Genomic DNA, 230686 nt, shown 5'->3' with positions numbered 1-230686 from the left:
CGAAGGGTTGCCCCGAAAGTTCGGCCCACCAGGCCACGGCAAGGCAGCCCAGGCTGTGCGCGGCGAGCACCACCGGCGCCTGCGCGCTGCGGATCGCCTGGTCGAGCTTGGTCACCCAGGAATTGCGATGAGGCGTTTCCCACATGCCGAGCTCGACTCGGTGCGTGTCGGGGCGCGACTGCTCCCAGAGCGTCTGCCAGTGCGAAGGGCCCGAGCCGCCGAGCCCGGGGACGGTGAGGACAACCGGGGAATGTTCGTCCAGGGGTGAGAAGATGGACATAAATCCGCTCCACGGGAGGGAATGGCCGGACTCACGATTTAATTCCCATCAATCTAATAGGCAATACTGCTGCGCCGGGTCCGGCGCCCCGTTGCGCCGAAGCGAGTGGCTGCGGCGCCAGGCCGAAAGGCGCGCTTGCAATGTGGGATTTCGCTTGCTGTGCCGGTCGGCCGGCGGTGGCTCCGGCGGCTCTTTGAAAGGTCGGGCGTTTCGCGAAAACCGTGCGGAGGGTGCAAACTTTGTCTACTTCCGGCGTGTCCACTTCCGGCGTTCGCGCGCCACGCTCCGGCAGGATTGCCGGCGCGGAGTGCCGCACCTAAAGGGTCCGGCATGGCCAAGCTCCGCGCCGATCAGATGCTCGTCGACCGCGGCCTCGCCGAAAGCCGCACGCGCGCCCAGGCGCTGATCATGGCCGGGCTCGTCTTCGCCGGCGAGCGCAAGGTCGAGAAGCCCGGCCAGACGCTGCCCGAGGATGCAGCGATCGAAGTGCGCGGGCGCGATCATCCCTGGGTCTCGCGCGGCGGCATCAAGCTGGCGCATGCGCTCGACCATTTCGAGTGGGACGTGACCGGCGCGGTGGCGATCGACGTCGGCTCGTCGACCGGCGGCTTCACCGACGTGCTGCTCAGCCGCGGCGCGGCGCGGGTCTATGCGGTCGACAGCGGCACCAACCAGCTCGCCTGGAAGCTGCGGCAGGACCCGCGCGTGATCGTCCACGAGCAGACCAGCGCGCGCGTGCTCACCCCCGCGCATATCCCCGAGCAGGTCGACCTGATCGTGTGCGACGCGAGCTTCATCGGCCTCGCCAAGGTGCTCGAGGTGCCGCTCGGCTTCGCTGCCCCAAGCGCGCGGCTGGTGGCGCTGATCAAGCCGCAGTTCGAGGCGGGGCGCGAGGAAGTGGGCAAGGGCGGGGTGGTGCGCGACCAGCAAGTCCATGCCCGCGTCTGCCGCGAAGTCGCCGACTGGGTGTCGGCCCAGGGCTGGACCGTGATCGGAATCACCGAAAGCCCGATCACCGGCCCCGAAGGCAATGTCGAGTTTCTCATCGCGGCACAGCGCGGCTGAAGCTATGCTTTTGCAGCTAGGCGAAACTTCATATTAGGTCGCCCCGGGATGAAGGCCCGGGCACGCGCCCCGGCTGGAAAAGGGGGACACATTGAGCGAAATCGCGTCCAAGGGTCAGTTGCGTCTCGCGTATCTTCGTTGGGCGATCGTAACGGTACCGTTCATCCTCCTGCTGGGGTTCGCCTCGGGCCGGCTTGCGCCGAGCGGCAGCGAGAATCCCTGGTTCGTCCGGCTGACCAAGCCCGAAATCATGCCGCCCGACTGGGCCTTTCCTGTCGCCTGGACGATCATCTACGTGCTGCTCGGGCTGGCGCTGGCGATGGTGATCAACGCGCGCCGGGCACCGGGCCGCGGGCTCGCACTGACGGTCTTTGCGGTGCAGCTCGCGATCAACCTGGCCTGGTCGCCGGTGTTCTTCGGCATGCATCAGGTGACCACTGCGCTGATCATGATCGTCGCGCTGATCGTGCTGGTGCTCCTGACCTTCGTGCTCTTCTGGCGCGTGCGCAAGGGCGCGGCGCTGCTGCTGCTCCCCTATCTGGGCTGGCTGTGCTTCGCCGGCGTGCTGAATTACGAGATCGATCGGCTCAATCCCGACGCGGCAAGCCTTGTGCTGGGGCGCGGGGCAGACCAAATGCAGATTCAGTAACCAGTCGATTGGAATTTCGAGATGCAGACCGACAACCGCCTGTTCGACGATTTCGTGAAGTTCGTGAACGGTGCGGCGGGCACCTTCGCCGGCATGGCGCGCGAGACCGAGTCCGCGGCGCGTGAGCGTGCGCGCGAATGGATCGGCGGACTCGACTTCGTGAGCCGCGACGAGTTCGAGGCCGTGAAGGCGATGGCAGCGGCGGCGCGCGACGAGGCCGATGCGCTCAAGGCGCGCCTCGCGGCGCTCGAGGCGCAGCTCGCGGCCAAGCCGGCTGCGGCGCCGCGTGCGAAGAAGCCGCAAGGCGACGCCTGAAGCGAGCGAATTGGCCCACTTCTTGTCCACAGCTTTTCGACAGGCTTGCGAACCGCGTGCTTGTGCCGCGGGAACACGGTTGGCAGGACACCGTTCATCCTGTTCGGCGGTGTGGAGGTATTGATGCTCGACGAAGCGGAATTCGACCGCGACGACGCTGCCCCCATCGACATGCTGGAGAATTACTTCGCCGCGCATGGCTGGACCTATGAGCGCGAAGACGAAGAGATCGTCGCCAAGGTAAAGGGCAGCTGGACCGAATATGAGCTTCGCGCGATCTGGCGCGAGGATGACGGCGTGCTGCAGTTCCTCGCCTTTCCCGACGTGCGCGTGCCCAACGAGCGTCGTGCCTCGATCTACGAGACCATCGGGCTGGTCAATGAACAGCTCTGGATCGGCCATTTCGAGCTATGGTCGGCCAGCGGCATCCTGCTCTTCCGCCACGCCGCGATGATCGACGGCGCCGGCGAGCCGACGCTGACGCTCAACCAGGCCGAGCAGCTCGTCGAGAGCGCGATCGACGAGTGCGAGCGCTTCTATCCGGTGTTCCAGTTCGTGCTGTGGGGCGGCAAGACGCCCGCCGACGCGATCGCCGCGGCGCTGATCGAAACGCAGGGCGAGGCGTGAGCCAGGCGCTCGTCGGGGCCCTTTGGCTCGTCGGCTGCGGCAACATGGGCGGGGCGATGCTCCGCCGCTGGATCGAGTGCGGCGCGGTCGACCCACCGCGCGTCTTCGTCCTCAACCGCCACGATCGCGAGCTGCCCGCGGGCGTGCGGCAGGGCAGGACCTTTCCGGACGAACCGGCGCCCGCCTTCATCATGTTCGGCATGAAGCCGCAGCAACTCGGCGACATCCCGCCGCTCCCCGCCGCGCCCGGCGCGACTTTGATCTCGATCCTCGCGGGCGTGGAGACCGATACGCTCGCCGCGCGCTATCCCGAGCATCGGATCGTCCGTGCCATGCCCAATCTGCCGGTGGCGCTGGGCAAGGGCGTGGTCGCGCTCCACGGCGCGCGCTCGGCGGAGATCGACGCGCTGATGAAGCCGCTCGGCCTGGTCGAGTGGATCGAAGATGAGGCGCTGTTCGACGCCGTGACTGCGCTCGCCGGCTGCGGCCCAGGTTTCGTCTATCGCTTCATCGATGCGCTCGCCGATGCTGGCGCTGCGCTCGGCCTCCCCGCCGAACAGGCCGCGCGGCTGGCGGTCGCGACGGTCGAAGGCGCCGGGCTGCTCGCCGCCGGATCGCCGGACTCGCCCGCCGCGCTGGCCGACAAGGTCGCCAGCCCCGGCGGCTCGACCCGAGAGGGGCTGAACGTGCTCGATCGGGGCGACGCGCTCAAGGCGCTGCTGCGCGAGACGCTCGCCGCCTCCGAACGGCGCAACGCCGAAATGGCCGCCGCCGCGCGCGGCTGACGCCCTCCCACACCCATACGACGATCCGCGGAACGCCCGCCCGCGCGATTTGTTTTGAGTCCGACTCTTTCACCAACGGACAGTTCACGGGAGGCGGACATGGCGACCACCACGGCGACGCGTGACAGCAAGGGACGGTTCAGGTCTTCGGCGTCTTCGGGTTCCAGGAGCAGCAACGGCCGCAACGGTGGCGGCAACGGGCTGGGCATGGTGGCCGGCGCGGTCGCCGGCGGCGCGGCGCTCGGCATCCTCGCGATGCTCGGCCGCAAGGCAGTGGTGCAGGCGCCGACGGCGCTCGCGGGCAATTGGGACGAGGCGCTGGCGGCGGAGCACCAGGCGGTACTCAAGCTGTTCGACGCGCTCGAGGCGACCGACGAGAAGTCGACCCTCAAGCGCAACATGGGCCTCACGCACCTCAAGCACGCGCTGCTCAAGCACGCGGTCGAGGAAGAGAATGTGATCTATCCCGCGCTCCGCGAGATCGGCCAGCGCGACGCGGCCGACGCGCTCACCAAGGAGCACGGCTATGTGAAGCAGTATCTCTACGAGCTGGAGACCACGCCCACCGCCTCGCCCGACTGGATCGCCAAGATCCGCCAGTTCCGTGCCGACATCGAAGAGCACATGCAGGAGGAGGAGACACGCCTCTTCCCGATGCTGCGCGAGCAGCTGAGCGATGAGAAGAACAAACTGCTCACTACGGCGATGAACAAGGAAGGGTTCAAGGTAGCCTGAACCCGGCCCTTGGGGCGAAGGCGCTCAGCGGCGCCCGAGCCCCGAGACGCGCGCCTTCTCGTCCGCCGGCACCAGCCCTTCGAGCACTGCCCAGAAACCGCCGACCGCGCCTTGGCCCGCGCTCGAATAGGCCGACGACATCTTCTCGCGCAACGCGTCGAACAGCTCGGATTCCAACGCCGCGCCCGCCGGCGTGAGCCGCAGCAGCCGCTGGCGCCGATCGCGCTCGCCGGTGCGCGTCTCGACAAGCCCGCGCTCCGACAGCTCGCCCAGCACGCGGCCGAGCGATTGCTTGGTGATCGCCAGGATCGAGAGCAGCTCGCTCACTGTCAGGTCTGGCTTGCGCGCGATGAAATAGAGCGCTCGGTGATGCGCCCGGCCTAGGCCCTGCTTGGCGAGGCCTGCGTCGATCGAGCGCGTGAGATTGGCATAGCCGAAATAAAGCAGCTCGATGCCCCGGCGGATCTCGGGTTCGCGTAGGAACAGCGGCGATGCGGGAATTGTGGCAGCCATGTTGACCATTCTAGCCCCCGGGCCTAGTCGTCCGCAAGCCGATCCGGCCCAGAGTCGGATGCCGATTTCGGGAAGGTGACATGGAAGATACGACGATCCTGGATTTCGAGTTCGAAGCGCACACCCAGCCGGTCAGCGAAGTCGACCGCGCAGCGCTCCTCGCCAATCCCGGCTTCGGCAAGATCTTCACCGATCACATGGCGGTGATCCGCTATACCGAGGGCAAGGGCTGGCACGACGCGCGCATCGAGCCGCGCCGTCCGATCCAGATCGACCCCGCCTGCGCCGTGCTTCATTATGCGCAGGAGATCTTCGAGGGGCTCAAGGCCTATCGCACGCCCGACGGCGGCGCTGCGCTGTTCCGCGCCGAGTCCAATGCGCGCCGCTTCGCCGAATCCGCTGAACGGCTGGCGATGCCGCCGCTGCCCGAGGAGATGTTCCTCAGCTCGATCCGCGAGCTGGTCCGCGTCGACCGCAACTGGATTCCGGAGGGCGAGGGCGCCTCGCTCTATCTGCGCCCCTTCATGTTCGCGAGCGAGACCTTCCTGGGCGTTCGTCCCGCAAAGGAATATCTATACATGGTGATTGCATCGCCGGCGGGGGCCTATTTCAAGGGCGGCGCCCCGTCGGTGACGCTGTGGGTCTCCGAGCATTACACGCGGGCGGCGCCGGGAGGTACCGGGGCGGCGAAGTGCGGGGGCAATTATGCCGCTAGCCTCGTTGCGCAGGCCGAGGCGATCGAGAAGGACTGCGACCAGGTCGTGTTCCTCGACGCCGTCGAGAACCGCTACGTCGAGGAACTGGGCGGGATGAACGTCTTCTTCGTGTTCGAGGACGGCTCGATCATCACGCCGCCGCTCAGCGGCACGATCCTGCCCGGCATCACACGCGAATCGCTGCTGACGCTGGCGCGCGCGGAAGGCATCGACATCCGCGAGGAGCGCTACAGCATCGACCAGTGGAAGGCCGATGCGGCGAGCGGCAAGCTGCGCGAGGCCTTCGCCTGCGGCACTGCCGCGGTGGTGACGCCGATCGGGCGCGTGCGCGGAACCGGCTTCGACTTCACGATCGGCAACGGCGGCCCGGGCATGCTCACCGGCAAGCTGCGCGAGCAGCTCGTCGCGATCCAGCGCGGAACCGCGCCCGATCCGCACGGCTGGGTTGAACGGCTGTTCTAGACGGCTATAAGCCGCCGCTCGTTGGGGCGTCGCCAAGTGGTAAGGCAACGGTTTTTGGTACCGTCATTCGGAGGTTCGAATCCTCCCGCCCCAGCCATCGCTTCCCTCTGATTTCGGCTCTTAAGGTGCTGAAAACGAAGGGGGGACATGGAGAATCTGCCGGCAAATCAATGAGACCGAGTTGGACTCGTTTGGCCCGGATTTGACCGCACTTTTCCCATGATTCTTCACGTGATTTTCTGCGCCGGGGAGCCGACATTGGAGTCGGCACATGGCAAGCAATTCAGGAACTTCGGCGCTCACCCCCGCCGCGATCGACGCGCTTTCCAGGGGAAAACTTCACGACATTCGAACGCCCGGTCTGATGATCGAGGTGCTCAAGAGCGGCAAGAAGGTCTGGAAATACGAACGTCGGCTGGTTGCGGTCGGCGTTCCGATTCGACTGACCTTTGGCCGCTTTCCCGCCCGCACGCTCGCTGCGGCACGCGAATGGGCTGCCGCAATCAACGAGCAAGTCGAGGCCGGCATCGATCCACGCGTTGCCAAGCGCGCCGAGGAGGAGCGGCTGCGCGCCGAAAAGGCGCGCAACGAAATGACTGTCGCCCGGGCACACGCACTCTACATGGCCGCGGTACATGAGGGCCGTGCCTCGCGCGCCAAGCGCAAGAACAAGCCGCGCACCATCAAGGACAAGCTCGATATCTATCGCTGCGACATCGCGCCCGAGCTCGCCAGTAAATCGATCCATCTGGTCACCGAGCGGGACCTGATCGAACTCGTCATAAAGAAAGGCAAGACCGCGAAGGTGCGCGCGAACCGTCTAGCCGGTGAGCTCAAAGTCTTCTTCGGATGGGCTGCCGGCCTGCGCGGCCTCGAAGTGGGACTGGAAGTGGACCCTTCGCGGCGGCTGGGGGACTTACGGTTCTCGGAGATGCCGCGTCAGCGCAAGCTTAGCCTGGAGGAGATCGGCTGGTTCCTGAAAGCCGTAGCGCATGAGGAGCGGGATTTCCGGCGCGGCATGCTCGTGTGGCTTCTGACGGCCGTCCGAATATCGGAGATGATCTGGGCACGCGCCGACGAATTGAACGAAGGTGTTTGGACCATCCCGGGCGAACGGACAAAAAACCGGGTTCCGCACGCAATTGCACTTGGGCCTTGGGGTCGCGCGCTGATGACGACCGATGTTGAATGGGTTTTCCCGGCAGAGCGCGTGGCAGGGCCACGCCGCGCTGGATGGTACAAGGCGCGCGACCGTGTGCTCGCGCGAATGTCTGAGTTTGCCGGCAGGCAGATCGAGACATTCACCCCACACGACTTTCGGCGAACCGCTCGCAGCAACACCAAGCGCATGCGGATCGACTTCGAGACGGCCGAGGCGATGCTGAACCATGTGAAAACGGGCCTTGCGCGCATCTATGACGGCTATCAGCTCGAGGATGAGAAGGCTGCCTGGTTTCTCGCATGGGAGAACGAGATTGCGGGCATCGCGCGGAAATTAGGTGTCGCGGACGCTCTTGAGGTCCCGTCGCTCGTCGCGAAGCGGCATGCCGCGCTCGCAATAGATGCACCGGCGTTAGGCGACATGCTGCGCCCGCACCACATCACCAAGCCGTTGGTTGTGACCCCCAGCGCGGAGAATTGTGACGCGAAGTTGAGCCATTTCAGCGCCGCCGCGCTGCGCGGGGCGGCAGATTCCGATTTCGGCATCGTCCAGCTCCGCCGATGCGAAGGGCAAGGCGCTGGCGAGCTGGGGCACTGACGGGGCGACGTGTTCACCAAGGCGGAACAGGATTCGTGCCGGCGACAGATGCAGGTCACGCGCAACATTTACGGCTCGGGCAGGTTCGCGAGCGTGACCGCCGTCGATCCCCGCATGCCGCCATCCAAATCGAGAAGCGGGAGCGCGAGCAGCGAGGAGTCAATCTCGCCGCACGGCATTCTTTTGCGAAACAGATGTGAAGCTCTCATCCGGATCGCTGGTGGTCAGGAACTCTGGATTTCGAACTGGAGCCGATCGGTATCGAAACCGTCGGGACCTGCTTCGGCATAGATTTCGCGGTCACGGATTCGGGGGCCCTCGACCCGGCTGACAACCGCGTGCCCCGACCCATCGAGCACCACCCGCTCATCACCCAGCGAAATGACCGCCCCCTTCATGGTACCTGGGGCATAATCCAGCGCCAGCACATAGCCCCGGGCCGAATTGCAATACTCGTGCAGCTCACCGAGCCTGTAACCAGCGCCGGCAGCACTGATCGACGGCTGGTGCGTCACCCTGCAAACCACGGGAACCGTCAGTTTGAGGTTGACCGTTCCGCTTGCGGTAGATTGCGCGCTGGCGGCAGATCCACACAGGGCGACGATTAACGCCAGAAAGCTGATGATCGAAGGAATCCGCATGCGTGACACCCGCTCGTATGTGACGAACCGTCATCTCACCCCCGCTTGAATATATGGTTGCGGCGGATGGTGAATGGTTTCGCAACATTCAGCGCCCGTGCACGAGATCGGTTCCCCGCGCTTGCGTTTGCCGATTGCGAACCTGTCCAGGTGCGCAGCTCCGGCTGGGCGCACCCTTAATGTTTCGAACCGAGACTCATTAACTATCGATTAAGATCGACTCACGCCGCGACAATGTTTATTAAATATTAAGACAGCTCACAGGGGGATGGGGATGAGCTCCGGGACACGCCGGACACGCGCCCACGCGCGGCGAAGACTTATTGCGTCGGGACTGGAGGCAGTCTCGGCCATGGCGGGCGTGCTCTGTCGCCGGGGGCTGCGCTCCGCAGCGGCGGCGGCTCTCGTCATCCCTTGCGCGGCCCAGGCGCAGGAGATCTCGAACGTCAAATCGCTGGATATCGCGGTCCAAGGTGCCATCGCGCAGCGCTGCGAAATGGGCGATATTCCGTCAACCGATTTTGGCGACCTGACGCGTCCTGGCAAGTTCGCTGCGGTCCGGGTCGCGTTCGACTGCAACGTGCCTTTCACGATGGTGATCAAAGCGCAGAACGGCGCGCTCGCTCACACCGACCTTCCGAACGGCCAAGGACCCTATGCCGGCGCGGTGCCGTACAGCCTCGACGTGGAACTGCCGGTGCGCCGGCCGACCGCTGAATTGATTTCGCGCGCCTTCGACAGCCGATCGCTCGCCGGGGGGCAGTCGATCTCCAGTGCTGGGGGTATCGCCATCGACGGGCTGCTGCTCAGGCTCAGTCTGGGCCATGTAGCGAGCGAGGCGGGACTTCTTGCTGGACAATATGGCGAAGTCATCGAGGTGACGATCGCGCCGAACTGAATAAAATAAATATAAACGAACCCAATGGGTCGCGCCCCGGTTGTCTCTGTCGAGGTAGCCAAAACATCGTCTGCTTACGATCTCATTATTTGAAATCGGAGCAGTCGCTTCGGCCTGAACGTTGCTGAAGGCCTGAGACGGATAAGTGAATATTCAATACCGGCGAACGACTCGGCAATCACGCCGGGAGCGCCGACCAGAGTGGGGATATAAGAATGAAGAAACTTCTTTCGGCAGCGGCCGTTGCGCTGCTCGCGACCGTCGGCGTTGCGCACGCCCAGGGCAACAGCGACTTCGGTCACAGCCACAACCCTCCCGGGCCGCCGGCGCCGGCCTATTCCTACGACGTCTCCACCGACGCCGAAGGCAACACGGAAACCGCCTCGCCGAGCGTCACGCGCAAGTGGCTGATCACCGGCGCGGTCAACAAGGACTGCTCCTTCTACGGCGGCAGCTCGACTCCGGCGACCGTCAATCTCGGCACGATCGGCGTGAACACGCAGGCGAACACTGCGGTGAACGACGCGTTCGACATGGTGGACGACGCCAACGTCACCATCACCACCTCGACCGCCGGCTGCAACTTCAACAATCGCGTGACCATCACCAAGAGCGCTGCGGGCCTGGTCAACAATAACAGCAGCGTCGGCTATGATTCGACTCAGTTCACCAAGAGCATTCCGTACTCGGTGACGGCCAGCTTCAATGCCCCGACGAGCACCACGGCGGGCCAGTCGACCAACCTTGCCCGCACACTGACCGTGGGCACCAGCGTCGCGAGCAACACCAGCAACTACGGCGCGTGGCGTTCGGCCATGACGATCGACGTCGACATTCCGACGCCGTCGCTGGCCCTGGTTGCCGGCACTTATGAGGACACGCTGACCGTCGAGCTCACTGCGCTCTGAGCGGCATGTTCCGGCAGTAATGCTGACAGAAGGGGGAGGAGGCGATCCTCCCCCTTCAAATATTGAGTAAGAATGCGCGCGTATCCGTGCGCAGGTAAATGGGGTGGGGGCCTCGCCAGTGTTCTGCAGTTTCCATCGCATCGCGGTGCGGTCGGCCATCGTCGTGGCCGCGACCACCATGTGCGCGGCATCGGTCTATGCGATGCGCGTGTCGCCAATGATCGTAGAAATGGCCACGGTTGGCAGCGATGCCGTCGCCCGCATCGAAGTGCAGAACCTCAACGCGGGCCGATTGCCGTTCGAGACGCGCATATCGCGGCTCACTTTCGACGAAAACGGCGTGCCGAGCGAAACTCCGGCCGATGCGGATTTTGTCGTCTTCCCACCTCAGGGAATGTTGCCGCAGGGAGCGCGCCAGGTGATCCGCCTGCAATGGGTTGGCGGAGACATACCAGTCTCGCAAGCCTATTACCTGTCGGTAAACCAGCTTCCGATCCCCGCCGATTCCGCGGCCGCTGGAGCCAGCGCTCAGGTCCAGGTCGTCTATCACATGAAGGCCCTGGTCGTTGTGGCGCCTCCCAACGCCGAGCCAAATGTGAGAGCCATTTCGGCCAAGCAGATCGATTTTCAGCCTCCCGCTGCTCCGACTGCAAAACCGGGCGACCCTCTGCCCTCCAAGGTGCCCGGCATCGAGATCACGATGCAGAACTCGGGACGCCGCCATGCGATGATGGCGGCCCTGAAGTGGGTGCTCGAGGGCAAGGACCCAGCAGGTAAGCCGGCGAGGGTCGTGATTTCCGAGGAGGATCTGAGTCGCGGTGTGGGCAGCGGTTACGTGCCTGCGGGCGGCAGGCGTGTGTTCCGCTTCCCGCTTGCCAGGACCTTCGGGCCGGGTCCGATCACCGTCAAGTTCATGAAATGATCCGGAGCCGCCTGCTCGGCGCGACTGCGTGGTTCTGCCTGACGAGCGGCACTGCGATGGCGCAGGTCTCCGTCGCGCTGCCGCGGTCGCAGCCCACTCCGTCTCCGCCGCCGCCGCAATCGGTGCCGGTGCCCCTTCCAGGCCGGGGGACGGATGTCGATAAATTACCCACCCTCGGCCAGAAGGGGACGCAGGGCGTGCCGATCGGCAAATATGGCCGGCCGGACATCAATCCCTATGACCGCGACCTCGACATGACGGTGCCGCTGCTCTTCAAGCAGCGGCCGCTGGGTGAGATGGCGGTGCGGCTCACGTTCGACGATCGCCTGCTCGTGGAGCGTAAGCCGTTCGAGGCGCTGATCGCTCCGCTGCTCAATCCTGAAGCCCGCGATCAGCTGATGAACGCCGCACCGGGCAAGGACCGGCTGGAATCGGACGATTTGAAACCGCAAGGAATCTCGTTCGAATATGATCCGAGCAGTCTTGCGGTCGTCGTGCTGACGATCGATCCGTCGAAGCGTGCTCTCGAGCAGATATTCGCGCGGCCGAACCCCGGCGACGCAACGATAGACCTGGCGCCTGCCGACCTCGCTGCCTTCCTCAACATCAACGGCTTCTACTCCCGCGATTGGCGCGGAGATTTCGATGAGCCGCCCACGGTCGCGCTCAACGCCGCAATCCGATATGGCGGGATGGTCCTTGAAGGGGACGGGCAGTTCCGAAGCCGGGGTGCGCAGGATCGGGCCTATCGCTTCGATCGCAGCTATGCCCGCCTCGTCTATGACGAGCCGGCCGACTATCGGCGCTGGTATGTGGGCGACCTCAATCCCGAAGTACGGGGGCAGCAGGGCTATGTGCAGATCGGCGGTGTGGGGGTCAGCCGTCAGCGGCAGCGCTTCGATCCCTATCGTGCGTCGGTGCTGCAGGGCAACCGCCAGCTCGTCCTCCAGCGCGACGCCAGCGTACGAATCCTGCGCAACGGCGTGCTGTATCGCGAGATGCGTCTCGATGCCGGCTCGTATGATTTCAGCTCGCTGCCGTTGCTCGCAGGCAGCAACGACGTCCAGATCGAAATCCGCGACAATTCGGGCGCTGTGCAATCAATGGCGTACAGTCAGTACCTGGACCCGATCGACCTGGTGCCCGGGGATTATGAATATGCCGCATATATTGGCCCGACGAGCGCCAACTTCGGTCGGTCGCCGCTTTATGACGGTCCGGTCGCCTTCTCCGGTTTCTACCGCAAGGCTTTCGTTGATGCGCCGGCGATCGGCATAGGCCTGCAGGCGAGCGCGCGCGTCCAGACGCTGACGGGGCAGACGCAGTTCGTGCTCCACGGTGGATCGCGGCTGCTGCTCGATGGCGGCTTCAGTCATTCGCGCGAAGCCGGCTCAGGGTTCTCCGCCGGCTTCGGCTTCGATCAGATGATCGACCGGGGTGGATTGGTCGATTCGGCAAGCATCCGCGCAGATTATCTGTCGCGCCGCTATGCTTTCCTTTCCTCGCCGGACCCGGACAATACCAGCGCGCTCTCGATCGCCGGTCAATATACACGCCAGATCAGCCAGCAGCTCTCGCTATTGATGAGCGGCAACTATCTGAAGAGCCGCGACAGCAACGACAGCTACAGGATTGGCGCTTTCGGCCATTATTATATCGGCCGCAGCTTCAGCGTACGGGCCGGCGTGGAATATTCCCATTTCGACACCAAGCTGGCGCGAGGAAAAGGCCTCGGCTTCAACATTTCACTCGTGTTCCAGCCGAGTTACCGCGATCGCCTGGAAGCGCGACACGACACCGGCACCGACACCAGCTCGCTGTCTTATCTGCATTCCTCGTCGAACGGGATCGGCAGCCTGGGGTACGGAGCGACCGCGACCCGCGATGAAAGCGGTGTTGGGGTACAGGCCTATGCCGACTATCTCTCCAACCGGTTCGATGCGACTTTGAGCCAGGCCAGCTACGGCCCCAATTTGGACGGGTTCGGCCGAACCAACATCACCTCGCTGCGCGTCGGCACGTCGATTGCCTTCGCTGACGGCGTGGTCGGCGTCGGGCGGCGCATCAACGACAGCTTTGCACTGCTCTATCCACACAGCAACCTGAAAGGTCATGAAGTGGTCGCCGGGCAGTCGCTGGTCAACAACGACTATATGAGCAAGAGCGGCACCTTCGGCGCTGCGGTTAACGGCTATCTGAACAGCTACGTCAACCAGCCAATCCAATACGACGTCGAGAACCCGCCTCCAGGATACGACATCGGTGCCGGCACGGTTCGGGTGAACCCGGCATATCACAGCGGCTACAAGCTCAAGATCGGAACCGACGCCTTTGCGAGCGCCGCTGGCGTGCTGACCTTCGCAGATGGCAAACCAGTCGCACTCGTCGGCGGACGCGTCATTGCCAAGGACGGCAAGGACAAGGAACCGCTACCCTTTTTCACCAATTCGGTGGGGCGTTTCGCAATCCAGAACCTGCGGCCGGCGACCGAGTATCGCGTCGAAGTCGGCGCAGGAAACACGGGTTTCAATTTCCGGGTGCCGGCGGACACGACGGGCCTCGTTGATCTGAAGACCATGATATTGAGGCCCTCGAATTGAGGTGACTATGAAAATTCTGATCTCCGCCTCCCTGGCAGCCGCTGCGGCGCTGTCGTCGACGCCAATGGCTTGGGCGCAGCCGCAATCGATTGCGCGCGCCGATTGTGCGCTGCGTATCGACGCGAGCGCCAGCAACTGGATCATCCAGGGCTATGATCCCTTCGCCTCGAACCCGCCGATCGCGACCTACGACGTGATCTTCAACAATGAAGGTGGCGCGGCCTGCACCTTCGATCCCGTCTTCACGATCGATCATGAGGCCTTCGGGCTCGCGCGCGACGGGCACGTAGGCCGAGTCGCCTACACGTTGCTCGACGAGTTCTCGAACAGCAATGCGACGCCGACCTCGGGGCGGACGCTCGGGCGCGCGACACAGCGCCCGGTCGTGGTGCAGCCGCACACGCAGCAGGTCGTCCGCTTTCAGTTCTCGGTCGATGAGGATGGCCTGATCGGTGACGGGCTCTACAGCCAACATGTGACACTCGTGGCCGAACAACAGGGGCGGGGCGATCTGCTCGCCTCGCGCTCGCTGGTTCTGGGCGTTAATGTGTTGCCCTCGGCGGTGCTGGGACTTTCCGGTCAGTATCGGCGCAGCGGCGGGCAGGCCCTTGTCGACTTGGGCGAACTAAGCGAAGGCGTCGCAGCCGTGCCGCTGCAGCTCCGCGTTGCCAGCACCCGGGCATACAGCCTCAACTTTGTGTCTAAGAACAATGGCACGCTCAAAATGGCCGATGCTGGCTGGAGCATACCCTATCAGCTCATGGTGGGCGAGGAGACGCTTTCGCTGACCTCTCCTGCTAGCTACACCTCCGCAGGAGCTACCCCGACGACCGACGCCCTGCCGATGCGCTTCGCAATCGGTAGCGTCGCAGGCAAGCGCGCAGGCCTGTATTCGGACTTGATCACGGTTTCCATCGCTCCGCGGTGATGCGGCAGGCTGAACCGACATTTCGCGCGCCGGTGAGGGACCGGCCGCGATCAAAAGCGTGACCCAGACTGGTGATCATGCTCTCCAGTGTCGCCGAGCCACGCGCCACTGCCGCGATGGGCGTGGCGAGGCGAATCCCCGATGCGCAGGGTGTTGACCGCGCCCGCAATCGGTCTCGGCAGTAACGCCGGCGAAGGATCAAAGTGACGAATTCGTCGGGCGCGCGGAACTGGACGCTGAATAAGCGTGTTTCATCTTATTAAGGTTGCCACCGGCCACCGGATGCTGCGTTTTCCCGGAGCGTCCGGCTTCGTTGTTAACACCTTGGCAGGAAACTTCGGTGATGCAGACGAGGGGACGACGCTGCAGAGTGGGAAATGTTGAATAAGGATCCGCTTCAAACGCTGCTCGCGCAATGCGAGGAAAGGCTCCTGGAGTCCCGACAACTCGTTGAGGAGAGCCTCTCCCTGGTCCAACAGGCGATTTCCGCTGTCCGCTCCGACGCCGGGTCCGTAGAAAATAATGGCAGTGCGCTTGCGTCCCAGCGCGACGAACTGGTGAAGATGGTCCTGGCGGCACTCGGCTCGGAAGCGTCTGCGGCCGGGCAGGCGAACGGCTTCCTGAGCCTTCTCGTCCGGTGCGACGACGGACAATATCGTATCGGCCGCCGGCAGCTCGCCCTGACTGAATCGGAGAAACAGATCCTCGATCTGTTATGGAGCGCGACCCCTGACACGGTTGACCGCATGACGATCCATAACCGGCTGTATGCCGGCAAGACGAAAGCGGCCAGTGGCACCATTGATGTCTTCATGTCGAAGCTTCGTCAGAAGCTGAAGCTCGCCGGCGACGGCCGCGACCTCATCCATTCCAGCAGGGGCAAGGGATGGTCGCTTGATCAGGACCTCTGCCGTAAGCTGCCGGGAGCAAGCAACGATCCCAAGCGCCACCGAGCGTAGCTATTTCGAGACCAATCCGCCGTCTATGACGCGAAAGATCGTTCCTGACTTCGGCGCGAGCGCCAATGGGGGCGCCTCGGCAATACCGTCGGCATAGTCGCGAATTCGCTCAGCCATCGCTTTCGCGACCGCGGGATGCCGATGCAGAGGACTGCCGGCGAGATCACTCAAGGCATGCAATCGTTGCGCGGCCACGTCGGGCTTCAAGATACCGAGGTTGATCAATTCGATATAAATCGTTGAAGCAAGCAGGGCATGCCCCTCGATCAGAGTATCGATTATTTCGGTGAGCCGCTCAGTGTTCCCGTATCCTTGCATATATTCATGCTATGGCGAGAAGTAGGGCGACCGCAATCGAGCGGTTAAGCGGCCGCGCTCCAATTCGATACACTGAGGCCTGATCTACCGCGATGGGCCGGGCGCCAACTTTCGCACCAATCCGATCAGCTATACGATCGAGAAGCGGATTGTGACGAGTGCGGACGTGCTTGCCCTCCACCTTGCGCCGGGCGGGGGTACCGCGATCCGCTTCCGGACGCTCGAATAGCTTGGCACCGCGCAAAGCGCGCCAGCCTCTCACGCTCAACTCCGAGCTCCGATGGTGCGGGGCACCCGCTACGCATCGCTAATGTTCTGGTCTCCTTCTCGATCGCGTTTTCTGAACGGTCCTTTGAGGAAGGCCGGTACCTTGCTCGCGAGCCAATCGCGTTGCGCTGCATGCGCGTCGATCTGAAGGAAAATAGATCGTCGCCTGTGAAAGCCCCACCTCCGACGCCTCGCGCCCGCAACAGTGGCCTAGGAGCGACGATCGGCCGGCCCGAGCCACTCCACGTCGATTCGGTCAAACCGGGAGCGCACGCCCTCGACTGTCACGCGCTGCCCAACCAGATCGGTCGCGGCGCGATCCAGGTCGAGCGCGTAGATCCCGCCATCGTCCATCTGCAGCACGGGCCCGCGCGCGGACATGAGCAGCAGGCCGGTAAGCCGGTGGCGTGTGCCTCTCGGCATGTCAGTGGACGCGCCCGGAAGGAGTCTCGGCCTCGAGTTCGCGGATGCGCGCGAGGATGCGCACGAATGCGCGGTGCCCGTTCATATCTCCCTGCGCCAGCAGTTCGTCGGCACGCTGCGAGGCAACAAACCAGGCGTCGTCGCCGTGCTGGCGCAGCAGCAGATTGGCGCAGGCCCAGATCTCGCGCTCGTCGACCATCGTCTTCGAGCTAGCGCAGGTAACGGCGACCGCCCAGCGCCTTTCAGCGGGCAGCAGGGCAGATGGCGGCAAGTCGGCCATCATTGTCCCAGCGCGACACATAGACGGCTTGGCCGTGATCGAGTTGCCAGCAGGAGAGATCGCCGCCTCGGCCTGCCACCAATCCAAGCGTGCGGCCGTAGCGGTCGGTGCCGACACGCTCGATGGTAAGTGGCGGGGTCAGCGCAGCCGCCAGGCTGTCGGTCGAGGCGACGGGATCGCCGGGTACGCAGTTGCGGCCGGGCCGACAATGGCCGGCCACTTCCGGGGCATCGATGCCAAGCAGGCGGATGCGCTCGCGATCGCAGCGCAAGGTGTCGCCGTCGACGACGCGGCAGTCGGCGAGCGGTTCGGCGTCGGTGGCGGCCGCGGCCGGTTGGCGGGGCGCAAAACCCGGCGCGACGCCGACGGTGGCGCCTGCCAACGCGGCGCCGGCCAGGATCATGAGGGTAGGGAAGAGCCTGCTCATGGGTGCCGGTTTGTCATGGATCAGATTAACAGAAGGTCTAGTACGCGTCGCACCCGGCCGTTACGCACATCCCCGGTCAAGACGTCATTTTGCGCGACTACGGAAATGATAAGTTCCGAGTGGGGACTGCCCGCTCAGTCGCTTCGCCATGTCCTTCATTGCGCGAGGGCTTGTTTCCGCGTTTCAGCGCGTTAGTCTTTTCGTGCGCTGAAGAAGTCGGCGTCGAGGCGTGAGAACCTCGCTTGGGATGGACGACCCCGCTTTCGAGCGGCCGGGTGGCCGACGCGCATGTCCAAGCCGATTACGGCCAAAGGCGTCGGCGCATGGCTCAAGCATGTTCTCAACACCCGGCTCGCGCCGGCATCGTCTCGCGAAGGAGCAGGCGGGCCGATGACGGGAGAAGAACACGCAATTGCCGGATATGCCGCGCAGCGTCCGCAGCAAGGCGGGAGCGCGCGATGCGGGTGAACGGCGACACGCTCGACGCGCTCATGGTAGCGCGGCTGCACGAAGGCGATCCGCTGCCGCCTGACGACCGGGTCCGAGCGTCCGAGCGACTGGTGCTTGCCGACCTCTACCATGCGCAGGCGCCGCGGCTTTTCCGCTTCTTTGCGAGGAGGACCGACCGCCAGGATGCCCATGATCTCGTCCAGGAAAGCTTTGCCCGGCTCGCCAAGGCCGATGCGACGCGTGCGAGCCCGATCCGCAAGCCGGAGGCCTATTTGAGCCAGATCGCCACCAACCTGCTGCGGAACCGCGCCCGCGCCGCGCTGCAACGCTCACTCGCGCACCATGTCCCCGCCGAAGAGGTACCGCTCGTCGGTGCCGATCTCGTTGCTGCGACCGAGGCACGCGACGAGCTCAACCGGCTGCAGAATGCGCTGATGCGCCTGCGTCCCAAGACGCGCGCGATTTTCCTTGCCCATCGGCTCGACGGCCAAAGCTACGCTGATATCGCCAAACGCACCGGGCTCAGCATAAAAGGCGTCGAGTGGCATATGACAAAGGCGATCGCACATCTCGACCGCGCGCTGAGGGCGCGTTGATGGCGTCCGGGGGGCACGCGCCGCATACCGACGAGCAGCTGCGCGAGGAAGCGCTCGCGTGGCTCGCGCGGCTGCGCAATTCCGGGGCACCGCAAGACCATGCGGACTTCGAACGCTGGTATATGCAAAGCCCGAGACACGCCGACATCTACGATGCCGTGCTCGACAGCTGGGAGCGGACGGGCAGGGCGGCCCATACCCCGGTAGGGCGGGCCCATCGGGCCGGAAAATCCGGCCTTCGCAGCCGAGGCGCGCGGCTGGGGCTCGCGGCTGCAGCGGCGGCGGCGCTGGTCGTCGTCTGCCTGCCGCTGGTCCGGGAACCGGCCTCGCCGTCCCAGTACAGCGTTCGTCTTGCCACCCTCCTCGGCGAAGTTCGCACCGACACGCTTCCGGACGGTTCGCTCGCCACGCTCGATACCGATAGCCGCGTCCATATTCGCTTCGACAGCAAAACGCGGCGCGTCGCGCTCGAGCGCGGTCGCGCGCGGTTCGCAGTGGCGCGCGACACGCGCCCGTTCATCGTCGAAGCGGCGCAGGGCACGGTGGTCGCGCAGGAAAGCCTCATCGATATCGACCTGCGCGGCGATGTGATGACCGTTTCGCTCCTGCGTGGCACGGCGGATGTCCGGCCCAACAGGGCCGCGCCTCCAACAAGCCCAGTCTATCCGCTCCAGTCCGGACACCGGCTTGTGCTCGGCGACGCATCGCGCGCGATCAGTCCCGAACCGCTACGGGATGCAGAGACGCGCTGGCCGTCGGGGATGCTGTCGTTCGAGGACGTGCCGCTCGGGCAGGTGATCGCGGCGCTCAACCGCTACAATGCGCGGCAGGTCCGCCTCGCCGACGCGACCACAGGCGAGCGGCGCTTTACCGGGACCTTCAAGGCGAAGGACCCCGAAGGCTTCGCGCGCCTGGTCGCCGCGATGTTCGAGCTGACGATCTCCCGCGACGGCGCCGCAAACCTGGAACTGCGCGAGGCCACGCCCTCCAAATAAATTCCAAGGGGTAGCCGGGTTCGAGGTGTGAAGCCCCCCGAGCGATGCCGAGCGAGCATCGCCCCGGGAGGCTAGAATGAGTTTCATCCGCAAGACGGCGCTGCTGGCGTCGATTTCGACTGCACCGGCCGTGCTCCTGTTCGCGCCCGTCGCCGCGCTCGCGCAGCAGGCAGCGCGACACGCTTATGATCTTCCGTCCCAGCCGCTGGCCGCGGCATTGCGCAGCGTGGCAGCGATGTCGGGGCGCAGCATCGTGGCGCCCGCGGAATTGCTGCGCGAAAGAATTGCCCCGCCACTCAAGGGCGAGTTCACGGTCGAGGAGGCCGTCACCGCGCTGCTAGTCGGCTCGGGACTCCGCTACCGCGCCATCGACGACGGCTTTGTCATCGAAGGGGTCGAGCCGGCACGCCAGCCGGACCTCGCGGCAGAAGCCGAACCGATCGTCGTGACGGGCAGCCGGATCCGCGGCGCCGTGGTCGCCTCCCCGGTGGTGTCGGTCAGCGAGGCGGCAATCCGCGATGCTGGCCAGTCCGATCTGGGCGAGGTCGCTCGCAGCATCCCGCAGAGCTTCGGCGGTGGTCAGAATCCCGGCGTCGGCTTCAACGTGCCTTCGAGCACCGGGGGCAATGTCGGCGGGGGGGCGTCGTTCAACCTGCGCGGACTCGGCAGCGATGCGACGCTCACGCTGCTCAACGGCCGGCGCATGCCGTACGATTCCGCCCGCCAGGGCATCGATATTTCCGCGATCCCACTCGCAGCCGTGGAGCGGATCGAGGTCGTCGCCGACGGCGCCTCGGCGCTCTACGGCTCGGATGCCGTGGGCGGCGTCGTCAATGTCCTGCTCAAGCGCGACTTCGAGGGCATCGAGACGCGGGCGCGCCTCGGCGGTTCAACCGACGGCGGCAACGTCCAGCAGCAATATGGCGCGCTCTTCGGCGGTCGCTGGGCCGGAGGCGGGGCGTTCCTCGCCTACGACTATAGCGACAACAGTCTGATCCGTGCCGCCGACCGTGACTATGCCGCTGCGCGCCCGGGCATCACCCTTCTGCCCGGAAGCGCGCGGCACGCCGTCGCTGCAAGCGGCCACCAAAGTCTCGGCGATGGGCTCTCGATCCAGATCGACGCGCTCTACAGCGAGCGGTCGAGCCGGATCCTCTATCCGCTCAACTTTGCCGGCGATCTCGCGGTCAGCCGCACCGAGCAAAGCTTCCGCTCGGATTCGCATGCCGTGGCGCTCGAGCTCGGCTGGACCCGGCAGCCGTGGCGGTTCGCGCTTACCGGCACCCTGGGAGGAAGCCTTACCCGCTTTCGCGGCGACAGCTTCGTCAACGACCGGTTCGCCAGCACCGCCGGCGGCCGCTACGACAATCGCTCGAGAAGCGTCGAACTCGCCGCCGACGGGCCGCTGTTCGCGCTTCCCGGCGGCGCGGCGCGGGTCGCGATGGGGGTGGGCGCGCGCGCGAACGACTTCGCGCTCTTTCGCGGCACCGGCGCCCCCCAGAACATCGATGCGCGGCAGCGGGTCCTTTATGCCTATGGCGAAGTCGAGCTGCCGATCGTCTCGCCCGAACAGGAGCTTGGCTGGGCGCACCGTCTCAACCTGAGCGGTGCGGTCCGCTACGAGCGCTATGCCGGGATCGATGCCGTGGTGACCCCCAAGTTCGGCCTCGTCTATTCGCCGGACAAGGCCGTCACGCTCAAGGCAAGCTGGGGGCGCTCGTTCCGCGCCCCGAGCTTCATCCAGCAATATCAGGTCCAGCAGGCACTGCTCTATCCGGTGACCACCTTCGGAGGTACCGGCTATCCGGCGGGATCGACCGCGCTGCTGCTGGTCGGCGGCAACCCGGATCTCAGGCCCGAGCGGGCGCAGAGCCTGTCGGCAACCGCGGTGCTCGAACCGGCAGCGCTCCCCGGCGCGCGGCTCGAGCTCGGCTATTTCTCGACGCGCTATGTTGACCGCATCGTCAACCCGATACCGCTGCTCTCGCAGGCGCTCGCCAACCCGATCTACCGCGATCGCATCAGCTTCAACCCGAGCCCGGCCATGCAGGCTGCGCTGCTGGCGGTGGCCGACCAATTCGTCAACGGAACGGGCACGGCCTATGACCCGGCCAAGGTGGTGGCGGTCGCCAACGGCGCCAACGTCAATGCCGGCCGCCAGTCGATCCGGGGCGTCGACGCGTTGCTCGGCTACCGTGCCGACATCGGCGCCGACACGCTCGAGTTCGGGCTCAACGCGACCTATCTGGTGAGCGACCAACGGCTCGCTCCCGCCCAGCCGGTCCAGCCCCTCGCCGGCACGCTGTTCAACCCGCCGCATTGGCGCGGGCGCGGGACGCTGGCGTGGGAGCATGGAGCGCTGCGGCTTGCCGGCACGCTCAGCCATATCGGTGGCGTCACCGACCCGCGACAGACGCCCGCGGAGTGGGTCGCCGGCATGACCAGCTTCGACCTGACCGCCCGCTATCGCGTGCCCGGCCATGTCGTCGCGCTGGGAGGAACCGAGCTGACGCTCACCGTCCAGAACCTCTTCAACGACACGCCGGATACGATCGCGACTTCGGTCTATTACGACACGCCCTACGACTCGACCAACTATGCTGCGGTCGGACGTTTCGTAGCGCTGGGGCTGAGCAGGAAATGGTGATGCATGGCCTTCGCGCCGCGCGGCTGGCGGGCGCGGCCGGGTTCGCGGCCCTGCTCCTGGGCATGGGGGCGGCGAGCGCGACCTGCGCCGATTTGTTGCCGGACGACAGCGGCACGGGAGCGCGTCGCCCGGTCACCGTCGAGGATCTCGCCCGGCTGCGCGACATCGGGCTTCCCGACGCTTCGGTGCTCGGCTGGCCAAGCCCGCTCGCCCTGTCGCCGGATCGCCGCCAAATCGCCTTCTATCTGAGCCGGCCCGATCCGCAGGCGAACCGCTATTGTCGCGGACTCGTGCTTCTGGAACTCAGGCCAGGCGCGCAGCCGCGCCTGCTCGACCTCGGCGGAGAGCCCATCCTTTCGGTCGGCGACTATCGCGGGCTGCGCACCGAGACCGGTTTCCCCCAGCCGGTCGCGCCCAAGTGGTCGCCCGACGGCCGCTGGATCGCCTACCCGCGGCGCGACGGCGGGATCACGCAGGTCTGGCTGGTGCCCGCAAGCGGCGGGACCGCCCGCCCGCTCACTCGATCGCCGGTCGATATCGAGCAATTCGCCTGGCGGCCGGACGGACAGGCGCTCGTCGTCACCAGCCGGCCAGCCACACTCGTCGAGCGCGCGCAGATTGCGCGCGAGGCGCGGATCGGCTTCCATTACGATGCGCGTTTCGTTCCCAACCGGGGACCGACGCCGCAGCCGCGCGCCAGTACGCCGATCGAATATCGGGTGGTACAGCTCGCCGGCGACGCAGGTCCAACTCCCGCGACCCCCGCCGACCGAAGCCTGATCGAGCCCGAAGGCGCCGCAGGCATTCCCCCCAACCCTGTCGCTGTCGCACCGGGACGCCGTGCCTGGGTCGAGCGCAGCGCCACATCGCCGCTCAGCGAACCGGTGTTGCGCGTCAGCGGGCCCTGGGCCCGCCAACCCGACTGCGCGCGGGCCTGTATCGGCCGGATCACCGGATTGTGGTGGCTGGCGGACGGGAAAACACTGTTGTTCCTCCGCCGGGAAGGCTGGGCGAACGGGGAGATGGCGCTCTACCGGTGGGTGCCGGGCGATCGGGCGCCGCGCCGGATCCTGGTGACCACCGACATCCTCGATGGCTGCGTGCTTGCGCAGGCGGAGCTTGTCTGCGCGCGCGAGGGTGCGACCGACCCCCGCCATCTCGTGTTGATCGATCCGGTCTCGGGCGCGTCGCGCCGGTTCTTCGAAGCCAATCCCGAGTTCGCCAGGCTTCGTTTGGGAAAGGTGACGCGATTGTTCTGGCGCAACGACCTGGGACTCGAGGTGCGTGGCGATCTGGTGCTTCCACCGGGCTATCGCGCGCACAAGCGCCTTCCCCTCATCGTCACCCAATATTCGAGCAACGGGTTTCTACGCGGAGGAACGGGCGACGAATATCCCATCCACGCCTTCGCGGCTGCCGGATTCGCGGTGCTCAGCATTGAGCGCCCGGCCTATTTCGCCGCCGCCAATTCCAAGGTCAAAAGTTATGAGGACGTCAATGCCGCCAATGTCGAGGGGTGGGGCGAGCGCAAGAGCCTGCTGTCGGCGGTGCTCGCAGGCGTCCAGCTGGCCATCGACAGGGGCATCGCCGATCCCGAGCGTGTCGGCATCACCGGCCTTAGCGACGGCGCCGCGACCGTAGGCTTCGCGCTCGTCAACACGCGTCGCTTCGCCGCCGCGGCGATCAGTTCCTGTTGCCTCGAGCCCTGGACGATCATGTCGGTGATGGGACCGGCTTATGCCGACCGGATGCGGTCTATCGGCTATCCGCCCGCCACGGCGGACGACCGCAGATTCTGGGGGCCCGCGTCGCTCGCACTCAATGCGGCAAAGATCGACACGCCGTTGCTGATGCAACTGGCCGAAGACGAATATGTCATGGCGCTCGAGGCATTCACGGCGTTGCGCGAGCAGGGCAAGCCGGTCGATCTCTTCGTCTTTCCCGCTGAGCACCACATCAAATGGCAGCCGGCGCATCGGCTTGCCGTCTATCGCCGCAATCTCGCCTGGTTCGATTTCTGGCTACGCGATCGGCAGAATGCGGACGCTGCCGAGCCCTCGGAAGCCGCGCACTGGCGTGCGCTCGCCTCCCGAAGGCCCGCGAAGCCACGCGGCGTGGACGCGCGGGGAAGCGAGTAATCGGCCGGAGGATCGGCCGCGGCCGACTGGTAGGGGCTGGTCGCCTGCGGGGACGTACCCTGCTGCGCCGATCCGCGGATCGCGCGAACGAGGTTGCCCTCACTCGCCCCGTCCGTCAGAGTGAGGACTCAAAGGGGCACGCCGCGAACACCAAGGTCGGCGCCAGCACGTCGTGCGCGAGCAGGGGCTGCGTCGATACGGCGGCCGCAAGCCAAGGTTTTGGAAGGACCCTTGATCCGTGTCAGCGCGGCGGAAACTGCGCGTTGATGATCGCGCCGCTGGGTAGCTGGCATTCACCCGAGCCACCGCCTACCATTCCTGCACTAGGTCGCATCAGCGAGAAGCGGCAGCGCATGTAACCGCCAGGTCCCTGGAGATTGGCGAGCACCTGCCCGGTGTAGTGGGTGATGGTCTCCTGCGTGGGCCCCCACATGCCCCAACCGTGCCAGCCGCGGCGCCAACCCCTACCCCAGCCCGTCCAAAGCGGACCGAAATCGGTGACGCGGCTTTCCTGGGTGATTTGGAACATCGGGCCCTGGAAAACCTCGCCAGTGGTCAGATTGGCAACCATGGTGCCTCTCGTGCTGCTGGTCTGTGTCCAGGTGAAGGCCGCGCCGACAGTACTGGTCGGCGATTGACCCGTACCGACACCCGTGGTCGTGCAGGCTGCAGCGAGGATCGAGACGAACGCGGCTGCAGCGCTCCTGAATGAAAGCATGCGCATTTAGGCTCCTTCAAGTTGCGAGCATGAAACACGATGCCGAGAACGCGCGGGCGCATGCGCTCGTCTCCTCGCCGTCTATTCTCGAAAAGTGGTCCGACAGTTCTACAGCAAGCGAGCCATACTATTCCGCCATGCGGGATCACATCGGTGAAAACCCCGATTCGAGCTCGTTCTACCTCGCGCGCAAGATCATCAACCATGCGATAGATGGCGCTGCGAGAAGCAGCCGATGCGAATTGGCGATTGTAGCCGTACCCTGCGACTGGACCCGAATCGGGAAGGCCGTCAATCAGCCGTACCGAACCGCAGCTGGACCGCGAGATCTAGACGCTCACGTTAGTCGAGCGGCTCGAACATTGGTCATTCCGCTTGCGACCCTCTGGGCCAGGTGCGCGACCTGAGGAGCGAACCCAGCCTTGCCGACTTCGGACAAGCGGTCCTCCAGGCGGCAGCCGCCATGACCGGAGGCCATCGAGCTGTTGTCTCTCTGACCTCCGAGGGCTCACCGCGAATCCTGCACCCGCTTGCGCGACAGGAGATCGAGCGGATCAGCGAAGAGGCGGTGCGGAACGCCCTGCGTCACTCGGCCGGTGGATCAATCAAGATCCTCATCCTCTGGGGCCGGACGCGCTTTAGCTTGTCGGTATGTGATGACGGACAAGGCATACCCGACGAAATCCTCCGTGCCGGTGGGCGGTCCGGTCACTTCGGGCTCCGTGGCATGCGCGAGCGTGCCGAACGCATCGGAGGCAGCTTGACCATCGACAGCCGGGTCGGCGGCGGCACCGAGGTCGCAGTGAGCTTGCCCGCGAGGGCGGCATACTTGGAAGATCCCGCGTCGATTCTCGATAGGTTGCTGATGCTGGATACGTCCCTCCCGAAAAGGCACCGTAGATGACGTCCCCGATCCGACTGCTCATCGTCGACGCTCACCTCGGACGCACGTAATGCAAGGTGACCCCCAATGCAGATCGGCAATGGGTCATGACCTAGATCGCCAGGCTGTGTGCCCAGGCTTCCACATCGACGAGCCGCATGATCCGCCGATAGTCTGCGCCGTTTGCGGGACGCGGATCGGCCAGCGCGCGTTCGATAGCCGCGGTATCGATGATCCGCTCGCTGCGCAGGCGTCCCTCCAATAGCAGCGGTCGAATGACGCCGCGGTTGCGCTCGAACAGCTGGGCAACGAATCCGTCGGGCGACCCCTTCGAGACGCGGCACAGGACCGACTGGGGAAGCAGGTCTGCAAAGGCATCGCGCGCGATGGTGCGGCTCAGGCCCTGCCCGAACCAACGCCAGGCGGGCACGCTGAGGCAGGCTTCCGCAACCGGTTGTGTCGCCAGTGGCGATTCGCGCGCAATCGGAGCTGGGTCGAGCCGCTCGGCCCAGCCCTGCGCGGCGAGCAGCAGCGCGACATGCGCCGCGGTGCCGGGGCCTTCGCCCGGAGGCGGGACGAGCCAAGGCTGGTTCTCGATCTTTCCGACGGCGGCGATCGCCTCGCGCGTCAGCAAATGCGTGTCCGTCGGCCAGCGATAGGCCGCAGAGCGTAGCCACGCCCGCTGCAATGCGCGCACGAATATCTTGGCGACGCTCGTCTGCGCGAGTGCCGCCAGCGCTCCCGCGGCCTCGAGCATCTCGCTGCGCGGCGCGCGGCGCAGCAACGCCTCGGCTATCGGCGCTACCGACTGGAGTGCACAGAAGACATTGTCCCCACCGCCGCCGTCGAGCACGAGGTCGGCGCCCGCCGCCATTGCCGCTCGCTGGGTGATCCGGTCGGTCGCCTGCATGAAGGCGCGCGCGGGGTTGGGGGCAGCAGTTCAGGGCTTGAACGCGTCAGATCGACCTGCGCGACCTGCCACTGCTCTTCGACCAGGGCGGCGCCACAGGCGCGCGCCACGTCGCGGGCATACTCCCGTTCGTCGCCGATCGCGCCGTGACCCGAAAGGTTGAGCGCAGTGAACGGGCGACCGTTCGCGCGGAGCGATGCCGCGACGATCGAGGAATCGAGCCCGCCCGAGAGCAGGAGCAGTGGGTGCTTCGCCTCGGCGGTCGTCGACGTGACGGCGGCGAGCACCGCATGCCGGACCCGCTCGACCCCAGCCGCACGGTCGCTGGCCCATGAGGCGATTCCGGCATGCGCCCACGGCGTCCAGACCGGGTCACGCTCGACACGGTCCTCGGCGAGCAGGAGACGCTCCCCGCCGCGCAGCTCCTCCAGGCCCGCGATACACGTCCTGGCGCGCCGGAGATCGCGCGCCAGCAGATGCAGCACCACCTGGTCCCAGGCGATTCCCGCGGGGCGCCAGCCCGCGACCGCGAGCAGCTCGAGGTCGGAGGCTACGAGCAGCGCGGCACCCGAGCGCGCCACCAGGCAGGCGAGCCCGCCGAAAGGGGCGCGCAGCACCGAGATCTGACGGCGCCCCGAGCTGCGCACAAAGGCGACATAACTGCCCCAAAAGGTCTCCATGAGCACTGCGCCGTGCGAGCTCGGAATCATATGGATCCAACTGCCGTCGAGCTTCGAGAGAGGCGGACCACCCGAACGGGAGTAGATCCTTCCCACCACCATGCCTTCGTGGCGACCGACCGGGATCGTTGGCGCTTTGCCGTCGGTGATCAGGACAAAGTCGGGCTGATCGACCACCACGCTGTACGGCGATCCGCCTCGGCAGGCGGCGCGCGCCTTCGCCGCGGCCCGGCGGCCGTCTTCGGTGTCCGTAGCCAAAATTGCGAGGTAGCGCGCGCGCATCAGACCACCAGCACCGGCGTGAACAGGCGCGTGGCGTCGAGGCTGTCGTTCACCACCGCATCGCCCATTTGCACCCAGCAATGCGCCTGGAACGGGTCGAGCTTGACGCCCAGGACCAGCTCCGCTCGCACGCCATAGCGCAGCAGCTGTGAGGCCACGGCGAGCGAATCCGGCAGGCAATGGTCATGGCTGCCAAGGATCAGCGTCGAGGCGCGATAGGCCGAGGCCACCCGCTTCGCCATCGCGTCGGCATCTCCGCCGCGTGTCGAGCAGGTCTTGCGCGCCCGCCACCGCGCGATGACGCGCTCGAGCGACCAGAGCCGAAGCGCGGCGCGACTGGTTAGGCGCCGTGCGACCATCTGGACCACCGTCGCGGGCGACGCCGAGCCTCCCTCCGCAGCGAGCGAGATCCGCGCGCGCTCGGGGCCGGGGCAGGGGAGCGGTGTCCCCGGATCGGGGAGGTGATGCAGCAGACGCGCGAGCGGCGGCGGCATCGCCTCAGGCGTGCCCCGTCGACGAGCGCGGCGAGTGCCCGCTCAGCGGCAGGCGACAGGCAGAAATAGCGGTCGGCCGGAAGAACGAGGAATACGAAACGTCCGCCGACCCGGCAGAAGCTCAAGCCTTGGCGCAGCGCGTGGCCCATGACGAGGATGGCGCGCAGCTTCGCGCTGCGCGCCACGCTCTCAGTCGTCGGAAAGGCCGAGGGGGAAAATCCCCAGTCCGACATCGTCGGTCGGCCCGCCGGGACCCTTGGTCTCGACGCTGGCGGCACCCAGCTCGATCACATCGTCTTCGCGTTCCATGACGTTGCTCCTCGTTACAATGCGCTGCGCATTTCCGCAGCGGCGAGGAGTCTAGGATTCCGGTGGCCGCATCCCGAATTTATACCGATTCTATATGCCGAATATCGCCCCTGGCCGAGCCAGTCAGGGATCCCGATATGCCGCGCGGACGATCGCGGCGGCCACCTGGCGCCGTCGGCGGTGATAGGCTCCGATCGCCTTGCGCAGCGCTCCGCGGTTCGTGCTTTCGAGCAACGCGCCCAGCGCGTCCAGCTCTTCGGATACCCCGCCGAGGATATGCGGCTCGATGCAGCGCACCGCGTGCATGCGTCCGTTGAGCTGTCCGATGGCGCGGCGGTGCTCGCGATTGACGGACCGCTCTGCGATGGCAAGGAACAGCGCCGCGCTGCGATCGGCGGGCTTCGCGTCTCTCGGCCCCGCCGCCAGTTCGCCCGCTTCGTACCAGTTCCGCACCGCGAGCAGCAGCAATGCTTCGGACCAGTCATAAAGGTCGTGAAGGCCCGGTTCGTCGAGCAAGGGAATATGGAATCCGCCACCGGCGCGGGCTTCGACCAAGCCTTCGCCGAGCAATTGGTTGAGTGCCTCACGCACTGGGGTGGTGCTCGACAGGAGCAGGTCTGCCAATAGCGCCGGGTCGAGCCGCTCGCCGGGCCGGAAGCCGTGTTCCATGATCCGCCGCTTGAGCGCGTCATGGACGCGCTCGGTGGTCGGTCCCGAGTTCATGGAGCCGTACCTTGCGCGCGCGCAAAGGCTTCGACCATCGCTGCCTGGTCGGGCCGTAACGCATCGATTGCGCCGAGCGGGGCGCAGGCGTCGCCGCCGAGCAGGACCGATGGGCACTGGCCCTCATAGTTGCCGAGGTTGGGACGATGCTGGCGATAGCCGACGAGCGCCGCCAGTTCCGGCGCGAAGTGACGCGCTACCTGCGGGGGATAGGCGAGCCACTGGTTCTCATAGGGCTTGAGCCATCCCAGGGAATAGCCGACGACGATACCACGCCGCACGCCGGCCGTGCGGTTGGCGCCGGCGCCATGGAGAGTCGAGCCGAGGAAAAGCAGCGCATCGCCGGGGGCCATTTCCGCGGCGATCGGCTCGCATGGCGGCTCGGGCTCGAGTGCGTTCGCGCCGTGGCTGCCCGGCCATACCACCGTCGCGCCGTTCGCGGCGGTGAAGTCGGTCAGCGGCCAGATGACGTTGACGAGGTATTCGGGCATGCCCGCCGGCGCCCGCCACATGTCCTGGTCCCGGTGCGGGAGCTGCGCCGGCGCGCCTGGGTGGATGGCGATCGCCTGGGCTACGTTGAGCTGGATGCGGTCGCACCACGGCGAAAGCACCTGCTCGGCGACGCCGAGCACCGCTTCGTGGCGCACGAGCGCCTCGACATGCCGCGAGCGGACCAGCAGTCGGCCGAAGCGCTTGGTCGTGGCGCCGTAGAACCCACCCTGGCAGAAGGGCGTGCGCGCGAAATCCCCCGCGAGATCGCGGTCGAGCGCCGCGATCGTCGCTGCCGGCAGCGCGCCGCGGACGATGCAATAGCCGCGCTCGAGAAGCACCCGCGACCAATCCTCGGCAGCAGGTGCGGTTGCGATTGCATGGGTCATCCTGTCCTCCTGCCTCAAGCTGCCACGCGCGCGCCGGCGCCGAGGTCGATCGACGGGACGATGCCGGCCTCAGCGAGGCGCGCGGGCGTGTCCTCGTCGATCTCGATGCGCAGCGCGACGAGCATCGTGCCATCGAGCGCCTGCGGCATGCCGAGCGGCCGGCACCGCCAGCCGAAGGCGAGGATCTGCTGGAACCACGGCATGCCGGCGATCGCGGTGTAGGCGGTAATGCCCGATCGCAGCGCATGCTCGACCAGCGCGGCGACCAGCGTGTTACGCACGCCTCTGCGTTCGCGCGCGCTCAGGCCGCGGTCGAGGCAGAAGCGCGTGATTTCCTGGATGCCGGGTCCGCGCGGCGGTCCCTCCTCGCAAAGCCGCGCATAAAAGCTGTCGAGGATGTGCGGGCGCGTCGTGGGCAGGAGCCGCGTCGAGGCGAGGTGGCCGCCCTCCGCGTCGGCAAGGACGAGGTAGGTCGCGTGGCCGTCGTCGAACTGGTCGACCTCGAAGGTGCCGTCGATCACCGGCACGTCCCACTTGAGCAGGTCGACGAAGACGGACTTGCGCGCCGCGAACATCCCGCGAAGCACGCCGTCCGATGTCGCCCGCCCACCGGATTGCAGTACATGAAGCATTGCTGGGCTCCCTTGGCTGTCAATCGGCCAAGGCTCTGCGCAGCCGCCGCCGCGCGCTATTCCCGGAAAGGGTAATATCAGCGGCGAAAGATATCGGTGAAGGTGAGCGTTCCGTCGAACAGCGCCCGGATCGCCAGCAATGTCCGCTTGCTCACCCCGTATCGCGCGCAGGCCAGCTTGATATGGCGGGCGACTGTCTCTTCCGTGACGTCGAGGATGCGGCCGATCTCCCAGTCGGTCTTGCCGCGTGCCGCCCACAGCAGGCAGTCGCGCTGGCGGTCGGTGAGCGCGGGCGGCGGCGGCTTCGGCAGGTGCCCCCGAGCGGACCACAGGCGTCGCGCACCCTCGAAGGCGAAGGCGCCGGCAAGCTGCGCCATCGGCAGCAAGTCGCGAAGCATCGGCTGCCCCGCCTCGCTGGCGAACGAGCACGATCCGCGCGCTTCGCCCGGAACATGGGCGGGGACGGTGAAGCCCTCGCCGATGCCTTCCTCGCGGCCCATGGCAAGCACGCGCCGGTCCTCGGCAGTGAGCGGGATCATCTCGGGTATTTGCGACCAGCAGAAGCCGACGCTGGTCACGTGGCTCGCGCGGTGCACCGGGTCGGATACGCCGAGCGCGTTGCGGTCGTAATAGTCTGCCCATTTCGCGGGATAGTTGTGCAGCCGGATCGCCGCCCCCTCGGCGGCGCGCACGTCGACATGGTGCGTCAGGGCGAAATACTGGAAGCCGAGGTCAGTCGTTACCTCCTGCATCGCGGCGCCGAGGTCGTCGACATTCCTCACTTCCTCGACGATGCGGATGAACTGCATCGCCATGTCGTGCATGCCCATCGGGCAGCAACACAGCCCCGGGCGGCGTCTCAAGCCACCGCATCCCCCGAGGCCGCCCTTTCCCAAACCTGCGGGCTGGGGGACGGGTTCTCAGGCCGTCTCCCGGCGACTCCTGCGAAAGCTTCACTGTATCATGCTGAATTCACGCAAAGAAGATGTTACGTACGCGAAGCCGACCGGGAGACGGCGCAAGCACTCCGGGGCAATATGCCGGTGCTCGGAAGAACCTGGCACGTCGCATTCGAGTTGTCCGCACCGGCATGACTGCGGATAGGCAAGAAAGACTGGATCCGCAGTGGCGCGACGGAGGACAGTATACTCGCCTGCGGGGCATTGACCGTGCCGGTCTCATGTGGGAGTGGCTGCGCCGCGATCCCGGCTACATCGCCTGGTATGCTCGCGCGAGCGACGCAACGCGCGGGGCTGCCCCGGCGGGGCCTGCCGCCGACCCGGTCCAATGGGGGCTCCACTTTCGCCGAGGACCCGGGACGCGCCGCACCCGAAGCCAGGATCATCTGGCACGCCGACCTCGACCCGGGGACGCTGCGCGTCATCGCCGTGCCCTCGGACCCGTCCGACCCCGACAGCATCAGGACGCAGCGCCTCGCTCCCTGGTTGGCGATCGCAACCGACGCCGACGGGCGCGAGCACGCCGTGCTCTCGGATGGGTGGCACCGCATCCGCATTGACGTCGAGGATGGCAGCATTGCGAGGGGGGAAGCGGTGCTGCTTCATTATCGCCTGCTCGGCGTCGAGTCGGCCGAGACCAGGATCCTGCCGCTCCGGCGCTTCCTCGAGCTCTGCCGACACGGCCGCTTTGCCAAGTCGCTGTTCCCCGCCGATCCCCGCATCGATCGCTGGTTGGCGGTGCTGCGCGTCCACGACGCCCTAGCGGCGGGGGCCAGCCACCGGGAGGTCGGCGCCGCGCTGTTCGGCGAGGAACGCATCCTGCTCGACTGGAGCGGCCGTTCGGACTCGCTGCGCTCCCGCGTGCGCCGTCTCGTCGGCGAGGCGCGGAGAATGGCAACGGGCGGCTATCGCCATCTCATGCGCCGGCGATCATGAAGTCCATGGCCGTCGCCGGCATCAAACACGGTGGCGTTCAGCACGCTCTCGCCCTCGGCGATGGTCTGGACTCGGGCCTTTAGCTTGGCCTTCCCCTCGTCGGTCGTGACTAGTCGGTGACGTTGGGAAAGCCGACGCGGAGCAGCTTGGCCTTCCTGACCAGTGCCGCGAACCAGTCCTGCGCGTTGTCGCTTCGCTGGACCTCGGAAGACGCGGAGAAGCCGGCTGTCGCCCCATGATGCCTCTTCATCCGAGACGGCCGATCCAGCGGGCAGCGCGGCGCCGCGGAAGCAGATGACGCGGCTCGGGTGGATGCGCTGTTGCTGCCAGTCACCCTGCACCTGGAACATGGCGGGCTGGCCATATTCCGGGCTGGACAAGTCGCGGACCCAATCGACGGCGCGCAACTGCCGGCGGGACAGGACATTGACCGCGAACAGGCCGCCCTTGCCGAACGTGCGTGGGTCGAGAGGCTCATCGTGCTCGCGCGCGGTGATCAGGACCAGCGCGCCGCCCCGCTGCCGCGCAGGGACTCGGCCGTGGAGCCCGAGGCGCCGCTCCTCGGCTTCGATCAGCGCAATGGCGGCCTCGTCGGCCTGCCAATCGCGCCATTCACGGACCCGGTCCTCCGTGGGCATCGCGATGACCTTCCGCAGCATGCCGGATGACATGTCGGCGGCGATCGCGAGCTGGTGCGTGAAGATGCCGGGGAGCGCGGTGCAGGCGTCGGCTCCGCGCGTGAAAGGGTTCATCCGCTCGATGGCACGACGAAGGCTGTCGGTGATCCACGCCATTGGGTGGTTGTGGTCGGTAGCGGGGGTGCTCGTTACCGCCGTCAGCGCTTCGCCTGGTTAACAACCGCTGAGACTGTTTCATTGTTGACTCGGTCGATCGATGAGCGAAGTCTATCGACTGGATAACAAGGGGAGTCGGACTGATGACCAAGACAGGAAGTAAGATAGCTTTGCTGTGCTCAGCCCTATTCGCGCTCAATGGTGTGGCGCAAGCACAAGAAGTGCCACAGCCATCTCCGCTTTGTCACGACGTGGCGATTCGCTGCGTCAACTATTATGCGAGCCTAGGGTACAGCAGTGCGGTGTCCTGCTTTGATGCGGAAATCGCACAAATCTATTGTCCGACGCCGCCGGATAGCGGCCAGGACGATCGGGTGTGGATGTACTACGAAGGCCCCATCGTGCTCTGCTACGGCCGCTGCTATCCGCAGCCGATCGACTGAGCCCTATCTTGTGAGTTTTCAGGTTCCCCGTCTTCCTTGATTCGGACGGGGAATTCTCATTTGTCCTGTCGGTGGTGAGCCGGGGGCGGGTGACCACCGTCAGCAAAAAAGGCCGAGGATCGCTCCCCGGCCCTCAACTTGCTGGGCTCGGTGCCCGATTAAATGTTGCGATCGGTGGCGCGCCCCGGGTCGACATGCTGGCGATGCTCGGCGGTAGCGAGCGAAGCGATCGATGCGAGCTGCGGCGCAGTGAAGCCCCCGCTACTTCCAATGGCCGGCGCGTCGGGCTCGTCGATCGCTGCCGGCGCGACGGTGATGCCGGCATTCGTCGGCGCGATCACATCGTCGGCATGCAATAGGGCATGAACGATTTCCGGTGAGGGCGGCGGTGCGGCAAACGCGGTACTGCGAGCATCGCCGAACAGGCGAGCGCCGCGAAGGCGATGAGGTGTCGTCGAAGCATGCTGATCTCCTCTGCTGCTGTTGCAGGGGCGGGATTCGAACCCGCCCCTGCGTCAGCCGAGGATTGGCGTATGACGCGCGGGTGTGATCACTTACGAGCCCCGCCGAGGCGAATCTCTGCCTCGGTAACGATCGACTGGCGCGTGAAGCGGTCGCCGCGCTCGCGCGCGGCGGCGCTGCTTGTGGCCTCTCCCGGATGCGCGGGAGTGGGCGGCGCTCCCTCCTAGGCGCGGACGCGGCGGCGGCAAGCCGGCCTGCGGCCGGCTCCTTCACTTGCGTTGCGGCCCTGGCGGGTGCCGCCACCGCTCGGTGCCCGCGCCTTCCCGGTCGCCTCGCCGCCCACCCCCGCTTTCCGGGGAGGCCCTGTGGGTGGGCGGGGAAGGAGGCGAGGCAATGCGTGCAACCCCCAACCGTCGTGCCGCGCGGAAGCCGAAGCCCGGGGCCGCCCAGCCGCAGGCTCGCCCCGAGGCACGCGCCAATCTCTATGAAGAGGTCACGCGCCGGATCGTCGCCGAGCTTGAGGCCGGGCGCTTCCCTTGGGTCCAGCCGTGGGGCCGCGTCGAAGGCGGGACCCCCGTGCCCGGCCTGCCGCGCAACGCGCTCACCGGCCGCACCTACTCCGGCATCAACATACTCATTCTCTGGGGCGCGGTCATCGAGCGGGGCTTCCCGAGCCAAGGCTGGCTGACCTTCAAACAGGCACTCGAGGCCGGCGGCAACGTCCGCAAGGGCGAACGCGGGACCACCGTCGTCTATGCCGACCGGTTCACGCCCGAAGCGGAGAAGGCCCGCGCCCGCGAGGCCGGCGAGGAAGCCCGCGCCATTCCGTTCCTCAAGCGCTTCACCGTGTTCAACCTCGCGCAGTGCGAGGGCTTGCGCCCCGGCCTCGCGCCCGAACCCGTGCCGCTTCCCGAACGCGAGATCGTGCCCGTCGCCGAGGAAGTGATCGCAGCGAGCGGCGTTGGCTTCCGCATCGGCGGCGCAAAGGCCTTCTATGTCCCGTCCGCGGACTATGTGCAGGTTCCGCCGCAACCCGCCTTCTTCGAGCAGGTCAACTATCACCGCACCTGCCTGCACGAACTGACCCATGCGACCGGCCACCCCTCGCGCCTCGCGCGCAACCTGTCGGGCGCCTTCGGCAGCCGCGACTATGCGCGCGAGGAACTGGTCGCCGAAATGGGTTCGGCCTTCTTGTGCGCCGCGCTCGGCATCGTGCCGACCGTCCGCCATGCCGACTATCTCGGCTGCTGGCTCGACGTGCTGCGCGAGGACAATCGCGCGATCTTCCGCGCGGCCGCCCACGCCAGCAAGGCCGCCGACTGGCTGCTTTCCCGCCACCGCGAATGGCGCGCCGCGCGCGAGCCCGCGACGCGCGCCGGCGCGACGTGACCCCAACCCATGCCAAGCTTCCGCCGCCCATACGCGGGCGGCGGCAGGCGCGGGCGGCGCGCTTCGCCGCCAGACCAAAGCCGGTCCGTCCCGGCTTGCCACCCACGGACGGACCGGCACTCGCAAACGGAGTGAGACCGATGAAACTCGATTTTGTCCCCCTCGACAAGCTGGCGGTGAGCAAGGCCAATATGCGCCACGCCACCCGCCCGCCCGATGTGTCGGACATCCTGCCGACCATCCGCGCGCGCGGCATTCTCGTGCCGCTGATCGTGCGGCCGAACGGTGCACGCGACGCGTTCGAAATCCTCGCCGGAAGCCGCCGCTTCCACGCCGCGCGCCTCGTCGCCGAGGAAGCGGGGCAGGCCGAGCCGGTGCCTTGCGCGATTCTCGATGCGGGTGACGACGCCGACGCCATCGAGGCCTCTCTGATCGAGAACCTCGCCCGGCTCGACCCCGACGAGGTCACTCGGTGGGAGACCTTCACGCGGCTGGTCAAGGCGGGCCGTACCGTGGACGAGATTGCCGCGACCTTCGGCCTCCCCGAGCTTGCCGTGCGCCGCGTGCTCGCGCTCGGCAACCTCCTGCCGCGCATCCGCGCGATGTACGCCCGCGAGGAAATCGACCGCGCCACCGTCCGCCACCTGACGCTCGCCAGCAAGAGCCAGCAGCGCGCATGGCTGGCGCTCGCCGAGGACCCCGACGCCTATGCCCCGACCGGCTACCAGTTGAAGGCATGGCTGTTCGGCGGACAGTCGATCAGCACCACCCATGCGCTGTTCGACGTGGCGGCAAGCGGGCTCGCGACCGTCTCCGACCTGTTCGGCGACGATAGCTATTTCGCCGATGCCGACGCCTTCTGGCGCGCGCAGAACGAGGCCGTCGCGGCGCGGCGCCAGGCCCTTCTCGACGCCGGCTGGAGCGATGCCGTGATCGTTCCGCCCGCCGAGCATTTCCACAGCTGGGAATATGAGAAGGCACCCAAGCGCAAGGGCGGGCGCGTCTATATCGACGTGCGCGCGAACGGCGAGGTCGTCATCGACGAAGGCTATCTTTCGCGCAAGGAAGCTCGTCGCTTGGCCGCGGGCGGGAAGGGCGATCCGGCGGGCACCGCGCCGAAGCCGCCGCGGCCCGAGGTCAGTGGCCCGCTGCAGGTCTATCTCGACCTCCATCGCCATGCCGCCGTGCGCGCGGTGCTGCTCGGCCATCCGCAGGTCGCGGTCCGGCTGATGGTCGCGCATGCCATTGCGGGCTCGCCCCTGTGGCGCGTGCAGGCCGAGGCACAGACGGCGCGCGGCGACGACACCCGCCAAAGCGTCGAGACCTCGCGCGGCGAGACGCTGTTCGCCGAGCGCCGCCGCGCGGTGCTCGCCCTGCTCGGCTTCTCGCCCGACGAGCCGGCGGTGGTCGAGGGCAGGCCCGAGGACATCGACGGCGACCCGCTCGCCGCGATCTTCTGGCGGCTGCTCGATCTGCCCGAGGCCGCCGTCATGGACGTGGTCGCCGTGGTCATGGGCGAAAGCCTTGCCGCCGGCAGCCCGGCGGTCGAGGCACTGGGGTGCCATCTCGGCCTCGACATGGCTGACTGGTGGCAAGCCGATCCCGCCTTCTTCGAGCTGATCCGCGACCGCGAAGTGCTGGCCGCCATCCTTGCCGATGTGGCGGACAGCCAGGTCGCTGCCGCCAATGCCGGCGAGAAGGGCAAGACCTTGAAGCGCGTCATCGCCGACACGCTCGCCGGCGCCAACGGCCGCGAACAACGCGAACGCTGGGTGCCGCGCTGGATGGCTTTCCCGCCCGCCGCCTACACGCCGCGCGGCGGCGTCGGCACGGTCCGCGCGCACGGCCTCGCCGAGGCCGCACGGCGTCCCGCCGATCCGCCCGAGCCGCCGGTGCCGCCCGCCGCGGCAGGCGCGGATGCCATCGCCTCGCCGCCCGAAACCGAGCCGGTCGAACCGCTCGCGCTCGCGGCCTGAACCTTTGGAGGCGGGGCGGCTTGCCGCCCCGCCTTCTTGGTGCATGGCCCCAGAATCCGGCCGCGCGCCTCGGCGGGCATCGGGCGGACAGCACTCCGCGCCGTTTGGGCCAGGCTCGCTGCCTGGCCGACCCGATGCGCCGCGGCGCGCGGAATTTGCCGTCGCCCAATCCGGAGGTCGCCAAGCGGCAAGGGTGCCGGCGGTCCTGACGGCACCGCATATATTGCCAAATGGCAGCACTTCTCCTATTTGATGCCATAAGGAGATCGCGCATGACCGCCCTGCACCGTGTCGATACGACGCCCCCGCCTTTCGTTCCCGAGCCGATCACCGACGCGGAAGGCGCCGCCATGTTCCGCGCCGTGGTCAACCTCTTCCGCCTCTGGGACCTGACCGACGAACAGGCGGCGCTCCTGCTCGACATGCCGGTGCGCACCTATCGCCGCTGGAAGGCAGGCGACCAGGGCCGGCTCGACCGCGACAAGAAGGCGCGCCTCTCCAACCTCATGGGCATCCACAAGGCGCTCCGGCTTATCTTTCGCGAGCCGCAGCGGGGCTATGCCTGGATCAAGGCCGCGAACGAGGCGTTCGGCGGCCGCGCGGCGCTCGACGTCATGCTCGGCGGCGAACTCACCGACCTCATGCGGCTGCGCCGCTACCTCGACGCGGAGCGCGGCGGCTGGTGATCGCGCCCGAGCGCATCGCGCGCGCGCGGGTCGAATGGAACGGCGCGGTGCGGATCATCCGCAGCCTCTATCCGCCGATCGACCTGTTCGAGGACATCGCCGACCCCGCCGACTGGCCGCTGCTCATCGCCGCCGAGCAGAAGACCAATCCGCGGCTGATGGAGACCATCGGCGCGCTCGACCTTGTGCCGCCCGCGCGCCGCGTCGCGGGCCCAGGCGCCAGCTACCTGATGGCACCGTTCACGCATGTGAGCACCGACCGGCCGAGCCGCTTCACCGACGGCAGCTACGGGGTGCTCTATGCCGCCAATCGCTTCCAGACTGCGCTGTTCGAGACGATCCACCACCATGCGCGCTTCATGGCGCGCACCCGCGAGCCGGCCGGCTGGACCTCGCAGTTCCGCGAGATCCTGCTCGATGTGAGGGCCGAGCTGCACGACCTGCGTGGGCGCGCGCCTGCCCTTGCCGCGGTGCTCGATCCGGACGACCATGCCGCCGCCCGAGCGCTCGGCGCCGCCTTGCGCGGCGCGGGCGCCGAAGGGGTGGTCTATCCGAGCCTGCGCGACGCCGGCGGCGAATGCGTCGGCCTTTTCCATCCCGACCTGGCGCGCAACCCACGTCAGGGCCGTCATCTCGACTATCACTGGGACGGCAAGCGCGTGGACCTCTACCGCGACGCGGCGTCGGGCGAGGTGTTCCGCATCGTCGAGACCGATTGAGGCGCGCCGGCGGGCCCGAATGTCCCGCGCGCGCAGCTGCAGCCCCCTTTTGCCGCACGCCCGTCGAGCGCCGTGCCGCGGCCCGTCCTTCGATGCCGCCGCATCCGGGCCAGCGGTCACGGCCTCGAGCCTTGCGCGGCTTGTCGCCCGATCCGCGGAAACGGATCGCAGCAGCCCGGGCCGCCCGTGCTGGACGCCTGCCGTCGGGTATCCGGCTTGCCGAGCGGGCATCTCCCTTGCTCCAAAGGTGGCGCACGCACCCGTTTCCGGCTCCCTGGGCGCATGACCTGGAACGGCCGCCGGCCCGCCAAACCATCGCGCCTGCGCTTATTTCCCCGCCGGCGCTCTTCGAGCTTGCCGGCTCCTCGCGGCCGCTTCGCTGCAAATAAGCGCGTCCGCTCCGGTCCTCCGCTTCGCTCCGGCCCTGTCGGGTTCGCGTCCCGGCTCGTGCCGTTCCTTCGGTCCGCCCATCGCCCGGGAACGGCCTGGGCGAGCAACCAAGGAGACGAACGATGCCCGCTATTGGCTATGTCACCCGCGACGGAGAAGGCTTCAAGGGCCAGCTCAAGACGCTCTCGATCCGCACCGAGATCGAAATCCTGCCCAACCGCTCGAAGAGCTCGGACACCCAGCCCGACTATCGGGTCTCGGCCGGCGGCGTCGAGGTCGGTGCCGGCTGGGTCCGGCGCGGCGAGATGTCCGGCAAGGATTATGTGTCGCTGAGCCTCGCCGCGCCCGAGTTCGGCCCGCGCCGGCTCTACGCCAACCTCGGCCGCGCCGCCGGCCAGGACGACGACGACGCCTTCGCGATCATCTGGAACCCGGCCGACTAGACGGCCAGGCGCTCCCGCGCCCCAAAGCGCGGGAGCGCTAGGTCGTACACTCACGAAGCAGCCCTTCGGCAAGCGCCCCGAAGTGGGTCGTTCCAGCGCCGGAAGTAGATTCCGAAAAGCAGCCTGTCGGCTAACGCCCCGCTTGCGGACATTGGGTGTGGTCCGGCATTGTGCGATTGATGATCTCGCGAACTCAACTCACGTTGGCCCTTGCGGGCGCGGTATTCATAGCGGCGTGCCTCTATGTCGGTTACGCGAATGAGTTGCTGAAAGACCGCATTTCGCCCTGGGATCGCGTCGCCTTGCTTGCTGGCTTTCTCTTGGGCGCCGGAGCCGTTTCCCGGTGGATCATGGCTCTCGATCTTCGACGAAATATGAAGCGGATTAAGCGAGCAAGGGCCGCGCGAGGGAACGTCCGCTAACCACCCGGTGCGGGACATCGAAGCCCCTAGCGCGCCACCGCCCGGCACAAGGCTGATACCCGTTCGCCTTCATCCTCCGGTTGTTGCGAGGGAAAACGGGGGCGGAATCGCGGACTGCTGCAGGGTACTCAGTAGTATGGCTCGCAAGCCGTTCCGTCGCTGTCGCCGTCCATCTCCTCGCGGTAACCTGGTTCGCCTCGCTCAATAGGAGCGGCACCCGCCGCGCGGGCGGCGTCACAGTTTCGATAGTACACGGACCGCTCCACGACCTCGCGTTGCTCTGGCGTCATCTGCGCGACTGCCCACCTGCGTTGAGCCTCCGGTGCACCAAAGAAGACAATCAGGCCGAAGATGATTGCTGCGGATGCGATGGTATATGCGAAAGGCGGTTCATCCCGCCGCCGACGCCGCCTGTGAGACCGATAGGGATATCTGCTCGACACGTGCTAAGCTTAGGCGCTCATAGTTTCACGATCGTTGAGATGCTACGCAACCTGCGTTCGCTTTCGAGCAGCGTCGCCGCGACGTCAGACGTCCGACTCTAGCGCGCATTGCCGCCGGACCGGCGACCTGAGGGGCCAACGTCAGCTCACGCCCCAATAGCGACCATAGCGGGGCGCCCTTGCTGCCCCCAGATTGCGGATATGGGTAAGCGATGGCATGTTCCGAGCATGATGCTCCCAGTGCTCTTCACAGCTATGGCAGCCTACGTGGCCTGGGTCACGATCAACGGGTTCCGCAGCGGCGCCATGGAGCCGATTACCAAGGGGCTCAACCTCTCGGCTGAGCGCAAGGCTCAACCGGTGTGGTTTTGGACGGCCGCGATTTGGAACGTCCTGCTCGTTCGCCTCTGTCTATGGGGTGCGGTAGGTTCGGCGGCCAATCGATAGGCGATCGCGAATACAAGCAGGTGTTGCTGAGGCAACTATCGCCCCACTTGCGGCCGCTCAGTAGCCCGGCCATCAATCGTCGAAGCGGACGTAACCCGGGGGCAGACGGATGAGCATTCAGTTGAGTAAGGCTGATTACCGGCTGATCGTGAACGCTCGTATTTACGGCGGCATTTTCTGGGCCGTGATGTCGCTCGGTATCGCCTGGATCCTGAGTTGGTGGCTCGCGCCGCGGGCATCCGACGTTCTGCAAATGGCTATGTCGCTTCCAACGGTCGCATACTTCATCATCTACTTCGTCGGTTTGCTCCGACGCTCGCGACCAGCGAGAGAGCCGGGCACGTTTTAAGTCGCGCCTGCTCCTGGTGAGCCGCCGCATAAAGCGGAGGTCGCCTAACCACCCGATCTCGGACGTTCAGCCTTGCGCCGAAAGCGGTCCTTTATGGGCTCGCGACCTAGTCCCTAGAAATGGGGGGCGAATTTGCAGGTACGCGATTGCGACCCTGCCGGGCCCGGCGCGCTCGGGCCAGCTTGGGCCCGTCGCGGCAAGGCCGCATGGACCCCAGGTACGGACCCGATCGATGCACGACGATGCCGCCGCGCGCGCCAAGGCCGCGCGCGAATGCTGCCCCTTCCTCACCGCCAAGCAGACCGCCTTCCACCTTGGAATCGCCCGTTCGACGCTGAAGGCGATGCGGCTCGCCGGAAAAGGCCCCCGCTGCCGCCGCCACGGCCGGACCTGGCGCTACCATATCCACGATATCGAGGCCTGGTCGGCCGCAAGCGCGCGCGGAGGCGGCCATGGCTGAGGTACGCGACCTGCCGCTGTTCGCCTGGGCGGAGGCGTTCCGCATCGACCGCGCGCGCCGCCGCCGGCTCGGCGCCCGTGCCGCCCTGGTCGCGCTCGGGATCGGCGCGCTCGGCGCCACCATCGCGCTTCCGCCCGCGCCGCGGCTGGTTTGGAACGCCAGCCCGAGCGCGCCGCTCGGCCTCTACCGGGTGACGCCGCCGGCGAGGCTCGCCAGCGGCGACATGGTCGTCGCCTGGCTGCCCGCCCCGGCGCGCGCGCTCGCTGCACGGCGGCGCTATCTCCCCGCCAACGTGCCCGCCGTGAAGCGCATCGCGGCCATCGTCGGCGCGCGCGTCTGCGCCATCGGCGCGACGATCCGCATCAACGGCGAGGTGGTCGCAACCCGCCTGAAGGCAGACCGGCTCGGCCGGACGCTGCCGTGGTGGCACGGCTGCCGCACCCTCCACGCAGGCGAGCTGCTACTACTCAACCCAGCGAGCGCAAGCTCGTTCGACGGCCGCTATTTCGGCACGAGTCGGGACCGCGACATCCTTGGCAAGGCCGAGCTCCTTTGGGCGCGCTGAGCCTCCTGCTGCTGGTCGCTGAGGCCACCGGGAAGCCCGCGATCGCGCCCGCCACCGCGGCCGTGACGGCCGTGCAGGCAAGCCCTCAGGCCGCGCCGGAGGAGCTGGATGCGGTCACGCGCTGGCGCCCGTACACGCTCGAGGCCTCGCGGCGGTTCGGGGTGCCGCTCGCGTGGATCGAGCGCGTGATGCGCGCCGAAAGCGGCGGCCGAACCCACCTCGGCGGGCGCCCGGTCACCAGCCGCGCCGGCGCCATGGGACTGATGCAGGTCATGCCGTCCACGTGGGCCGAACTGCGACCGCGACTTGGCCTCGGCAACGATCCGCACGACCCGCGCGACAACATCCTCGCGGGCACCTTCTACCTGCGGCTCATGTACGACCGCTTTGGCTATCCCGGCCTGTTCGGCGCCTACAATGCCGGTCCCGCGCGCTATGCCGAATGGCTGGCGGGCCGGCGCGCGCTGCCAGACGAGACGCTCGCCTATATCGCGGCCGTTGGCGCTGCCGATGACCGGACGGGCCCGGCACGGGCGCCGGCGGCGCCATTGGAGCCGCCGCGGCTGTTCGCCATCCGCCGCGATTCCCCGCACGCCATGATCGCCGACGGCGCGCCCGGGTCTTCGCTGTTCGTCGTGCTTTCGACCCCGCTCGCGGCCAGCGCGGCACGGGACTGAAGGCACGACGGTCCATCCAGGCGGGGGAGGGGCTCGTCTCGGCAAGACCCAGCCTGACGGACGCCGGAGCGGCTGTGCAAGGCCAGCGGCCCCTCCAATTTTGCCGCGCATGATGAGCGCGCTGCGCGCGCGCCTTTGTTGGTTCCTGCGCGACAAAATCGGTTCCTCCGCCGCCGCTTCGCGGCGCTTTCGGCTTCGCCTCCAGCGGCCCTGACAGCCGCTCCGCCGCCCGTCCTTCAAGCCCTGTCCTCAATCCCGGGGACGCGAAGCGACGGAGACAATCATGACCACGATCGCCATCCTGCAGACGCAATCGCGCGACGCCTATCCGGCGCTCATGGCCGGGCTCGAAGCGCAATATGGACGCGAGGGCAGCGTCGAGATCGCCTGCCAGTTCCTCGATGCGGAGTGCGCCGATTTCCACTGGCAGAGCCGCATGATGGAGCGCCGTCTCGGACGCTACGAGGGCGCGTTCGACGACGTGGAAGAAGGGGACTTCGAACTTGAAAGGGTCGCGATCCTGGGGGTGCTCAAGGGCGCCTGGTTCGTCGCCACGTGCATCGTCGATGGCGACGGCGCGGTGCACGACATGGTCGGGCTCAGGCTCGTGAACGGTGAAAGCCAAGCGCAGGAGGCGCTCCGGACCATGATCTGAGGCGCGGACATTTTCTCGCGGAGGCGGCGGCCAGGCGGCGTCGCTTCCGCTCTCTTTTTTGCCTCGGCGGCGGGGCGTTGCAGGGGAGCCATGAGGGCAGCGAGCAGGGAGGCGCGTAAGGCAAGATAAAGCGCCGGCACCCCCCGGCGCACAACCCTTTGCCTGCACATCTTTTTTGGGGCCGCCGGACGGCACTGCCCCTCCGCCGGCGGTGCTGTTTTTCCGAAGGAAGGGCGGAAATCCGCGCTTCTGGGCGGCACCGGTTTTCAGCGCGCGCTCCGCGCGCCATCATGGCCTTGGGGAGCGGCTTGGGAACGCTTGTCCATGGCCACCGACGACGATTTCGAGCCACGGCTCGGCCGCCTTCGCAGCCCGCGGGGCCCAGCCACGCGCACCTATCTCTCGCGCGTGCTCGCCGCCGCCAATCTCGCCCGCGGCGGCGCGACGCGAACCGGCGTCCGGCGTGGCCTCACCGGCAGCCGGATCGGCCGCGGCGCGGGCGTCGGCCTGGTCCTCGCCAGCCGCGACCGTTTCGCCGCCTGGCGTCAGCGCCGGGTGATCGTCAAGGCGCGCGTCGTCCGCCTCGCCGGCAAGGGCATCGACGGCGCGCGCGCGCACCTGCGCTACCTCCAGCGCGACGGCGTCACGCGCGCGGGCGAGCCCGGCCGGCTGTACGGCCCCGCGTCGGACGACGTCGACGGTCGGCGCTGGCTCGATCCCCATGCCGGCGATCGCCACCAGTTCCGCCTCATCGTCTCGCCCGAGGATGGCGATCAATATCCCGACCTGAAAGACTTCACGCGCCGGCTGATGGCCCGCCTCGAAGAGGATCTCGGGACCCGGCTCGACTGGGTCGCGGTCGATCATTTCAATACAGGGCATCCGCATACGCACATCGTCGTGCGGGGAAAGGACGATCGCGGGCGCGATCTGGTCATCGCGCCCGCCTATCTGACTCGCGGAATCCGCGAACGTGCGTCCGAGCTCGTCGACCTCGACCTCGGACCGCGAAGCGACCGCGACATCCAGGCGCGGCTGCGCGCCGAGATCGACCAGGAGCGGTTGACCGGCATCGATCGGCGGTTGATCCGCGAGATGGACGCGGCGCGCACGGTCTCGTCGTCGTCGCACGATCCCTTCCAGCAGAGCCTGCGCGCAGGCCGGCTTGCCACGTTGGCGCGCCTGGGCCTCGCCGAGCGGACGGCAGCGGGGCACTGGCGTCTCGCGGACGGGGTCGAGGAGACGCTCGTTCGCATGGGCGAGCGCGGCGACATCATCCGCACCATGCAGCGCGCTTTCGCCGGCCGTGCTCTGACGCCGACGGCGGCGGATTTCGCCATCCATGCACCGGGTGCCCGGCCCTTGGGTCCGATCACTGGCCGGCTCCTCGAGCGCGGGCTCGCGGACGAGCATCGCGATCGCCACTATGTGCTGGTCGAGGGCGTCGATGGACGTGCGCATTATGTCGACATCGGCCGGGGCGATGCGACGGCGGTTCTGCCAGCGGGCGCGATCGTCAGGATCACGCCGGTCGAGGCAGGGGTCCGCGAGGTCGATCGCACCATCGTCGCGGTCGCGGCGGCCAATGGTGGCCACTACGATATCGATTCGCATTTGCGCTTCGATTCCGGCGCGAGCGAGGCGTTCGCAGCGACCCATGTGCGCCGGCTCGAAGCGATGCGGCGCGCCGGCGCGGTCGAGCGCGCGGCGGACGGAAGCTGGGTCGTCGCTCCCGACCATCTGGATCGGGTTGTGTCCTATGAGGCGGACCGCGCTCGCCAGGCGCCGGTCAAGGTCGAGATCCTTTCGGCCCAGCCGCTCGAGCGCCTGGTCGATGCGGACGCGGCGACCTGGCTCGATCGCGAGCTCGTCGCGCCCGCGCCCAGACCGCTGCGCGACGCCGGCTTCGGGGCCGCGGTTCGCGATGCGCGGCAGCGCCGCCAGCAATGGCTGGTCGCGCAGGGTTTCGCCGAGGAGGCCGAAGGCGGCGTCGTCTACCGCAAGGACATGCTCGCAGCGCTCCGGCGGCGTGAGCTGCTGCGCGTCGCGAACGCACTTTCGGAGGAGCTTGGTCTGACGTTCCGGGAGGCGCCGTCCGGCATGCCTGTCGAGGGCATCTACCGCCGCCCGGTCGACTTGCTCAGCGGGCGCCATGCGCTCCTCGAGCGAAGCCACGAGTTCACGCTCGTGCCCTGGCGCCCGGTGCTCGACCGGCACGTCGGCAAGAAGGTCTCGGGCATTGTCCGCAGCGACGGCATCAGCTGGTCGATCGGGCGGGAGCGATCAGGCCCTTCGGTTACGTGACGTGACCATCGATGTCGGCCGCGCTTGACCGCTACGGCCTTGTTAGAACAAATTAGGAACGAATCAACCGCTCCCGAGTCGTAACCTTCCATGAGGCAGCCTGCTGTCATTGCCGATCTGCGCCGCCGTATCGCCGCCATCGAGACGAATGGTCCCGCGCGCGAGGCGACGCCGTTCGGTGTCGGTGCGATCGACGGCCATCTGCCCGGCGGCGGCCTGGCCAGCGGCGCACTTCACGAAATCGCCGGCAGCGCGGAGCTCTGCGACGAGGCCGCAGCGACGGTTTTCCTTGCCGGCATCCTCGCGCGGACCGCGGGACCAGTCTTCTGGTGCCTCAGGTGGCGCGACCTGTTCGCGCCATCGCTCGATCTAGCCGGCCTGCACCCGGACCGGGTGGTCCATGTCGAGGCTGGCAGCGACACCAATGTGCTGCTCGCGATGGAGGAGTGCCTGCGCCATCCCGGGCTCGGCGGCGTGGTGGGGGAGGTCGCCAAGCTCTCGACCACCGCATCGAAACGGCTCCAGCTCGCCGCCGAAGCCTCGGGCGTGACGGCCTTCGTGTTCCGGCGCGCGTCGCGGGTCGACGCCATTGCCGAGGGTACTGCTGCCGTGACGCGCTGGCGGGTGCTCGCTGCTCCGAGTGAACCCTTGAGCATCCCCAGCCTCGCCAGGCCGCGCTGGGAGGTGCGGCTCGAACGCGTGCGTGGAGGGGAACCCAAATCCTGGATCGTGGAGGCCTGCGATGCGCAGGGTCGTCTCGCTCTACCTGCCAGGCTGGTCGACCGACCGGCTGCGGCGGAAGAGCGGCGCCTCGCGAGCTGAGGGGCTCGCTCCGAACCGGCCGCTCGCCACCGTGCTCCCCGACCATGGCCGCAAGGTCGTGGCCGCCGCGGACGCGGGCGCGCGGAGCCTCGGCGTCCATCCGGGCATGACGCTCACGAAGGCGCGCAGCCTCGTGCCCGAACTCGTGGCCGAGGACGCGGATCCGACAAGCGATCTCGCGGCGCTGAGGCGGCTGGCGCTGTGGTGCGGCCGCTATTCGCCGTTCGTGGCGCCGGATCCGCCTGATGGCGTTTGGATCGACATCACCGGATGCGCGCCGCTGTTCGGGAGCGAGCGTGCGCTGCTGCGCGACCTGCACCGGCGGATCGCGCGCGCCGGCTATGCGGTGCAGATCGCGGTCGCCGATACGCCGGGCTGCGCGCACGCGGTCGCGCGCTACGTACCGGCGGGTCGCCCGGTCACGATCGAGCCAGGCGCGCAGCGTCAGGCAATAGCGCTGCTGCCGATCGCATCGCTGCGGCTCGAGGCCACGGTGGTCGAGGGCTTGCGCAAGCTCGGGTTCGAGCGGGTCGAGCAGCTCATCGCGACACCGCGCGGCCCGCTCGCGCGGCGCTTCGGACGCACGCTTCACCAGCGGCTCGACCAGGCGCTGGGCTATGCGCCCGAGGCGATCGAGCCGATCTTCGCCAGGGAAGTGCCGCGCTGCCGGCGCAGCCTGCTCGAGCCGATCGCGACCGCCGAGGCCTTCGCGCAGGTGATCGGAGACCTCGTCGGCGACCTTGCGGGGCAGCTGGTGCGCCTCGGTCGTGGCGCCCGCCGCCTCGACCTTCATTTCCACCGCGTCGATGGTTGTTCGCAAGCTATTCGCATCGGCACCGCGGCGCCGAGCCGCGATGTCGCGCATCTGGCCAAGCTGCTCGTCGCCAGGGTCGGCCAGATCGACCCCGGCCTCGGCATCGAGGCGATGACGCTCGTCGCGCCGCTGACCGAACCGCTTGGCCCCGCGCAGAGCGCCCTCGCCGAAGACGGCAAGCGCTCGGCCGACCTCGGGGCGCTTGTCGATGCGCTCGCCAACCGGTTCGGATCGGGAAAACTGTACCGCGCAGCGCCATGCGCAGGCGGCATGCCCGAGCGCTCGGTGGCGCAGCTGCCGGCGCTGGGGGTGGCGACGGGAAGGCGCTTTGCCGATGACCTGCCGCGCCCCGGCCGGCTGATCGATCCGCCGCAGCCGGTGCAGGTCATGGCGATGCTTCCCGACCATCCGCCGGCGATGTTCGTCTGGAAGCGCAAGCGCTACCGCGTCGTCCAGGCCGATGGCCCGGAGCGGCTGCACGGCGAGTGGTGGCGTGAGGCCGGCCATGAGGCACGCCAGCCCTGGTCGGTGCGCGACTATTTCCAGGTCGAGGTGGAAGGGGGCGGCCGCTACTGGTTGTTCCGCCTGGGCGATGGCGAACGCGCCGCCACGGGCCCGATGCAATGGTTCATCCACGGAGCCTTTGCGTGATGGGCGGCTATGTGGAGCTCCAGGTCACCACGCACTTCAGCTTCCTGCGTGGCGCCTCCTCGCCCGAGGAGCTGTTCGCGACCGCCGCGCTGCTCGGGCTCCCGGCGCTCGGCATCGTCGACCGCAATTCGGTGGCCGGCATCGTGCGCGCCTGGGACGCGCAGAAGATGACCGGCGTGCGCTCGATCGCCGGCTGCCGGCTCGACCTCGCCGACGGCAGCGCACTGCTCGTCTACCCGACCCACCGCGCCGCCTGGGGCCGGCTCACGCGGCTTTTGTCGATCGGCAAGGCGCGCGCGGGCAAGGGTGCCTGCCACATCGAGTGGCGCGACGTCGAGGAATGGAGCGAGGGCCTCATCGGCATGCTCGTGCCCGACCGCGCCGATGCCGCGACCGAGGCGGCGCTTGCCCGGACTGCGGTGATCTTCGGGGATCGCTCCTATCTTGCTTTGTCGCTGCGCCGTCGCCCGCGCGACGCGGTGCGGCTCGCCGCGCTCGCGGCACTGGCCGAGCAGGCGCGCGTGGCGACGGTCGCCACCGGCGACGTCCTCTATCACGCGCCCGAGCGGCGGCTGCTTCAGGACGTGGTCACCTGCATCCGCGAGAAATGCACGATCGACCAACTGGGCGATCGCCGCGAGGCGATCGCCGACCGGCACTTGAAGCCTGCGGCCGAGATGGAGCGGCTGTTCAAACGCTATCTGGGCGACACGCGTCCGGTCGCGCGCAGCGTCGAGATCGCCGAGCGGTGCCGCTTCGACCTCGAGCAGCTTCGCTACCAATATCCCGACGAGATCCGCGTGCCCGGGCGCACGCCGCAGCAGGAACTGGAGCGGCTGACCTGGGAGAAGGCGCCGGAGCGCTATCCGGATGGCGTCACGCCGAAGGTCCGGGCCCAGCTGACCCATGAGCTCAAGCTCATCGCCGAGCTCGACTATGCGCCCTATTTCCTGACGGTCCACTCGATCGTCGCGGAGGCGCGGCGGCGGAACATCCTCTGCCAGGGGCGAGGGTCGGCGGCCAATTCGGCGGTCTGCTATTGCCTTGGCATCACCTCGATCGATCCCGTCCGCTCCGAGCTGCTGTTCGAGCGCTTCGTCTCGGCCGAACGCTGCGAGCCGCCCGACATCGACGTCGATTTCGAGCACGAGCGCCGCGAGGAAGTGATCCAGTGGATCTACGAGACCTATGGCCGCACGCGCGCGGCGCTGACCGCTGTCGTGATCCGCTACCGCGCGCGCGGCGCGGTGCGCGAGGTCGGCAAGGCGCTGGGCTTGAGCGAGGACATGACCGCGGGGCTCGCGAGCCAGGTATGGGGCTGGAGCCGCGACGGCGTCGACGAGCGTCACGCCAAAGAGCTCAACCTCGACATGGGCGACCGGCGGCTAGCGCTGACGCTCGAGCTCGCGCGGCAGCTGATCGACACGCCGCGGCATCTCTCGCAGCATCCGGGCGGCTTCGTGCTGACGCGCGACCGGCTCGACGAGCTGGTGCCGATCGAGCCCGCCGCGATGGACGACCGCCAGGTCATCGAATGGGACAAGGACGATATCGACGCGCTCGGCTTCATGAAGGTCGATGTGCTGGCATTGGGCATGCTCAGCTGCATGCGCCGCGCCTTCGAGTTCCTGGAGCAGGACAAGGGCGTGAAGCTCGACCTGGCGACGATCCCGCCCGAGGACCCGGCAACCTATGCAATGATCCGCAAGGCCGACACGCTCGGCGTCTTCCAGATCGAGAGCCGCGCGCAGATGGCGATGCTGCCGCGGATCAAGCCCAGGACCTTCTACGACCTGGTGATCGAAGTCGCGATCGTGCGGCCAGGGCCCATCCAGGGTGACATGGTCCATCCCTATCTCAGGCGCCGCGAGGGCAAGGAGCCCGTCACCTATCCCAAGGAGGAGCTGCGCCGCGTGCTCGAGAAGACGCTGGGCGTCCCGCTCTTCCAGGAGCAGGCGATGCGGGTCGCGATCGAATGCGCAGGCTTCAGCCCAAGCGAAGCTGATCTGCTCCGTCGCGCAATGGCGACCTTCAAGCTGACCGGCGGCGTCAGCCATTTTCGCGACAAGCTGATCGAAGGCATGGTCTCGCGCGGCTATGACCGCGACTTCGCCGAGAAGACCTTCAAGCAGATCGAGGGCTTCGGGAGCTATGGCTTTCCCGAGAGCCATGCCGCGAGCTTTGCGCTCATCGCCTATGCTTCCTCCTGGATGAAATGCCATCATCCCGACGCCTTTTGCGCGGCACTGCTCAACGCGCAGCCGATGGGCTTCTATGCGCCCGCGCAGATCGTCCGCGATGCGCGTCAGCACGGCGTTGAGGTGCGCGCCGTCGACGTCAACCACAGCCGCTGGGATTGCACGCTCGAGGACGGGGAAGGGGCCTACAAGGCGGTGCGGCTCGGCCTGCGCATGGTGCGCGGGCTCGCCAACGCCGACGCCGCGGCGATCGTCGCGGCGCGCGGCGATGTGCCCTATGCCTCGGCCGAGGAGATACAGCGCCGCGCCGGTGTCGGTGCGGGTGCGCTCAACCGGATCGGCGAGGCCGATGGCTTTACCAGCCTGGCGCATAGCCGGCGCTCGGGGCTCTGGCAGGTGAAGGGCCTTGCCGACGAAGCGCTGCCGCTGTTCGCCGCGGCGGACGCGCGCGACCAGGCCATCCGCGACGAAGCGATCGAACCTGCAGTCGTGCTTGCGCCGATGGGAGAGGGCGCCGAGGTGGTCGAGGATTATCGCAGCGTCTCGCTGTCGCTGCGGGCGCACCCGCTCGCGTTCCTCCGAAGCGAGCTCGCAGCGCGCAAGATCGCGCCGTGTGCCAACCTGCGCGGTATGAAGGACGGCCGCTGGGTGACGCTCGCCGGGCTGGTGCTGGTGCGCCAGAAGCCGGGGTCGGCCAAGGGCGTGATGTTCGTCACGCTCGAGGACGAGACCGACGTGGCCAACCTCGTCGTCTGGCCCGACCTGTTCGAGAAGCACCGCCGCGTCGTGCTCGGCGCGTCGATGATCGGCGTGCGTGGCCGCGTGCAGCGCGAGGGCGATGTCATCCATGTGGTGGCGCAGCGGCTCGACGACCTCTCTTCGCTGCTGGCGAGCGTCGGCCAGCGCGGCCAGTCCACCGACGTCTACCCGGTGAGCCGCGCCGATGTGGTCAAGCATGGCATGGGACCGGATCCGCGCGATCCCTTGGGCAAGGCACCGCGCGACATTTACATTCCGGACCTCCGTCTGGGCTCTGGAATCGTTCCGGGACAACCAACAGAGGGCATCAAGATCAAGCCGCGCGACTTTCGCTGAGTACCGCGTCGCAGTGCGCCCTTCCGGGCAATTGCCCGGGTCGTGGAATGATGGTCGCGACGGACCGAAGGGCAACCTGTGCTGAGCCAATGCCGCCGGCACGGACCCCTCAAAGTCAGGCGTAATTGGACGTGTCGAACGTGCGGCAATCCTATAGCCGCTGCGACCTGCAGGGTATCAGGAGGGCTCATGTTTGTGATGATCTCGGGTTGCTCAGGCGGAGGCAAATCGACCCTTCTCGCCGAGCTCGCACGTCGCGGATACAAGGTAGTCGAAGAACCGGGTCGGCGCATCCTTGCCGAGGAGCGGGCGGGCGACGGAAGCGCCCTGCCCTGGGTGGACGCAATGGCATTCGGGAGACGTGCGCTCGCAATGTCCCTTTCGGACTATCGAGCGGCACAAGGGCTCACATTCTTTGACCGGGGCATCGTGGATGCCGCCGTCGCCATCACGGCGCGTGGCGGCGAATCTCCGACGGACGTCATTGAAGCGAACCGTTACGATCGGCTCTTCCTCGCGCCGCCCTGGCCCGAAATCTACGAGAATGACGCCGATCGCCGGCACAGTCTCGAGACGGCCTTGCGTGACTACGAGCGCGTCCGACTGGCGTATCTGAATGCCGGATATCGGCCCATAATCCTGCCGCGCGATACCGTTTCAGCCCGCGCCGATTTCGTCTTATCGCAGGACTAAGCTGACGATCGAGGCGGGCATCGCGAACGCGATATCTCAGGGAGTCCCCGCGGCACAGCGAGGAAACGCACAACTACCGTCGATGATGACCCGTATGGTGGTTTCTCCCATCCGAATCTTGGGGCTTTTTCCTTCGGCCGACGCTTCCTAGCTCTGGGGCGAGAGGGAGGCCCACAAGCGATGAACCGCCAGCCTGAAACCATCGCACCCGAGATGATCGACTGCATAGCGCAGGGGAGGCCGCCCAGAGTCGACGCGCTATTCCGCGTCGCGGATCACATCTGGCAGGATGTTCGCGGCTCACGGTCCGCCTTTGCCTGGGGCGAACTGCCCGACGAGAACTCCGAACGGCAACTGATCCTGCGGGCGGCGCACGCGGCTCTGCTCGGAGGCGGCGGCTAGATCGCGCTGCGCCCGGCGCCTATCCGACCTGCTCGACGGCCAGGCTGCCTTCCGGAAGCATGCGCAGCACTTCTCTCGCAGGGACATTGGGGTCGAGCCAGTCGGCCCATCGGTTGCGATCGAGCACCGCTATCTGGCGGTCATGGTAGGGCGCGACGTCGGGGCCGGGCGGCAGCGTCAGCATCGTGAATGCCTCGCCGACTTGCGGATGCTGGCGCCAGATCCCGGCGATGCAGAATATCGGCTCACCGCGCTTGGTGAAGAGCCATTTGTCCTTGCGCCTCTTCTGTGGGCCCGCGGGGGTCGTGAACTCGTAGAAGCCGTCCGCGACGATCAGGCAGCGCCCGCTGGTGAACTCCCGACTTTCGGACCGGAAGTTGTAGACCGGCTTGCCGTTCGGGCCCGGCCAGCTCCAGCGCCGTTGCACGAGATCGCCAAAGGCTCTGCCCTCGGCTGATGTCCGAACGATGATGCCGGGATCTGTGATCTTGATGTCGGCGCGCGGGGGCAGGTTCGGGATACCCTCGGTGAACTTGATCTTGATCTTGAGGTCCTCGAAGTCCTCGGCGATCGATGCCACGTCCACTTCGAGACGATAGTCATTGCACACGCTCGGCCCCCTCCTTGCGACTCACCTAAGTTCCTGTTATGTTCCCATCATGGACTCGACTCCAAAGCCTTTCGACTCTGACAGCCCGATGGGCGCACGACGCGCGATCATCCGGCGAAATCCCGATGATCTGCAAGAGATCGAAATGGTCGAGGCGGTATGGGGATCCAATCCCCGTTTCAGCGATGGCGTCGCCTATCGCTTCGTCCGGTCGGAAGGAAAGACCTTTCCCAGCCACCGCTGCCTGGTTCCGGCCTCCGAATTCCACATGACGGTGGGCGACCGCAAATACCGGGTGACGCTCGACGGCGGCAATTTCTTTTATCTGGCCGCGGTCTGGGAGCCCGCCATGGGCGATTGGCCGCTATGCTACCGCGTGGTCACCGTCGCGGCCAACCCGGAGGTCGCGCGCTACCAGGACCGGCACGGCGCCATCATCCAGCGCCGGCAGGTGATGCAGTGGCTCGACGGCCTCGTGCCGGAGATGGACCTGCTGGTGACCCCGGGCGCCCATACGTTCAACGTCGAGGAGATCGGGGCAAAGCGTGCGGTGCAAACAGAGCTCGCCTTCTAGCAAAGCCCTGGCCGAACGTCGGGAATGGATATCGGTCAGAGCGCAGCTGGTGTCCGACGGCCCCGGAAGTTGAGAACCGCGCTTGAGAACGCGCGCCGATAACGGCCATCCGGCGCCGCCGAACGCTGGATGCTTGCCAAGGAATAGCCCGATCGACAACCCGTACTTGCCAAGCGGGAGTCGCTCGCCGAAGATTCCCGAATGAGAATGGACATTGATCATCTCCCGGCGGTGCAGCGGGGCGAGCTGGAGCGCATCCAGCACGTGCTGATGGAGGAGTTCGCCGAGGCGATCAGCCGGGCGACGACACCGAGCCGCCGAAACGGCAAGATCCTCAAGATCATCCTGTTCGGTTCTTACGCGCGATCCGATTGGGTTGACGAGCCGGAGAACGGCTACCAATCCGACTTCGATCTACTCGTTGTGGTTAATCACGAGGACCTCACCGACATCGCGCATTACTGGTACGTCGCCGAGGACCGTATCCTGCGCGACGCCGAGATTGGACGACCGGTCAACATCATCGTCCATTCGCTCGACGAGGTGAACCAGTCGCTAAAGCGCGGCGAGTATTTCTGGGTCGACATCGCCCGCGACGGCATCATTCTTTACGAACTGCCCTGCCATCCACTGGCGACGCCGATGCCGCTTACGGCGGTTGACGCATTCGAGATGGCGCAGGCGTATTTCGACGAGTGGTTGAAAAAGGTCGACCACGCGATCGAAATTGCTGAATTCTGCATTGAGAAGCAGAAGCTCAAAGACGGCGCTTTTACTCTCCACCAAGCCACCGAGCGCGCTTACATCTGCTTTCTGCTTGTGCGGACCCTCTATTTTCCCCGCTCGCACAACATCAAATTTCTGCGTTCGCTTGCCGAGGATAACGAGCCACGGCTGATCGACGCATGGCCGCGCGAGCGGCGCATGGACCGGCGTCGCTTCCAGTTGCTCAAACGCGCCTATGTCGAGGCGCGCTATTCGACAGCCTACGAAATTAACGTCGATGAGCTGATGGCTATCCTCGGGTCCGTTCGCGCGCTGCGCGATATCGTCGAACGGGTCGCGCGCGAGCGGCTTAATGATCTTCGTGATGCAGCGACCGCATAAGGGGCCTCGACACTTTCCGGGTTGCGCTACAGCGCAGCCAGTCGCTTTCGGGAGCGAACCCAGGCCCGCACGGTGTTCGACTGCACCTTGAGGAAACCAGCGGCGTCCTCCACAGAGAGCAGCCGCTCGCTCATTTCAGCGCGGTGCCGACGCGCCGCTCCGCCTGGCCTTCGCAAACTCGCGGTCGCTGTCGAGGAAAGCCGCAAGCATCGCGGGTACCAGCCCGGCTACCGGCTCTTGCCGGCCATAGATCGTGGCGTAGAGTGCGGCATAAGCCTCCAGGACCTGATGTAGCTCCGGGAGTACCGAGATGGTCAGCTTCACCGGGGTGCGGTCAGGAAGTCGGGCGAGCTTGAGATCCGCCATCAGAGGTCCTCCTGCGACGGACGCAGCACCAGATCCTGATGCACCAGCAGCCGGACCGGGGCGGCCGGACGGATGGTGATCGTTGGCTGGACCTGAAGGTTGCGGGACGTCAGTTGGTCCCCGGCGCGCGATACACCCTGCTGGGTCGATTGCCGCAACGCCTGGACGAGATCGCCCTCGCCGCTGAACTGCAGTTCGGATCCGACGCTGAGCAGCGTCGACAACACGACACCCTTGAGGAGCGTCCAGGTGTGAAAATCGACCTTGTCGGCGGGGCCGGCGTAGCCGGATGGATCGGTAGCCGGCGCATTGTCGAGCCGGATTGAGCCCCCGTCGGGAAAGAGGATACGCTGCCACACCACAAGCGCGCGACGCTGCCCAAATGCAACGACGCTATCGTAGCTGCCGATCAGGCGCGCGCCCTGCCGAATGAGCAGGAGGAGGCCCGTCGCGCTATCATAGGTGTTCCGAATAACGCCTGGATTTTTACCATTATACGCCTGAAACACCGGCAACATTATCCTGATACCACCACGCTTCACAGCTGGGCCAATCTTCGCTATACTTTGCAGTGAAGAGTTTGAGACGAGGAGATCATGCCTTGCGCAGGACACTCCAATTGGCGGCGTCTTGCATGGCACTTTCAGCCATGGTGCTCTCGCCCCTTGCCACAGCGCAGGACGCAATCGATCTGGCCATCACACGCGACGAACTTCGCGCAGTCGCCGATGAGTATGCCGAGCAGACGTTCGGCTTCGACGACACCCGGCTCAGCACAATTCGCGACGGCTGGATCTTTCCGCCGCGCTGCGGTCTGCTCGCATACCCGACCCTTGAGGTCGGCACCGCCGAGGAGGCGCACGGCGCATCGCAAGCCATGGCCGATCGCATCTACTCGGCCGTCAACGCGGCCTATGTGAAACAGAATCTGCTCCGCATGGGTATCGACGACCAACGCGCCCAGACCTGGACCGATGCCTATTTCGATGACCTCGAAGCCGCGCGGCCACCGCAACCGACAGTGCAGCCTGCCGCCCCGGGGACGGTCGTGACCGCAGCTGCCCCCCCGACCAGCCCGGCAATAAGGATGCGGATCGAAACCGCGCGCATCACGCCCGGCCAGGGATTTGCCAGCGCGCCCCACAGGGTGGCGGATCGCGCGATCACACCGCCAATTTCGTTCTCCCGACTCGCGGCAACGGTATCGCTAAGAGATCGTCAGGCTTTGCGGACCTCGGCCCAGATCCGGACACGTCCCAACGCACCGGAAAGTCCCGCGGCCCGTCTGGCACGCACAATCAATGCCGACACGCCCAAGCCGGCGGGCTTCCCCCCGATCATAGAGAGGATGAGCGGAGGCTGTATGATGCGGGGCCCCATAGCCCACCAGACGCCTCACCTGCTCAAACTTCAGCCGGCCACAGGGAGCGTATTCGTAATCCCCATATTCTTGTTCAAGCTGTGCGAGTTGAAAGTGCGAGAACCCTATAACCGCGACAAATGCGAAGGATGGGCCGACGTAAGCGATGACCCGACCCCCCTGTTGGGCAGCTATCAGATATCCGCTGAGTGGAATAATGGCGGACTCTATCGGGCCCGGCGCGACTTTGCATATCACGAGGGCTTCCCAATCTGGGAGATCCCCCTCAAGCCCCGCCCGGTACCCTGATCGGTGGATGAATATCTCAAGGATATAGCCAAGACGCTCGGCTTTGCGGCCGGCGTCGCCGCGCTGCCGCTCATCGTCGCCTTTGCCAAGCTTCAACCTCCCTGGCCGCCCGCGATCGAATATTTGAGTTCAGTCTTCATTCTCATGGCGGCGCTCGCAATGTGGGAGTGGGGCCGCAATGCGAAGCGAGTTGTCCGGCGTCGCCTGATCCTTGCCGGCATGGCGCTGACAATGATCGGCATCGGCGCTTACCTGCCGCTATATTCGATGTTTGTGCAGGTCGAAGGCAGCACGGGAGAGCGCATCATAAAGGGTATGGTGTGCACGCCAGACGCGTTTCTGATCTATCCTCAACAATGCCCGCAACTGCCGAGCGAAGCACTTCCCTCAGTCCAATGGGACGCAACGCAGCTTTGGACGCAGAACTCGATCCTCAAGGTGCGAATGATGCTGGTAGCGGCCTGGCTCTGCTTCACCGCCGGTCTAGTAGCATTTGTGGGCGCTGTAATCGCGGGACGCCCGACCGGGAAAAAACCAGCAGCAAGTTCCTGACAAAAGCGGGAGAGTAACGAAGTTCTTCGACCACCGGAGGATCCACGCCAATCGTCGTCAAATGTCGGCATATGGGCCGTCAGCGGCTAGTCTGCCTCCGGCTCGACAAACGCGATAGCTGCCGGTTCGCCGCCCATCTTTAGCTTCAGATCCGTCACCTTCGCCAAAACCCGCGGTGCGTTCTGAACCGAGCTGAGCGTCCAACACGTGCCTTTATGATGAGGCGAAGCGCACGATGTGAACGCCTCCGAACGCAGCCTGGCACGCATTGCCTGCTCATTTCGATCTGGTATTCCCATGACAAAGCTTGGGGGGCTTTCATGCAGACCTTTATTCCGAAGTCGCCGCACCACCGATGGGGGGCGACGGATGAAATCGGCATCTTTGCGTCAGGCATTTCGATCGCGCCTTGTGAAACGCCGCAGATCGAACGCGGCGATGCAAATTGCTCCACGCTGACAAAGTGGATGACGATGGTGATCTCGCGATTCATCGCCGGCATGATGCTCGCCGTCTCGCCTGGCATCGCGCTCGCCCAATCCGCAAGCGGCGCGACGCTGCCCGCATCGGCACCGCGTGGGGAGGCTCTTGCACAATATGCCCGCCCGCATGAGCGGGTCGATATCGGCAGTGGCCGCAAGCTCAACCTGTTTTGCATGGGAACGGGCAGCCACACGGTCCTTTTCGATTCCGGTCTCAGCGACTGGTCAGTGGTCTGGGCGCTGGTGCAGCCCGAGGTGGCCAAGCGCACGCGCGCCTGTTCCTACGATCGCGCGGGGATGGGTTACAGCGATCCTGCCCGTGGCCCGCGGTCGCCGATGGCGATCGCCGCGGATATCCACGCGCTGGTGCAGGCAGCCAAGCTCGAAACCCCGCTGGTTCTCGTCGGGCATTCGCTGGGCGGCTTCAACGTGAAGCTTTACGCCGCGCTCTATCCGGAGGACGTGGCCGGGCTGGTGCTGGTCGATCCTTCGCAGGAGCGCACTTACGACCGGCTGCGGGAGCACCTGCGCAACCGGGCCGGGGATGCACTCGCCGCCCGGATGGAGCTCGGCGACGCCGACTCGATCAAGCGGGCGACGGCACGCTATGCCGATTGTGCCACGGCTGCCCGCACCGCCGAGCTCGACCCCACGACCGATCTGTACAAGCGATGCACCGACCCGGTGATCCCGGCGCTCGGCGAGACCATCGCCGCGGAGCGCATCAGTCTCCAGGTGACAAGCGCGTATCAGGACGCACAAGCTTCGGAGCTGGCGAACAGCGTGTACGGCGATACGAGGGGTGACGAGGCCTACCGATACCTGTTCAGCGGGCAACGGTTCGGCGCGAAGCCGCTGATCGTGTTGACCCACGGCAATTTCGATGCATCCGATCCGAGGGAGGCGGCGGACTATGATGGTGCGGTCTGGCTCGACCAGGAGACGGCAGCGCTATCGAGCCGCGGCCGCCAGCGGGTGGTGCCGGGAACCGACCACTATATCGAGCTCGACGCTCCAGGATCCGTCGTGGACGCGATTTTCGAAGTGCTGAACGATCTGGAAGAGGATTGACCTGCAAGGCCCGCGGCTGAACGGAAGTCTGTTCGCTCCAAGGTGTGAGCGAACAGCCATTTTCGGAGCTTGACGCGGAAACCAAATGGCTGAGACGAGGGCGCATTGCTGACCGGCAACTCCGCTAATAGCTGCCCAGCGGCTCTTGGGCCGATTGCGGAATGGAAGCTTTTCGAAATGACTGCCACGAAAGCTGACGTCGCATACAACTCGCGTCGCTAGAAGATTGATCGGAGTCGGCGGGACCGCCATAAGGATCAAATGGCGAACACGACAGACAGTGCGTGCAACTTTCTCGAGAGCCTTCAACGCTTCGATCTGTCGATGCTGCTGCGGCATTGCCGGGCCTCGATTGAACAACTCGAAACCGCGTTAGATTGGTTTTCCGACCTGGAGGACGAAGCAATCATCGTGCGGGCGCCGAACCCGATCGCCGACGCGTTGCGATCGTTGCCGCTGCAGGATCGGAAGCGGATCGCCGAAGCCATTCTGAGCGCGCAGCAAGCCAGTAGGCAACACGAAGATATCCGCGTCGAAACGCTAGAAGGTCCCAACTCAACCGGCGCGGCCGCATTGCTATCGGAGTTGCTGATCCATCGCGCAATGATGATCGACGTTGCGACCGGCGGCGCACGGATTCAGGACATCGACGACTACTATCGGGCGCGAGAAGTCCGCATCCGGCAATCGATCCCCGATGGCGTCGCATACGAAAACCCCCACGCCGATTTGTGGGCGTGGTATCGCCATTGGAGCGCGGAACTGCCGCAATACAAGGATCGGCGCTTCTATGTGCGCCAGCTATTCGGCCCCGCGATCGAAGCCATTGCAAAGCGCTCGCCGCTGCCTTCGGAACCCCGCGAGGCCACAGGCTGGGAGCGGGTTGACCGCGCATTGTCGAAGGCGCGGGCACAGCTTGAAACCGCATCCGCCGAAGAAGATTTCCAGGCGATCGGCCTGCTATGCCGCGAAGTCATCATATCGCTGGCGCAGGCGGTCTATGATCCTACAATCCACGAAACCTTAGACAGTGTTCGGCCAAGCGAAACTGATGCGAACCGGATGCTTGAAGCATATATCGCTCACGTCTTTCCTGGCGCGAGCAACAAGGAAGTTCGGGCGCACCACCGCGCCTCACTGGCGTTGGCGCTGAACCTTCAACATCGCCGGACCGCTACCCGGCAACTCGCCGCACTGTGCGTCGAAGCGACCGCATCGACAGCCGCAGTTGTGTCGATCATCGCCCGCGCAAGTCCGGATCAATGATCGCAGCGCGGAGGTCGAAAGCCACCGATCCGGTCTTGGAATAGGTCTGCACATCATTGAACGGGCGCATTGTCGACCGGCAGCTCATGCGGAAAGCGGCCTTCCCGCTTCTGGGCCGGTAGGGGCCAGTCCGCTTTTGGACCCGATCATGCTATAGCTGCCGTTTGCGCCAGACATCCGCGAACGGCAGCTAGCGATCCAGCTTGCGCTGTTCCGGTGCGATTGCGGGAAAGGCAGCTGACGCCGAAACCGGCCATTCGCGAGTCTGACAGCTGCCGCCAACCGGCGGCTCACTTCCAATTCCCTTGGGCGGTTGAGGCATGTTATAAGCCGCGCTGTTGTGCCTAGATGGTGATCACATCATCTTCTTCGTGAACTTTACGCACGGATGCGGCGAAATCCATCAATATCTTGGTATTCCGATAACGCTTGTACGTCTTCGTAGCAGCCGCAAGCAAATTTCCCAAGGAGGTCGCGCCCGCGTCTAATGCGACTTCTCCAAGCTCATCGAATAGATGCTTTCCGAGTAAGGGGTGCTCAGCGACCTTTGCTACAATTCTCGTTGACAGAGAACGCCGTTCGTCGACGAATTCCTTCCATGTATTTGATACATGGGCTGCCTCTTTAAGGTCAGCAAATGCCTTCTTCATTTCAGCATTGAAGGTCGTAATGAATTTCGCTCCATGTCCTGTAGCAAGCTCGTCTTCGTACCGCTGAACAGACTGAAGCACGGTCTCTCGGAAAGATCGAAATATAACGTCTCGCTCCCTGAGTTCGAGCAACATCTCGTTGTTCAGTTTATCCGGATCGATCAGGAATCCGGTCTCGAACGCTAAGCTTTGATGCACGAACTCAATCTGCCGAGCTAAAAGCTGTTCGTCTAGCGCCTTACAGAAATCCTGATAAGATGATAGGGAGTTGAAATTCATCAAAGGAATTACAACATCAGGTAGAATAGTGGCGGCAAGTTTATTTTCCGCGTACCCTAAGTATCCCTTGGCCGTCATCATCTCTGATGGAACATCAACCTCAAAGGACCCGTCCTCGATTGTTTTTGCAGCTTGCTTAAAAGCGTCTCGTCCGAGTGCACCTTGATACATAAGGTTCTCGGCGAACTGTGAGCGTATTGTCCCATCTAGGGTTTCGGTATCCGTTTTTGCGCGGATGACTTGGGCTGGCACGACCAGCCCCGCAGCAATCAGAGGACGGACGGCGCGCAGTTCGGCAAGGGCGAAATCAACTATTGCGGGATCTAGCCGCCCTCCTCTAAAGGCATCCTCAAGTGGATCCCAAAAGAGAATTGCGTCAGCAAACATGAGGAGAGAGCGTATCCTCTCTGGGTGCTGCAACCTATCCACCAAATAGATACCAGAAGTGGTTCGACAGGACTCCCGCAGACGTGGACTGATTGAATCCGCACTGTGGAGCTTCATCCATTCTTGCCTAGCACCTTCGGCGTTGAGGTACACTTGGCCTGTTGAAAGGTTCTCCACAACCGGCGCCCATTCGAGATAGAACCGACGAAGTGTGGCTGTGAGATCAGCATAGGCAAACGTCTTGCCGTGATAATCGGCATCCAACCGGCATCCGACAGCACCTTCGACAGCGTCCAAATACGCCTGCCCAAGTTTTTTGAAATGCTTTGCTGAGTCCATGATCCGATCTTTGCCAAGTCGACACACTAGAGTCACTGCTAATTGGAAATTATATACCGCTCTCCCATGCGCGAACGTTAACGCGCGCTGAGCATAATCGCGTCGAGAAGGACTGATCTCTGTCCATGCGATCTATCGTCGAAATGGCGAGAATGGCGCGACAGTCGACCACGCCGCGGTGGCCGGGAATGGCGGCCATCCTTTGTCCATGCCCCGGAACGCGCCATTTGGCAATCGGCCAGCAGTCCGCCCCATGCCCTCAGGTGCGCGCGGCCTGGATGTCCTGTCATGACTAGAGCTGCCCTTCGCGAGACGGGCAGTGAATGGCAGAATTGTCCCAAAGTCAGTCGTTCTCGCTGCCGCTCCGTGCCAGATGAACGAACGGCAGGTCTAGGGCTCGCGCAGGATCATGCTGAATGACCAAGATTAGGGCGCAAAGCAGCCTCATTGCGCTGGTCCACTCTTAGCCCCTCCAAGCCCATCACGGCCCATCAGCGCCATTCTCTTTTTCCGGCTTTGAGTGGACCTTGAGCTCCGCCCGGATCGACCCTTTGTCGACCGGGCAGGAGCCTCGCTGTGACGCCCACCAAGCTGCTTATTGGCCAGATCCTGATCGTCTTCGCGATCGTCATCGCGGGTCTTTGGGCCGCCACGCAATGGGCCGCGGCGATGCTGGTTTACCAGCCCGAACTTGGGATGCCCTGGTTCCATCTCGCCGGCCTGCCGGTCTACCGTCCCTGGGCGCTGTTCGCGTGGTGGTACCATTTCGACGCCTATGCGCCGCACGTCTTCGACCGGGCGGGCACTCTGGCGGCGGCGAGTGGATTTATCGGCTGCGGCGCCGCGGTGTTCGGTTCCCTGTGGCGCGCCCGCCAGGCGCGCTTCGTCACGACCTATGGCTCGGCACGCTGGGCCACTCCGGCAGAGGTCGCGCGCGCAGGACTGCTTCGCGACGCCGGCGTCATGCTTGGGCGCCTCGGCGCGCGCTATCTGCGCCATGATGGCCCCGAGCACGTCATGGCCTTCGCGCCGACGCGCTCGGGCAAGGGCGTAGGGCTGGTCGTCCCGACCTTGCTCAGCTGGACGGGCTCGGCCGTCATCCACGACATCAAGGGTGAGAACTGGCAGCTGACCGCAGGCTGGCGCTCCCGCTTCTCGCACTGCCTGCTCTTCAACCCGACTGATCCGTGCTCGGCCCGGTACAATCCGCTGCTCGAGGTGCGCCGCGGCTCCAATGAGGTCCGCGACGTACAGAACATCGCCGACATCCTGGTCGACCCCGAAGGCGCGCTCGATCGGCGCAACCATTGGGAGAAGACCAGCCATTCGTTGCTGGTCGGGGCGATCCTCCACGTCCTTTATGCCGAGGAGGAGAAGACGCTCGCGCGCGTCGCAACCTTCCTCTCCGATCCGCAGCGGTCCTTCGCCGCGACCCTGCGGCGGATGATGACCACCAATCATCTCGGCACCGACGATGCGCCGCGGGTCCATCCGGTCGTTGCCTCGGCCGCGCGCGAACTGCTCAACAAGAGCGAGAACGAGCGCTCGGGCGTGCTCTCGACGGCGATGAGCTTCCTCGGCCTCTACCGCGATCCGACCGTTGCCGAGGTCACCTCGCGCTGCGACTGGCGGATCGCCGACCTGGTAGAGAGTGGGCAGCCGGTCTCGCTCTACCTCGTCATCCCGCCCTCCGACATCAGCCGGACCAAGCCGCTCGTGCGCCTCGTCCTAAACCAGATCGGGCGCCGGCTGACCGAACGGCTCGACGCACAGGCGGCAGGCGGCCGTCACAAGTTGCTGCTGATGCTCGACGAGTTTCCGGCGCTCGGGCGGCTCGACTTCTTCGAGACAAGCCTCGCCTTCATGGCCGGCTATGGCATCCGCGCCTTCCTGATCGCCCAGAGCCTCAACCAGATCGACAAGGCGTACGGCGAGCACAATGCGATCCTCGACAATTGCCATGTCCGGGTCGCCTTCGCGACCAACGACGAGCGCACCGCGCGCCGCATCTCCGACGCGCTGGGCACCGCCACCGAGCAGCGCGCGATGCGCAACTATGCAGGCCACCGGCTCGCACCCTGGCTCGCGCACGTCATGGTCAGCCGGCAGGAAACCGCCCGCGCGCTGCTGACCCCGGGCGAAGTCATGCAGCTGCCGGCCGACGAGGAGCTCGTGCTGGTCTCGGGCCTCGCACCGATCCGCGCCGCCAAGCTGCGCTATTTCACCGACCGCAATTTTGCCTCACGCCTCGCGCTGCCGCCGGCCCTGTCTCCGGATCGCTACGACGATCTGCCGCCTGCGCGCGGCAACGACTGGAGCGGGATCGTGCGCGCTTGCGACGCGCGCCTTGGATCGGCCGACGATGCGGAGACTCTCGCCGAGGAAGGCAGTCTCGAGCAGCAGCGCCATCCCGGGCTCCCCGAGCAGCCGGTACAGGTCGAGCAGCCCGCGCCCGACGCCGCGGCCAGCCTGGCCGATGACGACGATGTCGCCGCGGACCAGCGCGCCATGGACCAGGCGCGCGGCCTCAGCGCCGTCGCTCGCGGCTATGCCCTCGACGAGGGCAGCGACGGCGACCTCGTGCCGGGGTTCTAGGCCATGAAGGTCCGCCAGAACCTCTATATCGACCGCGAGCTTAGCGATGCGCTGGAGGCGCTCGCCGCCGGCACCCAGGGCAACAAGTCGCGTCTGGTAAACGACGCGCTCGCCGACTGGCTAAGCCGGCGCGGCACCAGGCAGATTGACGACCTCCTCAAGCTGCGCCTCGACAGGATCAGCCGTGAGATCGCCCATGCCCGGCGCGACATCGAGGTGCTGCTCGAAAGCCTGTCGCTGTTCGTCCGCTACCAGCTGATGGTGACGGCCCCGCTGCCCGAGGGAGATGCGGCCGCCCTCGCGATGGGGCGCGAGCGCTTCGAGAAATTTGTGGCCCAGGTCGGACGCCAGCTTGCCGCCGGCAAGCGCACGATCGGCCAGGATCCCGGAATTGGAGACGTCGCATGAGCAGCGCCCCCGACAACGTGTCCGAAAGCCGGCGGCGCGCCATGCTGCGCACCGCCATGGGCCCGACGATCTCGGCCGCGCTCGCGGACCCACTCGTCCTCGAGGTGATGGTCAACCCGGATGGGGCGCTACGCCTCGACAGGCTCGGAGAGGGACGTACCGAAACGCAGGTGCGCTTCGATCCCGCGCAGGTCGAGCGGATCATCCGCCTGATCGCCTCGCACGCTCGTACCGAGGTCCATGCCGACCGGCCCATCGTATCGGCCGAGCTTCCGCCATATGGAGACGGGGCAGGGGAGCGCTTCGAAGGGCTGCTGCCGCCCGTCTCGCTCGGCCCCTGCTTCTCGATCCGCAAGCCTGCGACCCGGCTCTACACGCTGATGGACTATGTGTCGGACGCCATTATGTCCGCCGAGGCAGCGCGCCTGCTCTCGCTTGCCGTGGTCGAGCGCCGGAACATCCTCATCGCCGGCGGCACCAGCTCGGGCAAGACCACGCTCGCCAACGCGCTGCTCGCCGAGATGGCGCACCTCGACGAGCGCGTGCTGCTGATCGAGGACACGCGCGAGCTGCAGTCGCCTGCCTCCGATACGGTGGCGCTGCGTACCCGGCCTGGGACGGTCTCGATGGCCGACCTGGTCCGCTCGACGCTGCGGCTTCGACCGGATCGGATCATCGTCGGGGAGGTCCGAGGTCCCGAGGCGCTCGACATGCTCAAGGCCTGGAACACCGGCCATCCCGGCGGGATCGCCACCGTCCACGCCAACGGCGCGGCGGCCGCGCTCGTCCGGCTCGAGCAGCTCGTCCAAGAAGCGGTCGCCAGCGTGCCCCGGCACCTGATCGCCGAGGCGATCGACATCATTGTGTTCATCGGCGGGCGCGGCACCGGCCGGCGGGTCCGGACAATCGCCCGGCTCGCCGGCCTCGACGCCCATGGCAACTACGCCCTCGTGGACCTCGCACCCGCTCCCCAAACCCCAAGCGATGGAGACTGACCCATGTTGCGACTCCTTGCCTTCAGCCGCGGCCGGCGCATGTTGCCGCTCCTTGCCCTCGGCCTTTCCGCGCTGTCTGCCCGCGCATGGGCCAGCGGTTCGGGCATGCCCTGGGAAGAACCGCTGCAGCAGGTCCTCGAATCCGTCCAGGGACCCGTGGCCAAGATCGTCGCCGTGATCATCATCATCACGACGGGTCTGACCCTCGCCTTCGGAGAGACCGCCGGGGGCTTTCGCCGGCTGATCCAGATCGTCTTCGGGCTATCGATTGCCTTCGCGGCCTCGTCCTTCTTCCTCAGCTTCTTCAGCTTCGGCGGGGGGGCGCTCGTCGCATGAACGCGGGCGCGCACATCGACGGCTTCGAAGTGCCGGTCCATGGCAGCCTCGGGCAGCCGATCCTGCTCGCCGGCGCGCCGCGTGGCCTTGCGATCGTCAACGGGACGATTGCCGCGGCGATCGGTCTCGGACTCCAGCAATGGCTGGCAGGCTTCGCCCTTTGGGCGGTCGCCCACAGCCTCGCCGTGTTCGCTGCCCGGCGGGACCCGGACGTTGCGCCCGTGCTAATGCGGCACCTGCGCCAGAAGGGGCACCTCGCATGCTAGCGCTGCACGAATACCGGCAGCGCGCGGACCGGTTCGCGGACCATCTTCCCTGGGCGGCGCTCGTCGCGCCGGGCGTGGTGCTGAACAAGGACGGCAGCTTCCAGCGCACGCTCGCCTTCCGCGGCCCCGACCTCGAAAGCGCCACCGAAGCCGAGCTCGTCGGAGCGGCGGCACGCGCCAACAACGTGCTCAAGCGGTTCGGCTCGGGATGGGCGCTGTTCTTCGAGGCCGAGCGCCGCGAGGCGCTCGGCTACCCCGAAAGCCGCTTCCCCGACGCCGTCTCGTGGCTGGTCGATGAGGAACGGCGCGCCGCCTTCGAGGCAGAGGGCGAGCACCTCGAAAGTCGCTACTACCTGACCCTGCTCTGGCTGCCGCCGCCCGACAGCAGCGATGCCGCCGGGCGCGCGCTGGTCGATCGGCCCGACCGCGGCAACGAGCGCGACTGGCGCGGCGAACTCGCGCGCTTCGTCGCAGAAACCGACCGCACGCTCGACCTGCTTGGCAGCTTCATGCCCGAGGTCCGTGCGCTCGACGACGCCGAAACCCTGGCCTATCTCCACGGAACCATTTCGGGCAGGCGCCATCCGGTCGCCGTCCCGGAGACCCCGATTTATCTCGACGCGATCCTCGCCGACACCCCGCTCGCCGGCGGGCTGGAGCCGCGCCTCGGCGACCAGCAGGTGCGCACCGTAACCGTGCTGGGTTTTCCGAGCATGAGCCGCCCCGGGATTCTCGACGCGCTCAACGCCGCCGATTTCCCGTACCGCTGGACGACCCGTTTCATCGCGCTCGACAAGACCGACGCGACCAAGGCGCTCACGCGCATCCGGCGCCAATGGTTCAACAAGCGCAAGTCGATCACCGCGCTCCTGCGCGAGGTGCTTTACAACCAGCCCACCCAGCTCCTCGATAGCGATGCCGACAACAAGGTGGTCGACGCCGACCTCGCGCTCCAGGAACTCGGCGGCGACCATGTTGCCTTCGGCTATCTCACCACGACGATCACGGTCGCGGATTCCGATCGCGCCCGCGTCGAGGAAAAGGTCCGCGCGGTAGAGCGGATCGTCAACGGGCTCGGCTTCACCTGCGTCCGCGAGACGGTGAACGCCGTCGAGGCGTGGCTTTCGTCGCTGCCGGGGCATGCCTATGCCAATGTGCGCCAGCCGCTCGTCCACACGCTCAACCTGGCCCATCTCATGCCGCTCTCGGCCATATGGGCCGGGCCGGAAGCCAACCGCCACCTTGGCGGACCGCCGCTCCTCTATGCGCAAGCCGCGGGCACCACGCCCTTCCGGCTGTCGACCCATGTCGACGATGTCGGGCACATGCTCGTCGTCGGCGCGACCGGTGCCGGCAAGTCGGTGCTGCTCTCGCTCCTGGCGCTGCAGTTCCGCCGTTATCCGCGCGCGCAGGTCATCATGTTCGACATGGGCTTCTCGGCCCGCGCGACCGTGCTCGCCATGGGCGGCTCGCACTATGCGCTCGGCGGCCAGACCGACGAACGCGGCCTGGCCTTCCAGCCGCTTCGCCGCATCCACGATCCCGGCGAGCGAGCATGGGCGGCGGAATGGCTGGCCGCGCTGCTCGCACACGAGAAGGTCGTGGTGACGCCCGAGGTCAAGGACGCGGTCTGGTCCGCGCTCGGCAACCTTGCCAGTGCGCCTGTCGAGGAGCGGACGCTGACCGGCCTGGCCATGCTCCTCCAATCCGCGCCGCTGCGCGTGGCGCTGACGCCGTACACCGTGGAAGGACCTTATGGCCGCTTGCTCGACGCGGCCGACGAGCGGCTCGAATTCGCGAGCGTCCAGTGCTTCGAGACCGAGGCGCTCTTGCAGCAGGCGGGCGTGGTCGCGCCGGTCCTCAACTACCTGTTCCATCGCCTCGAAGGGCGGTTCGATGGGCGCCCGACGCTGCTCGTCATCGACGAGGCCTGGAGCCTGCTCGACGATCCGATGTTCGCCGCGCGCATCCGCGAGTGGCTGAAGACGCTGCGCAAGAAGAACGTCGCCGTTGTCTTCGCCACCCAGTCGCTTGCCGACATCACGACCAGCAGCATCGCTCCCGCCATCATCGAAAGCTGCCCGCAGCGCATCCTGCTGCCCAACGACCGGGCGATCGAGCCGCAGAGCCGTGCCGCCTATGAACGCTTCGGCCTCAACGAGCGCCAGGTCGAGCTGATCAGCCGGGCCACCCCCAAGCGCCACTACTATCTCCAGTCCTCGCGCGGAAACCGGCTCTTCGAGCTCGGGCTCGGCCCGATTGCCCTCGCGCTTTGCGGCGCCTCCGGACCCGAGTGGGTCAAGCGCGTGGACGCATTGCTCGCCGAGGCCGGCGACGAATTTGCGGCTCGGTTCCTGCGCGGTGCCGCGCTCGACTGGGCCGCCGATCTGCTTGCCCGCTTCCCCACTCACCAACCCCAAGCCTCCAAGGAGACTCGATCATGAGCCGTTCGACCCCTGCGCTGTCGCCTCCGCGGTTCATCCTGCTTGCCATCGCAGTGGTGGCCCCGCCGATCGGAGTGGCGATCGTCCCGGCGCCCGCTTCGGCGCAGATCACCGTCTTCGACCCCACCAACTACAGCCAGAACATCCTCACCGCGGCGCGTACGCTCAGCCAGGTCAACAACCAGCTTCGCTCGCTCCAGAACGAGGCTGCGATGCTGCTCAACCAGGCCAGGAACTTGCAGACCATCGACTTCCCCGAGCTGCAGGCGATCACGCAGCGCCTCGAGCAAGTCGACCGGCTCATGGCACAGGCGCAGGGGCTGGACTTCCGCGTGGCCGACCTGGACCAGCAACTGCGACAGCTCTTCCCGCGTGATTTCTCCCAGGCGCTGACGGCGAACGACCGCGTGGTCGCGGCGCGCCAGCGGCTCGATGCGGCGATGGCTGCCTACCGCCAGACGATGATGGTTCAGGCGCAGGTGGCGCAGAACGTCACGGCCGACGCGCGGGCCGTGGATGCGCTCGTCGGCAGGAGCCAAGGCGCCGAGGGCGCGCTCCAGGCCGCGCAGGCAACCAACCAGCTGCTCGCCCTGGCAACGAGGCAGCAGTTCCAGATGCAGCAGCTGATGGCAGCGCAGTTCCGCGCCGAGGCCGCCGAAGCCGCCCGCCGGGCGCAAGCGGAGGCGGAAGGGCGGGTGGCCACCAGGAAATTTCTCGGCTCCGGCTCCGCCTACACACCCCAATAGGCGGCCGGCCAGGCGGCGGCGGTTCGCCTCCCGTCGCCGTCGCCGCGGGCCGTGGCTCAGGCTCCCCCGCCACGTCCCGCGGCATCCAAACCCAAGGAGAGGAACTTCTCGCGTGCAGGACCTCAACGTCATCGATCGCTTCATGGCCGCCTTCATCCGCTACATCGACAGCGGGTTCGGGCTGCTCGGTCCCGACATGGGCTTCCTCACGACGACGCTGATCGGCATCGACATCACGCTGGCCGGACTGTTCTGGGCGATGGGCGGCGAGCAGGACGTGCTCGGGCGGTTCCTGAAGAAGATCCTCTACATCGGCGCGTTCGCGCTCATCCTGAACCGCTTCGCGTCGCTCGCCGACATCATCTTCCGGTCCTTCGCGCAGGCCGGTCTCACCGCAGGTGGCGACACGCTCAGCGCGGGCGACCTGCTCAAGCCGGGCAGGCTCGCTGCCACCGGCTATTCCGCGGCTTGGCCGCTGCTCGAGCAGGCATCCAGCATGATGGGCTTCATCAGCTTCTTCGAGAACTTCCTGACGATCGCCGTGCTGCTGTTCTCCTGGGCGATCGTCATCCTCGCCTTCTTCATCCTCGCGGTGCAGTTGTTCGTGACGATCATCGAGTTCAAGCTGACGACCCTCGCCGGTTTCATCCTCGTGCCCTTCGCGCTGTGGAACCGGACGAGCTTCCTCGCCGAACGCGTGCTCGGCAACGTCGTCTCCTCTGGCATCAAGGTGATGGTGCTCGCCGTGATCGTGGGCATCGGCTCCAATTTCTTCGCCGAGTTCACCACGTCGCTGCAAGGCCAGGAACCCGACCTCGGCCAGGCAATGAGCCTCGCGCTCGGTGCATTGTCGCTGTTCGGGCTGGGGATCTTCGGGCCGGGCATCGCTTCGGGCCTGGTCGCCGGCGCCCCGCAACTCGGGGCCGGCGCGGCAGTCGGGACGACGCTGGGTGCGGCCGGCGCCGTCGCGCTCGGCGCAGGAGCCGCGACAGGTGCAGCACGGCTCGCCGGAAGCGGAGCGCTCGGCGCGGTCCGCGCCGGCACCGCAATGGGTTCGGCCGCCTCAACTTCATACAAGCTCGGGCAGGAGGCCGCCGGCTCGTCAAGCGTGGGCGCCGGCCTCAAGGGTGTTGCCCAGGCAGCCTCCTCGGCGATTCGCCAAAAGGCCGGCTCCGCGTTCGGGCTCGGGCAAGCCGCTGAATCGGGGCGCGCTGCCGCATGGTCTGCGCTCGCAGGCACCGGCGGCACGCCGGCACCGGTCGGACCCCAGGGCGAGGCACCGCCCGCCTGGGCCCAGTCGCTGCGCCGCAAGCAGGACGCGCGGCACCACCGCCATATCGCACTCCAGACGCTCAAGGAGGGCGACCGGGGCGGTGCCTCGGCCACCCCGGACATCAAGGAAAAGGAGGATTAGGTCATGCGCTTCAGGCGAAGTGTCCAGCGCTATGCAAGCACCCCGGAGCCGGAAACACCCTACCAGCGTGCTGGGCAACTATGGGACGAGCGGATAGGTTCGGCGCGCGTGCAGGCCCGCAACTGGCGGCTGATCGCGTTCGGTGGATTTTTCCTGGCAGCAGGCATGTCCGCGGCGCTCGTCTGGCAATCCTTGCAGAGCAAGGTCGTGCCCTACGTCGTCGCGGTGGACCGCCTCGGCGAGGCGCGAGCGGTGAGCGAGGCCGAACGGGATTACCAGCCGACCGACGCACAAGTCGCCTGGCACCTTTCCCGCTTCATCGAGAAGGTCCGCACGGTTTCGCTCGACTCGGTGCTCATGCGGCGCGACTGGCTCTCAGCCTATGATTTCGTGACGAGGCGAGGGGCCCAGTTCCTCGGGGACTATGCGCGCGCTGCCGATCCGTTCGGCAGGGTAGGCGAGCGAACGATCTCGGTTCAGGTGACCAGCGTCGTGCGCGCGTCCGACCGTTCGTTCCAGGTCAAGTGGACGGAGACAGCTTTTGAGCGCGGCGCCGAGGCAGGCACCTCGAGCTGGACGGGCATCCTGACCGTGATCCGCCGGCCGCGGGCCTCGGCCGAGACGCTCCGTCGCAATCCCCTTGGCATCTACATCGATGCAATCGACTGGAGCCGCGAGCTTGAGCCGGCAGCGGCGCCAACGCCAGCCGCGACCGTCCCGGAAAGCCAGCCCGCGACTTTGCCATCCCAAGCTCCCGTCGACCCGGCGCGCGATGCCGTGCCGGCATCCCCGATCGTTCCGGAGAACCAGCAATGAACCACCAGCTTCTCGCGGCGACGTTGGTCGCCGTTGCTGCCTTGCCCTTGTTCCCATCCATAGCCAGCGCCCAAGGGGGTTCGGCGTCGGGCTCAGGCCGATCATCCCAAGGCCTCGCGACGATCCGCACCGCCAATCGGCAGGCGACCGCGGAACCACGCGGTTCCGCTTTCGTGAACGGGGCGGCGGTCCATGCCTTCTCCGAGGGTACGATCTACCGCGTCTATACGGCCCCCGAGCGCGTGACCGACATCGTGCTCCAGCCGGGCGAAACCCTCGTTGCGGTCGCAAGCGGCGACACGGCCAGGTGGGTTATCGGCGACACGACGAGCGGCACCGGCGCGGACCGGCGCGCGCATGTCCTGGTCAAACCCTTTGCCGTCGGCTTGAACACGAACCTGGTGATCACGACCGACCGGCGGACCTACCACGTCGCGCTCAGCAGCACGTCTGGCCCGGCGATGGCGGCGCTGTCCTGGAGCTACCCGCAGGACGAACTGCTTGCGATACGCCGTGCCCGGGAAGCCGCCGAGGCAGCCGCGCCGGTCGCCGCCGGCCTCGAGGTCGAGCGACTCAACTTTGGCTACGAAATCTCGGGAGATCGCCCGCCCTGGCGACCGCTGCGTGCTTTCGACGACGGGCAGCAGACGTTCATCGAATTCGCCCCATCGCTTGGCGTAGGCGAGGCTCCGCCCCTGTTCCTCGTCGGCGAGAAGGGCGAAGCCCAGCTCGTGAACTACCGTCTGCGCGGGCGCTATTATGTCGTCGATCGGCTGTTCGACGTCGCGGAGCTGCGGCTTGGGGCGAAGCGGCAGCACGTCGTCCGGATCAGCCGTATGGCAGCAGCACGCGGCAGGAGGTCGTCATGACCGACGAATCCGAAACAAACGCCGGCAGCGCACGCGCCTCCAAAGTCGATCCCGAGACGCTTGTGCTTCGCGCACGTCCCGCGCCGGCAATTCGCTTCAAGCGCGGATTGGTCGTGGGCCTCGCGGCCGCGGCGATCCTCGCGCTGGTCGTGACTGCCTGGTTGGCGCTCAAGCCCCGGAGCCTCCGGCTCGTGGGCCCGCAAGACGACCTGGCCGAGCCGGCAAAGGCGCCCAGCGACATAGTGGGTGCTTTGCCCGCAAGCTATGGCGAAGCGCCCCGGCTCGGACCGCCGCTTCCCGGCGACCTCGGCCGCCCCATCCTCAAGCACCAGCAAGCGATCGCCGCCGACGGCGCGCCGCCGCAGCCGACGGAGGCCGAGCAGGCCGCGCAGGCAGCGCGGGATCAGGCCGCCGCCGAGCAGAAGGCGGCCAGGGAGTCGGGGCTGCTTGTACAGGCTGCCAGCCGAACGGAATTCGGAAACGGGGGTGGAACGACGTCACCCGCGGCGCCCGCAACCGCCGCCGGCGATTCGCAACGCCTGGCGCTGGACCCCGACCGCGACCCCAACGCGCAGCAGCGCAAGGCGGACTTCGTCTCCACGGCGGACCGCGGTGACGACGTCAATCCGCATGTCGTCAGCCCCGCGCCGTCACCATACCTGCTCTCCGCCGGCAGTGTTGTCGCGGCGAATCTGATCACCGGGCTCCGTTCCGATCTGCCCGGGCTCGTCACGGCACAGGTCACCGAGCGGGTGTTCGACAGCCCGACAGGGCGCATACTGCTCATCCCGCAAGGCGCCCGGCTGGTCGGCACCTATGATTCCGTGGTGGCATTCGGCCAGCGGCGAGCGCTGGTCGTGTGGCAGCGCATCATCTTTCCCGATGGCCGCTCGCTCAGGATCGAGAACGTGCCTGCGACCGACGCGGCGGGCTATGCCGGCCTCGAAGACAAGGTCGACTTCCATAGCTGGAAGCTCCTCAAGGGCGTGGCGATCTCCACGCTGCTCGGGGTCGGCTCGAGCCTGTCCTTCACCGGCGAAAGCGACCTGATCCAGGCGCTGCGGGAATCCACCCAGCAGAATGTGGCTCGGGCCGGCGACCAGCTCACCTCGCGCAACCTGCAGATACAGCCGACGATTTCTATTCGTCCCGGGACGCCCGTGCGCCTCGTCGTACACCGCGATCTCGTGGTCGTTCCCTCCCGCCCCTAGGTGACCGATGCCAAACCTGAAGCTTTCAAGACTGCCTGATCGCACACCGGTGAAGCTGGCGATCACCGTCTCACCCGACCTCCAGGCTGCATTGAATGACTATGCGAGGCTCTACGCGGAGACCTATGGTCGCGAAGAACCCATGGCAGAGCTCATTCCCGCGATGCTCGCTTCGTTCCTTGACGGCGACCGGGAATTTCAGCGCAGGCGCGGCAAGTCGCGCCCCGTCGCTTGAACAGCGCGTCAGGTTGCCCCGACGTGGTGCGCCGCGCCAAGATAGATCCCGAAGACAAGGCGCTGGCTGAGTGCCGATTGATTACGGTTGCGGAATTTGCGGAGCTGGCACGCCTCTCGCGCCGCCAGATCGATCGGCTCCGGAAGCGCAAGCCGCCAGGTTTTCCGCACGAATATGAGATGGGGTCCGGCAGCCGAAATCCGAGGCGCCGAGCCCCCAGATTCAGACTCGCAGAGGTGGCTGTCTGGCTTGCAAGCCGCGCTATCTGGTGACCTGCTTGCCTGGAATATGACGATCCTTGCTAAAGCCCGGCGCGACGGGGCCGACCGGGAGTGCCGATGGACAGGCTCGGGGCTGCCGACCCAAATCGGTCGATACCACGGGCCGCCGGTAGGTGTTGGTATAAGCTGGGGGGCGGGCAGGTCGCTGGTCGCTTTTGCACAGCGAAGACATCTCGTCCGCGAGCATTATGGCACGGACCCGTCGGCTTTCAGGCGTTCGAAGAAGGACAACCACGAGGAACGCCGCACCGAGTGGTGGTCAGGCCGCGACCGGCGGAACGTAAGGCTGGGCCAGGAGGCGGATGGGTGCTGGACGCGCGAACAAATAGCCCTGTCCGAATGCGCACCCCATTTCGAGGAGCCGTTCGCATTGCCGTTCCGTCTCGATCCCTTCGGCAACGACTTGCTTCCGCAGCCCCTGACCGAGCCCGATTATGGCGCGGATGATCTCTTCGCTCTGCCCATCGTCCTCGAAGAGGCCAAGGGTGAAGGAGCGGTCGATCTTGAGGATGTCGAAGGGCAACTGCTTGAGGTGAATCAGGGATGCGTATCCCGTTCCGAAATCGTCGAGTGCGATCCTCACGCCTGCGTCGTGCAATAGGCCAAGCACCCTCGCGGTCTCGTTGATCGTCCGGTTGAGCACGACATCTTCGGTTACTTCGATGCACAGCCGTTCCGGCGCGATGCCGTGATCGTCAAGGCGCGCCAGCAGGCGCGCGGCGGCAGGAGGGCCGTCAAGCTGGGCGGCCGTGAAGTTCATGGACAGGCTCGGCAGCATTTCCGGATGGCGGTGCAGGGCCTCGAGGCCGGTCTCCAGCACATGCTGCTGCACCATCAGGCCGATTTTCCGGTCGCCTAGCATCTCGCCGAAGATCGCCGGCGTCATCAGGCCGTGCACGGGATGTTGCCAGCGCAACAGCGCTTCGGAGGAGACCGCCGCTCGGCTGTGCAGATCGACGATCGGCTGGAAATGAAACGAAAACTCGCCGCGTACCAGGCCTTGGTGGGCATCCTCGCTGAACGCCTGCCTGCGATCCAGCCGCGCGCGAAGCGACGCGTCGTAGTCGCGCAGTTGGTGCCGGCCCTGCTGCTTGGCCTGGTACAAGGCCAGATCGGCGTTCTTGAACAGGGCATCCGCGGTGTCGGCGTCCTGCGGAAACCGGGCGCAGCCGATGCTGAGCGAGAGCGCCCAGGAGCGGCCGGCGTGGGTCAGCGTCCTGTCCTGCAGCGCTGCCAGCGCGTCACGGACGCGCCGCTGCTCGGCCTCGCCGCCGGACAGGAGGATCGCGAACTCGTCGCCGCCAATGCGTGACGCATGGGCCAACGTACCGCCCGCCTGGGCCAGCCCAAGGCCGACATTCTCCAGCAGCATGTCGCCGCCGTCGTGACCGAGGCGATCATTGATGTCCTTGAGATGATCGACATCGATCAGCAGCAGTATGAATTGCTGCCCGGGCGCCTCGCACATGATCCGCAACCTCGCCTGGAAAGCGGCGCGATTGCCGAGACCGGTCAGGAAGTCGGTCCGCGCCGCTTTGCGCAGCGTCTCGCTCTCGATCTCGATTACGCTGCGGGCTTGCCGGGCGGCGTCGCGTTCATTCCGCAGCAGGCGGAAGCGGTCGGCGATCGCCATGGAGAGAACGAGCGATTCGAAAGCCAGGGTAGCGAAGGTGGCCATGTCCACGATGTCGTTCTGCTCGAGCAGGCCGAGGTTTCTCGCCAAGCGCAGCAGATAGACCGCAAGCACCGGGGTCCATCCGACGACATAGAACCACACCACTCGACTCTGCCGCTTGATCGCGAGGACCACGCCCGTGCCGGCACACAGCGTCGCCATCGCCCAGACGATGTTGAGGGACCTGTCGAGAATGAGGGGCGAGGCGATCCAGCCGCTCCAGGCCCCGAACCCGAGAAGCAGGTTGACGCAGGCGAGGGCCCGGCCGCAGCGGATCAGCCAAGGGGGCAGAACGCCATTCTCGATCACCGAGACAAAGAAGAGGATGCAGGCGGCAAACATGCCAGCCAGGAAGGCATAGTCTGCCCGGACCGCCACGGGCCCGGCGAAGCCCGGTATCACCTGTGCAATAGCATTGCTCCAGGACAGGCCGTAGCCGAGCGTCATGGCCGACCAGAGGAGATACCAGCGCTGGAAAGCGAGTCTCTGGCCTGCGTGGATCACGAGATTATAGGCGAAGGCGCACAGAAGAACTCCGGCGAACGCGCCGATCAGGAGGCGCCAACGACCGTCGAGCCGCGTAGCGCTCGCCGGGCTCTGGGCCGACAATTTGCGCAGGAACGACAAATCGTCCATCCGCAGAAAACCGACGTAGAGTTCGCGGATCTCCCGGCCTGGCCGGTCAACGGTGAAGCGCAGCATGCCTCCCATGGCGGCGTGGCCGCCGATGGCTCCTGGCGCGACGACCTCCCGCTGGACGCCACCGTCCTTGAAAACCACCAGCATCGCCATGCGGTCGAACTGCACCTGGTCGGTGACCAGCTGCCACTGCTGCGGCATCGCCTCTACCGCGCGCGCATCGCGAAGCTTCAGCCATACCCAGCGGTCGTGATATCCGGAGGGACGCGCGTGACAGCGAAAGGCCAGCCTGCTCACCGAAGCCGCGTCGACCGAGATGCCCGCGGCTGCATTGGCGTAACAGACCTGCGAGCGCAGGCGGAGGGTCTCCCCGTGGGCGGGTGCGCTCACGAGCGGTGCACTCAGGAACAGCGCACCCAGAACGCACAACAGCAGGAACGAAGGCAAGCGCATTGGTATAGGCACCGGGATAGTCGCGCCATCCTTAGCGGCCATTGACTAGGGGAAGGTTAAGATCCTGCGAGCGGCGCACGCGGCTCTGCTCGGAGGCTGCGTTGGATAGCGCGCCTGGCGGCTGTCCGACCTGCTCCGCAGCCAAGCTCCCCTTGAAGCGGACGCACCCCGGATCGACACGTGCGAAGTCGGTGTCTACAAGAGAGGCGTCACACCGGCACAGCGGAAAGGGTTCCCCCTGCGCCGAAGACGCGCCCCCATTTCTGCGGCCGGTGTGGCACCGTTTCCGCACCCCAGTCCGATCTGATTCACAGGAGCAAATCGTTGCTCGTGAGCGCGGTGTTGCAGCCGAAGGTGAAATCCGCCTGGCCGTCGCCGTCGACGTCGCCCGAGACGAAATAGCCTCCGTTCAATTCGAAAATGTGCAGCTGCCCCGCAACGCCGGTGAACGCGCCTGATCCGATCCACAGGAAGGCGTCATCGCCGCCTCCGGTGACGGCATCGATCGCACGCAAGTCCACGCGATCCTGACCGCTCACGAAATCGACGATCGTGTCGTGCCCGCCGAGGTCGCTAAAGGCGAAGATGTCGTTGCCCGTTCCGCCTTCGAGCACATCTGTGCCAGCGCCGCCGTCGAGCTTGTCATTGCCGCTGTCGCCGCTCAGCCAGTCGTTGCCGTCACCGCCGCGCAGGCTGTCATTGTCATCACCGCCGGTGAGAGCGTCGTTGCCGTTGCCGCCGACCAAGTTGTCGTTCTTTTCTCCGCCCGAGAGGCTGTCGTCGCCATCGCCACCGAAGAGAGCGTCTGCCCCGCCATGGCCGAACAGTTCATCTGCGCCGTCGAGACCAACCAAGGTGTCACCGCCCGCGCCGCCGATCAGGACATCGCCGAAGTTGCTCCCCTCGAGCGCCTCAATCGAAAAATAGGTGTCACCCAGCGCTTCCCCACCAAAATAATTGAGTCCGAGCGAGGCGTAGACGCCGGCGGTTGCCTCTCGGTAGCTCGCCGTGTCGAAACCGTCGCCCCCGTCGAGCCTGTCGCCACCCGCGCCGCCGAGCAGAACGTCATTGCCGTCGCCGCCGAACAGCTGGTCCTTCCCGTCGCCACCCCGCAGCGTGTCGTCACCCCCTCTGCCGTAGAGCATGTCGTCGCCGGCGCCGCCGCTCAGCATGTTCGCGACCCAGTTCCCGTACAAACGGTCGTCGTAGCTCGATCCGATCACGCCTTCGATGCTGATGAGATCGTCGCCGTCGGCGTAACCGCCCGAACCGTCGCGGACCAGATCGTGGATAAGTCCGAAAAGGCTATCGATTCCCCATCCCCCCGGCAGCGCCAATTCGTCCAGGCGCACAGTCACGGCCGAGGGGGATTCCTCATAACTCACCACATCATTGCCGGCACCGCCATGGATGGTGGTTTTCCGCCCATCGGCGATGAAGAAATCGTCGCGTGCATCGCCGTGGATCATTTCCATCGTGACGTCTCCAGTTAGGCGCGTTGAAGCGCGACCTGATCGGACCACAGGTCAGCCCCCGCAACAATCGGCGAAACTGCCTACGCATTTTCCCGCTGATGGGCTGCCGGCGTGAGAGCTCTTGCACGGCGGTAGCCTATGCTGTCGGTGCGCAGCTGTTTCGTGGGCGCAGGGGCGGGCGGATCTAGCAGCTCAAACCCGGGCACCGTTGTTTGGCATTGAGTTTAAAGTAAATTATTTCATCGGAAATTAGGCTGATGAGGATTCTCACATGGTGCAAACCATTGCTAAAAATTGCCTATAATTTTCGAGCGGAATTCTCGTTAGACAAGATTTTTCATCGGCTGGTCTGTACGTGTTCTTTGAATACACCCAGGGTTGTTGGTGGATGATGCGCGGGATGTTCGGGGCGGTTGTGCCATATGGTACAGGATAGTAAGAATATATTGATCACCGTCTGGTGGCCGCTGTTCCGCCTGGGAATGGCGACATGGCCGGACAGGAAGTGCCTCGCGGGGAGCGACATCGCGACGGGAAACGAGCCCCGAGTGAGCTTCGTCCCAAGTGAAATGGACTGATGGGGCCCCAGACTCCTTCATCCGCGCCAGACGCCGGGACCGCGGCGTGCGTGCTGGTAATCAGCCCCAATCGTTTGGATCGCGATTGTACGAAGGTCGCGCTATCCCGGGCCGAGGGGATGATCGTGGATGCGTGCGAGCACCCTGGCTCGCGGGTGGGAAGGCGTACCCCGGACGTGGTTGTCCTCCAGGATCCGCATCATGTGCCAAACTTGGGTTGGCTCACCTCCCAGTTGGGGGTGATCGCTGCTCACTGGAATGACGCGCACGTGCTGGTGCTTGGGAGTCAAAACACTTCGACTCTGGGTATCTGCCTCGACGCACGAGTACGCGCCCATCTTCCGCGTGAATCCGCGCCGGTTCAGGTAATCGCGGCAATCCGATTGGCGATGTCAGGTTTGTCCCTATATCCCGCCTCGCAGCTAGACCAGATCGGCGCCCTTGTGCGTGCGAATAGCGCGAGGGTCGGTTCGGCGGTGGCCGCGACAGCAGCGCACTTGCGCGCGCGGCCGGCGGGCCTCAAGCTGACGGCGCGTCAACTGGATGTGCTCCGGCTGCTCGTAACCGGGTTGGCAAAAAAGGAGGTCGCCAAATCGCTGTCCATCAGCGAGGGCGCGGTCCAGGTACATGTGCGCTCGATATTGAAGCGTATCGGCGCAAGCAATCGCTTGCAGTCCATGGATCGGTCCCACCCATCCGGGTGAAACGGGTCCGCGAGATCGGTCGCCTATACTGTCACGCCGGCAGGGCGATCCGTTCTGCATCGATCCGATCTTCAAATCCCGTCCGGGAAGCGTCACGTCACGCGTCGAAGACCAGCCGCGACGCGATCGGAAATCCGGCGTAGCCGCCTGTGGGATCCCACCGACTTCTCGAGACCCACCCCAGCGACTCCGGTCTTTGATGGTGCCAGCCGGTCTTCTTGATAATACTTAAGAGGTAGCGAGGATCGAACCAGCATGTGCACACATGCGCATAGTTTAAGAAAGCCTAAACATTCCAGATAGATGCCTCGCATTAAGAGCTGCCGATTTGAAATGTTTCTGTGATTCGACAGTGAATGTAAAATTGTGTAACGTCGAAATATTCGGTGGGGTCCAAGAAACATAGAATAATCATGGCGTGAGAGGTTGGTCTGCTCGCGACGCGTGAGATTTGTCTCGCGCGCCGGAGGCTCAGACAAAGGGGGTCTCAGGAATGAAGCCACCAATCCGCGTTGCCTTGCTGGGGCACAACTCGATCATCCGTGAAGGCCTCAGCCGGATATTGGCAGAGGCAAATTTCAACGTCACCCAATCGGTGGATAGCGCTTCCAGGCTTTCAGATGCCGAGGATGATCTCTTGATCATTGTCGATGGCGGATTCGAGGGCGATGACGCCGAGGGCATTACGCACCTGCGCGAGCAGCTCCCCAACACGAAGGTTGTCCTGCTCAGCGAGACATTCGATTTGCCTGCGATGGTCTGCGCGTTCCGCGCCGGCGTCCATGGGTATATCGTCAAGGAAATATCCTGTGAGCCTCTGATCGCTTCCCTGCGCCTCGTTGCGATGGGCGAGAAGGTGATGCCGTCCAATTTGGCCGACGTTCTCCCGCTCCACAGCGGAGGTAACCTCCACGAACGCGATCGCGAAACGCTGGCGAACGCGAATCTCTCTGCGCGGGAGCTCGAAATCCTGACCTTCCTCATCATGGGGTGCCCGAACAAGGTGATTTCCCGGCGCCTTTCGATCAGCGAGGCCACGGTGAAGGTTCACGTGAAGGGAATATTGCGCAAGCTGTGCGTGCGAAATCGTACGCAGGCGGCGATCCGCGCCGTAAACGCCGGCTTGGACTCCAACCTGGACAATGAGGATCCGGAATCCGGCGACGGCGCAGATGAGGATGAGCCGCGTGGCAAAGGCAAGCGTCGCGTAACCGGGCGCGATGGCCAGGGTGAGATGCTGCTCCCATTTTCGAGCCGAGAGCCCGAGGCGTGCGGCGATGCTGAGCTGAGGGCGGACCGATTCCGGTTAGGTGCCGTGCGATCGGCCGCATTCCTGATGGCTGCTGCCGGGTTGCAGTACTGGAACGCTCCTGGGCTGGGCTGGCTGTCCGCATGAGGACAGCGCGTCGCTTCTAAAGAGCGCGGCGAAGGCATTCCCGCGAGTTACGACGTGGAAACTCCCGGCAATTCCACCGGGCTGCCATCGCGCCCGTGTCGTCCCGGTCGAAGCTGAAGGACATCGCGTCGATCGCGCTGCCGGGAATGGGCACCCGGTCCACTTTCGCATTCGGATCCGTCCAACCGATGAACCTGCAGCGCAAGTGACCCGCGCATCGCGCTTGTGCTAGCTGCAGATAGCTGTCCGGATTGGCCGCTGGATCCAGCGCGACGAGGAACAGCCCAAATTCGGGCGGCGTGGTGGTTTTCGGGAGGCGTTCGCCCGCCGCGTCCGCCTTCATTGGTCTGTCGGCACTCGGGCCGAGGGGCAGCGCAAGGGAAGTTTGCGCAACAGCGGCGTCGGACGGCGCAGGCGACGGAGCTGCATGGGCGGGCGAGAGGAATTCCAGTCTGGCGATGCGCGGCTCGACACCGGCATAGGCGGACGAAAAATCCCGTGGCCGAACGCCCCTTGCCTGGAAGAACAAGTGCGTCCCGATGCGCGCGATCTTGTCGAGCCGATCACTCCAGGGCGGATGCACCCAGTCCGTGTGGTAGTGGGTAGCCTGGCCGACCGCCGAAGCGGTATAGCCATAGAGCGCCTCGGCAGCGACTTGTCGTGCCCGCTGCCATGCTTGATCCGAGGGGTGATAGCGGTCCAGCGACCCATCGCAGGTAAAGGTGAACTGACACCCTGTCTGTCGTTGGGCGCCCTCGAAGACGACTCCGCAGATGGAGGAGGGAAAGGCGGGGTGCCGCACGCGATTCAAGGCAACCTGCACCACGGCGCGTTGCCCGATGGCGTCGTCGCCTGCCTCATAATATGCCGCTGCCGCGAGACAGTCCTGCGCGCGCAGCCGGTCATCGGTCGTTCCGGTGATCAGAAAAGGCGTCGCCGGCAGCGCCAGCCCAGCCATCAGCGGAATGGCGGCATTGAGACGCCGCATGGCGTCGAACTCGCCTGCATGCTTCGCTGTCGAAATATAGTCGAGATAGCCTGTCGCAGCGGGCTCAAACCCGTCGTGCTCCAGCAGCAATGCCGAGCCAGTTGCACCCGGGTAGGGCGAGCGTTCGCGCAACATGGGGCGCATCGGGGCTATAGCCGGCGTGCTCAGCAGGGCCAGCAGGACCGCCGCAATTGCAGGTCTTGCCCCGCGCGACCTACGCCCGGTCCGCGCTGTCGGGGTCCCAGGCGCATGCCCGCGGTGCATTGTCCTAGCGAGCGGTCGCGCCGGGCCGCGCCGGATGCGCGGGGTCCCGGGACGTTAAGATGCCGATCGAATCATATTTCCGCTTCGGCCGCGCAAGGGCCGAGCGGGCGAGCAGGCGGAAGGATTGCGGGATCGAGTGGCGCTTGGCAGTGGCGGCGAAACCCCGCTTCGCCAACCGCGCGAATATCTCGCACTCCCATCCTCGCCACGTGGGCGTAAATACGCGCGTGAAGCCATTGTAGCGCCAGCCGACGACCCTCAGGCCATTTTGCTCGGCAATGCTTTGCAGCGCGTCGGGCGTGAAGAACCACAAATGCCGAGGTGCGTCGAACATCTCGGAGCACTGCCGAAAGGTCTCGAAGTGCAGGCAGCCTGCGTTGGGAACCTCGATATAGGCGAGGCCCCCGTCGGCCATGAGACTGCGTACGTTGCGCAGGGCGTGCACCGGATCGGTGCAATGCTCGAGCGAATGCGACATGATGACTAGGTCGAACCGCCGTCCGTCGATTGCCGGAGGCGGCGCCTCGGCCGTGCCTTCCAACACCTCCAGGCCCATCGAGGCCGCCAAGGCCCGCGATTTCGGGTCGGGATCCACACCCAGGACGACGAAGCCGAGGTCACGGAACGCCGCGAGCTTTTCGCCGTCGCCGCACCCGAGGTCGAGGATGGTTCCGCCCGCCGGCAGGGCGCGCGCGATCTCGACGCAGTCGAATGGGCAGGCCCGATCCGCGTGCCAGGCCAGCCGGACCAGGATTTTGTCGAGGACTCCCGGCGTGACCGGGCGCATGTGGGTCTCGCCGTGCGTATAATAGGCATCGACGTCGTAGAATCCGACAATCTCTTCCGGACGCGGCATGTTTGCGGATCGGCCGAGTCCGCAGCGGTCGCACCGAACGACATGCCCGAAGAGCGTCACTGCGTCCTTCTTCGCGTCGATCGGCATCGCTATCCAAGGACGCATCGCCTGAGAACAGATAGGACAGGTCATCGCGCGCCTCCCGCAAATAGCGTGCGCGACGGAGCGCCCGCTTTCTATCGGTGAAACCCGGCAGGCGAATTGCCCCATCCAGGCATCCGGTGGCGGCGATCGCCGAAATGGCCGCTTACAACGGCCGGACGGTGGGCGCGCTGTCAGCCGGCTTCTTGCCCGCCCGCCGTGTGGCGACCAGCAAGGGTTCAAATCGCCTCAGCCATGATTGCAGGGACCTATCGACCAGCACGAAGGTTGCGATCGCGATGCCGACGGCGAGCAGCAGCATTGCGAGGGCCAACGCGCCATCGCTCGTCGCATTGCGCCCAGACCAGCGCTCGAGAAACGTGATCAGCGGCCGGTGAACGAGGTAGAGCGCGAAGGACGCCTCGCCGAGCCTTTGAAGAACCGGACTTCGCAACCACTGCGCCAAAACGCCGCGCCCGTACGCAAACACCAGGATCAGTGCAGCCATTGGGGGCAGGAAAGCGAGCTGATATCGGAAGGCCAATGGAATGGCGAACCACTCGACCGAGACCATTGTCGCCCCGATGGTGAGGACCAGGAGCGCCTCGACCCAGCCGGTCGCCCAGGAATATCCGACTCCCGCGCGCCAGGCGCGGCACAGCAGGATGCCTGCGACGAATTCGAGCAGTCGGGTGAGCGGAAAGGCATAGAAGAGCCAATCGACGAAAGGAGAATAGCCATCGACCACGGATGCCGCGACACAGGCGCCCGCGATGATTATGATCGCGCCGGCAAGAAAGGCCTGCTGCAGCATTCGCGCGTCCACCCTCACGAGAAGGGGGAAGAGCAGGTAGAAGAACAGCTCGTTCGAAAGGCTCCACGACGGTCCGTTGAGCGAGTAGTGGACGAGCGGGTCGGGGAACCAGCTGTGCAGCAGCGCGAGGTTGAGCGGCACGGCGCGCCATACCGGCAAGTCGTGGCGGATCGCGAGATAGCCGAGAAATGCACCGGCTGCCATCAAGTGAAGCGGGAATATCCTGGCGGCCCGGCGGTACAGATAGATCGCGACGGGGATTTCGCCTCGTTGCAGTGTCTGCTCATAGGCGTGGGTGAGGATGAATCCGGAGAGAATGAAGAAGAAGGTGACGCCGCAAGCGCCTTGCCGAAAGAAAAGATCGTAGAGCTCGCGTAGAAACGGGCTGTTGCTCCGCTCGAGGAAAGCCAAGTGCGAAAAAAACACCAGGAGCGCCGCAAGGAAGCGCAGCGAAGTCAGCTGGGCCAGTGGTGCGGCTCGAGCGTCGGACATAGTCAAGGCAATGCGGGTGCCAGCAGCTCCAGATAGCGGCTGGCGGATGTGCGGGTCGTGAACTGTTCCAGCCATGAGGCCGGCACAGGCGCCGGCCTCGCACGCAAAAGGTCGAGCATGGCCTCGGCAAGCATTTCCGGATCCTCGACGCGAACGAGCCGTCCGAAACGACCGCCGTCGAGCGCCTCGGCAGGGCCGGAAGGGCAGTCGGTCGCGATGACCGGCGTGCCCAGCGCCATGGCCTCGACGACGACGTTCGCCAGGCTCTCGAAGCGGGACGACAATACGAGCAGCTTAGCCTTCGCGGTATAGGCATGGGGGTTCGGCGCGAAGCCGGGCAGCGATACGTCGTTGGAGAGGCCTAGCCTGTCGATCATGGCGCTCAGCATCTCGCGCTCGCCGCCGTCCCCCAGAATGACGAGTCGACAGCGCATCTGCTGTCGTACGTGCCAAAAGGCCGAGATGAGCGTGCCGAAATCCTTTTGATGCTCCAGCCGGCCGATCGCGATGACCACCGGCACGTCGGGATCGTGGAACCAGGCATGGTCGACGGGCGCCTTGCCAGACTCGATCAGGCCGTCGTTCACGATTGGATTGTAGATGCATGTGATCCTTCGCGGGTCGATGTTGATCACTTTGGCGAGATCCGTGGCTGTGCCCTTCGAAACAGCCACGATGTTGTCCGCAAAGGGATAGAGAAAATGCGCCAGCGGAAAGAACCAGTAGCGGGCCTGCCAGGGCTTGGCGTTCTCATGGTCCACCGATGGAAAGCAGTGCTCCGTCAGCATCAGGCGGAATCTGAAGCCGGCGAACCATCGCACCACGATGGCGCAGAGATTGGGAAATCCAAAGCCGGTGCACATCACCGCCTGGGGGCGCATCTTGCGCAGGAACGCACGCAGCTTGACCAGCCGAGCGATCATGCCCTTGGCACCCAGCACCACATAGGGAACCCCCTCAGGTACCAGGTCCTTGAACGGCGAATAGGGATTGTCGACATCGACCAGGATCAGTGGGCGGAGTCCTCGGGAAAGGAACTCTTCCGCAAGGTTGAACACCACGCGGTCGACTCCCCCGTTGTAGAGCGAGCGGGCGTAGAAGACGATGTGCGGTGCTTCGATCTTTTCCATGACCAGCCTTCAAACAACCTGAGAGAGTGGCACCGGCATCAGGGCGGCTCGCGACACACGGAGCCGGTGCCGTCCGGAAGCTTCGTGCAGAATGGCGGCGACGTGCCTGGCTTTCACCGCCCAGTCGTGGCCTTCGCGCTCGAGGTGGCTGCGGCCGGCGCGTCCCAGCGCGCGGCGCAGATCGGGAGAGGCAGCGAGGCGGCGCATCGCCGCTGTCAGTCCGTCGACAAAAGCGCGCTCCGACGTCGGGGGAACGAGGATCGCGCAGTCGCTGCCGGCATATTGGGCAGCCCCGCCCCACTCGGTGGCGATTACCGGGACGCCAACCGCCATTGCCTCCATCATGGCGATACCGCCGCACTCGCGAAGCGAAGGCGACACGTAGGCGTCCGCTTCGTGCAACAGCGCGATATAGCGCTCCAGCGGAACACGCCCGTGCATTACCACGCAGTCCGATATGCCTTCGGCCTGTATCAATTCCTCGATCCTGCCGAACAACTCGCCGTCGCCGACGAGGTCGAGACGGACGCCGCCCTCGCGAGCCAAGGGGACGAATGCGCGGACAAGATAGTCGATGCCCTTCCAGTCGACGAAGCGGCCGCAGAAGATGAAGGACATGGTCCCGCCAGGCTCCGAGCGGGCACTGCGCGGCCGCCAACGGCCGAGATCCACCGCGCTTTCCATGACCTCACGGACCTCGCCGCGCATGCCCGGCGGCAACGCCATGCGGGTGCGACGGTTGGCCACGAGCAACACGGCCGCATCGCGTTTGCCCCGGAACAGGCAATGCAGAACGCGTGACCCGTAGCGCGTTCCTGCGATAGCGAGCCGTACCAAACGGCCGTCCATCTTCCGGAATGCGGGCGGCAAGTCCATCCCGCCGCTCATCGGACCGATGACCACCGGTGCACCGACCCTATGCATGAAGCTTATCGCTTTCACGGCAATTGGGGCGGGTTGGAAGACGACGTCTGCACCGTCCCGGGCGACGTGCTCCTTCACCATCCGCCGCATGCGCAATTGCGTAAGGAGCTGGATAAGCTGGTTGAAGATCAGGTCTTCGACGCGGTGCGGAAAGATCCCTCCAATACGGAACAACATCTTCTGGAGTGGGCCGTCACTGACGAAGGTGAAGCGAGCGAACAACTCGGGGTCAAGCTCCGCCTGGAGCTGCTTGCGCGTCCGTGCGTGGCAAATGACGTGCACCTCATGGCCCAGTGCAAGAAAATTGGTCAAATAGTAGTAAGGCAAAATGGTTTCACCGCTCATGTTGCGAGAAACATTTTCCGCAACCATGATTATCTTGAGCCGATTGGTGCCAAGATGCGGCGTGTCTGTCACATCTACCTCGCTTTGCTTGCAGTGGCCTTGGGATCGTACCAGCGCGCGCTCGTCCCCGCCATGCATCCATTCCGGTGGGTAGTTCTGGGAGGTGCCCCGCTCACCTCGCCGCTCGCGCAAGAGGGCGCGATGTCTCGGCTTGGCAGAATTCCGCCACGATGGAGACGGCGTTGTCCACGTGGCGCACCGCCAGATCCGGATAGAGCGGCAGGCAAAGCACGCGTCGCGCGAAGTCGCGCGCCACCAGCAGCTCGGCCGCCGCTGAAGGCACATGCCGGTAGACGGCGTGATCGGTTACCAAGGGCCAGAAATAGGGACGCGAATGGATCCCCGCGGCAAGCAGCCGGGCGCAAAGCGCGTCGCGCTGGTCGGCGATCCTTTCCCCCAGGAGCATCGGGAAATAGGAATGATTGGGTTGCCATCCCGCCTCCGGCTCGAAGAGTTCGATGTCCTCGAGCGATCGCAGCGTGGCCGCGTACCGCGCCGCGATCGCCCCGCGCCTGGAGATCGCCTCGTCGACGTATTTCAGCTGAAGCAGGCCGAACGCAGCTTGAACCTCGTTCATCTTCGCATTGGTGCCTATCGCGTCCACCGAATACGTGTCGGTGAAGCCGAAATTGCGCAATTGCGCGATCCGCCTTTTGGTGCGCACATCGGGGCATATCACTGCGCCGCCTTCGAACGTGTTGAACACCTTGGTCGCGTGAAAGCTGACGCAGGCCGCGTCGCCCGATCGCAGCAGGCTTTCGCCGTCGCGGCGCACACCGAATGCCTGGGCCGCGTCATAGACCACCTTGAGGGAGTGCCTTTCGGCAATGGCGGCGATGCGGTTCGTCTGGCACGGATGGCCGAAGCAATGCACCGGAAGGATGGCGCTGGTGTCGCTTGTGATCGCCTGCTCGATCTTTGCCGGATCCAGGTTGCCTGTTCGGGGATCGATGTCCACGAAAACGGGCCGCAGATTGCAGGCGCGCAGTGCGTGGGCCGTTGCGACGAAGGTGAATGGCGTCGTGATAACCTCGCCCTGCAGATCGAGCGCCTGGAAGGCCATCTGGAGCGCGGTGGTCCCGTTCGAAGTCAGGGCGAGGTGATCCACGCCGAGATGCACGGCGAGCTCCGCTTCCAGCTGTTCGTGAAAAGGACCGCAATTAGTCAGCCAGCGGTTTTTCCATATTTGCTCCAGGTAAGGCTGGAATTCCTCCAGTGGCGGCAGAAACGGCCGCGTCACCGGGGCCTCATCGAGGTCGACAGGCGGCGCGCGGGCCGGGATCGCTGAGGCGACTTCGGCCGACTCTGCCTGTCGTGCGTTATCGCTGGGTGTCAACCGGCGTCGTCCCGCAGCAACCCTCGTCAATTCCATGTCCGCCTCCCTGCCTATATGGCGAAGGATATGCCGCGGCGCCGTCCGGCGTCAGACTGCGTTGCCCGCACCGATTCTTCGGTGGTGAGTTCTCCCCACCCTGATGCTTTGGCCGGTCGCGTTAGTAGGCATTGGGATGCGCGAGCACGCCGATTGTCGCGGCAAGAATCCGGATGTCGCGCCACAGCGACCAGCCAACCAGATACTCGAGATCCGCCTGGATACGGTTCACGATCGCCGCGCGCGTATCGGTGGCGCCGCGATAGCCGCGGACCTGCGCCAGGCCGGTCAGTCCCGGCTTGGCAGCGTGGCGAAGCCAGTAGCGCTCGTCCACCACCCAGAACAGCTCATCGCCCGCTTTCGACCCCACTGCGTGCGGGCGTGGCCCAACGATGCTCATGCTGCCGGCAAGCACGTTGAGCAACTGCGGGAGCTCATCGATACTCGTGCTGCGAAGGAAAGCGCCAATGCGGGTGATCCGGGGGTCGCCGCGAACGGCGGACTTTGTGCCCCGAAGGTCGAGCGCCTCCACGCGCATCGTCCGGAACTTGTAGAGGTCGAAGAAGCGATTCCCATGGCCTATGCGCCGCTGGACAAAGAACACCGGACCGCCGTCCTCGAGCTTGATAGCGACCGACACCAAGGCGAGAGCCAGGAACAGGAGGGGAAGCAGCCAGAGCACCGTGACCAGGTCGAACGCCCGTTTCAGGACGCGCTCGTGCAGCGCTAGCTGGCCCATGGCGACGCATGCGGAAAGAAGGCCATGCTGCCGGTTTATGCTCAGCACGCCGAGGGCATCGAACTCGGGCAGCAGGATCTCGACGTCGGCGCCCAGCCCTCTGAGTGCAGTGATCCAGCGCTGCCGATCCGTCCTGCACGCGACCAATACGCGGTCGGCGCGGCCGATCGCGCGTCCGAGGGAATCGAGAGCTTGGGGAGAGTCCAGGTTGCAGGCGCCTTTGAACGGCCTCGCATCGACGATCGGGTGCCCAAGATGGGCGACTTCGGCGGGGGTGTCCGAGAGCACGACGATTTCGATCGGCCCATCGGGCAGAAGGCGTGATGCCAGCTGATGCGCCAAATGCCGCACGATCACGACTCCCGTGCCGGAAAATGCCATGCCCAGCGCCAACACGCCCTTGGCGAACTGCGCATTGAATGTCCCTGCAATGGCCACGATGGTGAGTGCAGACAGGAGCAAAGCGCAAAGCGCGAGCCGAAGCCCGCGCTTCCAGCTCTGCAGTGAGGTCAGGCCATAGGCGCCGAACTGGAAAGTCACTCCGGCGTGCAGTGGCAACAGCACGAAGAGCAGACCCGTTACGTCAAGCCCACCGGCGGGAGCGGGCCAGATGCGACCGGCGAGGTAAAAGCCGAGGAGCAACGCCGACGCTTCCCCGAGCGCGGTCACCAAATAGAGCTGGAAGCGGCGGTGGGCCTTGCAGCGAGACGCGCGCCGATCGACGGAGCGCACGGTCGCAAGCCCGAGCAAGCGGCGCACCGCATTGTGCGCGGATGAATGCGTGATCATAGCGCACTCGACCAGGCGTGCCGTGGTCGCCGCGCGACGGGTCCGGCCGCGGAAGGCCCAAGACGGGCCAATGATGAAGCGCAACGCTCAGCCATCGGCCGCTGGAACGACTGAGTCGGTCGCCGGGACAACGTACCGGGGCGCCGGACGCCGCAGCCTCCGCGCCACTACCATCGCCGGGTACACGAGAACGGCGATCGCGAGAAAGGTGAGTGTGGGCAGCAACCACAATACGAGCGCGGCTCGGAACAATGTCATATCGGCCTCCAGCGATACGATCATTTTCACCTGCCAAGCCGTGGGGACCATTCGGGGGATCGGGATCAAAGACTCGACTAGTCAAAAAAGCTTGGGAAAACTGGGAATGTTTCCCGAGAAATCCTCAGGCCATGCTGGCGCCGCCAACTTCGGGCGAAAGGGCGGGAATGACGAAGGGTGAAGGTGCTCCAAGGGTCGGGCGTGGGCCGTCATCTTCGGGGCAAGCTCGAAAGGATCGTTCGGGCGCCCAGGCCTTGCCTGGGGTGTCCGCGGTGCCCGCGCGCATTGCCTATCTGACGAATGTCTATCCGAAGGTCAGCCACAGCTTCATTCAAACGGAAATCGCTGCGCTCGAACGGGCCGGAGTCGAGATCACCCGCTTCACGATCCGGCGGGCTCCCGGGAAGCCCAGTGACGCGGAGGCGTGCGTCGAGCTCGAACGGACGATCCCGCTGCTGGGCGGCAATATGAGAGGGCTGTTGGTGGGTGTCGTGCGCCGCTTTTGGAGACGGCCAGGAGGCACGCTCGCGGCGCTGGTCCAGGCGCTCGCGGGTCCGGGTGCCGGCCACGGGGGGGCGAGCCGCCTTATCCGCGCCTGCGCCTATTTTGCCGAGGCGGCGTTGCTCGCCGACGAGCTCGAGCGTCGCCAGCTTCGGCACCTCCATGTCCACTTCGGGACCAACCCCGTCAGCGTGGCGCGCCTCGCCTGTCGGATGGCGACAATCAGCTACAGCTTTACCGCGCACGGCCCCGACGAGTTCGATGCGCCCCTCGGCCTCGACCTTGCGGGCAAGATCGCCGACGCGGCGTTCGTGGTGGGCGTTTCCAGCTTTGGACGCGGCCAGCTCATGCGCTGGTCCCACCCAAAGGATTGGCCGCGTATCCATCTCGTCCGATGCGCCGTCGCACCGATCTATCTGGCTGGGCCCATGGCAGCCAAATATCCGCGCCGTTTTGTTTGCGTAGCGCGATTGAGTGCGCAGAAGGGGCTACCGTTGCTCCTGCAGGCGGTCGCTGCCCTTCCCGCGAGCGCAGACTTTTCCCTCGACATCATCGGCGACGGCGAACAGCGACGATCGCTTGAGGAGCAGATCGAGCGCTTGGGTTTGCTCGGGCGTGTCAATCTCCTCGGCTGGCGATCGCCGGCGGAGGTCGTGCGGGAGATTGCATTGGCGCGTGCGCTGATATTGCCCAGCTTCGCAGAGGGTCTGCCCGTCGTGCTCATGGAGGCTCTCGCGCTGGGGCGGGCGGTGATCGCCACCGCTGTGGCAGGGATTCCGGAGCTGGTCGACGAGGAAACCGGCTGGCTGATCCCGGCCGGTTCGGTGGAAGCCTTGACGCTCGCGTTGCTGCGCGCGCTCGACGCTTCGCCCGAGCAGCTGCGCGCGATGGGCGCTGCGGGGCAGGCGCGCGTACGTTCCTTGCATGATCCCGATGCAAATGCGCGGGCTCTCGCTGCACTGCTCCTGCCATGCCTTCGCGCAGGGAGCGCGTTGAGCGCTCGGCTTCGTGCAGAGGTGGTTCCCCAGCTATAGTCGCGCAGGTGGGACCAGTCGGAGGATGGTCGGCAATTTCCGCCGCCACAGCGCTGCGCTACGTTGACGAGGGGAAAGGCTTGCCGAGAGGCGCGCAATCTCGCGGCGAGGCATACCCGTGCGCTCGCATAAGAAGGGGTGACGGGGCCGGTGCGAGAAATAGCTGTAGAACAGCGCGATCCGATCCCCGTGCGTGGCGGGCTTGCCGCGGTGGAAGAAGCGAGCGGTGTCAACGAAGATCACGGTACCTGCCGGACCCTCGCAACTGATGACGTCCTTGGCGAAGTTGGCACCAAAACGCCGCTCCAGATCTTCATTGTCTGCGAGGCCGTAGACGAATCCGTCCGCGTCGCTCTGCGTCGAATCCTTTCTTGAGATCAGCTCGAACGGGCCGTTGTTGCCGTCCACGTCGTGAAGGTAGATCGCGACCTTGAGCATCTTTCGGTCTTCCCAGTCGCGATGCCATCGCCGTGTCGACACTTCGCGCCCGTCGGCAACGGTGTAGTTTATGCACACGCCATCATAGGCAGCGGGCAGCCCTATATAAGCCTCTGCGATGTCCAGCAGGCGATCCTGAAGCCCCCAGGAGAATAGCAGTGGGTGAGCAGCGACTGTCTCGGGAGGCACGTAGAGGAACGCCTGTCCTTTGGAGAGGCGCGCATGTGCTTCCGGAGCGAACGCGCCCCCCAGCGCAGCGGCGATCCTGGTGATTTCGTCGCTCCCGGTCAGGCCGAGCGCGCCCAGCGTCGTTACGAAGACCCCGTCGCGCTCCAGACCTGCCACGATTTCGGAATCCTTGCGCGCCAGGAACGGAAGATGCGCGCGGTTGTCGGCAAGCGCGCGGCGATGACGGCGGCCAAGGAGCGGGCGCACGACCCCATGATTGCATATGCGCAAGGCGGAGCGGGCAGGGAGGTCGCGCAACCAGGCCCCGATCCTCCGCCCCGTGCCAGCAAGCCTTGCCACCAGCTTTTCCAAAGCGCCGGGACTTTGCGCCGCCGTACCGGCGGTCTCACCGGCGATGGCCATGATCCCCTCCTCTCCCAAGGCGTCGCTGTCGCGCGTCACGGCGCCGCATCAAGAGGCGTCTCCTGCCGCGATGCGCTTCTCTCCCGGTCCGTAATAGCCGTGGCCCACTCCCGCGTTCGGATTCCAGAGCGATTTGTTGAGAACCGCGCAGATCACCGGGGTAGGGCTCAGCGCCTTCATCGCGGACAGGAGCGCGCGCTTCGATGTTCGGCCCTCCTCGACGACCATTATCGCGCCATCGACCACCCTTTTTACGAGCATGATGTCATCGATCAGTGCGGGTGGCGCGTCGACCAGGCAGATAGGTTGCTCCTCGCGGGCACGAATCTCCTCGAAGAATTGCTCCAGCCGTGGACTCGCGAGCAGCCTCTCTGGCGCATTGCGTGCCCGTCCAACCGCATGGATCGCAAGATCGTAGCCGCGGACCCCGATCGCGCTCTCCGCTAGCGACACGTCTCCGCTCAGGAAGTCGTCGATGCCTGGGTTATATCCCGGCAATCCGAGCCGGTCGGTGATCGAAGGACGACGAAGATCCAGCTCCACAAGGACGGTTGGCGCGATACGGCTGATCGCCGCGGCAAGGTTGGTGGCGATGTGCGTCTTGCCATTGCCAGGTTCAGCTGAAGTCACTGCGAATATCCGCTGTCTGGTCTCCCAGGCATGTTTCAGCAGTTGCGAGCGCATGCCGAAAAACGGATGGGCGCGCACGTCGGCGCGATCAAACGCCAGCACCATATTGGCCGCGAGCACTTCCGGCGAAAGCTTGTAGCTCACGCCGGCCGCGCGCGCGCGTTTGGCCGGATCCATGATGGTAAGGTGGCGGCCGATGGGGGAATCAGCCGACATGGTTCGAACTCCCCGTCGAACGCCACACGCGGCCAAGCATATTCAGCGGCCACGGGGGTGCGCGCAGCGCAGGAACGACTCCCAATGGCGGGCTGCCCATCAATCGCGCAAGCGCCGCCTCGCCGTGGATCGTGCCGCGTAGAAATTCGAGCACGAGGACAAGGAACGCTGCTGCACAGGCGCCACCGATGAGACCGGTCAACAGAACCGCGGACGGATTGGGCCCGAGCGCTTCATACGGAAAGCTTGGTTCATCGACGACGGAGAATCGCTCGCCCTTGTCTTCGGTCTGGAGGTTGGCGGCGACCTGCGCTTCTAGCTGCTTCTCTCGCAGCTCCTCATACTGCCCTTTCATATTGTCGTACTCGCGATCGACCGTGGCCAACTCGTATGAAGCTTGGGGTGCCAGGCTCGCTCGTCGGTCCAATTCGGAAATCGCGACGATCAGCTCCGCGCGGCGACCCGCGAGCATCTGGATCCGTGAGCGACCCGCAGCGACTTCGCGTTCGATCGCGCTTCCGCCTTCGGAAGGCGGATCCCGAAGCGCCGCGCGATGCCGTGCGACGGCTTCGCGGGCAGCGATCACTTCGGGGAAGTCGTCCGCGTACACGGCGGAAAGTTGCGCGAGACGCTCCTCCGCCCGCGCCACGGCCTCGTTGCCGGGACGTGGTGCTTGCGACAACTCGCGTTCACGGGCAGCCAGCATGCCATTTTGCTGCATCAGGCCCTGGGTTTCGGAATCGATCCGCGACACTTCGGCCCGCAGCGCGGCCTCGGACTGGGTGCTCAGCGCGACCTGGTTCGGGAGAGCCCCCGCGTATTTGGCCTCGATCTCCCGTTTCGAGCCCTCCAGCCTGGTAAGCTGGCGCATGAGTTCGTCGGCGCGCCGCCCCAGAAATGTCGCCGTTCCCACCGCCTGCTCCGTACGGGTGCGCTTGTCTTCCCGTAGAAAACGGTCAGTGAGCTCGCGGGTGACGACCTGCGCGACAGCAGGGTCGCGATAGGCGAAGGACAAGGTGAAGGCGATCGTGCGGCCGGTACCGGCATCCGCCTGCGTGGCGCCCACGAGGTCCACATGGATGGCATCCCGCATGATGCTCAGGACGTCGTCGATCGGCATCCTCTTTTGCTCTTCCGCGTAAAGCGCTTGTTCGCGGATGATGGATGCGAGACTCTCCCTGCTGACGATCTGCTGGCGGATTTTCGCAATCCGTTCGTTAGCGACATTGGTGAGGGGCGAAGCGACAAGTGTCGTCGGTATCTGCTGTGAATCGATCAGCAGGGTTGCTGACGATCGAAAGGACGGCGCCTGCATCTTGAGGAAGACCGCGGCGATAAGCAGCCCCGCCGCTGCCGGCAGGACCAGCCAATAGCGACGTCGAAAAAGGATCGCGAGGATCTCGCGCGGGTCTATGACCAGCCCATCATTTTCGAGGTCTGGATTCATCTGCGATTTCCCCGAATGCTGATTCCGACCTCGAGCACGAGCGCTTCGTTGCGCTCTCCGGTGAGCGATCGCCGGCAAAAATAGCCTACCGCTCCAATGAGCGAGAGCACGCCCGTCAAGCGGCGCTCGAAAGTTCCGGATAGGCGCAACGCAGTGGCACGGCCCGCCCCGCGCGACATACTGGTGGTCCGATAGTCCGTAACGAGCCCCAGGCTGCTACGCTCGCTGATCTGGCGCCTGAACGTCCCTCCGACGTAAAGCTGGCGTTGGAGGCCGCCAAAGCCGCTGATCTCGCTCTGAATCGACGCCGAAAGGCAGGCATCGGTCGACGGCGGGCGATAGCACAGGCTGGTGCTGCCTGCGATGCGCGGCCCTTCGCCGCCGGCGAGCGCGTCCGCCCATTCGGCGCCAACTTGGCCGTTCACGCTCACGCCGGGGCCAAGCTCATGCTCGATGGTGGCGCGCATGGATCGGGCTGAAACGGTGCCACTGGCCGTCGCCTGGGTCCGCGTCACATCGGCGTGCAGACCCAGTGATGTGGTTTCGCTCAGGCGCCGGCTGAAGTCGACATCACCGTTCAGGGCCCGCGTGGGCACCAGCAGCTTGGAATCGGGATAATCGAGGCTCTCCCAACCAACTGAGGTCGTCACCGAGGTAAGTGCATCGGGGCTCCAATCCAGCGATGCCCGGGCGGAAAAAGTCTCCCGAAGCGAGATCGAATCGATCGCAAAGTCGGCGCTGTCGGTAAGCGCGTCTGTGGGGAACTCGCGAGCATAAGCGAGGCGTGCGTCGAGCGACAGATATTCGCTGTCGCGGTGGCGCATCCGCAATTGCGCACGACCGTTGAAGAAGCCGCCATAGCGGGTCAGATATTGACGATGGACAATCGCCGCCGATGCTTCGAGCGAGGTCGCGGGGGCAAGCGACCATTGGATTTCGGGGCGCGCGGCCATCTCCACTGCCATGGCCGCCCGGTGTCCGCCTCCGAGCAGGAACGGATCGTTGGACACGATCAATTTCGCGTCAGAAGCGAGCTGAGCGCTGGTCTGGCCCGCGCAGGGGCTCGCTGGCGCAAGCGCCGCCGCCAGCCCGAGCGCGCGCGAGCGCCAGCGCCGGCGCTGGGGCCGCGCTCGGTCAGGGAATGACGAGCACATCGCCGTTCTTCAGCATTGGAAGCGAAGCGGCCCCTCCCGCACGTGCACCGGCTTTCCCTCGCAGGAGGGGCTTAAGGCTCACGGGCTCCATGCGCTGTGTACCGTCCGGCTGCTGGCGCATGATGACGGCGTTCTTGATATTGGCGAATTCGGCCGTCCCGCCTGCCATGCTCAGCGCCTGGAGCACATTAACCGTGCTGCTGCTCGTGAAGCTCCCCGGCGTGCGCACCTTGCCCACCACATAGAAGCGCATGTCCATCGCCGTTCGGACGGAGACCGTCACGTCGGGAACGGTCGAACGGTAATTCACCGAAATCCGTTCACGCAGTTCGGAAGAAATCTCGGCTACGCTGCGGTCGGCCGCTCTGATTGTGCCAGCAAGCGGAAAGGCGAAGGTTCCATCCGGCTGCACGCGTACCGACCGCTGCATCCGCTCCTCTCCCCAGACAAAAATGTCCAGTTCGTCGCCGGCATGTACCTTGTACTGCGCCGGCGGCAATTCGACCGCTGCCTTGGCGCTCTCCGTGGGGCTCGACTGCGCGCGAGCCGGCGCAGAAGCGCTGGCAAAGACCGGCAGAACCGCATTGGCAAGAACGAGTGCGGCCAAAAGCCAAATGGTTCGGATGCGCGATCTGGACACGGCAAAATCTCCCCAATTGCTCGCAAGACTAGTTTCCGACGGGGTTCGCGAACATTCCCGTTTCGCCGTTGCGACATCTGGCCTGGGAAATCTGAGAAGGGCGGGTCGCCCTTTGATTGAGGGCGGGAATGTCGCTTCTCATTTGCGCGCTCGGGAAAACAACAGGGTAGTTGTCCAAGCATCGCGGACGCGCAGCTTGTGTATAGTTCCGCTACCGCGTCGGAGTGACGTCTCGGTTCAAACCGATCGATGCCGCCCCCCCAATCGTCAGCAGCATCGGCGACGCGGACCAATTCCGATTGCCGGGAGAGGGGCATAGGCAGCCAGCCCATCACGCCACCTCGACCTGCCCTTGTCGAGGTTTGCCATGGCTACGCGTTCCGCCGATCTGTCGATTCCCGATCGCGTTGCCTTGGCTGGCGCACACCACTCCGCCGAGCCCGCGCACACCGCCACCCTTCAGTTCATAGACTTGGACTTCATCACATCCGAGGCTGGGCCAGTCGTCGAGGTGGTGAGAAACCGGTCCCCGAAGGCGAGCTTTGCCTATGTCGTGACGCCCAATGTCGACCATTTGGTCCGCTTGCAGCGTAACAGGTCGGACCTGTGGCCCGCCTATCGCAATGCATGGATGACGCTGTGCGATAGCCGCATTCTGGCGGGACTGGCCGGCAGGAGTGGCTTCATGCTGCCGGTGATTCCCGGCAGCGATCTCACCGCCTTGATGTTCGAGCAGGTGATCGCGCCAGACGACCGGATCGCAATAGTGGGCGGGGAGGCCTCGGCGATCGACGCGCTCGCGCGGAGATACCGGCTGCGTGATGTCCGGCACCACAATCCCCCGATGGGGTTCATCAACAATGACGTGGAAGTCGCAAAGGCCATCCACTTCCTGATCGACGCGCGCGCGCGCTACTGCTTCCTTGCCCTGGGTTCACCCCAGCAAGAAATACTGGCCTATCGCGTCCTCCGATCGGGTGGAGCGACCGGGATAGGCTTTTGCGTCGGCGCCAGCCTTGATTTCCTGACCGGCGCCCAAGGCCGCGCGCCTGCGCTGCTGCAGCGCATGGCCCTTGAATGGCTATACCGTCTGCTCCTGAACCCACGTCGCCTGTGGCGCCGCTACCTGGTCGACGGCCCCGAGATCTTCGGAATCGCGCGTGCCTGGAACCGCGCCCGATCGCAGTCATGATCTGCCGATGGTCCCGGCACGCTTCCTCGCGGCGATAGCATTGCCGCTGGCGGTGACGAGCAGCATGCCCGAGCGGACGAACGGTGCGGTCGAAAGGCTCGAAGCGGCCACGCCAGTCGCCGGCCTGCTTCGCGTGTTTGTCTCCGGACACAGCCTGACCGACCATCCCTTTCCCGACTATCTGTCGGCGATCGGTGGCGGCGAGGCACGAGCCGAGTGGAACATGCAGCATCTCTTCGGCTCGTCCATACGGGACCGATCGAAGGGCCAGGCAGGTGACGGATTTCGAAGCGGCGTTGATCGGTACGGCCAACGGATAGACGTGCTGCGCGAATTCGAGACGGCGGTTCCTGCTTACGACACGCTGGTGCTGGCCGAGCGGCACACCTTGCTCGACAGCCTCGTCTGGGAAGACACGATCGGAAGCGTGCTCGATTATGAGGCGCGCTTTCATCTGGCATCGCCGGGCGGCCGCGCCTTTCTGCTCTCGAGCTGGCTGGACCTCGACCAGCGCGACGATCCGTCGCGCTGGATTCACTACGAACAGAGGGCGGCCGGAGCTTGGCGATGCACGGCGAGCCAGATCAACCGATCGCTCGCGTCGCAGGGGGCGGAGAGGCGCGTTACCCTCATCCCCGTTGCCGAGGGGCTGGCCGCGCTCGTCGCAGCGGGGGTGTCCGGGGGCTTGCCTCCATTCCGCAACGGCGATGCGTCGGGTATCGTCGAGACTCTGTTCGCCGACCAGGTGCATCTCACTCCCGCCGGCTCCTATTATGCGGCGCTTCTCGCCTATGGCGTCATGCATCGCGAGCTGCCGCCACAGATTCCAGTCCCGGGAGAGATCGAGTCCCGTGTGGGACAGGCGCTCCAGCATTTTGCACGCGGTTTTTTGGACGGCCTGTCCCGGTCCGGGGTGGAGCGAAGCGAGGCGCAATGCCGGGCGTATGTTGCTGGGTTTGTCCCGCTCTATCTGGCCTACGTCCGCGACGTCCGTTGGAGGGGAGGCCCACTGAAGCGAACACTGCAATGGGCGCGGCTGCGAGTGACCTGGCCATTGCTGTTCGGCCTTCGATCTTCCGCCAATCCCCTCAGGGTCCGGCCGTGACCGCGCCTAAGACGCGGGTTCGCCCCGTGCCCATGGGAGCCGGGCAGCATGGATAAGGGCCATGCCGCGGCGATCGGCGAGCGAATCCGAGTGACGGGGGAGCTGGCTTGCTTGGCGCGCGGGCCCGTCATCGTCGACAGCGCCGGCGTGCCGGTCTGGTTTTTGCGCGTACCCAGCGACTGTGCGCTGCCCAGCGGCGGCAGGATCGTGGTGGAAGGCGTGCGCTCAGGTCTCGATCGTATCGATGTCGAATGGGCCGGCGGCGCTGCGTGAACGCATCCGGTGGGTGGCATTCGCCAAATCCCCTTCCGATTTCGCCCAATGTCGTCGGAGCGTGGCGGCGCTAAACTGTCGAGGCCCGTTCCTCGGAGGCGAGACCAGATGGATGACTGGGGACCCGGAAAGGCGCGAGCTCGCCGCAGCTTTTCCCATCGCGGCCTAGTCGCATGCTGCGGCGCGGCGTTCGCGGTCTCGCTTGCTTACGCACACGATCACTGGCCGGTACCTCCGCCTTCGACGTCGTTGCGACCGGCCGCCTCCTCCAAGGCGCGCACGAAGATCGGGATCAATCTCTTTGGCCTCGCCAATTACAATCGCCAGCGCGTCTTTTCGAACCTGATAAGCCAGAGCGAATGGTTTTCCTCCCGGGGAAAGGCCTGGACAGCGATGCCGGCCGGGCAGCTCGACGAGCATGGGTGGGTCCGCTTCCTCCTTCCGGGACAGACCGCGCCGCGTCCCCTGACATTCCCGTCCGCGCCCTATCGCACCACGGCGGTCCGTTGTCGCTACCGAGGCAGTGGCAAGCTGACCGTCGGCGGCGCTGCGCGTCGAATGGGCGAGGGGGACCACTGGCTGATGATCGAGCTCATGCCGACAGGTGCGGTGGACGACGGCGCGTGGATCGAATTGATGCGTACCGACCCGGAGGACCCTCTACGTGATATCGATTGCCGGGAGCCGTCGCACGCTCCCACTGAACGCTTCGATCCCCAATTCATCCGCGATCTTGAGGGTTTCGGGATTATCCGCTTCCTCGACTGGCAGCGCGTCAACGACAATCTCCCCGTCGATTTTCGGCGGCGCACGACGCCGGATATGTCTTCGCAAGTCGGGCCTGCGGGCGCGGCAATCGAGGATATGGTGGATCTGGCGAACCTCGCCGGCGCCGATCCCTGGTTCCTCATGCCGTACAAGGCGCAGCCAGCCTATGTCCGCGCCTTTGCGCAGTTGGTCCGGGATCGTCTCGACCCTGGCCGCACCGTTTATGTCGAGCTCGGAAACGAAATCTGGAACGACATGTTCGACGCCTCCCGCCAAGCGCGGCGCGAAGGGCTGACACTCCGCCTCGGCAACGGCGACCCTGCGCAGGCAGGGGCTCTACGCTACGCGCAAAAGCTGCGTGAAACGATGCGGATCTGGAGTGAGGTTTTTGCCGGTCGCGAGGGCAGGCTTGTTCGTGTCGCAGCGAGCCAGAATGCCAACCCGGACCTCGCCGATACCGTGCTCGCCTATTCCGACACGGCCCGATGGATCGATGCGCTTGCCACCGCCCCCTATATTTGGGTGGACCTCACCCGTCGTTCGTCGACGGACGTCGACAGCATTTTCGTCCAGAGCTTCCGGGCCATCGACGAAACCATAGAATTGGCCGACCGCAACCGGTCGATAGCGGCGCGCTATCACAAGCGCTTCATCGCATATGAAGGAGGGCAGCACCTCGTCACGCCCGACTTGGTCCTGGCCGGGCGCCTACAGCGTGACCGACGCATGGAGGCGCTTTATCGCCGGTACCTGGAGATTTGGGATGCGCGCATCGGCGGCGAGCTGACGCTGTACGCATCGACGGCCCCGATCGGCCCGTATGGTTCCTGGGGTCTGAGGGAATATGCAGGCCAGCCCCTCGAACAAGCGCCGAAGCTACGCGCGGTCAGGCAATATATGGCCACGCATCCCTGATGCGCTCGGTCGGTCCGTCTCTCGTCGCCATTCTGGCGGTCTTGGCGCTGCTGGGGCTTGCCTATGCGACGATCAAGCCAGCCTTCCACGTGGCGATGGTCAGCAGCGCCGCGCTCGCCCTTTTCCTCCATAGCGTGAAGCCGCCGATCGCGCAGCAGATGATGCCGCGGGCGCTGTTCATGGCGATTGGAATGCCAATCCTTGCATGGTCGCTCCTCAACGTCGGCATGCTCTTCGTCGCGATGCTTCTTTGGGTGCCGCTCGTGTCGCGTTGCCACCTTCGCCACGTTGTTCCCGCTTATCTCTACAGCCTTCTCCTGTTGCCCGGCCTCGACATCTCCTTTGCCCTGGGAGGTATCAAGCTGTTCGATTTCGGTGTGCATGACGCCCTCGTCATCGGTGCTGCCTTCGTCGTTTTCGCGAGCGCGGCCAAAGCAAGGCCGCGCCTGCAGCTGGACGTGCCAGCAGTTGCCGTGATGTTGATGTTTGGCGCCGCGCTCGCACGCGATACCTCCGTCACGCATTTTTTCCGAGTGAGCGTGAACGTCGTCCTCGATCTAGGTCTGCCCTATTATGTCGTGAGCCGCGGCGTCCGCACGATCGATGAGATGCGTGCATCGATGCTCTGGCTCGGTTGCGGCGCCGTAACGCTGGCTGCGATCCTCCTGTACGAGGTGTTCAGGGCCTGGCCGATCTACAATGAGCTCTATTATCATTATTCGCTGCCCACGCTGCTGCTGGTGAAGGCGCGCGGCGGCATGTTGAGGGCCGGGGGGCCTTTTGTGGAATCGACTTCCGCCGCCATGGTCCTGGCGACCTGCTGCCTCGCCCTGTGGTTGTCCCGCGAGCAGTTCCGCTCGAAGGGCTGGTATTCGGCGAGCCTGGCCCTCGGCTTGGCTGGGCTCGCCGCGCCCCAGTCGAGAGGCGCCTGGATCGGATTGCTCATTGCGATATGCGCAGCGCAGGCTTTCCGCGCGCGTTACGGGCGTCTGATCCGAAGCGGGCTGATCGTGGCCCTTCTCGCGGGAGGCCTGAGGCTCGCTGCCGAAGCCTCTCCGTCCCTCTCCGAGACCATGGGTTTGTCGGGAGGATCAAGCGAGACGTCCGAGTATCGACGGTTGCTCCTGAAGCGCGGGCTCGAGGAGTTCGCCGACAGCCCCATCTGGGGCTTCCCCATGGATGAAGTGACGTCGCGATTGCACGATCTGCGGCAAGGGGAGGGCATCGTTGATTTCGTCAACACCTATGTCTGGATCCTGCTCATCGCAGGAGTCGTCGGCGCGCTGATATTCATCGGCGCCTTCTTGTACTTCCTGTACCACATGGCGAAATATCGCCGGCCCGATCCTGAGGTTCCGGGCGGCGCGATCGTCGCAAGTTTCGTCTTTGCCGGGCTCATCATGCCGATGGAGATGCTGTTCTTCACATCTTTCGGCGGGCGGCCGTCCTTCTTCGTCTTCGTGCTATTCGGCTATGCGGCGGCGCTGATCAATATCCGATCGCACCAGGCGTTGCCTGAGCGCCGGGCACCGAAAGCAGCCGCATTCGCTTGAAAGCGCAGTTGGGGCGCCGGACGCACGTTTGAGATCTGGCTAGCGACCCGTTCAACCGAGCAGCAGCGCCGCGATCGCGCCTACCGCCGCTCCCGCGGCGCCGGCCGCGATAAAGAACGCTTCCTGTCGCAGGTCCAACAGCGATGCGCGGTGCATTTGTCGCCATTTGAACAGCACGACCGCAGGCTCCATCGAGCCCATGGCTGCGACGATCCCGAAGCTTCCCGAAAGATACCAGCCCGTGGGTATTGCCACGGATAGCCAGATCAGCTTGACGACGCTCGCTTGAAAGGTCGCCCGAATGCGACCGGTGGCGGTCAGCGCCTCGTTTGCCGCGTTGGAAGCCAGGCTGAAGAAGGCAGATATGGCGAGCAGCTGTAGATATACCGCGGCATCGGCGTAGCGGTGGTCGTACAGTGTCGAGACAATCAACGGCGCCGAGCCGATCAGCCCCCCGGCTGCGAAAGTGTAGAGCAAAGAGGGATGTTTGCGCATCGCGTAGAATTTGCGTCGCAGATCGCCCCCGCCGTCGCGCCAGAGCTGGGCATAGCGTGGGTATAGCACCCGGCTGGCGTAAGCGGAGGTGAACGCCAGTGGCGCCGTCGCGAGATTGCCGGCGAGTACGTAAAGGCCGAACCGATCGAGCGGCATCAGGCCGGCCAGGATAAGCTTGTCGCCTTGCATCAGGACCATGGTGATCATGCTCGATCCCGTGACGAATCGCGCAAACTTCCACAGCTCGCGCGCATATCCGCGATCGAATGCGATCCGTCTGGCGGAGTCGGGAAAAGCCAGATAGCTCAGAAGCGACTTGAGCGCCGTACTTGCGAGCAGCGCTGTCAGCACCGCCCAATAACTCCGCCAGAAATAGGCGAATATGGTTGCGGCGGTGATCTGCGCCACCATCACGGCGACCTCAAGGGCGGACAGGCGAAGGATCATGCCACGCCGCAATGCCGTGAGCAGCGTGAGCGACGCCGTCCCTTCAAGCAGGAAAGTCAGCGACGAGACGGCGATCAGCGGGGCAAGCTCGGGTTTGCCGATAAGCGACGCGATGGGAGAGGCGCATGTCGCGAGCACGCAAGTGAGTAGGAGCGATCGCGCGAGCGCGATGGTCCAGATCGTATCCAGGAAGCGGCGCGAGTCGCCGTCACGATGGCGCACCACGAATGCCTGGAAGCCCAAGTCGGACATGAGGGCGAAGGTGAATGAAACCGAGGCGATGATCCCCGCGATTCCAAAAACCTCCGGAACCAATAGCCGCGTCAGGATGACGCTACTGACGGCGCGCAGCAGGTTGATGGCGACGACGGAGGCGACGACCACATTGGTGTCGCGCCGCGCGAAGCTCAAGGCGCGCCGCAGCAGCTCTCCCGCGCGCGCATTGCGCAATCGGCCGGCGCCCCATTCGAGGGTCATTGCTTCGACGCCCGCAGGCTCGCCTCATAGTGTCGCAGCATTGCGGGACCGACGGCCTCGATGGAAAACCGCTCCCGGCACGATCGCAACCCGTTGGCTGCGATACGGCTCGCGCGGCCGGGATCGTTCATCAGCCATTGCAGCCTTGCGGCGAGCGCGTCCGGATCGCCCACCGGCGTGAGAAGCCCGGAGAAACCATCGACCAGTATCTCGTCGCTGCCGGGCCATGCGGTCGAGATCATCGGACAGCCCTGCGCCAGTCCTTCGAGCAATGCGTAGGGGAAATTCTCGAGCCGGGAGGCAAGGACGGTCACATATGCCTCCCGACGTAATTGCATGATATGCTCGGGTGCGAGCGGGCCCGTGAAGGTCACGCGCGCCCGGGCTGACGGCGGCAGATTGGCCAGTGCATATTCCTCGAAATTCAGAAGCCGGTTGGATGCGTTCCTGACGCCGATGTCGGGGCCGACCAGCGTCAGGCACGCATCGGGCCGCGCGGCGAGCAAGCGCACGAAGGCCGCCAGCATCGTATCTGCCCCCTTCGGATAGTCGAACCTGCCGACCATGAGGATGCGGTTGGGATCGCATCCATCAATGTTCCAGCGGTGCACCTCGCAAGGAATTGGTATCGGGTTGGGTATGACTGCGGTCGGGCCACACGGAGCGAGGCGATAGTGCCGGCAGGTTGCGTCGAGGATCGCCCGGGTAGGCGCGCTCAGTGAGCGCGCGCCGCGAAGTGCCGCGCCTTCCGCTTCGCATCGCTGCCCGTCGCGCCGCTCCTCATTGGGAGGGCGGCAAAGCTCCGGCTTGAGGAAATAGGGGCCGTGCAGGCGCGTGACGACGGGCACGCGCGTGCGCCGCTGGACGATCCCGCACCAGCCGAAGCTCTCCTCCATTTCCAGTATGTCGATCGGCGAGATCCGGTGCGCCGTCCGCACTTGGGCCGCGACCGAGCGTCCCAGGCCGGGCAGGTTCCCACGCCAGCGGTCGGTGCGGCGCACCAGCCGGCCAACCCAGGCATCCAGATGACCCTGGCGCTCTGCGAGCGGAAGGCTGCGCCCGTCGGGGTCGAACAGCTGGCCCTCGGCGATGACCGAGACACTATGCCCTTGGGACATCAGGAAGTCGCGGATGGCCGAGACATAGCTGACGATCCCGTTTGCAGCGGCTGACGGTGGCCAATGCGGTGAACAAAGTCCGATATGCACCCGAACAGCCTCGCTGAAGCAGAGGACAATCTTATTGAGCCAAGTCAGGCTGTGTCGATCATGAGAATACCCAAGGGAGTTTCCCCCGCTTGTGAGCGCCCTGGCGGCGGGCTTTACTTAGCTCGAAGCGGCCCCGGCGCCTGCATGGAGAATCCGTGATGGCATTGCTCGAATTCATCGACTTGGGCGGGTATCGATGTCTCAGCGTCGAGCAATGTCGCGAAGCTGGGCGGAAGCTGGCCGAGGCTTACCGACTGAACGATCCATTCCCGCACATCATCATCGACGAGCTGTTCGATCCGGAGCTGCTGCGGCGGGTGGTAGACGAATTTCCTGACAATGCGCAGCGCCCGTGTTTCTTGCGGGATCAGGAGCGGTTGAAGTTTCAGATCCGGCCCGACGAATGCTCCGGCGCGGTCACTCGCGCGCTGTTCGCGGAGCTGAACGCGACGGCATTCCTCGCCTTCCTATCGGAGATGACGGGAATCGAGGGGCTGATCGCGGACCCCTATTTCGCCGGCGCCGGCCTCCACGAGACCAAGAAGGGCGGGCACTTGAGTATCCATGCCGATTTTCCTTGTCACGAAGCGATGCGCCTCGATCGGCGATTGAACCTGCTCATCTACCTCAACGACGATTGGGAGGAGGGTTTCGGCGGTGCGCTCGAACTATGGGACCGCAAGATGCAGTGCCGGCGCAAGTCGATCTCGCCCTCGATGGCCCGAGCGGTGATCTTCAGCACCGAGCGCGACACCTTTCACGGCCACCCGGAGCCGCTCGCCTGCCCTGAGGGCCGGTCTCGCCGGTCGATCGCCACCTATTACTACACGGCACCGGTGGTCAGCGGGGCGCCGATCGGCCGCACCACCGACTTCCGCCCGCGCCCCGGCTCGGCCGACAAGCGGGACTGGCGCGTCATGCTGCACCATCTGAAAGCGGACTGGGTGCCCCCGGTCCTGCAGAGGTGGCTCAATGGGTAGGATGCGGCCTGCGGTGGACAGAGGCTGACATGGATTGGCTCGCGCCATGGCTCCTGTGCGGCGTCGTCGCGCTGCCCATAACGGTGCTCGCAATCGAATGCTTGATTGGCACCCGCGCGCTCCGCGACACGGGCGAGCCGCTTGCCCTCCCCCCGTTCACCGTGGTGATGCCCGCACATGACGAGGCCCTGGGGATCAGGGAGGTGGCCGACGCGGTCGCAGCGGATTTGTGTGAAGGCGATGCGCTGGTCGTGGTGGCGGACAATTGCACGGACGACACGGCTGCCATCGCGAATGAGGCCGGCGCCACCGTTCTGGTCCGAACGGATCCGGAAAATCGCGGGAAGGGACATGCGCTCGAATTCGGCCGGAGGTTCATTGCTGCCGCGCCAAGCGGGATCGTCATCATCGTCGATGCCGATTGCCGCCCGGCCCCTGGGGCGCTTCGGCGCCTGGCTGCCGTGGCATTCAGACATGATGCAGTCGTGCAGGGCGCGTATCTTCTCGAACCTGCGATCGACGCCCGTCCCAATGTGCGCGTCTCCTGCCTCGCTTTTCTGGTGAAGAACCTCGTTCGGCAGCGCGCGTTGCAACGCCTGGCTGGGGCCGCGTTGTTGCAGGGCTCCGGCATGGCCTTCCCGAGCCGCATCTTCAACTCGGTTCAATGGGACACCGCGTGTCTGGTCGAGGATCTGGAACTCGGAATCCGCCTGCTCGCCAGTGGGGAACGGGTGCTTTTCGACGACCGTGCACGCTTCAGCAGCGCCGCCAGTTCCGAACGCGCGACCGCCAACCAGCGCCGCCGGTGGGAACATGGCATGCTCCAGTCCATGTTCGGCCTGGCCTGGCGCCTTGCACCAGCCGTTTTCAAGCATGACTGGCGATTGGTCTTCGTAGCGCTCGACCTGTTGATCCCGCCGACCGCGGTGCTGGTGGCGATGGGCCTCGGGGTGACGGCCATGGCATCGGTGCTGCTCGGCCCGCACCCTGCAGTCGTCTCCCTTATTGCGGCCCAACTTCTCCTCGCTTTCGGGCTGGTACGGGCATGGCGCGCGCATGGCCGCGCGCTGCTGCCGGCGGGTTCGCTGGCGCACGTTCTTCGATATGCCCTTTGGAAGCTGCCCATCGCGGCGCGTTTCCTCGTCGGGCGCGAGCGGGAGTGGGTTCGCACGGAGCGCGAGCTTTGACGCGCATCTCGCAATTTTCGACCGCGGATGCCGGCTTCGTCGTTATCGGCCGAAACGAAGGTGCCCGGCTGGCGCTCTGCATCGCGAGCGTCATGCGCGCGACGGACAAGATCATATATGTGGATTCCGGTTCGACCGACGACAGCCTCGACCTCGTACGGAGTAAAGGCATCCGGACGATCGAACTGAACCCGTCGCAACCGTTCACGGCTGCGCGGGCGCGCAACGCCGGTGCGGCATGGCTCGAGGAGAACTATCCCGGCCTTGCATTCATTCACTTCATCGACGGAGATTGCGAACTGGTCGATGGCTGGCTCGCTCGCGCAATCGAACAGATGGAGGCGGAAAGTGATCTTGGCGTCGTCTGCGGCCGTCGGCGCGAGCGCAATCCGAACGCCAGCCCATATAACCGCCTTTGTGATTTCGAATGGAATACGCCGATCGGCGTCGCCGACACTTGCGGGGGAGACGCGCTCTTCCGGGCGTCCGCCTTTCGCGCCGCAGGCGGCTTTTCTGCGGAGCTGATCGCGGGCGAAGAGCCGGACCTCTGCCAGCGCGTCCGCGCCGCCGGATGGCGCATCCGGCGCATGGACCAGGAAATGACCGTCCATGACGCGGGAATGACGCGGTTTGCGCAATGGTGGCAGCGCAACCGCCGCAGCGGCTATGCCACCGCCGAGGCGCTTACTCGCCGTGGCGCCAAGAACCCGCGGATCTGGCGCGAGGTCTTGAGCAACGTGCTTTGGGCGTTGCCGGTCGCGTGGCCGTTCTGGCCGCTGCTCTGGCTCAGGATCTGCGCCCGAAAGGGCCCTTTCGTCGCGAGCTACCTGACGCTGGGGAAGTTGCCGCACCTGCAAGGGCAGGTGGATTACTGGCGCAGCCGGCGTGTCCTGATCGAATATAAATAACGATCGCGCCGATTTCCCTTCCCAATTCTTCCTACGGAATTGTCGAAATAGGCGGCCGTTCGTCCCTTTCCTACCATGCGCTCCAAGGGAGGCCCGCATGGACGGACTGAATATATCCTACGAAGCCAACGCACGCGCGAGAGGGCTGCTTCTCCAGCAGACAGGTGGTTCCGGCAAGCCGCCGCGCAGCGTCCTGATCGGAGCCGAGTCTCTCCTGGTAGAATGCGCAGCGATATTGCAGCAGAACGGGCATGCCATCGCTGCCGTCGTGGCGCCTTCCGGGCCCGCCGCGGACTGGGCGGCGAGCGCCGGCCATCGCTTATTCCACCGGGCAGGCGAGCTGATCGATTCCGATATCGGGCCGATCGACTATCTCTTCAGCATCACCAATCTGTCCATCCTTGCCCCGGATGTCCTGCGCCTTGCGCGGCGCGCAGCAGTCAACTTTCATGATGGGCCCCTCCCGCACTACGCAGGGCTGAACACGCCTGTCTGGGCGATGCTTGCCGGCGAGCCCCGCCACGGTGTGACGTGGCACCGCATGACCGAGGCAGTCGACGGCGGCGACATTCTCGCAAGCGAAGCGATCGAGATCGAGCCCGGCGAGACGGCAGTGTCGCTCAATACCAAATGCTTTGCCGCGGGAATGCGCAGCTTCGCGTGGCTGGCCGCGAACCTGGATGACGCATTACGGCAGGCTTGCCCACAGCAGGGGAAGCCGATGCGCTGGTTCGACCGAAAGGACCGGCCGACGGCTGCCGCGACGATCGACTGGAGCATGCCGGCCGAAGAGATCCACCGGCTCGTGTGTGCGCTGGACCACGGCCTGCACAGCAATCCCCTGGGCGTGCCTAAGGCGCTGCTCGGCGAGACTCTGGTCCTCGTCGAGGAGGTGGAGGTCCTTGTCGCGCCGTCCACGCTGCCACCCGGCACGTTGGTCGCGTCGTCTCCCATCCCCCGCGTTTCAACGGGCAATTACGATGTTCTGCTCACGCGTATTGCGCGGGTGGACGGGGAACCGATCACGAGTCTTGAGGCCTCCCCAGGCGACCGCTTTGCCGTGCTCGACGAGGAAGCACGCTCGAACGTTTCTGCGCTCGATGCCGCGGCCGCCCATTATGAAAACTGGTGGCGCAAGCAGCTGTCGGAGCGCGACTGTCTGCACTTGCCGCACTTTCGCCTGGCACCCGCAAATCGCACCCCCTTGGTCGCGAACCTCGACGAGAGCCTTCCGCCCGGACTGGCGGGCCGGGACCTCCTCGCCGCGTTTGTCGCGTATCTCGCAAGAGTTGCGGATCGCGACGTCGTGGACATCGGCTATGCCGACCATGTGCATTTCTCGCGCCTCGAAGGCGCACGCCACTGGTTCGCAGACCAGCTTCCGCTGCGCGTCAAGCTCGATTGGGAGCAGCCCCTCTTCGAACTTGCCGACGGTCTGAGCAACCGCATCTGCCAGATGCACAAGCATGTGGCAGTTGCAGCGGACCTTCCGGCCCGTTGCCCCGAGCTTCGCGGACGCATGCCCCTGGCGCACCCGATCTGCGTCCAGATGGTGGACGATCTCGACGCCGTCTGCGTCAATCCCGGCACCGTGCTCACGGTCGGGATCGCGATCGACGGTCGAAGCTGTCGCTGGACCTACGATCGTGCCCGGCTTGACGAAATGGCGGCACTGGACCTGTGCCGCGGCTTCGGCGCCTTCTTGGAGTCGCTCGCCGCCGCGCCAGGGGCACCCATTGGGTGGCTGCCCCTGCTCACCAAGTCCGAGCGCCGGCGGGTGGTCGAGGATTGGAACCTGTCCACTGCCCAGGTTCCTTCGGCCGCCGGCGTTCACCAATTGATCAGCCAACAGGTTACGCGTTCCCCGGATCGCGTAGCGGTGATCTCGCGCGGGCGATCGATCAGCTATGCCGAGCTCGACGCGCGTTCCAACCGTCTGGCCAGGCATTTGGCTGCCCTCGGCGTCGGACCGGGCGGGCTGGTGGGGCTGAGCCTCGACCGGTCGATCGACCTGCCCGTCGCCCTCCTCGCCATCCATAAGGCGGGCGGCGCCTATGTCCCGCTCGACCCGGCCTATCCGGCGGCGCGGCTGAAGCACATGATCGACGATGCGAAGCTTCCGGTCATCGTGACCCGAGAGGCGTTCGCCGCCGCATTGCCATCCAGTCCGGCGACGGTGGTCCGGATCGACACGGATCGAGCAGACTTCGAGCATCTGTCGCCGGCTGCGTTCGACGGCGGCGCCGGCCCCGGCGATCTCGCCTATGCGATCTACACCTCGGGCTCGACCGGGCTGCCCAAGGGGGTGATGGTCGAACATCGCAACCTGCTCAACTTCTTCGCAGGCATGGACGCGAAGCTCGAGCCCGACGGGACCTGGCTCGCGGTCACCAGCCCCAATTTCGACATTTCCGTCCTCGAGCTCCTGTGGCCGCTCACCCGCGGATATCGCGTCGTGGTCGCAACGGAGCGAGAGATTCGAGGCGAGGTGCACGCCCGTGCGTCGCGCGAACTGGACTTCAGCCTCTTCTATTTCGCGAGCGCGGACAATGTGGATAACGCGGACCAATATCGTCTGCTGCTCGAGGGCGCCAAATTCGCGGACGCGAACGGATTCGAGGCCGTCTGGACGCCCGAGCGGCACTTCCACCCATTCGGTGGGCTCTATCCCAATCCGTCCGTCACCTCCGCCGCGCTTGCGACATGCACGCGGCGGGTGAAGATCCGTGCCGGCAGCGTGGTTGCGCCCCTGCATCATCCCGCCCGCATCGCCGAAGAATGGTCGCTCGTCGACAATCTGTCTAACGGGCGCACGGGAATCGCCTTCGCCTCAGGCTGGCAACCCGACGACTTCCTGCTGCGGCCCGAGAATTTCGCGGACCGCAATGAAGCGCTGATGCGCTGCATCGCAGACGTCCGGGCTCTGTGGCGCGGCGAACGTCGGCGCTTTCCGGGGCCGCTCGGCCGCGACGTCGAAATCGGGATCTATCCGCGACCCGTGCAACCGGAACTGCCGTTCTGGATCACGGCGGCAGGTAATCCCGAAACCTTCGCCGCGGCCGGGCGCGCGGGCGCGTTCGTGCTTACACATCTGCTCGGTCAGAGTGTCGCGGAAGTCGGAGAGAAGCTCGAGACCTACCGTCGTGCCTGGCGTGAGGCCGGGCATCCAGGTGAGGGACACGCCACGCTCATGCTGCACAGCTTTATCGGCGACAGCATGGACCAGGTGCGGTCGGCTGTCCGCGAGCCCTTGATCGAATATCTGCGGACCTCGACGAACCTGCTCAAACAATATGCCTGGTCATTTCCCGCCTTCAAGCGACCAGGTGGCAGTGATGTCGCCGATCCGCCGGACCTAGCCGCCCTCACTGCCGAGGAGACGGAGGGGCTGCTCGAACATGCGTTTGATCGCTATTTCGAGAGCAGCGGTCTTTTCGGGACCCCGGAGAGCTGCGCCGATCTGGTCGCTCGCCTGCGCACGATCGGCGTCGATGAGATCGGATGCCTGATCGACTTCGGTATCCCCACTACGACCGCACTCGCGCATCTGCCGCACCTCGACGCGCTCCGGCGGCTCGCCAATGGGGAGGCCGGCACCGAGGAAATGAACCTGCCCGAATTGATACGGGCGCATGGTGTGACGCATCTCCAATGCACACCGTCGCTTGCGCACATGCTGGTGAGCACGCCTGCCAGCCGCGACGGCTTGCGATCCCTGCGCCGTTTGATGGTCGGCGGAGAGGCGCTGTCGAGCGAACTCGCACAGGATCTCTCGGCGCTCGTCGGGGGGACGGTCATGAACATGTATGGCCCGACCGAGACCACCATCTGGTCGGCGGTGCATTCTCTCGAGGCCGAGACGTGCGCGCCGCCGCTCGGCCGCCCGCTCGCCAATCAGCAGATCTACCTGGTCGATCGAAGGCTTGAGCTCGTCCGACCCGGCACTCCGGGCGAACTCGTCATCGGTGGCGGCGGCGTCGTGCGCGGATATCTCAACCGTCCCCAACTCACCGACGAACGCTTCGTCGCCGATCCGTTCACGCCGGGAGGACGCCTCTATCGGACAGGCGACCTGGCCCGGCAGCGCGACGACGGCACGATCGAGTTCCTGGGAAGGCTCGATCATCAGGTCAAGATCCGTGGCTACAGGATCGAACTCGGCGAAATCGAGGCCGCGCTCCTGCGCCACCCGGAGGTGCGCGAGGCCGTTGCCCTGGCCCGCGGCAGCGGAGAGGATATCCGCCTTATCGGTTATTGCATCGCTCCGGAGCTTCGCGGCGGCCAGGAGGCGCTCCGCGAGCATCTTCGTTCCAGCCTGCCCGAATTCATGGTTCCGGCGAGCATCGTGCTCCTCGACAAGATGCCGCGCACTCCCAACGGCAAGACCGATCGGAACGCACTTCCGGATTTGGACCCCGCCGTCGAAGCCGGCGTCATGGCCACGGCGCCGGGCGCCGATCCGCTGCAGGAGCAGATCCTCGCGGTTTGGCGCGACGTGCTGAAGCTCCCGCATGTGAGCCTGAAGGACAATTTCTTCGACATTGGCGGGCATTCGCTGCTGGCGCTGCAGGTGCATCGGCGGCTCGCCGCCAGCATCGATCGGCCGCTTTTGCTCACCGACATCTTCCGCTTCCCCACGATCGAGAGGCTGAGCAGGCACCTGGCAGGCGAAGACGCTCGGCCCACGATCGCGCCGGAGGGGCAGGAGCGTGCCCGTAGCCGTCAAATTGCGGTCCGTCGGCGCGCCGGCATCCACGCCCTGGCACGGAACTGAACCCATGTATCAATATCGCAGTGAGTTCGGCGCGTCGGACGAGAGCGCGCATCCCGACACGGCAATCGCGGTCGTGGGCATGTCGTGCCGCTTTGCCGGCGCGCGTGACCTGGAGGCCTATTGGGCGCTCCTGCAACGCGGCGAGGAGGCGATCCGGACCTACAGCGACGACGAGCTGATTGCCGCCGGCGTTCGCCCGGAAGTGCTCAGCAAGCCCGACTATGTCCGACGCGGCGCGCCGCTCGAAGACATGGAGTATTTCGACGCGTCGCTGTTCGGTCTCAGCCCGCGCGACGCCGCGATCATGGATCCGCAGCACCGCCACTTCCTCGAATGCGCGTGGGAAGCGCTGGAGAACGCTGGCCATGTGCCGCAGCGGTTCGGCGGGGCGATCGGCGTCTTCGCGGGCTCGGGGCACAATGCCTATATGCCCTATCACCTCCTGACCAATCCGAAGCTGGTCCGGGACGTCGGACTTTTCCTTCTGCGGCACACGAGCAACGACAAGGACTTCCTCGCGACGCGGGTTTCGTACCTGCTCGACCTCAAGGGACCCAGCATCAACGTCCAGACGGCGTGCTCGACTTCGCTGGTGTCGATCCACATGGCGGCACAGAGCCTCCTGAACGGCGAGTGCGACATGGCGCTGGCGGGCGGCGTTTCGATCGAGCTTCCCCACCGGCAGGGCTACTTGTTCGAGAAGGGGGGGATACTCTCCTCCGATGGCCATTGTCGGCCCTTTGATGCGGGTTCGAAGGGTACCGTCTTCGGGAGCGGAGCGGCGGTCGTCGTCCTGCGGCGGCTCGCCGATGCGGTAGCTTCCCGGGATCATATCTACGCCGTCATTCGCGGGTCGGCGATTAACAATGATGGCGCCGGCAAGGTCGGCTACCTCGCGCCCAGTGTCGATGGACAGGCTCAGGTGATTGCAGAGGCGCTCGCGATCTCCGACGTGCCCGCGGACACCGTCAGCTATGTCGAGGCGCACGGGACCGGCACGCCCGTCGGCGACCCGATCGAACTCGCCGCGCTCACCCAGGCATTCCGGGAATCAACCGATCGGTCCGGCTTTTGCGCGATCGGCTCGGCAAAGGGGAACATCGGGCACACCGACACCGCCGCCGGTGCCGCCGGCCTCATCAAGGTGGCGATGGCGCTCAGCCGCCGTGAGCTTCCGCCTTCGCTCAACTTCGACGCGCCCAATCCCGAATGCGCGTTTGAGCGCAGCCCCTTCTTCGTCCAGGCCGACCGGCGCGCGTGGGAGCCGCAGGGGCATCCGCGGCGCGCGGGGGTGAGCTCGCTCGGCGTTGGCGGCACCAACGCGCACGCCGTGCTGGAGGAGGCGCCCGAGCGGCTGCCGGGCAGCGCGAGCCGCCGGCAGCAGCTCCTGCTCTGCTCGGCAAGATCGGAGCGCGCCCTGCGCGACAATTGCATCGCGCTCGGCGACCATTTCGGCGCCAATTCGTCCGATGACCTGCCGGACGCGGCTTTCACGCTGAGCACCGGGCGTCGGCATCTGCCCTATCGGTGTGCCGTCCTCGCTGAGACCAGCGAGGAAGCGGCGGGCAAATTCAATGCCGCAGCCGCGGTCGCCGAGCCGTCATCCGGCTGCATGGCCGAACGCCAGGTGGCGTTTCTGTTCTGTGGGGCCGGCTCGCAGCATGCCGACATGGCATTGGAGCTCTATCGGAGCGAATCCGTCTTTCGCACCGTGGCAGACGAAGGGCTGACGATACTCGACGGGCTTGGCTTGTCGCAAGTTCGCCGCTGGCTGCTCCCGACGCCGGAGGATCGCGCGCAGGCGGCGGTGGAGATGGAACGTCCCTCGATTGCTCTTCCAGCGCTGTTCATCGTCCAAGTGGCCCTTGCGCGGCTCTGGATGTCGCTGGGCGTTCGGCCGAGCGGGATGATCGGACACAGTTCGGGGGAATATGCCGCGGCCCATCTTGCCGGCGTGATCGACATGGAGGCCGGGCTGCGCATCGTCAGCGCACGGGGCAGGTTGTTCGAAACGGTCGAGCACGGCGGAATGCTCAGCATCGCTATGGCGGAGGCCGAGCTCAAGCCTCTGCTTCCGGCGGAGCTTTCCATCGCCGCGATCAACGCGCCTAACCTGTGCGTTGTCTCCGGTCCTGCGGAGGCCGTCACGCACTTCAGGGCGGAATTGGCGGCGCGCGAGATCGACGCCCAGGTCGTCCGCATCGCCGTGGCCGCACATTCTCCGGTGCTCGATCCGATCCTTCCGGAATTTCGCGCGTTGATGCGGTCGATATCATTGCGCGCGCCGCGTCTTCCCTTTGTTTCCAATCTCACGGGCGACTGGATCGCCGAGCATGAGGCAACCGACCCGGAATATTGGGTGCGCCATCTCCGCGAGACGGTGCGCTTCACCGATGGGCTGCAACAGCTCCTGATCGACTCCGATCGTGTGCTGCTCGAAGTTGGGCCGGGAAGATCGATGGCCAGCCTGGCGCGACAGCATCCGCACCGCGCAAGAACCCAAGCTGTCTTGAGTTCGCTCCCGCACCCGGAGCAGCCCATTCCAGGCGATTCCTTCTTCTGGACCAGCGTGGGCCAGCTTTGGGAACTGGGCGTTCCGCTCGACTGGGATGGCTGGTGGGCCCAGGAGGCGCGCAACCGGGTGCCGCTTCCAACCTACCGTTTCGAGCGCCAGCGTCATTGGTTCGAGTGCGGAAGTCCTTCGGCACTCGTCTGTGACGATGCCGACTCGCTCGAGCGTCGCCCGGAGTTGTCGGACTGGCTCTTCGAGCCCGTCTGGACCCGCGCACCGGCTGCGGGTGGCGCTGCCGTATCGGGCAACGTCCTGGTGTTTCAGGATCGGGGGCGTTTCGGCGAAGCGCTGGCGCAGCAGCTCCGTGCGTCGGGGGCGGAAGTGATTTCGGTCTTCCCCGGCGATCGCTTTCGTCGATCGGGCGAGCGCTTCACGGTCGATCCAGGGAGCCCAGCCGATTATGCGGCGCTGTTCGAGCAATTGCGGGCTCTGGGGACGAGGATCGGCCGGATCTACCATTGCTGGCTGGCGGACGGCGGGCGAAGAGCGTCGCGTCCTGTCGACTGGGTCCTGGAACGGGGGTTCCACAGCCTGGTCGCAATGGCCCCAGTGATCGCGCGCGAAATCGGCGACGATCCGATCGACATGGCTGTCGTCACCGCGGCCCTGCACCGCGTAGCGGACGACCGGACCGTCGTCCCAGAAAAGGCGACCGCGCTCGGCGCCGCCAGCGTGATCGCCGCCGAATATCCGAACATCCGCGTGCGCAGCATCGACGTGCCGCTCGTCCAGGGCGCGGCGTCGCGGCGCCTTTCGCAGATCGCCGAAGCCGTTGCGAGCGAGCTTTCAAATCCGCCCACGCTCGCACCGATCGCAATTCGAGGAGGGGAGCGCTGGCTGCAGAGCTACCGGCCGGTGGCGGGAGGAACCGCCGAGCCGGCGCTTCAGTCGCGGCTATGCTGCGGCGCGACTTATCTGATTACGGGCGGCCTGGGCGGGCTCGGCCTCACGATAGCGCGGCATCTCGCCCAGCAATATTCGGCCAATGTCGCGCTGATCGCCCGCAGCCCGCTGCCGCCGCGCCACCAATGGGCCGATCTCCTCGCGAACAACGCGCTCGATCCGAAGACCGCCGAGCGTGTTCGGAAGCTCCTGGCCATCGAAGCGGCGGGCGGTAAGGTCGAGCTGTTCGTGGCCGACCTGACGGACGCGCGCGCAGTCGGCCGGGCGGTGCGGCAGGTACGCGCCCGGTTCGGGCGGATCAGGGGCGTCTTCCACGCTGCCGGGACCCTCGACGATGCGCTGATCGAGACGGGGACTCGCGGCGCGATCGAGGCCGTTCTTCGTCCCAAGGTTGCCGGCACGCATATTCTCGATGCTGCGCTCGCGACAGACCGGCCCGAGTTCCTGCTCCTCTTCTCTTCAGTCAGCGCCTTTGCGGGCCTGCCGGGGCAGGCCGGCTATGCAGCGGCGAACGCCTTTCTCGACAGCTTCGCCCAGGCCCGCCACGAGGACCCGGCGACGCGGGTGATTTCCGTCGCCTGGAGCCAATGGCGCGAAGTCGGCATGGCGGCGGCACTTTCCGCTTCCGCCGACGGTATCTGCAACACGGAACAGGACCGGATCGGCGAGGAAGTCCACCATCCGTTTCTCGATCGCTTGCACGCCGTTTCGGAAGATGAATATGTGGTGACGGGATCGCTGTCTCCCGAAAGGCACTGGCTGCTCGGGGAGCATCGCGTGTCCGGCGGCGCGCTTATTCCCGGAACCGGATATCTGGAGCTCGCCCGCGCCGCGTTCGATTTGATCGATCCCGGCCCGGCAATCCTGTCCGACGTGACTTTTCTTTCGCCCTTCTCGGTGGCCGACGGCGAGGAACGCCATTTGCGCGTGCATCTGCGGCGCAGGGTGGGGCGCGACTGGCGCTTCACCATATCGGGCCGCGGACTCGCGGAGCCGGCATGGAGCGAGCATGCGACCGGCACGATCCGGATGTCGGCGGAGACATCCGAGGCCGCGATCGATATCCCGGCGATCTCGGCCCGCTGCCTCACCACCCGTGCGGGGAACCGGGAACAAAGCCATGTGCTCGACTTCGGCCCCCGGTGGCACAATGTGCGGCGGACCGAGCTCGGTGAGGATGAAGCGGTGCTTCATCTCGAGCTCGATGCCGCCTTTCACGGCGATGTCGATGTGATCCGGTTGCATCCGGCGCTGCTCGATCTCGCTACGGCGGGGGCGCAGGCGCTCATCCCCGGCTACGACGCCAAGAGAGACTTCTTCGCTCCTTTTTCCTACCGCCGGATCATGCTGCACCGGCCGCTGCCGGCACGCATCGTAAGCCATATCCGCTATCGACGGCCCACGAATGGCGAGACGCAGACCGCCACCTTCGACGTCATAGTCACGAACGAGGGGGGCGACGTGCTCGTGGATGCGAGCGAATTCATGATGGTCCGCGTCCGTGACGCGGCGCTGCTTTCCGGCGTCCAGCCGCTGGCCCTGGATTCAAAAGCAGAAGAGAAGAAGGGGCTCCGTCCGCAGCTGGATGGTATTCTGCCCGAGGAAGGTGTGGCGGTCCTCGAGCACGTCCTCTCCCGCGACCTGCGCCCGCACACGATCGTCTCGCCTTATCCGCTCGAGCCGGCTCTGGCGCTCCTGCGCAAGCCGCGGCCACTCGGGATCGCCGGGGCGTCTCGTGGCGAGGGCTCCGCGGAGGATCTGCCGCGGACGCCAATGGAGCAGAGCATCGCTGATCTCTGGGGCGACCTTCTCGGGCTGGATTGCGTCCGCCGCACGGATAATTTCTTTGATCTTGGGGGGCATTCCCTCCTTGCCGTGCAGTTCACCAATCGGCTGCGCAAGAAGACGGGCAAGAGCCTGCCGCTCGCTGCGCTGCTCGATCGGCCGACGGTCGAGAATCTGGCGCGCGCCCTCGATCCCAATGGCGCGGAGACACCATCAGAGCGCGGCGGCGACGATCCTGCGCCGGGTCTTCCGCAGGTCACTTCGATTCGACCAGGAGGTGCGCGCGCGCCGATCTTCTTTGTGCACGACGGCTTGGGAGAGACGCTCCTCTATCGGGGACTTGCGCTGCGTTTGAACCCAGAGCGTGCAATTTACGGTCTGGAGCCGCTGCGCGGCGCCACGGGGTTCGCGCACACGCGCATCGATGAGATGGCCGCCAACTATGTGGAGCGTGTTCGCGCGCTGCAACCGCATGGCCCATATCTGCTTGCCGGCCTGTGTGCTGGTGGCGTGATCGCCTTCGAAATGGCCCGGCAGCTGGAAGAAATTGGCGAGCGCGTAGCCTTTGTCGGCATCATCGACGCCGCCGATGTGGCATCTGCCAAGCGCTCCTTCGTAGCCACGCGCGCACGGCTCAATCGAGTGCGGATGCTCTTCGCACAGAGGAAAAGCCTGCTGGTGCTTCCCGCCTTGGTTCGTCGCGCGATCAATGCCGCTGCATGGGAGCTGGGGTCGCGATTGCGCAGGGCTCGCGATCGCCAGGCCGTGCAGCAGCTTCGGCGCGCGAACCATGCCGTTGCCGCACCTCCCACTTCGAGCAGCGCACCCGGGATCTCCTTCCTCAAGCTCTACGAGGTCGCCCATGCGCGACACCGACCGGCCGGGCTGTTTGGCGGCGGCACCGTGGTGTTGTTCATGGCTACCTCCGGCAACGGTACCGTCGACGATGCGCCCTATGGCGAGATTTACAGCGATTCCGCGCTGGGCTGGGGGAGGCGCGTCGCAGGCGAAGTGAGCGTCATTCCGGTCCCGGGCGGGCATAGCAGCGCCTTGCAGGAGCCAAATGTCGAGGTCCTCGCCCTACGCTTCCAAGAAGCGGTGGACGCCGCCATGGACGGGCTCGACGCGGACACCGGCGTCCATTTGCCGTACGCGCCGGCCTGCGCGGTGGCGGCCGAATGACGATGGCGCCAATCTCGCTCCCCTCGATAGACGTCATCGTCGTCAACTTCTGCACCGGCTCGCTCGTGGTCGCGTGCCTGGAGAGTCTGGAGACGGAGCGGGCGAGCGTGCCGAGGCTCCGGGCGGTGGTTGTCGACAACAACTCGCCGGACGGCTCGGCAGACCATATCGAAGCCGCCATCCGCGCCCGCGAGTGGCAATGGGTCGTGTTGCTTCGCTCCCCTGCGAATGGCGGCTTCGGTGCCGGCAACAACATGGCGATCCGCTGGGCGCGCGCGCAAGCGGCTCCTGCCGAGCTGTTCTGGCTGTTGAATCCTGACACCGAGGTGCGCCCCAACGCTGCTGCTTGCTTGGCCCGCTTCATGGCCACCCATCCGGCTGCGGGCATTGCGGGCAGCGGCCTTCTCGAAGGCGATGGCAGTCCTTGGCCCTATGCTTTTCGTTTTCCCAACATTCTGGGTGAGCTCGAACGGGGGGCAAGGTTCGGCCTGCTCACGCGGCTCCTCAAGAACAATGCGGTCCTGCGTCGGGTCGGCAATTCGTGCGAGCAGGTCGATTGGGTATCTGGCGCGAGCCTGATCGTTCGCCGGGACCTGTTCGAAGGCGGGCTTGGTTTCGATGAAGGTTATTTCCTTTACTATGAGGAGACGGATTTCTGCCTGCACGCGCGCAAATCCGGGTGGGAGTGCTGGTACGTCCCCGGAGCAGTAGTTCTCCACGTGGCAGGTCAAAGCACCGGGGTAACCGGTCGACAGCTCAAGCTTCGTCGTCTTCCGGCGTATTGGTTCCAATCGCGCCGCCATTATTTCCTGAAGAACCACGGCAGACCCTACGCGATGCTCGCCGACCTGGCTTGGCTTGTGGGGCATGTTTTCGCCCGCGCAAGGCAGATGGCGTCCGGCGCGACCAGTGGTGACCCGCCGCAGCTCTTGGCGGACTTCCTGCGACATTCCAGCTTTGCGCCGAGCCGCTTCCGGCCAAACGGGTATCGCAGACGTGCCGGCTAGCGCTGTTTACGAAGGCCTGGGCGAACTCGGGATAGAAGCCGAGCAGATTCCTTGCGAGGCCGCCCCGTTCCCGATCTGGCTCTTGGCTGCCCAGCGGCCGCCCCCCACGCGAGCGTGGAGATTGCTCTCGGTACGCGAGCAGCAGCGAGCCATGCGGTTCGTCAACCCGAAGTCGCGCGAACGCTATGTCGCTGCCCATGCTGCGCTGCGAATCCTGATCGAGGCTTATTTCGGCTTGGCATCGTATCGCCAAGCTTTCAGCACTACACCTTTGGGTAAACCCCAATTGGCGGGCTATCCCGACATCCAGTGCAGTTTGAGCTACAGCGGCGACCATGCGTTGCTGGGCGTGGCTCCAGGAGCGGAGATCGGCCTCGACATCGAACAAATCCGTACGATCACGGATGCGGAGGACCTCGCGTCTGTCTATTTCACGGAAAGGGAGAAGTCGTTCCTGCAGGCCAATTCGCCGGACAGTCCGGCATTCCATCGGGATTTCCTGCGGATTTGGACTCGCAAGGAGGCCTGTCTTAAGGCGGTGGGGCAGGGGCTGAACGGCTTCAATACAATCGAGTGCGCGCCTGGTGAAATGACGACGCCTGTGCGGATCGGTCAATCCCAGGTCCACGCAGGCGCCATCGCGATGAGAAATTATGCAGCCTCATGGGCACGTGCGACTCCGCTGATTTCATTCTGATTAGTGATATGACATGCGCCGGGGCCGATTGTCGGCAGGAAGCATTCCTTCGCGTATCACGTGCGCGACCATATGCACTCTGTTTCGTGTTCGGGTTTTAAGTCGAACATTTTCGATGTGACGCTCGATCGTGCATGGCGAAATATCCAGTTCGACCGCGGCTTCTTTGGCCGACAACCCTAGGGCGACGAGTTGGAGTACTTCCGACTCGCGATTTGTGAGTTGTATCTCTTCGAAATCAAATCGTGGCATGTATTCCCCCTGTTGTATTTGCCAAGCTCACCTTGACCAGTCGATTATGGCTCCCGGTGTGGCGAGAGTCTTTGGGTAATTCGGATAATGGTCGGGCAGGTGGGGAGCCCAATAGGTGTCGCGAAGGGAAATAGTAAGTAGCGGCGTCACCATTATGGAGTAGGGGTTTGAACCCATACACGCCTCAATGGGCTATTTGGTATTGCATTCCCCCGCGGGGTGTCGCGGCAATTTTGCAGCGCCGTGCCCGGCTCGTATGCGCGGACGTCAGTCTTCGCCTTATCCTTGTTGAGGCCTGCGTTGCGGCGCGGCACGATCGACTATGGGCTGGAAGCAGGAGGGCATATTCAGGGCTGGTATTGGATAATTGTCTGCGCTCGCGGGGTAGGTAGGAATCGCCCGGTGCAATGCTGCCACGGCGGCGGCAGATGATCGGAAACGGGCGGATATGAAGGGCATCATCCTCGCGGGCGGCAGCGGGACCCGTTTGTTCCCGGCAACATTGTCGGTGTCGAAACAGCTGTTACCCGTCTTCGACAAGCCGATGATCTATTATCCACTATCTATTCTGATGCTTGCCGGCATCCGCGACATATTGATCATATCGACGCCGCGCGACCTTCCTCAGTTTCGGGCCCTGCTCGGCGACGGCGAGGCTTTCGGCGTGTGCTTCTCCTATGCGCAGCAGGATCATCCGAATGGACTGGCCGAAGCCTTCCTGATCGGGGCCGATTTCATTGATGGGGGTCCCAGCGCTCTCATCCTTGGCGACAACATCTATTATGGCGACAAGATGGGGGAGAAATGCCGGTTCGCGGCGGATAGTGCCGCCGGTGGCGGAGCGACGGTCTTCGTACACCAGGTCGAGGACCCCGAACGATACGGCGTGATCGAGTTCGACGCTTCCGGCAGGGCTATGAACATCGAGGAAAAGCCCCTCCGCCCCCAGTCCAATTGGGCGGTGACCGGCCTCTATTTCTTCGACGCGGACGTGGTCGCCATCGCCCGTTCGGTAAGGCCCTCTGCCCGCGGAGAGCTCGAGATCACCGACGTCAATCGCGCCTATATGGAACGCGGTGATCTCAACGTAATGCGGTTGGGCCGAGGCTATGCATGGCTTGACACGGGCACGCATGAAAGTCTCCACGATGCTGGAGCCTTTGTCCGTACGGTCGAACGCCGCACCGGCGTCAAGATCGCCTGTCCCGAAGAGATCGCGCTGGGCGCGGGATGGATCTGCAAGGAGGCGGTGCGGTCCCGCGCATTGCACCTGGGGCGGACTGGCTATGCGGACTATCTGAACGAGCTGGCGGGATCGCCGCTATGACCCACCTTGAGCGACTGGCCATCGGAGACGTGCTGGAGATCGTTCCTCCGCGTTACAGTGACCGGCGCGGCTACTTTTCCGAAGTGTTCAAGCGCTCCGATCTCGAGGCGCAGGGCGTCTCCATCGACTGGGTGCAGGAGAACCATTCGTTCAGCGCGGGGATCGGCACGGTGCGGGGCCTGCATTATCAGGCGCCGCCGCATGCGCAGGCAAAATTGGTTCGCGTGCTCCGCGGGGCCATTTTCGACGTCGCAGTCGACATTCGGCGGGGATCGCCAAGCTACGGCAAATGGGTCGCGGCCGAGCTGTCGGCCGAGAAATGGAACCAGCTCCTGATCCCAACCGGGTTTGCGCATGGATTCCTCGCGCTCACGTCGGACGTGGAGGTGCTGTACAAGGTAAGCGCCGGCTATGCGCCCGAATGCGAGGGGACGTTGCGCTGGGACGATCCCGATCTCGCTATCGAATGGCCGCTTGCCGACACGGCGATATTGTCCGCCAAGGATGCGAATGGACTGAACTTCCGCCATTTCCTCTCGCCCTTCACCTATGGGGCAGCGTGATGCGCACGGTGCTCGTAACCGGAGGCGCCGGATTCATTGGTTCTGCTGTCGTGCGGCAACTGATCGGCAGCGGAAGACGTGTGATCAACCTGGACAGGCTGACCTATGCCGGCAACACCGCCTCGCTGAGGCAGGTGGCCGCCTGCGCCGAATACCGCTTAGTCGAAGGGGACATCGCGGACGTGCCGCTTGTCGCCGAGCTGCTCCGCGCTGAACGAGTGGAGGGTATCGTGCATCTCGCGGCCGAGACTCACGTCGATCGGTCGATCGATGGGCCGCAGGCGTTTATCGACACCAACATCGTCGGCACATTCCGCCTTCTGTCGAGCAGCCTCGATTATTGGCGTAGCCTTCCTTCCGAGGAAAAGCGCGCATTCCGCTTTCATCATGTCTCAACGGATGAAGTATTTGGCGATCTCCCCTTCGACGACGGGAGATTCACCGAGGAGACTCGCTATGCGCCGACCTCGCCCTATTCGGCGTCCAAGGCCGCCTCCGACCATCTGGTTCGGGCGTGGCATGCTTCCTACGGGCTTCCTGTCGTCCTGTCGAACTGCTCCAACAACTATGGCCCGTACCACTTCCCCGAGAAGCTGATCCCGCTTTCGATCCTGAACGCACTCGAAGCCAAGCCGCTTTGCGTCTATGGGACGGGCGCCAATGTGCGCGACTGGCTCCATGTCGAAGATCATGCCCGTGCGCTCGAACTGGTGCTCCTGCGGGGCAGCGTCGGCGAAAGCTATAATATCGGAGGGGGAGAGGAGCGCTCCAACCTCGCGGTCGTCGAGGCGATCTGCGACGCGATCGATCGGCGCCTTCCACTCCGCCACGCCAGGCGCGAGCTGATCACCTTCGTAAATGACCGCCCCGGGCACGATCGCCGCTATGCGATCGACGCGTCGAAAATCATGGACGAGCTTGGCTGGCGTCCGCGCCAGAGCTTCGAATCCGGACTCGAGAGCACGATCGATTGGTATCTGGACAATCGTTGGTGGTGGGAGCCGATCCGCTCGGGCAATTATGCCGGCGAGCGTCTGGGGGTCTACGCGTGATGCGCATCCTGGTGACCGGGCGCAGCGGGCAGGTGGCGCATTGTCTGGCGGAAAAGGCGGGCGCCCGGCACGAGCTGGTCTTTGCGCAGCGTCCCGCCTTCGACCTTCTCGACCCGCGTACGATCGAGCGGACAGTCGCGCAGACCTGTCCCGACCTGATCTTCAGCCTTGCGGCCTATACCGCGGTTGACCTTGCCGAGTCGGAACCGGACGTCGCGATGGCGACAAATGCGGACGGGCCGGCCCTACTTGCACGCGCTGCCGCTCGCGCGGGAGCGCCGATCATCCACCTCTCCACGGATTATGTCTTCGATGGATCGAATGGCAGGCCCTATCGCGAGGAAGATCCAGTGGGTCCGTTGAACGCATATGGCGCAAGCAAGCTCGCCGGCGAGCAGGCCGTCAGGGACTCCGGCGCGGCCTTTGCAATCGTTCGAACCTCCTGGATCTACAGCCCGTTCGGCCGCAATTTCGTGAAGGCCATGCTGAGCCTGGCTGGATCAGGCAATCGCCTGCGTGTCGTCGCCGATCAGCTGGGCTGCCCCACCTCTGCATTCGACGTTGCCGACGGCTTGCTGCGCATGGCGGATTTGTGGGGCGTGCAACGTCGAGGGTTGGACGCGACATACCATCTCGTCGGCAGCGGCGAGACCGATTGGGCGAACTTTGCGCGCCGTATCTTCGCGTTCAGCGCTGCATGCGGCGGCCCGGCAGCAGCGGTCGACGATATTCCCTCCGCTGCTTATCCTTCGCCCGCAAAGCGTCCGGCTAATTCCCGTCTGGATAATAGCCGGTTCGCCGAAACATTCGGATATCGGCCGCCTGACTGGCGAACATCGCTCCAGCCGGTGGTGGCCCGCATGGTGGCCGAAGCACGTCGTCCGATCCATCGACCGGCGACGCACCCGCTCTACCCCTGACGGCACCGGCTTCACGCACGATCCGCGTCAGAAGGCGACCGGGACGCGCAGCGATGTGCGGACATCGGGGGCGTCTTGCGTCGCTCCGACCTCGACAGACCAGTTGACGATCACGCGCGGCGAGAATCGTTGGGTGATGCCGACCAGCAACCGGCCAACCTGCAGGTCGCGCGAGAACGTCTCGGTCTGGTCGCCCGAGGGTTCGCCCGAATCCCGATCAAGCTGCCTGGTCCAAGTTCTGGTCCCGAAAACCCATGAATGGGCATATCCGAGGCTCAGCGAGGTGCGCTCGTTGAGCGCCAAGCCGATGCCGGCCGAGAAGTTGATTGCGTCGCCAGGGTCCACCCGGTCGATTTCGACCGGGGGGATCCTCGTGGATACGTCTTTCGGAAGATTGAAGGTGTAGCCCAAGGTCCCGAACAGAACCGCCGGCTCGGACGGAAGCACGGCCGTTATGCTGGGAGAAAGCCCGAGGAAGCCCGCGCCCGTGGCCACCTCAATCGCACTGCCGTTCTCGTCGCGCGCCACCTCAAACGAACTTCGTCCGGTGGGCAGAGTCGCCTGCGCGTTTGCGATGAGAAAGGGCTTGTTTCGCCCACCATTGTTGATCTGGTAGCGAGCAGTCAACTCCACGTCGCCCAGCCCGGACCCTTGCACCGAGCTATCGATGGTCCGCGCGGCGTCGTCGTTGGTGCTGCCGGCGACGGGCGCGACGATGGACATGTCTGACCGATAAATCCAAGGGAGGCGCGCGCCTATCTCCAGGCGCGGCGCCAGCCCGTAGCGCAGCGAAGCCGACGCCGTGAGAATGTCCTGCCTGCTTTCGTTGATGTCGAATACGCCGACCAGGATCGATTCGATCAGCTCGACGCCGCGGAAGACAGCGCGATTGCGATCCGAGCGGCCATAGTCGATGCCGACTTCGGTGATCATTTGCCCAGCGCGCGTGAGCACTGAGCCCTTTTCGTCGAGGATAGCGACGGCTGGTGGCTGGTCTTCGTCCGCCGGCGCTTCGCCGACATGCACCGGCTGCTTTTCGGCTGGTGCCGGTACCTGCGCGAGTTGGTCGCGCGGGGGCTGCGTTGCCTGGGATGACGCGAGCACGCGTTGCTCCAACAGTTGGATTCGTCGCTCCTGCTCGAGCAGTCGCTGCTCCTGCTGCGCGATTTGGGCACGCGCTTCGTCCAGCTGGCGCTGGATCGGAACTTCCTCGCCTCGACTCTGCGCTGCTGCGGGCTGCGCAAGCGCCGGTGCCGTCAGGGCCGAAGCGCACAGCGCCGCGCGCACCAGCAACAGCTTTTCCGCCCATGATGCCCTTGTCGCGACCCCCGTCATGCCGTCAGCTCCCGACCGCACGCAACGTGCTGGCTTCCAAGCCAGGCGCCTGGGCGCGGAACAGACCAGATCCGATGCTGAACGGCTGGACCGACCCCAGCGAGAGATCCACCGCCACTCGATGATCAATCGAACGTCCATCGGCGGTGTTGGCCAGATAGGTGCTGATCCGATCGCCGACGAAAGTCTCGACCACCAACCCGGGAAGCTCCCCGCGCATCGAGGCCGCGTGGGGATCGAGAAATTGCGCATCGCCGTCGGCGGTCCGTCCGGTTGCCCAGACGGTCGCTCCCTCCGCCTTCCAGATCGTCTCGAGCAATCGCTGTCCGTTCACGTCGGTCGTGATCCGCACGCCGATCGCTACCTCGATACCGCCAGGCAACATAAAGCCGGCGCGTGCCCCCGCGAGCTCGCTTTCCCCGATCGGCGTGGCTTCGAACGGTGCGGCCTGGGCCCAGGACTCGGCAGGGCCGGCAGTCGCAAGGATCGCCAAGAGAAACGAGAGCCTAGCTTTCATCAGAATTCTCCCGGCCCGGGAAGCGCGAGACGCAGCCCGTCCATCTCGATCGGTCGGCCAAGGACACTGCCGAGCGGTCCCCGGCCCACGCCAGCCCATTGCGAGTGACGATTGAAGGAGCTGCGGCCGAAGTCTGGTGCACTGGTGATGACGAAATACAGTCCCGGCCAGGATTTCTCGAATTCTTTGCGGTCTAATACCAGCAGGCCGCGGGAGGGATCTCCGACCAGTACTTCATTCGCCGTCAGGCCCTTGACGACAACGAAATGATTGTAGCCAGACGTTACGATCAGCGCGATACCTGGTATTCTCGTCTTGGCGATCTGATCTAGTGTGACGCGATATCCTTCTGCGTTCAATCCAATCGCGCCAAGATATCGTCGCATATCCAGAAGCGAAAATCCTTTCGCTCGTATCTGCATGCGGTCGCCTTCCGCCCACATCCCGTTGAACACGGAGGATTCGGACGCGCGGATTCCATAGTGGAAGCGCAGCAGGGTCGCGAGGGCCGCGGAACCGCAGCTGAAATCATATCGCTGGCGCACGACAGTGTGGAACCGCCGATCGAGCATCGTCTCCATAGCGACGGAAATCCCCCCGGTAGTGGCCCCAGGGAGGAAAAACTGCGAGTTGGGCAATTCGTCCGGCGCCGGATAGGGCGCCGCCGCCAGGCCTGCCCACAAGAGGAGCGCCAGCGGCATCACTGTCCAGGAGGGGTAAGCGGCGCGGAGGAGATCGACAGATTCACATTGAGCGTCGCGTTGATCGAGCTGGCGTTGCCGGTATTCAGGTTCACCATCGAGATCCCGGACAGATTCTCGAACGCCGAGTCCGACACGGTGAGCGCCCCGGTGGGGCTGTGATCGCCGACGCTGTTGTCGCGCGAACTCGCGTTGCTCGTCGCGGAAGCCTCCTGCCAGACGGGCCGCTCCTCCCGGCCCGAAATTCTCGCGAGCGCGCCTTCCCCCAAGGGTTCGGCAGCGAAGGGAGCCGCGGTCTCGGCAGCGGCCGCCGGAGCGGGCACCTCCTGCGCAGGCGCGGCGAGAGGCGTGACTGCGAATGCGACGGCGGCGGGAAGGGCAAGCTTCGGGCCCAAGCGGTGGCGTTTCATCGGATCGTCCCTTTGGAGGTTGCGTGCCCATTGCCGCCTGGCGGCGAGAGGGACGGCGCGGCCGCCTGTCGGTCGGCCGTGCCGTCCCCCGAGCGCGGGGAGGCGCTTAGAAGGCAATGTCTCCGGTGGAGACCGCCAGGCTCACCGAAGCGTTTTGCGACGCACCGATGCCGGTATTCTGGTTCTGCGCCTGGATGCCCGCATAGTTCTGGAACGCACTGCCGGCATTGGTGAGCCGGTTGTTTGCGGTCGTGGCGCCTTCTGCCGCAGCATAGGTCACCGTCACGCCGCTGACATAGCTCGACAGCGTGGCGCTTGCGACCATGGCCCCGTCGCCGAACATGTTCGTCGTGCGTGCATAATTGACGTCGCTGCTGCTCGACGAGTTGAAGCTGTCGGTGACCGAGTTGTCCGAGTTGTCATTGCCGGAATCGGCGACATGGACCGAGTTGTCGGAATTGTCGTTCCCCGAGTCCGCGACATTCGTCGAATTGTCGGAATTGTCATTCCCAGAGTCCGCGACGTCGACCGAATTGTCCGTGGTCGAGCTGTCGTTGCCCGAGTCCGCGACGTTGACCGAATTGTCCGAATTGTCGTTCCCTGAGTCCGCGACATTCGTCGAATTGTCGGAATTGTCGTTGCCAGAGTCGGCGACGTTGACCGAATTGTCGGTGGTCGAGCTGTCGTTGCCGGAATCGGCGACGTTGACCGAATTGTCGGTGGTCGAGTTGTCGTTCCCCGAGTCGGCCACGTCGATCGAATTGTCGGTGGCCGAGTTGTCGTTCCCTGAGTCCGCGACATTCGTCGAATTGTCGGAATTGTCGTTGCCAGAGTCGGCGACGTTGACCGAATTGTCCGTGGTCGAGCTGTCGTTGCCGGAGTCGGCGACGTCGATCGAATTGTCGGTTGCCGAATTGTCGTTGCCGGAGTCGGCGACGTTGACCGAATTGTCGGTTGCCGAGTTGTCGTTGCCGGAGTCGGCGACATTGACGGAATTATCCGTCGTCGAACTGTCGTTTGCGGAATCGGCGACGCTGGTGTTGCCGCTGTCGGCCACATTCGTGGAGTTGTCGTTGCCCGAGTCCGTCACCGAACTCGTTTGCGTTGTCGCGGCGGTCGATCCGTCGCCCGACGCAGTGATCCCAGCGCCATTTTCGCTGGCCGGGACGGTTTGCCCGAATGCCACCCCTGGCAGTACCACCAGGCTGGCGACGAGCGCCGTCGTGGAAAGCAGATACCTCATTCCAGCTTCCTCTCTACGGATTATTTTATCCGCGGAGCCGATTGGCTACCGCTGCTGCCCAGCGCAGCTTGTCTAACTCTACACTTGCGTGTTGACCCGGCCACGCCCGCCTGAGTTCAATCGCTGCCCCCATCTGGGGTCGAGCTCAAATGCGACAGAGGGTATCGCGAGGCCAGCTGGGCTCATGCCAGCGGTGCCTTCGGAAGCGCTCCGGCCAGAACGAGCCGGACGATCTCCACTTGCCGGCGCAGGCCCGTCTTCTGGAAAATGTGCTTGAGATAGGTGCGTGCGGTCTGCTCCTTGAGGCGCATCGCAGACGCCGCTTCGGACAGGGTCTTTCCCATCGCCAAGTTCTCGATCAGACGGCACTCGACGGGCGTCCACCCATAGTGCCTGGACAGACACTCGAGCGGAAGCGTCACCTCCGCAGTGGGATCGACGAGCTGCACCAGTGCAAGGTCCAATTCGTCCACCGGCATCGGTATCGCATGGACCACGAGCATCAAGGGCGCATTGCGGCTTCGACTGACGGTCGCGATTGCGGGGCTGTCGGCCGGTTTCAGCAATGCGTGATGGAGCAGAAGCTGGAAGCGAATCGCCTCCTCGAGGCATGCAATGTTAAGCCGCCCGCCACGATCGGATATAACATTCGACTTGGAGAGGATCGCGCGTGCCGCATTGTTGGAAACGCGTATACGGCGGTCGAGGTCGACTATCAGCATCCCGTGGCCGAGCAGATCCAGCGCCGCGAGCTGTTCGCGATCGCTCATTTGCTTCGTTCTGCTCCGGAGCCAGCTACGAAGTGCAAATTCAAGTAGCGGAAGCCCGGCAGTAAGCCGGTCCTGCAAGATGCGTCTTCCCCCAACGCCAGGTCGCGCCGGGCTGCACAGGATGACGAACCTGGCGCCCGGCCACAACTCGACGATCGAGACGTGAATGGCGCTTGCGGAACCGCCATTGTCCGTGTGCGGGAACCATTGGGAAATCTCGGCCTCTGCGGCGCCAAGGCTCGGAACGCCGAGCGGCGGGACGTCGAGGTCGAGCCCTCTGCCGACATTTGCGACGATGGGTCCGATTTGCCCCTTGTCGACGGTGCAGATTGCAAGTGAATCCGCTTCGATGAGCGCGCGGACAGACTCCAGCATCACTGGAAGGTCCGGCTCGGCGGCGTCCGCTCCGCCGTCGTTGCGACGGATGCGCATCCGCGCAGCCGTCCTGGAAGCGGCGCTATCGGGGGAAGTGTCCTGCAGTTTCAGCATCAGCTTCCCTGGTCTTTTGACCTTCGCCGGGTATCAACGGCGAATGCCGGAACCCGGCGATTACGCTTGCGGCCATCACTGCTGTGTGCCGTCAAAAGTTGAAAATGGCACCATTTGAACGGCTTGGTAATTGGTGGAAAATAGGGGCGAAGATCGCCTTCTTAAAATCGCCACTGAATCCCAGGTTCGGATATTGTCGAATTCGCATGCGGATCATCCAGCGACAAAAGCCGTCGTCACACGACAGGTGGCGTCTGGTGCCGGAGCGGGTGCGATGCCATGCGCTGGGGCAAGCGGGACGGGGCAGTTGCGGCGGGTCGCTTGGCGGAGCCGAGCTCGACTGCGATGATGTTTGACTAATATCGAGGCGGTGGCGACGAACTAAGAAAATCGAAGTTTCACCGAATCTAATTTATAAGGACCGACCGTGCGGTTCGCCTTTGATGCGAACAGACCCGAGCGCTGCTCTCATGGTCGGGCAACGAAACATTCAGGTGGGCGTCGAACAACGGCGCGAGGCATTACCCGCATCCATGTAGTGGGGAGCAAAGCCTTCGCCGTCCGAGCGAAGGGCTCGAAGCAGTTGGCGGCGCGCGCAGCCCACATCTAATGGGGCATATCACGACCAGTGCGGGAGGCTCAGGAGCTTGTTCGGCGGATAGCCGTCATTCTCAGTCGCCAGATACAGGCGACCCGACGTCGGGTGCCGCCTGACAACCAACCACACTCTCCTCCCGCCAGTGGATGTCCAGAAGCGATGCGCGTCCGTCTCGATGGAGAAGATGACGTTATCGATGGTGTCATTCCACCCGGGGCCGCCCAGCCGCTCGATCCGCCGGTCAAGGTCGGTCGGGTCTCGCTGAATACAAGTGACTTCATAATCAGCCATCACGTCCACTCCCCATCGGTAACGCAACTCTCTTGGCCTGTGGCCATGAAACCGCCACGGTACAGCGCATTACAACACGGTCCGCCGATGACTGCACTCGTGTTGGATGATCGGCCGGAGCGTTGCAGCCGATTCGGGACCTAATCGTATCAATGCATTCTCTGCTCTGTCCAGACCAGAACGCGAACGGTAGCGAATTGACGCCCGCGTGGCAGGAAAACATCACTGCCGCCTGCAGATAAGACGAAGTATTAATTCGATATCTTGAGGTCCATGTTCCGGATCCCGCCGCTCCCGCAACTTTGTGTCCTCCATTCGGGGATTGCCGGGGCAAGCTTCTTGGGACCCGCTGCAGCGCCGCGCTCACTGAGGTCGCCTCGGGGGGGGCGGGCTAAGGGGAATTTTCGCTTAAATGCCTCATGCGTCGGCGCCGGCCTGATCGTCAACGGAAGGCCTACGCACCCTCGATGGTAGGTGTCCAACGACCACGCGCTGCTTTTTGCTGCTCACCGCGGTGCGTAATATCCCCAACGGGAGATGACGCACGGGTGCCTTCTAATATTCGAAGGCAGGTTCAGAAGGGTTCGTTGGCCCCTGAGATATGCTTAACTGATGAACGATCGCGGAGCGTCGTCGTACATTGAGCTTTTCCAATATGCTGTGTACATGATTCTTGACGGTGGACGGCCCGATGTGAAGATTTAGAGCAATCTCCTTGTTGGACAGGCCACGCCCAATTAGGGCTGCGATTTCCCCCTCGCGCGGTGTCAGGTTGGTCGTTCTTTTCGGGCCGACAGAGAGACGCGCCAGCCGCTCGCACATCAGCGCCGAGACCCGGGGAGAGCAGGCGAGTTCGCCGGTAAGCGCGCCGGAGACCGCGTCGACGAGATCAGTCATTGTTCCTTCCGAGCCGACGAATGCTGCAAGCCCGGATTCGGCATACTCGACGAGCCTCTCGGCGCCCCCGGAGATCGCGAATCCTACGAGCGGCAGATCGGGATTCCAGCTACGCATCCGGCGCGCGAATTCCAGACAATTGGGCATTGCGCCGTCGACCAGCACGGCGTCGGGGCGGCGGCGAGAGACGGCGGGAAGCGCTTCGGCAGGAGAGGCGATTTCACATATTTTCAAGCGGCCATCTCGCGCCAGGCTCACCGCCAAGCCTTCGCGAAACAAGAGTATGTCGCTGACTATCGTCACGGAGGGTAGTTCTGGACGTGGCCCGCCGTACGCGCTTGTCTCTACGAAATATGGACTCTTGGTCATCCGGCCTGACTCGCTGCCCCTGGCGGACATTCCCAGCGCACGAAAAACTGAAACTATCATAAGCGCAGTGATTCGCGAACGCGCCAATTAGTTGCTGTTGAATCGGTTTCTGGCCATTCGATATAAGTGACTTAGACCCAAAGAGGGGGGTTGTTTGGTCTTTGCGGCCTTCGGCCACGCTTCATTCGGGTTCGACTATTGTCCGCGACGGTCCGGACCGCGACATGAACCCATTTCGCGCCATGGGGTTCATGCGCGCCCATTCGTTCCGATGGCAGTTTTCGCGCTTTGAAAGCTGGGGCGGCGGTGAGTCCGATCCGTGTTCATCTTGGTCCAATGCCGGCGATGCTCCGGATCATCATTGCCGATGTGCTCGATCGCGAGCCGGATATCGTGATCACGAGCCAGTCCTCACGCCACGAGGACTGCCTGCGAGAGGCGCGCGGGCACCGGGCGGACATCGTCGTGACGCAGGACGGTCCGGGGAACCGGGATCGCTGCCTCGAGCAAATTCTCGCGCATCCGCCCCTGGCGGTTTTCGTGCTTTCGCCGGACGGAGGAAGTGCAAGCGGGATCAGTCTCGCTCGCCGCCCGATCGCGCTGGGCCGCGAAAACGCAGCGTATCTCGCAGAGGCCATTCGGCGCATGGCTGCAGAACTTTCCACCTGAAGGGCGGAGGTCGATCATGAACAACAACTACGACGATCTTTCGGAGCTGGAGCGCGAGTTCGAGCTGGAGATGGAAGCTCCTGGAGAGGACACGTTCGAGATCAGCTTCGAGAGTGCCGGCGACGACATGGAATGGGAGTTCGAGGAGGACCCCGATACCGAGACCGAACACGAATGGGAGACCGCCCTCGGCGGTGAGGACTCCGAATTCGAGTCCGGTTCGGGCGGCGAGTACGCCGACCAGACCGAGCACGAGTTCGTGGAACGATTGCTCGAGATCGGCAGCCGGAACTTCGAAAGCCCCTACGAAGCCGATGCGGCGATGAGCGAGGTGCTCGACGACATCGAACGGGAATACTTCTTCGGGGCTCTCAAGCGCGGGCTGAAAAGCCTCACCAAGAACAAGATGCTGAGGTCCTTGGCGAAGAAGGGCCTGACCCTTGGGGTGAACAGGTTCTTCCCCGGTCTCAAAGGGGCTCTCCAGCTCGCGCGCGGCAATGTGAAAGGAGCGCTGCTCAACTTCGGCAAACAAGCCTTGGGCAGTGTCGTGCCCGGCGGAGGCGCCATGTTGGACGCGGTCAAGGCGATCGGACTGCAAGCGGGCGATGGCCCGGCGCAGGAGCGCGAGACATGGGAAAACTACGTCAACCTATCGCGCGAAGCATATGAGCATCTCGCGAACAATCTCACGCCCAAGGCGGACCAGCCTGCCGAAGCCATGCGCCTGGCAAACAATGCCGTGCAACATGCAATCGCCAAGGCACAGGCCCGGACCGGCAGGGGACGCCCCACGGTCCCGGGTATGCGCCGGCGCGCGCAGGGGCGTGTCGCGCGCCTGCGCGTGGCTCCGGGTGAAACGATCAAGCTCATCATTGTCGGCGCATAGCGTGCGCAGACCATGCACGGGCGACAGGACAGGCTCGGGAGACGCATCCAGTCGATCCAGTTCCGGATCGAGAGCCTGTCGAAACTGAGGAACCTCGTGATGCTCTCACCCGAGATCGACATCACAGAACGACAGTGGGCGGTCATAGAACCGCAACTCGTCGCATCGTCCGCCCGGCTCTCGGCGAGGTTGCATCGCGCCGCCGAAGCGTTGCTCCCAAAGGCGGGGGATGCGGCCCCGGCCCGCAACCTCAATGGAGCGCTGGGGCAGATCGAGCTCGACATGTCCCGCGCATTCACCTTCTTCGACACCTACATGGACGTGCTCACCCAGCGCCACGCGCCGGTGCTCGGCGCCATGCTCGCGGGATGCGACGTGCTCGCATTGGAGGCGATGCGCCGCGACCATCCGGCGCTGGCCACCATCGAGCCCCCGCTGGTTTATTGTGAACGCGGCATCGGCGCAGCGATCGCCCGCGAGAGCGTGCCGTTCCCAGACGGATCGATGAACCCGATGCCGCTGATCCAGATTCCCTACGCGCGGCTCAGTGAGAAGTACAACCTCACCTCGCTGCTGCACGAGGCCGGCCACCAGGCGCTGGCGCGGCTGCAGCTCGTGGGCGCGCTACCAAAGCTGGTGGAGGAAGCGCTCCAGGCTGCCGGGGCGTCACGCACCACAAGCCAGCTCTATGCGCACTGGATGTCCGAGATCGGCCCCGATTTCTGGGCCTTCGGGTTGACCGGGGTGGCGGAGGCCGCGGCGGTCTGCGAGATTTTTGCGATGCCCTCGTCGCAGGCGCTGCGCATCGCCCCCGGCGATCCGCATCCCCCGCCCTATTTGCGCGCACTGCTTTGCTTCGACTGGTGCCGGCGCGCGTGGGGGATGGGGCCATGGGACGCATGGGAGCACGACTGGCTCGACGCCTATCCGCTCGACGCCGTGCCGCCCGAAACCCGGCGTATCCTCATTGAAGCGCGCCGCTGCATTCCGGTCGTCAGCCACGCGCTGTTCGGCGGCCGCTTTCGAGAGCTTGGCGGGCGCAGACTGCTCGATCTGCTCGACCTGCCCGCTGTGGCACCAGCGCGGCTCGAGCAAATCGCGGGTTCGACGGTCAGGAAGATCGCGCTCGAGGGACTCACCCCCTGCGCCCAGCTGGCGGCGTTCCGCATGATCCGCGTGTGGCGCAAGGTCCCGGAGCAGCGGCTCGACCGGATGATGACCGAGTGGCTGGTCAAGCTCGGCAAGGGGCGGCGGCTCCTCAACTGACAAACGAGACGGAGATAGCGAAATGGGCAAACAACCGCAGCAACCCGGCGCCAACCAGGGGTCGACGGAGGCGCAGCAGTCGGCGTCGACGCAGCAGTCGGCGCCGGCGAGCCAGACAGGCGAGGCTAGTCCCTCCGTCGCCGGCCGCGAGGCACAGCTGGTGCAGCTGACGATCGCCCCGCCACGTGGAGTCCCGACCATGCAGCGGCTGCGCGACCTGCCACGCGTGACCGTCGCCTTTCCGCCGTGCGCTGAAGAGCTGCTGTCGCTGATCAAGACCAGCGATCGCGACGACATCACCGTAGCCTTCAGGGATTATTTCAAATTCTATCGCCACCAGATTCTCGGACAGGACAGCAGCAGCGGGACCGTTGAAGAACTCGATCAGAAGGTCGCCGCCGAGCTCGATCCCGACCTGAGGAGCTGTGAATCGGGCGGGATCATCCTACATGGCCCACAACCTTCCGACTGGCCGTCGGATTGCTGCCTGTGTACCCCTTGCGTGACGCTCGACGGTGTGCGCAATCCGTCGGCCGACCCCGGGACGCCGCCTGTCCCCGGAATGCGCCGCCTGTGCGCCGGCGACGTCGTGTGGCTCTTCTACCATGAACGAATGGGCATCCATCAGGTGCTCGGCGCCATCCTTGATGCCTTTGCGACCAGCGGACGCCTGCCGATTTCGAACGGCTCGCTGGATCTCGGCGTCAACACCAACATCGTGCGGGACGACATCACTGCGCTGATCCTTGAGATCATGGTCAGGCAGACCAAGATGGGAATGTCGAGCTCGGTGCGTGATCGTGGAGCACTTTATCGCACGAGCCTCGGCTGGGAATCGTTGCTGGCCAAGCCACTGAAGCTCGACACGGAAGTGAACACCGGCTTCTCCAACCTCTTCCATCGCTTCATCTTCAATGCGCTCGAATTCTATCGCGACAAGCGCCTGGCCGTAGCGATTCAGAGTACCGCCGTGCCGACGGCACGCCCTTCGGTGGCGACATTGATTACCCTCAGCGACACGATCGACGTGCTCAAGAAGCGGTTCGAGGCGTTCTCCTACGGGCGCAACTACTACAATGCGCTCGCGGGCATCGTGTGGACGGTCTCCGCCATGTCGGTCATTCGCGAGCTTCGTGGCACCTTGGGTATTCCGAGCGCCTTCGAAGCCGCGCACGAATTCATCCCCGCGGCGTACGACCTGCTCGTCCTGAAGCGTCCGGTGACCCGTGGGGACGTCAACCGATACGAGGTCCACCGCTCCTGCGCGGTCAACGGCCGCGATATCCTGCTCGATCTCGAGGTGGTTGATCACCGGAAGAACCAGCCCGGCGAGGAGCTCGAGGACTGGCTCAACCAGATCGAGGCAAAGGTCGAAGGCTATCGCACGGCCTACCGCAACTTGACGGGGATCGACCTCGGAGCCTCGGCGAGCAGCGCGGTCGAGCAGCAAGTGCAGGCCGCGGCCTGAACGCGCGCCATGTACGCGGACTTCGGATCGGGCCCTGGCCGCAGTGCCTCGCGAAATGGGGCAAGCTGATGGAGCAGCTCCGGCAGACGGCGCAGGAGCGCAATGCCTGAGCTGTGGTCCTTCGGACGCCGGCCCTGTCCGAAGCCCCTTGTGCCTCAAGGGAGATAGCCCATGCTACTCGAACGCCTTCGCTTCGAACGCGAGCTCGAGCTTCTCCTGGAGGGGCCCGGTGACGCGTCGGCGCCATTTCCGATAGTTCGCGCAGACCGCCGAACAATCTATGTTCTCGATGCGCCGCCGTTCAGCAACTTGCCCGAAGCAGTGAAGACCGCTGCCCTCGACGAGCTTCGCGCATTGTTCGCGTTCGTCGGGGGGGAGTCGGGAAGGAAGATCACGGTCGTGGCGCTGTCGGAAGCCAATTTCCCGCAGTCTTTCGCCTTTTCCGATTCCGTGGTCGTGCTGATCGACAGCTCGAGCGCGCTGCAGGCGCATCTGACCGACAGCTTCCGGCTCCAGGGCCAGAATGCGGAGGCCGCGCTCAGGGGACAGGATGTGCAATTCCGGAACCCGTTTTCCTCGCCCAAGCGGGAGGGCATCAACATGGACCGCGCGGGGCTCGCCAAGCGCGACAAGCGTATCATCGGCGGACGCGCGTTTCCGTTCATGTCAGCTTATTGCTCGCTCGCCGAGATCATGTCCGATTTCGTCGATCTGGCGGATTCGCAGGTCGATGTGCGAAAGGTTCGCCAGCGCCGTGCCGGACCGCTCAACGCACGGGATTTCGCCACGCACCGTGCGCTTCTCGAAACCGCGGTCATGACAGTGCTCGACAACCCCGGCGACCCGGCAAAATGGATTTGGCGGCCTGAGCTTTTCGGCCAGCTCATCGGCCGCACCATGGCGCACGAAGTCCGACATACGTACGTCGGGGCCGGTCACGCCGCGGCGGGGCTTGGCGCAGACGGCGCACGGGTCGAAGAGACCAAGTTCGCGACGTTCTCCAAGGCCGATCAGGCGGCGATCGCTCGCGCGATCCAGGCCGCTGAAACGCAGCAGGGACGTCGTCCGGTTGTGCCGACCAATCCACCGGGGCAGCCCTTCCCGTTTTAGCCTCCCCGCGAAAGGGACATGCGATGGTGTTCGAGAGAATGCGGTTTGAGGCGGAGCTGCAAACCTTGTCCGAAGCCGGCCGCCCCGGCCAAGTCGCGCTGAAGGGCTCTCCCGAGCGTCTTCCGCCGCCCCCGAAAGCCTGTGCCGATCTCTTTGCGGGAACGCGGGTCGCGGTCGTCGGTGCGGGCCTCGCTGGCCTCATGGCCGCGCTTCGCCTGCGCGAGCGAGGCGTGGCCGTGACGGTCTATGAGGCACGCGCGAAGGTCGGCGGCAGAGTCTCGACGCGCAAGAAATTCGCAGCCGGCAGGATCATCGAGGAAGGGGCCGAACTGATCGGATCGTTCCACACCGCTTGGCTCGAGCTCGCGCTGCGCTACCGCCTCTCTGTCATCAGCCGCATGGACAGCGAACATTACGACCGCCAGGGTCTCCGGTTGAAGCTCGCGGTCAACGGCCGGGAACTCGCGAACGCCGAATATTTCGACTTGTCGGACAAGCTCGACGCCGTCCTCACGAAAATCGCCGATTTTGCCGACGGGCTGGTGTTCGATCCGTCGACGCCGTGGATGTACTCCACCCTCGCAGGCTACGACGGAGAAGACGTCGAGAATGCGCTCCAGCAGCGGTTCGGGGTCAGGAAGACCGAGAGGCGCCCCGACGGGACCCAGCAGATCACCGGACTATGGCGAATGCTCGAGCATCTGCTCGTCAACGATGAGGTGGCGCAACTGAAGGACATGAATTTCCTTGGCTTGCTGTGCAAGGTGAAGGCAGGTCAGGGCAAACGCTTGGGGCGGCCGCTGGGCAAGAACCCTGAAGACGATCGGCAGCGCAAGATGGGCTATTGGGATGAGCTGGAGATATTCCGGTGCGCAGAGGGCTGCGGAACGCTGGCCGAGAAGATGGCGGCCGATCTCAAGGCGGGAGTCAAGGGGAAGCTCAAGACGAGGATCAATCTGCTATCCCCCGTCACGCAGATTCACCTGACCGATTCCGGCGTTGTGCTCGGCATTAGCAAGGCTAGTCCGAACGGCGAAATTGAGAAGGAGGCGCCATATCCGGCGCTGTACGATTACGTCGTCTTCACCGCGCCGCCGACCGTTTGGAACCGCGTTAGCGTAACCACTGGCGGAAAGATCGAAAAAGGCAAGGCGCTCGGCGGGAAAGCGTTCGACTTGAAGGCGAAGATCGGGGTGATGCGCGACGGCCCCGCGATAAAGCACTTCACCATCACCGGCGAGCGCTTCTGGCTCAGCGAGGTGCCGCCCGCGGCACCCGATGGTGGGACCGCCGAACTAGGGCAGATCTGGGAGGAGACGGACAACCAGATGAGTACCGGCGCGGATCAGGATGCGGTGCTCGCCGTCTTTGCCGGCCCGCTCATCGCGAGCCCGATGAAGCCTGGGGGAATGGCGTTCCGCGCACCGAGCAAGGATGAATGCACCGCCGCGCTGAGGAAGCTCTACCCGAAAGCCTATCCGAAGAGCCCGAAGATCCTATTCGCGAACTGGCCGGAGACGCCGTTCATCAGGACGGGTTATGCCTCGCCGGCCAAGGGCCAGGTGATGACTGTGGGGGCCATGCTCGCCAGACCCTGGGGCCGCATGATCTTCGCCGGCGAACACACACACATGGCGTTCTTCGGCTACATGGAAGGCGCACTGAGATCGGGTGAGCGCGCCGCGACGCTTCTCGAGGGACTGGTCTGCGGAGGAGCCATCGCGCCGCAGCATGCCGGGGGCACTTTGGTCGCCTAGTGCCGCCGGCTGGCGAGGCATTCACGCGAGGACGTGAAAGCCAGCCTCAATGGCATGGCCGCCGAGTTCGACGAGATCCGGCAAACTTCACACGATTCTTCACATGATTTTGGAATTGAGGGACCGCGCTAAACGCGCTAGAAGAGAAAACCCGTAAACATCAGATGGTTGCGTTCGGGCTGGGTATTGTCAGGCGAGCCTTTTCGGATTTTGGTACCGTCATTCGGAGGTTCGAATCCTCCCGCCCCAGCCATCCACTCGCATCCGGTTCGGTACTCAAGCCGCTGATTGGCCGAGGCGATCCCAGGATTCGTCATCATCACGCGCGTCAATTCAACGCGGGTTCCGCGTGAGCATTTCGAATGCGTCACGATAGACAGGATGAGCCTCTCTCCGTAGGTCTAGAATAGATAGGAATCATAACAAGCGGAGAGGGTGATGAAGATGGGGAAGGCGGGAAGGGTGCGTCCGATGCAATGGGCGAGGTACACCGTGGCGGGGCTTGCCCTGGCTTGCGCGCTGGCAGTGCCAGCACGCGCACAAGACGACCGGATGACGCCGATCGCAACCCCAGCGCAGCCCACGGCAATCGTGCTGGACACCGGCAAGCTCCCCGGCTCCACGGCACCCGAGGCATGGCATAGCCAATATGGCAGCGTCTTCGCCCGCAATGTCACGGTCGCGACGCTGACGCCCTTCCTTCCCGATCCGGCAAAGGCCACGGGCGCCGCGGTGGTGGTGGCGCCCGGTGGCGGCTTCCGCACGCTATCGATGGAGAATGAGGGCTGGCAGGTCGCCCGCGCGCTCGCCGAAAAGGGCGTCGCCGCCTTCGTGCTCAAATATCGCCTGAACCCGACGCCGGTCGACATGCCGGGGTTCGAGCGTTCGATGCGCGAGATGTTTTCCGCCACCGCCGTGCGCCCGCCGCGGCCGAGCCCGGAACAGGCAATGGCCGACCTTGCGCCGCAGATCGCCGATGCGCGCGCGGCGTTCGCGCTGATCCGCCGCCGCGCCGGCGAGTGGAAGATCGATCCGGACCGGATCGGCATGATCGGCTTCTCGGCGGGCGCGATGCTCACCATGGCCACGACGCTGGCCGGGCAGGATGCCAAGCCGGCGTTCATTGCCAACATCTACGGACCGCTCGCACCGATGACGCCGCCGGCCGACGCTCCGCCGATGTTCGTCGCGCTCGCTGCCGACGATCCGTTCTTCGCCCAGGGCGGCTTCGGCCTGATCGACTCGTGGCGGACAGCGAAGCGCCCGGTCGAATTCCATTTCTTCGAGCAGGGCGGCCATGGCTTCGGCATGTATCCGAAGGAGACCACCAGCACCGGCTGGTTCGACTCCTATGTCCGCTGGATCGGCATGCACGGGATGCTCAAGCGCGCGCATTGATTGGAACCGGCAACCCCCTCCTTGCCAAAAGGTGGGGGCTTGTCTGGCCGGTCATTTTGTCGGACTAATTCCCAGGTCGCGCGGGACTGCGCGTCGCCCCCGCGCTGATCGCCAGCGACATATCAGGGAATAATGATGCTTGGTTTCGCACGTCTCGGCACTGCCGCCGCTCTCTCGATCGCCCTGGCACCGTCGGCATTCGCCCAAGCCGGATCCTCGGCTCCGGTCGTGGTGACCGTGGACAGCGCCAAGCCCGGCGCCAAGATCGATCGCAACATCTTCGGCCAGTTCGCGGAGCATCTCGGCACCGGCATCTACGGCGGCGTCTGGGTCGGCAAGGATTCGCCGATCCCGAACGTACGCGGCATCCGCAAGGACGTGGTGGCCGCGCTCAAGGCGATCCGCGTGCCGAACGTGCGCTGGCCGGGCGGGTGCTTCGCGGACGAATATCATTGGCGCCACGGGATCGGCCCCGCCAAGGACCGCCGGATCACGATCAATTCGAACTGGGGCGGCGCGACCGAGCCCAACAGCTTCGGCACCGACGAGTTCATGGACTTCGCCGACCAGATCGGCAGCGAGGCCTATGTCTCGGTCAACCTCGGTTCGGGCACCGTCGCCGAGGCCGCCGAATGGCTCGAGTATATGACCGCCGACCCGGTGACCACCGCCGGCAAGGAGCGTGCTGCGAACGGGCACCGCGAACCCTACAAGATCAAGTACCTGGGTCTCGGCAACGAGAGCTGGTCGTGCGGCGGTGCGATGCTGGCTGGGCATTATACGGATGTGATGAAGCCGTTCGCGAGGTTCGTGCGGAACTACAATCCGGCGCAGGCGGCGGACGGGCCCGGCGCGATGCAGCGGATCGCGGTCGGCCCGGGCGACGACGATCCCGCCTATACCGAGGCGGTGATGAAAGCGTGGAAGGCGCACGACTGGAGCTGGAGCATCGAGGGGCTCTCGCTCCACCGCTACACCACCGGCGGGGGCTGGCCGACCACCCAGCCGAGCACCGGCTTCGACGAGAGCCGCTATGCGCTGATGCTCAAGGAAACGCTGGGAATGGACGGCCTGATCGCGCGCACCGCCGCGATCATGGACAAATATGATCCCGAGAAGAAGGTCGCGATCGCGGTCGACGAATGGGGTGCCTGGCTCGCGCCCACCCCGGGGAGCAATCCGGGCTTCCTCCAGCAGCAGAATTCGCTGCGCGACGCGATACTGGCCGCGCTCAACCTCAACATCTTCGCGCGCCACGCCGACCGCGTCCGGCTGACCAACATCGCCCAGATGATCAACGTACTCCAGGCGATGATCCTCACCGACAAGGAGAAGATGGTCCTCACGCCGACCTACCACCTCTACAAGATGTACCTGCCGTTCCAGGACGCGACCTTCGTGCCGGTGACGTTCGACGCGGGCGAGTACACCCAGGGGGACATCAAGCTGCCGCGCGTGGACGCGGTCGCGGTGCGCGACACCGCCGGCAAGCTGTGGCTCGCCGTGACCAACATCGATCCGGCCCGTCCCGTTCGCGTGGAGGCGCATTTTCCGGGCGTGAACGTGCGTTCGGCGCGCGGCCAGGTGCTCACCGCGCCGCGCGTGGACTCGGTGAACAGCTTCGAGGCGCCCGACGTGGTGGTCCCGAAGCCCTTCGCAGGCAAGGCGGCCAAGGGCGGCGTGGTGCTCGACCTGCCGGGCAAGTCGGTGGCGATGGTGCAGATAGACTCCTGAGCCGTCCATCTGCGCAAAAGAGGCCCCGGATCAGAACTCTTTTTGGAGGCCTTTGCGCAGCATGACCGAACGCGGGCCGTTCACGCGCAGGGCCATCTCGGGATCGAACATCCAGGCACTGGGCAGCCGCAGCGTGCTGCCCAGGACAGCTCGAGCTGGTCGCGCTTCCAACCCCCGGGCCGAGATCCGATGGGCGGGGGATGCGGTATAGTCGAGGAGCCGGACGCCGTCCTGGAACGCGTGCCACCACTCACCGCGCACCCGCGGCGTCACTGTGGCGCCGTGCTGCACCAGCGACTGCGGGCCCCGACCGAGTGATTTGTTTCACTCCTGTGTCGGTTTTGCGGTGCAGCATCGTCTGACTGGATGCGGGCACCCCGTATCGCAGCACCGCTGCACAGTCAGGAGTCATCCAATGGCGCGTCAGGTAACCGACAACCTACAATTTGAGACCGCGGCCACGCCGTACCTTCTCGAGGACTCGATCGGCGGCACTTACGGCGACAAGCCGATCTTCAACCAGGAGCAGGTGATCGCGCAGATCGACGCGGGTGCGGAGATCAGCGGCAAGACGATCACCTTCGGCTTCCTCGACGGCCCGCACACCATCGGGCAATACAACAAGCCCGGCGCCCATTTCGTCGAGCCGGCCGGCTATGAGCCGTTCACCGAGGCCGAGAAGACGGCGACCCGCGAGATCATGCACATGTGGGACGATCTCATCGCGCCGAAGATCGTCGAGAAGAACGGGAACGGCGCCGACATCATGCTCGCCACCAGCTTTCTCGAATCGCCGCCGGGCAACGGCTGGTCGTACATTCCGATCGAGGGGAAGCACGAAAACCTGAAGTTCTGGAGCGACGTGTGGATGGCGGGATCGGGCGCCACCCACTATGGCGAGATGGGCCAGAACACGCTGGTCCACGAGATCGGCCATGCACTCGGCCTCAGCCACCCCGGGCCCTATAATGCCGGTGCCGACAATGACGGCGACGGCCAGCCGGATCCGATCGTCTCGGTCTATGCGCAGGACACCGGGCAATTCACGGTCATGTCCTACTTCAGCACCATCGAGTCGGGTGGCGCGCTGACGCTGAACCTCGCGCTGCCGGGAATCGTCGCCCCGCAGACGCCGATGCTGCACGACATCCTGACGATCCAGTCGAAATACGGCGCCGATCCGACGACGCGCGCGGACGACACCGTCTATTTCGCCAACTCGACCGCCGGGCTCGGCGTCTATGACCTCGCCGAAAATCCCTATCCCTATCTCGCGGTCTATGATGCGGGCGGCAACGACACGTTCGACTTCTCGACCGCGACCAACGGCGTGTTCCTCGACTTGCGGCCGGGGGCGTTCAGCTCGGCGTCACGCGGCGTGATGACGCTCGACGAAGCCAATGCCGTGCACGCGGCGTACAACGCCGAGGCCGGCCAGGACCTCTGGGCCCCGTTCGACGAAGCCGGATATGCCGGCTGGCTCGAGTTCGCCCTGTCGCAGGGGCAGGAGGCGCTCGTCGAGGCCGACACGGGCGTCGCGGGGATCAGCGCCACGATGAACCGCAACGTCTCGATCGCCTACAACACCGTGATCGAGAACGCGATCGGCGGGGCGGCGCGCGATTATCTGCTCGGCAACGACGTCGCCAACGTGCTCAAGGGCAATGGCGGCGACGACGTGCTCAACGGCCTGGGCGGCGACGACCAGCTGTGGGGCGGCGAGGGGGCCGACGAGTTCCGCTTCTTCGACCAGAGCGGCAACGACACGATCCTCGACTTCGTCTCGGGCACCGACAAGATCCATCTCGCCGGCATCGACGCGAACATCGGCGAGGCCGGAGACCAGGCCTTCGACTTCGTGGGCGACGCGGCCTTCAGCGGCACCGCCGGCGAGCTGCGCAGCTACACCAGCGGCGGGCTCAATTTCCTGGCGGGCGACGTCGACGGCGACGGGTTGGCCGATTTCACCATCGGCACCGGCGCCTCGCACGTCGTGGCGAGCGACTTGTTCTTCTAATTCGATCGGGAGCCCGGGCCTGGCGGCCCGGGCTCTTCTTTGCGAAGTACCGAGCAGGCGATTCCGCGGTAAGTCCGTTACTTTCGCTCGATGGAAATTTCGTCCGCAAACTTGCTTCCGCGATAATTTACAGCCGTCGAAAATCAGGTCCCGGCCATGAAGAGAGCCTGGGTTTAATTCGCAACAATGCAATTGCGTTCGGTTGCATCAACGCTTGTTCCGCCCCGGAATCGATTTGCGTGACGGGGCCTTTTCCCAAGCCCTAACGGGAAGTTAACACGAGTTTACTGGCGACTCCCGCCCGTCGATTCTAACTGCCCGCCATCCTCAAGGGTGGGAATATCGACATGATTCGGGGCAAGAGCGGGCGCGTCGCGCGTCGCGCGACGGTGGCTTTGATTTCCTTTGCAGCGACGGGCTTCGTGTCCGCGGCGCACGCCGAGGGCATCCAGGCCGGCACCGTCATCGTCAACAAGGCGACCGCCAGCTACAATACGGGCACGTCCACCAGCACGGTGGAATCGAACGAAGTGCAGGTGCGCGTCGACGAACTCATCGACGTGGCGGTCGCTTCGTCGGACAGCTCGGCGCAGTCGGCCAGCTCGACTTCGGCGGTGCTGACCTATTCGGTCACCAATACCGGCAATGGCGAGGAAGCGTTCAAGCTGACCGCCAACCCCTCGGTCGCAGGCAACGGCTTCGACGGCACGGTTCAGACCGTGGCGATCGATAGCAACGGCAACGGCATCTATGACGCCGGAGTCGATACGGTGGTCACCAACGGCGGCGCGAGCCCGCTCATCGCGCCCGACGCGTCGATCACGGTCTTCGTGGTCGTCGCGCTTCCGGCAGGGGCAACCGACGCGCAGACCAGCCAGGTGCGGCTCACCGCCGAAGCCGTCACCGGCACCGGCGCGCCCGGCACGGTCTTCGCCGGCCAGGGGCAGGGCGGCGGCGACGCGGTCGACGGCGCCTCGGGCGGCGACGACGACGCGCTCGGCTCGATCGTCGCGAGCCTCGCGACGGTGTCGCTGGTCAAGTCGCAGACGGTCGCCGATCCGTTCGGCGGCACCCAGCCGGTGCCCGGCGCGGTGATCACCTACACGATCGTCGCCAGCGTCGCCGGTTCGGGCCAGGCCGAGAACCTCCATGTCGCCGACGTCATTCCGACCGGCACGACCTATCAGGCGGGCACGCTCAAGCTCGAGGGCAATGCGCTCACCGACGGCGCCGACGGCGATGCGGGCACTGCTTCGGCCGCGGGCGTCGATGTCGCGCTGGGCACCGTCACCGGCGGCGGCACGCGTTCGGTGAGCTTCCAGGTGAAGATCAATTGAGCCGCAATTCGCGAAGGATCGTGACCATGTTCAAGACTCTCCTGGCGGTTTGCTCCGTCCTGACGATGGCCCCGGTCGCCGCGCTGGCCGCGCCCGATCCGGTCGTGCTCGAAGGCGGTGTGAAGCTCGAGAAATCGGTCGTCGAGAACGGCGTCGCCAAGCCGGTGCTGGTCGAGCCCAAGGTGGTGGTGCCGGGTGACCGGCTGCTCTTCACCACGCGCTACGCCAACAAGGGCACGCAGGGCGTGAGCAACTTCGTCGTCACCAACCCGCTGCCCGCCGCGGTGCGCCTGGCGCCCGAGGGGGCGGCCGGCCTGCAGGTGTCGGTCGACGGCGGCAAGAGCTGGGGCACGCTCGCGAGCCTCACCGTCGCCGAGGGGACGGGGCGACGCCCGGCACGCGCCGACGACGTGACTCACGTCCGCTGGACGATCCCCGCGATCGCGCCGGGCGGCACCGGAACGGTCGAGTACCACGCCATAGTTCGCTGACGCTTAAACGACCCGCCGGCCGCTTCGCGCGAGTAGCGTAGGCGAGGAGCCGGGGGGCTTCACGAGGAAAGACAAGAGATGACACACTCCGGCACGCTGCCGCGAGTGGCGGGCGCGCTTGCGCTCGCCACTCTGGTCGTTCGACCCGCCTTCGCTTCCGAGACGCAGGCCGGATCGAAGATCACCAACACCGTCACCGTCAACTACCAGGTCGGCGGCGTCGCGCAGACTGCGACCCAGGCTTCGGACACGCTGACGGTCGACCGCAAGATCAACCTGCTGGTCGAGGAAGTCGGCACCGTCACCACCACGGTGACCCCGGGGCAGACCGCCGCGGTGACGACGTTCAAGCTGACCAACCTGTCGAACGCGACGCTCGACTTCGCGCTCACCGCCGCGCAGCTCGCCGGCGGCACCGCGGCGCATGGCGGGACCGACAGCTTCGACGTGTCGAACATCAAGATCTATGCTGACAGCAACGCCAACGGCACCTATGATCCGGGCACCGACACGCTGGTGACCTATGTCGACGAGCTGGCCGCCGAAGGCAGCCGCACGCTGTTCGTCGTCGCCGACGTGCCGCTGAGCCTGGCCAATGCCAGCGTTGCGGGCGTCACGCTGACCGGCGAGGCCCGCGAGGCGGGTGCGGCCGGCACGCTGGGCGCGGCGCTGACCGAGACGACCGGCGCCAACACCGCGGCGATGGACACGGTGTTCGCCGACGCCGCCGGCGTGACCGACGGCGCGCGCGATGCCCGCCATTCGGACAATGACGACTATACCGTCTTCACCGCCACGCTTTCGGTGCTGAAGTCGAGCTCGATCATCAGCGACCCGATCAACGGCACGACCAACCCCAAGTTCATCCCCGGCGCGACGATCCAGTATTGCATCGCCGTGACCAACGCCGCGGGCGGCGCCGACGCCACCAACGTGGCGGTGACGGACACGCTTCCGACGCAGATCACCTATGATGCGGGCTATGGGATCAAGCTGAGCGGCACGGTCGTCTCGGGCCAGTGCCAGCTCAACGGGACGGCCGGCGGCAGCTTCGCCTCGGGCACGGTTTCGGGCACGCTGCCGACCGTGACCGCAGGCGACACGCGCACGCTGGTCTTCCGGGCCACGATCAACTGAGGACGACGGGGCCGGCCTCGTGCCGGCCCCGGCCGTGACCCGCATGATCACCCTGCGTCGCACCTTCGGCATAGTGGCAGTGCTCTTCTGGGCACTGGCGCTGTCGTGCGCCTTCGCGGCGCAGGCGCAGACCATCACCAACGTTGCCGGCGCGCGGTGGAGCGAGGGCGGGCGCGCGGCCGAGGCCCAGTCGAACGGCGTCACGCTCACCGTCAGCCCGTCGCCGGTGACGATCGGCACCTATCAGCGCAGCGACAACGAGGGCAGCCCGGTCGACTACACGCCGTCGCGCTGCGCGGGCCAGCAGCACGCGGCGGCGAACGATCCGCAGCCGACGCTGTCGGTGCCGCTCGCCCACACGACCACCGTCGTCGCGGGCACCACGCTTTATTTCAGCCTGAGCGCGCCGGCGGCGAACCTGCACCCCGATGCCATCGACCAGGTCGTGGCCAAGGTGCGGACCTCGCGCGGCGATGTGGAAACCGTCACGATCTTCGAGACCGCGGAGAACAGCGGCGTCTTCCTGGGCGCGCTTCCCACGCGGGCGGTTCCCGCCGTCCCCGTCTCGGGCGACTGCGCGCTGACCGTGGGCGCGGATGACCGCGTCACGGTGGAGATACTGGGCACCAGCGGCGGCGTGATCGCATCGGCCGAAGTCACTGCGCTGGTCGATCCCTATGGCATGGTGTTCGACAGCGAGGACGGCACGCCGGTCAACGGCGCGCAAGTGACTCTGGTCGATGCGGCGACCGGTGCCCCGGCGCGCGTGTTCGCCGACGACGGCGTCACGGCATGGCCTTCCAGCGTGATCGCCGGCCAGCCGATCACCGATGGCGCGGGCAACGTCTATCCGATGCCGGCGGGAGGCTATCGCTTCCCCCTCGCGGCGTTCGGCAACTACCGTATCGTCGTCACGCCGCCCGCGCCCTATTCGGCGCCGTCGAGCGTCACGCCCGACAAGCTCGTCGGCGTCACCCATGCCGACGGCACTGCGATCCACATCTCGGACGGTTCCTACGGCAAGCCATTCGCGCTGAGCACGGCCGCGCCGATCCGCATCGACGTGCCGGTGGACCGGCCGCCGGTGACGGTGACGCTCGCAAAGACCGTCTCGCGGGCGGCCGCAACGCCGGGCGACGCGGTCTTCTACACGATCACCGCACGCAACCCGGACAGCCACGTCAAGCGGCAGGTGACGCTCACCGATACGCCGTCGCAGTGGCTGAGCCTGCGCAAGGACAGCATCCGCGTCGACGGCGAGCCCAATGCCCAAGCGGTGCAGCTCTCCGCCGACGGCCGCTCGCTCGCCATATCGCTGGGCGACGTCGCCGCGGGCGCGGTGCGGACGGTCACCTATGCCATGTCGGTGCGAGTCGATGCGCCGCCGGGCCAGGCGATCAATCGCGCCGAAGCGGTGGACGCCCGCGGCAACCGCACCGTCACCACCGCAGCGATCCGGATCGAGCGCGAGACGATCGCGGGGCGGATGACGCTGATCGGCCGCATCACCGACGGCGGCTGCGCGCCCGACGCCAGGCATCAGGGCATCGCCGGGGTGCGCGTGATGCTCGAGGACGGCAGCTTCGCCATCACCGACGCCGACGGCCGCTATCATTTCGAGGGGCTGGTCCCCGGCACGCATGTCGTCCAGGCGGCCGGGCAGACGCTCCCCGCGGGCGGGCATTTCGTCGATTGCAGCCGCTCGACTCGCAGCGCCGGCAGCGCGACCTCGCGCTTCGTGATCGGGCAGGGCGGCGGCCTGGCGGTCGAGGATTTCGTGGCAATGGTCCCCGAGCGCGCGGCCCAGGCAGAGGAAAAGCGGCCCGCGAGCGACCGCGGGGCGGCAGGCGGCGACACCGACTGGCTCGCGCTGGGCGACGGCCCCGACGGCTTTCTGTTCCCCACTGCCGAGCACAATCCGCGCGCGCCCGCGGTCCGCGTCGTCATCCGCCACCGCCGGGACCAGACGGTCGAGCTCGCCGCCGACGGCAAGCCGGTCGACAAGGTCGCCTTCGACGGGACGCGCAACGCCGCGACGCATTCGGTGAGCATCTGGCGCGGCATCCCGCTCTCGGGCGACGTGACGCACCTCATTGCGACGATCCGCAACAAGGACGGGTCGGTCGCCTCGCAGGCGACGCGCGACGTCTATTTCTCGGGCACGCCGGCGCGCGTCGAGCTGCTGCCCCAGCGCTCGCACCTGATCGCCGACGGCGCGGCGCGGCCGGTGGTCGCGGTGCGCATCCTCGATCGCTTCGGGCGCCCGGTGCACGACGGGCTCACCGGCCAGTTCGCCGTCAATGCGCCCTATGAGAGCGCGGCGGCGCTCGATGCGATGCAGGCGCGTGCGCTTTCGGGGCTCGATCGCGCGCGGCCGACCTGGACGGTGCACGGCGACGAGGGGATTGCGCTAGTCGAGCTGGCGCCGACGATGGTGAGCGGCCCGCTGCATCTCGATTTCAGCTTCGTCGACCGCGACGTGAGCCGCAAGCAGACGCTCGACGCCTGGGTGATGCCGGGCGAGCAGAAGTGGACGCTCGTCGGCCTCGCCGAAGGCTCGCTGGGCGCGCGCACCGTGGCGGACAATATGGAGCGCGGCGGCAGCTTCGACAGCGACCTGGGCGAGCGCGCGCGCGTCGCCTTCTATGCCAAGGGGCGGATCCAGGGACGCTATCTGGTGACGCTGGCCTATGACAGCGCCAAGCAGCGCGACGACCAGCGGCTGCTCGGCGCGATCGATCCAAACGCCTATTACACCGTCTTCGCCGATGGGTCGGACCGCCGCTTCGACGCCGCGAGCCGCAACAAGCTCTACGTCCGCATCGAAGCGAGCAGCTTCTATGCGCTCTATGGCGATTTCGTCACCGGCTTCGACCAGACCGTGCTCGCGCGCTACGAGCGGACCATCACCGGCGTAAAGGCCGAGGGGCAGATCGGGCAGGTCCATGTCCAGGGCTTCGCCACGCGCACCGCCCAGGGCCATCGCCGCGACGAGATCCAGGGCGGCGGCATCACCGGCCCCTATCGCCTGTCGAGCCGCGACATCATCGCGAACAGCGAGACCGTGACGATCGAAGTGCGCGACCGCTTCCGTTCCGAGCAGATCGTCGAGCGGCGGTCGCTGGCGCGTTTCACCGATTACGACATCGACTGGCTGGCAGGCACGATCAGCTTCAAGGAGCCGGTGCTGAGCCGCGACGCCACGCTCAATCCGCAGTTCATCGTCGTGAACTATGAGATCGACGATGCGCGCGGCGGCGCGATCAATGCGGGTCTGCGCGCCGATTGGACGACCGCTGGCGGCAAGCTGCGTGTCGGCGCGACCGCAGTGAGCGACACCGGCGCGCGCGAGGGCGGCGAGCGCACCAACCTGGCGGCGGTAGACCTAAAGGCAAAGATCGGCGCCGACACCGAAGTGCGCGCCGAAGCCGCGGTGAGCCGCGCGGGCGAGCAGACCTCCAGCGCCTGGCTGGTCGAGGTCGAGCACCACGACGGCAAGCTCGACGTGCTCGGCTATGCCCGCTCGGCCGACCGCGACTTCGGCGTGGGCCAGCTCGCCGGGGCCGAGCGCGGGCGGCGCAAGCTGGGCGTCGACGCGCGCTACAATCTCACCGAGAATTGGTCGGTGATCGGCAGCGGCTGGTACGATCACAGCCTGATCGACGACGCCAGCCGACAGGCGGTCGAGCTCGCCACGGCCTATCGCACCGCCGACACCGAAGCGCGGATCGGCATCACCAGCTTCCGCGACCATCTGACCGACGGGACCAGCGCCGGCTCGACTCTGCTCGAGGCGGCGGCGACCCAGCGGCTGCTCGACAGCCGGCTCGAGGTGACGCTCGCGAGCAGTGTCGCGTTGGGCAAGGCCGAGTCGATCGACTTGCCCGAGCGCCACCGGCTGGGGCTGCGCTATGCGCTGATGCGCGACGTGAAGCTGGTCGGCAGCTACGAGATTGCGCAGGGCGAGGCGATCGATGCGCGCACCGCACGCGTGGGTTTCGAAGTCGCCCCCTGGGCGGGCGCGCGGATCCTGACCACCATGGGCGAGCAGGACGTCGCCGAATATGGCAAGCGCAGCTTCGCGGCCTTCGGGCTCTCGCAATCGCTGCAGGTCAGCCGGCACCTAACGATCGACGCGACCGTGGATTCGTCGCGCACCCTGGGCGGGTTCGACGCCGGGCGGCTGGTCAATCCCGCGCATCCGGCCGCGAGCGGCGGCACGATCAGCGAGAACGGCACGCTGGCGGAGGACTTCACTGCGGTGACGCTCGGCGGCACCTGGCGCGGCGGGCGCTGGACCGCCACGGCGCGCGGCGAGCTGCGCGACGGCGAGCTGGCCGATCGCAAGGGCGTGACTGCCGGCGCGATCCGGCAGCTCGGCGAAGGCTCGATGGTCGGCGCCGGGCTCAGCTGGACGCGGGCGGATGCGGACGACGGCCAGTCGAGCGAAGTGCTCGATGCCGCCATCTCGGCCGCGCATCGGCCGGCGGACTCGGCGCTCGCGCTGCTCGGCAAGCTCGAGTTCCGCAGCGACAGCGTCACCGGCGCGATAGCGGGCGAGGCCGGCGCGGCGGGTCGCAGCGCGATGACGGTGACCGGCGACGCACGCTCGCGCCGCCTGATGGCGAGCCTTTCGGGCAACTGGTCGCCGCTCGGGGTTGACGGATTCGACACGGTGCAGCGCACCGAGATCGGCTTCTTCCTGGGCGCGCGGCACAATTTCGACGTCTATGAAGGCAATGCGATCGACGCGACTTCGCTGCTCGGGGGGCTGGACGTGCGCCTGGGGCTCGGCGAGCGGTTCGAGATCGGCGGCGCCGCGACGGTGCGCCACAATCTCACCGACGGACTGACCAGCTTCGCGTTGGGGCCGCAGATCGGCTTCAATCCCGCGGACGACGTGCTGGTGACGCTGGGATACAACGTCAGCGGCTTCCGCGACCGCGACTTCGCCGCCGCGCGGCACACCGACGCGGGGTTCTTCGCGGCCATGCGCGTCAAGTTCGACACCGACACGCTAGCGACGCTGGGGGTTGGACAATGACGGCGCACATGACCCGGATCGCCGTCGTGCTGACTCGCGTCGCGCTGCTGCTGTGGCTGGTTTCGGGAATCGTCGCTCCGGCCGCTGCGCAGACCAGCGTCACCAACAGCACCGACGGCGCGGTGGCCTATGTCAGCAGCGCGAACTGCCCCGGCAGCGCGTTCAAGCGGACCTTCAGCGTGAGCCAGAGCCTGACGGTGGCGGACGTCAACATCGGCGTGCTGATGGCGCACGACAACCGACCGGACCTGCGGATGTACCTGGTGGGGCCGGACGGGACGCGCGTCCAGCTCGCCGCCAACAACGGCAATGCCGCCAATCACAATGTCAACGTGCTGTTCGACGACGAAGCGGCGAATGCGATCAGCAGCTACACCACCGATCCCGCCGCCGCGACGAGCACCACGGTGGTGCCGCCCTATGCCGCCAGCTATCGGCCGACCCAGGCGCTCTCGGCCTTCGACGGCAAGGCCGCGCAGGGGATCTGGACGCTGGAGATCTGCGACACCAACAACAACAGCATCAACGGTACCTTCTATCAGGCCGACCTCACCATCACCGGCGCAGCGGCGGCCGATCTTTCGCTGACCATGAGCGTCAGCCCGAGCTCGCCGGTCGCGGGCGCCACGGTCACCTACACGCTGACGGTCACCAATGCCTCGGCATCGTCGCTGACGGCGAATGGCGTGGTGGTGGGCGTGAACCTGCCCACGGGCGTGAGCTATTCGGGGTCTACCGCGACGGGAACGAGCTACGATCCCACGACGGACAACTGGACCGTCGGCACGCTCGCGCCCGGCCAGAGCCGGACGCTGACGATCACTGCGCAGGTAATCGCGAGCAGCGGCGCGACGCTCACTGCAACGGCCGAGGTGCTCGCGTCCTCCGCGACCGACAGCGATTCGACGCCGGGCAACGGCTCGACCAGCGAGGATGACTATGCCTCGGCGAGCGCCACCGTATCGGGCACGCGCACCGCGGGCACGGCCCCGACGCTGGTCTGCCCGGCCGGGAGCGCGAGCTTCAGCTGGAACAACTATAGCTGGGCGGCCGGAAGCACGAGCAACAGCTATGCGCTCGCCGGGATCGGCACACTGAGCTTCACGCTGAGCAACCCCGGCCAGTTCCTCAACAATGCCACCTATGGAGGCCAGTCGCCGACGCGCCAGAATGTCGTCACAGGCGGTCTCGCCACGGCGCGCTACTCGCTGATGGAGCTCGTCGACCTGGCGAACCAGACACAGGAAGCAACGACGACGATCAGCCTGGGCGTGGCGCTGCCGGGAGTCCAGTTCACGATCTTCGACGTCGATTATGGCACGAGCCAGTTCGCCGACAAGGTGACGATCACGGGCACGCGCAACGGCGTGACGGTCTATCCGACGCTCACCAACGGCCTGGCCAATTATGTGAGCGGCAACGTGGCCTATGGCGACCAGCTCTCGGGCGACACCCAGGCCAATGGCAATGTCGTGGTCACCTTCTCCGCGCCGGTCGACACGATCGTCCTTCGCTACGGCAACCATTCGCTGGCCCCGACGGACCCCGGGCAGCAGGGCATCGCCATATCGGATTTCACGCTGTGCAAGGCCGAATCGCGCATCGCGGTGAGCAAGAGCAGCACCGTGCTCAGCGATCCGGTGAACGGCGCGACCAACCCCAAGGCGATCCCCGGCGCCGTCGCGCAATATTGCATTCTCGTCAGCAACGCGGGCTACACCACCGCGACAAACGTGACGGCGTCGGACCCGCTGCCGGCCGGAGTCGCTTATGTCGCGGGGTCGATCCGTTCGGGAACGAGCTGCTCCGATGCGGCGACGACCGAGGACGACGATGCGGCCGGCGCCGACGAGACCGATCCGTTCGGCGCTTCGCTCTCGGGCACGACCGTCACCGGAACGGCGGGCTCGCTCGCTCCGGGCGCAAGCTTCGCCTTCACGCTGCGTACGACGATCAAATAGCCGCCGGGGCTCAATAGCCGAGCGCCGCGCCGTCGCCGCGCGGATCGGCGCCGCCTTCGTACAGGCCCTGTTCGCGGTGGACGCGGATGGCCTGGGCATGGCCGAGGTTGTCGTTCCAGTCGGTGACCATCTGGATCGGCTGGCCGCGCCGCTTGAGCTCGCGCGCGACTTCGTCGGGGATGCGGCCCTCGAGCGACAGGTTGCGCGTGCGGGTGCCCCAGGTCCGGCCCATCAGCCAGCGGGGTGCCTCGATCGCCTGCTGCACGTCATAGCCGAAGTCGATCAGCCGCGTGACCAGCGCCGCCTGCGATTGCGGCTGTCCTTCGCCCCCCATCGACCCGAAGGCGAGATAGGGACGATCGCCCTGCGTCAGCATCGCCGGGATCAGCGTGTGGAAGGTCCGCTTGCCCGGTTGGAGATGGTTGGGGTGCTTCTCGTCGAGCGAGAAGAAGGCGCCGCGGTTCTGCATCAATATGCCGGTATCGCCGCCCACCACCGCACTGCCGAAGTCGTGGTAGATCGACTGGATCAGCGACACGACCATGCCGTCGCGATCGGCGGCGCAGAAATAGCAGGTGTCCCCGTCGGGCGCGCGACGCTCGTGCGGATCGGCATAGGCGATGCCCGCGGGCACGGCGGCGATGCCGAGCGCGCGCTCGGGGTCGATCAGGCGGCGGCGCTCGTCGGCATAGGCTTGGCTGATCAGCCGCTCCACCGGCATGTCGACGAAATCAGGGTCGGTGAGCCATTCCTCGCGATCGGCGAATGCGAGCTTAACCGCCTCGGCCATGTGGTGATAATAATCGGCGGTCCCTTCGCCCCACGACGCAACGTCATAGCCGCCAATCAGGTTGAGGATCTGGAGCGCCGTGAAGCCCTGGGTGTTGGGTGGCAGCTCATGGACCCGATAGCCGCGATATTCGGCCGTGATCGGCTCGACCCATTCGGCGCGGAAGGCGGCGAAGTCCTCGGCGGCGAGCGGCGATCCGCCGGGCTGCAGCGAGGCGCAAATGCGTGCCGCGATGTCGCTTTCGTAGAACCCGGCGCGCGCGCCCTGGCCGGCGATCTGCTGGAGCGCGCGGGCGAGATCGGCCTGGACCAGCCGCTGCCCGTCGCGGGGGACACGTCCTCCGGGCAGGAAGATCGCCGCGGTGGCCCGATCCTTGCCGAGGATCTGTTCGTCCTGCGCGGTCCAGTCGGCGAGCGAGCGGCTGACCGGCATGCCCTCGCGCGCATAGCCGATCGCCGCTTCGAACAGTGCGCTCCATTCGAGCCGGCCGAAGCGCTCGTGCGCCAGTCGCCAGCCGTCGATCGCGCCGGGGACGGTGAGGACGCTGAGCGGCCCGCGCGCGGGAATCTCGCCCTCCTTGGCATGGGGCTGGTAATAGTCGAGCGTCGCGCGTTGCGCCGCAGGACCGCTGGCGTTGATGCCGTGGACGCGGCCGCTGCCCGGCTCGGCGATCAGCCAGAAGCCGTCGCCGCCGAGCCCCGCCATGTGCGGATAGACGACGCACAGCACCGCATTGGCGGCGATCGCCGCGTCGACCGCGCTGCCGCCCTGCTGCAGCGCATTGAGTCCCGCGGAACTGGCGAGATAATGCGGCGTCGAGACCACGCCGTGCGGCGCATAGGTGGGCGGGCGGCCCGTGCGCGGACCATTGGGATGGCTCATCATCACCTCCTGACGGGCGCCGCCGCGAAGGCGGGCAGGGGCCTAGGAGGTCCGATCGTCGAACTCCATGCCGACGTCGCGGACCTTGTCGTTGCTGTGATCCATGTATCGCGTCCAGACGGGCAGCAGCCCGCCCGCGACAATCGCCCCGAGCCCGACCCACCACAGCGTCGCGCCGCCGCCGGTCGTGCCGATGCTGATGATCGGGAAGGCGGCGCACAGCAGCAGAAGCGACAGGCATTCCGCCATGAGTTTCTTGTCCACCTCGTCCTCCTCAGAGCAGGATCATTGCCACCGTCGTCACGCCGGTCAGCACGGCGACCAGGACCGTCCAGGGCATGGTGATCCGCAGCACCGAGCCCTCCTGTCCCTTGATCCCGGCAATGCTGGTGCCGAGCACGATGTTGGCCGGGGCGATCGCATTGCCATAGGCGCTGCCCGCCGCCTGGGTGGCGATGATCGTCTCGCGCGGGAGGCCGTGGAGATCGGCGACACCGCTCTGCACTCCGCCGAACAGCACGTTCGAGGCAGTGCTGCTCGAGGTCATGAAGGCGCCGAGACCCCCGATCAGATTGGCGAGACCGGCATAGACCAGAGGCGGCGATACGGCGGCGAGGCCATAGGCGATGGTCAGCGACTGGCCGCTGTGATCGAGGATGCGGCTGGTGACGAGGAAGGCGATGATCGGCACCGATGCGGGCACCGCGTCGATGAGCAGTGCGGACCAGATCCGCTCGGGCGTGTGGCGCTCCGCCCAGGCGCGGTAATAGCCGCCCGCCCGGTACACGAACCAGACGATGATCGCCGTGACCAGCAGCATCATGCCCGGGTGCGTGAAGGGCGTGATCGGCGCGTAGCTGTCCACCGCCGCGTTGTAGATGCTGAAGCCCGTGCCCACTTCCGGGAAGGGCAGGCCGATGCGGACCTGGCGCAGCAGCGCGTTGAGCGGCGGGATCAGCAGCGCGCTCAGCGTCACCACGGTGAGGATGACATAGGGCACGAACGACATGGTGAGGCTCATCACCGGCGCAGCCTCGCGCTGCTCGCTTACCGTCTGCTCCATCATCGCCGGCCGATAGGGGATGCCGGTGACGGGCTCGCCGAACCGGCGCCAGCGCGACAGCGGATAGAGCGACAGGAGCGCGACCGCCGCGGCAAGGAAGGTCGAGAGCTCGGGGCTGAACAGCGCGACCAGCAGCTGGCCGACGCCCAGGATCGTGCCCAGGATCAGCACCAGCGGCCAGGCATGGCGCACCGCCGCGCCGCGACCATAGACCCAGACGACGAGCAGGCCGCCGAGATAGTTGGAGATGAGCACGAGGAACGCCGATTCGAGCGCCGCGCGGGGGACGTCCTCGAGATTGGCGACCTGCAGCGTCGCGAGCCAGCCGACGCCGAGCGTGCCGAAGAACCGCGCCCAGGCATGCGCGACCACGGCCATCACCACCGCGTAGACCGGCTTGACGCCGATCGCGATCAGCAGCGGCACGACCACCACGACGGGCGCGCCGAAGCCCGCGATGCCCTGCAGGAACGAAGCGAAGACCCAGCTGAGCGCCAGGACGATGAACAGCTCGTTCCGGCTGAATCTCGAAATGCCCTGGCGCAGCGCATCATAGGCGCCGGCCTGCTTGGTCACCTGATAGAGCAGCAGCGCGGGCCAGATCACATAGAGGATGAAGATCGCGTCCCACACGCCCTTGCCGCCGGCGACCGCCAGCGTCTGCCAGGGCGTCCGGAAGGCGAAGAGCGCGACCAGCGCGGCCGTGAACATCGCCATCGGACCCGCCTCGGGCGCGCGCCAGCGCAGCGGCACGAGGAACACGAGCAGCACGACGATCGAGAGGACCGCGAGCACCCAGTGCAGAAGATCGACCGGAACCGGCGCCGTTTCCATAGGCTCTCCCCAAATCGGCGGTTGCCGCGCTTTGCGGGCTTTCAGGAGTAGGGGTGCACCTCAGCCCCTCTGGGGCCAGCGGGTAATCGGTGATTTCCCTGAGAAGGACGAGGCGCTTTCCCCTGCGCAGCGCCTGCGCGCAGGGTGACGCAGCGGTTCGGCGAAGAAGTCTGGCGCGCCGCTTGCGCGAACCACGCTCGGGGAAGCGCCTGACGCTTTTCAGGGGAATCACCGATTACGCGCATGGCCGCCAGCGGCTGAGGTAGCCACCGGTTCCCCGAACCGGCGGCGAGTGGCACCAGCCCATTTGCGCAGACCTCTTTCGTTGGTGGAGGGGCTTATGCGTGTACCCACCGTAGCTTCCCGCGGGCACGAGGCACGTGCCCCCCGATCCGGCCAGCAAACCCGTGCGTGCGCGCGATCGGGCGAGAGGCTGAGGGCCTCCTCCTCGGTGCGGGCGATGCTCGCGGGCTGCCCCAAGCTTCATGCCCGAACGAGCATCGCGGCAGGAATCCTGCTCACCACCTTCGTTCCCGTGGGCGCCTGGGCCAATTGCACGATGGTGAGCAACAACCCGCCGCAATGGGTGTGCTCGCCCCCCACGCCGCAGACCACGCGCATCGGCTCGGGCCCCAATACGCAGAGCGGCGCGACCGTGACGGTCGATCCGGGCGCGCAGGTCAACGTCGGGAACCAGAACGCGATCAGCCTGGGCGACAATGCCACGATCACGGTCGGCGACGGCGCTACGGTGACCAACAACGGCACGAACTCGTCGAACCAAAGCTCGCTGTGGGGCGTGGGGCCGAACACGATCGAATTCGGGTCCAACGGCACGCTGACGATCGGTACCGGCGCGTTCGTCACGGCGAACGGCTCGGCCAACAACGGCGAGCCCATCAACGTGATGGGCACCGGCAACATGATCGTGAACCGGGGCACGGTCTCGTCGCGCAGCGGTGCCGCGATCTGGTTCGAGGACAAGACGACCGGCGCAGGCAACACGGTCGACAACTACGGCGTGATCGAGACCCAGCTCGGCGCCAACGCCAATGTGATCGGCAACCAGCGCACCAGCGACGTCACCTTCATCAACCGCACCGGCGCGACCGTGCGCGGCAGCCTGTCCTTCGCGGGCGGCAATGATTCGCTGACGCTCGAGACCGGATCGGTGATCACCGGCAGCTTCAACGGCGGCGGCGGCACCAACTCGCTGAGCCTGAGCGGCACCGGCAACGACAGCCTGGCGGGCGACATCCGCAACTTCCAGACGCTCAACAAGGACGGCACCGGCACCTGGACACTCACCGGCGCGATCGGCGCCAATGGTGGCAACGAGGCGCTCCAGGTGTTCGTCAACGCTGGCACGCTGGCGCTGACCGGCAACAACGCCAATTTCAACGGCGCCGTCACGGTGAACCCGGCCGGCACGCTCGAGGCGCGCGCGCAGAGCCTGCCGCCCTCGGTGCTCGACAACGGGCTGGTCCGTTTCGTGCAGGACACCGCGGGCACCTATTCGGGCGTGATCAGCGGCAGCGGCGCGGTCGAGAAGAATCTGGGCGGCGAGCTGACGCTTGCGGGCGTCAACAGCTATTCGGGCGGGACGACGATCAACGCCGGCACCGTGCTCATCTCACAGGACGCCAATATCGGCGCGGCGGCGGGCACGCTGACGCTGAACGGCGGCATTCTGGGCGTGACGGCGGACGTCACCACTGCGCGCGCGACCACGGTTGGGCCGCTCGGCGGCGGGCTCAGCGCCGTGGCGGGCACCACGCTGACGCACAATGGCGCGATCAACGGACCTGGTGCGCTCACCAAGAGCGGTGCCGGCACCGTCATCCTCACCGGCAGCAATTTCTATCTCAACGGCACGCGGATCGAGGAAGGCGTGCTGCAGGTCTCGAGCAACGGCAATCTGGGCCTGGCCTCGGGTCCGCTCACCTTCAGCGGCGGTACGCTGCGGACTACCGCTACCATGGAACTGCTTCGCTTCACCACGATCGACAGTGACGGGGGCACCATCGAGACCGCCGGCGGCACGACCGCGACCATACCCGGCTCCCTCGTCGGTGCGGGCCGCCTTACCAAGTCCGGCGATGGCACGCTGCTGCTCACGGGCACCAACTCCTATCTCGGCGGCACGCTGGTGACTGCCGGCACGGTCGAGATCGGGAGCGACGCGGCGCTGGGCGACCCCGCTGGGCTGCTCACGCTAGACGGCGGCACGCTTCGCATCACCCAGAGCGCCACGGCCAGCCGGAGCACTCTGATGGGCCCGGCAGGCGGCACGATCGAAGTCGTGACCGGTGCCGACGTCAATTACAGCGGCAGCATCAGCGGCGCCGGCAGCGCCACCAAGACCGGCGGCGGGAATCTCTTCCTGACCGGCACGAGCAATTACACGGGCAACACCACGATCGCGGCGGGCGCGCTCTATGTCGACGGCGACCTGAGCGCGGCGACGGGCAATGCCACCGTGCTGAGCGGCGCCCGCCTCAGCGGCAATGGCACCTATGGGGGCAGCGTCACCGTCAACGGCGGCGGCATATTGGCGGCGGGGAACGTGCTCGGCGCGCCGGGGATCCTCACCATGGGGAACCTGACGCTCAGCGGGGCCTCCAACCTGTTCCTCAACGTCATTGACACCACGGTCGGCGGTGCGCTCAACGACCTGATCGTGGTGAACGGCGATCTGGTGCTCGACGGCCAGGTCAACGTCCTCGACCAGGGGCAGAACCTCGGGCCCGGCGTCTATCGCATCATCAACTACACCGGCGCGCTCACCAACAACACGCTGGACATCGGCGGCTTTGCCGCGGTCGACGGCACGCCGACCCGGCCGCTCGACGGGTTCAGCGTCCAGACGGCGGTGCCCAACCAGGTCAATCTGATCAACACCAACGGCCTGTCGCTCAATTATTGGGACGGCGCCGACATCGCCAATGCGAACAACAATGTGATCAACGGCGGCCCCGGTACCTGGCTGTCGGGTGCCGGCGCGCCGCCGACCTGGACCGATCCCAACGGGGCTGTGAATGCGCCCTGGGCCGATGGGCAGTTCGCGATCTTCGTTGGGACACCCGCTACGGTCACCGCGAGCAATGCGCTGGGGCAGATCACCACCTCGGGCATGCAGTTCGGCGTCAACGGCTATGTGCTGACGGGCGATCCGCTGCTGCTGGTCGATTCGGCCGCGACGCCGGGGGTCTCGACCATCCGCGTGGGCGACGGCACCAGCCTCGGCGCGTCGTACGTCGCCACCATCAGCGCGCCTCTCACCGGCGCCACCCAGTTGCTCAAGACCGACGCTGGCCGGCTCATCCTCTCGGGCGTGAACAGCTATTCGGGCGGCACGCGGATCCAGGGCGGGACGATCCAGATCGCCAGCGACGCGAACCTGGGCGCTGTCAGCACCGGACTTTCGCTCGATAGCGGCACGCTGGCCACCACCGCCGACATCACTACCGACCGCGCGGTGGTTATCGATCCGGGCAACGGCACCTTCGACACCTCCGCGGGAACCACGCTGACGCTCAGCACCGCGCTGAGCGGCGTGGGGGCGCTCCAGCACCGCGGCGCGGGCAATCTCACGCTGCTGGCGGACAGCACCCATTCGGGCGGCACGATCAACTTCGAGGGCACGCTCCAGCTCGGCAACGGCGGCACCGGCGGCGCCATCACCGGGCCGATGATCAACCAGGGCGTGCTGCTGGTGAACCGTTCGGACCAGCTCGTGCTCGCTGACCTGATTCTGGGCGGCGGATCGCTGGTGCAGGCGGGCACCGGCACCACGGTGCTGACCGCCGACGACCTCTATATCGGCGGCACGACGATCAGCGCGGGCACGCTCCAGCTCGGCGCCGGCGGTGCCACCGGCAGCGTCGTCGGCCCGATCGTCGACAATGCGGCGCTGACGATCAACCATTCGAACGAGTTCACGCTGGCGAACGTCGTCTCTGGCACCGGCACGCTTACTCAGTCGGGAAGCGGAACGACGCTGCTCACCGGCGCGAACAGCTATACCGGGGGCACCACCGTCTCGGCCGGGCAGCTCTATGTCGACGGCGACCAGACCGCAGCCACAGGTGCCGCGGTGGCGCTTTCCGGCACCCGGCTGGGCGGGAGCGGCGTCATCGGCGGCGACGTGACGATCCAGGACGGCGCGATGCTCTCGCCGGGCGCCAACCCCACGGCTGCGGGCACGCTCACGATCAACGGCAACCTCAACCTCGCCCCCAATTCGAGCCTGCTCTACAACATGACGAGCACCACCGTGGGCGCCGCGGGGAACGATCTGACCAATGTAGGCGGTAACCTGCTGCTCGACGGCACGATCAACCTGGTAGACCAGGGGCAGCAGCTCGCACCGGGCGTCTATCGCGTCTTCAACTATTCGGGCGCGCTGCTGAACGCGGGGCTGACGCTCGGCGGCTACACCGTCGACGGCACCACGATCACGGCGCCGCTCACCGGCTTCCTGGTGCAGACCTCGATCCCGAACCAGGTCAATCTGATCAACACCGCGGGGCAAGCGCTCAACTATTGGGACGGCGTCGCCATCGGCGTCCCCAACGACGGCGCCATCCAGGGCGGCAACGGAACCTGGCAGGTGGGAGCGCTCTCGCCCTCGAGCTGGACCGACCCCGACGGCGCCGCGAACGCGCCTTGGGCGAACGGAAGCTTCGCGATCTTCGTCGGGGCGCCGGGCACCGTTGTGGCAGACAATCTGCTCGGACAGATCCAGGTGGCCGGTATGCAATTCGGCGTCGACGGCTATACGCTGACCGGCGGTCCGATCGAACTCGTCGGCTCCACGGCGACGCCCGGCGATTCCACGATCCGCGTCGGCGACGGCAGTCCGAATGGCGCCGCCATGACGGCCACGATCAGCGCGCCACTGTTCGGCACCAGCCTGCTCCGCAAGAGCGACGCCGGCACGCTCGTGCTCAGCGGCGCCAACACTTACACCGGCGGCACCGTGGTCGACGGCGGCACGCTCGAGGTGAGCGCTGATACCAATCTGGGCGACGCGGCGGGCCGGCTCACGCTTGCCGACGGTACGTTACGCGCAGGCGCCGACATGACGAGCGCGCGCGCGGTCGTGCTGAACGGATTGTTCGGCGGCACCTTCGAGACCGCGACCTCCGGGGGCGCGGCGACCACGCTCCAGCTCGACGGGGCGATCGGCGGGACCGGCGGGCTCTTCAAGACCGGCGCGGGCACGCTGCTGCTGACTGCGGACAATGCCTATCGCGGCGGCACCACGATCAGTGCGGGCACGCTCCAGCTCGGCAATGGCGGCACGACCGGCGGGCTGCTCGGCCTGATCGAGGACAATGGCGCGCTGGTCGTCAATCGCTCCAACGCATTCACGATCTTCGGCACGATCTCCGGCATCGGATCGCTCGAGCAGGCGGGGACCGGCACGACGATCCTCACCGCCGACAACACCTACACCGGCGGCACTACGATCAGCGCAGGCACGCTGCAGATTGGCAACGGCGGCACCACCGGCCATGTCGTCGGCGATATCGTCGACAACAGCATCCTCGTCATCAACCGCTCGGATACCAAGCTGACGCCCGGGGTCATTTCGGGAACCGGCCAGCTGATCCAGGCGGGCACCGGTATCACTGTGCTCCAGGCCGACAACAGCTATACCGGCGGCACCACGATCAACGCCGGCATGCTGCAGCTGGGCGACGGCGGTACGGCGGGCAGCATCGTCGGCGACGTGACCAACAACAGCGTGCTTGCCTTCAACCGCTCCGACGTCGTCACCTTCGGCGGGGTGATCAGCGGGCCAGGCTCGCTGCTGCACCTCGGCACCGGCACGACGATCCTCACCGGCGCGAACACGATGACCGGCGGCACGACGGTCGCCGCGGGAACGCTCCAGATCGGCGACGGCGGGACCAACGGCCAGCTGTTCGGCGACATCGTCAACAACGGCACGGTGATCCTCGATCGCTCGGACGACATCCTCTATTCGGGCTCGATCTCGGGCACCGGCAACACGATCAAGAACGGCGCGGGCACGCTGATCGTGACGGGCACCGGCACCTATACCGGCGGCACCACGATCAACGCCGGCATCCTCCAGCTCGGCAATGGCGGCACCAGCGGCAGCATCATCGGCGACGTGGTCGACAATGCCGCGCTGGTCGTGAACCGCTCGGACAGCATCCTGCTCTCGGGCGTCGTATCGGGCACGGGCCGCTTCGAGCAGGCGGGCACCGGCACTACCGTCTTCGAAGGCGACAACAGCTACACCGGCGGCACGCTGATCAGCGCGGGCACGCTCCAGGTCGGCAACGGCGGCGTAACCGGCAGCATCGTCGGCGACGTGACCGACAATGGCCGACTGGTGTTCAACCGCGCCGATACCTTCACCTTCGGCGGCCTGGTCTCGGGCACCGGCGAGCTGGTGCAGGCGGGCCTGGGCACGCTCATACTCACCAACGCCAACAGCTACACCGGCGGCACTGCGATCGAATCGGGCACCCTCCAGGTCGCCGCGGACAACAATATGGGCGATCCCGCCGGGCCGCTGCGCATCAGCGGCGGCACGCTGCATACCACGACGAGCTTCGCGACGACGCGCGCCACCACGCTCGCGCAGCAGGGCGGCACCTTCGACGTCGATCCGGGCACCACGCTGACGCACAACGGCGTGGTGACGGGCGCCGGCAGCCTTACCAAGGTGGGCACGGGCACGCTGATCCTCACCGGCACCAACGATTATGGCCGCGAGACCTTCGTCAACGCGGGCACGCTGCAAGTGAACGGCGACCAGACGCTGGCGACTGGCCCCACCTCGGTCGCGAGCGGCGCGACGCTGGCGGGCATCGGCATCATCGGCGGCGACGTGAGCATTGCCGATGGGGGCATCCTCGCCCCCGGAACCAGCCCCGGCACGCTGACGATCGCCGGCGATCTTGCGCTGAGCGCGGGGTCGATCCTCAACTATGAGTTCGGCCAGGCGAATGTCCCGGGCGGCCCGCTCAACGACCTGACGATCGTGGGCGGCGACCTGGTGCTCGACGGAACGATCAACGTCACCGTCTCGGCCGGCGGCAGCTTCGATCCGGGCGTCTACCGTGTGTTCAACTATGCCGGGACCCTTACCGACAACGGCCTCTCGGTCGGCACCATCCCGGCGACAGGCTATTATGTGCAGACCTCGATCGCCAACCAGGTCAACCTCGTCAACACCAGCGGGCTGACGCTCAACTATTGGGACGGTGCCGCTGGGCCCAAGAACGACGGCGTGGTCAATGGCGGCGATGGCCTGTGGCAGAGCAGCGCGGGCAACGACAATTGGACGATCGACGCAGGCACCCCCAACGCGCCCTTCACCGATTCGGCCTTTGCGATCTTCACGGGCGCGCCGGGCACGGTCACGGTCGACCCGTCGCTGGGCCCGATCAATGCCGCGGGGATGCAGTTCGCGACCGACGGCTATCTGGTGCAGGGCGACACGATCAACCTGGTCGGCGCGGGCACCTCGATCATCCGCGTCGGCGACGGCACGGCGGCGGGGGCAGCGATGACCGCCACGATCGGCTCGGTGCTGGCGGGCACGACCAGCCTCACCAAGACCGATCTGGGCACGCTGATCCTCACGGGCGCCAACAGCTATTCGGGCGGCACCGTCATCGACGATGGCGTGCTCCAGATCGCGAGCGACACCAACCTTGGCGCAGCGGCGGGCACGCTGAGCTTCGACGGCGGCACGCTGCGCACCACCGCCGACATGACGATCGCACGCGCCACCGACATCGGCAGCGGCGGCGGCACGATCGAGACGCTGGCGGGCACCACGCTGACGCATGGCAGCGCGATCACCGGCGTCGGCGCGCTGACCAAGACGGGCGACGGCACGCTGATTTCCACCGCTGACAATGGCTATACCGGTGGGACCACCATCGCGGCGGGTACGCTCCAGCTAGGCAATGGCGGCACCGCGGGCAGCGTGGTCGGCGATATCGTCGACAATGCCGCGCTGGTGGTGAACCGCTCGAACGAAGTCACGCTGGCGGGCGTGATCTCCGGCACCGGCACGCTCACCCAGGCCGGCACCGGGACGACGATCCTGACGGGCGCCAACAGCTATGCCGGCACCACGACGGTCGCCGCGGGCACGCTGCTCGTCAACGGCGACCAGAGCGCGGCAACCGGGCTGACCGGAGTCGCATCGGGCGCCACCATCGGCGGCACCGGGACGATCGGCGGCAATCTGATCGTCGGCGACGGCGGGACGCTCGCACCGGGGCAGGGGGTGGGGACGCTGACGGTCAACGGCGCGCTCGGCCTCACCGGCGGCTCGCGGCTCGCCTATGACTTCGGCCAGGCGAACGTCGTCGGCGGCGCGCTCAACGACCTGACGGTGGTCGGCGGCGACCTGGTGCTCGACGGCACGATCGACGTGACGCTCGCGCCCGGGGGCAGCATCGATCCGGGCGTCTATCGCGTGATCAGCTATGCCGGCGCGCTCACCGACAATGGGCTGAAGATCGGCACCATGCCCGCGCCGGGTTTCCTCGTGCAGACCTCGATCGCCAACCAGGTCAATCTGGTGAACACCGCCGGGCTGACGCTCAGCTATTGGGACGGTGCGGCCGGTCCCAAGAATGACGGCGTCGTCAACGGCGGCGACGGGCTGTGGCAGGCAGCTGCGGGCAATGACAATTGGACCACGGCTTCGGGCACGCCCAACGCGCCCTTCGCCGACGCGAGTTTCGCGATCTTCATGGGCGCGCCGGGCACGGTGACGGTCGATCCCTCGCTGGGCGCGATCAACGTGTCGGGCATGCAATATGCCGTCGACGGCTATGTCGTGCAGGGCGGGCCGATCAACCTTGCCGGCACCAACGCCATCGTCCGTGTCGGGGACGGCACCGCCGCGGGCACGGGGATGACCGCGACGATCAACTCGGTGCTCGCGGGCGCCGCCGACCTCACCAAGAGCGATCTCGGCACGCTCGTGCTCACGGCGGCCAACAGCTACAGCGGCGGCACGACGGTGACCGGCGGCGTGCTCCAGATCGCGAGCGATGCCAATCTCGGCGCGGCGGCGGGCGGCCTGACGCTCGACGGCGGCACGCTACGCAACACCGCCGACCTCAGCCTCGCGCGCGCCACCACGCTCGGTGCGGCGGGCGGGACCTTCGACACGCTCGGCGCGCTTACCATCACCAGCGCGATCACGGGCGCGGGCGGCCTCACCAAGACCGGCGCGGCCACGCTCACCCTCACCGGCGCCAATGCCTATGCCGGGCCGACGACGGTCTCCGCTGGCGCGCTCTATGTCGAGGGCAACCAGGCCGCGGCGACCGGCACAACCTCGGTCGCGAGCGGCGCGACGCTGGGCGGATCGGGCACGATCGGCGGCAGCGTAGCGATCACCGACGGCGCCACGCTGTCGCCGGGAAGCGTGGGCGTGGCACCGGGCACGCTCGCCATCGCGGGTGGCCTGTCGCTCGCGCCGGGCGCCACGCTCGCCTACAGCTTCGGCCAGGCCAATGTCGTCGGCGGCGCGCTCAACGATCTCACTACGGTCGGCGGCGATCTGGTGCTCGACGGCACGATCAACGTCACGCTGGCCCCGGGCGGCAGCCTCGATCCGGGCGTGTACCGCGTGATCGACTATGCGGGCGCGCTCACCGACAATGGGCTGGTGATCGGGACGATCCCGGCCCCGGGCTTCCTCGTCCAGACATCGATCGCCAACCAGGTCAATCTGGTGAACACCGCCGGGCTGACGCTCAGCTATTGGGACGGCGCCGCGGGCCCGAAGAACGACAGCGTCGTCAATGGCGGCAACGGCGCCTGGCAGGCCTCGGCGGGCAACGACAATTGGACGACCGTCACCGGCACGCCCAATGCCCCCTTCAGCGACGGAAGCTTCGCGATCTTCATGGGCGCCCCGGGTACGGTGGCGGTCGACAGCTCGCTCGGCGCGATCAACGCGGCGGGGATGCAGTTCGCAGTCGACGGCTATCTGGTCCAGGGCGATCCGATCACTCTCGTCGGCGCTGCGCCGGTGATCCGCGTCGGTGACGGCACCGCAGCGGGCGCGGGGATGACGGCTACGATCAATTCGGTGCTCGCCGGCACCGGCGGCCTCACCAAGAGCGACCTCGGCACGCTGATCCTCGGCGCCGCCAACAGCTACTCCGGCGGCACCAGCGTTACCGGCGGCGTGCTCCAGGTCGCGAGCGACGCCAATCTCGGCGACGCCGCGGGCGGGCTGACGCTCGACGGCGGCACGCTGCGCAACACAGCGACCTTCACCAGCGCCCGCGCGACGACGCTGGATACGCTCGGCGGCACCTTCGAGACCCTGCCTGGCACCATGCTGACGCTGAGCAGCCCGGTGACGGGCGCCGGTGCGCTCACCAAAGCGGGGGCGGGCACGCTGATCCTCACCGCCGACGCCGGCTATACCGGCGGTACCACGATCGCCGCGGGCACGCTCCAGCTCGGCAATGGCGGCACTGCGGGCAGCGTGATCGGCGATATCGTCGACAACGGCACGTTGGCGATCAACCGCTCGAATGCGCTGACGCTCGCGGGGTTGATCTCGGGCACCGGCGCGCTGGTCCAGGCGGGTACCGGCACCACGACGCTCACCGGCGCCAACAGCTATGCCGGGACGACCACCGTCTCCGCGGGCACGCTGCTGGTGAACGGCAACCAGAGCGCCGCCACCGGCCTCACCACGGTCGCCTCGGGCGCCACCATCGGCGGCGTGGGCACGATCGGCGGCAACGTGACGATTGCCGACGGGGGCATCCTCGCGCCGGGTACCAGCCCGGGCACGCTCACGATCAACGGCAATCTGTCGCTGAGCGGCGGCTCGATCCTCAACTATGAGTTCGGCCAGGCCAATATCCCCGGCGGCCCGCTCAACGACCTGACGATCGTGAACGGCAATCTGGTGCTGGACGGCACGATCAACGTCACCGTCTCGGCCGGCGGCAGTTTCGATCCGGGCGTCTACCGCGTCTTCAACTATGCCGGGACGCTCACCGACAATGGCCTTGCGGTCGGCACCATCCCCTCGACCGGCTATTTCGTCCAGACTTCGGTCGCCAACCAGGTCAATCTCGTCAACACCGCCGGGCTGACGCTCAACTATTGGGACGGCGCGGCCGGGCCCAAGAACGATGGCGTGGTCAATGGCGGCAACGGCACGTGGCAGGCAGCGGCCGGCAACGACAATTGGACCACCAGCATCGGCGTGCCCAACGCGCCCTTCACCGATGCGAGCTTCGCGATCTTCATGGGCGCGCCCGGAAATGTGACGGTCGACCCGTCGCTCGGGCCGATCAACGTCTCGGGCATGCAGTACGCCGTGAACGGCTATGTCGTCGGCGGCGGCGCGATCAACCTGGTCGCGCCGGGCAGCACCATCGTCCGCGTCGGCGACGGCACCGCGGCGGGCGCGGGGATGACCGCGACGATCAACTCGGTGCTGGCGGGCACCTCGGGCCTCACCAAGAGCGATCTCGGCACGCTAATCCTGACGGGCACCAATAGCTACGCGGGCGGCACTGCCGTCGACGGCGGCGTGCTCCAGGTCGCGAGCGACGCGAACCTCGGCGCCGCCGCGGGCGGGCTCTCGTTCAACGGCGGCACGCTGCGCACCACGGCTAACATCACCACCGCACGCGCAACCGTGATGAACCCCGCCGGCGGCACGCTCGAGACCGTGGCCGGCACCACGCTGGCGATGACCGGCACCGTCTCGGGCCCCGGCGCGCTGACCAAGACCGGCACCGGCACGCTGACGCTCTCGGGCACCAACAGCTATGCGGGCGGCACCAACGTGCGCGCCGGCGTCGTCGAGATTTCGCGCGACGCGAACCTCGGCGCGGCGGCCGGACCGCTGACGCTCGACACCGGCACGCTGCGCACCACTGCGGACATCACCACGGCGCGGCCGATCACGCTCGCCGCTGGCGGCGGCACCTTCGAGACGACCGGCACCAGTGCGCTCACTGTCAATTCGGCGATCGCCGGACCGGGCGCGCTCGCCAAGACCGGCTCCGGCGCGCTGATCCTGCGCGCAGTGAACAGCTATACCGGCCCGACCAATGTCGCCGCGGGCACGCTGGCGGTCGGCGATGCGACCAGCACCACTGCCTCGATCAACGGTCCGGTGTCGGTCGCCTCGGGCGCGACTTTCGGCGGCTATGGCACCGTCAACGGCGGGGTGACCAATGCCGGCACGCTCGCGGTCGCCGACGCGCTCGATCGCTTCGCCGCTGCGGGGGCAGGCCAGTTCCGGATCAGCGGCGCGCTGGTCAACGCCGGCATCGCCGATATCGGCGGGGCGGGAGTCGGCAACCGGCTGGTGGTCGGCAGCTATCTCGGCCAGTCGGGCATCCTCGCGCTCAACACCACGCTCGCCGGCGACGGCGCGCCGACCGACCAGCTCGTGATCAACGGCGGCACCGCGACCGGCGGTACCACGCTTAGGATCACCAATGTCGGCGGCCAGGGCGCCGAGACCCCGGGCAACGGCATCGAGATCGTCGTGGCGAGCGCCGGGGCGACGACGGCACCGACGGCCTTCGCGCTCACCGATCGGCTGGTTGCCGGGCCCTATCAATATAATCTTTTCCGCGGCGGCCGCGACGGCAGCGTGCCGGAAAGCTGGTTCCTACGCTCGCAGCAGGTCGACGGCGTCACCCCGCCGCCGGTCGAACCCGGCCGGCCCGAGCCGCCGCTGATCCGCCCCGAAGTGCCCGGCTATGTCGTCATTCCCTCGCTCGCGTTGCTTTACGGCCGTGCGCTGATCGGCACGCTCCACGAGCGCGTCGGCGAGCAGGAGCAGCTCATCGGTCGCGACGACCTGCCTTCGCGCGGCCTCGGTGGCGCTTGGGGCCGCTGGCTCGGGCAGCGGATCGACTGGAACGTCGAAGGCGGCGTCTATGGCGACGGCCCGGCCTTCCGTGCGAGCAACTACGCGATGCAGATCGGCGTCGACGCAGTGCGCAGCACCGACAGCTCGGGCGGCATCACCTTCGCGGGGGTCTATGGCGCCTATGGCTGGACCGACGCCCTGGTGCGCGACTATGACATGAGCCAGGCGGGCCGCGCGAAGCTGGAGGCCTATACCGCCGGCCTCTACGGCACGCATTATGGCCGGAGCGGCTGGTACCTCGACGCGGTCGCCCAGGTCACGCGCTATCACGCGCGCGCCGGCTCGGGCTTCTTCTCCGACCTCAAGACCAAGGGCACCGGCGTCGCCGCATCGCTCGAAGCGGGCGTCCCCCTCCACCTCGGCGGCGGCCTCACGCTCGAGCCCCAGGCCCAGATCATGTTCCAGAAGATTCACTTCGACGACGCCGCCGATCCCGCGGCGGAGGTCCACTTCGACGACGTCAATTCGCTGACCGGCCGGATCGGCCTGCGCCTGGCGCACAACAGCGAGCGGCCGGGCACTTATGGCCCGCGTCCGACAACCGTCTGGCTGCGCGCGAACGTTTGGCGGGAGTTCATCGCCAATCCCAAGACGTCCTTCTCGTCGGCCAACGGGCTCGTTCCCTTCCGCTCGAACATGAAGGACACCTGGGGCGAGCTGGGCGCGGGGGTGAGCACGACGCTGACTCGCAACGCCAACCTCTTCCTCACCGGCGCCTATCAGAAGTCGTTCGATCGCGACGTGAAGTCCTGGGACGTCAAGGCGGGCCTGCGCTTCAACTGGTGAGCTCGGAGGGCCGGAGGAGGATCGATATGTCGCTGTCGAGCAAGACCGAAGCCAGGCTGCTGAGCCACGAGGACCAGCAGCTGATCGGCCAGACCCATCATCCCGCGATCTACGAGAATTCGCGCGAGGAGCTGCAGGAGCTGCGCCAGCGGCTGCGCGGCCTTCGCGATCGGGAGCGTACCTTGCTCCATCAGAAGGTCCGCGAGAGCCGAGGCAAAGCCGATCCGCGCGGCGGCAGCTTCCCCGGGACCGCCGATCATCCTGGCCGGCGCAAGCAGCTCTTCGCCCAGGCGCTCCGGCGTGTGAATGGCGAATTCCACCGCCTGCGCAGGATGGAATCGCGCGCCGCGCTAACGCTCTCGGCACGCCGCGCGCTGGCGCTGCGCAAGTCCGGCGCGCAGTTCGCGCCCGAGAACGAGCCGACCGCGCACACCGGCACCCGCCCGATCCCGAGCCGCCGCGGCAAATCGCACATCCCCGGCAGCCAGGTGGGCAGCGTCACCAAGGCAACCCAGCGCGCTCAGGCTGCCAAGGACAATCGGGGGGATGGGGGCTGAGGCGCAACATAATCCGATTCCGCTTCTGAAGCGCCGCCGCGTCGATTAACGTCGCGGCTCGATTCGGGGGCAATCAATGTTGGGCTTTCTCGCGGCGCCGGAGAATATCGTCTTCGTTTCCGCCTTGCTGCTGACGCTGTTGGTCGGTGTCGTGCAGATCTTCGGCATCGGCTTTCATGCGGATCTGGCCGACGTGCCCGATGCGGACATCGCCGGTGGTGATTTCGACCTTTTGTCTTGGCTGGGCGTCGGCAAATTGCCGCTTCTGGTGTTGCTTGTGGCGTTCCTGTCGATCTTCGGCACCCTGGGGCTGATCGCCCAGCAACTAAGCCGCGATGTGGGCGGAATGCTCGTATCGCCCTGGATCTTGGTTCCCGCGGTGGGGGCGGTGTCCGTTCCGCTCACCAGGCTTGTCGCCGGCGGGCTGGCGCGCATCCTGCCGCGCGATCACACGACGGCGATCGACTTGGACTGGCTCGTCGGGAAGCAGGCGATGGTCGTGACAGGCCACGCCGCCCCGGGCTCACCGGCGCGGGCGCGCGTGGAGGATCATCATGGGCAGCTCCATTATGTGATGGTCGAGCCGAACGATCCGGCCCAGCATTTTGAAGAGGGGGAGGCGGTGCTTCTCGTGCGTCGGGAAGCCGAGGTTTTCCGTGCAGTTACCCGCGGCGACTTCCATCTGCCGCGACTATAGGGGGAATAAGTGACTAGCGATATCGCGACGCAGGGGACGTCGATTGTTCCCTATCTCGTCTTTGCCGGCTCCGGCCTGCTGGGTCTGATCGTGATCGGGTTGATCGTCGCCAAGCTCTACAAGCGGGCATCCAAGGAGATCGGCTTCGTCCGCACAGGATTCGGCGGCGAGAAAGTGGTCATCAACGGCGGCGCGCTGGTGTTGCCGGTGTTCCATGAGACCATGCCGGTCAACATGAACACGGTGCGCCTCGCGGTTGAGCGCAAGAACACCGACGCGCTGATCACGCTCGATCGGCTGCGCATCGACGTGAAGGCGGAATTCTATGTCCGCGTCCGCCCCGACGCGCAGGCGATCGCCACCGCCGCGCAGACGCTTGGCATGCGCACGATGCATCCGGATGCGCTCAAGGAGCTGGTCGAGGGCAAGTTCGTCGATGCGCTGCGCTCGGTCGCGGCCGGCATGACGATGGCGCAGCTTCACGAGCAGCGCAGCGAATTCGTCCAGAAGGTGCAGCAGGTCTCGTCGGTCGACTTGGCGATGAACGGGCTCGAGCTGGAATCGGTCTCACTGACCGGGCTCGATCAGACGTCGATCGAGCACTTCAACGCCAACAATGCCTTCGACGCCGAGGGTCTCACCAAGCTCACCGAGCAGATTGAGCTCCGCAAGAAGGCGCGCAACGACATCGAGCAGGACACGCGCGTCCAGATCGAGACCAAGAATCTGGAGGCTCAGCGCCAGTCCTTCACCATCGCGCGCGATTCCGAGTTCGCGCGGCTCGAACAGGAGCGCGAGGTCGAAATGCGGCGCGCCGAGCAGGCAGCTGAGATCGCGCGCGAGCAGGCAGTCCGCCAGCAGGAGGCCGACCAGGCACGCATAGAAGCCAAGAAGCTGGTCGACAGCCAGCAGATCGAGGCCGACCGTGCGGTGCAGCAGGCCAAGATCGCGCAGGAGCAGGTGCTGGCGCTCGCCCGGCAGGAGCAGCAGATCGCAGTGCAGAACAAGAGCCGCGAGGAAAGCCAGGCAAAGGCCGAGGCCGACAAGGCCCGGGCCGAAGCCGTGGTGGCGGAAGAGCAGGTCGGCACCGCGCGTGAGGCCGAAATTGCCGAGCGCCAGAAGCGGATCGAACTGATCGACGCCGCTCGCGAAGCCGAACGCGCGGCTATTGCGATCAAGGTGGAAGCGGATGCAGCGAAACAAGCGGCGGCCGACCGGGCCGAGGCTGCGCGGCTGCTGGCGGAGGGTGAGGCCGAGGCGGCCAAGCTCAAGGCCGAGGCCGATCGGGTCCGTTTCGAAGTGGAAGCCGCAGGCCAGCGCGCGGTCAACGAGGCTGCCAACCTCCTGTCCTCAGACCAGGTGTCGCTCTCCGCGAAGCTGGCGCTTCTCAAGGCTCTCCCCGACGTCATCCGCGAAGCGGCACGCCCGATGGAGTCGATCGATTCGATCAAGATCGTCCAGGTCGACGGGCTGGCGGGCGGCGCCGGCCATGGCACGGGCGTCGCGAACGATGCCGGCGACGGGAACCTCGCCAATGCGGCGGTGGCCGCGGCGCTGCGCTACCGCGCGCAGGCGCCTGTGATCGACGGCCTGATGAAGGAACTCGGGTTCGACGGTACGACGCTCGACAGCCTCGTCGCGGGCGCGGCGGGTGCGCCTGCGCCGTCGCCTGCAGTCGACGCCGCTGAATAACGGCCTTCCGGGGAGCGCAAGGCAGCCGCGCATGGCTGCCTTGCGCGACCGCGCCGACGGACCCTAGATCCTGCTGTCGCCTTCGACGAGCTGGGCCGAGATCTGGTCGGCGGCCTCGCGCACCATCTCGGCGGTCTCGCGGCGCGAGATCGCGGGCTGGAGTTTCTTGAGATAGGGGACGGTCAGCGCCGCCGCGGCCATGCCGCCGCGCATCACCGGGGCCGAGATGTCGGTCACGCTCGCGACGAACTTGCTCGGTGTCAGCTCGACATGGCGCTCGCGCACGGCATCCGCATGCGCGCGGAATTCGGCGAGCTCGGCTTCGTCGAGTGGCGGATCGAACAATTGCTCCCAGCGGCGGCGGACGTCCTCGGGCTGGAAGGCATAGAGCACCGCGCCCGACGCGGTCTGGTGGAGCGGGCGGCGATAGCCGACGCGCACCGAGAAGCCGAGTTGCTCGCTCGATTCCATACGCGCGACCACCACCATCTCGCCGAGCGTGTGCAGCGCCAGGTGGCACGACTGGCCGACCGCGAGCGCGAGCTGGCGCATCACCGGCAGCGACGCCTCGATCAGGTTGCGCGTGCGCGGCTGCTGCATGCCGAGCGAGAAGAGCCGGTCGGTCAGGCGATAGCCGTCGCTGCCTGGGTCCTGCTCGATGTAACCCCGAAACTCGAGTACCTGCACCATGCGGAACAGCTCGCCGTGCGAGCGGCCGAGCCGATTGACAATGCCGGTGAGCGTGACCGGACTGCTCTCGGCCGCGAGCAGCTCGAGGATATCGAGCCCTTTTTCGAGCGCGGGCGCGCGATAGCGCCGGCCGCCTTCCGCTTCATTGCCTTCGTCCACGTCCGCCACTGGCACTCCTGTCCCCCTGCTCGTTCCGACGATCCTTTCCCTAGATCGTCCAGCCGCCGTCGATCACATGGATTTGCCCCGTGGTGAAGGCCGATTCTTCCGACGCGAGATAGAGCGCCAGCGCGGCGATCTCTTCTGCCTTGCCGAGACGGCCCATCGGCTGGCGCGCCTCGAAATCGTGGCGGGCCTGTTCATAGTTCCCGGTCGCGTGCAGCCGCTGCTGGAGCGAAGGCGTGTCGATGGTGCCCGGGCAGATCGCGTTGCAGCGGATGCCCTGCGCCACATAGTCCGCAGCGACCGCCTTGGTGAGGCCGATCACCGCCGCCTTGGACGCGCCATAGGCGAAGCGGTTGGGGACGCCGGTGATCGAGCTGGCGACCGAGGCCATGTTGACGATCGACCCACCGCCCGAGGCGAGCATCGCCGGAAGCGCGGCGCGGATCGTGCGGAAGAGTGCGGTCACGTTGAGGTCGAACGAGAAGTTCCAGTCCTCCTCGCTGCAATCGAGGATCGTCCCGCCCGCGACCACGCCGGCGCAGTTGAACAGCGCATCGAGCGGGCCTGCCTCGGCGATCACGGCTTCGATCGCAGCGGGATCGAGCACGTCGAGCGCGCGCAGCGTACAGCCTTCGAGCCCGGCGAGCGCGTCGAGGTTGCGGTCGGTCGCCCATACGATCGCGCCTTCGGCTAAGAACAGCTCGGCCGAGGCACGGCCGATGCCCTGCGCCGCGCCGGTGATCAGTGCGGTCTTGCCCGCCAGCCGTCCGCTCATGCCGCAGCTGCCATGCCTGGGGTAGGCGCGTCGGCGCGCAACAGGCCCTCTGCCTTCAATTCTTCCCACAATGCTGCGGGCAGCACTGCCCGATAGCGTTCCATTGTTTCTTCGGCCTCCTTGGGTTGGGCAATTCCGGGGATCACGCTCGCCACCGCCGGGTGGGCGAGCACGAACTGCAGCGCCGCCGCGCCGACCGACACGCGGTGTCGCGCGCACACGGCCTCGATCCGCTGCGCGCGTTCGATGATCGCGGCAGGAGCGGGGGCGTAGTTATAGGCGAGCCGCGGCGCGGCGGTGCCCGCGGCGAGGATGCCCGAATTGTACGGCCCGCCGATCACCACCGACACCCGCTCGGCCAGGCAGCGCGGCAGCAGCACGTCGAGCGCTTCCTGCTCGAGCAAAGTGTAGCGCCCGGCGAGCAGGATCACGTCCATCCGCGCACGGTCCATGAGCTCGAGGCAGACGGGGATTTCGTTCACGCCCAGCCCGAACGCCGAAATCGCACCCTCGCTGCGCAGCCGCTCGAGCGCGCGGAAGCCGCCGCCCTCGACGAGCTGCGCGATCATCGCCGGGTGCGCCTCGCCGTGCGTCATGCGGCCGATGTCATGGACGTAGAGGATGTCGATCCGGTCGCGGCCGAGCCGCTTCAGGCTGGTCTCGTGCGAGCGCAGCACGCCGTCATGGCTGTAGTCGAACACCGGCACGAACGGCAGCGCCTGGTGATAGCATTCGCGCTCGGGCGGGAGCGGCCCGTCGGCGGGATGCAGCAGCCGCCCGACCTTGGTCGAGACGACCACGTCGCTGCGCCCGGCGAGCGCGGCGCCGAGCCGCTGCTCGGCCAGCCCGAAACCATAGAAGGGCGCGGTGTCGGCATAGGCGATCCCGGCATCGAGCGCCGTCGCGAGCGTGCGCGCCGCGTCCTCGTCGGAGACCGGGCGATAGAGGTTGCCGACGGGCGCGGTGCCGAGGCCGAGCTCGGGCAGCGCAAGCGCGGTCTCCGCGACGTGGCGGCGGGGAAGGGCGTAGGTCACTGGTCCTCCAGCCGGAAGATGCATTGCATGGCCACCCATTTCTCGCCCTCCGCGGCGTGCGGAAGCGGCTGCTGGAAGCGCCACATCAGCGCCTCCCATTCCGCGTTTTCCGGTGGCTCGGGCACGGCGCGCGGATAGTCCTCCGCCACTTCGGCGATCATCGTCATCCGATTGCCGGTGCGCCAGATCTCCATCGCCTCGAAGCCCAGCGCGCGCAGGTGCGCGGTCACCGCGGGCCACACCGCCCCCGGGGCGTGGCGCGCCTCGTACTCGGCGATGAGTGCGGCATCGTCGATCAGGTCCAACGCGAAGCACAAGCGCCGCATGTCTCATCCTTCCCCGGTCCTTTGCGAACCGCTCGATTTGCGCAGACATAGCAGACAAGCACGCTTGCGCCAGTGGCGTTTAGCAAATATGAAAACAATGATCATCTACAAACAGATCGACCAGTGTTGCGGACCAATGCGCCGCGCGGAAGGGGTTAAGCAGGCGATGCGGCACGCGAGTACGCCGAAGAGTGAAGCAGGAACCCGGGCCTGCGGGAGGGCGGCGCGATGACCGTCATCACCCGGCTGCGCGTCCTCGACGTCCGCTTCCCGACCTCGACGCGGCTCGACGGTTCGGACGCGATGAACCCCGATCCCGATTATTCGGCGGCCTATTGCGTGCTCGAGACCGACCAGCCGGGGCTGGAGGGGCATGGCCTCACCTTCACGATCGGCCGGGGCAACGACATCTGCTGCGCGGCGATCGAGGCGCTCGCGCCCCTGGTCGAGGGGCTCGACCTCGACTGGATTCGCGCCGACGGCGCGTGCTTCTGGCGCCGCCTGACCGGCGACAGCCAGCTGCGCTGGATCGGGCCCGAGAAGGGCGTGATCCACCTCGCCACGGGCGCGGTGGTCAACGCTGTCTGGGATCTCTGGGCCAAGGCCGAGGGCAAGCCGCTGTGGCGGCTGATCGGCGAGATGTCGCCCGAGGAGATCGTCCGGCTGATTGACTTTCGCTACATCACCGACTGCATCACCCCCGACGAGGCGCTGGCGCTGCTCCGCGCCCGCGAGGCCGGCAAGGCCGAGCGCATCGCGCGGCTCGAAGTCGAGGGCTATCCCGCCTACACTACCTCGGCAGGCTGGCTCGGCTATTCGGACGAGAAGCTCGAGCGGCTATGCCGCGAGGCGATCGAGCAGGGCTTCGAGCACGTCAAGCTCAAGGTCGGCCGCAGCGTCGAGGACGATGTCCGCCGCCTCGCCATCGCGCGGCGCGTGCTCGGCCCGGACCGCAAGCTCATGGTCGACGCGAACCAGGTCTGGGAAGTCGGCGAGGCGATCGCGCATCTGCAGGCGCTCGCCTTCGCCGATCCCTGGTTCGTCGAGGAACCGACCAGCCCCGACGACGTGGAGGGGCACCGCGCGATCCGCGAGGCGTTGGCGCCGGTGCGCATCGCCACCGGCGAGATGTGCCAGAACCGCATCGTCTTCAAGCAGTTCATCATGCGCGGCGCGATCGACGTGGTGCAGATCGACGCCTGCCGTCTGGGCGGCGTCAACGAAGTGCTGGCGGTGCTGCTGATGGCCGCCAAATACGACCTGCCGGTCTGTCCGCACGCGGGCGGTGTGGGGCTGTGCGAATATGTCCAGCACCTCGCGATGATCGACTATCTCGCCTTCGCCGGCACGATGGAAAATCGGGTGATCGAATATGTCGACCACCTCCACGAGCATTTCGTTGACCCGTGCGTGATCGAGGGCGGCGCCTATCGCGCGCCCGAAGCGCCGGGCTTCTCGATCGAGATGAAGCCGGCGTCGCTCGCCGCCTATCGTTACGGCGCCGCAAGTGCTCCGGTCGGCGAATCGGCGGAGGCGTGTAGTTGAAATTCTGATGGCGCCTCGCGACGCGTCGGCTAGGCTGCGGGTCGCACGCTTGAGAACGGGGGGAAGGATGCGGGGAATCGCCAGGACGCTTGCCATCTGTCTTGCGCTCGCCGCACCCGCTTCGCTCGCGGCACAGGAAACCCCGCACCTCGTCACCAAGGACGGCAAGCACGCGCTGATCGTGGACGGCGCGCCGTTCCTGATGCTCGGCGCGCAGGTCAACAATTCGAGCAACTATCCCGCGGCGCTGCCGCAGGTCTGGCCGGTGATCGCGCGGATGCACGCCAACACCGTCGAGGTGCCGGTCGCCTGGGAGCAGATCGAGCCGGAGGAAGGCCGGTTCGACTTCAGCTTCCTCGACACGCTGGTGGCTGAGGCACGCGAACGCAAGCTGCGGCTGGTGCTGCTGTGGTTCGGCACCTGGAAGAACACCGGCCCCAGCTATGCTCCTGCCTGGGTGAAGAGCGACACGCGCCGTTTCCCCCGGATGCGCAAGCCCGACGGGACCGCGCATTATGCGCTGAGCCCGCACGGCGCGAACACGCTCGAGGCGGACAAGCGCGCCTTCGTGGCGCTGATGCGCAGGCTCGCCGAGATCGACCGCGACAACACCGTCATCATGGTCCAGCCGGAGAATGAGGCGGGCAGCTACGGCCTTGCGCGCGACCATTCGCCCGAGGCTGTGCGGCTGTTCGAGGGGCCGGTGCCGGCCGAGCTGGTCCGCGCGATGGGCAAGCAGCCCGGAAGCTGGACCCAGGTGTTCGGCAAGCGCGCCGAGCAGTTCTTCCACACCTGGTATCTGGCGCGCTACATCGACGCGATCGCGGCGGCCGGGAAGGCAGTCAAACCGCTGCCGATGTACGTCAACTCGGCGCTGGGCGACGCCTTCACCGACGAGACCGGCAATGTCGGCCCCTCGGGTGGCCCCAACTGGAACGCGATTCCGGTGTGGAAGGTGGCGGCGCCGCACATCGATGTCGCCGCGCCCGATATCTACAACCGCGATCCCGCCGCAGTGACGGCCTATCTCGACAAATATGCCCGGCCCGACAACGCGCTGATGGTCCCCGAGATCGGCAATGCGCGCGAATATGCGCGCTTCCTCTGGCCTGCGCTGGGCCGCGGCGCGATCGGCTTCGCGCCCTTCGGGATGGACGCGACCGGCTTCTTCAACTTCCCGCTCGGCGCGCGCGCGCTCGACGACGCGACGCTCGATGCCTTTGCGGCGCCCTATACGCTGCTCGAGCCGATCGCGCGCGACTGGGCGCGGATCGCCTTCGAGCATCCGACCTGGGGTGCCGCCAAGGGCGCCGACGCCGCCGACCAGTCGACCGTGCTCGGGCGCTGGCGCGTCACGGCGCAGTTCGGCCATTGGCAGATGGGCGAGCCCGAATGGGACGGGATGAAGGCCCACCCCAATCCGATCAAGGACGAGCCGGTGGGCGGCGGGCTGGTCGCGCAGCTCGGCCCCGATACCTTCCTGATCACCGGCAGCCACGTGCGGATGCGCGTCGGTCTCGCGAACCCGGCCACGGGCGAGAGCGCCCAGATCATCAGCGCCGAGGAAGGGAGCTTCGTTGACGGCAAGTGGCAGATGCGCCGGCGCTGGAACGGCGACCAGATCGACTATGGTTTCAATTTCACCGGCGAGCCGGTGCTGCTCAAGGTGACGATGGGCAGCTATCGTTGACCGCAATTGGGGAGAGGCACGTGAAGCTTTGGATGTTGGGCGCTTCGGCGCTGGCGCTGCTGGTCGCGGGTCAGGTGGAAGCACAGACCGTCGAGCGCGTGCCGCACGGCGTGGTGGTCACGCCTGCAAGCGGCGCCGCCAAGCGCGTCCGCGTGCTCTCCTATGGCGACGCCAGCTTTCGCGTGACAGCGTTGCCGGGCACGTCGCTCGATCTGCCCAAGAGCCTGATGGTCACTGCCGATGCCTCGGGCGATCCCGCGATCAGCGAAGCCAGGGGGCTGGTGACGCTCAAGCTTCCGCGCGCCACCGCCGAGATCCGGCTGTCGGACGGGCGGGTGCAGTTCCGCGATGCGGGCGGCAAGCTCGTGCTGGCCGAGGAGGCGCGCCGGCGCTTCACCGACACCCAGGTCGACGGCAAGCCCTTCCTTGCGGTCGAGCAGCAGTTCAACCGCGGCACGACCGAGGGCTTCTATGGCCTCGGCCAGCACCAGAACCGGCAGATGAACTACAATGGCGAGGACGTCGAGCTCGCCCAGCACAATATGGACATCGCCGTGCCCTTCGTCGTCTCGACGAACAATTACGGCGTGCTGTGGGACAATTACTCGATCAGCCGCTTCGGCAATCCCGAGCCCTACAAGCATGTCGGGCAGGGGCTGCGCGTCAGCAGCGGCGGCAAGCCCGGCTGGAAGGCCGAATATTTCCTCGGCGACAAGCTCGCGGCGACGCGCCAGGAAGCCTTCATCGACTATCAATTCATCAAGGACCAGAAGAACTGGCCCGAGGCCGCCAAGGCGCAGACAGTGGCCTCGCCGCAGAGCGGGCAGAACACCGCGGGCGTGGTGGTGGGCAAGCAGACGGTCGCCTGGACCGGCACCGTCACGCCCGAGAAGACCGGCGTTCACAAGTTCCGCCTCTATTCGTCGAGCTATGTGAAGGTGTTCGTCGACGGCAAGCAGGTGCTGTCGCGCTGGCGGCAGAACTGGAACCCGTGGTTCCACAATTTCGAGCTGCCGATGAGCGCGGGGAAACCGGCCGAGATCCGCATCGAATGGGAGCCCAACGCCGGCTATCTCGCGCTCTTCCATTCGGACCCGCTGCCTGCGCCCGATCGCCACTCGCTGTGGCTGTCGTCCGATGTCGGCCGCGCGATCGACTATTATTTCGTCGGCGGTCGCGACATGGACGAGGTGATCGCCGGCTATCGCGGCCTCACCGGCAAGTCCGAGATGATGCCTGCCTGGGCCTATGGCTTCTGGCAGAGCCGCCAGCGCTACGAGACGCAGGAGCAGCTGCTCGGCGTGGTGCGCGAGTATCGCAAGCGCGGCATCCCGCTCGACAATATCGTGCAGGACTGGTTCTACTGGCCCGAGGACCAGTGGGGCTGCCATTGCTTCGATCCGAAGCGCTTCCCCGATCCGGTCGGCATGGTGAACGAGGTTCACGCCAACAATGCGCGGATCATGATTTCGGTGTGGCCGAAATTCTATCCGAACACGAAGAACGCGCAGGAACTCGCCGCCAAGGGCTATCTCTACCAGGGCAATCTCGCGGCGCACGAGAAGGACTGGGTCGGCAAGGGCTACGAGAATACCGACTATGATCCCTATGCGCCCGAGGCGCGCCAGATCTACTTCCGCCAGATGAAGGAAGGGCTGGTCGACAAGGGCTTCGACGCCTGGTGGATGGACGCGACCGAGCCGGACATCCATTCGAACCTGTCGATCGAGCAGCGGATCGAGCGCATGGGGCCCACGGCGCAGGGGCCGGCGGCGCTGTTCTTCAACAGCTTCCCGCTGGTCCATGCCGAGGGCGTGGCCAACGGCCTTCGCGAGGCGCGGCCCGAGGTGCGCCCGTTCATCCTGACGCGATCGGGCTATGCCGGGCTGCAGCGCGCGAGCGCCGCGCTCTGGTCGGGCGACGTCGCGGCGTGCTGGGACGATCTGCGCGACCAGATCTCCGCCGGCGTCAATCTTTCGATGGCGGGCATTCCCAACTGGACGCACGACATCGGCGGCTTCGCGGTCGAGGATCGCTACACCAATGCGGACCCCGCGCACCTTGCCGAATGGCGGGAGCTCAATCTGCGCTGGTTCCAGTTCGGTGCCTTCTCGCCGCTGTTCCGCAGCCATGGCGAGACGCCCAAGCGCGAGATCTATGAGATCGCCGCGGGCGACCAGGCGATGTACGATGCGATGGTCGGCTACGACCAGCTCCGCTACCGGCTGATGCCCTATATCTACACGATCGCCGCCGACACCTGGCACAGGGACGGCACGATCATGCGCGGTCTGGTGATGGACTTCGAAGGCGATCGCCGTACCTGGAATATCGACGACGAATATATGTTCGGCCCGTCGTTCCTCGTCGCGCCGGTCACCGAGTTCAAGGCGCGCGCGCGGCAGGTCTATCTGCCGGCCGGCACCGGCTGGTACGACTTCGCCACCGGCGCCTTCCACAAGGGCGGCCAGACGATCACCGCCGAGGCGCCGCGCGAGCGCATGCCGCTGTTCGTCCGCGCCGGCGCCATCGTCCCGATGGGCCCCGCCATCCAATATACCGGCGAGCAGCCCGACGGACCGATCGTGCTGCAGGTCTTCACCGGCGCCGACGGCAGCTTCTCGCTCTACGAGGATGACGGCCTGAGCCCCGGCTACAAGCAGGGCAAGTTCGCGCGTGTGCCGATCAGATGGGACGAGGCCAGCGGCACGCTGACGATCGGCGCGCGCCAGGGCAGCTACGACGGCATGCCGGGCAAGCGCGCGATCTCGGTCCGCTTCTACGGGCCGGGCAGCGCAGTGGCGCCGGACTTCAATGAGTCCGCGCAGTCGGTGGTGTATGAGGGCAAGGAAGTCGTGCTGCGGCGGCCATAGGCGTAGCCGCACCATTAGCAGCGTGCAGCACCCCGGCGGAGGCCGGGGCCCAGTCACGAACCGGCATCGAGGATAGCCTAAGGCTTGAGCCGAACGCGCCGCGATGCTGGGCCCCGGCCTTCGCCGGGGTGCCGATGGGTTCAGGCCAGCTGATAGATGCGCATCGCGTTGCCGCCGAACACCGCGTCATGCGCCTCCGCGGGCACGATCGAGCGCGCAAGCGTGAGCCAGCCTGCATAGGTGCCGGCGAGCTCCACCACGGGCCAGTCGCTTCCCCAGAGCAGCCGCTCGGCGCCGAAGCGTGCGAACAGCCACTCGCCGACGCGCGCCACTTCGGCGTCCTGCCCCGGGGCGGCCTCGGTGAGCAGCCCGGAGAGCTTGCACGCGACATTGGGCAGCGCCGCTAGCCGCTGCATCGCCTCGCGCCAGTCGCGCAGCTCGCCGCCCGCGATGTCGGGCTTGGCGCCGTGATCGACTATGATCGAAAGCCGCGGATGGCGCAGCGCCAGCCGCTCGAGCGACGTCAGGTGCCGCGGCCGGACCAGCGCGTCGAAGACCAGCTCCTGGTCCGCCATTGCCGACAGCGCGGGATCGAGCGCCGGATCGTCGAGCCAGTCGGCATCATAGCCCTGAACCATCGGGCGAAGGCCCTTGAGCCACGGGCTCTGCGGCCAGTTCGCGCCGCGCTTGAGGTTCGCCCACCCGACCACGCCCAGGATGAAGTCGTGCGCCTCGGCCAGCTCGAGCAGCCAGTCGGTGTCCCGCGCGCTTTCCTGGCTCTGCACCAGCACGCTGCCGGTCACTCCCAGCGGCGGCGCGAGCGCCGCCCAGTCTCCGGGCAGGAAGTCGCGGTGGATCGCCGCTTCGGCGGGCGTCGGCCAGGTGCAGTCGTTGACGCCGAGCCGCCAGAAATGCTGGTGCGCGTCGATCATGCCTTGGCTGCGGTGCGCGCGAAGGCGAGTACCGCGACGAAGCAGCCGGCGGGCACCAGCATCGCGAGCAGGATCGATCCGCTCTTGTCCGACACCAGCCCCATCAGCGCAGTCAGCACGGCGCCGCCGATGATCGCCATGACGAGCAGCGACGACGCCGGCTTGGCGAGGTCGCCCATATCACGCAGCGACAGCGCGAAGATCGTCGGGAACATGATCGACATGAAGAAGCTGGTCGCAACGAGCGCGCCGGTGCCGATCCATCCGCCGACGAGCGCCGCGATCAGGCACAGCACCACGTTGACCGCCGCGAACAGGCCGAGCAGCAGCGCGGGGCGGACCTTGCCCATCAGCGCCGTGCCGATGAAGCGCCCGGCCATGAACACCGCGAGCGAGAGGATCAGATAGCCCGCGGCGGTGCGCTCGTCGGTGCCCGGCACGGCCGCGCCCATGTAGCGGATCAGGTAGCTCCACACGCCCACCTGGGCGCCGACGTAGAAGAACTGCGCGACCACGCCGAGCAGATAGGCCCGCCGGCCGAACAGCATGCGGAACTGCGCGAAGCTCCCCACTTCGTCGCTCGCGCGCTCGGTGGCGATGGCAGGAAAGCGGGTGACGGCGATCAGCGCCGCCCAGCCGAGCACCACCAGCGCGATCAGCAGATAGGGGAGCTGGACGCTCGCGGCCTCCGCGGCGGGCGAGCCGGCCTGGGTAAGGATCAGCTCGCGGCCGATGAAGACCCCGGTGATCGAGCCGAGCGGGTTGAACGCCTGGGCCAGGTTGAGCCGGCGCTCGGCGGTCTCCGGCGGGCCGAGCCGCGTGACCAGCGGATTGGCCGAGGTCTCGAGGAACGCGAGCCCGCTCGCGATCACGAACAGCGCGGCTAGGAAGAAGCCGTAGCTGTGCGCTTCGGCCGCGGGCCAGAAGAGCAGTGCGCCGGTGCCGAACAGGCACAGGCCGAGCAGCACCGCGCCCTTGTAGCCGAAGCGCTTCATGAACAGCGCGGCGGGAATCGCGAAGCAGAAATAGCCGAAGTAGAAGGCCGACTGGACCAGCCCCGACTGGAGGTCGTTGAGGGTGAAGGCGCGGCGGAAATGCGCGATCAGCACATCGTTCAGGTTGTTCGCCACGCCCCAGAAGAAGAAGAGCGCAGTGATCAGGATCACCGGAAGCGCGGCGACGCGCGCGGGAGGCGCAGTGTTCATGCGACTCCCCTTCCGTCGATCTGGACCACCGGCACGAACTCGCCCGAGCGGGCAGGGGGCAGGTCGAGCGTGAGGCCCGCGTCGTTGCGGGTGAAGCGCACCGGCCCGCCGCCGACCAGCCGCACGCGCTCGATCGCGGCGTCGGGCAACGCGCGGGTGCCCAGCGCGGCGATCGTCACCGGCCGATCGGGCCAGGCGAGCAGCGCGGCGAACAGCGCGCCTCCCTTGGTGGTGAAGCGCACGTCCTGCGCCTCGAAGGAAACCTTGCCTTCGTTGAACATGCCACCCCCCACTTGCGTCGGCCCTTCGCCATAGATCCGCCACGGCCGCGATCCGTGAATCGCCGCCTCGCCATTGCGCCGCATCCAGCCGGTGATGCCGGCCACGATCTTCTCCTCTTCGCTGTCGATAGTCCCGTCCCCGCGCATCGGGATCGAGAGCAGCAAGTTGCCGTTCTTCGACACCACGTCGCACAGCCGCTGGATCACCTTCTCGGCAGGGACATAGGATTTCTGCTCGAATCGGGCGCGGTTGTAGTGCCAGTCGCCGATGCAGGTGCAGGTCTGCCACGGCTCGTCGCGCAGCCGGTCGCTGAACCCGCGCTCGACATCGTCGACCAGCGCGGTGCGCTGGAAGGGCGTGAGCTGCTTGGCGGTGGCGACGACCTCGACCTGCCCGTCGCGCGCGGCGCTCTGCTGGTAATAATGCGCCAGCGCCTCGACGCCGACGGGGCCGAAGGGCATGCCGAAATCGTCGAAATAGACCATGTCAGGTCGATATTTCTCGACCAAATCCTTCTGGCGCAGCAGCCATTTGGCGACGTGATGCGGGTTTTGGGGCGGCGCGAACTCCATCCAGCGGCCGGTGTGCGTGTCGTGCCAGTCGCGCATCGCCTTCGCGGAGGGGATGCCGTCGGGCGGGACCATTGCCGGGCCGGTGTAGAGCTCCTGCGGGTCGAGGCCTTCCCACCATTTGCCCGCGCCGTCGGCCTTGGTGAGCTTGAACGCGTCGTAGCGCTGGCCGGCGCGCGGCCCCTCGGCGTCATAACCATAGGCGGTCTGCCACCAGTGCCAGGCGTGCGCGCTATGGTTGCTGACTGCGAAGCGCAGCCCTTCGCGGCGGGCGATCTTCTCCCAGGTGCCGATGATGTCGCGCTTGGGGCCGACGCGCAGCGTGTTCCAGGCATGATGCGCGCTGTCGAACGTGTCGAGATTGTCGTGGTGGTTGGCGAGCGCCATGAAATATTTGGCGCCGGCCGCCTTGTAGAGCCCGATCAGATGCTCGGGATCCCAGTTCTGCGCCTTCCAGGCATTCTCGATCTCGAGGAAGCCGTGGTCGGCGGGGTGACCATAGGTCTTGAGGTGATGCTCGTAGAACGAGTCACCCTGGATATACATCTTGCGGCCGTACCAGTCGCCGAACTCGGGGACGCACTGCGCGCTCCAATGCGCCCAGATGCCGAACTTGGCGTCGCGGAACCAATCGGGGACGCGGAAGGCGCCGGCGAGCGCCGACCAGTTTGGCGCCAGCGCCGCTTGCGCCTGCGCGCGTGACGCCAGCGCCGCGGCTGCGACGCCGCCCAGCACGTGCCTGCGAGTCAGCACGATATCCTCCCCAAGCACCTCTCACGGGTGCAATGCGATTTCACTGAGCAAAACAGTAGAGACCGTAACGATGCGTGGCAAGCGTGCTCAGCGGGTGGCGGAATCCCTTCGTGCGCGGAGCATCAGGATCACCCGCTGCATGGCGATAAACAGGAACAGCAGCACCCCCGTCGCGATCTTCGCCCACCAGCTCGAAAGCGTGCCCGTGAAGGTGATGTATGACTGGATCAGCCCCAGGATCAGCACGCCGAAGAAGCTGCCGAGCACGCCGCCATAGCCGCCGCTGAGCAACGTGCCGCCGATCACCACCGCGGCGATCGCGTCGAGCTCGAGCCCCACGCCGGCCAGCGAATTCGCCGACTGGGTGTAGATCGAGAAGAGGATGCCGCCGAGCGCCGCGCAGAAGCCCGAGAAGGCATAGATCGCGATCGTGGTCCGGCCCAGCCGCACGCCCATCAGCTCGGCCGCATGCGCGCCGCCGCCCACGGCATAGACGTCGGTGCCGAAGCGCGTGAGGCGAAGCAGCACCCCGCCGCCGATAAAGGCGAGCAGCATCACCCAGGCGCTGGGGCTGAGGCCGAGGCCACCCGCCGCGAGATCCGAGTAGACCGGATGGGTGATCGGGATCGAATCGGTGGTAAGCAGGAAACATCCGCCGCGCGCGAGGAACATCGCCGCCAGCGTGACGATGAACGGCGGCGCCTGGAGCGCGTGGATCGCCGCGCCGACCACCGCGCCGTAGAGCGTGCCCACCGCCAGCGCGATCGCGAAGGCGAGGTACGGGTCCATGCCGCTGCCGATCAGCAGCGCGAGCAGCACGCCGACGAAGCCGACCACGGCGCCCACCGACAGGTCGATCCCGCCCGAGAGGATCACCACGGTCATCCCCACGGCGAGCACGCCGAGGAAGGCGTTGTCGGTCAGCAGATTGCCGGCGACCCGGGTCGAAAGCATGAAGGGGAACTGAAGCGCGCAGGCCGCATAGAGCAGCACGAACACGCCCATCGTCACCAGCGACGGCAGGTTGCGGTCGAGCTTCATGCCGCAGCCCTCCGGGCGGAGAGCCTCTGCCACGAGGCACGCGCGGCCGGCGACTGGACGACCAGCACCACGCTCACCACCACCGCCATCGCGATCAGGTTGAGCTCGGGCCGGAAGCCCGCGAGCAGGATGCCCGTCTTGAGCGCCTGGAGCGTCAGCGCGCCGACCAGCGTGAGCACGAACGACAGCCGGCCTCCGAACAGCGAGGCCCCGCCGAGCACCACCGCCAGGATCGCGTCGAGCTCGAGCCACAGTCCGGCGTTGTTGGCGTCGGCGCCACGGATGTCGGCCGCGGCGATCACCCCGGCGAGCGCGGCAGTGACGCCGCACAACGCATAGACTCCGATCAGCAGCCCGCGCGTTTCGACGCCCGCGAGCCGGCTGGCGCGCGGATTGACGCCCAGCGCCTCGACGAACAGCCCCAGCGCCGTGCCGCGCGCGAGCAGGGTCAGCAGCGCGGCGACCGCGAGCGCGATCAGTACGGGGACGGGAAGGCCCAGGAAGCTGCCGCCGCCGATCGCAGCCAGATGCGGATCGACGAAGGTGACGATGCGCCCCTCGGTGATCAACTGGGCGATGCCGCGCCCCGCCACCATCAGCACCAGCGTCGCGACGATCGGCTGGATCGAGAGCAGGGCGACCAGCGCGCCGTTCCACAGCCCGGCGGCGAGGCCCGCGCCAAGCGCGAACGCCACCGCGACGAACCAGGGGTGCCCGGCCTCGACCGACGTAGCCGCGACTGCGCCGGCAATCGCCATCACCGCGCCCACCGACAGGTCGATCCCGCGCGTCGCGATCACTGGCGCCATGCCGAGCGCGAGCAGCGCGACGGGGGCGCCGCGATTGAGCACGTCGATCACGCTGCCGGTCAGCCGCCCGTCGACGAGCGAGAGATTGAAGAAGCCCGGGAAGGCGATCCAATTGGCGAGCAGCAGCGCGGCGAGCACGCCGAGCTGGGGCGCCGCGCGGCGCAGCGCGCTCATGCAGCACCTCCAGCGATCGCGTCGACGATGCCGGAGACCGACACGCTATCGCCCTGGAGCATTCCGGCCTGGCGGCGGTCGCGCATCACCGTGACGCGGTCGGCATAAGTGGCGAGTTCCTCGATTTCGGAAGAGATGACGTAAAGCGCCATGCCGTCGTTGCGCAGCTTCTCGATCAGTTTGACGATTTCCGCGTGCGCGCCGACGTCGATGCCGCGCGTCGGCTCGTCGAGGATCAGGAGCCGCGGCTCGGTGGCGAGCCAGCGCGCGAGCAGCGCCTTCTGCTGATTGCCGCCCGAGAGCTGCTCGATCGGCTTCTCGGCATCGGGCGTGCGGATCCCGAGCAGGTCGATGTAATGTTGCGCGAGCGCGTCCTGCTTCGCGCGGGGCAGCTTCCGCGCCCAGCCGGTGCGCGCCTGAAGCGCCAGGATGATGTTCTCGCGGATCGAGAGCGCGCCGACGATGCCGTCGGTCTTGCGCTCCTCGGGCGCGAAGCCGAAGCCGTGGCGGACCGCTTCACGCGGGGAACGGATGCGCACCGTCTCGCCGTTCACTTCGACGGTGCCGCGGTCGGGCGTGTCGGCACCGAACATCAGCATCGCGGTCTCGGTGCGGCCCGATCCGAGCAACCCTGCGGCGCCAACCGCCTCGCCGGCGTGGAGATCGAGGTCGAAGCCTTCGACGCTGCCCTTGCGCCCGAGCCCGCGGAAGCGGGCGACCAGCGGGCGGTCGGCGACCGGCGCGCGGCGCTCGCTGTGCACGGCCTCGACCAGCTCCTTGCCGAGCATCATCGTGACGAGCTCGCGCTGCGGCAGCTCGGCGGCAGCGCGTGTGCCGACCAGCTTGCCGTTGCGCAGCACGGTGAAGCGATCGGCCACGGCATAGGCCTGGTCGAGAAAGTGGGTGATCAACACGATCGCCACGCCCTGCGCGGTCAGCCGGCGGACCAGCGCGAACAGCTTCTCGACTTCGGCGGCGTCGAGGCTCGCGGTCGGCTCATCGAGCACGAGCACGCGCGCGTCGGCACGCGTGGCGCGGGCGATAGCGATCATCTGCTGCACGGCGACGGGCAGCGTGCCGAGCAGGCGGGTGACGTCGATGTCGAGGTCGAGCTCGGCGAGCAGCGCGCGCGCCGCCTCGTTCATCGCACGTGTGCGGATCAGGCCGAAGCGCGTGGGCTGGTAGCCGAGGAACAGATTCTCGGCGACGCTCAGGTTCGGCAGCACGCCGATCTCCTGATGCACCGCCCACACGCCCGCGCGCTGCGCTGCGGCGGTGTCGTGCGGCGCATAGGCCGCGCCGTCGAGGGTCATCGTGCCGCCGTCGGGAAGGACGGCGCCGGTCAGCACCTTGATCAGCGTCGACTTGCCGGCGCCGTTCTCGCCCATCAGGGCGTGCACTTCGCCGGCGCGGAGATCGAAATCGACTCCGTCGAGCGCGCGCACGCCCGGATAGGCGCGGCTTATCCCCCGAGCCTGGAGCACCTCAGTAGAGGTTCTTGCGGCGCTCGTACTCCGCCTTGGCGGTGTCCGGCAGATAGAGCTTCGATGCGGTCTGCACCCACTTCTGCGGCTCCTTGCCGTCCTTCTTGTAGGCGGCGAGCAGGTCGAACGCCGGGCCGGCCATGTCGGGCGTCAGCTCGACGGTGGCATTGGCGTCGCCGTCGGCCATTGCCTTGAAGATGTCGGGCACGCCGTCGATCGAGACGGTGAGCACGTCCTTGCCGGGCTTCAGGCCGGCTTCCTTCATCGCCTGGATCGCGCCGATCATCATGTCGTCGTTGTGCGCATAGACCGCGCAGATGTTCGGACCGCCTTCGGCCTTGATGAAGCTTTCCATCACTTCCTTGGCCTTGGCGCGGGTGAAGTCGCCCGACTGCGCACGCACGATCTTGACCGCGGGTACCTGGGCGACTGCTTCGGCGAAGCCCTTCTTGCGGTTGGTGGCGACGCTGGCGCCGACGGTGCCCTCGATCTCGACCACGCGGCACGGCTTGCCGGCGAGCGTGTCGGTTAGCCACTTGCCCGCGACGCGGCCTTCCTCGACCGAGTCCGAAGCGACGGCGGTGAGGTAGAGCGAGGGATCGCTGGTCTCGATGTTGCGGTCGAGCAGCACCACCGGAATCTTCGCGTTCTTGGCTTCCTTGAGCACCGCGTCCCAGCCGGTCGCGACCACCGGAGCCAGGAAGATCGCGTCGACGCCCTGCGCGATGAAGGCGCGGATCGCCTTGATCTGGTTTTCCTGGCGCTGCTGCGCGTCCGAGATGCGCAGGTCGATCCCGCGCTGCTCGGCGGCCTGCTTCGCCATCTTGGTCTCGGCTGCGCGCCAACCCGATTCGGAGCCGATCTGCGAGAAGCCCACGACGGTCTTCCCGCCGCCCTGTCCACCGCCGCCGCAAGCCGTAAGGAGCGCCAGCGCCGCGACTGCGGCGAGGGAGCGAGCACGACCGATCATGTTCATCCTCTTGTCTGGGTTATTTTGACGCGGTGGTATTCGCAATCCAGCCCAAGCGCAACCGAGTCGCGGAAGGGCCGAGAAATCCGCGGATTTCGGGCATTTTCCGCGTGATTCGCCGCGCGCCGCATGGGTCGCGCGGCCAAGGTTTTTGCTTGTTCTCAGAGCAAATCGCTGTAACTGTCTGACTAATGATTGAGGCGGGGCATGCAGGCAGCGAAACACGGCAATCGGCTGGCGCGCAGGGACGCGTGAGCGCCGTGCGGGCACCGATGGGTGTGCTCGCCGACGGCCGCCTTGTCGAGAAGGTGACGCTCGCCAATGCGAATGGCATTTCGGCGACGGTGATGACGCTCGGCGCCACGCTCCAGGCGCTCCACGTTCCCGATCGCGACGGCGTGATCGACGACATCGTGCTGGGGCATGACACGCCCGACGAATATCTGGCGCGAGTCAATTATTTCGGCGTAACCGTGGGCCGCTATGCGAACCGCATCGCGCACGGCCGTTTCACGCTCGACGGGCGCGATTATCAGCTCGAGACCAACGACGGTCCGCACCACTTGCATGGCGGGCTTTCGGGCTTCGATCGCAAATTGTGGACGATCACGTCGGTGGGTGAGGGCGAGGAGGCGCATGTCGAGCTGACGCTGGTCAGCTCGGACGGGGAGGGCGGCTATCCCGGCACGCTCCGCGTCACCGCGCGCTACACGCTCGACGATCGGGACCAGCTCCGCATCGACTATCGCGCGACCACCGATGCGCCGACGATCGTCAACCTGACCAATCATGCGCTGTTCAACCTTGCGGGCGAACGCGCCCGGGGCGACGTGCTGACGCACAAGCTGACGCTCCACGCGTCGCGCTACACGCCCGTCGATCCCACGCTGATCCCCACCGGCGAGCTCGCGCCGGTCGCCGGCACCGCCTTCGACTTCGCCGCGCCGCGCGCGATCGGCGAGGCGATCCGCGACGGCAATGACGCGCAGATCCGCATCGGCCGCGGCTACGACCATAATTTCGTTATCGACGGCACCCCCGGAACGCTGCGCCCCGCAGCACTCGTCGAGGATCCCGCCTCGGGCCGCGCGATGGAGATGCTGGTCACTGCGCCCGGCGTGCAGGTCTATTCGGGCAATTTCCTCGACGGCACGGTGGCGGGCAAGGGCGGACGACTGTATCGGCAGTCCGACGGACTCGCGCTCGAGCCCCAGTGCTTTCCCGATTCCCCCAACCGGCCGGACTTTCCTTCGTCCCGGCTGGATCCCGACATGGAGTATGTGAACACGATGTTGCTGCGCTTTTCGCAGGCGGTGCGCTGATGGCGGGCCCTGGCGCTCCGGAGGCCCCGCGCAAGCTGCGCTCGCGTGCCTGGTTCGACAACCCCGACAATATCGACATGACGGCGCTCTATCTCGAGCGCTATCTGAACTTCGGACTCAGCCTCGAGGAGCTCCAGTCGGGCAAGCCGATCATCGGCATCGCCCAGACCGGCAGCGATCTGAGCCCCTGCAACCGCCACCACCTCGTGCTTGCCGAGCGCGTGCGCGAGGGCATCCGCGAGGCGGGCGGCATCGCGCTCGAATTCCCGGTCCACCCGATCCAGGAGACCGGCAAGCGCCCGACCGCCGGCCTCGACCGCAACCTTGCCTATCTCGGGCTGGTCGAATTGCTTTACGGCTACCCGCTCGACGGCGTGGTGCTGACGATCGGCTGCGACAAGACCACCCCGGCCTGCCTGATGGCGGCGGCGACGGTGAACATTCCCGCGATCGCGCTGTCGGTCGGGCCGATGCTCAACGGCTGGCACAAGGGCGAGCGTACCGGCTCGGGCACGATCGTGTGGAAGGCGCGCGAGATGCTCGCCGCGGGTGAGATCGACGCGAAGGATTTCATTCGCCTCGTCGCCAGCTCGGCACCCTCGACCGGCTATTGCAACACGATGGGCACGGCGACGACGATGAACAGCCTGGCCGAGGCGCTCGGCATGTCGCTGCCGGGCTCGGCTGCGATCCCGGCGCCGTATCGCGATCGGCAGGAAGTGTCGTACGAGACCGGCAAGCGCATCGTCGAGATGGTCGCCGAGGACCTCAAGCCCTCGGACATCCTGACGCGTGAGGCGTTCGAGAATGCGATCGTCATCAATTCGGCGATCGGCGGCTCGACCAACGCGCCGATCCACATCAACGCCCTCGCGCGCCATATCGGCGTCGAGCTGCCGATCGATACCTGGCAGGAGAAGGGCCACCAGGTGCCGCTGCTGGTCAACCTCCAGCCGGCCGGCGAATATCTTGGCGAGGATTATTACCGCGCGGGCGGAGTTCCCGCGGTGACGAACCAGCTGATCCGCCAGGGGCTGATCCATGAGGGTGCGCTCACGGTCAACGGCAAGACGATCGGCGACAATTGCCGCGGCGTCGCGATCGAGGACGAGAAGGTCATCCGCCGCTTCGAGGAGCCGCTCAAGCAGGAGGCCGGCTTCATCGTGCTGCGCGGTAACCTGTTCAGTTCGGCGATCATGAAGACCAGCGTGATCAGCGACGAGTTCCGCGCGCGCTATCTCTCGAACCCCGAGGATCCCGACGCGTTCGAAGGACCGGCCGTGGTGTTCGACGGGCCCGAGGACTATCACCACCGCATCGACGATCCGGCGCTCGGCATCACCGCCGAGACCCTGCTGTTCATGCGCGGGGCGGGTCCGATCGGCTATCCCGGCGCGGCCGAGGTAGTGAACATGCGCCCGCCGGCCTATCTGATCCGCGAGGGCGTGCATGCGCTTCCGTGCATCGGCGACGGACGCCAGTCGGGCACCAGCGGCAGCCCCTCGATCCTCAACGCGAGCCCCGAGGCTGCGGCTTTGGGTGGCCTCGCGCTGATCCGCACCGGCGACCGCGTGCGCATCGACCTGCGCAAGGGCACCGCTGACGTGCTTATCTCCGACGAGGAACTGGAAGCGCGCCGGGAGGCACTGCGCGCCGCGGGCGGCTATCCCTATCCGCCCTCGCAGACTCCGTGGCAGGAAATCCAGCGCGCGGTGGTCGGCCAGATGGAAACCGGCGCGATCCTCGAGGGCGCGGAAAAGTACCAGCGCATCGCCCAGACCCTGGGCGTGCCGCGGGACAATCACTGATCCGCTGAGACGCAGGACCCACAATTCCCCTCCCTGAAAGGGAAGGGGCTAGGGGTGGGTGTAGTGAAGGGTGGGGCTCGATGCCCCGGCCTTCACTTTTCTGCGACGAGTCTTTGGGGCGCGCAGACGCGCGCACCCACCCCCGACCCCTCCCTGCAAGCAGGGAGGGGAGTCAACGGGGTTAAGTCAGCCGATACAGCCCTGAGCCGTGCGATGGCAGTGTGGCCGAGAAAGTACCACGCGCAACGCCGATCGGCTTGCGGGCCCACAGGTCGCGCACTTGCGCCGCGCCGGTGATCCCGACCGCCGACAGATCCGCCGACACTTCCGCCGGCTCCGCGCCGAGGTTGAACAGCGCCAGATAGCGCCCGCCGCCTGCCGGCCGGGCCACCCAGGCCGCGCTCTGCTCGGTCCGGAACAATTGCCGCCCGCCGCTGCTATGCTGGTTCACCGCCAGCACCTCCTCATTGGTCAGCAGCGCCAGCGTCTCGGCATCGAGCGCGCGCAAGTCGCCGCCCATGATCAGCGGCGAGCGCGCGATCGACCAGAGCGTCATCATCGTGCGCTGCTCGTCGGGCGTGAAGCGCGTGCGGCGTTTGCCGAGCGCGAGCAGCCCAAGCGGCAGCATGTCGGCATCGGGCCACGCGCCCGGTCGCAGGTGCGGCGCCCAGTCCGCCAGCCGCTTGAACTGCGCGAGCAGCAACGGCCATTCGTCCCAGAAATCGTCGCTGATCCGCCACATGTTCGCATGGTTCGCGACATGCTCCGCGGCATCGAGCGGGGTCTCGCCCGGCGACAGGCTCAGGATCATCGGCCGGCCGCTGCGGTCGATCGCGCGGCGCACCGCCTCGACCTCGGGCGTGTTGCGGTGATAGGGGCGCGACAGGTCGTCGACCTTGACGAAATCGACGCCCCATGAGGCGATCAGCCTGAAGACGCTGTCATAATATTCCTGCGCGCCGGGCTTGGACATGTCGACGCCGTACATGTCCGAATTCCAGGGGCAGATGTTCACGCGGTCGGCGATGTCGCCGGCACCGTACTTGGTCCCGAGGATCGGCAGATTGCGGTCGGCGGCTAGCCGGGGCACGCCGCGCATCAGGTGGATGCCGAACTTCAGCCCCAGGCCGTGGACGTGGTCGGCAAGCGGCTTGAACCCCTTGCCGCCCGCCGCAGAGGGAAAGCGGTTGGGGGCGGGGAGCAGCCGCCCGTTGCCGTCCATCGCCAGCTCGACGCCGGTGCGATATTCGAAGCCGGTCGCGCCGGGCTCGTACCATTGGATGTCGACGGTGAAGACGTCATAGCCGTGCGGGAGCAGCTTGGCCGCCATCACCGCGGCATTGGCGCGCGCCTGTTCCTCGGTGATCGTCGCGGCGAAGCTGTCCCAGCTGTTCCAGCCCATCGGCGGGCGCGGGGCAAGGTCGCGGAAGTTGCGCTGCGGGCGTGCCTGCGCGGCGGCGGGCATCGCGGCGATCAGCCCGAGCGCGGCACGACGATCGATCTTCATTGCGCCTCCAGCATTCGAGCTTCGTAGACGAACGCGTCGGTGCCCCTGGTCTCGAACCGCACCGTCACCTTGTCCTTGCCGCGCGTCAGCGCCTCGGGGATCGGATAGGTGACGGTGACGAAGCGCTTCTCCGCCGGCGTGGCGCGGCGCTCGCTGGCGATGCGCGTGCCCTCGACCGAGACGTCGAAATTCTTGTTCACTTCCTCGCCCCAATAGAGCGCGGCGAGCTGCATCGGACCGGGGCGCACCGCCAGGGTGAACTCCATGTAATTGCCCGTGCCCCAGGGGAGCTGGCGGGCGCTGCGGCCGCCCCAGGAGAAGAGGTCGCTGTGGTTGGCGCGATAGGCATGGTCGCGCTCGGGCTGCATCTCGCCGAGCTGGATCACGTCGACGGTACGCGCCTCGAGCGCGGCGCGGGCTTCGTTCTCGGCGTGGAAGGCGGCTTCCTCGGTCTTCCACTGCGCCTCGGTGAAGCGCGGGAAATAGACGGCGGTCCGGCGGTCGTACTGGCGGAAGAAGGGGACGAGCGTCAGCGCTGCCGGCCGCGCATCGGCAAGATGGAAGCGGTGCTCGGCGGCGTTCTCCGCGACCAGCGCCCCCGCCGGATCGGCGGTGACCAGCGCGGGCACCGGGCCGTCGAACGGCTCCGCGGCGGGTCCCAAATCGGCGGCGAGCACTACCGGTCCGTGGAGATAGGCGATCGTGCGCGGGTCGTCGGGCGTCGGCTCGGCGCGCACGCGCATCGGCAGCTCGAGCTCGATTCGGTCGCCGGCTTTCCAGCGCCGCGTCACGCGCGCATAGCCGCCAGCGCGATCGACCGGCGTCGCTGCGTCGTTCACGCGCAGCACCGGCGCGTCGCACCAGCCCGGGAGCCGCAGCGCGATCGTCGTGGCGGCGCGCGGCGCCTGGGCGACGCTGAGCGACACCTGCTCGCCGAACGGGTAGCGCGTATCCAGCGCCACTTTCATCCTCCGCTCCCGCCATTCGGCGGTGGCGGGGATGAACAGGTTGACGAACAGCGTGTCGGCGTCGTGCCAGAAGATGCTTTCGCCGTGCTTGGAATGCGTCTCCATCCCCGATCCGACGCAGCACCAGAAACTGTCCTCGGGCGTCGAATAGGTCCGCCGCGCGCCAGCGCTGAGCGGCATGAAATAGACGAAGGCACCGGTCTCGGGATGCTGGTGCGCGAGCAGGTGGTTGAGATGGACGCGCTCGTAGAAATCGAACAGCGCCGCATCGGGTTGCCAGCCATAGAGGTGCCGCGTCAGCTTCAGCATGTTGTAGCTGTTGCACGCCTCGCAGGTGCGCTCGGTGATCCGGGTCGACAGCACGTCGGGCGGGCCGAAATGCTCGCGCTCGCTGTTGCCGCCGATGACGTAGCTGTGGTGCCGCGTCACCGTCGCATGGAAGAAGCGCGCGGCGTCCGCATGGCGCTGCTCGCCGGTCAGCTCATAGAGTCGGGCGAGGCCGATCAGCTTGGGGATCTGGGTGTTGGCATGAAGCCCAGGCAGGTCGTCCTTGCCCGCGGCGAGCGGGTCGAGGACCTTGTGGTGATAGATGCGCTCTGCGACGCGGCGCCAGCGCGGGTTGCCGGTGAGGGCATAGGTTTCGGCATAGCTGTCGTTGAGCCCGCCATGCTCGGCGGCGAGCAGCTTCTGCATCTGCGCCTCGTCGAGCCCCTCGAGGATCGTGGCGAGATAGCCCGCCATGCCGAGCATCACCGGCATCGCCTCGGGCACCTCGGCCAGACGCACCGCGTCGATCAGCCCGGCATGGACCTTGTGCCAGGTATAGAGCGGCACCCAGCCGCCATTGATGTCGAAGCCGCTGGTGCGGATGTCGCCCTTGCGAATCTCCTCGAACACGATCTTGCCGTCGACGGTCTTGCCGTCGCGCTCGACCGTGGTGCCGCCGACATAGCCGTCGCCATGCGCCGCCTGGATGCGTGCCATCTCGGCGACGATGTGCCGTAGCCGCTCGCGCACGGCCGAGTCGCCGGTCTGGGCGTGGAGCAGCGACAGCGCCGACAGATAATGTCCGAGCGTATGTCCTGCGATCCCGCGCGCCTCCCAGCCGCCATAGGTGTCGCCCTTGGTAGGCAGGCCGGCGCTTGCGTAGAAATTGTGGAGCAGCCGCTCGGGCGAGAGCGACATCAGATAGCGGTGGTTGGTCTCGACTGCGTCGAGGAAAGGCGAGGGCTTGAGCCGCACCGCGGCGAGGGGCAGCGGCCGAACCTTCACCGGCGCCTCCTCCACCTTCAGTTGCGCGAAGGCGGGGCCGGCGAGGGCCATCACGCTCGCCGAACCCAGGAACAGGCGCCGGCTAAGCATTATTCGACCCCTACGAGGGGTGCAGCGACCAGCGCCACCGCAGGCCGCAGATGCTTCGGCAGCTTCATCTTCCTCTCCCCTCGGGCCGTTCCCTATTCTTCGAACGCGATCGTCGTGCTGCGTCGGCCGAGCAGGAAGGCGTCGGCCACGTGGCGGAAGGGCGACAGGTCGACGTCGCTCTGCCGCTTGGCCAGCAGCTCCGCGAAGTGGCGATAAAGCCGCGCATATTCGGGCTCGTCGCCGACGTCGACCGGGCTGCCGTCGATCGCGAGCTTGGATGCGCCGAGCGACAGCTTGAGCGAGCCCTGGTCGGTCTCGACGTCGATGTCCCAGGTCTGCGGTCCGCGCTGATCGAAGTCGAACTCTACCCGCACCGGCGTGCCGTCATGGTCATAGTCGAGGTCGGCGGCGATCGGCGCGTCACGGTTGGAGGGGAAGCGCAACTCGGCCGACTGGAGCAGCATCGGCCGCGGCAGGATGCGGGTGAGCACCGACAGCGCGTTGATGCCGGGATCGAACACGCCGATGCCCGGCTCCCAGATCCACGCCTGGCCCGGATGCCAGACGCGCACGTCTTCCTTCCAGTTACAGGCGACGCGGGTGATCTTCTTGCCGTCGAGCCATTGCCGCGCGGGCTCGACGCCTGCGGCCTCACGCGAATGCCAGGTGGCATAGAGGATGCGGCCGGCGCGGCGCGCCGCCTCCGCAAAGCTCTCGGCCTCACTCAGCGTCGCGGCGGGGGGTTTCTCGATCATCACGTCGAGCCCGTGCGCCAGCGCTTCCTCGATCAGCGCCAGCCGGCCGCGCGGCGGCGTGCAGATCGAGATGGCGTCGACTTCGACCGACTGCATCATCTCGCCGATCGTTCGGAAGCCCGGCACGCCTTCGGGGGGCGTGTGGCCGGTCACCGCGGCGACGAGCTCGAAGTCGGGGCTCGCGGCGATCGTCGGGATGTGCTGGTCGCGGGCGATCTTGCCGATGCCCGCCAGTGCGATGCGCGTCACGCTCATAGCGGCAGCACCGTGGCGTCAGCCGGCGCCATGCGGGCGAGCGGGTTGCGCAGCGGCAGCGTGAACGGCGCCGCTTCGACTTCGAACACATCGCCTTCCTGCGTCTGGATGCCGTCGGCGAAGGACAACGTGGCAGTGCCGAAGAAGTGGATGTGGACGTCGCCTGGCTGGCGGAACAGCCCATATTTGAAATGGTGATGCTCGAGATTGGCGATCGAGTGCGACATGTTGGCCTCGCCCGAGAGGAAGGGCTTCTCCCACAGCACCTCGCCGTCACGCACGATCCGGCTGGTGCCGCGCACGTCGTCGGGAAGCGCGCCGGTCAGCAGCTCCGCGCCCAGCGCCGCGGGGCGCAGCTTCGAATGCGCGAGCCACAGGTAATTGCCGCGCTCGGTGACATGGTCCGAGAACTCGTTGGCAAGCGCGAAACCCAGCCGCCGCGGGCGGCCTGCATCGTCGATCACATAGATGCCCGCGATCTCGGGCTCCTCGCCACCGTCGAGCGCGAAGTCGGGGGAGGCGAGGGGTGTGCCGGTGCCGACCACGCCGGTGCCGTCACCCTTGTAGAACCATTCGGGCTGGACGCCCGGGCTGCCGTCGGCAGTCTTGCCGCCCTCGACGCCCATCAGGAACATCCGCATCGAATCGGTCAGCGTGCCGCCGGCCGCGGCCTTGTGCATCTTGTCGCGACCTTCGGCGGAGCCGAGATGCGTGAGGCCGGTGCCGGTCATGTGGCAATGCGCGGGATCGGGATGGTCGATCGGCGCGAGCAGCCGGCCTTCGGCCGCCGCGGCGGCGAGGTCGACGGCGTCACCGGCGCGGGCAGCCGCGGCTTGGGCGAGCGACACGCCCTCGCGAATCGCGGCGAGCGCGAGCGCATAGCTGGTCTCCACGCCCTGAACGCGGCGCGCCGCTCCGTCGTCTCCGATCGCAGCGACGATCCGTTCGCCGGTCGCGTCGCGAAGCTGCACAAGGCGTAGCGCCATATCCTCTCCCTGGGTTACTGCGGACCAGCATTAGTCAGACTTATCATGGCTGAAAAGCCCGTTTCGTTTTCAATATCCCGCAGAGATGATTTGGTCCGACTATTTGTGCGAGGCCAAAAAAGCCTACCGTCTCATAGATTTGACCGAGCTTATGCTGGCAAGCGTGACAAAGCCCCGGCATTCGCTCGTCGCCGAATTGCTTTTGTCTGACTAATAACAATCCATCCCGCCGCCGAGGACGACCCAGGATGGTTGGCCGGCAGCGCTTCGGCTCGGCTACGCTGCCAGTCCCAGATCGATTTGACACCGTAACGTTCCTGCAACGGAAACGTCGCGCGAATGCAATTTGCCCGGCGCAGAGGCGCCGCTCTGCAACGCCGCAGCAACGACCGCGCAAAGGGACTCACGTGATCCGACCCACTTCCAGCCTGCTGGCGCTCGCCGGCGCACTTCTCTATGCCAACGCCGCATTCGCGCAGACTGCCGATGTGGAGGCTGCCGACCAGCCGGTCGACGAGAACGCGTCGATCGTGGTCACCGCCAAGTCGACGCGATCGGCCACGGCGATCCCCCAGAGCGAGATCCAGAAGATCCTGCCCGGCGTCTCGCCGCTGAAGGCGATCCAGACGCTGCCTGGCGTGCTCTACGTCACCGCCGATCCCTGGGGCTACAACGAGCAGAACGCGCAGCTCTTCATCCATGGCTTTGCCGCGAACCAGCTCGGCTACACGATGGATGGCATCCCGCTGGGCGACCAGAGCTACGGCAATTACAACGGTCTTTCCCCGCAACGCGCGGTGATCTCGGAGAATGTCGGCCGCGTGGTGGTGGCGACGGGAGCCGGCGATCTCGGCACGCCCTCCACCAGCAATCTCGGCGGCACCGTCGAGACCTTCTCGTCGGACCCGCGCGACAAGCTCGGCATCGAAGTCGCCCAGACGCTGGGCAGCTACGGCACGTCGCGCAGCTTCGTCCGCATCGACACCGGCGAGTTCGGCGGCGGCAACTCGGCCTATGTCTCCGCCGCGCGCCAGCGCGCCCGCGCATGGGACTTCAACGGCATCCAGGGCGGCTGGCAGGCCAACGCCAAGTTCGTCCACGACAGCGACATCGGCAAGATCACGCTGTATTTCGACTATAACGACATGACCCAGCCGAACGAGGATGCGACCGTCATCTTCCAGCCCTCGGCGGGCGGCACGGCGACCGCGGTCCAGCTCTATACGCCCTATACCAAGCCGTTCTTCTATCCGGAATTCGACACGTACCGGACGTCCTATCTGAACGCGCTCGGCAATTCGCCGGCGGCGGTGGGCAGCAACTACCGCAACTATTATTCGGATGCGCAGCGGACCGACTATCTGGCCTATGCCCGCTACGACGCGGACATGTCCGATCACGTCAAGCTGTCGACGACGGCCTATTACCATCATAACGACGGCGCCGGCGTCGTTGCGGGCCCGCTCGGCCAGTCGATCACGACCGCGCAGCCCTATCTCGATCCCGCCTATGCGACGCTTCCGGCCAATTGCCGGTTCGGCGGCAACGCCAATGGCGTGCGCCCGTCGGCCTGCACGGCGCTCACCACTGCGCAGGCGGCCGCTGCCGGCGCTGCGCTCGTCGCCGCGACCGGCGGCTCGGGGCTGATCACCCGCACCACCGAATATCGTATCGAGCGCGCCGGCGTGATCTCCGCGCTCAACGTCGAGCTCGGCAACCATCAGATCGAGCTCGGCGGCTGGTTCGAGCACAACAGCACGACCCAGTGGCGCCGCTGGTACGGTGTCGACGTCAACGATCCCGCATCGAGCACGCCCTATATCCGTCCGCTCGAAGCCGCAGACCCGCTGTTCACCCAATACCAGGGCGAGGCGCGGATCAACGAGCTGCAGCTCCATCTCCAGGACAGCTGGCAGGTGTTCGACCGGCTGCTCGTCCAGGCCGGCGTGAAGACCAGCGCGCAATGGGCGGACGGCTGGTATCCGGTGCAGCCCAAGGCGGGCTCGCTCTCGGGCCTCGCCGGCGGCCTGCCGCAGGGCCGGATCAACACGCTGCGCTGGTTCCTGCCGGCGATCGGCGCCACCTATGACTTCAACGGCCACGAGCAGGTCTATTTCAACGTCCAGAAGAACCTGCGCCACTATCAGCCCTATCTGGCGGGCGGCGGCGGCCCGTGGTTCACGGGCAGCCAGGCGGCGTTCGACGCCTTCGCCGACGAGGGCAAACCGGAAAGCAGCTGGACCTATGAGGCCGGCCTGCGCACCCATCGCAGCTTCTCGAGCGACATCGGGCTCGACGCGCAGGTCAACTACTACCACGTCGTGTTCAACGACCGCCTGCTGGCGATCTCGACCAACCCGGGCGGCATCGCGGGCAGCGGCATCACCGGCGGCACGTCGATCCTCGTCAACGTCGGCGACGTGCGCACCAACGGTGTCGACGCTGCCTTCACGCTGCGGCTCGGCCGGGCCTTCTCGCTCTACAATGCGACTTCGTACAATCTGTCCAAGTATCAGAGCGACTATACCTCGGCGGCGAGCGGCATCGGTGCGGCAACCGACAGCTGCATCGGCGGCTATCTCGTTACCGGCGGCGTCGTGCCGACCTGCGGCAAGCAGCTGCCCGGCACGCCCAAGTGGATGAACAAGACCGTGGCGACGCTCGCGGTCGGCCCGTTCGAGACGCAGTTGATCGGCGATTACGTCGGCCGGCGCTACGCCACCTTCACCAACGACGCGAGCGTGCCGTCCTATTTCCTGACCTCGCTGCGCGTGGCGCTGCACGTTCCGGAAAATGTCTTGCCGCTGCGCAAGGCCGAGCTCTCGTTCAACGTCACCAACCTGACCAACGAGAAGGGCTGGTCGACGCTGTCGATTGGATCGGCCACCAACAGCTACTCGGCCTATCCGATCGCGCCGCGCCAATGGTTCCTGACGCTGTCGGCGGCTTACTGAGGACGTTCATGGCAGCCGGCGGAGCTCTGACGGGCTCCGCCGGCTGCTTTCAGGCTCAAGTTCGAGTCAGATGTCCACGCCGGGCGAACTGCTCGACGATGATTTCGACGCCGGGGACCCTGGGGCGGAGTAGCCGCTAGCCCGCGACCACCTTCGCCCGCCCGCCCTTGGGCGCGCGCGAATTGGCGGTGTCGAGGAACGCCATGTCGACCAGCTCGGCCATCGCGCGGTGCGCCGCCTCCGCGTCGCCCGCGGCGATTGCGTCATAGACGCGCTGGTGGTCGGGCACCGGATCGCGGCGCAGCGGGCTGTTGCGCTGCTTGAAGATCGTCGTCCAGGCCACCGCGGCGCCCACGCTGGTCGTCAGAGTGGTGAGGAACGGATTGCCCGACGCCTCGATCAGCGCGGCGTGGAAATGCTGGTCGGCGATGCGGCCTTCCTCCACGGCGAGCGTGTGCTCGGCCATGCCCCGCAGTCCCTCGGCCATGCGCTCGAGCTGGTCCTGGTTGCGGCGCTTGGCGGCAAGGGCGGCGGCCTCGGGCTCGAAGATCTTCCGCAGCTCGAACAGGCTCGCCAGCAGATCGTCGTCGGGCTCGAACTCGAAGATCCAGGAAAGCACGTCGGGGTCGAGCAAATGCCATTTGGCGCGGTCGCTGACGCGGGTGCCGGCGCGCGGGCGGGATTCGACCAGCCCCTTGGCCGCCAGGATGCGCAGCGCCTCGCGATAGGCAGTACGCGAGACGTGGAGCCGGTCGCTCGCCGCGACTTCGTTGCTCAGCACTTCGCCCGGATGGTAACGGCCCGAGACGATCAAAATGCCCAGGTCGCGTGCAATCGTGCCGTGGAGCCGCAGCGACTTGCGGCGGGCGCGGGCATCGAGCGATTTCTTGTTGGGCTTGGTCGCCATGATCAGACCTTTAGCGCAGCTGTCGCAATAGACAATCAGGCGCGCCGTGTCGGGAACACGTTCCACGCAGCGGCTTCAGCGTCGCGGTGAGCGCGCCGCCCGCCGAGAAGCTTCCGGTCTGCAACCTTGGTGCATATTGCCGCGGCCACGCTGCCAGTCGATCACCGTCTGCGCGCCATAGGCCTTGCTGGCGCTTGCCAGCGCAACACCCGACACTCGCATCTCCTCCCGAAATTGTCTGATGAGTTTCGAGGAAGTCGCCCACCTGTCAACCGGCTGTGCCGCACTGGAGCAAAGCGACCAAGGCGGACCATGCTGCGACGAAGACGGTCGGCGCGTGGCGCAGGTCGTGGTATTCGCAGCGCGTGCACGATCTTGTCAGCCTGTTCCGTCGGCGCGAAGCCGTGGTCGTGGTGGTGCTCACCATCCTTCTGTGGCTGGTGGCGCTGCTGCTGTGGTCGGCGCGCGACATCGCCTCGGGCGAGCCGTTCCCCTTCGCCTACAAGCTGCTGCTGGTGCAGACCTTCGCGCTCGGGCTGCTCTTCTCGGCGGCGCTGGCTGGCGCGATCGGCTTGGCCCGGCGGCTGCCACGGCGCTGGATGATCCCGGTGATCGTCGCCGTGGCACTTTGTATCGCGGTACTGCACGGGCTCATCGACGCGCGCCTGCTGCAACAGCTTGCCCGTGCGCTGCATCATCGGCCGCCGCCGTTGGCGGAGCTGTTCAACGTCGGGCTGATGCCCTTCGTGCTGATCTACGGCCTCTACGCCACCGCGCTGGGGCTGGTGCAGAGCGAGATGGCGGTGCGCGAGCGCGAGCGGCAGCTCGCCGAGGCGCGCGACGCGGCGCAGCAGGCGCAGCTCGCGGCGCTGCGCTTCCAGCTCAACCCGCATTTCCTGTTCAACACGCTCAACGCGATCTCGTCGCTGATCGTCACCGGGCGCAACGCCGATGCCGAGCGCGTGACGGTGAAGCTCTCGGACTTCCTGCGGCTGACGCTCGAGGCCGATCCCGAGGCCGAGGTGACGCTCGACGAGGAGCTGGCCACGACCCAGTCCTATCTGGACATCGAAAGCGCGCGCTTCGCCGATCGGCTGCAGTTGTCCTTCGATTGTCCCGCGGCATTGCTCAACGCCTATGTGCCGAGCTTCCTGCTCCAGCCGCTGGTCGAGAATTCGATCAAATATGCCGTGTCCACTTCGCGCGGACCGGTCTCGCTGGAAGTCCGCGCCCGGGCCGCGGGCGAGGTGCTGGAGATCGTGGTCGAGGACCGGGGCGGTGGTGCCGCGCGCATGCCGGTCGCAGGGGGAACCGGGGTGGGGCTCGACAACGTCCGCAAGCGGCTCGCCGCCTTTCACGGCGCCGCTGGGCGGATGGAGGCCGGGACGACGCCGGAGGGCTATGCCGTCAGGCTGATATTGCCCCTACGCTATGCTCCGATGCGCGAGGCCGCCGAGTGATGCGGACGCTGCTGGTGGACGACGAGCCGCTCGCGCTCGACCGGCTGACGGCCGGGCTCGCCGGAATCGAGGACGTCGAGCTGGTCGGCACCGCCGCCGATGGGATCGAGGCGCGCGAGCGGATTGAGGCGCTGCGGCCCGAGCTGGTGATCCTCGACATCCAGATGCCCGGGCTTTCGGGTATGGAACTGGCGCAGTCGCTCGCCGGGCTCCCCGATCGGCCCGACGTGGTGTTCGTCACTGCGTTCAACCGCTTCGCGATCGAGGCGTTCGAAGTCGAGGCCATCGACTATCTGCTCAAGCCCGTGAGCTTCGACCGGCTCCGCCTCGCGGTGGATCGCGTGCGCCGTCGCCGTGAGCTGATCGACGCCGACGGCCGCGCGGCCGAGCTGGGCGCGGTGGTTGCGGCGTTGCGTGCGGATGCCGGAGAGCCGGCCCGCAAGGACGGAGAGTCCTATGAATCGGCGATCTGGGTCCCGGCGCGTCAGGGCTCGGTCCGCGTACCCGTGACGATGATCGACCGGATCGAGGCGGCACGCGATTATGTGCTGCTTAATACACCGATCAAAAGCTACATATTGCGCGCCAAGATGAACGAGCTCGAGCGGCGGATCGACCCGCAGCAGATGGTGCGCATCCACCGCTCGCACATGGTGCGCATCGGCGCGGTGGTGGGAGTCGAGCGGCCGGGCAAGGGCGCGCTGCGCGTCGTGCTGGAAGACGGCGCCAACCTGCAGGTCGGTCCCAATTACCAGGACCAGGTGGTGCAGGCGCTGCGCCTCTGACTTCGTCGCGGCTGCGGCGGGGCACGTCGCAGCAGAGTGGAGCGGCGGGCGCGCAGGCGCGAGGCGGGCTCCATGACGAACCTCGCACTTCCCGCTGCCTCCCCGGTAATCCGCAGCTTCCGCGCGGCCTGCCTGGCCGGGCTGATGATCCTCGACTCCTCGGGCGCCGTCGCCCGCCAGCGCGACGAGGATCCGATCGACAGCCTGGTCGCGGCCGAGCGGCGTTTCGCCGCCGATGTCGCGCAGACGGGCATCTCCTCGGCCTTTCGCGCGCATGCCGCGCCCAACAGCATCCTGCTGCGCCCCTATCCGGTGCCCGCGCTGACCGAGCTCGCGCGCCAGCCGGACGATCCCGCGGTGCGGCTCGAATGGGAGCCCGCCGTCGCCGCGGTCGCCGCGTCGAACGATCTGGGCTTCACCACCGGCCCCTATCGGCTGAGCCGAGGTGCCAAGGTGCGTGCCGGCCAGTTCCTCACCGTCTGGCAGCGCGGCTCGGACGGCCGCTGGCGCTGGTACCTCGACAACGGCTCGCCGCTCGAAGGCGATCGGCCCGCGCCCTCTTTCCCGGCGACCGTTACGCGGCTGCGGCCCGCTGCCCGGACAGCGCCCGACACCGGCGCGGCGCTCAGCCTGGGCACCGCCGAGGACGCGCTCCACGGCGCAATGCGCAGCGACGGCCCCGGTGCGGTCCGCGCGGCGCTCGCCGACGAAGGCTATGTCCTGCGCAACGGTATGGGAGCAGCTTCCCACGACGACGCAGCGGCCGCGCTCGCCGCCACACCGGCGATCGATCGCGCCGAGCGGCTGGGGCTGCGCGTGTCGGTCGCCGGCGACCTGGCCGTCAGCTACGGCCGGCTCGACGCCAAGGGCGGTGAGCGCCTCTATTATGTGCGGATCTGGCGCCGGCAGGGCGAGACCTGGCGTCTGCTCATCGATCAGCTGAGCTGAGCGCGGCGGACTTCGTCGCATGCCCGGCGGCCTTGGTCGCTGCCGCCGCCGCCGGAGCGGCCCCCGTCGCATCTCGCGTGAGCCGCCGCATGCCGCGGGCGAGAGCCGACTTTCAACGAAAAGGGAGGGAAATCATGCAAAGGCAATCTTTGCGCCATCGCCTGCTGATCGGCACGGTGCTTGCCGGCGCGATCGGCATGGCGCTGCCGGTCCATGCGCAGGACGCAGCCCCGGTCGCCGCCGACGCTGCCGCCGAGCCGCAGGATTCGAATGACGAGATCGTCGTCACCGGCAGCATCTTCGCGCGCCGCACCGACCGCGAGACCGCGTCGCCGCTCACCACGCTCTCCGCCGAGATGCTCGACCAGCGCGGCATCACTTCGGTCGCCGAGGCGCTGCGCAGCGTTTCGGCCGACAATAGCGGCTCGATCCCGATCGCTTTTTCGAATGGCTTCGCGAGCGGGGCGAGCGGCGTCTCGCTGCGCGGCCTGGGCGTCAATTCGACGCTGGTGCTGTTCGACGGTCTGCGCGGCTCCTACTATCCGCTCGCCGACGACGGCCAGAAGTCGTTCGTCGACCTCAACACCATCCCGCAGTTCGCGGTCGAGCGGGTCGAGGTGCTGCGTGACGGCGCCTCCGCCACCTATGGTGCCGACGCGATCGGCGGCGTGATCAACATCATCACCCGCAAGCAGTTCCAGGGCGTCTCCGGCATGGCCGAGGCCGGCGTGAGCGAGCGCGGCGACGTGGGTAACCAGCGCTTCTCGCTGATGGCGGGCACGGGCGACCTCGATACCGACGGGTTCAGCGCGTACATCGGCGGCGAGTACAGCCACAGCGACGACCTGATGGCCCGCCGGCGCGGCTTTCCCTACAACACCGGCGACCTCAGCCCGCTGACCTGCACCGGCAGCGGCGATCCCGAGCCCTGTGCCAACGGCAACATCGGCGCGACTGGCCCGGGCCAGACGATCAGCGCACTGGTGCGCCGCGCCAACCAGCTCATCCCGGGGAACGTCTTCAGCGGCGAGGCGATCGCGGGCGAGCGCTACCAGGTGCTCAACCCCGCAGGGTGTGCGCCGGGTACGATCGCGCACAGCACCACCGCCGGGGGCAGCTTCTGCGAGCAGGATTTCGCCCATGATTACGGCCAGCTCCAGCCGGAGCAGGAGCGCTGGGGCATCACCGGCCGCGTGACCGCGCGATTGGGCGGCGACCTCGAAGCCTATGCGATCGGTACCTACTACCGCAGCGAAGTGGATTCGGTCGCAGCCCCGTCCGCGATCCGCAACCGCGCGCCGGCGAACACGCTGGGCGTGGTGCTGCCCGCACGGCTGACCAACGGCCAGCTCAACCCGAACAACCCGTTCGCCGCCGAAGGCTATGCGGCGCAGATCGCCTATACGTTCGGCGACATTCCGATCTCGAACACCACCGCGAGCAGCACCTATCGCGGTGCGCTCGGCGTCAGCGGATCGCTCGGCGAGAAGGGGCGCTTCGCGCTGGAGGCGACGGCGATGCACACCGATCTCGACTGGACGCGGCGCGGCTACATCAACGTCGCGGCGCTCGGGCGGGCGATCGCCGACGGCAGCTACAATTTCGTCAATCCCGCGCTCAACACCGATGCGGTGCGCAGCGCGCTGGCGCCCACCGTCACCAACCGTTCGACCTCGGATCTGGTGATGGCGCAGCTCACCGCCACCTATGCCGTGGCCGAGCTGCCCGGCGGGCCGCTGCAGATCGGTGGCACCGCGTCGATCCGGCACGAGCGGCTCAACGCGCCCAATGCCAATCCGGATTCAGGCACGGTGTCGATCAACCCGGTCAATGCGCGCGGTCAGCGCACCGTCTCGGCCGCTTCGATCGAGATCGACGCGCCGGTGCTCGACGCGGTCCAGCTCAACCTCGCGGGCCGGTTCGACCATTATTCGGATGGGTACGACCGCTTCTCGCCCAAGGCGGGGATCAAGGTGACGCCGTTCCGCGGGCTCGCGTTGCGCGGCACTTATTCGCAGGGCTTCCGCGCGCCGCAGTTCGCCGAGCTCCAGGGTTCGGTCACCGGCTATGTCACCGCGCCGATCCCGCCGTGCGACGTCGTGATCGCGCACGGCGGCGTCGATGAGGGCGGCGGCGAATGCTCGGGCGGCAGCCCCTATGTCGGTCCCAACAACGCGCTGGGCATCAACACCACCGGCACGCCCGGCCTGAAGCCCGAGCGCTCGCGCAGCTTCACCGTCGGCGCGGTGTTCGAGCCCGCGCGCTGGTTCAGCGCGACGATCGATTATTACAACATCAGCAAGAAGGACTTCATCGCCGGCGCACCCGATTACGGCGCCGCGCTGGCGGCCTATTATGCCGGCGAACCGCTGCCCGATGGCTATAGCGTGCTCCTGAACGACGCGGACCCGCTCTATCCCAACGCGCCGCGCACGGTGGCCTTCGTCAACGCGTCCTACGTCAACGCGGCCGAGCAGCGGACGTCGGGCATCGACGTCACCGCGACGCTCGACCTCAAGCTGGGCGGCGGCGTGCGGTGGCTGAGCCAGTTCGAGGCGACCCGGATCCTCGAGTTCAACCTCGTCGCGCCGGGCGGCACGCAGCAATATGTCGGCACGCAGGGGCCGTACGCGCTCTCCTCGGGCGCGGGCACGCCGGCGTGGCGCGCCAACTGGCAGAACACGGTCGAGTTCGGCCCTGCCAGCCTGTCGGCGACGGCCTATTACACCAGCGGCTATCGCAACACGGCCGAGGACATCTCGGGCCCGGACACGAAGGACGATTGCGACAATGCGCTCGCCGATCCCGCCTTCTGCCGGACCAAGCACTTCCTCGTCGTCGACATGGTCGCGACCTACAAGGTGTCGGACGACTTCAGCTTCTATGTGAACGTCAACAACCTGTTCGACGCCAAGGCGCCGATCAACCTGCCGAACTATGCGGCGAACAACTACAACCCGACGTGGAGCCAGTCCGGCGTGATCGGACGCGCCTTCCGTGCGGGCACAAGGTTCCGCTTCTAGGCTCCTCGCGCCTGGAAACGGTCGGGGCGGCCCTCTCCCAGGGTCGCCCCATTTCCTTTCAGTCCTGCGGCGCGGAGAATGCCCGGGCGATCGCGCGCGGGGAGAGGGCGGGGTTGCTCGCCACCGCCTCGCCGACCAGGATCAGCGTGGGGCTGTCGTCCGCGACGGCCTTCACGGCGATCGGCAGCAGGTCCAGCCGCGTGCGGAACAGCCGTTCGCTGGGCAGGCTCACGTCGCAGGCGACCATCACCGGCGTCGCGGCGTCGAGCCCCGCGGCGATCAGCTCGCGGCTGATCTCTCCCGCTGCCGATCGGCCCATGTAGAAGGCGGTGGTGGCGCCCGCATCGGCGAGCCTTGCCCAGTCGAGCTCCAGCGGCTCGCCCGCCTGGACGTGCGCGGTCACGAACTGGACGCGCCGCCCGAGCCCGCGCAGCGACAGCGACACGCCCGCCGAGGCCGCCGCCGCGCTCGCCGCGGTCACGCCGGGGCAGATGCGTGCGGTCACGCCCACCGCGGCCAGCGCCGCCATTTCCTCCATCGATCGTGCGAAGACGGCGGGATCGCCGCCCTTGAGCCGCACCACGCGCTCGCCGTCGAGCGCGGCTTCGACGAGCAGTTCGTTGATCGAGCGCTGGTCCTTCGAATGGCGGCCCGATCGCTTGCCCACCGGCACCTTGCGGACATGCGGCGGGATCAGCGCGAGCACGCCGGGGCCGACCAGCGCGTCGTAGAAAACTACGCTGGCGGTGCGCATCAGCCGTTCGGCCTTGCGGGTGAGCAGGTCCGGGTCGCCGGGGCCCGCGCCGACCAGCCACACGTCGCCGGGGCGGAAATCATCCTGCATGGGCTTGGCTCCTGTTTTCCTCGATCAGCTGGCGGATCGCCGGGCGGCATGAGCCGCAATTGGTGCCGGCGGAGAGCGCCGCGCCCACGGCTTCGACACTGGTGAGCTGCTGGCTGCCGATCGCCTTGACGATCGTCTTGAGCCCGACGTCGAAGCACAGGCAGACGATCGGCCCGCGATCCTCGCGCGCACCCGGAGGCGCACCGGCGAGCAAAGTCGGGCCGGCGGCCTGGCCGAGCTGTGCAATCAGCCAGTCACGCGTCGGCAGCAGCCCGGTGCGCGTGACGAACAGCGCTGCGACCAGCTTGCCCTCGCGCATCACCGCGATGCGGCGCGTTCCGCGCGAATGGTCGATCGCCTCGACGCGCTCGCCCTTGGGCAGCAGCGCCTCGAGCGCCTCGGACCGGCCGTTGCCCGCCAGCTCGTAGAGGCTGCCGCTCGGCACCGCGACGCGCACCGACCAGAGGCAGGCGGGTCGCTCGATTTCGCCGCCCGCGAGCAGGAAGCCGCGCCATTCCGCGGGCACCTGCGCGATCGCCGCGGGCGTGGATTTGAACCCCGGCTGGCCCGAATGCGGATCGGTGAGCGGGCGGGGGAGGAGGCCGGTGCGACCGCCGGCCGCCTGCTGGTCGGTCCAGTGGATCGGCGTGAAGATCTCCCCGCGGCGCTGCCCCTCGCTCGCGGCCACGCGGAAGATGCTTTCGCCCTGCGGCGTCGAGACGCGCGCCAGCCCGCCGTCGGCGAGTCCCAACGCCTCGATATCCAGCGGGTGGACCTCGACCAGCGGCTCCTCGCGGTGCCGTGCGAGCTTGGGGCTCAGGCCGGTGCGCGTCATCGTGTGCCACTGGTCGCGGTAACGCCCCGTGTTGAGCGTCAGCGGCCATTTCGGCAGCGGGTCCTGCAGATCCATCTGCCGCACCGCCACCAGCCGCGCCTTGCCGCTCGGCGTCGGGAACCGCCCGTCGGCGAAGGCATCGCCACCCCAGCGGAAGGGCTCGAGCGCGTCATAGTCGTGGTTGCCGATCGCGACCTTGCCGCCCAGGTCGAACAGCCGCACGCCATCGTTCTGGTAGGCAGAGAGGCGGGCATGCTCGCGGAAGATATCGGCGGGACGGTCATAGGCGAAGGCAGTGCGCCAGCCCATGCGGCGGCCGACTTCCTTGACGATCCACCAGTCGGGCCGCGTCTCGCCCGGCGCGGCGAAGATCGGGCGCTGGCGGCTGACGCGGCGTTCCGAATTGGTGACTGTCCCGTCCTTCTCGCCCCAGGCGGCGGCGGGCAGGCGAACATGCGCGAAGCGGCCGGTGTCGGTGTCCTCCATCACATCCGAGACGACGACGAAGGGGCAGGCGGCCAGCGCCTCGCGGACGCGGCCGGCGTCGGGCATCGAGACGGCGGGGTTGGTCGCCATCACCCAAAGCGCCTTGATCCGTCCCTCGCCCATCGCGCGGAACAGGTCGACGGCCTTGAGCCCCGGCTTGCACGCCATGCTCGGCGCCGCCCAGAAGCGGCCGACGCGCGCGACATTGTCGGGGGCGAAATCCATGTGGCTGGCGAGGCTGGAGGCGAGCCCGCCCACTTCGCGCCCGCCCATCGCGTTGGGCTGGCCGGTGATCGAGAAGGGCGCCGAGCCCGGCTTGCCGATGCGTGCCGTCGCGAGATGCAGGTTGAGGATCGCGTTGACCTGATCGGTGCCGCGGATCGACTGGTTGACGCCCTGGCTGAACATCGTGACGGTGCGCGGATGCGCGGCGAACAGCTCGTAGAAGCGGCGCAGGTCCGCCGGCGCGAGGTCGCAGATCCGCGCCACCGACCAGAGGTCGCTGCCCTCGCCGAGCGTTTCCCAGAACTCCGCGGGCGTCTCGACATGCGCGGCGAGGAAATCCTCGTCGACCAGCCCCTCGTCGCGGCAATGCGCGAGCAGGCCGTTCATCAGCGCGACGTCGCTACCCGGGCGCAGCGCGAGGTGGAGGTCGGCTTCGGCGGCGGTCTCAGTGCGGCGCGGGTCGATCACCACCAGCTTGGCGCCGGCGTCGCACCGTGCGCGGATGCGCTGATAGACCACCGGGTGGCACCAGGCGGTGTTCGAGCCGACGAGCACGATCAGGTCGGCCGCGTCGAGATCGTCATAGCTCGCCGGCACCACGTCCTCGCCGAACGCGCGGTTGTGGCCCGCGACTGCACTCGACATGCACAGCCGCGAATTGGTGTCGATGTTCGCCGATCCGATGAAGCCCTTCATCAGCTTGTTGGCGACGTAATAGTCTTCGGTCAGCAGCTGGCCCGAGACGTAGAAGGCGACGCTGTCCGGCCCGTGCTGCGCGATCGTCTCGCGGAAGCGGCGGGCGACGAGGTCGAGCGCCTTGTCCCAGCTCGCGCGCTTCCTGCCGATCACGGGAAAGAGCAGGCGGCCCTCCAGGCCCACCGTCTCGCCCAGGTGCGTGCCCTTGGAGCAGAGCTTGCCCGCATTGGCCGGATGCTCGGGGTCGCCCTTGATCTCCACCGAGCGCGCGCCGGTGCGCATCGCCACGATCCCGCAGCCGACGCCGCAATAGGCGCAGGTGGTGCGGATGGGAGTCAAAGCCCTCTCCCCTCCGGGGAGAGGGTTGGGAGAGGGGCAGTGCGGAGAGTGCGCGGCTCCTGCCCCTCTCCCCGACCCTCTCCCCAGAGGGGAGAGGGAGAAAGGGCGCACCCCCTCACGCCGCAGCCTTCAGCGTGCTCGCGCGGCAGATCAGCACGCGGCCGCCCGAGACCTTCACCGGGATCGTCGGCGTGCAGCCCTTGTCCTCGCCCTGCGCCTGGCCGGTCGCGAGCGCGATGTTCCAGTTGTGCAGCGGGCACGAGACGCTGTGGCCATGGACGATGCCCTGGCTCAGCGGCCCCTTTTTGTGCGGGCATTTGTTGACCAACGCGAAAACCTGATTGTCGCCGGTGCGGAACACGGCCAGCTCCTCGCCGCCGTCGACCGGAACCGTGCGGCTGCCGCGCACCGGGATCTCGTGCAGCCAGCCGATGTCGAGCCATTCGCCGATCATGCGATTTCCTCCTCACGGATGGGTTTGAAGGCAGCCATGTGCGCGTGCTGCTCGCGTTCCGCGCCTTGCGCGCGCTCGGCCCAGGGGTCGTCCTGGCTGAAGCTCTGCGAATACCAGAAGCGCGCGGCCAGCGTGTCGCGGAGCTCGGCGTCCTCGACGATCCGGTCCTTGACGTACTCGAGCCCGACGCGCTCGATCCACGGCGCGGTGCGCTCCAGATAGCGCGCTTCCTCGCGGTAGAGCTGGACGAAGGCCGCGGCGTAATGGATCGCCTCCTCCTCGGTCGCCACCTTCACCAGCAGGTCGGTCGCGCGCACATGGATGCCGCCATTGCCGCCGACATGGAGCTCGTAGCCCGAGTCCACGCAGACCACGCCGAAATCCTTGATCGTCGCCTCGGCGCAGTTCCTGGGGCATCCCGAGACCGCCATCTTGAACTTGTGCGGCATCCAGCTTCCCCAGAAGCCGCGCTCGAGCTTGACGCCGAGCCCGGTCGAATCCTGGGTTCCGAAGCGGCACCATTCGGAGCCCACGCACGTCTTCACCGTGCGCAGCGCCTTGCCGTATGCGTGCCCCGAGACCATCCCGGCCGCATTGAGATCGGCCCAGACCGCGGGCAGATCCTCCTTCTTGATCCCGAAGATGTCGAGCCGCTGCCCGCCGGTGACCTTGACCATCGGCGCGTCGTACTTCTCGACCACGTCGGCGATCGCGCGCAGCTCCTGCGGGCTGGTGATCCCGCCCCACATGCGCGGGACGACCGAATAGGTGCCGTCCTTCTGGATGTTGGCGTGCATCCGCTCGTTGACGAAGCGGCTCTGCTGGTCGTCGCTGTACTCGCCGGGCCAGGCACAAAGCAGATAATAGTTGAGCGCGGGACGGCACGAGGAGCAGCCGTCGGGCGTCGACCAGTGCAGCCGCTGCATCACTTCGGGGATCGACTTCATCCCCTGCGCCACGATCTCGCGGCGGACGTCGTCATGGCCGAAGCTGGTGCACTTGCACATCGTCTTGGGGCCCGCCTGCACCGCGTCGCCCAGCGTCAGCGCCAGCAGATTCTCGACAAGGCCCGTGCATGAGCCGCAGCTCGCCGAGGCCTTGCACCCCGCGCGGACCGCATCGAGGCTGCACGCGCCCTTCTCGATGCAGGCGACGACCTGGCCCTTGCTGACGCCGTTGCAGCCGCAGATCTCGGCATCGTCCGAGAGCGCCGCAACGGCCGCCTTAGGGTCCGCTTGCCCACCTCCGGAGGCGTATGCCTGGCCGAAGATCAGCAGGTCGCGCAGCTCGGACACGTCCTCCTGCTTCTTCAACAGGTCGAAATACCAGCTGCCGTCGGCGGTATCGCCATAGAGCACCGCGCCGACGATCCGGTCGTCCTTGACCACCACGCGCTTGTAGACCCCGCGCGCCGCGTCGCGCAGCACGATGTCCTCGGCGCCGTCGCCCCCGGCGAAGTCGCCGGCCGAGAAGACGTCGATCCCCGAGACCTTGAGCTTGGTCGACGTCACCGATCCCTTGTACCCGCTGTGCGCTTCGACCAGCCCGTCGGCGAGCGCGCGGCACATCTCCCACAGCGGCGCGACCAGGCCATAGACCTGCCCGTCATGCTCGACGCATTCGCCGACCGCGAGGACGTTGGGGTCGCTGGTGACCATATGGTCGTCGACCTTGATCCCGCGGCCGACGTCGAGCCCGGCCTCGCGCGCAAGTGCGGTGTTGGGACGGATGCCCACCGCCATCACCACCAGGCTCGCCGGGATCTCGCGCCCGTCCTTGAGGCGCACGCCCTCGACGCGGTCGGCGCCGATGATCTCGGCGGTGTCGGCGCCGGTGAGCACCGTCTGGCCACGCGCCTCGAGCTCCTGCTTGAGCAGCCAGCCCGCCGCCTCGTCGAGCTGGCGCTCCATCAGCGTGTTCATCAGGTGGAGCACGGTCACCTTCATGCCGCGCAGCGTCAGCCCGTGCGCCGCTTCGAGCCCGAGAAGCCCGCCGCCGATCACCACGGCGTCGCCGCCCGCGGCGGCCGCGGCGAGCATCGCATCGACGTCGCTCATGTCGCGGAAGCTGATCACGCCGGGCAGGTCCTTGCCCGGTACCGGGATGATGAAGGGATCGGAGCCCGTCGCGATCAGCAGCTTGTCGTACGAGACGCTGCGCCCGCTCCGCGCGGTGACGCGCCGCGCCTCGCGGTCGATCGCCACGACGGGATCGCCGGCGATCAACTCGATTCCGTTGTCGGCATACCAGGCCGCGTCGTTGATCACGATCTCGTCGAAGCTCTTCTCGCCCGCGAGCACGGGGGAGAGCATGATCCGGTTGTAGTTCACATGCGGCTCGGCGCCGAAGATCGTCACGCGGTAGCGCCCCGCATCGCGCGCCAGCAGCTCCTCGACCGCGCGGCACCCGGCCATGCCGTTGCCAACCACCACCAGATGGGGCCGTGCCACGGGGACGCCCGGCACGCCTTCCGCCACCTCGCCCATCCAACCTTCGCCCAAAAGCTCCATTCGCCGTGCTCCAGAACGCAAAAAGGCCGCCATGCGGGCCGCCAGAAAACTCCGGCGCCTGCATGGCGGCCTTGCCAAATCACCCTTAGACCGGCGCTACGCCGATCGATGCACCACCGTTTCCCGACCTTGGGAGCGATAGCTATGTCTCGCTCGGGCGACCTTGCCCGATGCCGCCATTGTGCTGATTCGCGCGCTCCGGTTCAAGTGTCTATTTTGCAACGCAGCAAATCACAGCGCCCAATCGAGCTGGAGCCAGAATTTGCGCGTGTCGGTGGCGAAAGTCTCTGCGCTGTAATCGGCGTAGCGGGCGGAGATCGTGGTCTTGCCCAGCTTGCCGCTGGCGAGCAGGTCGAGCTCGTCGCCATAGTGGCGCACCAGCCGGTCGCTGCGGAAGCGGTGCCAGTTGGCCTGCAGCGTCACGGCCTTGAACGGCCCCACCGTCGGCGCGCCGTAGCCGAGCGTGCCATAGAGGTCGCGCACGCCGTCGGGCGGATTGGGCACGAACTTGCCCGCCCAGCCGCGCCAGCGGAAGCCGCTGCCGACCGAGGTCTGGAACGACGTGAACGGCACGCCCTTGTCCGCGCCCAGCACCTCCAGCCCTCCGCCGGCCTTGAAGCCGTGTACGGTCGCCAGCGCGTCGAGCAGGTAGAAGCTCGCCGAATAGCGATTGGGGTTGCGGTGATAGTCGCTCTGCCGCGCGAAGCTCGCCTGATAGTCGATCCGCGCCGCGGGCCCGAGCTTCTGCCCGCCCTGCAGCTTCGCGCCATAGGTCTGGTTCGACAGGCGGAAGCCCTGCACCGCCGCCTCGTCCTGGTCGACCAGATAGGCATAGCCGGTGATCGTGCCGATCGGCGTCGCATAGCCCAGGTTGGCGAAGACATTGTCCCCCGAAATCGCCTGCTGCCGCGCGCCATTGCCCTCGACGCCCCAGACCGTGCGCACGCTCCAGGCATAGGTCAGGTCGGCCTTGAGCCCCTTGAGCGGGGTCCATTCGCCGCGGACCGCGTCATAGGTCTGGGCGCTCTGGCGGAAGAGCGCGGCGTCGACGAAGCGGTCCTCGTCCAGGCTGATGCGCTGCCGGCCGGCGGTCAGCGTCAGCGCGGGACTCTTGTACTGCAGCTGCGCGCGGTAGAGCGCGACATTCTCCGGGTCCGCCACCAGCGGGCGCGTCTGCACGCCGTGGAGCCCGTCGTAATAATCGTCGACGATTGCCATCACGCCCTGCGCTTCGGCGAGCGCGCTCCACCGGCCGCTGTGCGCCTCCACGCCGGCGCGGACGCGCACCGTCACGGCGTCGGCTTCCTCGGGCAAACCCTGCTGCTCGACATTCTCCCAGCGCAGCCGCGCCTCGACGAGCGGCTTGAGCGTGACGTCCTGCGCGCAGGCGGGCGCCGCGGCGGCCAGCACGGCCGCCGAACCAATGAACAAGCGCATCGACTTTCCCCCAACTGAAAACGGACGGCCCCGCAGCCGTCCGTCGTCTATCACATCAGATCCGCGCCCCGGAAGCCGCACCCCAGCCGGTGCGCCACTTGCCCTTGACCCAGCTCAGCCCGGCCAGCGCCACCAGCGCCAGGCCCGCGAAGATCAGGAAACCCGGCTGGTAGCTACCGGTCAGCTGCCGGGCGAAGCCGAGCGAGGAGGCGAGGTAGAAGCCCCCGATCCCGCCGGCCATGCCGACCAGCCCGGTCATCACGCCGATTTCCTCGCGGAAGCGCTGCGGCACCAGCTGGAACACCGATCCGTTGCCCACGCCCAGCGCCAGCATCGCAAGTACGAAGGTGGGGAGGGCAGTCGCCACGCTCGGCGCCGCGCTCACGCCTGCCAGCGCCAGCGCCGCGACCAGGAAGACGCAGCTCAGCGCCTTCACCCCACCGATCGAGTCGGCGAGCGCGCCACCCACGGGCCGGATCAGTGAGCCCGCGAAGACGCAGGCCGCAGTGGCATAGCCCGCCATCACCGTGGTCAAGCCGAAGCGATCGGTGAAATAGATCGGCAGCGACGCCGCCAGTCCCACGAAACCGCCGAAGGTGACGCCGTAGAAGCCCATGAACCACCAGGCGTCGGCGGTCTTCAGCGGCTTGAGGTATGCGGCCATCGGCTTGGGTGGCGGTGCGTTGGGCGCGTCCTTGGCCAGGATCAGATAGACCGCCAGCACGATCGTCAGCGGAATGCAGGCCAGCCCCAGCACGGCGTTCCAGCCGAAGGCCTTGGCGAGGGTGGGAGCGAACAGCGCAGCGAGCACCGTGCCCGAATTGCCCATGCCTGCCAGGCCCATCGCCTTGCCCTGATGCTCGGGCGGATACCAGCGGCTGGCGAGGGGCAGGGCGATCGCGAAGCTCGCGCCCGCGAAGCCCAGGATCACGCCCAGCGCCAGCGTGCCGCCGAAGCTGTTCACGCCCACGATCCAGGCCGCGAACAGGCCGGCGATGACGATCACCTGCGCGATCGCGCCCGAGCGCTTGGGCCCGATCCGGTCGACAAGCAGCCCGACGACGAGCCGCAGCGCCGCGCCGGCCAGCGTCGGCGTCGCCACCATCAGCCCCTTTTGCGCGGCGGTGAGGTGGAGCGTCTTGGCGATTTCGGGTGCGAGCGGCCCGAGCAGCACCCAGACCATGAACGCCAGGTCGAAATAGAGGAACGCGGCGATCAGCGTGGGGCGATGCCCCGCCTGCCAGAAGCCGCTCTTCGCTTTGCCTTCGCCTTCCCAATATGCCGTAGCCATCGGAACCTCTTCGCATGTGCGGTGGACACGAAAAAAGCCGCCTCCGGCCCCGTGCGCATGGCACCGGCCGGACAGCGGCTTTGCTGAATTCACTGGTCGAGGAGTGCCCCCACGCTGGGGCCACCTCGCTGAGACGCGCCACGTCGCGCGTTAGTTCAAGGCTTCCTCAATCTGAAACATTTCGCAAGTGCAAAAAATTCACTTGGGCCTGTGTGCAAGCGCAGCAAGGTACCCGGCGACATCGTCGGGGTCGAACACCGATCCGTCGAAGAAGCGGTCCGGCCCCAGCGTCAGCGCGCCCTGGTGTGCGCCGACGGGCAGCGGAGCGGCCAGCGCGCCCTCCAGCTTCATGCTCGCGCCCGGCATCGGCACGCCTGCGGCGCCGAGCGCGCGACGGTACACGTCGGGGCGGAAGACGTTGCCGGCCAGCGTCTCGCTCGCGTTGTCCGCCTTGACCATGCCCCAGCGGACCAGCTGCGAATAGATCCACAGCGCCTGGCTGCGCCACGGAAAGCCCGCGGCCTCGCGGTGGAAGAGCAGGAAGTCGGGGACGTCGACCGGCGCGTCGCCCGCGCGCAGCATCATCTGGCCGCTGAGCGCGGTCAGCAGCCATTCGGCGGGCTGGCCGACATGGTCCGGCTGCTCGAGCAGGAGCGCCAGCTCCTCGCGGTTGGCGGGATCGTCGCACCAGGCGGCCGCCCGCGAGACCGCGACGAGCAACCGGTCGACGGTCTCGGCATTGGCCTCCATCCAGTCGGTGCGCATCGCCAGCACCTTCTCGACGCCGCGCCGCCAGATGTTGACGCCCGCCGCGACGATCTCGCCCAGCCCCTCGGCCACCGCGACGCTGTTCCATGGCTCGCCCGCGATGAAGCCGTCGATCTCGCCGAGCCGCAGCGCCTCGACCATGAACGAGGGCGGCAGCACGCGGAGCGTCACGTCGCGGTCGGGATCGACGCCGGCATAGCCGAGCCAATAGCGCAGCATCAGCGCATGGCTCGAGAAGCGATGCACCACGCCGATCACCGGCTTGCGCTTGTAGAGTCCGATCGCATTGGCGAAGTCGTGCGCCGTCGCCTCCGGATCGCGCACGCGCTTGGCCGGCTCGGGGTCGAGCGCCGCGGCGAACTCGGTCGCCATCACCAGCGCGTTGCCGTTCACGTTGAGCTTGAACGGGGCGGAGAGCGCGGCAGGCTGCTGGCTCAGCCCCAGGTTCACTGCAATCGCGAGCGGCGCCAGCATGTGCGCGGCATGCACCTGGCCATAGACCAGCCGGTCGCGCAGCGTCGCCCAGCTCGTCGTGCGCACCAGCTTCAGGTCGATGCCTTGCGCCTCGGCGAAGCCCTTGGCCCGGGCGACGATCAGCGGCGCGCTGTCGGTCAGCGGCAGGAAGGCGATGGAAAGCGGAGTCATGGCTGCCCTCCCAGCAGGCTGTGCGCGGTGATCAGAGCCTCGGCCACCTCCACGATGCGCTTGTTCTGGTTCATCGCGGTCGAACGGAGCAGCGCATAGGCCTCGGGCTCGCCGAGCCCGCGCGTCTGCATCAGGATCGCCTTGGCGCGGTCGATCGCCTTGCGGTCGGCCAGCGCGGTGCGCGCCTCCTCAAGCTCGGCCTGCATTCGCGCAAAGGCATTGAAGCGGCGGATCGCGAGATCGAGGATCGGCTTCACCCGGTCCTTGCGGAGCCCGTCGACGACATAGGCGGAGACACCCGCATCGATCGCCGCGCCGATCATCGCGTCGTCGGACTGGTCGACGAACATCGCGATCGGCCGGGCCAGCGCGCGGCTCACCGCCAGCATTTCCTCCAGCGTGTCGCGGCTGGGGCTGCCCAGGTCCATCAGCACCACGTCGGGCGCCATCCGCTCGAGCTTGGCGACGAATGCCCCGCGCGGGGGCACGACATGGATGTCCTCATAGCCGGCCTCGCGCAGACCCTCCTCCAGGACGGTCGCGCGCAGTCCGCTGTCATCGACGATCACAATCCGCAAAGGCCGACCTTCCCCACAGGCGGAGCCGGCCTAATGCAGTCGTGCCTGCCCTCCGGTCAACCGGCCGCGGGAACCGGCTGCTGCCATCCGCCGCCCAGCGCGAGGAAAAGCGTGACCGTCGCGTCGGAGAATTGCGCCTGCGCCTGCGCCAGCAGCGCCTCCGACGCGGCGAGCGAACGTTCGGCATCGAGCACGATCTGGAAGCTCTCGGCACCCTGCTGGTAGCGCAGCCGGGCGATCCGCGCGGCCTCCTGGCTCTGCGTCCGCGCGCGGCGCAGCGTCTCCACCCGCGTTCCCTGCGCGACATAGTTGGCGAGCGCGGTCTCGGTGTCGCGTAGTGCCGCCAGCCAGGCGCCGTCGAACTCGGCGAGCGCCGCATCGGCCGAGGCCTCGGCCTGCGCGATGTGCGCGCGTGCCACGCTGGTGTTGGGGAAGCTCCACGAGATCAGCGGACCCAGGCTGAAGCGGAACCCGGAATTGGAGAAGAGGTCGCCGACCGAGCCTGCGGTCGATCCGACCGAGCCGCCGATCGTGATGTTCGGATAGAGCTCGGCAGTCGCCACGCCCACGCGCGCGGTGGCCGCGGCGAGCCGGCGCTCGGCGGCGCGCACGTCGGCGCGCCGGGCGAGCAGGGCCGCGCCGTCGCCCACCGGAATGGGGGAGGTGACCGTCGGCGGCGTGTTGCATGCCGCGACATCGGCAGGGAAGTCGGCCGGCGGCTTGCCGGTGAGCACCGCGAGGCGGAACAGCGCGGCTTTTCGCCCGGCTTCGAAATTGGGGATGTCGGAGCGGACCTGCTCGAGCTGCGCGGCGGCGCGGCTGGTATCGAGCCCGGTCCCGCGCCCGCCTGCCTCCAGGCGGCGCGTGAGGTCGAAGGTTTGCTCCTGGACGCGCAGCGATTCGTTGGCCACCGCGAGCTGGCGGCCCGCCGCGCAGGCGTCGGCATAGGCGCGGATCGTCTCCGCCACCACGGTCACGCGCGTGAGGTCATAGGTCGCCTGGGTGGCCTGCACGTCGGCGCGGCCGGCCTGGATCGCGCGGGCGATCCGGCCGAACAGGTCGACCTGATACCCGAGGTCGAGCCCCGCGTCGTAGCTCTCGCCCTCCGCGCCGCCGGGTTGGCGGGCATAGCCGGCACTTGCGCTGATGTCGGTGCTCGGCAGGCGATTGGCGCGCGTTTCGCGCAATACCGCGCGCGCCTGGCGCAGGTTGGCGGCGGCGACGCGCAGGTCGGTATTCGCCGCTAGCGCCTCGCCGACCAGCCGGTCGACCACCGGCTGGTTGAACAGCCGCCACCAGTCGGCGGGCGGCTCCGCGGGCGAGAAGCCGGGCGCGCCGGCCTGCGAGAAGGGCACCTGCGCCGGCTGGTTGGGCGCCGGCGAGACATAGTCCGGCCCGACCACGCAACCCGAAAGGGCAAGCCCGAAAAGAGCAATGAGGTTGCGTTTCATCATGCTTCTCCCGCACCCGCCGCCGCCGCCGCCGCCGCTGCGGGAGCCTCGGGCTCCGCGCGCTTGCGGCTGGTCCGCTCGGCCAGGCCGCGCATCAGGACATAGAAGATCGGTGTGAAGATCAGGCCGAAGAAGGTGACGCCGAGCATGCCGAACGACACCGCGGTGCCCAGCGACTGGCGCATCTCCTGGCCGGGGCCGCTGGCGATGGCGAGCGGGATCACGCCGAAGATGAAGGCGAAGCTGGTCATCAGGATCGGGCGCAGGCGCGAGCGCGCGGCGTGCACTGCGGCCTCGAACCGGTTCATGCCCTCTTCCTCGCCCTGCTTGGCGAACTCGACGATCAGGATCGCGTTCTTGGCAGCCAGCGCGATCAGCACCACCAGGCCCACCTGGGTCAGGATGTTGTTGTCCATGCCGCGCAGCGTCACACCCAGCAGCGCCGCCAGGATGCACATCGGCACGATCAGGATCACCGCCAGCGGCAGCGTGATCGATTCATATTGCGCCGCGAGCACCAGGAAGACGAACACCACCGCAAGCACGAAGATCAGTGCCGAGCTGCTCCCTGCCGCCTTCTGCTGATAGGCGAGACCGGTCCATTCGAAGCTGTAGCCCTGCGGCAGCGTGTTCGCCGCGAGCCGCTCCATCGCAGCTAGTGCGTCGCCAGAGGAGACACCCGGTGCCGCCGCGCCCTGCAGCTCGACTGCGGGGAGCAGATTGTAGCGGACGACGCGCGACGCGCCCGAGTCGCGGTGGAAGCTGGCGACCGCAGACAGCGGCACCATCTCGCCGCTGCGCGAGCGCACCTGCAGCCGCCCGACGTCGCTCAGGTCGTCGCGGGCGCTCGGCTCGGCCTGCGCGGTCACACGGAAGGTGCGGCCGAGCAGGTTGAAGTCGTTGACATAAGTCGAGCCGATGTAGGTGCCGATCGCCGCATAGACGTCGTTGGGCTCCACGCCGAGCAGTTGTGCCTTGTCGCGATCGACGTCGGCGCGGATGCGCGGATTGGCGGTGTTGAAGAGCGAGAAGACCTGGGTGACCTTGGGCTCTTGCATCGCCGCGCCCATCATCGCGCCGGCCGCGCCTTCCAGCCCGCGCCATCCGGCATTCGCCGAACGATCCTGGATCATCATCACGAAGCCGCTGCCGTTGCCTAGGCCCTGGACCGCGGGCGGGGCGATCATGAAGATGTTGGCGCCTTCGATCTGCCCCCCGAGCGCGCCGGTGAGCTGGCCCGCGAGCGCCGCGGCCGACTTCTCCGATCCCCGCTTCGACCAGTCGTCGAGCTTGAGGAACATCACGCCAGAGTTCGAGGCCTGGCTGAAGCTCGCCCCGTCGAGGCCCGCGAAGGCAGCGCCGTCGACGACACCGTCGGTCTTGCTGGCGATGTCATAGGCCTTGTTCAGCACCGCGCTCGTGCGATCGAGCGAGGCGCCGGGCGGAAGCTGGATCACACCGATCAGGAAGCCCTGGTCCTGCTCGGGTATGAAGCCCGTCGGCGTCGCGGTGAGGCGCCAGCCGGTGAGCGCGAGCAGGCCGGCATAGACGATCATCATGATCAGCCCCATCCGCACCACGCGCGCGGTGAGCTTGCCGTACCGGTCCGAGAGCCAGTCGAAGCCCTGGTTGAACTTCTCCGCGCCGACGCGCAACGGGCGCGTCCAGCGGGAGCCATGGTCGGTCTCGATATCGCGGTGCGGCTTGAGCAGCAGCGCTGCCATGGCGGGCGAAAGCGTCAGCGAGAGCAGCAGGGAGATCGCCGATGCCGCCGCGATCGTCACCGCGAACTGGCGGTAGAAGATGCCGGGGATTCCGGGCACCATCGCCGTTGGCACGAATACCGAGACCAGCACCAGCCCGATCGCGATCAGCGCGCCCGAGACTTCGCGCATCGTGCGGTGCGAGGCCTCGCGCGGGGGCAGTCCCTCGCGGATGTGCTTCTCCACCGCCTCGACCACGACGATCGCGTCGTCGACCACGATGCCCACCGCCAGCACCAGGCCGAACAGCGACAGCGAGTTGATCGAGAAGCCGAGCGCGAGCTGCACCGCGAAGGTGCCGACCAGCGCGATCGGGATCGCGACGATCGGGATCACCGCCGCGCGCCAGGTCTGGAGGAAGACCACGACGACGAGCACCACCAGCACCACCGCCTCGAGCAGCGTGTGCTGCACTGCCTCGACGGACGCCTGGACATATTCGGTGGGGTTGTAGGGGATCGACCACTTCATCCCCGGCGGGAAATCGTGCGCGAGCGTCTCCATCTCCCCAAGGACGAGCTTGGCGGCCGAGAGCGAATTGGCGCCGGGCTGCTGGACGACCGCCAGCGCGATGCCCGGATGGCCGCTGAACGAGCCGCGGATCGCATAGTCCTGGCTGCCCAGCTCGACGCGCGCCACATCGGCCAGCCGCGTGATCGCGCCGCTCGTCGGATCGGACTTGACCGTGATGTTCGAGAATTGCTCGACCGTGCGAAGCCGTCCCTCGACGTCCACCGGCACTTCGAACGAGGGATTGGCCGGGCCGCTCGGGGTCTGGCCGAGCGCGCCGCCCGCCACCTGGACATTCTGTGCCCGGAGCGAGGCGATGATCTCGCCCGCGGTCAGGTTGCGCGCCGCGGCTCGATCGGGGTCGATCCATACGCGCATCGCGTAGTTGCCGCCGCCGAACACCTGGACGCTGCCCACGCCTTCCAGCCGCAACAGCCGGTCGCGGATCGTCGTGTTGGCGTAATTGCCCATGTAATCGGTATCGAGGCTGCCGTCGGGCGAGGTGAGCGCCACGATCATCAGGAAGCCCGATTCCTGCTTGTTCACCGTCACGCCGACCTGGCGGACCTGCTCGGGCAGGCGCGGCTCGGCCAGGCGGACGCGGTTCTGCACCAGCACCTGCGCGGAATCGAGATCGGTGCCCGGCTGGAAGGTGACGGTGATCTGCGCCGCGCCCTGGGTCGAGGACGAGCTCATGTAGAGCATGCCCTCGACGCCGTTGATCTCCTGCTCGAGCGGCGCCGCGACCGTCTCGGCGATCGTCTCGGGCGAGGCACCGGCATAGGACGCCTGCACCGCGATCGTCGGCGGCGCGATCTCGGGATATTGCGAGAGCGGCAGCAGCGGATAGCAGAAGGCGCCGATCAGCGTGATGAAGACCGCGATCACGCCCGCGAAGATCGGGCGCTCGATGAAGAAGCTGGAGATGTTCATGGCGCTGCCTTTCAGCGCTCGCCGGCCGGCTGCGCGGCGGAAGCAGGCAAGGCCGCGCCCGAAGGCGGCGAACCCGCGGCTGCGGGCTGCTCTTCGATCTTGCCCGGCTGCGGCTGGACTTTCTGGCCAGGCCGCGCGCGCTGGATGCCGCCGATGATCACGCGGTCCTCGCGCGTCAGGCCGCCGTGGATCACGCGCAGATTGCCGCGCAGAGCGCCGGTCTGCACCGGCTTGGCGGCGACGGTGCCGTCCTTGCCGACGACATAGACCACCTGCCGCGCCGCATCGGCGATCACCGCCGTATCGGGCACCAGGATCGCGTCATAGGGCTGCGAGGCTTCGAGCCGCAGCGTGCCGAACATGCCGGGCTTCAGGAAGCCACCCGGGTTGGGCATGATCGCGCGGGCGCGGATCGTGCCGGCACCGGCGTCGATCGCGTTGTCGATGAAGTCGAGCGTGCCGGCATGCGCGAAGTCGCTTTCGTCGCTCAGCTTAACGCGGACTGGCGTGCCGGTGCGCACGCCCGAGCCCTCGCGCTGGTACTTGAGCAGCAGCGCCTCGGATCCCTGGAAGACGAAGTGCAGCGGATCGACCGAGACGATCGTGGTCAGCACGGTCTGGTCGGCGGTGACCGAATTGCCGACGTCGACGCGGCGCTCGGAGATGCGGCCGCCGATCGGGGCAGTGACCCGGGTGAAGCCCGTATCGAGCTGGCGCGCGCGGACATTGGCCTGTGCGGCGGCGACCTGCGCTTGGCCCGAGCGGACCGCCGCCTGGCGCGACTCGACTTCTTCCTGGCTCGCGGCGCGCTGGGCGGCGAGCGCCTGCGAGCGGGCGAGCTCGGTACGCGCGTTGGCGAGCGTCGCCTGGGCCTGGGCGAGCTGCGCCCGCGCCTGCGCCAGCGCCGCCTCGGCCGGACGCGCGTCGATCGTGAAGAGCAGCTGGCCGCGGCTCACATATTCGCCGTCGCGGAAATGGACGCCCTGGAGATAGCCCGAGGAGCGCGGACGCACCTCGACGTTCTGCACCGCTTCGAAGCGGCCGACGAACTCGTCCCAGTCGGTCAGGCGCTGGACGAGGGGAGTCGCCACGGTGACGGGCGGGGCGCCCTGCTGCGGCGGGCCCGATTCGCCACCTCCGCCGCACGCCGAAAGCGCGAGCGCAGCCGCTAGAGCGGGCATGACAAGCATCTGGGATTTCGTCGAAAACATGTGCGCGTTCCTGGTTCTGCCCAGTTCGGCGACCCTCCCCGGGGCGACCTTCTTCTGTGGGCCTTGTCCCGTGCCGCGGGGCTAGGCACAAGCTCGAGCATTGTCAACGGCCGTAGACATCAATGTCCACGAGCGTTGACCCATGTTCCTGCAGTGGTAGGAAGGTCGTCCATGATCCCGCCCACCCAGGCTCCGCCGCGTTCGCGCAATGCGGCCGCGACGCGGCAGGCGATCCTCGCCTCCGCCCGCCGCCATTTCGCCCGCGACAGCTACGAGAATGTCGGCCTGCGCGAGATCGCGCGCGATGCCGGCGCCGATCCGGCGCTGGTCAGCCGCTATTTCGGCAGCAAGGAGCAGCTCTTCAAAGAATCGGTCCGCGCCGACAAGGATCTGATGCAGGGCGTTACCCGCGATGCATTGCCGGCACATTTCGCCGCGCTGCTCCTCGACGGGGACAGCGGGGATGCCGATCACGCGGCCGACGAGATGGACCGGCTGATGATCCTGCTGCGCTCGGCCACCTCGCCCAAGCCGTCGAGCATCATCCGCGAGGCGATCGACGAAGATATTTTGGGTCCTGTGGCGGCGCTGCTCGGCGGGGCCGACGCGTCGCTCCGCGCGAGCCTGGGGCTCGCCGTGCTGATGGGGGCGGGGATCATGCGCTCGGCGCTGGCGATCGCGCCGCTCGAGAGTCTGAGCGCCGACGCGTTGCGCGCGCGGCTGACGGCGCTCTTTGCTGCCGCGCTCGATGAAGGATCGGGCGCGGTCTAGGTCCATTTATCGGGTGGGCCAGACGGCCAGGCTGGTCTCGACCAGCCGTTCGAGCTCCTCGCGGCTCGCGCCCGCGCCGGCCTGGAGCGACAGCCCCTGGAGCAGCGCGCCGAGATAGGTGGCCAGCCCCTCCGCGGTCATGTCCTCGGGCAGTTCGCCGTCGGCCTTGGCCTGCTCGAAGCGCTCGACCAGCGTGCGGCTGGAGGATTTGCGGCGTTCGATCACTTCGGCACGGATCGATTCGGCCTCG

The 230686-nt window shown here is 66.5% G+C and carries 184 protein-coding genes, 1 tRNA gene and 1 pseudogene (2 of these 186 only partly in view); 106 read left to right on the top strand and 80 right to left on the bottom strand.

All coding sequences use genetic code 11. From position 1 onward, the window contains the following. On the bottom strand, positions 1 to 280 hold the 5' end (the start) of the coding sequence (locus J7500_RS14710) for an alpha/beta hydrolase (protein WP_294062586.1). The gene continues 398 nt to the left of window position 1, outside the view; 280 of the gene's 678 nt are visible here — the first part of the coding sequence; the start codon lies at positions 278 to 280; the stop codon falls past the left edge of the window. A gap of 330 nt (positions 281 to 610) precedes the next feature. On the opposite strand from J7500_RS14710, the gene J7500_RS14705 reads away from it, so the two are divergent. The 6 genes from J7500_RS14705 (at position 611) to J7500_RS14680 (ending at position 4456) form a co-directional block, all read left to right on the top strand. Then, positions 611 to 1345: a TlyA family RNA methyltransferase gene (locus J7500_RS14705; protein ID WP_294062584.1), complete on the top strand. Its 735-nt coding sequence runs from the start codon at positions 611 to 613 to the stop codon at positions 1343 to 1345. Between the two features lie 91 nt (positions 1346 to 1436). Further along, a complete protein-coding gene (locus tag J7500_RS14700) occupies positions 1437 to 1994 on the top strand; it encodes a TspO/MBR family protein (protein WP_294062583.1) in 558 nt (185 codons plus the stop codon). 21 nt (positions 1995 to 2015) lie between these two features. Next, positions 2016 to 2309: an accessory factor UbiK family protein gene (locus J7500_RS14695; RefSeq protein ID WP_294062582.1), complete on the top strand. Its 294-nt coding sequence runs from the start codon at positions 2016 to 2018 to the stop codon at positions 2307 to 2309. 123 nt (positions 2310 to 2432) lie between these two features. Beyond that, complete coding sequence (locus tag J7500_RS14690; RefSeq protein WP_294062580.1) at positions 2433 to 2936, top strand: YbjN domain-containing protein; 504 nt, start codon at positions 2433 to 2435, stop codon at positions 2934 to 2936. Next, the gene (locus J7500_RS14685) at positions 2933 to 3721 is read left to right on the top strand and encodes a pyrroline-5-carboxylate reductase dimerization domain-containing protein (RefSeq protein WP_294062579.1); all 789 of its coding nucleotides are present in this window, start codon (positions 2933 to 2935) and stop codon (positions 3719 to 3721) included. The genes J7500_RS14690 and J7500_RS14685 overlap by 4 nt, the downstream gene beginning before the upstream one ends. Before the next feature lie 99 nt (positions 3722 to 3820). Further along, positions 3821 to 4456, top strand: a complete 636-nt coding sequence (locus tag J7500_RS14680; RefSeq protein ID WP_294062578.1) for a hemerythrin domain-containing protein — start codon at positions 3821 to 3823, stop codon at positions 4454 to 4456. 24 nt (positions 4457 to 4480) lie between these two features. On the opposite strand, the gene J7500_RS14675 is transcribed toward J7500_RS14680, so the two are convergent. Further along, positions 4481 to 4969: a helix-turn-helix domain-containing protein gene (locus J7500_RS14675; RefSeq protein ID WP_294062577.1), complete on the bottom strand. Its 489-nt coding sequence runs from the start codon at positions 4967 to 4969 to the stop codon at positions 4481 to 4483. Positions 4970 to 5049: 80 nt separating this feature from the next. Between J7500_RS14675 and J7500_RS14670 the strand changes: the two genes are divergently transcribed. The 3 genes from J7500_RS14670 to J7500_RS14660 all read left to right on the top strand — a co-directional run bounded on the left by J7500_RS14670 (position 5050) and on the right by J7500_RS14660 (position 7906). Beyond that, the gene (locus J7500_RS14670) at positions 5050 to 6147 is read left to right on the top strand and encodes a branched-chain amino acid aminotransferase (RefSeq protein ID WP_294062576.1); all 1098 of its coding nucleotides are present in this window, start codon (positions 5050 to 5052) and stop codon (positions 6145 to 6147) included. A gap of 22 nt (positions 6148 to 6169) precedes the next feature. Next, positions 6170 to 6244, top strand: a tRNA-Gln gene (locus J7500_RS14665). A 174-nt stretch (positions 6245 to 6418) separates the two neighbouring features. Beyond that, entirely contained in the window at positions 6419 to 7906 is a 1488-nt protein-coding gene (locus J7500_RS14660) for an integrase arm-type DNA-binding domain-containing protein (RefSeq protein ID WP_294062575.1), read from the top strand. Positions 7907 to 8130: 224 nt separating this feature from the next. On the opposite strand, the gene J7500_RS14655 is transcribed toward J7500_RS14660, so the two are convergent. Next, positions 8131 to 8547, bottom strand: coding sequence for a hypothetical protein (locus J7500_RS14655; RefSeq protein WP_294062574.1), 417 nt, complete (start codon positions 8545 to 8547; stop codon positions 8131 to 8133). A gap of 352 nt (positions 8548 to 8899) precedes the next feature. Between J7500_RS14655 and J7500_RS14650 the strand changes: the two genes are divergently transcribed. From J7500_RS14650 to J7500_RS14625, 6 genes are all read left to right on the top strand, one after another. Further along, positions 8900 to 9445, top strand: a complete 546-nt coding sequence (locus J7500_RS14650; RefSeq protein ID WP_294062573.1) for a hypothetical protein — start codon at positions 8900 to 8902, stop codon at positions 9443 to 9445. Between the two features lie 215 nt (positions 9446 to 9660). Next, positions 9661 to 10353 carry a hypothetical protein gene (locus tag J7500_RS14645; RefSeq protein ID WP_294062571.1) on the top strand — a complete coding sequence of 231 codons (693 nt, stop codon included), beginning with the start codon at positions 9661 to 9663 and terminating at the stop codon, positions 10351 to 10353. Between the two features lie 118 nt (positions 10354 to 10471). Beyond that, positions 10472 to 11275: a fimbria/pilus periplasmic chaperone gene (locus tag J7500_RS14640; protein WP_294062569.1), complete on the top strand. Its 804-nt coding sequence runs from the start codon at positions 10472 to 10474 to the stop codon at positions 11273 to 11275. Further along, complete coding sequence (locus J7500_RS14635) at positions 11272 to 13875, top strand: hypothetical protein (protein WP_294062568.1); 2604 nt, start codon at positions 11272 to 11274, stop codon at positions 13873 to 13875. The genes J7500_RS14640 and J7500_RS14635 overlap by 4 nt, the downstream gene beginning before the upstream one ends. Positions 13876 to 13882: 7 nt before the next feature. Beyond that, the gene (locus tag J7500_RS14630) at positions 13883 to 14803 is read left to right on the top strand and encodes a hypothetical protein (protein ID WP_294062567.1); all 921 of its coding nucleotides are present in this window, start codon (positions 13883 to 13885) and stop codon (positions 14801 to 14803) included. 377 nt (positions 14804 to 15180) lie between these two features. Continuing rightward, positions 15181 to 15762, top strand: a complete 582-nt coding sequence (locus tag J7500_RS14625) for a helix-turn-helix domain-containing protein (protein WP_294062566.1) — start codon at positions 15181 to 15183, stop codon at positions 15760 to 15762. Here J7500_RS14625 and J7500_RS14620 read toward each other — a convergent pair whose 3' ends face one another. Continuing rightward, positions 15763 to 16080 carry a hypothetical protein gene (locus tag J7500_RS14620; protein ID WP_294062565.1) on the bottom strand — a complete coding sequence of 106 codons (318 nt, stop codon included), beginning with the start codon at positions 16078 to 16080 and terminating at the stop codon, positions 15763 to 15765. A gap of 79 nt (positions 16081 to 16159) precedes the next feature. Between J7500_RS14620 and J7500_RS14615 the strand changes: the two genes are divergently transcribed. Further along, a complete protein-coding gene (locus J7500_RS14615; protein ID WP_367112987.1) occupies positions 16160 to 16309 on the top strand; it encodes a glycoside hydrolase family 97 C-terminal domain-containing protein in 150 nt (49 codons plus the stop codon). 248 nt (positions 16310 to 16557) lie between these two features. On the opposite strand, the gene J7500_RS14610 is transcribed toward J7500_RS14615, so the two are convergent. The 3 genes from J7500_RS14610 to J7500_RS14600 are packed head-to-tail and all read right to left on the bottom strand — an operon-like array spanning position 16558 to position 17477. Further along, positions 16558 to 16770 carry a DUF5818 domain-containing protein gene (locus J7500_RS14610; protein ID WP_294062564.1) on the bottom strand — a complete coding sequence of 71 codons (213 nt, stop codon included), beginning with the start codon at positions 16768 to 16770 and terminating at the stop codon, positions 16558 to 16560. Between the two features lies 1 nt (position 16771). After that, a complete protein-coding gene (locus tag J7500_RS14605) occupies positions 16772 to 16969 on the bottom strand; it encodes a hypothetical protein (protein WP_294062563.1) in 198 nt (65 codons plus the stop codon). 43 nt (positions 16970 to 17012) lie between these two features. Further along, a complete protein-coding gene (locus J7500_RS14600) occupies positions 17013 to 17477 on the bottom strand; it encodes a thermonuclease family protein (protein WP_367112986.1) in 465 nt (154 codons plus the stop codon). 458 nt (positions 17478 to 17935) lie between these two features. On the opposite strand from J7500_RS14600, the gene J7500_RS14595 reads away from it, so the two are divergent. The 4 genes from J7500_RS14595 to J7500_RS14580 all read left to right on the top strand — a co-directional run bounded on the left by J7500_RS14595 (position 17936) and on the right by J7500_RS14580 (position 24303). Next, positions 17936 to 18523, top strand: coding sequence for an RNA polymerase sigma factor (locus J7500_RS14595; protein ID WP_294062562.1), 588 nt, complete (start codon positions 17936 to 17938; stop codon positions 18521 to 18523). Next, complete coding sequence (locus J7500_RS14590) at positions 18523 to 19518, top strand: FecR domain-containing protein (protein ID WP_294062561.1); 996 nt, start codon at positions 18523 to 18525, stop codon at positions 19516 to 19518. The genes J7500_RS14595 and J7500_RS14590 overlap by 1 nt, the downstream gene beginning before the upstream one ends. A 76-nt stretch (positions 19519 to 19594) precedes the next feature. Further along, the gene (locus J7500_RS14585) at positions 19595 to 22165 is read left to right on the top strand and encodes a TonB-dependent receptor (RefSeq protein ID WP_294062560.1); all 2571 of its coding nucleotides are present in this window, start codon (positions 19595 to 19597) and stop codon (positions 22163 to 22165) included. Further along, positions 22165 to 24303, top strand: coding sequence for an Atxe2 family lasso peptide isopeptidase (locus J7500_RS14580; protein WP_294062559.1), 2139 nt, complete (start codon positions 22165 to 22167; stop codon positions 24301 to 24303). The genes J7500_RS14585 and J7500_RS14580 overlap by 1 nt, the downstream gene beginning before the upstream one ends. Before the next feature lie 241 nt (positions 24304 to 24544). Here the strand turns inward: J7500_RS14580 and J7500_RS14575 are convergent, their stop codons facing one another. Further along, on the bottom strand, positions 24545 to 25027 hold the full coding sequence (locus tag J7500_RS14575; RefSeq protein ID WP_294062558.1) for a hypothetical protein: 483 nt from the start codon (positions 25025 to 25027) through the stop codon (positions 24545 to 24547). A 457-nt stretch (positions 25028 to 25484) separates the two neighbouring features. On the opposite strand from J7500_RS14575, the gene J7500_RS18555 reads away from it, so the two are divergent. Beyond that, the gene (locus J7500_RS18555) at positions 25485 to 25925 is read left to right on the top strand and encodes a sensor histidine kinase (protein ID WP_367112985.1); all 441 of its coding nucleotides are present in this window, start codon (positions 25485 to 25487) and stop codon (positions 25923 to 25925) included. Between the two features lie 91 nt (positions 25926 to 26016). Here J7500_RS18555 and J7500_RS14570 read toward each other — a convergent pair whose 3' ends face one another. From J7500_RS14570 to J7500_RS14535, 8 genes are all read right to left on the bottom strand, one after another. Next, on the bottom strand, positions 26017 to 26778 hold the full coding sequence (locus tag J7500_RS14570) for an asparagine synthase-related protein (RefSeq protein ID WP_294062557.1): 762 nt from the start codon (positions 26776 to 26778) through the stop codon (positions 26017 to 26019). Then, on the bottom strand, positions 26706 to 27776 hold the full coding sequence (locus J7500_RS14565) for an asparagine synthase-related protein (RefSeq protein ID WP_294062556.1): 1071 nt from the start codon (positions 27774 to 27776) through the stop codon (positions 26706 to 26708). Before J7500_RS14565 ends, J7500_RS14570 begins: the two co-directional genes overlap by 73 nt. Beyond that, complete coding sequence (locus J7500_RS14560) at positions 27776 to 28270, bottom strand: lasso peptide biosynthesis B2 protein (RefSeq protein WP_294062555.1); 495 nt, start codon at positions 28268 to 28270, stop codon at positions 27776 to 27778. Before J7500_RS14560 ends, J7500_RS14565 begins: the two co-directional genes overlap by 1 nt. A 189-nt stretch (positions 28271 to 28459) precedes the next feature. Continuing rightward, complete coding sequence (locus tag J7500_RS14555) at positions 28460 to 28579, bottom strand: benenodin family lasso peptide (RefSeq protein WP_294062554.1); 120 nt, start codon at positions 28577 to 28579, stop codon at positions 28460 to 28462. 123 nt (positions 28580 to 28702) lie between these two features. After that, the gene (locus tag J7500_RS14550; RefSeq protein ID WP_294062553.1) at positions 28703 to 29302 is read right to left on the bottom strand and encodes a GntR family transcriptional regulator; all 600 of its coding nucleotides are present in this window, start codon (positions 29300 to 29302) and stop codon (positions 28703 to 28705) included. Next, positions 29299 to 30180: a phytanoyl-CoA dioxygenase family protein gene (locus J7500_RS14545; RefSeq protein WP_294062552.1), complete on the bottom strand. Its 882-nt coding sequence runs from the start codon at positions 30178 to 30180 to the stop codon at positions 29299 to 29301. The genes J7500_RS14550 and J7500_RS14545 overlap by 4 nt, the downstream gene beginning before the upstream one ends. A gap of 14 nt (positions 30181 to 30194) precedes the next feature. After that, positions 30195 to 30812: an acyl-homoserine-lactone synthase gene (locus tag J7500_RS14540; RefSeq protein WP_294062551.1), complete on the bottom strand. Its 618-nt coding sequence runs from the start codon at positions 30810 to 30812 to the stop codon at positions 30195 to 30197. Between the two features lie 77 nt (positions 30813 to 30889). Continuing rightward, entirely contained in the window at positions 30890 to 31675 is a 786-nt protein-coding gene (locus tag J7500_RS14535; RefSeq protein ID WP_294062550.1) for a LuxR family transcriptional regulator, read from the bottom strand. Positions 31676 to 31797: 122 nt separating this feature from the next. Between J7500_RS14535 and J7500_RS18550 the strand changes: the two genes are divergently transcribed. After that, positions 31798 to 32331, top strand: coding sequence for a DUF6499 domain-containing protein (locus J7500_RS18550; protein ID WP_367112984.1), 534 nt, complete (start codon positions 31798 to 31800; stop codon positions 32329 to 32331). After that, entirely contained in the window at positions 32297 to 32707 is a 411-nt protein-coding gene (locus J7500_RS18545; protein WP_367112983.1) for a DUF2285 domain-containing protein, read from the top strand. Before J7500_RS18550 ends, J7500_RS18545 begins: the two co-directional genes overlap by 35 nt. Here the strand turns inward: J7500_RS18545 and J7500_RS14525 are convergent. Further along, a complete protein-coding gene (locus tag J7500_RS14525) occupies positions 32677 to 33501 on the bottom strand; it encodes a phage portal protein (protein WP_294062548.1) in 825 nt (274 codons plus the stop codon). The genes J7500_RS18545 and J7500_RS14525 overlap by 31 nt on opposite strands. A 143-nt stretch (positions 33502 to 33644) precedes the next feature. Here J7500_RS14525 and J7500_RS14520 point away from each other — a divergent pair, with 143 nt between their 5' ends. Continuing rightward, positions 33645 to 33944: a hypothetical protein gene (locus J7500_RS14520; protein ID WP_294062547.1), complete on the top strand. Its 300-nt coding sequence runs from the start codon at positions 33645 to 33647 to the stop codon at positions 33942 to 33944. 158 nt (positions 33945 to 34102) lie between these two features. Here the strand turns inward: J7500_RS14520 and J7500_RS14515 are convergent, their stop codons facing one another. Further along, positions 34103 to 34285 carry a hypothetical protein gene (locus tag J7500_RS14515; RefSeq protein WP_294062546.1) on the bottom strand — a complete coding sequence of 61 codons (183 nt, stop codon included), beginning with the start codon at positions 34283 to 34285 and terminating at the stop codon, positions 34103 to 34105. A 514-nt stretch (positions 34286 to 34799) separates the two neighbouring features. On the opposite strand from J7500_RS14515, the gene J7500_RS14510 reads away from it, so the two are divergent. The 5 genes from J7500_RS14510 to J7500_RS14490 all read left to right on the top strand — a co-directional run bounded on the left by J7500_RS14510 (position 34800) and on the right by J7500_RS14490 (position 40009). Then, complete coding sequence (locus J7500_RS14510; protein WP_294062545.1) at positions 34800 to 35795, top strand: zincin-like metallopeptidase domain-containing protein; 996 nt, start codon at positions 34800 to 34802, stop codon at positions 35793 to 35795. A 140-nt stretch (positions 35796 to 35935) separates the two neighbouring features. Beyond that, the gene (locus J7500_RS14505) at positions 35936 to 37771 is read left to right on the top strand and encodes a ParB/RepB/Spo0J family partition protein (protein WP_294062544.1); all 1836 of its coding nucleotides are present in this window, start codon (positions 35936 to 35938) and stop codon (positions 37769 to 37771) included. A 272-nt stretch (positions 37772 to 38043) separates the two neighbouring features. Continuing rightward, the gene (locus J7500_RS14500; protein WP_294062543.1) at positions 38044 to 38457 is read left to right on the top strand and encodes an MbcA/ParS/Xre antitoxin family protein; all 414 of its coding nucleotides are present in this window, start codon (positions 38044 to 38046) and stop codon (positions 38455 to 38457) included. Beyond that, a complete protein-coding gene (locus J7500_RS14495; protein WP_294062541.1) occupies positions 38454 to 39176 on the top strand; it encodes an RES family NAD+ phosphorylase in 723 nt (240 codons plus the stop codon). The genes J7500_RS14500 and J7500_RS14495 overlap by 4 nt, the downstream gene beginning before the upstream one ends. Before the next feature lie 512 nt (positions 39177 to 39688). Further along, a complete protein-coding gene (locus tag J7500_RS14490) occupies positions 39689 to 40009 on the top strand; it encodes a DUF736 domain-containing protein (RefSeq protein WP_066491190.1) in 321 nt (106 codons plus the stop codon). Between the two features lie 550 nt (positions 40010 to 40559). Here the strand turns inward: J7500_RS14490 and J7500_RS14485 are convergent. Then, positions 40560 to 40721, bottom strand: a complete 162-nt coding sequence (locus J7500_RS14485) for an excalibur calcium-binding domain-containing protein (protein WP_294062539.1) — start codon at positions 40719 to 40721, stop codon at positions 40560 to 40562. A gap of 709 nt (positions 40722 to 41430) precedes the next feature. Here J7500_RS14485 and J7500_RS14480 point away from each other — a divergent pair. The 11 genes from J7500_RS14480 (at position 41431) to J7500_RS14430 (ending at position 53006) form a co-directional block, all read left to right on the top strand. Next, a complete protein-coding gene (locus J7500_RS14480) occupies positions 41431 to 41670 on the top strand; it encodes a hypothetical protein (RefSeq protein ID WP_294062538.1) in 240 nt (79 codons plus the stop codon). A gap of 232 nt (positions 41671 to 41902) precedes the next feature. Further along, complete coding sequence (locus J7500_RS14475) at positions 41903 to 42130, top strand: helix-turn-helix domain-containing protein (protein WP_294062537.1); 228 nt, start codon at positions 41903 to 41905, stop codon at positions 42128 to 42130. Then, positions 42123 to 42695 carry a S26 family signal peptidase gene (locus tag J7500_RS14470; protein ID WP_294062535.1) on the top strand — a complete coding sequence of 191 codons (573 nt, stop codon included), beginning with the start codon at positions 42123 to 42125 and terminating at the stop codon, positions 42693 to 42695. The genes J7500_RS14475 and J7500_RS14470 overlap by 8 nt, the downstream gene beginning before the upstream one ends. A 104-nt stretch (positions 42696 to 42799) precedes the next feature. Then, positions 42800 to 43372: a lytic transglycosylase domain-containing protein gene (locus J7500_RS14465; RefSeq protein ID WP_294062690.1), complete on the top strand. Its 573-nt coding sequence runs from the start codon at positions 42800 to 42802 to the stop codon at positions 43370 to 43372. 283 nt (positions 43373 to 43655) lie between these two features. Beyond that, complete coding sequence (locus J7500_RS14460; RefSeq protein WP_294062533.1) at positions 43656 to 44027, top strand: hypothetical protein; 372 nt, start codon at positions 43656 to 43658, stop codon at positions 44025 to 44027. A gap of 324 nt (positions 44028 to 44351) precedes the next feature. Further along, positions 44352 to 46331, top strand: a complete 1980-nt coding sequence (gene rlxS, locus J7500_RS14455; RefSeq protein WP_294062532.1) for a relaxase/mobilization nuclease RlxS — start codon at positions 44352 to 44354, stop codon at positions 46329 to 46331. Positions 46332 to 46421: 90 nt separating this feature from the next. After that, entirely contained in the window at positions 46422 to 47153 is a 732-nt protein-coding gene (locus J7500_RS14450; protein WP_294062531.1) for a damage-inducible mutagenesis protein, read from the top strand. Further along, positions 47074 to 48618 (top strand): DNA polymerase Y family protein, encoded by a 1545-nt coding sequence (locus J7500_RS14445; RefSeq protein ID WP_294062530.1) that lies wholly within the window; start codon positions 47074 to 47076, stop codon positions 48616 to 48618. Before J7500_RS14450 ends, J7500_RS14445 begins: the two co-directional genes overlap by 80 nt. Continuing rightward, on the top strand, positions 48618 to 51911 hold the full coding sequence (locus J7500_RS14440; protein ID WP_294062688.1) for an error-prone DNA polymerase: 3294 nt from the start codon (positions 48618 to 48620) through the stop codon (positions 51909 to 51911). The genes J7500_RS14445 and J7500_RS14440 overlap by 1 nt, the downstream gene beginning before the upstream one ends. Positions 51912 to 52100: 189 nt before the next feature. Then, entirely contained in the window at positions 52101 to 52604 is a 504-nt protein-coding gene (locus J7500_RS14435) for an AAA family ATPase (RefSeq protein WP_294062529.1), read from the top strand. Positions 52605 to 52784: 180 nt separating this feature from the next. After that, positions 52785 to 53006, top strand: coding sequence for a hypothetical protein (locus J7500_RS14430; protein ID WP_294062528.1), 222 nt, complete (start codon positions 52785 to 52787; stop codon positions 53004 to 53006). Positions 53007 to 53025: 19 nt separating this feature from the next. Here the strand turns inward: J7500_RS14430 and J7500_RS14425 are convergent, their stop codons facing one another. Next, positions 53026 to 53616, bottom strand: a complete 591-nt coding sequence (locus tag J7500_RS14425; protein WP_294062527.1) for an SOS response-associated peptidase — start codon at positions 53614 to 53616, stop codon at positions 53026 to 53028. Between the two features lie 145 nt (positions 53617 to 53761). Here J7500_RS14425 and J7500_RS14420 point away from each other — a divergent pair, with 145 nt between their 5' ends. Together J7500_RS14420 and J7500_RS14415 are read left to right on the top strand one after the other, a co-directional pair. Then, positions 53762 to 54190 (top strand): SOS response-associated peptidase family protein, encoded by a 429-nt coding sequence (locus tag J7500_RS14420; protein WP_294062526.1) that lies wholly within the window; start codon positions 53762 to 53764, stop codon positions 54188 to 54190. 207 nt (positions 54191 to 54397) lie between these two features. After that, complete coding sequence (locus tag J7500_RS14415; RefSeq protein WP_294062525.1) at positions 54398 to 55297, top strand: HEPN domain-containing protein; 900 nt, start codon at positions 54398 to 54400, stop codon at positions 55295 to 55297. A 135-nt stretch (positions 55298 to 55432) separates the two neighbouring features. Here J7500_RS14415 and J7500_RS14410 read toward each other — a convergent pair whose 3' ends face one another. Together J7500_RS14410 and J7500_RS14405 are read right to left on the bottom strand one after the other, a co-directional pair. Then, on the bottom strand, positions 55433 to 55663 hold the full coding sequence (locus J7500_RS14410) for a DUF2274 domain-containing protein (protein WP_294062523.1): 231 nt from the start codon (positions 55661 to 55663) through the stop codon (positions 55433 to 55435). Beyond that, positions 55663 to 56130, bottom strand: a pseudogene (locus J7500_RS14405) (TrbI/VirB10 family protein); the annotation flags it as partial. The pseudogene J7500_RS14405 and the gene J7500_RS14410, both read right to left, overlap by 1 nt. Before the next feature lie 167 nt (positions 56131 to 56297). On the opposite strand from J7500_RS14405, the gene J7500_RS14400 reads away from it, so the two are divergent. The 4 genes from J7500_RS14400 (at position 56298) to J7500_RS14385 (ending at position 60703) form a co-directional block, all read left to right on the top strand. Then, a complete protein-coding gene (locus J7500_RS14400; protein ID WP_294062521.1) occupies positions 56298 to 57332 on the top strand; it encodes a hypothetical protein in 1035 nt (344 codons plus the stop codon). A 3-nt stretch (positions 57333 to 57335) separates the two neighbouring features. Continuing rightward, positions 57336 to 57884 carry a hypothetical protein gene (locus J7500_RS14395; RefSeq protein WP_294062519.1) on the top strand — a complete coding sequence of 183 codons (549 nt, stop codon included), beginning with the start codon at positions 57336 to 57338 and terminating at the stop codon, positions 57882 to 57884. 320 nt (positions 57885 to 58204) lie between these two features. Then, positions 58205 to 59437 (top strand): alpha/beta hydrolase, encoded by a 1233-nt coding sequence (locus J7500_RS14390; RefSeq protein ID WP_294062518.1) that lies wholly within the window; start codon positions 58205 to 58207, stop codon positions 59435 to 59437. 261 nt (positions 59438 to 59698) lie between these two features. Then, positions 59699 to 60703 carry a hypothetical protein gene (locus J7500_RS14385; RefSeq protein ID WP_294062517.1) on the top strand — a complete coding sequence of 335 codons (1005 nt, stop codon included), beginning with the start codon at positions 59699 to 59701 and terminating at the stop codon, positions 60701 to 60703. Between the two features lie 344 nt (positions 60704 to 61047). Here J7500_RS14385 and J7500_RS14380 read toward each other — a convergent pair whose 3' ends face one another. Then, positions 61048 to 62358: a hypothetical protein gene (locus J7500_RS14380; RefSeq protein ID WP_294062516.1), complete on the bottom strand. Its 1311-nt coding sequence runs from the start codon at positions 62356 to 62358 to the stop codon at positions 61048 to 61050. Positions 62359 to 62934: 576 nt separating this feature from the next. Here J7500_RS14380 and J7500_RS14375 point away from each other — a divergent pair. The 12 genes from J7500_RS14375 to J7500_RS14320 all read left to right on the top strand — a co-directional run bounded on the left by J7500_RS14375 (position 62935) and on the right by J7500_RS14320 (position 74693). After that, positions 62935 to 64953, top strand: coding sequence for a conjugal transfer protein TraG (locus J7500_RS14375; protein WP_294062515.1), 2019 nt, complete (start codon positions 62935 to 62937; stop codon positions 64951 to 64953). Positions 64954 to 64956: 3 nt separating this feature from the next. Further along, positions 64957 to 65361: a CopG family transcriptional regulator gene (locus J7500_RS14370; protein ID WP_294062514.1), complete on the top strand. Its 405-nt coding sequence runs from the start codon at positions 64957 to 64959 to the stop codon at positions 65359 to 65361. Continuing rightward, entirely contained in the window at positions 65358 to 66356 is a 999-nt protein-coding gene (gene trbB / locus J7500_RS14365; protein WP_294062512.1) for a P-type conjugative transfer ATPase TrbB, read from the top strand. The genes J7500_RS14370 and trbB overlap by 4 nt, the downstream gene beginning before the upstream one ends. A gap of 39 nt (positions 66357 to 66395) precedes the next feature. After that, positions 66396 to 66692, top strand: a complete 297-nt coding sequence (locus J7500_RS14360) for a TrbC/VirB2 family protein (protein ID WP_294062686.1) — start codon at positions 66396 to 66398, stop codon at positions 66690 to 66692. Beyond that, complete coding sequence (locus tag J7500_RS14355; RefSeq protein ID WP_294062510.1) at positions 66689 to 66958, top strand: VirB3 family type IV secretion system protein; 270 nt, start codon at positions 66689 to 66691, stop codon at positions 66956 to 66958. Before J7500_RS14360 ends, J7500_RS14355 begins: the two co-directional genes overlap by 4 nt. Beyond that, complete coding sequence (gene trbE / locus J7500_RS14350) at positions 66952 to 69402, top strand: conjugal transfer protein TrbE (protein WP_294062509.1); 2451 nt, start codon at positions 66952 to 66954, stop codon at positions 69400 to 69402. The genes J7500_RS14355 and trbE overlap by 7 nt, the downstream gene beginning before the upstream one ends. Then, positions 69399 to 70148, top strand: a complete 750-nt coding sequence (gene trbJ, locus J7500_RS14345; protein ID WP_294062508.1) for a P-type conjugative transfer protein TrbJ — start codon at positions 69399 to 69401, stop codon at positions 70146 to 70148. Before trbE ends, trbJ begins: the two co-directional genes overlap by 4 nt. Before the next feature lie 112 nt (positions 70149 to 70260). Continuing rightward, positions 70261 to 71562: a P-type conjugative transfer protein TrbL gene (gene trbL / locus J7500_RS14340; protein ID WP_294062507.1), complete on the top strand. Its 1302-nt coding sequence runs from the start codon at positions 70261 to 70263 to the stop codon at positions 71560 to 71562. Between the two features lie 3 nt (positions 71563 to 71565). Then, the gene (gene trbF, locus J7500_RS14335) at positions 71566 to 72378 is read left to right on the top strand and encodes a conjugal transfer protein TrbF (RefSeq protein ID WP_294062505.1); all 813 of its coding nucleotides are present in this window, start codon (positions 71566 to 71568) and stop codon (positions 72376 to 72378) included. Next, the gene (gene trbG, locus J7500_RS14330) at positions 72375 to 73247 is read left to right on the top strand and encodes a P-type conjugative transfer protein TrbG (RefSeq protein WP_294062504.1); all 873 of its coding nucleotides are present in this window, start codon (positions 72375 to 72377) and stop codon (positions 73245 to 73247) included. Before trbF ends, trbG begins: the two co-directional genes overlap by 4 nt. Beyond that, entirely contained in the window at positions 73244 to 74458 is a 1215-nt protein-coding gene (locus J7500_RS14325) for a TrbI/VirB10 family protein (protein ID WP_294062502.1), read from the top strand. Before trbG ends, J7500_RS14325 begins: the two co-directional genes overlap by 4 nt. 7 nt (positions 74459 to 74465) lie before the next feature. Then, on the top strand, positions 74466 to 74693 hold the full coding sequence (locus tag J7500_RS14320) for a DUF2274 domain-containing protein (RefSeq protein ID WP_294062501.1): 228 nt from the start codon (positions 74466 to 74468) through the stop codon (positions 74691 to 74693). 540 nt (positions 74694 to 75233) lie between these two features. On the opposite strand, the gene J7500_RS14315 is transcribed toward J7500_RS14320, so the two are convergent. Together J7500_RS14315 and J7500_RS14310 are read right to left on the bottom strand one after the other, a co-directional pair. After that, complete coding sequence (locus J7500_RS14315) at positions 75234 to 77741, bottom strand: EAL domain-containing protein (RefSeq protein ID WP_294062500.1); 2508 nt, start codon at positions 77739 to 77741, stop codon at positions 75234 to 75236. Between the two features lie 308 nt (positions 77742 to 78049). Next, complete coding sequence (locus tag J7500_RS14310; protein ID WP_294062499.1) at positions 78050 to 79216, bottom strand: calcium-binding protein; 1167 nt, start codon at positions 79214 to 79216, stop codon at positions 78050 to 78052. Between the two features lie 697 nt (positions 79217 to 79913). Here J7500_RS14310 and J7500_RS14305 point away from each other — a divergent pair. Both J7500_RS14305 and J7500_RS14300 read left to right on the top strand, forming a co-directional pair. Beyond that, the gene (locus J7500_RS14305; protein WP_294062498.1) at positions 79914 to 80498 is read left to right on the top strand and encodes a LuxR C-terminal-related transcriptional regulator; all 585 of its coding nucleotides are present in this window, start codon (positions 79914 to 79916) and stop codon (positions 80496 to 80498) included. Between the two features lie 493 nt (positions 80499 to 80991). After that, a complete protein-coding gene (locus tag J7500_RS14300; RefSeq protein ID WP_294062497.1) occupies positions 80992 to 81894 on the top strand; it encodes a response regulator transcription factor in 903 nt (300 codons plus the stop codon). A 16-nt stretch (positions 81895 to 81910) separates the two neighbouring features. Here J7500_RS14300 and J7500_RS14295 read toward each other — a convergent pair whose 3' ends face one another. The 7 genes from J7500_RS14295 to J7500_RS14265 form a co-directional block, all read right to left on the bottom strand. Further along, positions 81911 to 83017: a cell wall hydrolase gene (locus tag J7500_RS14295; RefSeq protein WP_294062496.1), complete on the bottom strand. Its 1107-nt coding sequence runs from the start codon at positions 83015 to 83017 to the stop codon at positions 81911 to 81913. A 133-nt stretch (positions 83018 to 83150) separates the two neighbouring features. Further along, on the bottom strand, positions 83151 to 84089 hold the full coding sequence (locus tag J7500_RS14290; protein WP_294062494.1) for a class I SAM-dependent methyltransferase: 939 nt from the start codon (positions 84087 to 84089) through the stop codon (positions 83151 to 83153). A gap of 160 nt (positions 84090 to 84249) precedes the next feature. After that, complete coding sequence (locus J7500_RS14285; RefSeq protein ID WP_294062492.1) at positions 84250 to 85389, bottom strand: acyltransferase; 1140 nt, start codon at positions 85387 to 85389, stop codon at positions 84250 to 84252. A 2-nt stretch (positions 85390 to 85391) separates the two neighbouring features. Beyond that, complete coding sequence (locus J7500_RS14280; protein ID WP_294062490.1) at positions 85392 to 86519, bottom strand: glycosyltransferase; 1128 nt, start codon at positions 86517 to 86519, stop codon at positions 85392 to 85394. 9 nt (positions 86520 to 86528) lie between these two features. Beyond that, positions 86529 to 87860, bottom strand: a complete 1332-nt coding sequence (locus J7500_RS14275) for a glycosyltransferase family 4 protein (protein WP_294062489.1) — start codon at positions 87858 to 87860, stop codon at positions 86529 to 86531. 100 nt (positions 87861 to 87960) lie between these two features. Then, complete coding sequence (locus J7500_RS14270; protein WP_294062487.1) at positions 87961 to 89220, bottom strand: DegT/DnrJ/EryC1/StrS aminotransferase family protein; 1260 nt, start codon at positions 89218 to 89220, stop codon at positions 87961 to 87963. Positions 89221 to 89341: 121 nt separating this feature from the next. Beyond that, the gene (locus tag J7500_RS14265) at positions 89342 to 90748 is read right to left on the bottom strand and encodes a sugar transferase (RefSeq protein WP_294062486.1); all 1407 of its coding nucleotides are present in this window, start codon (positions 90746 to 90748) and stop codon (positions 89342 to 89344) included. A 530-nt stretch (positions 90749 to 91278) separates the two neighbouring features. Between J7500_RS14265 and J7500_RS14260 the strand changes: the two genes are divergently transcribed. Next, complete coding sequence (locus J7500_RS14260) at positions 91279 to 92541, top strand: glycosyltransferase (RefSeq protein ID WP_294062485.1); 1263 nt, start codon at positions 91279 to 91281, stop codon at positions 92539 to 92541. Here J7500_RS14260 and J7500_RS14255 read toward each other — a convergent pair. The 5 genes from J7500_RS14255 to J7500_RS14235 form a co-directional block, all read right to left on the bottom strand. After that, positions 92536 to 93570 (bottom strand): hypothetical protein, encoded by a 1035-nt coding sequence (locus J7500_RS14255; RefSeq protein WP_294062484.1) that lies wholly within the window; start codon positions 93568 to 93570, stop codon positions 92536 to 92538. The genes J7500_RS14260 and J7500_RS14255 overlap by 6 nt on opposite strands. 48 nt (positions 93571 to 93618) lie before the next feature. Further along, on the bottom strand, positions 93619 to 94416 hold the full coding sequence (locus J7500_RS14250) for a CpsD/CapB family tyrosine-protein kinase (RefSeq protein ID WP_294062482.1): 798 nt from the start codon (positions 94414 to 94416) through the stop codon (positions 93619 to 93621). Next, the gene (locus J7500_RS14245) at positions 94406 to 95863 is read right to left on the bottom strand and encodes a lipopolysaccharide biosynthesis protein (RefSeq protein WP_294062481.1); all 1458 of its coding nucleotides are present in this window, start codon (positions 95861 to 95863) and stop codon (positions 94406 to 94408) included. The genes J7500_RS14250 and J7500_RS14245 overlap by 11 nt, the downstream gene beginning before the upstream one ends. Next, positions 95860 to 96873, bottom strand: coding sequence for a hypothetical protein (locus tag J7500_RS14240; RefSeq protein WP_294062480.1), 1014 nt, complete (start codon positions 96871 to 96873; stop codon positions 95860 to 95862). The genes J7500_RS14245 and J7500_RS14240 overlap by 4 nt, the downstream gene beginning before the upstream one ends. A gap of 124 nt (positions 96874 to 96997) precedes the next feature. Next, positions 96998 to 97657, bottom strand: a complete 660-nt coding sequence (locus J7500_RS14235; RefSeq protein ID WP_294062478.1) for a polysaccharide biosynthesis/export family protein — start codon at positions 97655 to 97657, stop codon at positions 96998 to 97000. A gap of 367 nt (positions 97658 to 98024) precedes the next feature. Here J7500_RS14235 and J7500_RS14230 point away from each other — a divergent pair, with 367 nt between their 5' ends. The 5 genes from J7500_RS14230 to J7500_RS14210 all read left to right on the top strand — a co-directional run bounded on the left by J7500_RS14230 (position 98025) and on the right by J7500_RS14210 (position 103463). After that, positions 98025 to 98849 (top strand): WecB/TagA/CpsF family glycosyltransferase, encoded by an 825-nt coding sequence (locus tag J7500_RS14230; protein ID WP_294062477.1) that lies wholly within the window; start codon positions 98025 to 98027, stop codon positions 98847 to 98849. Positions 98850 to 98856: 7 nt separating this feature from the next. After that, positions 98857 to 99954 carry a hypothetical protein gene (locus J7500_RS14225; RefSeq protein ID WP_294062476.1) on the top strand — a complete coding sequence of 366 codons (1098 nt, stop codon included), beginning with the start codon at positions 98857 to 98859 and terminating at the stop codon, positions 99952 to 99954. A 48-nt stretch (positions 99955 to 100002) separates the two neighbouring features. Continuing rightward, positions 100003 to 100227: a DUF5818 domain-containing protein gene (locus J7500_RS14220; RefSeq protein ID WP_294062475.1), complete on the top strand. Its 225-nt coding sequence runs from the start codon at positions 100003 to 100005 to the stop codon at positions 100225 to 100227. 108 nt (positions 100228 to 100335) lie between these two features. Beyond that, positions 100336 to 101910: a hypothetical protein gene (locus tag J7500_RS14215; RefSeq protein WP_294062474.1), complete on the top strand. Its 1575-nt coding sequence runs from the start codon at positions 100336 to 100338 to the stop codon at positions 101908 to 101910. Continuing rightward, positions 101910 to 103463 (top strand): O-antigen ligase, encoded by a 1554-nt coding sequence (locus tag J7500_RS14210; protein ID WP_294062472.1) that lies wholly within the window; start codon positions 101910 to 101912, stop codon positions 103461 to 103463. Before J7500_RS14215 ends, J7500_RS14210 begins: the two co-directional genes overlap by 1 nt. Before the next feature lie 51 nt (positions 103464 to 103514). Here J7500_RS14210 and J7500_RS14205 read toward each other — a convergent pair whose 3' ends face one another. Then, positions 103515 to 104882: an oligosaccharide flippase family protein gene (locus tag J7500_RS14205; RefSeq protein ID WP_294062471.1), complete on the bottom strand. Its 1368-nt coding sequence runs from the start codon at positions 104880 to 104882 to the stop codon at positions 103515 to 103517. Beyond that, positions 104879 to 106090, bottom strand: a complete 1212-nt coding sequence (locus J7500_RS14200) for a glycosyltransferase family 4 protein (RefSeq protein WP_294062469.1) — start codon at positions 106088 to 106090, stop codon at positions 104879 to 104881. Before J7500_RS14200 ends, J7500_RS14205 begins: the two co-directional genes overlap by 4 nt. A gap of 158 nt (positions 106091 to 106248) precedes the next feature. Here J7500_RS14200 and J7500_RS14195 point away from each other — a divergent pair, with 158 nt between their 5' ends. From J7500_RS14195 to J7500_RS14165, 7 genes are all read left to right on the top strand, one after another. After that, positions 106249 to 107070 (top strand): 2OG-Fe(II) oxygenase, encoded by an 822-nt coding sequence (locus J7500_RS14195; protein ID WP_294062468.1) that lies wholly within the window; start codon positions 106249 to 106251, stop codon positions 107068 to 107070. A gap of 29 nt (positions 107071 to 107099) precedes the next feature. Further along, positions 107100 to 108257, top strand: coding sequence for a glycosyltransferase family 2 protein (locus J7500_RS14190; RefSeq protein ID WP_294062467.1), 1158 nt, complete (start codon positions 107100 to 107102; stop codon positions 108255 to 108257). After that, complete coding sequence (locus J7500_RS14185) at positions 108254 to 109165, top strand: glycosyltransferase (RefSeq protein WP_294062465.1); 912 nt, start codon at positions 108254 to 108256, stop codon at positions 109163 to 109165. The genes J7500_RS14190 and J7500_RS14185 overlap by 4 nt, the downstream gene beginning before the upstream one ends. Positions 109166 to 109262: 97 nt before the next feature. Continuing rightward, entirely contained in the window at positions 109263 to 113939 is a 4677-nt protein-coding gene (locus J7500_RS14180) for a MupA/Atu3671 family FMN-dependent luciferase-like monooxygenase (RefSeq protein WP_294062464.1), read from the top strand. Between the two features lie 4 nt (positions 113940 to 113943). Continuing rightward, a complete protein-coding gene (locus J7500_RS14175) occupies positions 113944 to 120381 on the top strand; it encodes a type I polyketide synthase (protein ID WP_294062463.1) in 6438 nt (2145 codons plus the stop codon). Further along, positions 120378 to 121388 carry a glycosyltransferase family 2 protein gene (locus tag J7500_RS14170; RefSeq protein WP_294062461.1) on the top strand — a complete coding sequence of 337 codons (1011 nt, stop codon included), beginning with the start codon at positions 120378 to 120380 and terminating at the stop codon, positions 121386 to 121388. The genes J7500_RS14175 and J7500_RS14170 overlap by 4 nt, the downstream gene beginning before the upstream one ends. Positions 121389 to 121539: 151 nt before the next feature. Then, positions 121540 to 122085 (top strand): 4'-phosphopantetheinyl transferase superfamily protein, encoded by a 546-nt coding sequence (locus tag J7500_RS14165; RefSeq protein ID WP_294062460.1) that lies wholly within the window; start codon positions 121540 to 121542, stop codon positions 122083 to 122085. Here J7500_RS14165 and J7500_RS14160 read toward each other — a convergent pair whose 3' ends face one another. Beyond that, positions 122086 to 122337, bottom strand: coding sequence for a response regulator transcription factor (locus J7500_RS14160; protein WP_294062459.1), 252 nt, complete (start codon positions 122335 to 122337; stop codon positions 122086 to 122088). Positions 122338 to 122785: 448 nt separating this feature from the next. Here J7500_RS14160 and rfbA point away from each other — a divergent pair, with 448 nt between their 5' ends. From rfbA to rfbD, 4 genes are read left to right on the top strand one after another with little or no spacing between them, the layout of a single operon-like run. Then, the gene (gene rfbA / locus J7500_RS14155; RefSeq protein ID WP_294062458.1) at positions 122786 to 123664 is read left to right on the top strand and encodes a glucose-1-phosphate thymidylyltransferase RfbA; all 879 of its coding nucleotides are present in this window, start codon (positions 122786 to 122788) and stop codon (positions 123662 to 123664) included. Next, positions 123661 to 124227 (top strand): dTDP-4-dehydrorhamnose 3,5-epimerase, encoded by a 567-nt coding sequence (gene rfbC, locus J7500_RS14150; RefSeq protein ID WP_294062456.1) that lies wholly within the window; start codon positions 123661 to 123663, stop codon positions 124225 to 124227. Before rfbA ends, rfbC begins: the two co-directional genes overlap by 4 nt. Then, positions 124227 to 125279 carry a dTDP-glucose 4,6-dehydratase gene (gene rfbB / locus J7500_RS14145; RefSeq protein WP_294062455.1) on the top strand — a complete coding sequence of 351 codons (1053 nt, stop codon included), beginning with the start codon at positions 124227 to 124229 and terminating at the stop codon, positions 125277 to 125279. Before rfbC ends, rfbB begins: the two co-directional genes overlap by 1 nt. Then, positions 125279 to 126199 carry a dTDP-4-dehydrorhamnose reductase gene (gene rfbD / locus J7500_RS14140; protein WP_294062684.1) on the top strand — a complete coding sequence of 307 codons (921 nt, stop codon included), beginning with the start codon at positions 125279 to 125281 and terminating at the stop codon, positions 126197 to 126199. Before rfbB ends, rfbD begins: the two co-directional genes overlap by 1 nt. 27 nt (positions 126200 to 126226) lie before the next feature. Here the strand turns inward: rfbD and J7500_RS14135 are convergent, their stop codons facing one another. From J7500_RS14135 to J7500_RS14100, 8 genes are all read right to left on the bottom strand, one after another. Beyond that, a complete protein-coding gene (locus J7500_RS14135) occupies positions 126227 to 127534 on the bottom strand; it encodes a transporter (protein WP_294062454.1) in 1308 nt (435 codons plus the stop codon). A 4-nt stretch (positions 127535 to 127538) separates the two neighbouring features. After that, entirely contained in the window at positions 127539 to 128051 is a 513-nt protein-coding gene (locus J7500_RS14130) for a hypothetical protein (protein ID WP_294062452.1), read from the bottom strand. Beyond that, positions 128051 to 128752: a C39 family peptidase gene (locus tag J7500_RS14125; protein ID WP_294062451.1), complete on the bottom strand. Its 702-nt coding sequence runs from the start codon at positions 128750 to 128752 to the stop codon at positions 128051 to 128053. The genes J7500_RS14130 and J7500_RS14125 overlap by 1 nt, the downstream gene beginning before the upstream one ends. Continuing rightward, positions 128752 to 129162 carry a hypothetical protein gene (locus J7500_RS14120; protein WP_294062449.1) on the bottom strand — a complete coding sequence of 137 codons (411 nt, stop codon included), beginning with the start codon at positions 129160 to 129162 and terminating at the stop codon, positions 128752 to 128754. The genes J7500_RS14125 and J7500_RS14120 overlap by 1 nt, the downstream gene beginning before the upstream one ends. A gap of 106 nt (positions 129163 to 129268) precedes the next feature. Continuing rightward, a complete protein-coding gene (locus tag J7500_RS14115) occupies positions 129269 to 130405 on the bottom strand; it encodes a hypothetical protein (RefSeq protein ID WP_294062448.1) in 1137 nt (378 codons plus the stop codon). A gap of 182 nt (positions 130406 to 130587) precedes the next feature. Beyond that, positions 130588 to 131664, bottom strand: coding sequence for a LuxR C-terminal-related transcriptional regulator (locus tag J7500_RS14110; protein ID WP_294062447.1), 1077 nt, complete (start codon positions 131662 to 131664; stop codon positions 130588 to 130590). Positions 131665 to 132283: 619 nt separating this feature from the next. Then, positions 132284 to 132553, bottom strand: coding sequence for a DUF3892 domain-containing protein (locus J7500_RS14105; RefSeq protein WP_294062445.1), 270 nt, complete (start codon positions 132551 to 132553; stop codon positions 132284 to 132286). A 555-nt stretch (positions 132554 to 133108) separates the two neighbouring features. Then, positions 133109 to 133753 (bottom strand): response regulator transcription factor, encoded by a 645-nt coding sequence (locus tag J7500_RS14100; RefSeq protein ID WP_294062444.1) that lies wholly within the window; start codon positions 133751 to 133753, stop codon positions 133109 to 133111. A gap of 402 nt (positions 133754 to 134155) precedes the next feature. On the opposite strand from J7500_RS14100, the gene J7500_RS14095 reads away from it, so the two are divergent. From J7500_RS14095 to J7500_RS14060, 8 genes are all read left to right on the top strand, one after another. Further along, positions 134156 to 134488: a hypothetical protein gene (locus tag J7500_RS14095; RefSeq protein ID WP_294062442.1), complete on the top strand. Its 333-nt coding sequence runs from the start codon at positions 134156 to 134158 to the stop codon at positions 134486 to 134488. Between the two features lie 16 nt (positions 134489 to 134504). Further along, positions 134505 to 135374, top strand: coding sequence for a hypothetical protein (locus J7500_RS14090; RefSeq protein WP_294062440.1), 870 nt, complete (start codon positions 134505 to 134507; stop codon positions 135372 to 135374). Positions 135375 to 135473: 99 nt separating this feature from the next. Next, positions 135474 to 136640, top strand: coding sequence for a hypothetical protein (locus J7500_RS14085; protein ID WP_294062438.1), 1167 nt, complete (start codon positions 135474 to 135476; stop codon positions 136638 to 136640). A gap of 22 nt (positions 136641 to 136662) precedes the next feature. Continuing rightward, complete coding sequence (locus J7500_RS14080) at positions 136663 to 138108, top strand: hypothetical protein (RefSeq protein WP_294062437.1); 1446 nt, start codon at positions 136663 to 136665, stop codon at positions 138106 to 138108. A 171-nt stretch (positions 138109 to 138279) separates the two neighbouring features. After that, a complete protein-coding gene (locus J7500_RS14075) occupies positions 138280 to 139218 on the top strand; it encodes a hypothetical protein (RefSeq protein WP_294062436.1) in 939 nt (312 codons plus the stop codon). Positions 139219 to 139241: 23 nt separating this feature from the next. Continuing rightward, entirely contained in the window at positions 139242 to 140975 is a 1734-nt protein-coding gene (locus J7500_RS14070; RefSeq protein WP_294062435.1) for an NAD(P)/FAD-dependent oxidoreductase, read from the top strand. A 471-nt stretch (positions 140976 to 141446) separates the two neighbouring features. Then, on the top strand, positions 141447 to 142373 hold the full coding sequence (locus J7500_RS14065; RefSeq protein ID WP_294062683.1) for an alpha/beta hydrolase: 927 nt from the start codon (positions 141447 to 141449) through the stop codon (positions 142371 to 142373). Between the two features lie 135 nt (positions 142374 to 142508). Beyond that, positions 142509 to 144107 carry an alpha-L-arabinofuranosidase C-terminal domain-containing protein gene (locus J7500_RS14060; protein WP_294062434.1) on the top strand — a complete coding sequence of 533 codons (1599 nt, stop codon included), beginning with the start codon at positions 142509 to 142511 and terminating at the stop codon, positions 144105 to 144107. Positions 144108 to 144137: 30 nt separating this feature from the next. Here the strand turns inward: J7500_RS14060 and J7500_RS14055 are convergent, their stop codons facing one another. Continuing rightward, on the bottom strand, positions 144138 to 144398 hold the full coding sequence (locus J7500_RS14055) for a hypothetical protein (RefSeq protein WP_294062433.1): 261 nt from the start codon (positions 144396 to 144398) through the stop codon (positions 144138 to 144140). 124 nt (positions 144399 to 144522) lie between these two features. Between J7500_RS14055 and J7500_RS14050 the strand changes: the two genes are divergently transcribed. From J7500_RS14050 to J7500_RS14025, 6 genes are all read left to right on the top strand, one after another. Continuing rightward, entirely contained in the window at positions 144523 to 146124 is a 1602-nt protein-coding gene (locus J7500_RS14050) for a M10 family metallopeptidase C-terminal domain-containing protein (RefSeq protein ID WP_294062432.1), read from the top strand. A 347-nt stretch (positions 146125 to 146471) separates the two neighbouring features. Beyond that, entirely contained in the window at positions 146472 to 147461 is a 990-nt protein-coding gene (locus J7500_RS14045) for a hypothetical protein (RefSeq protein WP_294062431.1), read from the top strand. 26 nt (positions 147462 to 147487) lie between these two features. Further along, positions 147488 to 147952, top strand: a complete 465-nt coding sequence (locus J7500_RS14040; protein ID WP_294062430.1) for a hypothetical protein — start codon at positions 147488 to 147490, stop codon at positions 147950 to 147952. Positions 147953 to 148030: 78 nt separating this feature from the next. Further along, entirely contained in the window at positions 148031 to 149089 is a 1059-nt protein-coding gene (locus J7500_RS14035; protein ID WP_294062429.1) for a hypothetical protein, read from the top strand. A 43-nt stretch (positions 149090 to 149132) separates the two neighbouring features. Then, positions 149133 to 154133: a hypothetical protein gene (locus J7500_RS14030; protein WP_294062428.1), complete on the top strand. Its 5001-nt coding sequence runs from the start codon at positions 149133 to 149135 to the stop codon at positions 154131 to 154133. An 8-nt stretch (positions 154134 to 154141) separates the two neighbouring features. Further along, positions 154142 to 156094: a proprotein convertase P-domain-containing protein gene (locus J7500_RS14025; RefSeq protein ID WP_294062427.1), complete on the top strand. Its 1953-nt coding sequence runs from the start codon at positions 154142 to 154144 to the stop codon at positions 156092 to 156094. Positions 156095 to 156104: 10 nt separating this feature from the next. On the opposite strand, the gene ggt is transcribed toward J7500_RS14025, so the two are convergent. The 3 genes from ggt to J7500_RS14010 are packed head-to-tail and all read right to left on the bottom strand — an operon-like array spanning position 156105 to position 159663. Further along, positions 156105 to 157766, bottom strand: a complete 1662-nt coding sequence (gene ggt, locus J7500_RS14020; RefSeq protein ID WP_294062426.1) for a gamma-glutamyltransferase — start codon at positions 157764 to 157766, stop codon at positions 156105 to 156107. Between the two features lie 42 nt (positions 157767 to 157808). Continuing rightward, the gene (locus tag J7500_RS14015) at positions 157809 to 158030 is read right to left on the bottom strand and encodes a hypothetical protein (protein ID WP_294062425.1); all 222 of its coding nucleotides are present in this window, start codon (positions 158028 to 158030) and stop codon (positions 157809 to 157811) included. A 10-nt stretch (positions 158031 to 158040) separates the two neighbouring features. Continuing rightward, positions 158041 to 159663 carry an L-lactate permease gene (locus tag J7500_RS14010; protein WP_294062424.1) on the bottom strand — a complete coding sequence of 541 codons (1623 nt, stop codon included), beginning with the start codon at positions 159661 to 159663 and terminating at the stop codon, positions 158041 to 158043. A 460-nt stretch (positions 159664 to 160123) separates the two neighbouring features. Here J7500_RS14010 and J7500_RS14005 point away from each other — a divergent pair, with 460 nt between their 5' ends. From J7500_RS14005 to J7500_RS13990, 4 genes are all read left to right on the top strand, one after another. Next, entirely contained in the window at positions 160124 to 173386 is a 13263-nt protein-coding gene (locus J7500_RS14005; RefSeq protein WP_294062682.1) for an autotransporter-associated beta strand repeat-containing protein, read from the top strand. A 26-nt stretch (positions 173387 to 173412) separates the two neighbouring features. Then, positions 173413 to 173943: a hypothetical protein gene (locus tag J7500_RS14000; protein ID WP_294062423.1), complete on the top strand. Its 531-nt coding sequence runs from the start codon at positions 173413 to 173415 to the stop codon at positions 173941 to 173943. Positions 173944 to 174019: 76 nt separating this feature from the next. Next, positions 174020 to 174640 carry a YqiJ family protein gene (locus J7500_RS13995; RefSeq protein ID WP_294062422.1) on the top strand — a complete coding sequence of 207 codons (621 nt, stop codon included), beginning with the start codon at positions 174020 to 174022 and terminating at the stop codon, positions 174638 to 174640. A gap of 42 nt (positions 174641 to 174682) precedes the next feature. Further along, entirely contained in the window at positions 174683 to 176332 is a 1650-nt protein-coding gene (locus tag J7500_RS13990; protein ID WP_294062681.1) for a flotillin domain-containing protein, read from the top strand. A gap of 63 nt (positions 176333 to 176395) precedes the next feature. On the opposite strand, the gene J7500_RS13985 is transcribed toward J7500_RS13990, so the two are convergent. The 4 genes from J7500_RS13985 to J7500_RS13970 are packed head-to-tail and all read right to left on the bottom strand — an operon-like array spanning position 176396 to position 179322. Continuing rightward, positions 176396 to 177190 (bottom strand): IclR family transcriptional regulator, encoded by a 795-nt coding sequence (locus tag J7500_RS13985; RefSeq protein WP_294062421.1) that lies wholly within the window; start codon positions 177188 to 177190, stop codon positions 176396 to 176398. Between the two features lie 40 nt (positions 177191 to 177230). Beyond that, positions 177231 to 177962: an SDR family oxidoreductase gene (locus tag J7500_RS13980; RefSeq protein ID WP_294062420.1), complete on the bottom strand. Its 732-nt coding sequence runs from the start codon at positions 177960 to 177962 to the stop codon at positions 177231 to 177233. After that, positions 177959 to 178996, bottom strand: coding sequence for an aldo/keto reductase (locus J7500_RS13975; RefSeq protein ID WP_294062419.1), 1038 nt, complete (start codon positions 178994 to 178996; stop codon positions 177959 to 177961). Before J7500_RS13975 ends, J7500_RS13980 begins: the two co-directional genes overlap by 4 nt. Further along, the gene (locus J7500_RS13970; protein ID WP_294062417.1) at positions 178993 to 179322 is read right to left on the bottom strand and encodes an L-rhamnose mutarotase; all 330 of its coding nucleotides are present in this window, start codon (positions 179320 to 179322) and stop codon (positions 178993 to 178995) included. The genes J7500_RS13975 and J7500_RS13970 overlap by 4 nt, the downstream gene beginning before the upstream one ends. Positions 179323 to 179550: 228 nt before the next feature. On the opposite strand from J7500_RS13970, the gene J7500_RS13965 reads away from it, so the two are divergent. The 3 genes from J7500_RS13965 (at position 179551) to J7500_RS13955 (ending at position 185430) form a co-directional block, all read left to right on the top strand. Next, entirely contained in the window at positions 179551 to 180867 is a 1317-nt protein-coding gene (locus J7500_RS13965) for an L-fuconate dehydratase (protein WP_294062415.1), read from the top strand. A 67-nt stretch (positions 180868 to 180934) separates the two neighbouring features. After that, positions 180935 to 182557 carry a DUF5597 domain-containing protein gene (locus tag J7500_RS13960; protein ID WP_294062414.1) on the top strand — a complete coding sequence of 541 codons (1623 nt, stop codon included), beginning with the start codon at positions 180935 to 180937 and terminating at the stop codon, positions 182555 to 182557. A gap of 20 nt (positions 182558 to 182577) precedes the next feature. Next, positions 182578 to 185430 carry a TIM-barrel domain-containing protein gene (locus J7500_RS13955; protein ID WP_294062413.1) on the top strand — a complete coding sequence of 951 codons (2853 nt, stop codon included), beginning with the start codon at positions 182578 to 182580 and terminating at the stop codon, positions 185428 to 185430. A gap of 140 nt (positions 185431 to 185570) precedes the next feature. Here the strand turns inward: J7500_RS13955 and J7500_RS13950 are convergent, their stop codons facing one another. The 7 genes from J7500_RS13950 to ytfQ form a co-directional block, all read right to left on the bottom strand. Continuing rightward, complete coding sequence (locus J7500_RS13950; RefSeq protein WP_294062412.1) at positions 185571 to 186362, bottom strand: amidohydrolase; 792 nt, start codon at positions 186360 to 186362, stop codon at positions 185571 to 185573. Next, positions 186359 to 187567, bottom strand: coding sequence for an L-fucose:H+ symporter permease (gene fucP / locus J7500_RS13945; RefSeq protein ID WP_294062411.1), 1209 nt, complete (start codon positions 187565 to 187567; stop codon positions 186359 to 186361). Before fucP ends, J7500_RS13950 begins: the two co-directional genes overlap by 4 nt. Further along, positions 187564 to 189174, bottom strand: coding sequence for an alpha-L-fucosidase (locus J7500_RS13940; RefSeq protein WP_294062680.1), 1611 nt, complete (start codon positions 189172 to 189174; stop codon positions 187564 to 187566). Before J7500_RS13940 ends, fucP begins: the two co-directional genes overlap by 4 nt. A gap of 84 nt (positions 189175 to 189258) precedes the next feature. Beyond that, positions 189259 to 190212 carry a galactofuranose ABC transporter, permease protein YjfF gene (yjfF, locus tag J7500_RS13935; protein ID WP_294062410.1) on the bottom strand — a complete coding sequence of 318 codons (954 nt, stop codon included), beginning with the start codon at positions 190210 to 190212 and terminating at the stop codon, positions 189259 to 189261. Next, on the bottom strand, positions 190209 to 191195 hold the full coding sequence (locus J7500_RS13930; RefSeq protein ID WP_294062409.1) for an ABC transporter permease: 987 nt from the start codon (positions 191193 to 191195) through the stop codon (positions 190209 to 190211). Before J7500_RS13930 ends, yjfF begins: the two co-directional genes overlap by 4 nt. Continuing rightward, a complete protein-coding gene (locus J7500_RS13925; protein WP_294062407.1) occupies positions 191192 to 192679 on the bottom strand; it encodes a sugar ABC transporter ATP-binding protein in 1488 nt (495 codons plus the stop codon). Before J7500_RS13925 ends, J7500_RS13930 begins: the two co-directional genes overlap by 4 nt. 1 nt (position 192680) lies before the next feature. Continuing rightward, complete coding sequence (ytfQ, locus tag J7500_RS13920) at positions 192681 to 193649, bottom strand: galactofuranose ABC transporter, galactofuranose-binding protein YtfQ (protein WP_294062405.1); 969 nt, start codon at positions 193647 to 193649, stop codon at positions 192681 to 192683. Positions 193650 to 193900: 251 nt separating this feature from the next. Here ytfQ and J7500_RS13915 point away from each other — a divergent pair, with 251 nt between their 5' ends. Next, positions 193901 to 194971, top strand: coding sequence for an aldose epimerase family protein (locus J7500_RS13915; RefSeq protein WP_294062404.1), 1071 nt, complete (start codon positions 193901 to 193903; stop codon positions 194969 to 194971). Further along, positions 194971 to 196779, top strand: coding sequence for an IlvD/Edd family dehydratase (locus tag J7500_RS13910; RefSeq protein WP_294062403.1), 1809 nt, complete (start codon positions 194971 to 194973; stop codon positions 196777 to 196779). The genes J7500_RS13915 and J7500_RS13910 overlap by 1 nt, the downstream gene beginning before the upstream one ends. A 181-nt stretch (positions 196780 to 196960) precedes the next feature. On the opposite strand, the gene J7500_RS13905 is transcribed toward J7500_RS13910, so the two are convergent. The 4 genes from J7500_RS13905 to araD1 form a co-directional block, all read right to left on the bottom strand. Continuing rightward, positions 196961 to 198244 (bottom strand): glycoside hydrolase family 27 protein, encoded by a 1284-nt coding sequence (locus J7500_RS13905; protein WP_294062679.1) that lies wholly within the window; start codon positions 198242 to 198244, stop codon positions 196961 to 196963. A 38-nt stretch (positions 198245 to 198282) separates the two neighbouring features. Continuing rightward, entirely contained in the window at positions 198283 to 200616 is a 2334-nt protein-coding gene (locus J7500_RS13900) for a glycoside hydrolase family 127 protein (protein ID WP_294062402.1), read from the bottom strand. 92 nt (positions 200617 to 200708) lie between these two features. Continuing rightward, the gene (locus tag J7500_RS13895) at positions 200709 to 201626 is read right to left on the bottom strand and encodes a Gfo/Idh/MocA family oxidoreductase (protein WP_294062401.1); all 918 of its coding nucleotides are present in this window, start codon (positions 201624 to 201626) and stop codon (positions 200709 to 200711) included. After that, positions 201623 to 202612, bottom strand: coding sequence for an AraD1 family protein (gene araD1, locus J7500_RS13890; protein WP_294062400.1), 990 nt, complete (start codon positions 202610 to 202612; stop codon positions 201623 to 201625). The genes J7500_RS13895 and araD1 overlap by 4 nt, the downstream gene beginning before the upstream one ends. A 407-nt stretch (positions 202613 to 203019) precedes the next feature. Here araD1 and J7500_RS13885 point away from each other — a divergent pair, with 407 nt between their 5' ends. Then, on the top strand, positions 203020 to 205566 hold the full coding sequence (locus J7500_RS13885) for a TonB-dependent receptor (RefSeq protein WP_294062399.1): 2547 nt from the start codon (positions 203020 to 203022) through the stop codon (positions 205564 to 205566). Positions 205567 to 205702: 136 nt separating this feature from the next. Here J7500_RS13885 and J7500_RS13880 read toward each other — a convergent pair whose 3' ends face one another. Next, on the bottom strand, positions 205703 to 206473 hold the full coding sequence (locus J7500_RS13880) for a FadR/GntR family transcriptional regulator (protein ID WP_294062398.1): 771 nt from the start codon (positions 206471 to 206473) through the stop codon (positions 205703 to 205705). A gap of 365 nt (positions 206474 to 206838) precedes the next feature. Here J7500_RS13880 and J7500_RS13875 point away from each other — a divergent pair, with 365 nt between their 5' ends. The 4 genes from J7500_RS13875 (at position 206839) to J7500_RS13860 (ending at position 212689) form a co-directional block, all read left to right on the top strand. After that, positions 206839 to 207933: a sensor histidine kinase gene (locus J7500_RS13875; RefSeq protein WP_294062397.1), complete on the top strand. Its 1095-nt coding sequence runs from the start codon at positions 206839 to 206841 to the stop codon at positions 207931 to 207933. Further along, on the top strand, positions 207933 to 208718 hold the full coding sequence (locus tag J7500_RS13870) for a LytTR family DNA-binding domain-containing protein (RefSeq protein ID WP_294062395.1): 786 nt from the start codon (positions 207933 to 207935) through the stop codon (positions 208716 to 208718). Before J7500_RS13875 ends, J7500_RS13870 begins: the two co-directional genes overlap by 1 nt. Positions 208719 to 208790: 72 nt before the next feature. Further along, entirely contained in the window at positions 208791 to 209666 is an 876-nt protein-coding gene (locus J7500_RS13865; protein ID WP_294062394.1) for a DUF4440 domain-containing protein, read from the top strand. A gap of 134 nt (positions 209667 to 209800) precedes the next feature. Beyond that, positions 209801 to 212689: a TonB-dependent receptor gene (locus J7500_RS13860; RefSeq protein WP_294062393.1), complete on the top strand. Its 2889-nt coding sequence runs from the start codon at positions 209801 to 209803 to the stop codon at positions 212687 to 212689. 58 nt (positions 212690 to 212747) lie between these two features. On the opposite strand, the gene cobA is transcribed toward J7500_RS13860, so the two are convergent. The 11 genes from cobA to J7500_RS13805 all read right to left on the bottom strand — a co-directional run bounded on the left by cobA (position 212748) and on the right by J7500_RS13805 (position 229635). Next, the gene (gene cobA, locus J7500_RS13855; RefSeq protein WP_294062392.1) at positions 212748 to 213533 is read right to left on the bottom strand and encodes a uroporphyrinogen-III C-methyltransferase; all 786 of its coding nucleotides are present in this window, start codon (positions 213531 to 213533) and stop codon (positions 212748 to 212750) included. Continuing rightward, positions 213523 to 216114, bottom strand: a complete 2592-nt coding sequence (locus tag J7500_RS13850; protein ID WP_294062391.1) for a nitrate reductase — start codon at positions 216112 to 216114, stop codon at positions 213523 to 213525. The genes cobA and J7500_RS13850 overlap by 11 nt, the downstream gene beginning before the upstream one ends. Positions 216115 to 216229: 115 nt before the next feature. Continuing rightward, positions 216230 to 216568 (bottom strand): nitrite reductase small subunit NirD, encoded by a 339-nt coding sequence (gene nirD, locus J7500_RS13845; RefSeq protein ID WP_294062390.1) that lies wholly within the window; start codon positions 216566 to 216568, stop codon positions 216230 to 216232. Next, positions 216565 to 219054 carry a nitrite reductase large subunit NirB gene (nirB, locus tag J7500_RS13840; protein WP_294062678.1) on the bottom strand — a complete coding sequence of 830 codons (2490 nt, stop codon included), beginning with the start codon at positions 219052 to 219054 and terminating at the stop codon, positions 216565 to 216567. Before nirB ends, nirD begins: the two co-directional genes overlap by 4 nt. Before the next feature lie 255 nt (positions 219055 to 219309). Further along, positions 219310 to 220515 (bottom strand): hypothetical protein, encoded by a 1206-nt coding sequence (locus tag J7500_RS13835; protein ID WP_294062389.1) that lies wholly within the window; start codon positions 220513 to 220515, stop codon positions 219310 to 219312. Between the two features lie 55 nt (positions 220516 to 220570). Further along, the gene (locus tag J7500_RS13830) at positions 220571 to 221806 is read right to left on the bottom strand and encodes a NarK/NasA family nitrate transporter (RefSeq protein ID WP_294062388.1); all 1236 of its coding nucleotides are present in this window, start codon (positions 221804 to 221806) and stop codon (positions 220571 to 220573) included. 198 nt (positions 221807 to 222004) lie between these two features. Then, positions 222005 to 223219, bottom strand: coding sequence for a CmpA/NrtA family ABC transporter substrate-binding protein (locus tag J7500_RS13825; RefSeq protein ID WP_294062387.1), 1215 nt, complete (start codon positions 223217 to 223219; stop codon positions 222005 to 222007). Continuing rightward, positions 223216 to 223797, bottom strand: a complete 582-nt coding sequence (locus J7500_RS13820) for an ANTAR domain-containing response regulator (RefSeq protein ID WP_294062386.1) — start codon at positions 223795 to 223797, stop codon at positions 223216 to 223218. Before J7500_RS13820 ends, J7500_RS13825 begins: the two co-directional genes overlap by 4 nt. Positions 223798 to 223853: 56 nt before the next feature. Beyond that, positions 223854 to 225248, bottom strand: coding sequence for an efflux transporter outer membrane subunit (locus tag J7500_RS13815; RefSeq protein ID WP_294062385.1), 1395 nt, complete (start codon positions 225246 to 225248; stop codon positions 223854 to 223856). Then, a complete protein-coding gene (locus tag J7500_RS13810; RefSeq protein WP_294062384.1) occupies positions 225248 to 228454 on the bottom strand; it encodes an efflux RND transporter permease subunit in 3207 nt (1068 codons plus the stop codon). The genes J7500_RS13815 and J7500_RS13810 overlap by 1 nt, the downstream gene beginning before the upstream one ends. A gap of 11 nt (positions 228455 to 228465) precedes the next feature. Continuing rightward, positions 228466 to 229635: an efflux RND transporter periplasmic adaptor subunit gene (locus J7500_RS13805; protein ID WP_294062383.1), complete on the bottom strand. Its 1170-nt coding sequence runs from the start codon at positions 229633 to 229635 to the stop codon at positions 228466 to 228468. Between the two features lie 201 nt (positions 229636 to 229836). Between J7500_RS13805 and J7500_RS13800 the strand changes: the two genes are divergently transcribed. Continuing rightward, positions 229837 to 230436, top strand: coding sequence for a TetR/AcrR family transcriptional regulator (locus J7500_RS13800; protein WP_294062382.1), 600 nt, complete (start codon positions 229837 to 229839; stop codon positions 230434 to 230436). A gap of 6 nt (positions 230437 to 230442) precedes the next feature. Here J7500_RS13800 and J7500_RS13795 read toward each other — a convergent pair whose 3' ends face one another. Beyond that, on the bottom strand, positions 230443 to 230686 hold the 3' end of the coding sequence (locus J7500_RS13795) for a TetR/AcrR family transcriptional regulator (RefSeq protein WP_294062381.1). The gene runs 371 nt beyond the window's last position; the window shows 244 of its 615 coding nt (coding positions 372-615); its start codon lies beyond the right edge, outside the window; the stop codon is at positions 230443 to 230445.

Origin of the sequence: Sphingomonas sp. (genome assembly GCF_017744835.1) — a bacterium.
Lineage (GTDB): Bacteria > Pseudomonadota > Alphaproteobacteria > Sphingomonadales > Sphingomonadaceae > Sphingomonas.
Note: the sequence above shows the minus strand (reverse complement) of the source record. Positions and strands in the feature narration are given on the sequence as shown.

Bases quoted from the DNA above. Each gene is read 5' to 3' on its own strand.
- J7500_RS14705 (WP_294062584.1), top strand. From the start codon at position 611: ATGGCCAAGCTCCGCGCCGATCAGATGCTCGTCGACCGCGGCCTCGCC.
- J7500_RS14695 (WP_294062582.1), top strand. From the start codon at position 2,016: ATGCAGACCGACAACCGCCTGTTCGACGATTTCGTGAAGTTCGTGAAC.
- J7500_RS14690 (WP_294062580.1), top strand. From the start codon at position 2,433: ATGCTCGACGAAGCGGAATTCGACCGCGACGACGCTGCCCCCATCGAC.
- J7500_RS14680 (WP_294062578.1), top strand. From the start codon at position 3,821: ATGGCGACCACCACGGCGACGCGTGACAGCAAGGGACGGTTCAGGTCT.
- J7500_RS14675 (WP_294062577.1), bottom strand. From the start codon at position 4,969: ATGGCTGCCACAATTCCCGCATCGCCGCTGTTCCTACGCGAACCCGAG.
- J7500_RS14670 (WP_294062576.1), top strand. From the start codon at position 5,050: ATGGAAGATACGACGATCCTGGATTTCGAGTTCGAAGCGCACACCCAG.
- J7500_RS14660 (WP_294062575.1), top strand. From the start codon at position 6,419: ATGGCAAGCAATTCAGGAACTTCGGCGCTCACCCCCGCCGCGATCGAC.
- J7500_RS14655 (WP_294062574.1), bottom strand. From the start codon at position 8,547: ATGCGGATTCCTTCGATCATCAGCTTTCTGGCGTTAATCGTCGCCCTG.
- J7500_RS14650 (WP_294062573.1), top strand. From the start codon at position 8,900: ATGGCGGGCGTGCTCTGTCGCCGGGGGCTGCGCTCCGCAGCGGCGGCG.
- J7500_RS14645 (WP_294062571.1), top strand. From the start codon at position 9,661: ATGAAGAAACTTCTTTCGGCAGCGGCCGTTGCGCTGCTCGCGACCGTC.
- J7500_RS14635 (WP_294062568.1), top strand. From the start codon at position 11,272: ATGATCCGGAGCCGCCTGCTCGGCGCGACTGCGTGGTTCTGCCTGACG.
- J7500_RS14630 (WP_294062567.1), top strand. From the start codon at position 13,883: ATGAAAATTCTGATCTCCGCCTCCCTGGCAGCCGCTGCGGCGCTGTCG.
- J7500_RS14625 (WP_294062566.1), top strand. From the start codon at position 15,181: ATGTTGAATAAGGATCCGCTTCAAACGCTGCTCGCGCAATGCGAGGAA.
- J7500_RS14620 (WP_294062565.1), bottom strand. From the start codon at position 16,080: ATGCAAGGATACGGGAACACTGAGCGGCTCACCGAAATAATCGATACT.
- J7500_RS14610 (WP_294062564.1), bottom strand. From the start codon at position 16,770: ATGCCGAGAGGCACACGCCACCGGCTTACCGGCCTGCTGCTCATGTCC.
- J7500_RS14605 (WP_294062563.1), bottom strand. From the start codon at position 16,969: ATGGTCGACGAGCGCGAGATCTGGGCCTGCGCCAATCTGCTGCTGCGC.
- J7500_RS14600 (WP_367112986.1), bottom strand. From the start codon at position 17,477: ATGAGCAGGCTCTTCCCTACCCTCATGATCCTGGCCGGCGCCGCGTTG.
- J7500_RS14595 (WP_294062562.1), top strand. From the start codon at position 17,936: ATGCGGGTGAACGGCGACACGCTCGACGCGCTCATGGTAGCGCGGCTG.
- J7500_RS14590 (WP_294062561.1), top strand. From the start codon at position 18,523: ATGGCGTCCGGGGGGCACGCGCCGCATACCGACGAGCAGCTGCGCGAG.
- J7500_RS14585 (WP_294062560.1), top strand. From the start codon at position 19,595: ATGAGTTTCATCCGCAAGACGGCGCTGCTGGCGTCGATTTCGACTGCA.
- J7500_RS14580 (WP_294062559.1), top strand. From the start codon at position 22,165: ATGCATGGCCTTCGCGCCGCGCGGCTGGCGGGCGCGGCCGGGTTCGCG.
- J7500_RS14575 (WP_294062558.1), bottom strand. From the start codon at position 25,027: ATGCGCATGCTTTCATTCAGGAGCGCTGCAGCCGCGTTCGTCTCGATC.
- J7500_RS18555 (WP_367112985.1), top strand. From the start codon at position 25,485: ATGACCGGAGGCCATCGAGCTGTTGTCTCTCTGACCTCCGAGGGCTCA.
- J7500_RS14570 (WP_294062557.1), bottom strand. From the start codon at position 26,778: ATGGCGGCGGGCGCCGACCTCGTGCTCGACGGCGGCGGTGGGGACAAT.
- J7500_RS14565 (WP_294062556.1), bottom strand. From the start codon at position 27,776: ATGCGCGCGCGCTACCTCGCAATTTTGGCTACGGACACCGAAGACGGC.
- J7500_RS14560 (WP_294062555.1), bottom strand. From the start codon at position 28,270: ATGCCGCCGCCGCTCGCGCGTCTGCTGCATCACCTCCCCGATCCGGGG.
- J7500_RS14555 (WP_294062554.1), bottom strand. From the start codon at position 28,579: ATGGAACGCGAAGACGATGTGATCGAGCTGGGTGCCGCCAGCGTCGAG.
- J7500_RS14550 (WP_294062553.1), bottom strand. From the start codon at position 29,302: ATGAACTCGGGACCGACCACCGAGCGCGTCCATGACGCGCTCAAGCGG.
- J7500_RS14545 (WP_294062552.1), bottom strand. From the start codon at position 30,180: ATGACCCATGCAATCGCAACCGCACCTGCTGCCGAGGATTGGTCGCGG.
- J7500_RS14540 (WP_294062551.1), bottom strand. From the start codon at position 30,812: ATGCTTCATGTACTGCAATCCGGTGGGCGGGCGACATCGGACGGCGTG.
- J7500_RS18550 (WP_367112984.1), top strand. From the start codon at position 31,798: ATGTTACGTACGCGAAGCCGACCGGGAGACGGCGCAAGCACTCCGGGG.
- J7500_RS14525 (WP_294062548.1), bottom strand. From the start codon at position 33,501: ATGGCGTGGATCACCGACAGCCTTCGTCGTGCCATCGAGCGGATGAAC.
- J7500_RS14520 (WP_294062547.1), top strand. From the start codon at position 33,645: ATGACCAAGACAGGAAGTAAGATAGCTTTGCTGTGCTCAGCCCTATTC.
- J7500_RS14510 (WP_294062545.1), top strand. From the start codon at position 34,800: ATGCGTGCAACCCCCAACCGTCGTGCCGCGCGGAAGCCGAAGCCCGGG.
- J7500_RS14505 (WP_294062544.1), top strand. From the start codon at position 35,936: ATGAAACTCGATTTTGTCCCCCTCGACAAGCTGGCGGTGAGCAAGGCC.
- J7500_RS14500 (WP_294062543.1), top strand. From the start codon at position 38,044: ATGACCGCCCTGCACCGTGTCGATACGACGCCCCCGCCTTTCGTTCCC.
- J7500_RS14490 (WP_066491190.1), top strand. From the start codon at position 39,689: ATGCCCGCTATTGGCTATGTCACCCGCGACGGAGAAGGCTTCAAGGGC.
- J7500_RS14485 (WP_294062539.1), bottom strand. From the start codon at position 40,721: ATGACGCCAGAGCAACGCGAGGTCGTGGAGCGGTCCGTGTACTATCGA.
- J7500_RS14480 (WP_294062538.1), top strand. From the start codon at position 41,431: ATGAGCATTCAGTTGAGTAAGGCTGATTACCGGCTGATCGTGAACGCT.
- J7500_RS14475 (WP_294062537.1), top strand. From the start codon at position 41,903: ATGCACGACGATGCCGCCGCGCGCGCCAAGGCCGCGCGCGAATGCTGC.
- J7500_RS14470 (WP_294062535.1), top strand. From the start codon at position 42,123: ATGGCTGAGGTACGCGACCTGCCGCTGTTCGCCTGGGCGGAGGCGTTC.
- J7500_RS14460 (WP_294062533.1), top strand. From the start codon at position 43,656: ATGACCACGATCGCCATCCTGCAGACGCAATCGCGCGACGCCTATCCG.
- rlxS (WP_294062532.1), top strand. From the start codon at position 44,352: ATGGCCACCGACGACGATTTCGAGCCACGGCTCGGCCGCCTTCGCAGC.
- J7500_RS14450 (WP_294062531.1), top strand. From the start codon at position 46,422: ATGAGGCAGCCTGCTGTCATTGCCGATCTGCGCCGCCGTATCGCCGCC.
- J7500_RS14445 (WP_294062530.1), top strand. From the start codon at position 47,074: ATGCGCAGGGTCGTCTCGCTCTACCTGCCAGGCTGGTCGACCGACCGG.
- J7500_RS14440 (WP_294062688.1), top strand. From the start codon at position 48,618: ATGGGCGGCTATGTGGAGCTCCAGGTCACCACGCACTTCAGCTTCCTG.
- J7500_RS14435 (WP_294062529.1), top strand. From the start codon at position 52,101: ATGTTTGTGATGATCTCGGGTTGCTCAGGCGGAGGCAAATCGACCCTT.
- J7500_RS14430 (WP_294062528.1), top strand. From the start codon at position 52,785: ATGAACCGCCAGCCTGAAACCATCGCACCCGAGATGATCGACTGCATA.
- J7500_RS14420 (WP_294062526.1), top strand. From the start codon at position 53,762: ATGGTCGAGGCGGTATGGGGATCCAATCCCCGTTTCAGCGATGGCGTC.
- J7500_RS14415 (WP_294062525.1), top strand. From the start codon at position 54,398: ATGGACATTGATCATCTCCCGGCGGTGCAGCGGGGCGAGCTGGAGCGC.
- J7500_RS14410 (WP_294062523.1), bottom strand. From the start codon at position 55,663: ATGGCGGATCTCAAGCTCGCCCGACTTCCTGACCGCACCCCGGTGAAG.
- J7500_RS14400 (WP_294062521.1), top strand. From the start codon at position 56,298: ATGGCACTTTCAGCCATGGTGCTCTCGCCCCTTGCCACAGCGCAGGAC.
- J7500_RS14390 (WP_294062518.1), top strand. From the start codon at position 58,205: ATGCAGACCTTTATTCCGAAGTCGCCGCACCACCGATGGGGGGCGACG.
- J7500_RS14385 (WP_294062517.1), top strand. From the start codon at position 59,699: ATGGCGAACACGACAGACAGTGCGTGCAACTTTCTCGAGAGCCTTCAA.
- J7500_RS14380 (WP_294062516.1), bottom strand. From the start codon at position 62,358: ATGGACTCAGCAAAGCATTTCAAAAAACTTGGGCAGGCGTATTTGGAC.
- J7500_RS14370 (WP_294062514.1), top strand. From the start codon at position 64,957: ATGAAGGTCCGCCAGAACCTCTATATCGACCGCGAGCTTAGCGATGCG.
- trbB (WP_294062512.1), top strand. From the start codon at position 65,358: ATGAGCAGCGCCCCCGACAACGTGTCCGAAAGCCGGCGGCGCGCCATG.
- J7500_RS14360 (WP_294062686.1), top strand. From the start codon at position 66,396: ATGTTGCCGCTCCTTGCCCTCGGCCTTTCCGCGCTGTCTGCCCGCGCA.
- J7500_RS14355 (WP_294062510.1), top strand. From the start codon at position 66,689: ATGAACGCGGGCGCGCACATCGACGGCTTCGAAGTGCCGGTCCATGGC.
- trbE (WP_294062509.1), top strand. From the start codon at position 66,952: ATGCTAGCGCTGCACGAATACCGGCAGCGCGCGGACCGGTTCGCGGAC.
- trbJ (WP_294062508.1), top strand. From the start codon at position 69,399: ATGAGCCGTTCGACCCCTGCGCTGTCGCCTCCGCGGTTCATCCTGCTT.
- trbF (WP_294062505.1), top strand. From the start codon at position 71,566: ATGCGCTTCAGGCGAAGTGTCCAGCGCTATGCAAGCACCCCGGAGCCG.
- trbG (WP_294062504.1), top strand. From the start codon at position 72,375: ATGAACCACCAGCTTCTCGCGGCGACGTTGGTCGCCGTTGCTGCCTTG.
- J7500_RS14325 (WP_294062502.1), top strand. From the start codon at position 73,244: ATGACCGACGAATCCGAAACAAACGCCGGCAGCGCACGCGCCTCCAAA.
- J7500_RS14320 (WP_294062501.1), top strand. From the start codon at position 74,466: ATGCCAAACCTGAAGCTTTCAAGACTGCCTGATCGCACACCGGTGAAG.
- J7500_RS14315 (WP_294062500.1), bottom strand. From the start codon at position 77,741: ATGCGCTTGCCTTCGTTCCTGCTGTTGTGCGTTCTGGGTGCGCTGTTC.
- J7500_RS14310 (WP_294062499.1), bottom strand. From the start codon at position 79,216: ATGGAAATGATCCACGGCGATGCACGCGACGATTTCTTCATCGCCGAT.
- J7500_RS14305 (WP_294062498.1), top strand. From the start codon at position 79,914: ATGATCGTGGATGCGTGCGAGCACCCTGGCTCGCGGGTGGGAAGGCGT.
- J7500_RS14300 (WP_294062497.1), top strand. From the start codon at position 80,992: ATGAAGCCACCAATCCGCGTTGCCTTGCTGGGGCACAACTCGATCATC.
- J7500_RS14295 (WP_294062496.1), bottom strand. From the start codon at position 83,017: ATGTTGCGCGAACGCTCGCCCTACCCGGGTGCAACTGGCTCGGCATTG.
- J7500_RS14290 (WP_294062494.1), bottom strand. From the start codon at position 84,089: ATGCCGATCGACGCGAAGAAGGACGCAGTGACGCTCTTCGGGCATGTC.
- J7500_RS14285 (WP_294062492.1), bottom strand. From the start codon at position 85,389: ATGTCCGACGCTCGAGCCGCACCACTGGCCCAGCTGACTTCGCTGCGC.
- J7500_RS14280 (WP_294062490.1), bottom strand. From the start codon at position 86,519: ATGGAAAAGATCGAAGCACCGCACATCGTCTTCTACGCCCGCTCGCTC.
- J7500_RS14270 (WP_294062487.1), bottom strand. From the start codon at position 89,220: ATGGAATTGACGAGGGTTGCTGCGGGACGACGCCGGTTGACACCCAGC.
- J7500_RS14265 (WP_294062486.1), bottom strand. From the start codon at position 90,748: ATGATCACGCATTCATCCGCGCACAATGCGGTGCGCCGCTTGCTCGGG.
- J7500_RS14255 (WP_294062484.1), bottom strand. From the start codon at position 93,570: ATGGCCATCGCCGGTGAGACCGCCGGTACGGCGGCGCAAAGTCCCGGC.
- J7500_RS14250 (WP_294062482.1), bottom strand. From the start codon at position 94,416: ATGTCGGCTGATTCCCCCATCGGCCGCCACCTTACCATCATGGATCCG.
- J7500_RS14245 (WP_294062481.1), bottom strand. From the start codon at position 95,863: ATGAATCCAGACCTCGAAAATGATGGGCTGGTCATAGACCCGCGCGAG.
- J7500_RS14230 (WP_294062477.1), top strand. From the start codon at position 98,025: ATGGCTACGCGTTCCGCCGATCTGTCGATTCCCGATCGCGTTGCCTTG.
- J7500_RS14225 (WP_294062476.1), top strand. From the start codon at position 98,857: ATGGTCCCGGCACGCTTCCTCGCGGCGATAGCATTGCCGCTGGCGGTG.
- J7500_RS14220 (WP_294062475.1), top strand. From the start codon at position 100,003: ATGGATAAGGGCCATGCCGCGGCGATCGGCGAGCGAATCCGAGTGACG.
- J7500_RS14215 (WP_294062474.1), top strand. From the start codon at position 100,336: ATGGATGACTGGGGACCCGGAAAGGCGCGAGCTCGCCGCAGCTTTTCC.
- J7500_RS14210 (WP_294062472.1), top strand. From the start codon at position 101,910: ATGCGCTCGGTCGGTCCGTCTCTCGTCGCCATTCTGGCGGTCTTGGCG.
- J7500_RS14205 (WP_294062471.1), bottom strand. From the start codon at position 104,882: ATGACCCTCGAATGGGGCGCCGGCCGATTGCGCAATGCGCGCGCGGGA.
- J7500_RS14195 (WP_294062468.1), top strand. From the start codon at position 106,249: ATGGCATTGCTCGAATTCATCGACTTGGGCGGGTATCGATGTCTCAGC.
- J7500_RS14190 (WP_294062467.1), top strand. From the start codon at position 107,100: ATGGATTGGCTCGCGCCATGGCTCCTGTGCGGCGTCGTCGCGCTGCCC.
- J7500_RS14180 (WP_294062464.1), top strand. From the start codon at position 109,263: ATGGACGGACTGAATATATCCTACGAAGCCAACGCACGCGCGAGAGGG.
- J7500_RS14175 (WP_294062463.1), top strand. From the start codon at position 113,944: ATGTATCAATATCGCAGTGAGTTCGGCGCGTCGGACGAGAGCGCGCAT.
- J7500_RS14170 (WP_294062461.1), top strand. From the start codon at position 120,378: ATGACGATGGCGCCAATCTCGCTCCCCTCGATAGACGTCATCGTCGTC.
- J7500_RS14165 (WP_294062460.1), top strand. From the start codon at position 121,540: ATGCGGTTCGTCAACCCGAAGTCGCGCGAACGCTATGTCGCTGCCCAT.
- J7500_RS14160 (WP_294062459.1), bottom strand. From the start codon at position 122,337: ATGCCACGATTTGATTTCGAAGAGATACAACTCACAAATCGCGAGTCG.
- rfbA (WP_294062458.1), top strand. From the start codon at position 122,786: ATGAAGGGCATCATCCTCGCGGGCGGCAGCGGGACCCGTTTGTTCCCG.
- rfbC (WP_294062456.1), top strand. From the start codon at position 123,661: ATGACCCACCTTGAGCGACTGGCCATCGGAGACGTGCTGGAGATCGTT.
- rfbB (WP_294062455.1), top strand. From the start codon at position 124,227: ATGCGCACGGTGCTCGTAACCGGAGGCGCCGGATTCATTGGTTCTGCT.
- rfbD (WP_294062684.1), top strand. From the start codon at position 125,279: ATGCGCATCCTGGTGACCGGGCGCAGCGGGCAGGTGGCGCATTGTCTG.
- J7500_RS14135 (WP_294062454.1), bottom strand. From the start codon at position 127,534: ATGACGGGGGTCGCGACAAGGGCATCATGGGCGGAAAAGCTGTTGCTG.
- J7500_RS14130 (WP_294062452.1), bottom strand. From the start codon at position 128,051: ATGAAAGCTAGGCTCTCGTTTCTCTTGGCGATCCTTGCGACTGCCGGC.
- J7500_RS14125 (WP_294062451.1), bottom strand. From the start codon at position 128,752: ATGCCGCTGGCGCTCCTCTTGTGGGCAGGCCTGGCGGCGGCGCCCTAT.
- J7500_RS14120 (WP_294062449.1), bottom strand. From the start codon at position 129,162: ATGAAACGCCACCGCTTGGGCCCGAAGCTTGCCCTTCCCGCCGCCGTC.
- J7500_RS14115 (WP_294062448.1), bottom strand. From the start codon at position 130,405: ATGAGGTATCTGCTTTCCACGACGGCGCTCGTCGCCAGCCTGGTGGTA.
- J7500_RS14110 (WP_294062447.1), bottom strand. From the start codon at position 131,664: ATGCTGAAACTGCAGGACACTTCCCCCGATAGCGCCGCTTCCAGGACG.
- J7500_RS14105 (WP_294062445.1), bottom strand. From the start codon at position 132,553: ATGGCTGATTATGAAGTCACTTGTATTCAGCGAGACCCGACCGACCTT.
- J7500_RS14095 (WP_294062442.1), top strand. From the start codon at position 134,156: ATGCCGGCGATGCTCCGGATCATCATTGCCGATGTGCTCGATCGCGAG.
- J7500_RS14090 (WP_294062440.1), top strand. From the start codon at position 134,505: ATGAACAACAACTACGACGATCTTTCGGAGCTGGAGCGCGAGTTCGAG.
- J7500_RS14085 (WP_294062438.1), top strand. From the start codon at position 135,474: ATGCTCTCACCCGAGATCGACATCACAGAACGACAGTGGGCGGTCATA.
- J7500_RS14080 (WP_294062437.1), top strand. From the start codon at position 136,663: ATGGGCAAACAACCGCAGCAACCCGGCGCCAACCAGGGGTCGACGGAG.
- J7500_RS14075 (WP_294062436.1), top strand. From the start codon at position 138,280: ATGCTACTCGAACGCCTTCGCTTCGAACGCGAGCTCGAGCTTCTCCTG.
- J7500_RS14070 (WP_294062435.1), top strand. From the start codon at position 139,242: ATGGTGTTCGAGAGAATGCGGTTTGAGGCGGAGCTGCAAACCTTGTCC.
- J7500_RS14065 (WP_294062683.1), top strand. From the start codon at position 141,447: ATGCAATGGGCGAGGTACACCGTGGCGGGGCTTGCCCTGGCTTGCGCG.
- J7500_RS14060 (WP_294062434.1), top strand. From the start codon at position 142,509: ATGCTTGGTTTCGCACGTCTCGGCACTGCCGCCGCTCTCTCGATCGCC.
- J7500_RS14050 (WP_294062432.1), top strand. From the start codon at position 144,523: ATGGCGCGTCAGGTAACCGACAACCTACAATTTGAGACCGCGGCCACG.
- J7500_RS14045 (WP_294062431.1), top strand. From the start codon at position 146,472: ATGATTCGGGGCAAGAGCGGGCGCGTCGCGCGTCGCGCGACGGTGGCT.
- J7500_RS14040 (WP_294062430.1), top strand. From the start codon at position 147,488: ATGTTCAAGACTCTCCTGGCGGTTTGCTCCGTCCTGACGATGGCCCCG.
- J7500_RS14035 (WP_294062429.1), top strand. From the start codon at position 148,031: ATGACACACTCCGGCACGCTGCCGCGAGTGGCGGGCGCGCTTGCGCTC.
- J7500_RS14030 (WP_294062428.1), top strand. From the start codon at position 149,133: ATGATCACCCTGCGTCGCACCTTCGGCATAGTGGCAGTGCTCTTCTGG.
- J7500_RS14025 (WP_294062427.1), top strand. From the start codon at position 154,142: ATGACCCGGATCGCCGTCGTGCTGACTCGCGTCGCGCTGCTGCTGTGG.
- ggt (WP_294062426.1), bottom strand. From the start codon at position 157,766: ATGAGCCATCCCAATGGTCCGCGCACGGGCCGCCCGCCCACCTATGCG.
- J7500_RS14010 (WP_294062424.1), bottom strand. From the start codon at position 159,663: ATGGAAACGGCGCCGGTTCCGGTCGATCTTCTGCACTGGGTGCTCGCG.
- J7500_RS14005 (WP_294062682.1), top strand. From the start codon at position 160,124: ATGCTCGCGGGCTGCCCCAAGCTTCATGCCCGAACGAGCATCGCGGCA.
- J7500_RS14000 (WP_294062423.1), top strand. From the start codon at position 173,413: ATGTCGCTGTCGAGCAAGACCGAAGCCAGGCTGCTGAGCCACGAGGAC.
- J7500_RS13995 (WP_294062422.1), top strand. From the start codon at position 174,020: ATGTTGGGCTTTCTCGCGGCGCCGGAGAATATCGTCTTCGTTTCCGCC.
- J7500_RS13980 (WP_294062420.1), bottom strand. From the start codon at position 177,962: ATGAGCGGACGGCTGGCGGGCAAGACCGCACTGATCACCGGCGCGGCG.
- J7500_RS13970 (WP_294062417.1), bottom strand. From the start codon at position 179,322: ATGCGGCGCTTGTGCTTCGCGTTGGACCTGATCGACGATGCCGCACTC.
- J7500_RS13965 (WP_294062415.1), top strand. From the start codon at position 179,551: ATGACCGTCATCACCCGGCTGCGCGTCCTCGACGTCCGCTTCCCGACC.
- J7500_RS13960 (WP_294062414.1), top strand. From the start codon at position 180,935: ATGCGGGGAATCGCCAGGACGCTTGCCATCTGTCTTGCGCTCGCCGCA.
- J7500_RS13950 (WP_294062412.1), bottom strand. From the start codon at position 186,362: ATGATCGACGCGCACCAGCATTTCTGGCGGCTCGGCGTCAACGACTGC.
- fucP (WP_294062411.1), bottom strand. From the start codon at position 187,567: ATGAACACTGCGCCTCCCGCGCGCGTCGCCGCGCTTCCGGTGATCCTG.
- yjfF (WP_294062410.1), bottom strand. From the start codon at position 190,212: ATGAAGCTCGACCGCAACCTGCCGTCGCTGGTGACGATGGGCGTGTTC.
- J7500_RS13930 (WP_294062409.1), bottom strand. From the start codon at position 191,195: ATGAGCGCGCTGCGCCGCGCGGCGCCCCAGCTCGGCGTGCTCGCCGCG.
- ytfQ (WP_294062405.1), bottom strand. From the start codon at position 193,649: ATGATCGGTCGTGCTCGCTCCCTCGCCGCAGTCGCGGCGCTGGCGCTC.
- J7500_RS13910 (WP_294062403.1), top strand. From the start codon at position 194,971: ATGGCGGGCCCTGGCGCTCCGGAGGCCCCGCGCAAGCTGCGCTCGCGT.
- J7500_RS13905 (WP_294062679.1), bottom strand. From the start codon at position 198,244: ATGCCCGCCGCCGCGCAGGCACGCCCGCAGCGCAACTTCCGCGACCTT.
- J7500_RS13900 (WP_294062402.1), bottom strand. From the start codon at position 200,616: ATGCTTAGCCGGCGCCTGTTCCTGGGTTCGGCGAGCGTGATGGCCCTC.
- J7500_RS13895 (WP_294062401.1), bottom strand. From the start codon at position 201,626: ATGAGCGTGACGCGCATCGCACTGGCGGGCATCGGCAAGATCGCCCGC.
- araD1 (WP_294062400.1), bottom strand. From the start codon at position 202,612: ATGGCGCTACGCCTTGTGCAGCTTCGCGACGCGACCGGCGAACGGATC.
- J7500_RS13880 (WP_294062398.1), bottom strand. From the start codon at position 206,473: ATGGCGACCAAGCCCAACAAGAAATCGCTCGATGCCCGCGCCCGCCGC.
- J7500_RS13870 (WP_294062395.1), top strand. From the start codon at position 207,933: ATGCGGACGCTGCTGGTGGACGACGAGCCGCTCGCGCTCGACCGGCTG.
- J7500_RS13865 (WP_294062394.1), top strand. From the start codon at position 208,791: ATGACGAACCTCGCACTTCCCGCTGCCTCCCCGGTAATCCGCAGCTTC.
- J7500_RS13860 (WP_294062393.1), top strand. From the start codon at position 209,801: ATGCAAAGGCAATCTTTGCGCCATCGCCTGCTGATCGGCACGGTGCTT.
- cobA (WP_294062392.1), bottom strand. From the start codon at position 213,533: ATGCAGGATGATTTCCGCCCCGGCGACGTGTGGCTGGTCGGCGCGGGC.
- nirD (WP_294062390.1), bottom strand. From the start codon at position 216,568: ATGATCGGCGAATGGCTCGACATCGGCTGGCTGCACGAGATCCCGGTG.
- nirB (WP_294062678.1), bottom strand. From the start codon at position 219,054: ATGGGCGAGGTGGCGGAAGGCGTGCCGGGCGTCCCCGTGGCACGGCCC.
- J7500_RS13835 (WP_294062389.1), bottom strand. From the start codon at position 220,515: ATGCGCTTGTTCATTGGTTCGGCGGCCGTGCTGGCCGCCGCGGCGCCC.
- J7500_RS13830 (WP_294062388.1), bottom strand. From the start codon at position 221,806: ATGGCTACGGCATATTGGGAAGGCGAAGGCAAAGCGAAGAGCGGCTTC.
- J7500_RS13825 (WP_294062387.1), bottom strand. From the start codon at position 223,219: ATGACTCCGCTTTCCATCGCCTTCCTGCCGCTGACCGACAGCGCGCCG.
- J7500_RS13815 (WP_294062385.1), bottom strand. From the start codon at position 225,248: ATGAAACGCAACCTCATTGCTCTTTTCGGGCTTGCCCTTTCGGGTTGC.
- J7500_RS13810 (WP_294062384.1), bottom strand. From the start codon at position 228,454: ATGAACATCTCCAGCTTCTTCATCGAGCGCCCGATCTTCGCGGGCGTG.
- J7500_RS13805 (WP_294062383.1), bottom strand. From the start codon at position 229,635: ATGCCCGCTCTAGCGGCTGCGCTCGCGCTTTCGGCGTGCGGCGGAGGT.
- J7500_RS13800 (WP_294062382.1), top strand. From the start codon at position 229,837: ATGATCCCGCCCACCCAGGCTCCGCCGCGTTCGCGCAATGCGGCCGCG.